Below are 218,510 nucleotides of genomic sequence, written 5' to 3' on the forward strand. Positions count from 1 at the left end.
CGCTGGAGGCGCAGAGCGCGGACATCGACACGGTGTCGGGCGCGACGCTCACCAGCGAGGGCTACAAGGAGTCCCTCCAGGCGGCGATCGACGCGCAGGCGGCGGCAGCCGCGGCCTCCCCGTCACCCTCCGCGGCCTCCCAGGTCGTCGAGGGCACGACGGTGGGCACCGAGAAGGGTGACGTGCAGGTCGAGGTCACCTTCGAGGGTGGTGAGATCACCGCGGTGCGGATGCTGAGGCAGCCGAATCATCCGCAGACGACGGCGGCCGTGCCGACGTTGGTCTCGGAGACGCTGGAGGCGCAGAGCGCGGACATCGACACGGTGTCGGGCGCGACGCTCACCAGCGAGGGCTACAAGGAGTCCCTCCAGGCGGCGATCGACGCGAAGGGCGCCTGACGTGCACCGCGTCGAGCAGGTGATGGGGTTCCCGGTCTCCCTGCGCATCGACGACATCGAGGGCACCGACGACATCGACGTCGTGTCCGAGGCCGGGGACGCCGTGTTCGCCTGGCTGCGCGAGGTCGACGAACGGTTCAGCCCCTTCAAGGCCGACAGCGAGGTCTCCCGGTACGGCCGGGGCGAACTGCCCGCATCCCGGCTCAGCGCCGACCTCGTGGAGATCCTCGGCCTGTGCGAGCGGTACCGGGTCGCCACCGGCGGTGCCTTCGACGCCCGGCTGCCCGGGCGGGGGTTCGATCCCTGCGCGATCGTGAAGGGCTGGTCGGTGCAGCGGGCGGCGGAGCGGCTGGCCGCCGCCGGGGCGGGGCGCTTCTGCCTCAACGCCGGGGGTGACGTCGTCGTCGGCGGGGGCCCGTGGCGGGTGGGGATACGGCACCCGGAGATCGCCGACAAGGTGTGCGCGGTCCTGGAGCTGACCGACGGGGCGGTCGCGACCTCCGCGCGCTACGAACGCGGCGACCACATCGTCGACGGGCGTACCGGGCTCGCGGCCACCGGGCTGCTCTCCGTCAGCGTCGTGGCGTCGACGCTGACGGAGGCGGACGCGGTGGCGACGGCCGCCTTCGCGATGGGGACGGAGGGCGTCCGGTGGGCGGCGGGCCTGGAGGGGTGCGAGGTGTACGCCGTGGACGCGGGGCGAGGCGTCGTACGGACGGCCGGGTTTCCGTCGGCGGGGGTGGCAGCGGCGTGAGTGTCTGGGTGGGGGTGCTGGTGGTCGTGGTGTGGGGGCTGGGGTGGGGTGCGGCGGTGGTGGCGTGGGTGGTTCCTCGCCACGTCGCCCCGTCCCGTCCCGACCCCGGGCGTTCGTCCACCCACCACCCGACTCGGTGAGGTGAAGCCCGCGGGACTTCGAGCCCGTCCGGAGCGGAGGAGGATCACGCTCGGCCGGCGCCGGAAAACGCGTCGCCCCCGCACCGCACCGCATGGTCAACTGCGGTCATGAGCCTGACGAGTGAGATCTTCCTCCTGCGCGAGGACGGCAGCCGCCACATCCTCGGCATCGAGGAGGACGCCAGGCCCGACGGGACGGACCTGGCCGGCCCCGAGTCGTGGCGTACGAAGGTGTGGGGCTCGCCGTCGATCCGCCGCATCGGCGCCCGCTTCCTGCCCGCCCTGGTCGACGTCCGCGACGGCGATGTCGTCGCCCCCGCACAGATCCCCGCCTTTCTGGGCGAGATCGCCCTGGTCCGCGCCGAGTTGACCCGGCTCGCCACGGAGACCCGCACGCCGGACCGGACGGTCGGGCAGCACGCCCGGCACATCGAGAGCCGTCTGGACGGCATGGAGGCGAGCGCACGGTACGCACAGCGGCTCGGCGGAGGCCTGCTGATCTGGTGAAGGGCGGCGGGAAGCCCGTCCCGCCCGTCAAAACCCCCGCAACACGAGCGGTCTAGACTCTCCCCGCAACGGCTCGGAACTCGTGTGGTCGAGAGCGGGCAGATACGGCCAGACCCGAAGGGTATTCGGCGCTTTGATACGGATAGATTCAGTCACCAAGCGGTACCCGGACGGAACGGTGGCGGTCGACCGCCTCTCGCTCGAGATACCCGACCGCTCGATCACCGTCCTCGTCGGCCCCTCGGGATGCGGCAAGACGACGACCCTGCGCATGATCAACCGGATGGTCGAGCCGAGCGAGGGAACCATCCTCATCGACGGCGTCGACAGCCGCCAGCAGCCGGTCAACATCCTGCGCCGTTCCATGGGTTACGTCATCCAGAACGCCGGACTCTTCCAGCACCGCACGATCATCGACAACATCGCGACCGTGCCCCGCCTGCTCGGCTGGAGCAAGGACAAGTCCCGGGCGCGGGCCCGCGAGTTGATGGAGCGCGTCGGCCTCGACGCCTCGCTCGCCAAGCGTTACCCCTACCAGCTCTCCGGCGGACAGCAACAGCGCGTCGGCGTCGCCCGCGCCCTCGCCGCCGACCCGCCGGTCCTGCTGATGGACGAGCCGTTCTCGGCCGTCGACCCGGTCGTCCGCAAGGGCCTCCAGGACGAACTTCTGCGCATCCAGGACGAGTTGGGCAAGACCATCGTCTTCGTCACGCACGACATCGACGAAGCCGTCAAGATCGGAACGATGGTCGCCGTCCTGCGCACCGGCGGCCGCCTCGCCCAGTTCGCGCCGCCCGCCGAACTCCTGTCGAGCCCCGCCGACGCGTTCGTCGAGGACTTCCTCGGCGCCGACCGCGGCATCCGGCGCCTGTCGTTCTTCTCCTCCGCCGGACTCGGCCTGCTGACCGCGCCGATCGTCGCCGTCGACGCCACCGCCGAGCAGATCGCCGCCCGCGCCGACGCCGGAGCGCCCTACCTCCTCGTCACCGACGTCGACGGCAAGCCCCTCGGCTGGAGCGAGCCGGACCGGCTGACCGCGGGCCGCATCGACCGGGGCCGACTGCTGTCCCACGGGCGGCCGTTCGTGGCCGGACAGGAATCGCTGCGGGCCGCCCTCGACTGCGCCGTCCTCTCGCCCACCGGCTGGGCGGTCGCCGTGGACGGCGAAGGACGGGCGGCCGGAGTCGTCTCCCAGCAGGCCATCGGCGAGGCGATCCGCGGAGCCCACGAGGACAGCGTCAGTCCGCCCAAGGTCCTGCGATGAGCGGCTTCTTCGACATCCCCAGCGACCTCCAGCACAGCTGGTGGGGCCTCATCGGACTGCACCTGCGCGAGGCCCTGCTGCCCGTCCTGGCCGGCCTGCTGCTCGCCCTCCCGCTCGGCCAACTCTGCGTGCGCGTGCGCTGGTTGTACGCGCCGGTGCTATGGGTGACCACCGTGCTGTACGCCATCCCGTCGCTGGCCTTCTTCGTCGTCCTCATCGACTACACCGGCCAGACCGAGCTGACCGTGATGATCCCGCTGACCGTGTACAGCCTGGTCGTGCTGATCCCCGCGATCGTCGACGCGGTGCGCTCGGTGCCGCAGGAGACCCTCGCCGCGGCCACCGCCATGGGCTTCGGGCCCGTACGCCGCTATCTCCAGGTCCAGTTGCCGATCGCCGTGCCCGCGATCATCGCCGGGCTGCGGGTGGCCACCGTCTCCAGCATCAGCCTCGTCAGCGTCGGCACCCTCATCGGCAACCAGGGCGCCCTCGGCAACCTGCTCCACGACGCCACCATCTACAACCGTCCCGAACTCGCCTGGAACGCCGTCATCACCATGGCCGTCCTGGCGATGCTCGCCGACGCCGCGCTGGTGCTCGTACGCATCCTGCTCACTCCCTGGATGCCGAGCGGCGCCGACCGCCGCACGACGCCCAGATCCGCCGGGACCCGGCCCGTACCGGCCGAGCCCGCCCTGAAGGACGCAGCCCGGTGAACGTACTCGACTTCGTCAGCGCCTTCTTCAGCGACAGCGCCCACTGGCAGGGCTACGACGGCATCCCCACCCGCCTGAGCGAACACCTCGGGTACACGCTGGAGGCGCTCGCCATCGCCGCCGTGATCGGACTGCCGGTCGGCCTGATCACCGGCCACTACGGCCGCGGCGGCAACGCCCTCTCCCTCATCGCCACCGCAGGACGGGCCCTGCCCACCTTCGGTCTGCTCGTGCTGATGACGATGCTGATCGGGTTCGGCATGCTGCCCGTGATGATCCCGCTGGTCGTCCTCGCCGTCCCGCCCATCCTGGTCACCACCTATGAGGCGATGCGCTCCGTCGACCCGTCCCCGGTGGACGCCGCGCGCGGCATGGGCATGGCCGAGACCCGGATCCTCCTCCAGGTGGAAGTCCCGGTCGCCCTCCCGCTGATCCTCGGCGGCCTGCGCTCGGCCGCCATCCAGATCGTCTCCACCGCCACCATCGCCGCGTACGTCAGCCTCGGCGGCCTCGGCCGCTACATCATCGACGGCCTCTACCAGCGCGACTACGAGAAGGTCGTCGGCGGCGCCAGCCTCACCGCCGGCATGGCGCTGGCCACCCTCGCGGTGTTCTGGGCGATCACCAAGGTGACGGTGTCACCGGGGGTGCGCAGAAGCGCGTAGCGGCCAGGCCGCCGACCGGCGGGCCGCCGACCGGCAGGGCTGTCGGCGGCCACCGTCGGCGGCCACCGTCGACAGCCGTGCCGTCGACAGCTGTGCCGTCGATCGCCAGGCCGTCGGATTGGGCCGTACGGCGATCGCGTCCACCTCGAACAGCTTCCCCGGCAGGGCCGGCGCGGCCACCCCGCTCAGCGTCTGCGCGGGGGGCGGGCGTGCAACGCCTTACCGAGGGTTTCCAGCGTGGTCGGGTCGCGGTCGACGACGAACGAGCCCAGCCGTACGACGTGTTCCGGACCGTGGCCCACCCCGGCCGGCGCCGACTCCAGCCGGTCGAAGGCGCGGTCGACCTGCGCGGCGAAGCCACCCGGCACGGGCGCGCCGGAGGCGCCGGAGGCGTACTGCCCGGCGATGAGGACGAGTTCGCCGGGCGCCGAGACGGTGTGGCCGCAGCCGAGGGCGTCGGATCGTGCGGGGCGGGCGGGTTGGTGCTCGTCCGTGCGTCGCGGCCGCTCACAGCGGGCACAACCCGCCCGACGATCAAGGGTGTTCCCGTGCCGCCCGGATCAGGACGCCGTCACCCCTCCGACCGGGCCAGTGCCTGCTCCAGGACCACCAGCAGAGCGTCCCGCACCGAGCCGCGCTCGCGGGCGTCGAAGACGAGCACCGGGACGCCCTCGGACACGTCGAGGGCCCAGCGGACCTCGTCCAGCCCGTGCTCGACCTGACCGTCGAAAGCGTTTACGGCAACGGCGAACGGAATCCGCTTGTGCTCGAAGTAGTCGACGGCGGCGTAGCAGTCGTCGAGGCGGCGGGTGTCGACGATGACGAGCCCGCCGACCGCGCCCTCCACGATGTCGTCCCACATGAACCCGAATCGTTCCTGTCCGGGCGTGCCGAACAGATACAGCTTCAGGGTCGGGTCGATGGTGATGCAGCCGAAGTCCATCGCGACCGTGGTGGTGGTCTTGCGCGGGGTGTGGCTGAGGTCGTCCACCCCCGCCGCCACCTCGGTGATGGCCGCCTCGGTGGTCAGCGGCTCGATCTCGGAGATCGAGCCGACGGCGGTGGTCTTGCCCACGCCGAAGCCGCCCGCGATCACCAGTTTCACCGGCAGCGGCGGCCGTACGGCGGCCTGACCGGCGAAATGGCCGACAAGCGGTTCAGTCGGAGTCACGGAGTACCCCCCGGGAGTCGGGGATGGCCCGCAGGCCATCGATAACCCTGCGCAGGACGGACGCGTCATGGGTGACGCCGGAGTCGGGCACGTGCACCGACAGCTGCCCGGCCGCGCGCAGGTCCTCGGCGAGGACCCGCACCACGTTCAGGTGCAGCCGCAGCCGGGCCGCGATCTCTGCGATCGACTGCGGCTGCCTGCATGCGGCGACGATGTCGTGCTGTTCGAAGGAGAGCCGGTCGAGCGCTTCGAGCCCGGCGGCGGTGGCCACCAGCTGGGTCTCCACGGGCATCGGCCGGCCGGTCGCGGCCTCACCCGCGCCGGCCACCCGGCCGGCGGTGACCAGGAAGGGCCGGACGGCGGACGCCGGGCCGACGGGTGCGACGCCGTCCTCGCCGGCGCCGCGCGGAGTGCGGCCGTCCGCCATCGGTGGTTGGTTTCCTCTCTGGACCGGCGGCGGGCGCTCAGCGCGACCTGGTGGCGCCGACGCTGTTCTTCAGCTCCAGCACGAGCTGAGGGCTGAGCGCGGTGCCGGCCCGGTTGGCGAACACGGTCATCTCGTAGGCGATGTTGCCCAGCTTGGCCTCCTTGTCGGTGACCACGCCGAGCACGGCGCCGCTGCCGATCGCGGAGACCAGCACGTGGCCGCCCTCCAGATCGATGATGACCTTGTTCAGGCCGCCCAGGCCGTAGTTGCCGGAGGCGCCCGCGGCCAGGCTGGTGATGCCGGAGACGATCGCGGCCAGCCGCTCCGAGTCGGCGTGCTCGCGCAGCTCCGACACGGCGATCAGCAGGCCGTCGGTGGACACCGCGATGGCGTCCACGACCCCTGCCGTCTCGGTGGCGAAACGGTTGAGCAGCCAGGTGAAATCGGCTGCGGCGGCCCGCAGGTCGGTCGGCGTGGCGCCTCCCGCGGGAGTCTCACCTGTCGACGTGCTCACTGCTCGGCTCCTTCCGGAAGGTGGTTCTGGTGGTGCGTGGTGTTCCGGTCATGATCGGTCCGGTCGTCGGTCCGGTGGGCTGTCCGGTCGTCCGTCCGGCGGTCGGTCCGGCGGTCGGTCGTACCGTCGTCGCCCTCGGCGTCGTCGCGGAGGGCGGGACCGTCGGTCGTCGGGCGAGGATGCTCGCCGGTGTCACGGTGGGCGCGTTCCACCGCCGCCTCGAACTCCTCCAGCGCGCTGCGGACGGCGTCCGCGTCGGCGGGCGGAGGCGGCGACAGCCGCGCGCTCTGCTGGGCGGCGGCCTCCGCGGTGGTCCGCAGGGTGGCCCCGCGGACGCGGCGGCGGAGCGGACGGGCACCGTCGGGGGCCGTGTCCACCGCCGGGCGGGGCGGGCTCTCGCCGTCGTGGGCGGCGTCGTGCGTGCGGGTGCGGGCCGTGGGCTCCGCGGAGCCCGGCGCGGAGGCGCCGACTCGCGCCCCGGGGAGTACGGCGATGCCGGCGGGCTCGGTGCCGACGGGTTCGGTACGAGCGTGCGGCGCGGGCTCCGCCGTACGGTCGTGGACGGTCGGTTCCTCGGGACGGGGGCCGGGGACCAGGGGGGACTCCGCCTCGGGCTCGGCATCGGCCTCGGGCTCGGCATCGGCCTCGGGCTCGGCATCGGCCTCGGGCTCGGCATCGGCCTCGGGCTCGGCCTCGGCCTCGGCCGACTCGCGTCGAGGCACCCGGCGGGGGAGCGGAACCGGGTCCTGGTCCTCCGCCGCCCAGGCCGGCACGGAGGCCGCCCGCGAGGGGCCGCCCGCGGGGATCGGGGCCGGGGCCGACGCGGTGGGGGAGACCGGCGTACCCGGCACGGCGGTGGCCGTCGCACCGGACGTCGTACCCGCCGTCGCACCGGACGGGAGGGCGGTCCTGGCGTCGGGCGGGAGTGCCGCCGTCGCCGGGGCCGCTCCCTTGAGGGCCGCGCCGCTCAGGGTCAGGAGCAGGGCGGAGGGGATGGCGACCTCCGCCGTCACGCCGCCGCCCGGGGTGCGGGTGAGGGTGACGTCGATGTCCCAGCGGCGGGCCAGCGCGCCGACCACGAACAGGCCGAGCACCTTGGTCGGGACGAGGTCGAGGCGTTCGCGGCGCACCAGGCGGGCGTTCTCCTCGGCGAGCCGCCCGGCGCTCATGCCCAGGCCGTGGTCGGCGACGGTGATCGTCGCGCCGTCGTCGCCGGGCCGGACCCGTACCTCGACGGGGCTGCCCTCGGGGGAGAACGACACGGCGTTCTCCAGGAGTTCGGCGATCATCAGGGTCAGGTCGCCGATGATGTCGGGCTCGACCATGACCTCGGTGCCGGCGTACAGCTGCACGCGCCGGAAGCCCTCGATCTGGCCGAGCGCGGCGCGCACCACGTTGGTGAGTGCGGCCGGACCGGAGTCGAGAACGGTTTCGCGAATACCGGCCAGCAGCATCAGGCTGTCGGCGTTGCGGCGCAGCCGGACCGCGATGTGGTCGATGGAGTAGAGGCGTTCGAGCAGCGCGGGGTCGGTCTCGCCGCGCTCCACCGCGTCGATCAACGCGAGTTGACGTGTCGTCAGGTTGCTGACGCGGCGGCCCACGTTGCCGAACATCTCGGCGACGTTGCGCCGGCTGAGCACCTGACGTTCCAGCAGCGCTGCCGCTGTCGTCTGGACGTTGTTCAAGGCCTCGGCGAGCGCGCCGATCTCGTCGTCGGCGGTGACCGGCAGCTCGCGCAGCCGCGGCGGCCCGCTCTCCTCGGCGTCGTCGTCGGCCACCCGGGCAAGCTCGCGTCCGGCGACGTCGGCGACCTCCTGAGCGGCCCCGGTCAGGGCCAGCACCGGACGGATCACGGAGCGGCGCACCAGGGCCGCCAGCCCGATCCAGAGGGCGAAGCCCAGCAGCGCCAGGGTCAGCAGCAGACCCGCGCGCCACTCGGCGCTGGCGGCCGCGTCGTCGGCACGGTCGGCGATCTGGTCGATGAGCGAGCCGGTGATCTTCAGCCGGGACTCGGCCTGCTCGTTGTAGTGGTGGTAGGAGTCCAGCGCCTCGCGGAACGCGGTGCGGATCTCTTCCCGTGACTCGGCCTGCAACGCACTGGGATCGACGGCGAGTTCGGCGTAGTGCTGCCCGATGACGGCCTGCGCCGCGTTGTGCTCGATGTCGCCGAGGAGGTCGGTCTGCGCCTCGGTGGCGAACCGGGCGAAACGTGCGGCCTGGTAGGTGTACAGCTCGTGGGAGCCGACCGCGCCGGTGAACTCGATGAGCGCGTTGCTGTCGCCGGTCCGCGCCGAGAACACGCCGGTCTCGTAGGCGCCGTGGGCGGCGTCGGCCCGCAGCAGCGAGTCGAGCAGGCTGCCGGTGAAGGTGGTGGCGAGGGAGGTGTTGCGCTCGAGGCCGAGGCCGTCGATGACGCCGTCGGCGGCGCCCGAGTACGCCGGGTCGATGTTGTCGGCCGGCAGATAGCCCTGCTCGATGGTGTCCCGCAGGCCGGCCAGGCCCTCGATCTCGCGCAGCGCCTGCGCCTCGGTGTCCGGCAGCCGGTCGCCGAAGGCGTCGCGCACCTTCTGGATCTGCGAGTCCACGGCGAGCTGGGCGATCCGGTAGGCGGAGGTGGAGGGCGTGCCCCCGTCGAAGGACGCCTCGTAGCGCACGGAGAGCAGGACGGCCTGCTGGTGTTCGGCCTGCACGTCGGCGACCAGCTGGGCGACCTGGGCGCTGTCCCGGACCAGTTGGGCGGCCGACTCGGAGTGGTCGGACTCCTCCAGCAGGTCGGTGATGAGCCAGGTCAGCAGGAGGGCGATCACTGTCAGCGGGACGCCGACGAGGACGTTGAGCTTGCGCTGGAAGGGCCACCGGTCGGCGAATCCCCGCAGGCCCCCGCGGACGGACGAGGCCGCCGACCGTCGGGATCCCCCCTGGTCGTGCCGCTCGTGCGAAGCCGAGGGACGGGGGGAGGGCGCGTCCACCTTGGTCGTGGACACCAGGCCTCCTTCATGAGGTCGTGCGCACCGCGCGACGCACGCTTCTGTCCGATTGTGATCGACGTTTTCAGCAACCCGGTCGGGCGCGCGACGGCACCACGAGTGATGCGTCACGGCACCGGAGCGGCCCCCGCACACCGCTGTGACCGACGCCAACTCCGGCGAGACTATCGCCTCTTCGAACGATCAAGCGTGTCGCCCTACGTCAAGAATCCATTACAAAGCGCCGTCTCACGGGTGTCGTACTGGCGTTTCCTCCTTCACAAATGGTCACAACCGCTTGCGCATCGAAGCCAATCGGTGACCCGGTGGCACTTGACTGACGGAGAACGCGCTGGATTGGATCAGGTGGAGCGTTCGTTTACTCCACCAACCTCCGAGCCCGGAACGGCAGACGTGACTTCCAACGCCCACAGCAGCAGGTCCCTCAGGAACCACCCAGGCGCGGCGGCCGTCGCGCTCGCCGCGATGACGGCCCTGCTGGCGGGTTGTTCCTCCTCCGACGACTCCGACCCGCTCTCCGAGGACAAGGCGGCCGGTGACACCGTCGTCGTCGGCTCCAACAACTTCGCCGAGAGCATCCTGCTGGCCGACATCTACGGCGAGGCCCTCAAGGCCAAGGACATCAAGGTGTCCTACAAGCCCAACATCGGCAGCCGTGAGACCACGTACGGCCTGCTAAAGAACGGTTCCATCACCGTCCTGCCCGAGTACAACGGCTCGCTGCTGGCGTACCTCGACGCCAAGGCCGAGCAGAAGTCGCTCGAGGCCGTCAACACCGCGGCCAAGGCGAAGCTCGACCCGAAGCTGACCCTGCTGGAGTCCTCGCCCGCCGAGGACAAGGACTCCGTCACGGTCAACGCGGACACCGCGAAGAAGTACAACCTCACCGCGCAGTCCACCCTGGCCGACCTCAAGGACATCGCTCCCGACCTGGTCCTCGGCGGTTCGCCCGAGTTCCAGACCCGGCAGCAGGGCATGGTCGGCCTGGAAGCGGTGTACGGACTGAAGTTCAAGTCCTTCAAGGCGCTGGACGCCGGCGGTCCGCTGACCCAGGCCGCGCTGAAGAAGAACACCGTGCAGGCGGCGGACATCTTCACCACGGACCCGACCATCACCAAGGAGAAGTTCGTCGTCCTCCGGGACCCGGAGAACCTCTTCGGCTTCGCCAACGTGACCCCGCTCGTCTACAAGAGCGGGCTCTCCCAGGAGGGCGTCGACGCGCTCAACGCGGTCTCCGCCAAGCTCGACACGAAGACCCTGCTGGACCTGGACTACCAGGTCCAGCTGGAGAGCAAGGACCCGCTGGACGTCGCCAAGGCGTGGCTGAAGTCCGTCGGACTGGGCTGACCTGCCCGCGTTGGACACGACAGCACCCCTGGTCGTCCTGAATGGCACCACCCTCACCGTCGGCGAGCTGATCGCGCTCGTCGACGGTGCGGCCGTGCCGGCGGTCGCCCCCGAGGCCCGCGAGCGGGCGGTACGTTCCTTCCGCGCCGGCCGCCGGCTGGCCGCCGCCGGACGGCTGTACGGCCGCGGCACCGGCGTCGGCGCCCACCGCGCGGTGTCCGTCGACGCGGACGACGAGACCGCGCACGGCCTGCGCGTGCTGCGCAGCCACGCGGGCGGCGCGGGCGCGCTGCTGCCCGCCCGCCAGGTCCGCGCGATGCTCGCGATCCGCGCCAACCAGCTCCTCGCCGGCGGCTCCGGCATCCACCCCGACTTCATCGACGCCCTCACCGAAGCCCTCCACCTGGGCGTCCACCCGGCCGTCAACGAATACGGCGCGGTAGGCACCGGCGACCTGACGGCCCTGGCCCAGACGGGCCTGACCCTCCTGGGCGAACGGCCTTGGCTGGAGAGCGGGTTGGGCGGGCCGAGCGGTTCGGGAGGAACCCGGGCCGAGTCTCCGTCTGCCCCCGGACCTGCGGCCACGGCTGTCCCTCGGGGGCCTGGGGCCACGGTTGCCCCTCAGAGGCCTGGGGCCACGTCCGGTCCGGCTGGGCCTGCGACCGCGGCTGTTCCGGCCGGGCTTGCGGCCATGGCTGCCCCTCGGAGGGCTGCGGCCACCGTTGCCCCTCGGGGGCTTGCGGCCACGTCTGTTCCGGCTGGGCCTGCGGCCGAGGCTGTTCCTTCCGGAGCCGCCGTGCTGCCTGTTCCGGCCGGGCCTGCGATCACGGTCGGTCCCGCTGGGCCTGCGATCACGGTTGGTCCCGCTGGGCGTGGGGCCGCGGCTGTTCCGGCTGGGCCTGCGGTCACGGTTGCCCCTCGGGGGCCTGCGGCCGCGTCTGTTCCTTCCGGAGCCGCCGTGATGCCTGTTCCGGCCGGGCCTGCGATCACGGTTGGTCCCGCTGGGCCTGCGATCACGGTTGGTCCCGCTGGGCGTGGGGCCGCGGCTGTTCCGGCTGGGCCTGCGGCCACGGTCGGTCCCGCTGGGCCTGCGACCACGGTCGGTCCCGCTGGGCCTGCGGCCGCGTCTGTTCCTCCCGGAGCCGCCGTGCTGCCTGTTCCGGCTGGGCCTGCGATCACGCCTGTTCCAGCCGGACCCGCGACCACGTCTGCTCCGGCTGATTCCGTGCCCGAAGCCGTCCCTGCGGAGAGGGGCAGCGCGCCCGAAGTCCCGGACAGGGGCGCCGACACGGCAGTCGACGGCAACTCCGCGTCGACCGGCACCGCGGCCGTCGGCGCCGCCGACCGTACCTCCCTCCCCACCCCCGTGACCCTCCGCCCCGGTGACGCGCTCGCGTTGCTCAGCAGCAATGCGCTCGCGCTGGGGCAGGCCGCGCTGGGCCTGCACGAGGTGGACGGGTTGCTGCGGGCCACCCATGCCGTGGCCGCTCTCGCGCTGGCCGCCGTCTCCGGGTCGGCCGAGGCGTACGCCGCGCCCGTGCACGCCCTGCGGCCCTACCCCGGCGCGGTCCGTGCGGCCGGAGAGGTGCGACGGATGCTCGGGCTGCCGGACCGGCCGGAGGGTTCCGGACGCCGTATCCAGGACCCGTACGGCTTCCGTGCCTTCCCTCAGGTCCACGGCTGCGCCCTGGACGCGGCGGAGCGACTCCGCGAGGTCGTCGAGGCGGAGGTCAACTGCCCTTCGGAGAACCCCCTCCTGGCCCTCGACGGCAGCGCGGCCTACCACCACGGCGGCTTCTTCGCCGCGCCTCTGGGCCATGCCCTGGAGACGGTGAACCTCACGCTGCTCCAGACCGCCCAGCTCTCGGCGGCCCGCCTGACCGCACTCGGCGACCCCGCTCTCACCGGCCTGCCCGCGTTTCTCGCCACCGGCCCGGCCAGCAGCTCGGGCACGATGATCCTGGAGTACACCGCCAACTCCGCACTGGCGGAGCTGCGTTCCTGCGCGGCCCCAGCCTCCGTCGGCCACGCCGTCCTCTCACGCGGCCTGGAGGAGGCGGCCAGCTTCGCCGGCCAGGCCGCCCGTCAGACCCTGCGCGCGGCAGAGGCGTACCGCACGGTCCTGGGCTGCGAACTCGTCGCTGCTGTACGGGCGTTGAGAATGCACCCCGTACCACCGGAGGTCGCCGCCTTCACCGTGGCGGCCGGCGCCCTGCCCGACGGCACGGAGGACCGCCCACTGACCGGTGACGTGACGGCGGCGGCCGACCTGCTGCCGCTGCTCGCACAATTGTGAGCGCCGCTTCCCACGCCCGGCTACCCTCGTCGATCATGAACAGGCGGCGGCAGAAGAAACTGGCCACGAAACTGGTTACCGCGGTGTTGCTCGACGAGGACGCCCGTGTCGACGCACTGCTGCGGGCCGGCGCCGACCCGGCGGCGGCCGACCGCGACGGCACCACCGCGCTGTACCTCGCTTCCGTCCAGGGCCACCCCGGCATCGCCCGCCGGTTGCTGGAAGCCGGCGCTCCGCCCGACGCGGAGAGCGCCGGACCCGGCTCGGAGGGCACGCCGCTGTGCGCGGCCGCCTGCTGGGGGCACACCGAGACGGTCCGCACCCTCCTGGCGCACGGCGCCGACCCCGGCCTGCGCGAGGACCGGGGCACGGGCCGGACACCGCTGGAGTGGGCGCGGCGGGGACCGCACCCCGAGACGATCGCCGTGCTGCGCGCCGCGGGGTCGGCCGCTCCCACGCCGTAGGGGCGCCGACGGAACAGGGGCCGGGCGCGATCCCCGCCGACGGTGGATCGTGCCCGGCCCCTGCGGTGAGCCCTGCGGAGTCCCGCTCAGGCGGGCTCACCGGCCTGCGCCAACGACGACTGATCGGCCGTCCGCGCCTCCTTGCGCCGCTGTCTGCGGACCCTGCGCGTCTCCTGGTCCGGCAGCCATCCGAAGGTCAGGCAACTGCCCACGACCCCGAGGAGCAGGCCGACGAGGAAGCCCCCGAGGTTCGAGGTGGGCCACGTTCCCAGGGAGAGCAGGACGCCGATGACCGAGTAGAACAGCCGCTGCGTCGGGTTGAACAGGATCAGCAGCCCGATCAGCACCATGAGGGTCGGCAGCAGATAGCCGGCCACACCCTGCATGCCGATGCGCAGGATCACCGGAAGCGGCGCCTTCATGGTGACCAGGATCTCCGCGCCGCCCAGGACGAGCAGCAGCCCGCCCGGGAAGGGTCGGCCCGCGGTCCACCGCCGGAAGCGGTTCATCGCGGGCAGCCCTCGCCCCCGAAGCGCATGTGCAGGTCGGGCAGCTTGAACACGGCGGCCGTGGAGGCGTAGTTGTGCTGGTACAGGTTGTTGATGACGACCTTGTCCGCCTGCTGGCCGTAGACCCCCGGCATGCCGCGGGTGTCGACCTTGTCGAAGGTGCTGGCGTCGCGGCCGATCTCGATGTTGTTGAACGAGGCGTCGCCGGTGATGTCGTCCGAGTCGATGGCCAGGTTCTCCACGCTCACCTTGGTGCCCTTGTCGCCCGCGGTGAGGACGAGCTGGATGCCACCGAGGTCGACGCTCTGGCACAGGCTGGTCAGCTTGCCCGACTTCACCACCGAGGTGACGACCAGCACCTGACCGCCGGTGTCGCCCTCGTTGGGACTGTTCTCGATCATGTGGTCCAGCGAGCCGAACTGCGCGAAACCGTTCCCTTCGAGCTTGTCGGCGGTCACCACGAAGGGCATGCCGGAGATCGCGAACTGCACACCCAGGGCTCCCTGGGCGGTGAGCACCGCGAGGCCGGCGGCGACGAAGGTGGCGGGCACGGCCATTACGGCCGCCCGGCGCAGCCGGACCCGGCCGCGTCTTTCTGCGGAACCGCTTTCCGGGTTCCCGGGGGTGTTCTCGGCGGACGACGTGACGTCCGAGGACGAGGCCATGTCTGCTCCCATGGGCATAGTCATGCGGGTTGGGCTTCAGTGGCGTGTTGTCCTGGCGCGGACAGCGGCTGCCGCGCACGTCTCCTCGCAACTCCCGGAAGCCGCAAGGGCTTTCTCGTTACGCGTCAGTAGCCGATTCGGAAGTTACCGATGGTTACACCGCAGGGTCAAGGGAGATGTGGAAAAAGGGTGTGCGAAGTGTGCCGCCCGGCCGACCGGCACGTTCGCCGGCTCCTCGCATATATCTGCGTTCCCACCAACTTCCGCAGGAGCGCTTGACGTTGACGGTCCATCAGGTCTACAACTCTCGGTGACTCAGCCCGGATCCGTGGCGCCGGATCCGCAGCGCGGTGAGCCGTTCTCCGCGCTCCCGGACCCCCGGTCCGGCCGTCCGAACCGACGGCCGGACCTCCCGTCCATACGGGTACCACCCGCCCGGGCATCCAGCACGGGCCCTCACGCGCCCCGAGTCCGATTCCCGCACGGCGCCGCCACGGCCGCTTCCCCCTGCCGGCCGTGCCCGCCGCCATCTCCGCTGCCGGTCCGTCACGTACGGAGAAGGCGTTTCCGGGCCGGCACCGGTCGGGGGTCGACTCGCGTCCAGCAACTCCCCCGAGCGCACCTTTCGGAACACCTCTCAGAACGCCTTTCAGAAAACCTCTGAGGCACCCCCACTTGAGAAACGAGGCACCCGCATGCGCACTCGCCCTCTCCTCGCCCTCGCCGGTACCGTCGCCGCCCTCTCGCTGACGGCGGTCACCCCGGCCTCCGCGGCCGACCCGGCCGTCCTCACCACGGCCAACGGCGACGTCGCGGTCGGTGACGTCCTCACCGCCTCCCTCGCGAGCGGCACCAACGCCACCCTCTACTCCTCGGCCACCGGCACCAGCGGCGTCTCCTGCGCCTCCTCGGGCTTCACGGCCACCGTCACCGCCAACCCCACCGCCCCCGGCACGGCCACCGAGTCACTCACCGGGCACACCTTCGGCAGCTGCTCCGCGAACGTCGCGGGCGTGCTCGGCGTCACCAGCATCACGGTCAACAACCTGCCGTACTCCACGGCGGTGTCCTCCGGCGGCACCGTCACGGTGACCCCGGCGGCCGGCTCCGCCATCCAGACGACGGTCGTGCTGCGCACCCTCCTCGGCAGCATCAACTGCGTCTACCGGGCGCCCAGCCTGACCGGCGCGGCGAGCAACGCCGACAACAGCATCACCTTCACCAGCCAGCACTTCACCAAGTCGTCCGGCTCGTCGCTGTGCTTCGCAAACGGATACTTCACCGCCAAGTACGCCCCGGTGACCGCCGCGGGCGCAGCCGTCACCGTCAACTGACCCCACGGAGAGGCAGCTTCAGCGCCGTCGCAGGCGCAGGACCAGGGTGGCGCCGCCGATGAGCACCAGTACCGCGGCGGCGCCACCCGCCAGCACGGGCGCGGACGGCCCGGAGCCGGCCCCGGAGGCGGACGCCACCGGGGTGCTCGCGGGCGTCGCGGCGGCCGGTGCGCCGGACGCCCTCGCCGCTCCCGACGCGGGGGCGGCGGACGGCGTTGTGCCGGCCGTCGTACCGGCCGCCGCGCCGGCCGGAACCGAGGGGCGGGCGGACGGAGGCTTCGGCGATCCGGCGGCCGTGGCCGCCGACGGTGAGGACGCCGCCGCGGCCTTCTCCGGGAACACCACGTCGGAGCACGAGTAATAGGTGTCCGGCGTGCTGCTGTTCTGCCAGATCGTGTACAGCACCTGATGTCCCGTGCGGTCGGCGGGCAGTTCGGCCGTGAGCCGGTAGGCGCCGTCGCGCAGCGCCGGGTCCTTCACCTGGGCGAACGGCCGCTCGGGCAGATCGTTCCAGGTAAGCGGTTGCGACGGGTCGCACCCCTGCTTCGTCAGATAGAACGTGAACGTTCCCGTGTGCGGGATCGTCGACACGTACGTCATGCGCAGTGTTCCGCCCGGGGTCAGGCGGGTCGAGGGCCAGTCGGAGCGCGCGAGGTCGAGTCCCCGGTAGGCCGCCAGGCCGCCGCTGCACAGCTGCCCGTCGGGGATCGTGCTCCGGTCCCGGCCGTCGACGTTCGCCACCCGCAGGTTGTCCCAGGCCGTGAAGGGTGCGCCGTTGGCGGCCACCGCGGCCCGGCAGGCGGCGGACCCGGACGGCGAACCGCCGTCCGGGGAGCAGGCGTAGACCCGGCTGACCGGGGTCGTGGGCGCGCCGTGCGCCTGCGCCGGTGCCGCTGCCCACAGCAGCACCGGCAGGAGCGGGCTCAGGGCGGTGGCCGCCAGGGCGGCGGTGCGGTGTGCGGTCGTGCGGCGCATCGGGGACGTCTCCTCGGCCGGCGCGGGAACGGTTTCGACGTCCAGTACGCGGCGCCGGCCCGGCGCGTTCAATACGCCGACGCACCGGGCGTCTCCCCAGCAAACCCGGGCATTCGCCGTCCGGTTGCCCCTGTCAAGGGTGGTGTTCCGGCCGGATCGAGGGTTTCCCCCGTATCCGAACAACCGTTGCCCTGCCTATCGTTCCAGCACAGCTGACCCACAGGTAACCCCTGGTGGACCGGCTACCCGCCTGGCGGCCATCGCGTTGCTCCTCGATTCACCCCCCGCCGCTTCGACGACGAAGCGAATCGACCGAGGCTCCCCCCTGCCCGGAGCCGGCCACGAAAGGCACGCCCCCTTGCGCACCTCTCCCGCTCTCAGACGGAAGCTGATATCCGTCGCCGCGGTCTCCGCGGCCCTCCTCACCGCCGCCACCACCGCCTCGGTCGCCGCCACCCCGGACGTCGCGTCACGGGAGGCCGCCGCCGTCCCGGCCGCCCAGACCGAGGCCGCGCCCGGCACCCCGGCCGAGCGTCTCATCGTCGGCTACACGTCCGCCGCCGCGGAGGCCAGGTCGAACCAGGCCGCCGAGGCCGACGCCGCCGCCAAGGGCAAGGAGACCGGCGAGGACCTCGACTTCGAGCGACGTCTCGGCACCGGTGCCGCCCTGGTCGACCTGGGCTCCGACCTCACCCGCGCGGACGTCGCCGACGTCGTCGCCGAGTACCGGGCCGACCCGCAGGTCGCCTACGTCGTACCGGACCGCCTGAACACCGCGAAGGCCGACCCGAACGACACCGAGTACGCCAAGCAGTGGGACCTGTACGAGGCCACCGCCGGCATGAACGTGCCCGGCGCCTGGACCACCACGACCGGCACCGGGGTGACGGTCGCCGTCATCGACACCGGTTACGTCGCCCATACCGACCTCGCCGCGAACATCGTCGGCGGCTACGACTTCATCGCCGACACCGCCGTCTCGGTGGACGGCGACGGCCGCGACAGCAACCCGGCCGACCCGGGCGACTGGTACAACGCCAACGAGTGCGGCTCCGGCGTCCCGGCCGGCACCTCCTCCTGGCACGGCACCCACGTGGCCGGCACCATCGCCGCCGTCACCAACAACGGCAAGGGCATCGCGGGCATCGCCCACGGCGCGAAGATCTCCCCGGTCCGCGTCCTCGGCAAGTGCGGCGGTTACGACTCCGACATCATCGACGCCATCACCTGGGCCTCCGGCGGTACGGTTTCCGGTGTTCCCGCCAACACCAACGTCGCCAAGGTCATCAACATGAGCCTCGGCGGCGACGGCGCCTGCACCTCGGCCACCCAGAGCGCGATCAACGCGGCCGTGAGCCGCGGCACGACCGTCGCCGTGGCCGCCGGAAACGAGAACGACAACGTCGCGAACCATTCGCCGGGCAACTGCAACAACGTGATCTCGGTGGCCGCGACCAGCCGCACCGGCGCCAAGGCCTCGTACTCCAACTACGGATCCCTCGTGGACATCTCGGCGCCCGGCGGCCAGACCAGCACCGGCACCGCGAACGGCATCCTGTCCACGCTGAACTCGGGCACCAAGACGGCGTCCACCGAGTCGTACGCCTACTACCAGGGCACCAGCATGGCCACCCCGCACATCGCGGGCCTGGTCGCGCTGATGAAGTCGGCGAACTCCTCGCTGACCCCGGCGCAGATCGAGACGGCCATCAAGAGCAACGCCCGTGCCCTGCCCGGCGCCTGCTCCGGCGGCTGCGGCGCGGGCCTGGCTGACGCGGCCAGGACGGTGCAGGCGGTGAGCGGCTCCGGCGGCTCCACGGGGGGCACCACCTTCACCAGCACCACCGCGGTCAGCATCCCGGACAACGGATCGGCCGTCGAATCCCCGATCGCCGTCACCGGCCGCACCGGCAACGCGCCCACGGCCCTCCAGGTCGGCGTGGACATCACCCACACCTACCGCGGTGACCTGGTCGTCGACCTCGTCGCCCCGGACGGCACGGCGTACCGCCTGAAGGCGTCCAGCACCTCGGACTCCGCGGACAACGTCGTGACCACCTACTCGGTGAACGCCTCCAGCGAGGTCGCCAACGGCACCTGGAAGCTGCGGGTGCAGGACGTGGCCGCGCAGGACACCGGCCGCATCAACAGCTGGAAGCTGACCTTCTAGGCCGGGAGGCGGTACGAAGGGGAAGCCCTCGCAGCCGTACGAACGGGCGGGCCGGCCGGTGTGGATGGACACCGACCGGCCCGCCGTACGTCCGGGTCAGGAAGCCTCGCGCCGCTCCAGCGAGGCCAGCACCCGTGCTCCCCGGTCGGCGCGGGCGTCGAGGCCGGGGAGCAGACCGGGCACCGCGATGCTGGGCAGGATGTGCGCCCACATCACCGACAGCCGGTCACCGAGATCGGCGCGGTCGGTCAGCGCCCGCGACATCAGCTGGACGCCGGTGAAGGTGCCCACCAGCAGGCCGACCGTTTCCGCCGGTTTCACCGTGGGCAGCAACTCGCCCCGTTCACCGGCCAGTTCCAGAAGTTCGGTCAGCGCCCGCGCCCACTGTCGGAACGGCTCGCCGTGATCGACCCCGGACGGCGTCTCCTGATCCACCGCCAGCCGTACGCTGCCCCGCAGCAGGGCGTTGTCCAGCAGCCGGCACGCCACCACGAAGGTCATGTCGACGATCTCCTGGAGCTTGCACGGCTGCGGCGGGACCGCCCCGAAGGGCACCTGCTCGTTCAGGACCGCCTGGGCCAAGGCCTCTTTCGACGCGAAGTGGAAGTACAGGGCGCCCTTGGTGACCTGGGCGCGCTCCAGGACCATGGCGATGGTGGTGGAGGTGTAGCCGTGTTCGTCGAACACCGCGCCCGCCGCTTCCACGATCGCTCTGCGCGTCCTGATCGCGCGCTCCTGTTTCGCCATTGAGAGCCCTTTCACGGCACCGGATCGGCCGTCCCGCAGTCGGATGCGGATTCGGTCCGATCATAGGATGCCGTCGACTGATCTCATTGAAAACAAACCGGTCGCCTCGTACTCTAACGCTCACCGAGCGGACGGTTCGCCGTCTGCCGTGGCCTTCGGGGGACCGTAGGGAGAGAGATGACTCGACCGCGGCAGCTTGCCGACACGCCGTCCCTGACCGCAACCGTCCCACGCCAACTCGTCCACCGCGCCGCCCTCGCGGAGACCTTCCTCACCGGCTGGCGGCGCACCGGGGCCGACCGGTTCACGGTGTCGGCGCAGTGGCCGCGCGCACACGGGTTACACGTGTCGCCCGATTGGTCCGCGTACGACCCGCTGCTCGTCGTCGAAACGATCCGGCAGAGCGGCACCTTGGTCAGCCACACCGAGTACGAGGTGCCGCTCGACCGGCAGTTCGTCCTCAAGGAGTTCCACGTCACGACCGAGCCATGGGCGTTGACGCTGGGCCCGCGGCCGGCCGAACCCGAGGTCGAACTCGTCTTCACCGACGTCCAGTACCGCGGCCGGCGCCCTGTCGGCGCCCGCTACACCGCGCATGTGCTGCGCGACGGCACCCGCGTCGCCACCGCGGACGTCTCCTTCACCTGCGTCAGCGAGCCCGTCTACCAGCGGCTGCGCGGCGGCCGTACCCCGGACACCGTGACGGCCGTCCCCGTCCCGCCCGGCGTGCCCGCCGACACCGTCGACCGGGCCCTGCCCACGGACGTCGTCCTCGCCCCCACCGGCCGGCCGGATCGCTGGCAACTCCGAGTAAATACCGCGCACCCCGTTTTCTTCGACCATCCTCTCGACCATGTCCCCGGCATGCTCCTGCTGGAGGGCGCCCGCCAGGCGGCCCTGCTGGAAACGCCGGGCAAACGGGTACCGACGGCTTACCACGCCGTCTTCCATCGGTACGCGGAGCTGGACGAACCCCTCTGGATCGAGGCGAGGCGCACCCATGACACCGGCGTGCAAGTCGTCGGCGTACAAGGGGAGTCGACAGTCTTTGCCTGCCTGGTCGGTACCGCCGGATCGTGAACTGTTGTTTACTGGGTGTGAGAAACAAACGGCATGACCCGTTCTTTACGCCCAGGAGTGTCCAGTCGATGGCGAGGCAACTACGTGCGGAGCAGACCCGCGCGACGATCATCAGGGCCGCAGCCGATCTGTTCGACCGGAACGGCTACGAGTCGACCAGCCTCAGTGACATCGTCGAGCACGCCCAGGTCACCAAGGGCGCGCTCTACTTCCACTTCGCGGCCAAGGAGGATCTCGCCCAGGCCATCCTGGAGCTGCAGTCCCAGGCCTCGCGCCGGGTCGCGGGTGAGATCGACGACCGGGGCTATCCGTCCCTCGAAGCGCTGATGCGCCTCACCTTCGGCATGGTGAGGCTGTCGGTCGAGGGCCCGGTCGCCCGAGCCGGCCTTCGCCTGGCCACCGGCGGCGTCGCCGTACGGCCGCCCGTGCCGCACCCGTTCACGGAGTGGCTGGAGCTGATGTCCCGTCGGCTCGCAGGCGCGGTGCGGGAGTCCGACATCCATCCGGACGTCGACGTGGACGCCGTGGCCCACTCGCTGGTCTGTTTCTTCGTCGGCACCCGCGTGGTCGGCCGCTCCCGCGAGCCCGGCGCCCGGCTCCCGCGCCGCATGGCCGAGATGTGGCACGTCCTCATCCGCGGCCTGGTCCCCGTCCCCCGCCGACCCCGCTACCTGAGCCTCGCGGCCCGACTGGAACGGGAGGTCATGGCGGCGGTGTGAGGGACGGGATGCACCCGTGCCCCAGCCCGCACCCACGCCCGACCCACCGCTACCCCACTCCGACCCCCGCCCCGCGATACCGTGATCCGCATGTCCGACACCCCCGTGCCGCCCGTCCCGCCCGTGATTCTGGGCGACGAGCCCGGCTCCTTTCCGCGCGGTGTCCTCGCCGAGCGGCACCCCGCGATCATCCGGCGGGTGCGGGACGCCTTCCCCTACGGACCTGACATCCGGCGGTCCCTGGAAGCCCTGCTGACGAGCTGCGTCGAGGGTGTGATCGAGCCGCTCCCCGCCGACGCGCACGACCGGGACCGCTGGCGTGCCTGGGGGCTGGACGCGTACGCGGGCCGCTCCTGGTACGAGGTGCCCTGGCTGTGGTCGGAGAGCTACTTCTACCGCCTGCTCCTCGAAACCGTCGGCTACTTCCGGCCCGGACCCTGGCAGGGCCTGGACCCGTTCCGCCCGTTCAAGCTCGCCGAGCTGGACGCCTCCGAGACCGACGAGGAACTCGCCGCGCTCGACGGCCTCGCAGGCCGCCCGGCGCCGGAACAGGCACGGGCCCTGCTGCACGGCTCGCTCTGGGGCAACCGCGCGGACCTCGGCTTTCGACTCTCCGACGCGGGCGCGCAGGACCGGGCCGCAGTCCCCGGACTCGTCGCCGACGACAGCGAGACCCTGTGGGCGCTGCTGGCGCCTCCGCAGGCCGCCGACGGCACGCTGTGCCTGGTCGCCGACAACGCCGGCCGTGAGCTGATCCCCGATCTGCTCCTCGCCGCCCATCTCCTCGCCCACGGGCGGGCCGGCCGGGTCGTCCTGCACGTCAAGCCGTACCCCTACTACGTCTCGGACGCCACGACGGCCGACGTCGTCGACGCGCTGCGCCGTCTGACGGCCGCTCCGGGGGCGGCCGCCGGGTACGGGCGGCGGCTGTGGGCGGCGATGGCGGACGGCACGCTGACGGTCCGCGCCCACCCCTTCGCCGCCGCCCCGCTGCCGTACGACCGGATGCCGGACGACCTGCGCGCCGAGTTCGCGGCCGCCGCCCTGACGATCGTGAAGGGCGACCTCAACTACCGCCGCCTGGTGGGCGACCGGCTCTGGCCGCCGACGACCCCCTTCGACGAGGTGACCGCGTACTTCCCCGGACCGGTCGTGGCCCTGCGCACCCTGAAGTCGGATGTGATCACCGGGCTGTCCGCCGGAACCGAGGCCGCCCTCACCGCTGCCGAGGGACAGAGCTGGCGGACCGGCGGCACACACGCGCTGATCCAGACCAGGAAGTGAGCACGGCGCGAGCCGCGTCGTCCGCCCGCGGTCAAGAGCGCCCGATTCGCAGCGATTCGCCCCCGGTTCACGCGATGGTGTGATCATGTGCCGTGCCGCGGATGAGGGTTGGCGCCCCCGGGTAGGGCCCGGCCATGACGCAGCCGTTCGAACTCCCGCACTTCTACATGCCGTATCCCGCGCGGCTCAACCCGCACCTCGACGAGGCCCGCGCCCACTCGACGGCGTGGGCGCGTGAGATGGGCATGCTGGAGGGCTCCGGGATCTGGGAGCAGGCCGACCTCGACGCGCACGACTACGGCCTGCTCTGCGCCTATACCCACCCCGACTGCGACGGCCCGGCCCTGTCGCTGATCACCGACTGGTACGTGTGGGTGTTCTTCTTCGACGACCACTTCCTCGACATGTTCAAACGCACCCCGGACCGGGCGGCCGGCAAAGCCCACCTGGACCGGCTTCCGCTGTTCATGCCGCTCGACCTGGCGACCGCCGTGCCGGAGCCGGAGAACCCGGTCGAGGCGGGCCTCGCCGACCTGTGGGCGCGCACCGTGCCGGCGATGTCCGCCGACTGGCGTCGCCGCTTCGCCGTCGCCACCGAGCACCTCCTCAACGAGTCGATGTGGGAGCTGTCCAACATCAACGAGGGGCGGGTCTCCAACCCCGTCGAGTACATCGAGATGCGCCGCAAGGTGGGCGGCGCCCCCTGGTCCGCGGGGCTCGTGGAGTACGCGACCGCCGAAGTCCCGGCCGCCGTCGCCCGGTCCAGGCCGCTCAGGGTGCTGATGGAGACCTTCTCCGACGGCGTGCACCTGCGCAACGACCTGTTCTCCTACCAGCGCGAGGTGGAGGACGAGGGCGAGCTGAGCAACGGCGTGCTCGTCCTGGAAACGTTCTTCGGCTGCACCACCCAGGAGGCCGCCGACACCGTCAACGACATCCTCACCTCCCGCCTCCACCAGTTCGAGCACACAGCCGTGACCGAGGTGCCCGCGCTGGCCGTGGAGAACGGCCTCCGGCCGGACGAGGTGGCCGCCGTCGCCGCCTACACCAAGGGGCTCCAGGACTGGCAGTCCGGCGGCCACGAGTGGCACATGCGCTCCAGCCGGTACATGAACAAGGGAGCCGGCTCGACCTCGCCCTGGGAGAAGCTGACCCGCCCCGGCACCTCCGCCGCGGACGTCGGCGCCCTGCTCGCCTCGGCCGCCGCGGAACGCCTGCGCGCGTACACGCACGTGCCGTTCCAGAAAGTCGGCCCGTCCCGGCTGCCCGAGTTCCACATGCCCTTCCAGGTGGAGCTGAGCCCGCACCTGGACCGGGCCCGCCACAACCTGGTCGGGTGGACGCGCCGGATGGGCATGCTGTCCGAAGGGGTGTGGGACGAGGACAAACTCGCCTCCTGCGACCTGGCGGTGTGCTCGGCGGGCCTGGACCCCGACGCCAGTCCCGAGGCCCTCGACCTCAGCGCCTCGTGGCTCGCGTTCGGCACCTACGGCGACGACTACTACCCGCTGGTCTACGGCCACCGTCGCGACCTGGCCGCGGCCAGGGTCACCACCGCCCGCCTCTCGGCCTGCATGCCCGTCGACGGCGAGGAGACCCTCGTCCCCGCCAACGCGATGGAGCGGTCGCTGATCGACCTGTGGGCGCGCACGACCGCCAGCATGACCCCCGACCAGCGGCGCACCCTGCGCGCGGCGGTGGACAGCATGACGGAGAGCTGGGTGTGGGAGCTGGCCAACCAGCTCCAGAACCGCATCCCCGACCCCGTCGACTACCTGGAGATGCGGCGCGCCACCTTCGGCTCCGACCTCACCCTGAGCCTGTGCCGCATGGGCCAGGGCCCCGCCGTACCGTCCGAGGTGTACGCCAGCGGCCCGGTCCGCTCGCTGGAGAACGCGGCCATCGACTACGCCTGCCTGCTCAACGACGTCTTCTCGTACCAGAAGGAGATCGAGTTCGAGGGCGAGATCCACAACGCGATCCTCGTCGTGCAGAACTTCTTCGGCTGCGACTACCCGACCGCGCTCGGTGTCGTCCACGACCTGATGACCCAGCGCATGCAGCAGTTCGAGCACGTGGTCGCTCACGAACTGCCCGTCCTCTACGACGACTTCGAGCTGTCGGCGGAAGCCCGCGAGGCCATGCGCGGATATGTGACCGACCTCCAGAACTGGATGGCCGGCATCCTCAACTGGCACCGGGAGGTGGACCGTTACAAGGACTCCTACCTGTCCCGCCGGTCCCACGGCTTCCTGCCCGACCACCCACCGGCCGTCCCCGCCCTGCCGGTCGGCTGACCGCGCACACGGACTGCCGGCGCGCTGCCGGTCGGCCGACCGCTCACACGGACCGCTCACACGGACCGCGCCCGCCGACCGGCGCCCGGCGTGCTCGTCACACGGACCGCGCCGCCGTCCGTCGCGCCGCGTGCTCGACCGCGGCTCGTGCCAGCCCCCGGACCATGGGGTGCGGGCGCGAGCCGTCGCCGTGCAGCTCCGGCTGGAAGAGGGAGGCCAGGAAGAAGGGGTGGCCGGGGAGTTCGGCCATCCGGACCTGGCCCGCCGCGTCCCGGCCGGAGAAACGCAGGCCGTGTGCGACCAGGGTGTCGAAGTGCCGGGACAGGCCGTACCGGCAGGAGTAGCGCTCGACCGTGGACTCCCGGCCGATCACCTCGCGGGCCAGCGAGCCCGGCTCCAGCAGGACCGTGTCCTCGTGGCCCTCCAGCGAGCAGGCCAGCGGTTCCAGGAGCGGGTCCGTGGCGTCGGGGTCGTTCTCGGCGTGCGCCGCGTGGGTGAGCCCGCAGGCGTCGCGGGCGAACTCCAGCAGCGCGTGCTGGAACCCGCCGCAGGTGCCGAGGAACGGGATGCCCTCCTCGCGGGCGGTGCGGATCGCGGCGAGGACACCGGCCTCGCTGCGGTACGGGCTGCCCGGCACCACCCACACCGCGTCGAAGCCGCGCACCGCGGCCTCGGCCTCCGCGTCGGCCGACGGGATCCAGTACGCGTCGAGGACCAGCCGGTCCCGGGCGGCGAGGGCGTCGAGCACAAGCGGGATCCGGGTGTGCGAGACGACGTTGGGGGAGCGGTCGCCCACCAGGGCGACCTTGGCGATCCGGGCGGTGCCGGAGATCTGAGCGGTGCTGTCGGTCATGCGTCCCATCCTCGGAGCGGCCCGCACTTCACGTCCAACGATGATTCCTGCACCTACGATAAGCAGAACTGATGCAACGCTGTGGACATGGACCCGCACCTCCTGCGCACCTATGTCACCGTGGCCCGCCTCGCCTCCTTCTCCGAGGCCGCGCGCACCCTCGGCTACACCCAGTCGGCCGTGTCCCAGCACATCGCGGCCCTCGAACAGGACCTCGGAGCGCCGCTGCTCACCCGCCGTCCCGTCGCCCCCACGGCAGCCGGCGAGCGGCTCCTCGAACACGCCGGACCCCTCCTGCTGCGCCTGGAGGCGGCCCGCGCGGACGTCGTACGGATGGCCGCCGCCCCCGACCACGGCCTGACCCTGGCCACCTCCGCGACCGCGCTCACCCCCGCGGCGCTCGCCGCGCTGCCGTCCGCCCGGGTGACGCTGCGAGTGCTCGCCCGCGACGAGGTCCCCGCCGCCGTCGCCGCGGGCACCGCCGACGTGGGCCTCGTCGACGGCCTGGCGGCCCCCAGCGACCCCCTCCGGCTGCCCGACGTGGCACCGCTCACGACCTACGGCGTCGGGGAGGAACCGGCCGGCGTCCTGCTGCCCGTCGGCCACCCCCTCGCCCGCCGCACCGGACTGCGCCTCGGCGACCTCGCCGACGCCCGCTGGATCGACGCCCCCGACACCGGCCTGCCGCTGCCCCAGCTCCGCGCCGCGAACGGCGGCCAAGGCTTCCGCCCGGCCCTGCGCTACGACGGCACCGACGTCCGCGTCCTGGCCGCGCTCGCCGCCGCGGGCCACGGCCTGACCCTCCTGCCCCGCTCGGCGACGGCCCACGCGCCGGGCACGGTGGCCGTGCCGCTCACCGCACCGCGGGTCGTCCACCGGGTGGAACTCGTCCACGCCGGTACGCCGACGGGTGCCGCGCGGGCCCTGGTCGCGGCGCTGTCCCCGCGCGCGTGAGCCCGGGTTCCGCGCCGGCCGTACCGTCGTTGACCGCTGGTCAGTCTCACTCGTTCGTGGCTCGTGACGCTCCGGTGCGAGGGGTAGAGCACCAGCCGGAGGCGATCCATGGAACAGACCGCGTTGCGTCCCAAGCCCATGCCCGGCCAGGAGCCCGGCGGCGGCCCGCCGTCCGACGGCCGGCCCCGCCACCCGCACGCCGCCCGCCGGCGCGGCCGGCGTCTGACGACCCTGCTGTTCGGCGCGCTCGTCGGTACGGTCCTGGTGCTGTCCGGCGTCGGCCTCGGCACCGTGGGCGCCACCGTGATCGGCGCGAGCAGGCTGGCCGAGCTGCAACGGCAGGCGGGCGGGGCCGCGCCGGGCGCGGTGCCCCAGGCGGGCCCGCGTCCGTCCGTGCCGTCCTTCCCGCCGGGCGCGCCGGTCGACGCCACCCTGGGCCTGGAGATCGTGGACGCCGAGAAGGCGGGCGCCGAGATCGTCGCCGTCCACGTGCCCGGCCCCGGCTACTCGGCCGGTCTGGTGCGCGGGGATGTCGTACTGCACTTCGGCCGGACCCGGATCGACTCGGCGACGGATCTCGCGCGGGCGGTCGACGAGGCGAAGCCGGGCAGGGAGACCAAGGTGACGGTCCGTCACAAGAGCGGCGGCTACCAGCAGTTGACGGTCGTGCCGGGTATCGTCACCTGACGGCCCGGCCCGGAGGGCGTGCTGCCGGAGTCAGACGACCACCCGGAAGTGGCTCGTGAGCCGCCGTTCGTCGTCCAGGACGTGGAACGCGAGCCCGACCGGCGCCTCCCGGTCGGCGATCTCCTCGCCCTCCCAGGGCAGCCGCAGCGTCCACGTCACGCCGGGGCCCACGATCAGCGGCCGCCCGGCGAAGGTGGTGGCGGCCGGGGTGTGGGCGTGGCCCGTGACGATGCCGGCGATCTCCGGCCGCCGCTCCAGCAGCGCGGCCAGCCGGGCGGGGTCGCCCAGCCGGTAACCGTCCGGCAGCGGGTGGTGCAGCGCCACCGGCGGGTGGTGGAAGGCGAGCAGCGCCGGCACGTCCCCGTCCAGCTCGTCGAGCGTCTCCTCGATCCAGGCGTACGTCTCGTCCGCCAGGGCGCCCTCGTCCTCGCCCGGGATGCTGGAGTCGCACATCAGGACCGCGCCCCCGTCGAACACCTGGACGCTGTTGACCGGCCCGTCTGCGGCCGGCCGTCCGAGCAGGGCCTTGCGGTACGGGGCGCGACGGTCGTGGTTGCCGGGGCAGGTGAGCACCGGCCAGGGAGTGCCGGGGCCGTGCGGCCCGAGGATGCGTGCGGCCTCCTCGTACTCGGCCTCCGTCCCGTGGTCCGCGATGTCCCCGGTGACCAGCAGCGCGTCCACCCGCCCCGGCAGGTTCCGGAGCCGCTCGCACACCCGCTCGGCGCGCTCGGTGGCACGGGCGCTGCCGTCCAGGTGCAGATCGCTGATGTGGGCGAGTACGAGCACGGTGCCGGCCTCCCGAAGTGGATTAACGCTTACTGAGGATCTAACCATTAGATCTGACGGGCAGGCAATGCATATCCGTCAGGGGCGGCGGGCGGAGCTCCCCGCGAAAACCCCGTCGACCGGGTCGCGCCGCCCCTGCTGACCGGGCAGGATGCTGCCCGTAGTCACACGTCCTTCGAGGGAGGCCCGGATGACCGGCCGTACGCCCGCGCGCTTCACCGCCGACGACTACCGGGCCCGCATGGAGCGGGCCGTGCACGCGGCCGGCGACGCGGGGCTGGCCGGTCTGCTCGTGGCGCCCGGCCCTGACCTGGTATGGCTCACCGGCTACGCGCCCCCCGCGGTCACCGAACGGCTCACCCTGCTCGTCCTCACCCCCGACCGCGACCCCGTCCTCGTCGTCCCGGCCCTGGAGGCCCCCGACGCCGCCGAGGCGGTCGGCGCCCCCGCCCTCACCCTGCGGGACTGGACCGACGGCAAGGACCCCTACGCCGCCACCGCCGCCCTCCTGGACACCGGCGGACGGTTCGGCGTCAGCGACAACGCCTGGGCGATGCACCTGCTCCGCCTGCAGAGGGCCCTCCCGGACAGCTCCTACGCCTCCCTCACCGAGGCCCTGCCGATGCTGCGCGCCGTCAAGGACGCGGCCGAACTGGAGCTGATGGCGGCCGCGGGAGCGGCCGCCGACGCAACGTACGAGGAGATCCGGAAGGTTCCCTTCGCCGGGCGCAGGGAGTCCGAGGTGGGCGCCGACCTGGCCGGCCTGCTCCGCCGCTTCGGGCACTCCCAGGTCGACTTCACCATCGTCGCCTCGGGCCCGAACGGCGCCAACCCGCACCACGAGGTCGGCGACCGCGTCATCGAGCACGGCGACATGATCGTCCTCGACTTCGGCGGCCTCAAGGACGGCTACGGCTCCGACACCTCCCGCACCGTCCACGTCGGCGAACCCACCGACGAGGAACGCCGGGTCCACGACCTCGTCCGCGAGGCCCAGGAGGCCGGCTTCCGCGCCGTACGGCCCGGCGTCGCCTGCCAGGAGGTCGACCGGGCCGCCCGCGCCGTCATCGCCGACGCCGGGTACGGCGAGTACTTCATCCACCGCACCGGCCACGGCATCGGCGTCACCACCCACGAGCCGCCGTACATGATCGAGGGCGAGGAGCAGCCCCTCGTGCCCGGCATGTGTTTCTCCGTGGAACCCGGCGTCTACCTGCCCGGCCGGTTCGGGGTGCGCATCGAGGACATCGTCACCGTCACCGAGGACGGCGGCCGGCGCCTCAACGACACCACCCGCGAGATGGTCATGGTCGGCTGAGACCACAGGAGTCCCGGCACCCACCCGAACGGCACCCGAACGGCTACGGCGCGACCATGACCCAGGCACCCCCACCCACCGCGGACACCGTCCGCCGGCTGGTCCGCACGCTCCTCGAGACCGGCGACGACGACGGTCGCGGCCCCGAGGTCCGGCCCGTCACCGAGGAGGGCCGGCACGGCACCTGGTGGGTCGGCACCCGCCACGTCCTGCGGCTCGCCCCCGACCGCGAGGCCACCGTCCGGATGCGCCGCGAACTGCGGCTGCGCGACCTCGTCCGGCCGCACGTCCCGGTCGCCGTGCCGACCTCCGTCGCGCGCGGCGAATGGTCGCCCGGCCTCACCTTCACCCTGGACACCAAGGTGCCCGGCGGCACCGCCGAGGACCACGACGTGTCCGCCGTCGGCGAGGCCGACCTGGCCGGACTGCTCGGCGGGCTGCGCGAGGTACCGGTCCGGCAGGCCGAGACGATCGGCGTGCCCCGCGTCGCCCCGCGCTCCCTGGAGGCACTGCGCCGGATGGCGGTGGCCGCCGCCGAACGCCTCGCCGCCGCCGACGAGTTCGACCCCGTCCGGCTGCACCAGCTCACCCCGCCCGGCGCGGCCCAGCTCGCCGCGCAGCCCGCCACCGCCGTCCTCGTCCACCACACGCTGCGCGGCGAGCACCTCGTGGTCAGCGCCGACGGCCGGGTGCGCGGCGCCCTCGACTGGACCGGCGCGGTCGTCGGCGACCCCGCCGAGGACATCGCGGGGCTCGCCCTCGCCGTCGGTTCCGGTGCCGCGGTCCGCGCCGCCACCCTCACCGGGTACGGTGCCCGCGCCTGCCTGCGCGGCCTGTGGCTGGCCCGCTGCGACACCGTCGTACGCCTCGCCGAACGCCTGACCGGCCACGGCACCGAGTCCCCGGCCCTGCTGCGCACCCAGCTGCGCCGCGCCTGGGAGGCGATCCTGCTGGAACGGGTGACGGAACTCCGCGAGGACGGCGCGGACGACTAGCGGATCCGCCCGCCGCCCCAGGCCCGCGGGGTGGCCCTCAGTCCTGTTCCAGTACCACGCACGACTCCGCGGGTACGTGCAGCAGCCCGTCCGGGCCCGGTGTGTCCACCGGTTCCCACGCGGCCAGCACGCGCGCGGGACGCGTGCCCAGGGGGATCGCCGCCGGCGCCTTGCCGAGGTTCACGGCCACCCGGATGTCGCCGCGGCGGAAGGCCAGCCAGCGGGCCTGCCCGTCGTGGGCCACCTTGAGGTCGGCGAGGTCGGGGTCGGTCAGGTCCGCCTGGGCGTGCCGCAGCGCGATCAGCCGGCGGTACCAGGCCAGCACGCGCGCGTGCGGCTCGCGCTCCGGCTCCGACCAGTCCAGGCAGGAACGGTCCCGGGTCGCCGGGTCCTGCGGGTCGGGCACGTCCTCCTCCGCCCAGCCGTGCGCCGCGAACTCCCGCCGCCTGCCGCGCCGTACGGCCTCCGCGAGGTCCGGGTCGGTGTGGTCGGTGAAGAACTGCCAGGGCGTGCCCGCCGCCCACTCCTCGCCCATGAACAGCATCGGCGTGAACGGGGACGTCAGCGTCAGCGCCGCCGCGCAGGCCAGCAGGCCGGGGGAGAGGGAGGCGGCGAGCCGGTCGCCCTGGGCGCGGTTGCCGACCTGGTCGTGGGTCTGGGAGTAGCCGAGGAGCCGGTGCGCGGGCAGCCGGCCACGGTCCAGCGGCCGTCCGTGGGACCGGTCGCGGAAGCTGGAGTAGGTGCCGTCGTGGAAGAAGCCGCCGGTGAGGGTCTTGGCGAGCGCGGCGAACGGTTCGCGGGCGAAGTCGGCGTAGTAGCCCTGGGACTCGCCGGTCAGGGCGGTGTGCAGGGCGTGATGGAAGTCGTCGTTCCACTGCGCGTGCAGCCCCAGCCCGTGCTCCCGGCGGGGCGTGATCAGCCGCGGGTCGTTCAGATCGGACTCGGCGATCAGGAACAGCGGCCGGCCCGTCTCCGCGGCGAGCGCGTCCACCGACTCCGACAGTTCCTCCAGGAACGGGTACGCGCGCGTGTCGGCCAGCGCGTGCACCGCGTCCAGCCGCAGTCCGTCGATCCGGTAGTCGCGCAACCACGCCAGCGCGCTGCCCAGCAGGAACGCCCGCACCTCGTCCGAGCCGGGCGCGTCCAGGTTGACCGCCGAACCCCATGGAGTGTGGTGGGTGTCCGTGAAGTACGGGCCGAAGACGGGCAGGTAGTTGCCCGACGGGCCGAGGTGGTTGTGCACGACGTCCAGGACCACGCCCAGCCCCAGCTCATGGGCCCGGTCGACGAACCGCTTCAGCCCCTCGGGCCCGCCGTACGGCTCGTGCACCGCCCACAGCGACACCCCCTCGTAACCCCAGCCGTGCCGGCCGGGGAAGGGGCACAGCGGCATCAACTCCACGTGTGTCACGCCCAGTTCGACGAGATGGTCGAGCCGGCCGGCCGCCGCGTCCAGTGTCCCCTCGGCGGTGTACGTGCCCACGTGCAGCTCGTACAGGACCGCGCCCGGCAGCGGACGTCCCGGCCACCGCGCCCGCCACACATGGCGGCCGTGGTCGACGACCGCGCTCAGTCCGTCCGGCCCGTCCGGCTGACGGCGCGAACGCGGGTCCGGCCGCACCGGGCCGTCGTCCACCGCGAAGCCGTACCGGGTGCCGTCCCGCGCCTCCGCCTCGCCGGTCCACCACCCCGGCCGCGCGGCGTCGCGCTCCAACGCGCGCGTGACGCCCTCGCACTGGAGCGTCACACGTTCGGCCTGTGGTGCCCACACCTCGAACTGCACGGACGGTTCCCCTTCGTCTGCTCACAGTCTGCTCACCGTGATGTAGCCCGACCCGACCCATCGTGCTCCAAACGAGATCGATCCGCTGCGCGAACCCCCCCTTCGCACCGGATGTCGTGGCGGGTGTCGCGACGGATCGCCTCGGGCACGCGTGCGTGGCCGCCGTTTTCCCGTTTTCTGGACACCCGCCGTTCACTGCCCGACAATCACGAACGTGACGTCGTCATTCGAGTTCAACACGTACCCCGCGCGCCTGTCCGACGTGGAGCGCGACAGGGCACTGAAGGTGCTCCGTGACGGTGTCGCCATGGGCCGTCTCTCCCACGACACGTTCATCCGGCGCATGGAACTGGCGCTCGCCGCCCGCCGCTCCGACGAACTCGCGGTCCTCACCGCCGACCTGCCCAGCGAGAACCGCTTCTCGCGCGCCGTCTTCGGCACCGTCGAGGCCGTCTCCGGCTTCACCGTACGGCTGCGCAGGGCCTGGCAGGCCGAGCGGCTGCCCAAGCTGCTGCTGCCGCACCCCGGCACCGCGCGGGCCCTGCGCATCGGCCGCGACCCCGCCAGCGGCCTCAGGCTGACCCACGACAGCGTCTCGCGCGTGCACGCCGAACTCAGCCGCCAGGGCGGCATGTGGATCCTGCGCGACCTCGGCTCGACCAACGGCACGACCGTCAACGGACGCCGCGTCATCGGCGCCGCCGTGGTCCGCGAGGGCGACCAGGTCGCCTTCGGACGGATGGCGTTCCGCCTCTCCGTGAACTGAGTCCCGGCCGGCAGGTCAAGCCCTGTGGGGCGGTGTTGACGTACCTCCCGTGCCATGACTCACTGTGCGTACACCCGCCACTCGCGGTGAACCGACGGCGCCCCCGACGCGGAGGTGTGTCCTGCCGCCACTCCTGCGCTACCCGACCGCGGACGAACTCGCGGCCCGCGCGGCCGCACTCGTCGCCCGCCGGCCCCGCGACACCCGCCTGCGCCGCGTCGGCGTCTCGCGCGCGGGCACGCCCCTGTGGCTGCTCTCCGTGGGCCACGGCAGTCGGCAGGCGCTGATCGTCGCCGGACCGCACGCCAACGAACCCGTCGGCGGCGCCACCGTCCTGCGGCTCGCCGAGCGCGTCCTCGCCGACCCGCGGCTCACCGAGGACGCCGACGCCACCTGGAACCTGCTGCTCTGCCTCGACCCCGACGGCCTGCGCCGCAACGAGGGCTGGCTGTCCGGCCCGTACACCCTCGGCCGCTACTTCCGGCACTTCTTCCGGCCCGGCTTCCTGGAACAGCCCGAGTGGCTGCCCGACGGGGCGCAGGCCGCGGCGCTGCCGGAGACACGGGCGCTGCTCGGCCTCCAGGACGAGCTGAAACCTTTCTTCCAGTGTTCGCTGCACGGCGTCGACGTCGGCGGCGGCTTCGTCGAACTCACCCGTGACCTGCCCGGACTCCCGCAACGCGTGGCCCACGCCGCCGCCCGCCTCGGCATCCCCCGCGAACTCGGCTCCTACGACACCCTGTACTGGCCGGGACTGGGGCCCGCCGTCTACCGGATCCCGCTGCCGCGCCCGCGCGACCTGGCCGCCGCCATCACCGAGGCCGCCGTCGAGTCGACCTGGTACCACCCGCACCGGCACGGCACCGTCACCGCCGTCGTCGAGGCGCCCATGTGGGGTGTCGCCGCCGTCGAGGACGACTCACCGCCCGCCGACCGCGACGCCGTGCTACGCGCGGTGAGCCGGACGCTGCGCCACGAGAGCCGGCTCCTCGAACGCGTCCTCGCGCGCGTGCGGCCCCATCTCTCCGCCGCACCCGACACGGTCCGCCTGCTCGCCCCCGTCCACGACTACCTCCTCGTCTGCCCCGGCCTCGCCGACGCCTGGGACCCCGACACCGGCGACCCCGCCCATCCGCTGCCGCCCCTGAACACCGCCCACCTGGCCGCCCTGCGCATCGCCGGGCGCCGTATCGCCGTACGCACTGCGGGCCTGCTCCACCAGCTCGTCGCCGGGTCCGGGCACGACCCGGCCGGGGCGCTTCCGGAGCTGGACGCGCTCATCGACGCGTGGTGCGCCGACTACCACGACGGCTTCGGGGCCCGCTGGATCCCGGTCGCCCGCCAGGTGGAGTACCAGACGAGAGTCGTCCTCGCCGCGTTCGAACTGGCCGCCCGTCCGGCACCCGCACCCGCACGATCGGGTGAGCCGGACTGGGGAACCGAGGCCGCCGTGCCGATGCACCGGGAATGAAGCCCTTCCCCACACACCCCCTCCAGGGCGCCCTGCCCGTCACGGCCGCCCTCCTCCTCGCCGCCGTCGCCCCCGCCCAGGCCTCGGCGCCCCGGACCCACCTCCCCGGCGACGGGCTCCGGCTGACCGTCACCACCGGCGACTCCCGCTCCAGCGACACCCGCGGCACCCTCCTGCTGTGCGACCCGCCCCAGGGCCACTCCCGCGCCGCCGAGGCGTGCGCCGACCTCACGGCGGCCGACGGCGACATCGGCGCCGTCGTGCACAGGGACGCCGTCTGTTCGCTCCTGTACGCGCCCGTGACCGCCCACGCGAGCGGCCGGTGGAACGGCCGCCCGGTCGAGTACACGAAGACCTTCTCCAACACCTGCGTGATGCTCGCGGAGACGGGCGCGGTCTTCGCCCTCGACGACGAGCAGCTCCCCGAACTCCCCGAACTGACACTGGCCGAGCTGCCCGGGGTCTGAGACCGGCCGACCGGCCGGTCGGCTCCGGGCACGCGCGCGTGGGCGTGCCCGGAGCCGCCTTCCCCGGTCGTACGGCCGCTGCGGCTCCTACGGCTGCCGCGCCGACCCCTCGCGCGCGTGCAGCGCCGCCGCGACGACCGTGCGGGACTGGTGCTCGACCTGGTGCTCCAACGGCACCCAGCGGGCCCGGAACCGCTCGGCGAACGCGTCGCTCCACCCCTCGACGAGACGCTCCAGGTGGGGTGCCGCCCGGTCGTCCCGCTCCCGCAGCACCCGCCACAGCATCGCCGCCGCCCGCAACGGCAGGCGGCGGCCGAAGGCGTCCACGCTCCCGACGTACGCCATCGTGGTGCCGGCCGGGGGCGTGTGGGTCCAGTCGGCGGCCAGGCCCGGCACCAGCTCCAGCACCCAGCGGGCCGCTCTCAGCAGCGGTCCGTCGACGCCCTCCAGCCGCGGCGAGGCCTCCGCCAGCACGTGCTCCACCTCCCGGGCGTCCCGCAGCAGGCGGCGGGCCAGACGCCGTATCGCCTCCGCGGGATCGGGGTGCGGCGCCGGGTCGTCGACCATGTCGCTCGCCCACATCGGCACCTCCACGACCGCGGTCAGACCGCCGTGGCGATGGGCGTGGTACCAGGTGCTGTGCCGCGCGTCGTCCGGCATGCTCGGGTACGCCACGCCCGCGCCGGGTTCCGGCATCACATGCACCCCCGGTCCGGACGCGGGCCAGCCCGCCGCGTCGGAGGCGCCGGTCTCCACCGGGATGTGCAACTGCGCGGCCGACTTGGCGAACGGCTCGGCCAGACCCGGTATGTCCCTCGTCAGCTGCACCCAGCTGCCGCCCAGCTCGGTGCCGTGCAGCGTGACCTGGAGGTAGGGCCGCAGCTCGTCGATGACACGGGTCAGCGCGCGCGTCTCGGGCGGCAGCCGGTCCGCCGGCAGGACGGCCGGGGACCACTCCGGCTGCTCCGGGCCCGCTGGCCGGAAGAAGCCCCGGTGGTACTCGAGGAGGCTGCGCGGCGCCGGTGTCACGTGCAGACTCGCCCCGTCGGGGTCCGCGCAGAGCAGGAAGTGCCAGGACGTGCCGTCCCTCAGTTCCCGCTCGGACATGACCCGTTCGGCCAGGGCGAGCAGTGTCGGGCCGCCGGTGGGCTCGTTCGCGTGAGCCCCCGCGACGACCAGGACGGCCAGCCGCGCATGCCCCACGGACAGCAGGTGCAGCGGCCGGCCCGCCCGCGAGAGCCCCACCTTCCGCAGCGCGCACAGCCCGGGTCGGAGCGCGGCCAACGCCCTGGCGGACGCGGTCAGTTCGGTCACCGTGGGGTAGCGCAGCTCCGGCAGGAGACTCACCCCCGTCACGTCCGCCCGGCCTTCGCATCCGCAGTACCCCACGGTCTCGGTGCCCTGTCAAGAACGCGCCACGGGCGCTTGCGGGGGGCGCCCGGAAGCACCCGGACGCGGCCCGGGTGACCGCGGAGGCGTACCGCGCCCGCCCGCCGGGCACCGCCCCGGCCACGAGCCGAGCCGCCCCGCCGGGGCCTACTCCGCGTCCCCCCCGAGCCGCTCCAGCAGCGCGACCGGCAGTCGCTCGAACAGTTCCGCCACGCGCGCGTGCCCCATGAACTCACGGCCGGGATCCAGGGCGTCCACCCACCTGCCCGGAGGGAGCGTCAGACGCGTGTCCCCCCAGCCGCCCGCCTCCGCCAGCCGCAGGGACAGCCGGGTGACGGCCGTGACGACCCGGCCGGAGCGGGCGAAGGCCAGGAGGTGATCGGCGGCCCGGCCCTCGGCGGGCAGCGGCTCGTACGTCGCCGCCGCACCGAAGGCGTCCGGATGCCGGCGGCGCAGCCGCAGCGCGGCCGCGGTCACGGCGCCCTTGACGCCGGCGTCCTCGGTACCGGCGTCCCCCGGCGGGAAGCGGACGGGGCGCCGGTTGTCCGGGTCGACCAGGGCGAGGTACTCGCTCTCCGTGCCCTGGTAGACGTCCGGCACCCCCGGCATCGTCAGCTGTACCAGCGCCGCGCCCAGCACGTTCGCGCGGATGTGCGGCGCGAGCGCCTGCCGCAGTGCGACCACCCGCTCGCCCGGCAGCCCGCACGGCCCCGCCGTGACGAACGCCGCCACCGCCTCCTCGTACGGCGGCTCCTGCTCCGTCCAGCTCGTGTACATGCCCGCCTCGCGCACATGCTTGAGCAGCGCCTCCCGCACCCGCTCCGGGGCGGCCGGACCGAGTCCGAACACGGTCTGCCAGGCCGCCCACGCCAGCTGCCCGTCCGGCACGCTCACCTCGGCGTGCGTGACCTGCTCCAGGAGCTCCGCCCAGCGCCGCGGGCACTCGGTGAGAACGGCCAGCGCCGCCCTGACGTCGGCGCTTCGCTTGGTGTCGTGCGTGGACAGGACCGTCCCGGTGAGCGGCCAGTCGCGCTCCACGCGCGCGCAGTACGCGTGGAAACCGGCGGGGGAGACGCCCTGGCGGCCGGGATCACCGCCCACCTCGTTCGCCGAGAGCAGCGGCACGTACCGGTAGAACGCCGTGTCCTCCACCGACCTGGCCCGCAGCGCGGACGCCGTCTGCGCGAACCGGGTGCGGAACTCCACCGCCGCCGGACCGTCCTCGCGCCCCAGCACCAGGCCGCGCACCACGTCCACCGCGCCCGCCTCCTCGGGCACGACGAAGGCGAGCCGGGCCTCCGCGGCGGCTTCCTCGGTGACGACGGCGGCCGCGTCACCGGAGACGTACGGCCGGTAGACCTCCATCCGCACCAGCAGCTCCTCCAGCGCGGTGCGCAGCGCCCAGGGCGCCCGGTCGCGCGGCGCCGGGTCCGGGGACGCGGCGCACGCGCGCGTGGCCGCCCGCGTCAGCCGGTCCAGCTCGGTGGCCAGCTCGTGCCTGAGCACCGCGTACGCCGCCCGACGCACCGTCGCCGCCCAGTCCCCGCCCCGGTCCGTCTGCGGGGCCGCGAACCGGCGGTACAGCTCCAGCAGCTCCCCGGCGCCCGCCGGGTCCGTGAACAGGCCGTCGACGTGACGCAGGGCGTCGTAGCCGGTGGTGCCGGCCACCGGCCAGGCGTCCGGCAGCCGTTCGCCGTCCGCGAGGATCTTCTCCACGACCGTCCAGCGGCCCCCGCTCGCCGCGTGCAGCCGCGCCAGATAGGCGTCGGGGTCGGCCAGCCCGTCGGGGTGGTCGACGCGCAGTCCGTCCAGCACGCCCTCGTGCAGCAGCTGGAGGATCTTTCCGTGCGTGGCGTCGAACACCTCCGGGTCCTCCACCCGCACCCCGATCAGCTCGGAGATGCTGAAGAACCGCCGGTAGTTCAGCTCGGTGCGGGCCAGCCGCCACCACACCGGCCGGTACCACTGCGCGTCGAGCAGCCGCGGCAGCGGCAGGTCCCCGGTGCCCTCGCGCAGCGGGAACGCGTGGTCGTAGTAGCGCAGGACGTCCCCGTCGACGCGCAGCTCGTCGATCACCTCGCCCACCGGCCCGCCGAGGACGGGCAGCAGCACCTGGCCGCCCTGCGCCTCCCAGTCGATGTCGAACCAGCGCGCGTACGGCGACCTGGGGCCCTCCCGCAGCACCTCCCACAGGGCGCGGTTGTGCCGCGGGACCATGGCCATGTGGTTCGGCACGATGTCCACGACCAGCCCCAGCCCGTGCTCGCGCGCGGTGCGCGACAGGGCCCGCAGCCCCTCCTCGCCGCCCAGCTCCGCACGCACGCGCGCGTGGTCGACCACGTCGTAGCCGTGCAGGGAGCCGGGTACGGCCTCCAGCACGGGCGACAGGTGCAGATGCGACACGCCGAGCGAGGCGAGGTACGGCACGGCCGCCGCCGCCGCCTCGAACGGGAACCCGGGCTGGAGCTGGAGCCGGTAGGTGGCCGTGGGCACGACGGGGACAGGGCGCTCAGAGGTCATGCAGACCTACGTACCCGCCCTGCCCCCTTTCCTGTCATCCCGCCCACCAGGTGGCCGCCGGGCGTTCGCTACGCGGGCCGCTGCAGGACGGTCATGCTCCGGTCCACCAGCGTCAGCCGGTCCCCGGCCGCCACCTTCGCGCCCGCCCCCCGCTGCACCGCCTCCGGGTTCGCGGTGTCCACGACCACCTGCCACTGGCGGCCGTGGTCGACCGGCACCACGAACTCCACGGTCTTGGGGGAGGCGTTGAACATCAGCAGGAACGAGTCGTCGGTGATCCGCTCCCCGCGCGAGCCGGGCTCGGAGATCGCGTTGCCGTTGAGGAACACCGTCAGGGTCGAGGCCTGCGCCGAGTTCCAGTCCCGCTGGGCCATCTCCTTGCCCTCCGGCGTGAACCACGCGATGTCCGACAGATCGTCATGGGTTCCCTCCACGGACCGTCCGTGGAAGAAGCGGCGGCGGCGGAACACGGGGTGCTCCTTGCGCAGCCGCACGATCGCCCGCGTGAAGTCGAGCATCCCGTCGCCCTCCCCCTCGGGGTCGGGCCACTCCACCCACGACAGCTCGCTGTCCTGGCAGTAGGCGTTGTTGTTGCCGTGCTGGGTGCGCGCCACCTCGTCACCGTGGCTGATCATGGGCACGCCCTGCGACAGCATCAGCGTCGCCATGAAGTTGCGCATCTGCCGGGCCCGCAGCTCCAGCACGTCCGGGTCGTCGGTGTCGCCCTCCACACCGCAGTTCCAGGACCGGTTGTGGCTCTCGCCGTCCCGGTTGTCCTCACCGTTGGCCTCGTTGCGCTTGGCGTTGTACGACACCAGGTCGCGCAGGGTGAACCCGTCGTGGCAGGTGACGAAGTTGATCGAGGCCAGCGGCCGGCGCCCGTCGTCCTGGTACAGGTCGGAGGAGCCGGTCAGTCGGGAGGCGAACTCCGCGAGCGTGCGCGGCTCGCCCCGCCACAGGTCCCGTACGGTGTCGCGGTACTTGCCGTTCCACTCGGTCCACAGCGGCGGGAAGTTCCCCACCTGGTAGCCACCCTCGCCCACGTCCCACGGCTCGGCGATCAGCTTCACCTGGGAGACGACCGGGTCCTGCTGCACCAGGTCGAAGAACGACGACAGCCGGTCCACCTCGTGGAACTGGCGGGCCAGGGTCGCCGCGAGATCGAAGCGGAACCCGTCGACATGCATCTCCAGGACCCAGTACCGCAACGAGTCCATGATCAGCTGGAGCACGTGCGGGGACCGCATGAGCAGCGAGTTCCCGGTCCCGGTGGTGTCCATGTAGTACCGCGGATCGTCCGCCAGCCGGTAGTACTGCGCGTTGTCGATACCCCGGAAGGACAGCGTGGGGCCCAGGTGGTTGCCCTCGGCGGTGTGGTTGTAGACGACGTCGAGGATCACCTCGATCCCCGCCTCGTGCAGCGCCCGCACCGCCGACTTGAACTCCAGCACCTGCTGCCCGCGGTCGCCCCAGGAGGCGTACGCGTTGTGCGGGGCGAAGAAGCCGATCGTGTTGTAGCCCCAGTAGTTGTTGAGGCCCATGTCGACCAGACGGTGATCGTTGACGAACTGGTGTACGGGCATCAGCTCCAGTGCCGTGACGCCCAGCTCGGTCAGGTGCTCGATGATCGCCGGGTGCGCGAGGGCGGCGTAGGTGCCGCGCAGCTCCTCCGGCAGCCCCGGGTGGCGCATCGTGAGGCCCTTGACATGCGCCTCGTAGAGCACCGTGCGGTGGTACTCGGTGCGCGGGCGCCGGTCGTCGCCCCAGTCGAAGTAGGGGTTGACCACCACCGACGTCATCGTGTGGGGCGCCGAGTCGAGGTCGTTGCGCTTGTCGGGGGCCCCGAAGTGGTAGCCGTACACCTCCTCGCCCCATGTCACCGAACCGCTGATCGCCTTCGCGTACGGGTCGAGCAGCAGCTTCGCCGAATTGCACCGGGAGCCGCGCTCGGGCGCGTACGGACCGTGCATCCGGAAGCCGTAGCGCTGCCCCGGCATGATGCCCGGCACGTACGCGTGCCGCACGAAGGCGTCGCTCTCGCGAAGTTCCACCGCCGTCTCCGAGCCGTCGTCGTGCAGCAGACACAGCTCTACTCGGTCCGCGGCCTCCGTGAAGACCGCGAAGTTCGTACCGGCGCCGTCGTACGTGGCGCCGAGGGGATATGCCTCTCCAGGCCAGACCTGCATGGATACGACTCTTTCAGGTGTGCCGCTCCGCCGGGGACGCCTTCGCACCGAGTCTCCCGGAAAGTGAGGGAACCACCTGTGACTTACGTCCCTCTTACCCGGCGACCAGTGCATACGTCCCATCCGGCGTACGCCGAACCAGTGGGGCCTACAACGTACTCCCGGGGCACAGGGGGAGTAGGGGGAAGATGTGCGCACGACAGTGCGTCGCCACCTGGGCAAGGTGGTGGCAGGCGCGGCCGTCGCGGTGGCCGCGACAGCCGCGATGATCGCGATCACCCTGCCGGGCACGGCAGGGGCGGAGGGAACCGGAGGCGGCTCCGGCGAGAGGACGGCGGCGGGGCAGCAGGGCGGCACGGGGCAGCAGGGCGGCTCCGCGGCGGTGGCGCCCGGGGTCGTCGAGCAGGCGCCCGCCGAGGGCGAGCGGGGCACGGGGCGCGACCCGCTGACCGACGACGAGATCGCCCGCGTCGAGCGCGTCGCGCTCAGCCGGCAGCTGTTCGACGCCGGCCAGGACGTCGACGGCGACCGGGGCCCGCAGCTCCTCGGCGTGGACCTCGCCGAGCCCGAGGCGGACGAGGTGGACGACCCCTCGGCCCCCCGGCGCGCCGAGGTCACGTTCTACGACTACAAGGACGACACGCTCGTCACCAGGACCGTCAACCTGGACACCGGCAAGGTCGAGGCCACCGGCAGCGGACAGGGCGTCCAGCCGCCGCTCAGCCGCGCCGAGAACACCGAGGCCGCAGCGCTGCTGATCGCCGACCCGCTCGGCGCGGGCCTGCGCGCCGACTACCAGGACGCCACCGGCAAGGAACTCACCTCACCGGAACAGCTGCAGCTCTCCAGCATGGTGTACCGCGCGGTGCCGGGCGCCCAGCCCGCCGCCTTCGACCAGTGCGGGATCCACCGCTGCGCGCGGCTGCTGCTGAAGGTGAAGAACGGCCCGTGGATCGACACCCGGTCCCTGGTGATCGACCTCAGCACCCGCAAGGTGGCCGCGCTCACCCGCTGAGCGCCCCTCCGTCCACTTTTCCGACTCACGCCTCCCGCGCCGGGCCGAGCTGCCCTGCCCCCGGGAGGGTGACGCACAGGGAGTCATGTCCTCATGCGCCTGAACCACCCGAACGGCGGCCACCGGCCGCCCGGCATCAGCCGCGCCCGCAGAAGCGCGGCCCTCGGCCTGTCCGTGGTCGCGCTGGCCGCCGGAGCGTCCGCGACGGGCACCGCCCCGGCCACCGCCCGGCCGAAGGCGGCCCCCGCGGCCGCCGCGGACTGCAGCGCCACCTACCGCATCCAGCAGAAACTCTCCAACGGCACGACCTGGAGCATGTGCTGGCGCTTCGAGTCCAAGTCCGGGCTCGTCCTGGAGAAGGTCTCCTACCAGCCGCCCGGCGAGGCCCGCCCGATCCGGGTCCTCAACAGCGCCAAACTCGCCCAGATCCATGTGCCGTACGACGACGGCTCCAACGAGTACAACGACATCACCGACTACAACTTCGGCGCGGGCCTGGTCAACATGACCCCCGCCGAATGCCCCGGCGGCACCATCAAGACGGTGAAGGTCCCGGACGCCTACAACTCCGAGAACCCCAACGTGAAGGGCCTGTGCACCACCACCCGGGCCCGCGGTCACGCGTACCGGATGCAGACCGACTCCGGGAAGGTCTACCAGTCCCAGGGCAAGGACCTGCTCGTCTACACCGTCAACAAGGTGAGCTGGTACGAGTACATCACCGAGTGGCGTTTCGCCGACGACGGCACGGTCTCCATGAACGTCGGCGCCACCGGCAGCCTCTCGCCCTTCGACTACGACGCGGGCGACGGCCGGGGCTGGCCGATAGGCAAGGGCGCCAAGGCCTACTCCACCAGCCACAACCACAACGTGTTCTGGCGGCTCGACTTCGGCCTCGACGGGTCCTCGAAGAACAAGGTCGAGCAGTACGACTCGGTGGTCAGCCCGCCCGCCGCCGGCGCCCAGGCCCCCACCAACAAGACCACCCGCACGCCCGTGACCAAGGAACTCGCGGGCGACGCCAAGAGCATGCGCTGGTGGCGCGTGGTCAGCACCACGGGCAAGAACAAGGACGGCCACCCGCGCTCGTACGAGATCGTCCCCGGCGTCAGCAGCAAGTACCCGGGGCGTGCCTTCACCCGGCACGACGTCTACTTCACGCAGTACAACAAGTGCGAGCAGTACGCCAACAACAACCTCCGGCTGTGTGCTCCCCGGCACCCCACGGCCGTCGACAAGTGGGTGAACGGACAGGCCCTCACCCACCCCGTGGCCTGGGTGAACGTCGGCTTCCACCATGTCGCGCGGGACGAGGACCAGCAGCCCATGCCGGTGCACTGGCAGGGATTCTCGATCGCCCCCCGGGACGTCACCGCTATGAATCCGCTCACTCCGCCGGCCCTGGTCGGAGAGAACGGCCGCCCGCGCACCGAGAGTTGAGAAACGACCCTGTCCATCCGGCTGCACCGCCGACCGCTCCCGGAGTACCCTTCCTTGATCGTTGGGACGGGGATGCTCGGGGGAGCGGAAGGCGGTGCGCGGGTGGGCTCGGGAGGGCTGGAGCTGCCCCCTGGTGACGACAGTCGCGAGGGGGGCTCCACAGACGTCCCGCCCGGCACGGTGTCCCTGGCCCGGCCGATGGAGGGCGCCATCGGGCCGGAGCTGGACTGGGACGCCGAGGCCTGGCGCGAGGTGCGCACCCGTGCCCAGCGGGCGGGCCGGGCCTACATCTGGCTGAACCTCGTCGAACAGCGGCTGCGCGCCGTGGTGTCCGCCGTGCTGCGGCCCATCTACGAACCCGTCCACGGCGACGAGTGGGTGGTCGCCGCGGCCGGCCCCGCGGGCCAGGAGTGGGTGCAGCGCGCCGTCGCCGTACGCGAAGTCAGCCGCCGCAAGGGCTACTTGCTCGACCCGGCCGACGACAACGTGATCTCCTTCCTCACCCTGCCGCAGCTGCGCGAGCTGATGGTGCAGCACTGGCCGTGCTTCGAGCCGTACCTGGACGACCGGCGGGACGTCGAACTCGCCCTGGACGAGCTGGAGGTGACCCGCAACGTCGTCTCCCGCAACCGGGCGCTGTCCGAAGCCGTCCTGAACCAGGCCGAACGCGCCTCCGCACGCCTGCTGGAGATGCTCGGCACCGGCGGCGACGTGCCCTCCGCGCGCCGGCTGCCCGTCGACGCCGTGGAGGAGCTCATCGGCGACCGGTACGCGGACGTCGTCGCCGTCCACACCGACCGGGTGCGGCTGCTGCGCCAGTTCCCCGCCGAGGACATCTTCGACGGGGCCCGCCGCCTCGACGCGATCGGCATCGGCCTCAACCTCCTGGTGCAGAACTTCTCCGGCCGCCGCCTCGTCCGGCTGGCCGAGGCGGGCGCCCGGGTGCGGCTGCTGTTCCTCAACCCGGCCTCCAGCGCCGTGAAACGCCGCGAGCGGGAACTCGGTATGAAGCGGGGCGAGTTGAGCCGCGCGGTGGAGATGAACATCCTGCACATGCGCCGGGTCCGCTCCCGGCTGCGCGACCCCGGCGCCTTCCAGATCCAGGTGTACGACGAGACGCCCCGCTTCACCGCCTACCTCGTCGACGGCGACGGCACCGACGGCATCGCGGTCGTGCAGTCCTATCTGCGGCGCATGCGCGGTATGGAGGCACCGGTGCTGGTGCTGCGCAACGGCAACCGGGTGGTCAAGTCGGGCGATGTCGGCGAAGGCGGACTTTTCGCCGCCTACCGCGAGGAGTTCGAGCTGGCCTGGGCGGACTCGCGGCCGGTGTCCTGACCGTTCGCTGGTGATGTGCGGCAGTTGTCCGGAACCGTCCCGAGGGAAGCGGAACGCGGTCCTCTGATTGTCAGTGGCGCATGCGAAGGTGGAGACCACTGGGGGAAGCACCACCAAGAAGGGGGGCCGGCATGGCCTGGCATCGCGAGCTGCTCATCGGCTTCGACCTGGAGACGACCGGGACGGACCCGCGCGAGGCGCGCATCGTCACGGGCGCCGTGATCGAGGTCAGGGACGGGCAGGTTCTCGGCAGCCGGGAATGGCTGGCCGACCCGGGCGTGGAGATCCCGGCGGACGCGGTGGCGGTCCACGGCATCAGCAACGAACGGGCGGCCTCCGAGGGCCGCCCCGCCGACGAGGTCGCGGACGCCATCGCCGGCGTCCTCACCGGCTACTGGCGCACCGGCGTCCCGGTCGTCGCCTACAACGCCGCCTTCGACCTGACCCTGCTCTCCGCCGAACTCCGCAGACACCGCCTGCCGTCCCTGCGCGACCGCCTGGGCGGTCTCGACCCCGCTCCGGTCGTCGACCCGTACACGATCGACCGCTGGGCCGACCGCTACCGCCGCGGCAAGCGCAACCTCGAAGCCGTCTGCTCCGAGTACGGCGTCTCCCTCGACGCGGCGCACGACGCCTCCGCCGACGCGCTCGCCGCCGCCCGCCTGGCGCGTGCGATAGCCGAGCGCCACCCCAAGGTCGCCACCCTCGGCCCGGCGGAGCTGCACCGCAGCCAGATCGAGTGGTACGCGGCCTGGGCGGCGGACTTCCAGGACTTCCTGCGCCGCAAGGGCGACGCGGACGCGGTCGTCGACGGCGTCTGGCCGGTGCGCGAGCCGGCGGACAGCCACACCTTCTGACCGGCCGCCCGGAAGGGAGCGGCCCGGAAGGGATCCCGGGCGCGGCTCAGAAGGGGTACCAGCGCACCGATTCGTCCCCGTCCCGCAGCGATGCCACCCGCCGCCCGAACTCGGCCAGCGCCTTGGGATCGGCCGGCGCGTGCTGGGCCACCCAGGCGCAGCTCGCCGTCTCCCGGGCGCCTCGCAGCACCGCACAGCCCTCCCACTCCCGCACGTCCCAGCCGTAGGCGTCGGTGAAGGAGTCGTAGGCCTCCGCGGGCAGGCCGTAGCGGTCGCGGGACAGGGCCAGGACGACCAGGTCGTGTTCGCGCAGGTCGGCGGAGAAGGTCTCCAGGTCGACCAGGACGGGCCCGTCCGGGCCGATGTGCACGTTGCGGGGGAGCGCGTCGCCGTGGATCGGGCCGGGCGGCAACCGCGGGGTGAGCGCGGCGGCGGCCGTCGCGAAGCCGTCACGCCGCTCGCGCAGATAGGCCGCGTCCGCCGGGTCGATCGCGTCGCCGGCCAGCCGCAGCCAGCGCTCCACCCCGGCCAGCAGATCCCGCGGCGGCAGCGTGAAGGAGGGGGAGGGCAGCGCGTGCACGAGGCGCAGGAGTTCGGCCAGATCCCGTGGCTCGGCGGGCCGTACCGGGTCGGGCAGGCGGTGCCACACCGTCACCGGGTGTCCCTCGACCAGCAGGGGTTTCGCCTCGGCCGCCCGCACCGCGGGGACACCCGCGCCGGCCAGCCAGGCCGCGATGTCCAGCTCGCGCCGGGCCCGCTCCAGCAGCTCGGCGTCCCGGCCGACCTTCACCACCAGGTCACCGGCGGCGAACACCGCGTTCTCACCCAGGGCGAGCAGCCGAGCCTCCCCGGCCGGCAGCCCCGCCGCGGCCAGTACGTCCCTCGCCCGTGCCTCGTCCATCGTCCGCCTCCCAGTCGTGACCGTCTGCTCCTGCCGGAACGGCGTCGGGATCCGGCCATCCGCCGCCCAGTCTCGCATTCACACAGGTCGGACCGTGTGCGCGGTCCCTTGACGGCGTACCGCGGCTTCACGACCATGGCGGGGCCCGTCGGAGCCGCCGGGAAGGGGGGATCGCTTCGTGCCGTCGCTGACCGAGCGGAGCCGGACGGTACGCCGTGCGTCCGGCACCGGCCCGCCACGCCGCCGGAGCACCGGGCACGGCGCGTGGTTCCTCGTCCTGCCCGCGTTGCTGCCGATCCTGCTGCTCAGCGTCGGCCCCCTGGTGTACGGCATCCTGCTCGCCTTCACCGACGCACAGTCGGGCCGGACCGCCGCCACCCAGTGGATCGGCGGGCTCAACTTCCGCGACCTGTGGCACGACACGCTGTTCTGGGAGTCGTTCCGCATCGGACTGGTGTGGGCGGTCGGGGTCACCGTCCCGCAGTTCCTGCTCGCCCTCGGCCTCGCCCTCCTCCTCGACCAGGAGTTACGGCTGCGCTGGCTGGCCCGCGCCCTCGCGATCGTCCCCTGGGCGATGCCCGAGGTCGTCGTCGGCGTGATGTGGCGGCTCGTCTACAACCCCGACGCCGGTGTCCTCAACGAGACCCTGCACGACCTCCACCTCGGCGACGGCCGGGACTGGCTGAGCGGTCTGACGACCGCGCTGCCCGCGGTGATCGTCGTCGGCGTGTGGGCGGGCATGCCCCAGACGACGGTCGCCCTGCTCGCCGGACTCCAGAACACCCCGCGCGAACTCCACGAGGCCGCCGCGGTCGACGGCGCCGGCGCCTGGCGCCGCTTCCGCACGGTCACCTGGCCCGCCCTGCGCCCGGTAGCCCTCGCGATCACCGCCCTGAACTTCATCTGGAACTTCAACTCCTTCGCCCTGGTCTACGTCCTGACCAGCGGCGGCCCCGGCGGCCGCACCCGGCTGCCCATGCTCTTCGCCTACGAAGAGGCCTTCCGCTACGGGCAGTTCGGCTACGCGGCGGCGATGGGATGCGTGATGGTCGCGGTGATCTCGGTGCTCCTCGCCCTCTTCCTCGTCGGCCGCCTCCGGGAAGGCGACGAGACATGAGGACCAGCACGGCGGGCCGCGCCGGCCAGTACCTGGCCCTGCTCGGCTATCTCGTCTTCCTCGCCTTCCCCTTCCTCTGGCTGATCTCCACCGCCTTCAAGTCGCCCCGCGAACTGGGCAGTCTGCACCCCACCTGGATCCCCGACGAGCCCACTCTCGCCAACTTCCGGCAGGCCTTCGACGAACAGCCGCTGCTGCGCGCCGCGGGCAACTCCCTGCTCGCCGCCGCCGGGGCCGCGCTGATCGCCGTACTGATCGCGACCCCGCTGGCCTACGTCGTCGCCCGCCGCCGCACCCTGCTCGCGCGGGCCGCCACCGGCTGGGTCGTGGTCAGCCAGGCCTTCCCGCTGGTGCTGGTGATCATCCCGCTGTTCCTGGTGCTGAAGAACCTGCGGCTGATCGACTCGACTTCCGGCCTGATCCTCGTGTACGTGGTGTGGGCCCTGCCGTTCGCGCTGTGGATGCTCACCGGGTACGTCAGGGCGGTGCCCGTCGAACTGGAGGAGGCGGCGGCCGTCGACGGGGCCGGGCGGCTGCGGACCCTGGTGTCGGTGACCGCGCCGCTGCTCGCGCCCGGCATCGTGGCGACGGCCCTGTTCGCGTTCGTCACGGCGTGGAACGAGTTCTTCTTCGCGCTCGTCCTGCTGAAGACCCCCGAGAAACAGACCCTGCCCGTCGTCCTCACCCACTTCATCGGCGCGGAGGGCGTCGCCGACCTCGGCCCGCTGGCGGCCGCCGCCTTCCTCGCCACCCTTCCCTCCCTGCTCGTGTTCGCGATCGTCCAGCGACGGATCACGGGCGGCATGCTCACCGGGGCGGTGAAGAGCTGATGCGCACCCGGGCCTCCCTCCTCCTCGTCCTCGCCCTGCTCCTGGCGAGCTGCGCGGGCTGCTCGGCCGACGGCGACTCCGGCACCGGCCCGGTCACCCTGCGCTTCCAGTCCCTGGCCTGGCAGGAGGAGTCCGTCGAGGCCAACAAGGAACTGGTGAAGGAGTGGAACGCCGGCCATCCGGACATCAAGATCGAGTACGTCCAGGGCAGTTGGGACAGCGTCCACGACCAGCTCCTCACCTCCTTCGAGGGCGGCGAGGCACCGGACATCATCCACGACGCCTCCGACGACCTCGCCGACTTCGCCTACGGCGGCTACCTCGCCGACCTCACCGGCCTGCTGCCCGACCGGCTGACCTCCGACATCCCGCGGCGCAGCTGGGAGACGGTGACCTTCGGCGACGGCGTCTACGGCGTGCCCTTCCTCCAGGAACCCCGCGTCCTCATCGCCAACGCCACCTGGCTCGAGGAATCCGGGGTCCGGGTCCCGACCCCCGAACGGCCCTGGACCTGGGAGGAGTTCCGCCGGATCACCGAACAGCTCAGCGGCGACGGCAGGTACGGGGTGGCCTGGCCGCTGAAGGATCCCGTCTCCGCCACCCTCAACCTCTCCCTCTCGGCCGGCGGACAGCTGTTCCACCGGGGCCCGGACGGCAAGGTCACCGTCCGCTTCGAGGCGGGCGACGAGGTCGTGCCGCGCACCGTCCACGACCAGGTCGGCGAGGACCGCAGCGCGCCCGGCTCCCTGCTCGGCAGCGGTGGTTCGGACACCCTGCCCGGCTTCTTCGCCGGGAAGTACGCCATGGTCCCGCTCGGCCTCTCCTACCGCCAGCAGATCGTCCAGCAGGCTCCGAAGGGCTTCGACTGGCAGGTGCTGCCCGCCCCGGCCGGCGCCGAGGGCCTCACCCAGGGCGTCAGCCCGCAGACCCTGTCGATCGCCGAGGACAGCCCGCACAAGAAGGAGGCCGCCGCCTTCATCGACTTCCTCCTGAGGCCGCCCCACATGGTCCGCCTGGCCCTCGGCGACTGGATGCTGCCCACCGGCACGGCGGCACTCGCCGACCCGGCCCTGCACACCACCGAGCACGACTGGGCCACCGGCACCGCCCTGGCCGCACACCTGCGCCCCGCGCCCGCGCAGTCGGTGCGCGGCTACCCGGAGTGGAAGGACAAGGTGGCGACCCCGGCCTTCCAGGAGTACTACAGCGGCGCCATCGGCCTCGATGAACTGCGCGACCGGCTGGAGGACGACGGGAACCTGGTGCTGGCCCGCTATCAGCGCTGACGGTTCCGACACCGCTATCCGTGTTGCACGAGACGTCTCGTCTCGTCTATCGTCGATCACATGACCGCACCCGCGCACATCGCCATGTTCTCCATCGCCGCCCACGGCCATGTGAACCCCAGCCTGGAGGTGATCCGCGAACTCGTCGCCCGCGGGCATCGGGTCACCTACGCCATCCCGCCCGTCCTCGCCGACAAGGTCGCGGCGACCGGCGCCGAGGTGAAGCCCTGGCACTCCACCCTGCCCTCACCGGACGCCGACCCGTCGGCCTGGGGCTCCACCCTCCTCGACAACGTGGAGCCCTTCCTCGACGACGCCGTCCAGGCACTGCCCCAGCTGATCGAGGCCTACGACGGCGACGAGCCCGACCTCGTCCTGCACGACATCGCCTCCTACCCGGCCCGCGTCCTCGCCCACCGCTGGGGCGTGCCCGCGATCTCCCTCTCGCCCGCCCTCGTCGCCTGGGAGGGCTACGAGCAGGAGGTCGCCGAACCGATGTGGGCCGAGCCGAAGAGGACCGCCCGCGGACAGGCCTACTACGCCCGCTTCCAGGCGTGGCTGGAGGAGAACGGCATCACCCTCCACCCGGACGACTTCGGCGGCCGGCCCGCCCGCTCCCTGGTGCTCATCCCGAAGGCGCTCCAGCCGAACGCCGACCGGGTCGACGAGAGCGTGTACACCTTCGTCGGCGCCTGCCAGGGCGACCGCACCGCGGAGGGCGACTGGACCAGGCCGGCCGGCACCGAGAAGGTCGTCCTCGTCTCCCTGGGCTCCGCCTTCACCAGACAGCCGGACTTCTACCGCGCCTGCGTCCAGGCCTTCGCCGGCCTGCCCGGCTGGCACCTCGTGCTCCAGATCGGCAAGCACGTGGACCCCGCCGAGCTGGGCGACGTACCCGCCAACGTCGAAGTGCGCTCCTGGGTACCGCAGTTGGCGGTGCTGCGGCAGGCGGACCTGTTCGTCACCCACGCCGGCGCCGGCGGCAGCCAGGAGGGGATGGCCACGGCGACGCCGATGATCGCCGTACCGCAGGCCGTGGACCAGTTCGGCAACGCGGACGTGCTCCAGGCGCTCGGGGTCGCCCGCCACGTCCCCGCCGAGGAGGCCACCGCCGAGACGCTGCGGGCCGCCGCCCTGGCCCTGGTCGCCGACCCCGAGGTCGCCCGGCGCCTGAAGGAGATCCAGGCGGACATGGCCGAGGAGGGCGGCACCCGCCGGGCGGCCGACCTGATCGAGGCCGAACTGCGCGCCGGGTAGCCGTTTCCGGCGAGCAGGCGTGTCCGGCGCGCAGGCATGTCCCGGCTCCGGGCGGACATGAGTGAGGGCCCGTTGACTCCCCGGTGGTCAACGGGCCCTCGGTCTGGGGGGATCGAGCGATGCAGAGATGCAGGGTCGCAGCGGCGTGCGGGTCGGGTCCGCGGGTCACACGCGCAGAGGCTCGCCCTCGCCGTCCCGTGCCGTCGGCGCGATCGCCTCGGACGACTCGTCGTGCGTCAGGTCGGGCAGCCGGTGCAGCCACTTCGGCAGGTACCAGTTGCGCTCGCCGAGCAGCGCCATCACCGCCGGGAGCAGCACGCCCCGGATGACCGTGGCGTCGATCAGGACCGCTGCGGCCAGGCCGACACCCATCTGCTTCATGGACTGCATGGACAGCGTGCCGAAGATCGCGAACACGGCGACCATGATGACGGCGGCGCTGGTCACGACCCCGGCCGTGGTGACGACACCGTGCGTGATGGCGTCCCGCGTCGTCAGGCCGCGCAGCCGCGCCTCGCGGATCCGGGAGACCACGAACACGTGGTAGTCCATCGACAGACCGAACAGGATCACGAAGAGGAACAGCGGCAGCCAGGTGACGATGGCACCGACGCCCTCCGCGCCCACCAGGGACGCGCCCCAGCCGTGCTGGAAGACCCCCACCAGGATGCCGTAGGCGGCGCCCACGGACAGCAGATTGAGCACGATCGAGGTGATCGCGATCGTCAGCGAGCGGAACGACAGCAGCATCAGCGCGAAGGCGAACACCACGACGAAGGCGAAGACCGGGACGACGGCTCCGGCGAGCTGGTCGTTGAAGTCCTTCGAACCGGCCACCTGCCCGGTGATCGGCGCCTCCACGCCGTCCACCCGGCCGAGCGTCGCGGGCCGTACGTCGTCGCGCAGCTTGTCCAGGCTCGCGCCCGCCTTGTCCAGGTCGGACCCGCCGACCAGCGGGACGTACACGAAGGCGATGTTCTGCGCGTCGTGCAGCTTGATCTCGACGGGGCCGCGCGACGCGCCCGAACTGATCGCCCGCTCACGGAAGTCGGCCAGCGCGGACTTCACCTCGGGTGCGTTGATGTCCTTCGCGTGGACGACCACCTCGGCCGGGTCCGAGCCGCCGGGGAAGGCCTCGTTGACCCGGTTGTAGGTCTGCACGATCGGCAGCGAGTCGCCGAACTCCTGGTCCAGGGTGAGGTTCTGGGTCTTCATGCCGAGCGCGGGCGCCGCGATGGCCAGCAGCGCGCCGGCCGCGACGAGCACGGAGACCAGGGGCCTGGCGAGGACGCCCTTGAGGACGGCCGACCAGAACCGGCTCTCGCCACCCCCGCCGTTGCCGCGCTTACGGTTACGCCGGCGCAGGAAGGGGATACGGCCCTTCTCGACCCGCTCGCCCAGCAGCGAGAGGAGCGCGGGCAGCACGGTCACGGAGCCGACCATGGCCACGGCCACCACCATCAGGGAGGCCAGGCCCATCGCCTCGAACTCGGCGAGCCCGGTGAACAGCATGCCCGCCATCGCCACGCACACGGTGACACCGGAGACGATGATCGCGCGGCCGCTGGTCGCGGCGGCGATCCGCAGCGCGGTCTGCCCGTCCCGGCCGGCCTCGCGCTCCTCACGCTCACGGCGCAGGTAGAACAGGCAGTAGTCGACACCGACGGCCAGACCGACCAGCAGCATCACGGAGTTGGCGGTGTCGCTCATCGGCATGACATGGCTGACGACGCCCATCAGGCCCATCGTCGCCATGATCGCGGTGACCGCGAGCAGCACCGGGAGCAGGGCGGCGACCAGGGCGCCGAACGCGATGAGCAGAATGCCGAGGGCCACCGGCACCGCGGAGTACTCGGCCTTCTTGAAGTCGTCGCCGAACGCGTCGTCGAACGTCTTCATCATGCTGGCGCCGCCGATCTCCTCGATCCGCAGTGCCTCATGCTCCTTCTGCACCCCCTCGACGGCCTTCAGTACCGGCTCGATCCGCTCGCCCGCGGTGTCGGAGTCGCCGCGGACGTCGAACTGCACCAGCGCGCTGCGACCGTCCTTGGAGATCGTCCGCGTGTCGTACGGCGAGGTGACCTCGGTGACCTCGCCGGTGCCCTCGACGGCCGTGACGACCGCTTCGACGGCCTTGCGGAACTCGGCGTCCGTGGCCGTCAGCTTCGCGTCCCTGGCCTGGACGAGGACCGTCTCGCCGGCGGGCTCCTCGATCCCGGCATCCTCGATGATCTTTGCGGCGGTGTGCGTCTCGCCCTTGAGCTGGTCGCTGTCCTTGACGTCGACCCGGCCGGCCGCCGACCCCAGCCCCACGGCCAGGACGACGAACAGCACCCAGATACCGACGGCCGTCCAACGATGCCGGGCACTCCAGCCGCCGGCCCGCGCGGCGATGCCCCGCACCCGTGAATCTCCGTTCCGCATGACGGGCTTTCCCCCCCTCGAGATGCGGTGGCGGCCCCCTGCCGTCACCTCTCCCTTCGAAGGTATGGGCCGTATAAAGCCATCTCGTCGTGCTGTTCGACGAGGTACGGGCCACCGGGCTCCTCCCCTCGGACCCCGCCGTCTCAGCACTGGGGAGGACTGTGGTCCCTTACACCTATCGGCGGGTCTCGGGGACGATGATCAGGGTCGCACCCTGCTGTCCGGTCCGCCGGACCGATCCCTGTATGCGGTTGCGCAAGCCTGTTGAACAAGTCACAGGTGCGCAGAGACGTTTGATCCGGGCCCCGCCGATCGGCGAAAGTCTCGCGCAACCCGCTCCGCAACGCCGCTCCTTAACGCGTTTCCGCAAACCGTTCCGCGGCGCGCGGACCGGGGACCGGGCCGGGGACCGGGCCGGGGACCGGCGGCCGTCGTGCCCGCCCCCACGGGGCACGCCGGCCGCTTAGCCTGACCTGATGACGACGACGTACGCCGCACTGTTGCGCGGCATCAATGTGGGCGGCAGCCGGAAGGTCCCGATGGCGGCCCTGCGGACGCTGCTGGAGGGCCTCGGCCACGACGACGTCCGCACGTACCTCCAGAGCGGGCAGGCCGTCTTCTCCAGCGGCCACGGCGACGAGGACAGCCTCGCCCGGGAGCTGGCGGGGGCGATCGAGAAGCAGTTCGGCTTCGCCGTCGACGTGATCGTGCGCGACCACGCGTATCTGAAAGCGGTTGCCGAGGCTTGCCCCTTCCCGGCCGCCGACCTGGAGGCCAAGCAACTCCATGTCACGTACTTCTCCGCCCCCGTCGACGCCGACCGCTTCGCGGGGATCGACCCGGCCGCGTACCTGCCCGAGGAGTTCCGCCTCGGCGACCGGGCCCTGTACCTGTACGCCCCCGACGGCCTCGGCCGCTCCAAGCTCGCCGAACAGCTCTCCCGGCCCCGGGTCGTCAAGGGGCTGATCGCGACCACCCGCAACTGGAACACCGTGGCCAAGCTGGTGGAGATGACCCGGACCTGAATCCTGTCGCGTTTCTTCAAGCGGACCCCGTACCCCCGTCCCTAGCGTGAGGGACATGAAGTACGACGAGACGCACCGGTACATGTCCGAATGTGCCGCCGAGGCCGCCCGCGTCGCGCGCGGTGTCCCGGCGGCCGGCCTGAACGAACCGACCCACTGCCCCGGCTGGGACGTGCGCGCCCTGGTCAACCACTGGGTCCTCTACACCTCCCACGGCCTGGAACACCGCGCCCGGCGCGAGCAGCTCCCCGGGGAACTGGTCGCCCGCGACTTCACCGCCGACCCCGGCTGGGCCGATGCCTACGCAGCCCAACTGGAGCGCGCGGTCGCGGCCTGGGCGGACCCGGCGGTCTGGGAGGGCGAGGTCGACCTGGGCGGCGGCGCGATGCCCGCCGACGAGCTGGGCGCCATGATCGTCAAGGAGATGGCCGTACACGGCTGGGACGTCGCCGTCGCCACCGGCCTGCGGTTTCGCGTCTCGGAGGGCGCCGCCCGCCTGATCCTCGACGTCGTCGAACGCCACGGCGACCTCTACCGCCAGTACGACGGCTTCGCCGATCCGGTGCCGGTGCCGGACGACGCACCGACCTTCGAACGAGCGCTGGCGGCGAGCGGACGGGACCCGCGGCAGGGCGTCGTCGCCCAGGTGGACCACTGAAGAAGCAACGGCACTGCGGGTCCCGGTCGCAGAAGGCCCCTCAGGCCCCGACCGCCGCCAGCATCGGGGTGCGGGCCGCGTCGTACCGTTCCAGCAGTACTCGGGCCACCTCGGGGGACGGGCCCAGCACGTCGGCCAGGACGTCCGCCCCCGCCGCGCCCCGGGCGATGCGGTCGGGGAGGAAGCCGGGGGCCAGGACGTACGGGGCCACCGCCACCGTCGAGCAGCCCAGCTCGCGCAGTTCGCGCACCGCGTCCTCGGTGCGCGGAAGGGATGCGGAGGCGAACGCGGGTCGCACGGCGCACCAACCGGTGTGCCACCACTCCCGCGCGATGTCTGCGATCACCGCGATCGCCTCCGGGTCCGTGGACCCCGCCGAGGCCAGCACGACCCCGGTCGAGGACTTGTCGGCGGGCGTCAACCCCGCCTCGTACAGCCGCCGTTCGAGGGCGGAGAGCAGCAGCGGGGAGGGGCCGAGCACCTCCGCCTGGCGGATCCGCAGCCGGCGCGGCGCGTCCCGCAGGACCGCCGGGATGTCCGCCTTGGCGTGGAAGGCACGCGTCAGCAGCAGCGGGAGTGCCACCACATCGCGTACGCCCTCCGCCGCCAGCGACTCCAGCATCCCCTGCGCGGACGGGATGTTGAAATCGAGGAAACCGGTCTCTACACGCAACCCGGGCCGCAACGACCGCACCCGCCGCACGAGGGCGTGGACGGTCGCCGCGTGCCGCGGATCGCGGCTGCCGTGGGCGATGACGAGGAGAACCGGCTGATGGCGCACGGGGTCAGCCCTTCACCAGCAGTCCGCGCCCGCGCAGCACCCGCCGCTCCAGCGGGCTGAAGATCAGCAGGTCGATGGCGATGCCGACGAAGAGGATCAGGACGATCGCCTCGAACACCATCGCCATGGAACTGGCGTTGCGGCCGTTCTCCAGCAGCGCGCCCAGGCCGACGCCCAGGTCGGGGGAGGAGGCGATGATCTCCGCCGCCATCAGCGAGCGCCAGGAGAAGGCCCAGCCCTGCTTGAGACCGCCCAGGTAGCCGGGCAGCGAGGCCGGCAGCACGATGTGCCAGGCGCCCTTCAGCCCCGTCGCGCCCATCGTGTGGCCCGCCCGCAGGAACAGCGGCGGCACCTGGTCGATGCCGGAGACCAGGCCGTTGGCGATGGAGGGGACCGCGCCGAGCAGGATCACCGCGTACATCATCGAGTTGTTCAGGCCCAGCCAGATCACCGCCGGCGGCACCCACGCCACCGAGGGCAGCGACTGGAGACCGGACAGGATCGGGCCGATCGCCGCGCGCACGAACTTCACCCGGGCGACCAGCAGACCCAGCGGGGTGCCGATGGCGAGCGCCAGCAGGAAGCCCAGCAGACCGCGCGAGACGCTGGTCCAGATGTACTCGAGGAGCTTGCCCTCCAGCCACGCGTCCTTGAACTCGTTGCCCACGTCGGACGGCGACGGCAGCTTCGCCGGATCGTCGACGACCTTGAAGGTGATCAGCGCCTGCCAGACGACCAGGACCACCGCTATCGCGACGATCGGCGGCAGGATCTTGTTGACGAAGGTCTGCCGGAAGGACGTACCGGCCGTCGCCGTGGTCTCCAGGGCGTCGAGGCCCGCCTCCACCCCCGCGATGCCGCTGTCGCGGACCGGGGCCTTCGCCGTCGGATCGGTGGTCTCAGTGCTGGCCATGACGGCGGATCTCCCCACGCAGGACTTCGGTGATCTCCAGGGACAGTTCGGCGACGGGAGCGTCCTCGATGCGACGCGGCTGCGGAATGCCGACCGTCCACTCGCGCGCTATCCGCCCCGGCCGGGAGGACAGCAGGACGACGCGCTGCGCGAGCCGCACGGCCTCGCGCACGTTGTGCGTGACGAACAGCACCGACAGGCCCGTCTCCGCCCAGATCCGGGTGAGTTCGTCGTGCAGCACGTCCCGCGTGATCGCGTCGAGCGCCGCGAACGGCTCGTCCATCAGCAGCAGCCGGGCGTCCTGCGCCAGGGCGCGGGCCAGCGCCACCCGCTGCCGCATACCGCCGGAAAGCTCGTGTACGCGCTTTCCGTACGATCCCTTCAGCCGGACCAGCTCGAGCAGCTCCTCGGCCCGGTCGCGCCGGTCGTTCTTGGGAACTCCCCCCAGCTTCAGGGCGAGTTCGATGTTCTTGCCCGCGGTGAGCCACGGGAACAGGGCGTGCTCCTGGAACATCAGGGCCGGCCGCCCGTCGGTGCCGATGTGACCGGCGGTCGGGGCGTCGAGCCCCGCCACCAGGTTCAGCAGCGTCGACTTGCCGCAGCCCGAGGCCCCCAGGAGGGTGACGAACTCGCCCGGCGCGACGTCGAGGGTGATGTCGTCGAGGACGAGCTGCTGCCCGGCGGGCCCGGCGAACGACTTCGAGACATGCTCGATACGCGCGGCGTACTCCACCGACTCGGTGCCGTCGGCGGCCTTGGCGAGGGTGGTTGCCATGGTCGTCACCTCCTGGGAACTCTCGTGGTTGCTGGGTTACTTGACGCCGAGACCGGCGTCGTCGACGGTCGGCTCACCCGCGGCCTGAAGGACCTTGTTCAGGGGCGCGAGGTCATAGATGCCGTCCAGCAACGGGTCCTCCAGCAGACCGGCCTTGACCGCGTGTTCGGCCTCGCTGTTGAGCGTGGCCGCGAGCGGGTCGTCGGTGAACTGGATGGACTTCCACGCCGGGTCCAGGACCGCCGCGGGCAGCTCCTTGCCGGAGTCCACCTTGAGCTGCGCGTTCGCCGCCGCCTTCGCCTCGTCCGGGTTGGCGTTGATGTACTTGTTGATGTCGACCGACGCCTTCAGTACCGCCTCGACCGCCTTCGGGTGCTCCTCGAGGAACTTCTGCGACACGATGATGTTCGTGATCACGAACTTCTTGTCGGGCCACAGGTCGGACTCGTCCAGCAGCACCTCGGCGCCCTCGGCCACCAGCTTGGACGCGGTCGGCTCCGGCACCCAGGCGCCGTCGATGGAACCGGATTTGTAGGCGTCCGGGGTGACCTTGTTGTCGGTGCGGATGACCGACACATCGCCCTTGCCGCTCTCCGCGTCGACCTTCCAGCCCTGCTCGGAGATCCAGTTCAGCAAGGCCACGTCCTGCGTGTTGCCGAGCTGCGGCGTGGCGATCCTTTTGCCCTTGACGTCCTTCAACGACTTGATCTTGGCCGGGTTCACCACCAGCTTCACCCCGCCGGACGCCGAACCGCCCACGATGCGCAGGTTCTTGCCGGCCGACTTGGTGTAGCCGTTGATCGCCGGCGAGGGGCCGATCCAGCCGATGTCGATCGACCCGGAGTTGAGCGCCTCGATCTCGGACGGACCCGCGTTGAAGATCTGGTACGACGCCTTGGTGGCGCCGAGAGCCTTCTGGAAGTAGCCCTTGTTCACGCCGACGAGGGCGGTGCCGTGGGTCAGGTTGCCGAAGTAGCCGATCTTGACCGAGTCGAGTCCGTCGATCTTCTCCGCCCCGGCGGCGACCTTCTGTGCGGCCGGTTCGTCCTTCGCCTCGGAGCCGTAACCGCAGGCGGCGAGGGTGAGAAGGGGAAGTGCGGCGACGGCGGCGAGTCCGCGGCGAAGAAGCGTTGAGCGAGTGGCAGGCACGGGAGGTGTTCCTCTCGTTGGCCCGGCGGTCACGGTCTCTCAGGTCGTGGCCGGGAGGTCGGCAGGTTTTCGTCTACAGCGGTGGGGGGTGCGGGCGCGCAGGCAGTGCGCGTACGTCAGCGCACACATCGCGCCACCCCGCCCTGCCCGCTGCCGAGGGCGCCGCTGCCGATGCGGCCGCCCTCCTTCGCGAACGTGGAGTAGTAGTCGGTGGAGTTCATGTCAGAAGTCCCACCCGTCGTCGTCGGACAGGTCCTTGACCGGCTCGGGGGAGGCGAACGACTCGCCGACCATGCCCGCGGTGAGCGTGGTGCCGTCGCTCGGGTCGATCAGGATGAACGAGCCGGTGCGGCGCGAGTCCGCGTAGGAGTCCACCGGCAGCGGCTCCGCCGCGCGGATCTTCACCCGGCCGATGTCGTTGGCGACGAGCTGTCCCGGATGCGGGTGCAGGGACAGGTCGTCGAGCGTGAGACGGGACGGGATGTCCTTGACGATCGCCTTGACCGTGCGGGTGCCGTGCCGCAGCAGTACCCGGTGGCCGACCGTCAGCGGCGCGTCGGCGACATGGCAGACGGTCGCCTCGACGTCCTGCGTGGTCGGCGGGGCGTCCTTGCTGGGCACGATCAGGTCGCCGCGCGAGACGTCGATGTCGTCCTCCAGCAGGACGGTCACCGACTGCGTCGTCCAGGCCACGTCGACCGGCGTGCCGAGCAGGTCGATGCCCGCGATCTTCGTGGAGCGGCCGGACGGCAGCACCGTGACCTGCTCGCCCACCCGGAACGTGCCGGCCGCGATCTGGCCCGCGTAACCGCGGTAGTCGGGGTGCTCGGCGGTCTGCGGCCGGATCACGTACTGCACGGGCAGCCGCGCGTGGCAGTGCGCCAGGTCGTGACTCACGGGAACCGTTTCCAGGTGTTCCAGGAAGGTCGGCCCGCCGTACCAGTCCATGTTCGCCGACGGATCCACCACGTTGTCCCCGGCGAGCGCCGAGATCGGGATCGCGGTGACCTCGGGAACGCCCAGCTCGCTCGCGTACGCCGTGAACTCCTCGGCAATCGCCGCGAAGACGGTTTCCTCGTACTTCACGAGGTCCATCTTGTTGACGGCGAGGACGACGTGCGGGACGCGCAGCAGAGCCGCGATCGCCGCGTGCCGCCGAGTCTGTTCCACAACTCCGTTACGGGCGTCGACCAGGATCACCGTCAGCTCGGCGGTGGAGGCACCCGTCACCATGTTGCGGGTGTACTGCACATGGCCGGGCGTGTCGGCGAGGATGAACCGGCGCCGGGGCGTGGCGAAGTAGCGGTAGGCCACGTCGATCGTGATGCCCTGCTCCCGTTCGGCGCGCAGGCCGTCCGTGAGCAGCGCGAGGTCGGGGCCCTCCTGGCCGCGGCTCGCCGAGGCGCGCTCCACTGCCTCCAGCTGGTCCGTGAGGATCGACTTGGAGTCGTGCAGCAGCCGTCCGACGAGCGTGGACTTGCCGTCGTCGACGGAGCCGGCGGTGGCGAACCGCAGCAGGGTGGTGGCCGAGAGTTCCTCGGTCGTGATGGTGCTCATGCTTAGAAGTACCCCTCGCGCTTGCGGTCTTCCATCGCGGCCTCGGACATCTTGTCGTCGGCGCGGGTGGCCCCGCGCTCGGTGAGCCGGGAGGCGGCGATCTCGGCGATGACCTGCTCCAGCGTCAGAGCGTCGGAGTCGACGGCGCCGGTGCAGGACATGTCCCCGACGGTGCGGTAGCGCACGAGCCGCTTCTCGACGGTCTCGTTCTCCTTGGCACCGCCCCACTCACCCGGCGTCAGCCACATCCCGGCCCGCCGGAACACCTCCCGCTCGTGCGCGAAGTAGATCTCGGGCAGCTCGATGCCCTCACGGGCGATGTACTGCCACACGTCCAGCTCGGTCCAGTTGGACAGCGGGAAGACGCGGACGTGCTCGCCGGGGGCGTGCCGGCCGTTGTACAGGTTCCACAGCTCGGGGCGCTGGCGGCGCGGGTCCCACTGGGAGAACTCGTCGCGCAGGGAGAACACGCGCTCCTTGGCGCGGGCCTTCTCCTCGTCGCGGCGGCCGCCGCCGAACACCGCGTCGAACCGCTCCGACTGGATCTTCTCCGTCAGCGGCAGCGTCTGGAGGGGGTTGCGGGTCCCGTCCGGACGCTCCTTCAGCAGACCCCGGTCGATGTAGTCCTGCACGGAGGCGACGTGCAGCCGCAGCCCGTGCTTCGCCACCGTACGGTCGCGGTACTCGAGGACCTCGGGGAAGTTGTGCCCGGTGTCCACGTGCAGCAGCGAGAACGGCACCGACGCCGGCGCGAACGCCTTCAGCGCCAGATGCAGCATGACGATGGAGTCCTTGCCGCCGGAGAAAAGGATCACCGGGTTCTCGAACTCGCCCGCCACCTCGCGGAAGATGTGCACCGCCTCCGACTCCAGGGAGTCCAGGTGGCTGAGGGCGTACGGGGAGTCCGTGCCCTCCTCGGTCCGTGCGACGGTCGTCACACCAGTCCCCTCTCGCTGAGCAGGGCGTACACCGACGCCGCGGACTCCTTGACGGTCTGGTTCTGGGACTCGATCCGCAGATCGGGCCGCTCGGGGATCTCGTAGGGGTCGTCGACCCCGGTGAGCCCGGTCAGCTCGCCCGCGGCCTGCTTGGCGTACAGCCCCTTCACGTCGCGCTCGCTGCACACGTCGACCGGGGTCGCCACGTGCACCTCCAGGTACGCCGTCGCGCCCTCCTCGTGACGCTTGCGCACCGCCTCGCGGCTGTCGGCGTACGGCGCGATCACCGGCACAAGCGCCTTCACACCGTTACGGGCGAGCAGTTCGGCGAGGAAACCGATGCGCTGCACGTTGGTGTGCCGGTCCTCACGGCTGAAGCCGAGGCCCGCGGAGATGAACTCGCGGATCTCGTCGCCGTCGAGCACCTCGACGAGGTGGCCCTCCTCGCGCAGCCGGGCGGCCAGCTCGAACGCGATGGTGGTCTTGCCGGCACTCGGCAGACCCGTGAGCCAGACGGTGGCTCCGGTCGTCACGTGGTTCTCCAAATCGGTAGGAAGCGCGGTCATGGGCGTCAGCCGTGCAGTCCGCACTCGGTCTTCGCGCGGCCCGCCCAGCGGCCGGCGCGCGCGTCCTCGCCCTCCAGGACCCGGCGGGTGCAGGGGGCGCAGCCGACGGAGGTGTAGCCGTCCATCAGCAGGGGGTTGGTCAGTACGCCGTGCTCGGTGACGTAGGCGTCCACGTCGTCCTGGGTCCAGCGGGCGATCGGGGAGACCTTGACCTTCTGCCGCTTCTCGTCCCAGCCGACGACCGGGGTGTCGGCGCGGGTCGGGGACTCGTCGCGGCGCAGCCCGGTCGCCCAGGCGCGGTAGCCCTTGAGGCCCTCTTCCAGTGGCTGCACCTTGCGGAGCTTGCAGCACAGGTCGGGGTCGCGGTCGTGCAGCTTGGGGCCGTACTCGGCGTCCTGCTCGGCGACCGTCCGCCGCGGGGTGAGGGTGATGACGTTGACGTCCATCACGGCCTCGACCGCGTCCCGGGTGCCGATGGTCTCGGGGAAGTGGTAACCGGTGTCGAGAAAGACCACGTCCACGCCCTTGAGCACGCGGGAGGCCAGGTGCGCCACCACCGCGTCCTCCATGGACGAGGTCACGCAGAACTGCTTGCCGAAGGTGTCCACGGCCCACTGGAGGATCTCCAGCGCGGAGGCGTCCTCCAGGTCGCGGCCCGCCTGCTCCGCGAGCGCCTTCAACTCTTCGGCGGTACGGGTTTCCTGAGCCGTCGTCATATCGGGTCCCCTCCGTTGTCGGCTCGCTGAACTCCCCGGGCGAGCAGCCCGAGGAACTTCAGCTGGAATGCGCGATTGCATGCCGCGCATTCCCAGGCGCCGTGACCCTCTTCATTCGGACGAAGATCCTCGTCGCCGCAGTAGGGGCAGTAGAAGGGCGCGGCCCGCTCGCTCACGACAGGGCCTCCTCGTCGGCCCGCGCAGCCCAGACGGCGAACCGCTCGCCGTCCTCGCGCTCCGCCTGGAACCGCTTGAGCACCCGCTCGATGTAGTCCGGCAGCTCGTCCGAGGTGACCTTCAGACCACGGACCTTGCGGCCGAAACCGGCTTCCAGACCGAGCGCTCCGCCCAGGTGCACCTGGAAGCCCTCGACCTGCTCGCCCTGCTCGTCGAGGACGAGCTGGCCCTTGAGACCGATGTCCGCCACCTGGATACGGGCGCAGGCGTTCGGGCAGCCGTTGATGTTGATGGTGATCGGCTCGTCGAACTCCGGGATGCGGCGCTCGAGTTCGTCGATCAGGGCGGAGCCGCGCTGCTTCGTCTCGACGATGGCGAGCTTGCAGTACTCGATGCCGGTGCAGGCCATCGTGCCGCGCCGGAACGGGGAGGGCTTGGCGGTCAGGTCCAGTGCCCCGAGGGCCTCGACCAGCGACTCGACCTGCGCCTCCTCGACATCGAGGACGATCATCTTCTGCTCGACGGTGGTCCGGACCCGGCCCGATCCGTGCGCCTCCGCCAGCTCCGCGATCTTCGTCAGGGTGGCGCCGTCCACGCGGCCGACACGCGGTGCGAAACCGACGTAGTAACGGCCGTCGTTCTGGCGGTGCACGCCGACGTGGTCGCGCCACCGCTCGACGGGCTGGGCCGGAGCGGGACCGTCGACCAGCTTGCGCTGGAGGTACTCGTCCTCCAGGACCTGGCGGAACTTCTCCGGGCCCCAGTCGGCGACCAGGAACTTCAGCCGGGCGCGGGTGCGCAGCCGCCGGTAACCGTAGTCACGGAAGATCGAGATGACGCCCTCGTGGACGTCCGCGACCTCGTCCAGCGGGACCCAGGCGCCGAGCCGGACGCCGATCTTCGGGTTGGTGGACAGGCCGCCGCCGACCCACACGTCGAAACCGGGGCCGTGCTCGGGGTGGTGCACGCCGACGAACGCGACGTCGTTGATCTCGTGCGCCACGTCCAGCAGCGGCGAGCCGGAAACCGCTGTCTTGAACTTGCGGGGCAGGTTCGAGAAGGCCGGATTGCCGACGATCCGGCGGTGGATCTCCTCGATGGCCGGGGTGCCGTCGATGATCTCGTCCTCGGCGATCCCGGCGACCGGCGAGCCGAGGACCACGCGGGGCGTGTCACCGCAGGCCTCGGTGGTGGACAGACCGACCGCCTCCAGGCGGTTCCAGATCTCCGGGACGTCCTCGATGCGGATCCAGTGGTACTGGACGTTCTGCCGGTCGGTGATGTCCGCGGTGCCGCGCGCGAACTCCTGCGAGATCTCACCGATCACCCGCAGCTGCTGCGTGGTGAGCCGGCCGCCGTCGATACGGACGCGGAGCATGAAGAACTCGTCGTCCAGCTCCTCCGGCTCCAGGATCGCGGTCTTGCCGCCGTCGATCCCGGGCTTGCGCTGGGTGTACAGGCCCCACCAGCGCATCCGGCCGCGCAGATCGTTCGGGTCGATCGAGTCGAAGCCGCGCTTGGAGTAGATCGTCTCAATGCGTGTCCGCACATTGAGACCGTCGTCGTCCTTCTTGAACTGCTCGTTGCCGTTGAGCGGGGTGAAGTGCCCCGCGGCCCACTGACCCTCGCCGCGGTGACGGCTCACCTTGCGGCGGGGCGCTGAGGCGGCAGGGTTCTCGGGGGTGGCGGCCATGGTGAATACGTCCTTCGGGACAGCGACGGGAAGGGGTCGGCGCGTAGCGCCGTCCATGAGGGGCGGTGGTCGGATGACGGGGCGGGCGGCTCTGCCCTGCGCGGCAGAGGCGCACGGAGGCATGCGTGCGCGTCGTTGCGCGGAGGGGGGCTGGAAGGGGCTGTCGGCGGTGCTTCGGCTCGTCAGCTCGCCGGACAGATGGCGCTGGACATGCGGCCGAGGTCGACGTGCCGCCGACTCACCAAGGCAATCCCAGTTCCAGACATGACGGAAGCGTGTCACGGCGATCTGGACACAGTCCAGCTTCGTCCGTCATGTGGACACCCTGGTCTCGGTAGGCGAGACCAGGGTGGTGTCGGTCACATGCGCCGCACGATGTCTTGTCGACGCAGGTCAGGCGAGGTATGCGCCCGGCCAGGGGCCCGGAGCGGCCACCTCGGCCTCCTCCTCGACCTTGGTGTCGAACAGCTTGAACCCACGGCGCTGGTAGTTGTCCATCGCGTGCTCGCCGTCCAGGCTGCACGTGTGCAGCCACACCCGCTTCGTCTGCGGCAGCCCCTGCCAGCGGTCCGCGAGGTCCCAGGCGCGCGCGGCGCCGTACGACAGCAGATGGCCGCCGATCCGGCGGCCGCGGAAAGCCGGGAGCAAACCGAAGTAAACGATTTCGACGGCTCCGTCCTCCTGCGGCTCCAGTTCCACGTACCCCGCGGGCGTCCCCCGGTCGTACGCCACCCAGGTCTCCACGCCCGGCCGGGCCAGATGCTCCTGCCACCGCGCGTACGTCCAGCCCAGCCGGTCGACCCAGCGGATGTCCCCGCCGACGGACGCGTACAGGAAACGGCTGAACTCGGGGGAGGGCACCTCGGAGCGCACGATGCGCACGTCGCCCTCGGGCGCGGCGGCCGGCAGGAGGTCGCCCGGCGAGGTCTGCTCCAGGGACCAGGTGGTCACGGGGATGTTGGTCATGCCCGTCAGGGAATCATCTGCTTCGCCGATCTGTCGATCGAGGCCAGCGGCAGCGCGAACAGCACGCGGCCCGACTGCGTCCAGACATCACCGGTCTGCGCCCAGTAGGACAGGGACTCGGTCCGCGGGCTCCAGCAGTCGCGGCTGTCGTCGGCTCCGCAGCGCAGGCCCCGCGCGCCGTCCGTGTCCTGCCGCCACAGCGTCCCGTGCCCGTCCTCGGCGCCACCGCCCCGGCTCACGTACCAGCCGCCCTCGTACGACAGCACGCCGCGCACCCCGGTCGCCTCCGTCCGGTACGCCTCCGTCGCGCCGACCCGGCCCGCGGAGTCACCGGCGAGGAACCCGGCCCGGCCGGGGGCGGTGTCGAAGGCGTACCGCCACAGGCGGGCGCCCCGGTCGCCGTCGTCGAGCGTCCACTCCCCGGCGACGAGACTGTCCGGGGCCGTGCTGCGGTCCAGGGACACGGTGGCGGGGTGCGGGGCGCCGGAGCCGCCGCTCAGCCGGTAGGAGGCCACGGCCGGCAGGACGTACGGCGCGCCGTGCGCCGACCATCCGCCGGGCACCCGGCCGACCGCCTCACCGGCGACCGTGGCCCGGTGGATGCGGTTGACGTCGTACACGTACAGCGCGGCCCGGTCCCCGTCGTCGGCGGTGACCAGCAGCTTGTCCTGGTACCAGACCATGCCGGAGACCTGGGAGACCAGGCCTCGGTAGTCGCGTCCCCCGTCGACGGGGACCGCGAGCAGCGCCCAGGTGTAGGGGAGGCGGTTCAGGTTGTCCGCGTCCACGAGCGCGATCCGGGCCAGACCCCGGTCGGCGACGGGGCCGGAATCGCCCGACCAACCGGAGACGATCACCCGGTGGGCGCCCCACAGGCCGTCGTCGTCCGCGTCACCGGAGGTGGTGACCGCGCCCGGCTGCCAGCCCTCGGTGTCGTCGGTGTTCCAGCAGTACGCGCGCGTGGCCGTCGGGGAGACGGGCAGAGCCCTGCGCTCACCCCGGGTGCAGTCGGCCGCGTCGCGCAGCGAACGGTCGGCGCCGCTCAACGCCTCACCGACCCCCACCGACGGACCCATCTCCGCGGCGAGCCGATCCAGAGAAGCCGGCGGAACCGCTTCCTCCGTCAGCCGCAGCGCGGCCGTGGCAGCGGAGGAGGTCAGCGGCTTCAGGGCGCCGGGGCCGTCGGTGACCGTGGCCTGGGAAGCGGTGATCATGGTGGCGGCCGCGGTGAGCGCGAGAGCGGTTCCCGCCAGGAAACCGCGTACCGCCCTGCCCCGCCTGCGCCGGCGATGTCGGCCACGCTGCTTCATTCGTCCTCCCGAGGCGGGCCAACTGCGCCTGTTGATCCTTGCGTTGACCGAGGAGCAGGTGGGGTGACCCGTAGAGGGATGCTACGGCAGTCGGCCTCCGCAGGGGGCGAAGACCTCGCATATGTACGGAAGATGCTGTGCCGTAAGTCGACTTACGGGACGAAAGCCTTGATCACGGGCGGGCGGAAACGTTGCCGGTTCCGGTTTCGGACGTGCGGGACCGTGTCCCCGCCGCCGGTCACCGGTGCGGGGAACCCGGCATCCGCGCGCCCGTCACCGAGGGTGCCGTCGAGTGGGGGAGGAGGTCCTTCGGGTCGTCCGGGAGGAGCACCTCCACCTCCGCCTGCTCGCAGAAACGATAGGGCCGATGTTCCAGAAGTCCCCCGAGATACCGCCGGACCCGCGACATCTCGGCCCGTACCGTCACTCTGCGCGCCGGGTCGCCGAACACCTCCTCGGCGAGCCCCGAGGCGCTGCGCCCGGCCCGGTGCACCGCCAGCACGTACAGCAACTCCGCGTGCCGCGGACTCAGTTCGTGCGACCACGCGCCCGCGCCGCCGGTCACCGTCACCGACCACCGGTGCCGCCGGGTCAGATCCAGTACGACCCTGGTCGCGCCCGGCGCCTCCGGCTCCACCGCCCCGTCGACCGAGCGCACCAGCCAGCCCCCCGCCAGCGGATCCAGCGTGCACAGCCCCAACGCGGGGACCCAACGACGCCCAGGCGACGGCGACTTCGGCAGCGCGATCCGGTTCGTGTACGGCATCCCGGTCACCGCCGCCGTCCACCCGTCCCCGTCCACCACCACCGCCCGGCCGCCGATCCTGGCCAGCACCGGAGCCGCCACCGCCCGCAGCCGCTCCAGCGCGCCCAGATGCCGCTCGCGCAGGGTCGCCTCGGCCAGCTTCGCCACCGAGTCGACCCAGGCGAGGGTCGCCGGATGCATCGTGTCCAGCGGACCGCTGACGTCGACCACACCGAGCAGGCGTCCGCTCCGCGGGTCCGTGATCGGGGCGCCGGCGCAGGTCCAGGTGGTCTGCGCGCGCACGAAGTGCTCGGCGGCGAACACCTGCACGGGCCGCCGTACCACCGCGGGAGTGCCCACCCCGTTGGTGCCGACCACGTCCTCCCGCCAGTCCGCGCCCAGTTCGAAACCGATTCCGTCCGCCTTGCGCAGCACCGTGGAGGACCCCTCCCGCCACAGCACCCGGCCGTCCTCGTCGGCGACGACCATGATGTGCCGGGCGATGTCGGCGACCGAGAGCAGGCCCTCGCGCAGTACCGGAAGCACGTCCCGCAGCGGCGACTCCTCCCGGCGCCGCCGCACCTCGTCGGGGCTGAGCAGCCTGGCCCGGTAACCGTTTTCCGGATCGACACCGCTGCGCAGCGTCCGTTCCCAGGACTGCTCGATCACCGGCCGGTGCACGTGCCCGGCCCGTCGGCCGGCGAGCCGGGCGTCACGCACCTCACTGAGCATCCGGGCCGCCCGCGCGGCGTCGACGGCGGCGAGCTGCGGCACGTTCAACGGCGACTTCGCCACGGGGCCTCCCGGTGAGCAGACGGACTCAGGACCGGATGTCAAGCGGCTGCGCCGACTGTTTCCGGTCTTGCTGGGGGTCCCATACTGCCGTCCACCGGTGACGGAGGGGCACAGTCCGGTCACCGAATCCCCCCGCGTTGCAACCCCCTGCAACCCTGGCCAGCATCCACGAACTGTCCGAAACTTGTAGCACGCCGTCCCGAGCGGCGTTTCTGGCCTCGCAGGGCCATTGTCGCGGGGGTGGTGCCGTGTCGGCGCAGCACCACCCCCGCTCCTGATTCCCACAGGTCACGACAAGGGCCGGGCCCGCTCGACGAGCGCCCGGAGATCCAGGGTGTGGGGCAGCGTGCCGAAGGCGGCGCCCCCGTCGCCGCCCAGCCGCGAGGCACAGAACGCGTCGGCCACCTCCGGCGGCGCGAACCGTACGAGCAGCGACCCCTGCAGCACCAGCGCGAACCGCTCCGCGATCCGCCGCGCCCGCGCCTCCGCACCGTCCAGATCGGCCAGTTCCGTCAGCAGGTCCTTGATCGCCGCGTCCAGCCGGTGATCCGCGCCGCGTGCCCGCCCCACCTCCTGCAGGAACGCGTTCAGCGCCTGGGGCTCCCGCCGCAACGCGCGCAGCACGTCCAGCGCCTGGACGTTTCCCGCGCCCTCCCAGACCGAGTTCAGCGGCGATTCGCGCACCAGCCGGGGCATCCCCGACTCCTCCACGTAACCGTTGCCGCCCAGACACTCCGCCGCCTCCACCGCCACCGGCGTACAGCGCTTGGTCACCCAGTACTTGGCGGCCGGCACCGCGATCCGCAGCAGCGCCCGCTCCTGCTCACCGCCGTCGTCGCAGGCGGCCGCGAGCCGCAGGCCGAGAACCGTCGCCGCCTCCGACTCCAGCGCGAGATCGGCCAGCACATTGCGCATCAACGGCTTGTCGAGAAGTTTCCCGCCGAACGCCTCGCGGTACGCGCAGTGGTGCACCGCCTGCGCGACGGCCGCCCGCATCAGTCCGGCCGACCCCAGCACACAGTCGAGCCGGGTCGCCGCCACCATGTCGATGATGGTGCGCACCCCGCGCCCCTCCTCACCGACCCGGCGCGCCCACGTCCCGTCGAACTCCACCTCGGCGGAGGCGTTCGACCGGTTGCCCAGCTTGTCCTTGAGCCGCTGGATCAGGAACCGGTTACGCGTGCCGTCCTCCAGCACCCGCGGCACCAGGAAACAGGTCAGCCCCTCCGCGGCCTGCGCCAGCACCAGGAAACCGTCCGACATCGGCGCCGAACAGAACCACTTGTGCCCCGTCAGCACATACGTCCCGGCCTCGGCCAACGGCCGCGCGGACGTCGCGTTCGCCCGGACATCGCTTCCGCCCTGTTTCTCGGTCATCCCCATCCCGAACAGCGCCCCCGCCTTCTGCCCGGCGGGCCGCAACTCCCGTTCGTAGATCGTGGACGTCAGCCGCGGCACCCACTCGGCGGCCAACTCGGGGTCGGTGCGCAGTGCGGGCACGGCCGCGTGCGTCATCGACAGCGGACAACCGTTTCCCGCCTCCACCTGCGTCCACACCAGGAACCCCGCGGCCCGCCGCACGTGTCCGCCCGGCCGGGTCCAGGCCGCGGTCAGTCCCGCGCCGACCCCCTTGCCCAGCAACCGGTGCCACGCCGGATGGAAGTCGACCTCGTCGATCCGGTGCCCGTAACGGTCGTGCGTGTGCAGCCTGGGCGGATTCTCGTTCGCCTGCACCGCCCACTCCTGGAGCTGGGCCGACCCGGCGGCCCGGCCCAGCGCCGACAGCTCGCCGCAGGCCTCGTCGAGCAGTTCCGGATCGAGGTGGCGCTCCACCGCGGCCACCAGGGCCTGGTCGGTGCCGTAGACGTCGTACCCGAGGAGGGGCGGGGGCTGGTTGGTCACTGTGTGCGTACTGCCTGCCATACCGCGAACGTACCCCCGGGTACGCCGCTCATGGCCGGGGCAGCTCGGGAACGCGCCGCGCGGCGCCGCACGGGCCCGTGCCGACGGCCGTGGCGCATGCCGTCACAGGTGCCCTGGCACCTGCCGTGCGGACGTTCCGCGTGGCACCACCCGCGCGGTCCGTGGCAAGGTTGCTCGGCACGGGGTGACGGCCCACCACCGGAGGTGAGTGCAGCCCCGTACGGCGGATACCTTTAAGGCGTGCAGCCAGCAAGTCAGTCACCCGAGCAACCCGAGGCACCCACCGGGCGTCTCCATCGGGCGCGTGCCCTCTACCGGAACGTCTCCAAGCGCAGGACCGCCTGGCTGCTGGTCAAGGACACCGTCAACTCCTGCATCGAGTACCGCATCCTCGGCCTCGCCGCCGAGGCCGCCTTCTTCACGCTGCTGTCCGTGCCGCCGCTGCTGCTCAGCCTCATCGGCCTGCTCGGTTACGTCGACGACTGGACCGGCACCGACACGATCAGCAGCCTGGAGTCGAACCTCCTCGAGGCCTCCCGCACGGTCCTGTCCGAAAAGGGTGTCGCCCAGGTTGCCCAGCCGATCCTCGACGACGTGATGAATGGCGGCCGCCCGGATGTCATCTCCATAGGTTTCCTGTTCGCCCTCTGGTCCGGATCACGCGCGGTAAACGTTTTCATCGACACGATCACCGTGATGTACGGCCTCGACGGCGTGCGCGGGATCGTCAAGACCCGGCTGGTGGCGTTCCTGCTGTTCGTCGCCGCGCTGTTGCTCGGCGCGGTCGCGCTGCCCCTGATGGTCGCCGGGCCCGACGCCGTCGTACGGATCGTGCCGTGGTCGGCGACGGTCGTCCAGGTCCTGTACTGGCCCGTCGTGATCGTTCTGTCGATCGCCTTCCTGACCACGCTCTACCACGTGTCCGTGCCCGTGCGCTCCCCGTGGATCGAGGACGTCCCCGGCGCGCTGGTGGCCCTCGCCATGTGGGTGCTCGGCAGCTTCCTGCTCCGCATCTACCTGGAGAACACCGTCGAGGGCGCCACCATCTACGGCTCCCTCGCCGCCGCCGTCGCCGTCCTGCTGTGGATCGGCGTGTCCGCGTTCGCCGTCCTCGTCGGCGCCGCCATGAACGCCGCCATCGACCGCGTCTGGCCGGCCGCCGCGACGGCCGCCGCCCGCGCCGCCAACGAGCGGATCCGGCAGGAGGAAGCCGCCGAGTACGTCGCCCGCATGGCCGCCGCCCACCCCCACGAGGACCCCGACGACCCCGACATGCCCTCCGAGTTCCCCGAACGGTGGTCACGGTTCCTGCCCCCGGAGGACGTCACGGGCCGCCTGCGCACCCACGCGAAGACATCGCCGAAGGGCGGCGGGGGCGGGGAGGAGTGCCCGCCCTCCGAGAGGTGAGCGCGCGGGGGTGGTAGGAGTCCGGTCCCCTGGCGCGAGCGGCCGGCGTGGGGGGCCTGTTCCAGGATCCGAGCCCTCGGGAACGGTGAGGAGAACCGCTCCCGAGAGGCGAGCGGGCAGGGGGCGAGTGGTGAGGCCCGACGCTCCGGGGCGAGCGTTCGGAACGGTGGGGGCCCGGCCCGGAGAGGCGAACGCCGGAGGGCCGCGAGGACGCTCGGAACGGTGACGGCGCTGTCGATGCCGTCGTGCGCGCCCTCGCGCGACCGCGGTGTCACGCCCAGGTGCCCGCCGCCGCGGCCTCCTTCGCGAACTCGGCGAAGTCGCGCGGCTCCCGGCCCAGGACCTGCCGTACACCGTCCGTGAGGTGCGCGTTGTGTCCGTCGAGCAGCTCCTCGAACAGCTCGACCAGGAAGTCGGCCTCCTCGCCCGGCACCCCGAACCCGACCAGGTGCTCCCGGTACTCCCGCGTCGGCACGGCACGGTACGACAGCTCCCGCCCGGTCGCCGCGGCGATCTCCGCGACCGCCTCGCCCCACGCCACCAGCCGCGGCCCGGTCACGTCGATCTCCCGCCGCACATACCGGTCCCCCGAGGTCAGCGCCGCCACCACCACATCCGCGATGTCCCGTACGTCGATGAAGGGTTCCCGCACCCCCTCGGCGGCCGGGAACACCAGCCCGCCGCTCAGCCGCAGCTCCTCCACCAGCGGACCTTCGCTGAAGTTCTGTGCGAACCACGAGGCCTGCACGATCGTCCAGTCGGCACCCGACTCCCGCAGGGCCTCCTCGGTCGGCCGCGCCCGTTCCTCACCGCGCGCGGAGAGCAGCACCAGTCGCCGCACGCCGAGGGAAACCGCTTCCGGAGCGATTTCCCCGACAGCCCGGGTCGCCTCCGGCGAGCCGACGTCCGTCGGGAACGCCAGGTAAGCCGCTTCCGCGCCGCGCAGCGTCTCCGCCCACGTCGACCGGTCCCGCCAGTCGAAACCGGTTGCCCGCGAGGCCGCCCGCACCGTGAGCCCGGCCGCCCGCGCGGCCAGCGCCACGCGTCCGCCCGTACGACCGGTCGCTCCGGTCACCACGACCGTCATGTTCGAAGTGCCCGACGTGTGCGAGGTGTGCGACGTGTCCGTCGTCGGGCTCGGGCTCGGGGTCGTGGTCGTGCTCGTGTCCCTCGTCGTGTTCGTCGTGTCCTGCGCCGGGTTCTCGGCTGCGTTCTGTGTCATGGCTTCAGTCAACTGCCGTGCGCCGCACGGGCCCATCGCTGAACGGCTCATTCCCATAAGCGCGCGTCTACGCTGGCCGCATGGACGCACACCCACGCTCGAACGGGCTCACGCGGGGAGACCCGCTTGCGGGCCTGCTGGAGGGTCCACGCGCACGTGGCGCCCTCATGATCCGCGCGTGCTTCGACCCGCCGTGGGCGGTACGGGTCGAGGACCGGGCCCCGCTGACGGTGATGCTCATGGTCCGCGGCGAGGGCTGGGTCGTGCCCGACGAGGGCGAGCGGGTCCGGCTCACGGCGGGCGACCTCGCCATCGCCCGCGGCCCCGGCCCCTACACCTGCGCCGACGACCCCGCCACGGCCCCGCAGGCGCTGATCCTCCCCGAGGGGCAGTGCGCCTACCCCGACGGGCGGGCCCTGAACGGCTCCATGGACCTGGGCGTGCGCGCCTGGGGCGACCGCCTGGACGGCTCCACCCTGGTGCTGATCGGGACGTACATGATGGACGGCGAGATCAGCGGCCGGCTGCTGGACGCGCTGCCGCCCCTGCTCTCCCTCACGTCCGACGTATGGCCGTGCCCGCTCACCCCGCTGCTCATGGAGGAGATCGGCCGCGACGAGCCCGGCCAGGAGGTCGTGCTGGACCGACTGCTGGACCTGCTGGTCATCGCCGCGCTGCGGGCCTGGTTCTCCCGGCCGGGGGCGGAGGCGCCCGCCTGGTACCGGGCCATGGCCGACCCGGTCGTGGGCCGGGTGCTGCGCCTAGTCCAGGACGACCCGGCCCACCCCTGGACGGTCGCCTCCCTCGCCGTGAAGGCGGGTGTCTCCCGGGCCGGTCTGGCCCGCCGCTTCACCGAGCTGGTGGGCGAACCCCCGATGACCTACCTCACCGGCTGGCGCCTCGCCCTCGCAGCGGACCTCCTCCGCGACACCGACGAGACGATCGGCGCCATCGCCCGCCAGGTCGGTTACGGAAGCGCTTTCGCCCTGTCCAGCGCGTTCAAACGGGTGTACGGCGTGAGCCCGCAGGAGCATCGGGGCCGGGTGGGGGCCGGTCTCCCGGTGGGGGGCGGCGCGTAGCCTGGGCCTTGTGTACGAGGAACGGCCCTCCCGGCTCGCCGGTGCGGTGGTGTGGACCAACACCCCGACGGGCGGCGTCCCACGTCCGGTGCTCCCCGACGGCTGCATGGACCTGTTGTGGAACGAGGGCAGGTTGCTCGTCGCCGGCCCCGACACCCGGGCGTACGTCCCCGACGGCCCGACCGCGGCCTGGGCGGGCCTACGCCTCTACCCCGGCACCGCGCCCGCCCTCCTCGGCGTACCCGCCCATGAACTGCGCGACCGACGCGTGGAGTTGGCCGACCTGTGGCCCGCGGCGGAGGTACGACGACTGCGCGACAGGGTCGAGGCCGCGACGCACCCGGCGACCGCGCTGGAGGAACTGGCGCTGGAACGAGCGGTCCCACCCGACGCCGAGCTGCGCCGACTGGTGACCGCCCTCGCAACGGGCCGCCCGATCGCCGAGACCGCGGAGGAACTCGGTGTCGGTGCCCGCCAGTTGCACCGCCGCTCGCTGCACGCCTTCGGCTACGGCCCCAAGACGCTGGCCCGCATCCTGCGCCTCCGTCGCGCTCTGGCCCTGGCCCGTCAAGGTGTGCCGTACGCGGACACCGCGGCCCACGCCGGCTATGCCGACCAGGCCCATCTGGCCCGCGACGTACGTGAGTTGAGCGGTATGACACTGACGGAGCTGCTGGATCAGGGAGCGAGCGGCCAAGGAGCAGGGGAGAGTATGGGACAGAGAGTGGCGGGGGGCGGGACCAAGGGCTACGGCAGGGGTGCGAACAGGTCGACTCCCTGACCGTCCGGGTCCTGCACGACGGCGTACCGCTGCCCCCAGAAGGCGTCCCACGGCTTCAGCTCGCCCGTGTATCCGGCGCCCACCACCTCCTCGTACACCGCGTCGACCTCGGCCGGAGCGTCGCAGCGCAGCGCGAGGGAGTGCCGGCCGCCCCCGGACGGGGCCTGCCAGCCGGGATGGAAGGACCGGACGGTCTCCTCGGTGTCCAGCAACAGCCGCAGCCCGCCCGGCAGAGCGGCCTCGGCGTGCGGCTCGCGCTCGGCGCCCTCGGGGAACGCGAAGCCGAGCCGACGGTAGAAGGCGACGGAGGCGGCCATGTCGGAGACGACCAGGCCGATGGCATCGAATCGTGGACTCATACGGCCACCGTAGGCAGGGCCGCCCGAGGGGTCTTGAAAGAAACGGACACGCTTTTGTTCCACGCCCTCCCGTCAGGCCCTCCCGTCAGGCTGGTCCGTGAGGTTGGTCAGTCAGAGTGCCCGTCCGGTTCGGCGATCAGACGAAGACGACCGGCCCGTTCGGCGTGTCCAGGGTGTACGAGAAGCCCGCCGGGCCCTCGGAGACCGCGAGGTCGGTGCCGAGCGCGGTCAGCAGGGCGTGGACCTCGCCGGGGTCCGGGGCGGTGGCCGTCAGCTCCAGCAGGGGCGTGACCGGCAGGCCCGACGCCGACGGGTGGGTCGTACCGCCCCAGTCGATGAGAAAAGGGACCAGGCCGGACGGATGCGGGGTTCCGCCGTCCGTCAGCCGCCACTTCAACAGGGTGCCGTCGGGGCGTCGTCGGCTCATCCTCCGTACCTCGCCGGGGTCGTAGCCCCGCGCACGGACGGTCGCGACCGCCGCGTCCAGATCGGGCGGACTGATCGCCCAGGTGACGGTCCTCGGCGAGTCGAGCCCGTCCACCCCGAAGATGCGCGGACCCGTCGGCGCCGGCTGCTCGGGATCCGGGCCGATGATCTCCAGATACGCGCAACCACCCAGCCCGACCAGGTAGTTGCGGGTGCCGAATCCGACATGCACACCGCCAGGAGCCGGGGCCACTCCCGTGCGCCGGGTGAACTCGGCGACCGTCGCCGCCAGATCGCGAGTCGCGAGGACGAGGTGGTCGAGCCGTGCCGGAACGGTGTTCATCCCGCCCGAGACTACGCGCTCGGCCTCGAATCGCCGCGACTGTGGAACACCTGTGCGGCAGGATGGCCGCATGATCCGTACCGTACGCCTGCTTCCCGCGCTGCTGCTGGGGCCCGTGCTGCTCACCGCCTGCGGCAGCGAGCGGGCAGGCGAAGCCGAAGCCGACCCCGCCGAACTGGCCTCACGGGCCCGCGCGTTGGGCATCGCCCCGGAGTCGGTGTACGCCACCGATGCCCCCGGTCACACCCTCGCCCAGCAGTCCGTCGGCGTCTACGGCGGCGACGGCTTCTCCGCCACCTACGTCTCCCGGCAGAAGGGGACGCAGGTCCGACTCACCGTCGATCGGGGCACGATGACCGCCGCCACCTGCGAACAGCAACCCGGCGCCGAGCCCTCCGCAACACCTGTCACCTGCGCTCTGGACGGCGACGCCTGGTACCGCAGCTCCGGGCAGTGGGCGGAGTACGCCGTCCCGAAGAAGGGCTTCGTCATCCGCGTCGGCGGCACGAACGTACCCCGCGACGTCCTGCGTGAGGCCGCCGACCACCTCCACCGCCCGTCCGCCGACGAACTCGACACCCTCCTGCCGTCCGCACCGGCCGGCGGCGAGCCGGTGGAGCGCGGCGACCTGCCGCCGGTCGGCGACGGAGCTCCGAACAACGACGTCGACGCGGGCGGCTGAGGGAACCGCTCACGGCAGGGCGCCGAAACCGGTTGCGTGCGCTGCCGCTGCCGCTGCCGCTGCCGCTGCCGGTGGCAGTCCGCCCGTCCCGCCTGCCTCTCTGTGCCCCCGAAAGTTTCTCCGCAAGCGTTTCCCTGGGACGTGCACCCCGGCCCGCATAAAGTCGGGTGGCATGACCGCACGCCTGCTCGTGTACACCCGCACCACCGACTACCGACACGACTCCATCCCGGACGCCGTCGCCGCCGTACGCGCACTGGGGGAGTACGCCGTCGAGCACACCGAGGACTCGTCAGCCCTGGAAGCCCCGCTGGACGGATACGCGGCCGTGGTCTTCCTCTCGACCAGCGGTGAGGTGCTGACCCCGGCCGGGCGGGACCGGCTCGCCCGCTACGTCGACTCGGGCGGCGGCTTCGTCGGGGTGCACGCGGCGGCCTGCACCGAGTACGACTGGCCGTACTACGGCGAACTCCTCGGCGCCCGCTTCGCCCGCCACCCCGCCCTCCAGCCGGGCAAGGCACTCGTCGAGGACCGCGACCACCCTGCGACCCGTCACCTGCCGGCCGTCTGGGAGTTCACCGACGAGTGGTACGACTTCCGCACCAACCCCCGAGGCGAAGGCCGAGGCCAAGACGGGGGACGAGGCCGCGTCCGGGTACTGGCCACCGCCGACGAGTCCTCCTACGACGGCGGACGGATGGGCCCGGACCACCCGCTCGTCTGGTGCCGCGAACAGGGCGCCGGGCGGGTCTTCTACACCGCTCTCGGCCACTCCTCCGAGGCCTACCGGGATCCCGACTTCGTGGCACATCTGGGCGGCGGAATCGGGTGGTCGGCCGGGGTGGAAGTGTGAGGCGCTCGGTGCGGTGGGGTCGCGCTCGGTAAACGGCTTCGGTGCAGGTTTTCGGTAAACGCCTTCAGCAAGCGTCCCCCGAAACGCGTTCAGTAAGCGTGCTCAGCAATGCGTGCAGTGACTGGTCGGCAGCGCGTGCGGTAACGCGTCAAGTGACGTTTCTGCGGTGAACCGTTTGCGCCATCGGGGTGAGTCCGGCCCACAGGGGCGCGGCGCTCGCGCCCGGCCGCGGAGATCCTCTTGTCCCGGAAATGGCACAGCAGGAGGAGCCGGACGTTGACTTACGGGACCAAGCTGCGGGAGCGGATCGCCGCACCGGGCACGACGCCGCTGATCGGCGTGTACGACATGTACTCGGCGTCCATCGCAGCCCAGCACTACGACGCGATGTTCGTCTCCGGTTTCGGCTTCGCGGCCTCCTACTACGGACTGCCGGACATCGGTTTCATCGCCTGGCCGGACATGATGGCGTTCGTCCAGCGGTTGCGGGGCGCGTTCCCGGGACACCACCTGCTGGTCGACATCGACGACGGCTACGTCGATCCCGAGGTCGCCTGCCATGTGGTGGAGGGCCTGGAGCGGATCGGGGCGTCCGGTGTGATCCTCGAGGACCAGAAACGGCCCCGCCGCTGCGGGCACGCCGACGGCAAACAGGTGCTGCCGCTCGCCGACTACCTCACCAAGCTGGACATGGTTCTGTCCACCCGCCGTGACATGGTCGTCGTGGCGCGGACGGACGCCACCGACGAGGCCGACATCCTGCACCGGGCCGAGGCCCTCGCGGCCACCGACGCGGACGTCGTCCTGGTCGACGGGGTGCGCAGCGTGGAGTGGATCCGCCGCATCCGGGGCGTCGTCGGCGACAAGCCGTTGCTGTTCAACCAGATCGCCGGCGGCAAGTCCCCGAGCCTGTCCCTCGGTGAACTCACCGACCTCGGCGTCGACATCGCGATCTACAGCACGCCGTGCCTGTTCGCCGCCCACCAGGCCATGCACTCCGCGCTGACCGACCTGAAACGTGCGGACGGCCGCCTGCCCGAGGCGGACGACACCGGCGGCGTCGGCGTAGGGACTGCCACCCGGCTGCTGGAGGGCAACCTCGCGCGGCTGCGATCCGTGCCGGAGAGTGCCCGCGGGTGAACCGAGCGCCCGCCCGCGGCGTCCTGGCCGGCACGACCTCGCTCCGTGCCCTGGCCATCGGGCTGTTCTGGGGAGGCGTCGGCCCCCCCTTCCCCGAACCCCGGGGGACGGGTCCGGCCATCCGTGCCTGTCCGTGCTGACGGGGCTGGTCGCCGGGCGACTCCTCACCGTCCCGGCGTCCTTGCTCGCCGGAAACGTAGGGATGCGGTTCCGGAAAACGACGCGAGCCCGCACGACGCGGCGACCTCGCCCCTACGGCGTCGCCCTGGGCGTCGTTCTGCCGGTCGCCGCCCTCCTCTGCTGGCCCAGGTGCGCGCGGTGCGGGACTGGCCGGCCAGCGAGCCGACTCCCGGCGGGGTGGGCGGGACCCGGACGGCGAGGCAGGACTCGCGCTGTTCGCCTGAGTCTTCGCCGGACTGGTGATCGCCGTCGGCCTGACGCTGCTGGCGCACGCGGTGCATGTGAGCAGGGGCGGGCGGATCGCGACCTGGGCAGACCGGGAACGAGCGTCCGTCGCCGTACGCGTCACCGCCCCGGCGGTGCGGTGCTCGCGCGCTCCACCAACCGTGTGGACAGCTCTGTGCGCGTCCCCTCCGGGTGCTCCCCGTCCATCATCCGCACCAGCAGACGGAGAGCCGTCGCCGCCATCTCGGCCAGCGGCTGACGGACGGTCGTCAGGGCCGGAGTGCTCCAGCGGGACTCTGGCAGATCGTCGAAGCCGACCACGCTGATGTCGTCCGGAACCCTCAACCCCCGCTCCGCCAAAGCCTCGTAGACACCGAGTGCCATACGGTCGGAGCACACGAACACGGCCGTCGGCGGCTCGGGCAGGTCGAGCAGTTCGCGCATGCGGTGACGGGCCACGGACTCGTCGAAGCCGCCGTGGCGGACGTACTCCGGGCGGTGACCCAGACCGGCCGAGGCCAGGGCGGAACGGTAGCCGGCCACGCGAGCGGTGCTGCACATCCTGCGGCGCGTTCCGGCGATCACCGCGATCCGTTCGTGGCCGAGGGCCAGCAGATGCTCGGTCGCCGTCACCCCGCCCTGCCAGTTCGCCGCCCCCACCGACACGACGCCCGGCGGCGGCTCCACCACCGGGTCGATCATCACGTACGGGATCCGGTGCTGTTCCAGCCACAGGAACTGGGACTCCGCCAGCTCGGCCAGGTTGAACAGCACGCCGGCCGAGCCGCGCGCGCTGAGCTTGTCCAGCCAGCCGCGCTGCGGACGGCCCGCGCGGGTACGGGACAGGGCGGCCGACACGACCACGTCCAGACCCGCGTCGTGCGCGGCCTCCTCGACACCGTGCAGCACCGCGCCCGTCCAGGAACTCGCCAGGGAGTGCACGACGAGATCGACCAGCCGGGGCGGCTTTGCCGGGTCGAAACGGGGTCTGCGCACGTAACCGAGCCGATCCAGCGCCTCGGTGACACGGCGTCGGGTCTCGGGAGCCACGTCCTCGCGGCCGTTGACCACCTTCGAGGCGGTGGGCACGGAGACCCCCGCCTCGCGGGCCACGACCGCAAGGGTCGGCCCGGCCGCCATGCTCGCACTGCCCGTGCGGACCATCGGGAACCACCTCTCCGGCCCGCCCGAGGGCCAGCGAAAGTTCGACCACCGCCCTTTCGGAGCCGATCCGACCCGACGGCTCACAGAAAGCGCTTGCTATCCTAGGTGTGCCTCAGCGTGGCGTGAAGATGCAGGAAACGGTTGCGCGGCGCGTGTCCGGTGAGTGCGCGGCCTGGGTGGTGGTGCGTGCCGGTGACGCTGTCGCGGGTGGATCGCCCTGGGCGGGGGCTGTCGGGCGCCCCGGGCGGGGGTTGCGACGACTTTTGGGCCGCGGGATGGGACGGGGCGCAGGTTGGGTCCGGTCGGGTCGGCGCGAGTCTGGGCGTGGGCTCGGAACCGAGGCCGGGGCCGCAGCCGGGTCAGGTGGGTCGGGTCGGGGACGGGCCCGAAGACGCTTTCGGCACCTTGCCGTCAGGTCCCCTCGAAGCGCCGGCGCGAGTCCTCGATCTGGCGAGGTACTGCTTCGTCCAGTCGCACAGTCCGTCGATCGTCACCCGCAGTGCGTGGCCCGGCTCGGTCCCGGTTTACTCGACCCGTGGTGGCACCGTGGGGTAGACAGTCCGCTCGACCAGGCCGTTGCGCTCCGGCAGGTGCAGGTTCTGGGTGAGCATCTTGTGGCTGATGCCCTTGATCTCGTAACTCGCTGAAACGCAGCGTCCGATCACCGAGCACCTCGGTGATCAGGAGCGCCCACTTGTTGGCGATGTCCGAGAAGATCTCCCGCGCCAGGGAGTCCGCACGCGTCAGGTCCGCGTCTTGGGTGAGCCCTTGGACTGCTTGGTCACCATCTGGTTCCCCAGTCACCGAAAAGTGCGTTCTTCCCTGCCGGCGCACACTCTCCTACGGTTCCTGAGTAACCACAAGTGACCACGGGGCGAGGTCCAGCGGGGCGGATGAAACGCGTACGAACCGCTTACGAATCCGTTTACGGCGTGCCTCCCCGCGAACGCTCACAACCGCTTACGAAAGAGACGGACAGTATGGCCATCACTCTGCTGAACCCCAGCGGTCTCCCGGAGATCGACGCCTACCGGCAGGTGTCGATCGGGACAGGCTCGAAGCTGGTCTTCGTCGCCGGACAGGTCGCCTGGGACGCGGACGGGATCACCGTCGGCGAAGGCGACCTCGCCACCCAGGTCGAACGGTGCTACCTCAACGTCTCCACCGCCCTCGCAGGTGCCGGCGCCTCCTTCGACGACGTCGCGAAACTGACCGTCTACGTCGTCGACTGGACCCCCGACAAGATGCCCCTGTTCCTCGAGGGTGCCGCGCGGGCGTCCTCGAAGCTGGGCGTCACGCCGGTGCCGCCGGGCACCCTGCTGGGCGTCGCGGCACTGGACGTGCCCGAGCACCTGGTCGAGATCGAGGCGGTGGCGGTCCTCGACTGAACAGCCGTCAGGGCGCGCCCGACGCCGCTGGTCGTCGAGCAGCCGTCACTTGAGGGCGCCCAGCGTCACACCGGTCCGCCAGTAGCGGCGCATCGCCACCATCATGATCGCCATGGGGACGATGGACAGCAGGGCGCCGGTCAGGACGAGGCTCGTCAGGTCGACGCCGGACTCCAGCCGCTTACCGCTCCAGTTGTACAGGCCGATGTTGAGCGTCCAGTTCTTCTCGCCGCGCAGCACGGTCAGCGGCAGGAAGAAGGAGTTCCAGGTGTTGACGAAGGCCAGCAGGAAGACGGTGGCGCCGCCCGTCGTCATCATCCGCAGCACGATGCTGACGAAGATCCGCAGTTCGCCGGCGCCGTCCAGGCGGGCCGCCTCCAGGAGTTCGAAGGGGACCGTCGCCTCCGTGTACACCTTGGCCAGGTACACGCTGAACGGGTTGATCAGGCAGGGGATCAGCATCGCCCAGGGCGTGTCGACCAGACCGATCTCCGAGAACAGCAGATACAGCGGGAGCGTCAGCAGGGCGATCGGGATGAGGAACGAGCCCACCACACACGCGAAAACGATGCCACGCCCCGGAAACTCGAACCGGGCCAGGCCGTAGCCTGTCGCAAGCGCGATCAACGTGCCGCCGAGCGAGCCGATCCCGGCGTACAGCAGGGAGTTGGCCGTCCAGCGCAGGAAGATGCCGTCCTCGTAGGTGAACAGCTGGTGCAGGTTGTCCCACAGGTGCCAGCCGGAGAACCACAAGCCGTTGCTCTGGTAGAGCCCGGTGCGGTCCTTGGTGGCGGCCACGATCAGCCACCACACCGGGAACAGACTGTAAGCGCTTGCCAGAGTCAGTCCGAACAGAAGGAACCTCTGACCTCCTCGGGAACGCGAGCCGGGATCCGGATGCGCGCGGCGGCGGACCGCCCGGGTGGAGGGCGGCTTGGCGCGGTCCTCGGTGAGCGTCATCGATCCGTCTCCTTCGAGGTCAACCGGTAGAAGAGGAAGGAGGCGATGCCCAGGATCAGTGCCAGGAGTACCGACAAGGCCGCCGCGTAGTGGTAGTTGCCGGCGTTGAACGCCTGGTTGTAGATGATCATGATTGGGGTGAAGTCGTCGTTCACCGTCTGCGGAGTGACGTTCCGGAACAGCGCGGGTTCGTTGAAGAGCTGCAGCATCTGGATGATGGAGAGCAGCCCTGTCAGCACCAACGCGCCGCGCACGTAAGGCACTTTGATGCTCCGCGCGATCCGTGTCTCCGAGGCGCCGTCCAGCCGGGCGGCCTCGAACAGCTCGCGCGGCACGGCCTGGAGCGCCGCGTAGATGATCACCATGTTGTAGCCGATGCCGTGCCAGGTGAGCAGGTTGCCGATCGAGGGCCACACCATCGACGGCGAGAAGAAGTTCCAGTCGACCCCGAGCGCCCGTCCGATGGACGTGAGCGGGCCCACCTCCGGACTGTAGAGGTTGATCCACACGATGGCCGCGACCACGCCCGGAATCATGGACGGCACCAGCAGCGCGATCCGGAACCGTCCGGCCACCCGTGAGGTGAGCGCGTCCAGGAGCAGCGCCAGCACCAGGCTGACGAACAGCATCACCGGAATCTGTACGCAGGCGAACAGCACCACGCGCAGGACCGAACCGAGGAAGTCCGCATCGGTCAGTCCCTGCCGGTAGTTGGCGAGGCCCGAAAACTCCTGCGTCGCACCGCCGAGGCCGAGTCCGGACTGCTGTTCCCGGAAGAGCGACTGGTACACGGCGTAGCCGATCGGGACCAGATAGAGGAAGACGAAGCCGAGTTGGAAGGGAACCGTGAACGCGGCCCCCTTCCAGCGCTGGGAGCGGATCATCGGCGGTGCCTCAGCCCTTGACGTTGATGCCGCGGGACTTCAGGTCGTCGACGGTCCACTTCTGCATGTGCGCCAGCAGGTCGGCGACCTTCTGCTCCTTGCTGACCACCTTGGCCCAGCCGGCCTGCAGTTCCGTGAACATCGCGGTCCAGTTCGGTCCGAACGCCCAGTCGGTGGTGACGGTGCTGAGGCTGTCCTTCACCACCTGCTGCGCGGGCTGGTAATCGCTGCCGAGCAGTTTCTCGGGGATCGACTCGGCGATGTAGGAATCGCTGTCGGCCAGTGCCGGCATCACACCGTTACCGGTTTCCGGGCTTGCCATCGTCTTCACGGCCGCCGGGTCGGTGGATATCCACAGCGCGGCCTCGGCAGCCTGCTTCTGGTGTGCACACTGCTTGCTCACCAGGGTCACGCTGCCGGTCAGGTTGGTGCCGGCCGGGGTCTTGGGTGCTTCACCGGTGAAGGCCGGCCAGGGGGACAGCGCCCACTTGCCGTAGGACTTGGTGAAGTTCTGCACCATGCCGGCCATCTGCCAGGTGGAGATCTGCCGGGTGACGGTACCGCCGTCGTCGTAGTTGCGTTGCACGGCCGCGTAGTCGGCGAAGGAGAGGGTGGAGTTGAGGTCGTTGTCGATGATGTCCTGGATCACCTTCGCGGCCTTGAGGGTGCCCGCGTCCTGGAAATCCACCTTCCAGGCATTGCCGTCGACGCTGTACCAGTGGGCGCCGGCCTGCATCGCGAGCACCTCCAGGGTGCTTGGGTCCTCACCGGCGAAATTGGTGATCTTGACACCGTGCTTCTTGAGTTCCTTGCCGACGGCGATGAAGTCGTCCCAGGTCGCGGGCGCCTCGAGACCGTACTTCTGGAAGACGTCGCTGCGGTAGATCGTGAAGTTGGGTGAGGAACTGGTGGGAACGCCGTACACCTTGCCCTGCACCTGGGCGCCCGCCCAGGAACCGGGATTGAACTTGTCCTTGCTCGGCCCGACGTACTGCGTGATGTCGGCGAGTGCGCCCTGTGAGACCCAACTGGTCACGTACTCGGCGGTGTTCTGGATCAGGCAGGGCGCGTCTCCCGCCTTGACCGCGTTGGTGAGCTGCTTCTGCATGGTCAACTGATCGGTGACCTTGGTGTACTTGAGCTGTATGTCCTTGTGAGAGGCGTTGAACGCCTTGACGACCGCTTCCTGGCCGTTGGCCCAGCCCCAGAAAGGCAGGGTGACCGGGCCGGACGCCGAGGGGTCCCCGTCGTCCGACCCGCCGCAGGCGGAGAGCAGACCTGTCAGTGCGATGCCCGCCACTGCGGCGCGGGCGAACCTTGTCCGGGGGCTGGTGGAGTTCATCTGACCGTGATCCTTCGGAGAGTAGGCGTCTCGGAACGAGAGAACGGCGGCTCGGCACTGACCGGAAAGGGTGGCCGTGCGGCGTCGGTGTCCTGCACGGCTCGGCGGCGGGAGCGGCTCGCGGGTGCGGGGCGGGCGGCCGAATGGGAAGGGCTTGAGCAACCGGTTGCCGCGCAGGTCTGAGGAAGTTGTAGTAACCGGTTGCTGTGGACGGTAGGCCGAGGGAACCGGCCTAATCAAGGGGCGTGCAGGGAAAAGTTGTGGCGAGGGAGGTCGCGAGGCGGAAACCGGTTTCGAACTAGATCACCGGCGTCGGCGAGCGCTCACCGACGCGGTCTTCGGCGGCCGCACCGAGTCCCGCACGACCACATGGGTGCCCAGCACCAGGTGCTCGCTGTCCCCGACGCCCACCTTGTGTCGGGTGCCGGCGGCGGCCCCCGCGCGCCGCCGGTCCGCCACCGCACGCAGGGCGACCCGCCCCATCTCCTCGTACGGCACGTGCACGGTGGTCAGTTGAGGCGTGAGCTGGGTGGCCAGCGGAATGTCGTCGTAGCCGACGATCGACACGTCGTCCGGCACCTGCAGGCCGGCCACGCGCAAAGCCTGGAAGGCGCCCGCGGCCACGATGTCGGTGCCCGCGAGGACGGCCGTGAAGTCCGGTGTGTCGTGCAGCGCCGCCTCGACGGCCGCGTACCCGTGCTCGTCGTCGTACGGACCGTGCCGCACCAAACCCGGGTCGAACGGCACTCCGTACGCCTCGAAGGCCCGGCGCGCGCCCCGCAACCTGCCCTGGGCGGTGGTGAGTTCGGCAGGACCCGGCAGGACCAGCACCCGCCGGTGGCCCGCCGAGAGCAGGTGGCTGGCCATGGCGTACGCCCCGGACTCGTTGTCGTAGTCGACCGTCGTGGCCGGCACATCGCCCTCCAGCGGTGGCCGGCCGACCAGGACGAGGTGCGAACCCGCCGCATCGAGGGAACGCGCGAAGCGTGCCATGCGCAGCTGGTACTCGTCGAAGTCGTAGGCCCCGCCGAGCAGGACCACCGCGGCAACCCCCTGCTGGCGCATGAGGTTGACCAGAGTCAGTTCGCGTTCGGGATCGTCCCCCGTGGTGCCGACGAGCGACAGCCAACCGCGCAGGGTGGCCGCGCCTTCGACGCCCTTGGCAACATGTGCGAAAGCGGCGCCGGTGATGTTGTTCATCAGTATCGCCACCGTCGGCGTGCCGCCCCCGGCCAGGGAACGGGCATGCGCGTTGGTGACGTAATCGAGGTCGCGGACCACCTTCATGACGCGGCGGCGCAACTCGTCCGAGACCGGATAGTTGCCCGACAGCACCCGCGAGACACTCGCCACGGAGACGCCCGCGCGCTCCGCCACATCCCTTATGGTCGCCCGGCCGATGTCGCCGGTCGTCTTGCGTTGACTCACCGTGGTGGCTCCTTCACTTCTGCGCGCATCCGAGGAACGGCCGTAACGGCCCTCGGCGGGTCGCCGTGTCCCGCTCATCGGTCGGACCGGCGCTCTGTCCGGCACCGGTGCGGGAACCGTATCCCGCGGTTCTCCTCTGACGGTGGGCCTGTGGATAACCGTCGAGAGCGGTTGAGTGAAGGCGGCGGAAGAGGGCGTGGACCCTTCCCCCCGACGCCGTCGGCTCGCGCTGCGGCGGCAGGAATGCCAGGTCAGCGGTGCAGCGTGGGTGGTCCGCCGGGTTCGTCGGGTCGGTCGGGCCCGGTCAGGCCACCCGTGCCAGGTCCTCGTGACGTACCTCGTGGGCGAGCGGCAGTCCCTCGGCCAGCCGTTCCAGCTCTCCCACGACGATGCGGCCGAGCCGCTCCAACTCGTTGCCGAGGGAACCCGCGATGTGCGGAGTGAGAAACACGTTCGGTAGCCGGTAGAGCGGGGAGTCGGCGGGCAGCGGCTCGGGCTCGGTGACGTCGAGGATCGCGTGCAGCCGGCCGGAGACCAGTTCGTCGGTGAGGGCGGCGTGATCGATCAGCGCGCCGCGGGAGGTGTTGATCAGTACGCCGCCGTCGCGGACGAGGGCGAGCCGGTCCCGGTCGAGCATATGAAGGGTTTCGGGGATGTCGGGCGCATGCAGGCTGACGATGTCGCTGTACCTCAACAGGTCTTCCAGCGGCAGTAGTCGGGCGCCCAGTTCGGCCGCCTCGGCGGGGTCGATGTACGGGTCGTGCAGGAGGACCTCGAACTCGTAGGGGCGCATGAGTTCCAGCAGCCGACGGCCCACGCGTGAGGCCCCGATGACGCCCACCCGGCGGCCGATGTTGCCGAGGGGCGCCGTCTCGTCGGCGGAGGGGTGGGCGTGGGTGCGCCGGAAACGCTCCCGGTGGGTGAAAGCGTCCTTCCCGGCGAGCAGGATCATGGCGAGTGTGTACTCGGCGACCGGAACGGCGTTGCCGACAACCGCGCTGGAGACGGTGATCCCGTGTTTCCACAAGGGCTCTCCGATCAGGGAGCGGACTGAGCCGGCGGCGTGCAGCACCGAGCGCAGCCGGGGCGTCGCCGCCAACGTGTCCGGACCGAGGCGGGGGCAGCCCCAGCCGGTGATCAGGACCTCGGCGCCCGCCAGGGCGGTCGCGGCGGCCGGATCGGCGAAGTCCCGCACGACGAGCGTGGGGTCGATGTCGGCCGTCCGCCGCAGCCTGGTCAGGAGTGGCACGGGGAACAGCAGGGGGAGGTGCACCGGATCCATGGCGAACACGGCCCTGGGCAGCTGGGCGCTGGGCATGACTCTCCTGAGGTGCGTGGGAAACGTTTTCTGAAAGCGTCTTCTACGGTAGGTGGGGCCGTGAGACCGGGTCAATCGGTCGGACACGTCGTCATGGACGTGACCTCCGCAGGCTGGGCATCGGCCAAAAGCCCATGTAGAAACGGGTTTTGGGGCAGCAGTTGCGCTGAGGGTACGCCGACCGGTGGGGTGGGGAAACGTGTTTCCCCTCGCCGGGGATGGTGGCTGCGGCCGGAAGTCGTCACAACCGGTTGCCAAGCCCGCGATAGGGCCGGGCCGGTGCTGAGCAAAGCTTCGAGCGGAGTAAGCGGTTTGCGAGCGGTTTCCCGCGCGGCTCTGTATCCGCGCAGGTAGACGGGGTTGTCTCGGGGTTTCGAGCAGCCCCGGACGCCTGCGGCGCACCGCCTTGCTCCACTCGCAGAGTTTTCGAAACTGTGCGCACCCCCTTGACGAGCCATGAGGAGCGGAACAAGCTCTGCCCACTCGGCCGTAGCAACCGGTTGCTACGTGTTACCGCGGCTTCGTGCGACTTCTGCGTCTCCATGCCCGCGCACCGTCGCACACCACGGCTTGGGCGCCGCAGTCATGTCGTCGATGCCCCGTCACAGCGCATTTTTCTCCCTACGCCTCCAAGGAGAACCGCATGAACACGCCCCTGTCTCGCCGTACCGCTCTTCAGGCGGCGGGCGCCACCGTGATCGCGGCCGGACTGTCCGGCACGACAGCCGCGGCGGCCCAGGCCGACGAGGACAACCCCGCTGCCAGGCTGGTCACTTACTCCCGCCCGGCCACCATGCCGACCAACACGAGCTTCAAGGTGCGGGTGCGCACCGTCCCCGACGGGGACTGGCAGACCCTCGACATCTGGCGGCCGCAACTGGAGGAAATCAACCCCACCACCGGTTCCGGCAAGGTCTACAACACCTCGATGGTCTGCTTCGACTTCCGCGGCTCGGCCGAATTGGAGGTCACCTACCGCCAGGGCGGCACCACGAAGGCACGCGTGCGACCGGACGTGCTCGGCATCACCCCCGAACTCCTCGGCGACACAGTGCGGTTCACACTCGACGAGCCGCGCGACATCGTCGTACAGATCAACGACGAGATCTTCGACTGTCTGCACGTCCTCACCAACCGCGTCGACCCGAACCCGCCGGTCGCCGACGACCCCGACGTGATCTACTTCGGGCCCGGCGTGCACACCGTGCCCGGCAACGTACTGACCGTGCCGAGCGGCAAGACCGTGTACCTCGCGGGTGGAGCCGTCCTGAGGGCCCAAGTGTTCTTCAAGGATGTGGAGAAGGCCGCCCTCATCGGCCACGGAATGCTCCACGCGGGTCCCGGCGGCATCTTGTGCGAGGGCAGCAGGAACATCCGCGTCGAGGACGTCGTCATCATGAATCCCAACGGATACGCCGGCACCTTCGGGGAGAGCGAGAACGTCCACGTCAGGAAGGCGCGCTCGTTCAGCTCCAAAGGCAACGGAGACGGTTTCGACGTCTTCTCCTCGACCGGCGTCGTCTTCGACGGCTGCTTCATGCGCAACTCCGACGACTGCTTCGCCATCTACGGCCACCGTTGGGAGTACTACGGCGACACCCGCGACATCACCATCCAGAACTGCACCCTGTGGGCCGATGTCGCCCACCCCGTCAACGTCGGCACCCACGGAAACACCGATGCCCCCGAGATGATCGAGAACCTGGTGATCAGGAACGTGGACATTCTCGACCACCGCGAGCCGCAGATGGGCTACCAGGGCTGCATCGCCCTCAACACCGGGGACTCCAACCTCATCAAGAACGTGCGTATCGAGGACGTCCGTATCGAGGACTTCCGATGGGGCCAGGTCATCCACATGCGCGTGATGTACAACACGAAGTACAACACCTCGGTCGGCCGCGGCATCGAAGACGTCTATGTCAAGAACCTCACCTACACCGGCGGCCACGCCAACCCGTCGATGTTCCTCGGCTACGACGCGGACCACGCCGTCAAGAACGTCACCTTCGAGAACCTGGTGATCAACGGCAAGGTCATCGCCGACTCGATGCGGAAACCGGGCTGGTACTACACGACCGACGCCATGCAGTGGTTCTCCAACGAGCACGTCGTCAACCTGAAGTTCCTCACGACGGCCGAGGCGGAAGCGGCCGCACAGTGAGCCCGGTCAGCCGTCGCGGCCTGCTGAAGTCCTCCACCGCGCTGCTGCTGGCCGCGGGCACCAGCACCTCGATCGCGTCCTCGGCGCAGGCGGCCGCCGAGGGGACAGGTGACACCTTCGCCTTCACCCATCCGGGCCTGCTGCACAGCGCCGCCGACCTGGCCCGTATGAAGTCCGCGATCGACCGTGTGCAGTCGCCTGTCCACGACGGGTACCTGGCGCTTGCCGCCCACAGTAGATCGCAGACTGCATACACTCCGCAGAACACCGGCCAGATCACCTCCTGGGGCCGCGGACCCTCCAACTTCATGGGTCAGGCCGTCGCCGACTCGGCCGCGGCCTACCAGAACGCCCTGCTGTGGGCCGTCACCGGAAACCGCGCCCACGCAGACAAGGCCCGGGACATCCTCGACACCTGGTCGGCCTCGCTCACGATCATCACCGGCGCGGACGGCCCGCTCGGCGCGGGCCTCCAGGCCTTCAAGTTCCTGAACGCGGCCGAGTTGCTGCGCCACACCGGTTACGACGGCTGGCCGGACGCCGACATCGCGCGCTGTGAGCGATCCTTCCTGGACGTCTGGTACCCGGCCGTCTCCGGCTACATGCTCTACGCCAACGGCAACTGGGACCTGACGGCACTTCAGACCATCCTTGCCATCGGCGTCTTCTGCGAGGAGCGCACCCTCTTCGACGACGCCCTGCGCTTCGCGGCCGCCGGCGCCGGCAACGGCAGCGTCGCACACCGGATCGTCACCGCCGCGGGCCAGGGCCAGGAGAGCGGCCGTGACCAGGGTCACGAGCAGCTCGCCATCGGTCTCCTGGGGGACGCCGCCCAGGTCGCCTGGAACCAGGGCGTCGACCTGTGGGGCTTCGACGGCCACCGCATCCTGGCCAACGCCGAGTACGCAGCCCGCTACAACCTCGGCGGCGCAGTTCCCTTCACCCCCGACCTCGACCGCACCGGCAAGTACATCAAGACAACCGTTTCCGACAAGGTCCGCGGCACCCTGCCCCCGATCTACGAGATGTACCACGCCCACTACGTCGGCGTGCGCGGTCTGCACGCCCCGAACACCGAAGCCGCCGTCTTCCGCGGCACCGGCGGGACGCGGGTCGTCGAGGGTGCCAACGACGACCTGCCCGGCTGGGGGACATTCGCCTACGCGGGTGCGGCCGCGACCGAGCCCGGCATGCCCGTGCCTCCCGCCGGCGTCACGGCGGTGGGGGAGGAGAAGGCGGTTACCGTGTCGTGGCTGCCGTCGGCCGGGGCAACCGGTTACACAGTGCTGAGAGCCGCACGCATCAACGGTCCCTACGAAGCCGTCACCACAGGCCTGGGGATGCCGGCGTACACGGACAGCGGTGTCGGCGCCGGACGCACGTACCACTACACGGTTTCCGCCTCCAGCCCGCGGGGCGAGAGTGGGCCTTCCACGGTCGTGACGGCAACCGCCGGCCTCCCCGCGCCCTGGGCGACGGCCGACATCGGCTCCATGAAGATCCCCGGCTCCGCCCACTTCGACGGGGAACGGTTCGTGCTGGAAGCCTCCGGCACCGCCGACACCTACCACTCGGCCCACCTTCCCCTGCACGGCGACGGCGCGGTCACCGCCCGGGTGGTGTGGCCGCTCAGCTCCCAGTACTCCAAGATCGGCGTCACCGTGCGCGCCTCCCTCGACGCGGACGCCCCCCACGCGTCGATGCTGATCCAAGGGCTGCCGCTGCACACCTGGAGCGGGGTGTGGACAGTACGCCCGAGGGTCGGTGTGCCCGTCACGGCGAGGGGCAGCACTCCCGTGCCTCCCTCCCAGCAGGAAGCGATCACCGCCAGGGCGGCCTTCCCGATCTCCGACCTCGGCGAGCTGCCCGAGTCCGCGACCCCGCTCGCCGCTCCCCACGTCGAGGGCGCGGGCGACGGATACCGGTTGCGGATGCCTTACTGGGTGCGGGTGACGCGTGAGGGACGGCGCTGCACGGGGGCCATCTCCGCGGACGGTGTCCAGTGGACGGTCGTCGGCACGACCGAGGTCGACGGTATGCCGAAGACCGTATACGCGGGCCTGCTCCTCACCTCCTCCCTCGGCGTCGACGAGCCCTACGCCGACACCGGCACCGGCGCCTTCGACAACGTCAGGGTGACCGCCCCCGACGGAGACGTCTGGCGCACCCCCCGCCCTGCCCGTACCCCCTCCGATCTCCGAGCGACAGCCGGATCGGCAGGTGTCCGGCTCGCCTGGACCGACCTGGATCTCTCCGCCCGCTACACCGTGCTGCGCGCCCCACGTCCCCACGGCCCCTACCGCACCATCGCCACGAACGTCGGCGCGGTCGGCTTCGGCGCCCGCATCCGCTACACCGACCCGAGCGGAACGCCCGGAGCGACGTACCACTACGCCGTCGCCAAGACCAACTGCGCCGGGAGCGGGCCCCGTTCGTCATCCGTGGCCGTCCTCGTGCCGGAGGCGACCGCCGCACCCACGCGGCCGGCATCCGCCGCGAGCACCCCGCTGCCCGCCCCCTGGACCCACGGCGACCTCGGTGACGTCGTTCTCGACCGGCGGGCGTACGGCACGCTCGGTGTCGCGGCCGTCCTCACCCCGGGTGATGCGATCCATGACGGCGACAGCATCCTCACGGTGCGGGGCGCGGGGAGCGACCTCAATGTCAACTCCCAGGGGATGACGGGCCACTTCGTACGGCAGATGGTTTCAGGTGACTGCGAGGTCACCGCCCGGCTGCTCTCCCGGGAGGGCACCACGGCCGACCGCGTCGGCCTGCTGATGGCCAAGTCGCTCTCGCCTTTCGACCAGGCGGCGGGCCTGATCGTCACCGGCGGCACCACGGCACAGTTCATGCTGCGCCAGACCGTGGCAGGCGCCTCCGCCTTCACCGGCACGACCACCGTCCGACTTCCTCTCCTGCTACGGCTGAAGCGCACCGGAACCGTTTTCTCCGCGGCCGTCTCCACCGACGACGGCGCCACCTGGACCCCACTGGCCCAGGGCGAGGTACCCGCCTTCGGCGACGCCCCCTTCCACGTGGGCCCGGTCGTCTGCTCCCGCAGCCAACCGTCTCTCTGCACAGCGAAGTTCAGCGAGGTGATGGTCACCTCGCGGTAGATCGGGTCCCCCCCCACGGATCCCCCCACGATGGGAGCCCCACCCCATGAGCCGCACATCCCCCCAACCCCCGTTCCCCCACAACCCCTCCCCGCACACCGCCCCCTCGGGCCCCTCTTCCCCCAGCCCTCGAGACCACCTGAGCCGCCGCGGTCTGCTGAAGACCGCGGGCGGGCTCACCGCCGCCCTCGCCCTGGGTGCCGGCTCGGCGCCCACCGCGGCGGACGCGGCCCCGGCGGCCTTCACCCACCCCGGCATGCTGCACAACTGGGGCGACATCAACCGTGCCAAGGTCAGGGTCGCCGCCGGGAACGACCCCTGGCTGTCCGGCTGGAACAGGCTGACGGCCAACGCCCACGCCCAGTCGACCTGGACACCCCGCCCCCAGGCCACCGTCGTCCGCGGCGGCACGGGCGAGAACTACGGTCTTCTCTACAACGACATCGCCGCCGCCTACCAGAACGCCCTGCGCTGGCAGGTCACCGGCAGTGAGGCGCACGGGCGCTGCGCCGCGAACATCCTCAACTCCTGGTCCTCGACGCTGACCACCGTCACCGGCAATGCCGACCGCTTCCTGGCCGCAGGCATCTACGGCTGGCAACTCGCCAACGCCGCCGAACTCGTGCGGGACCACGTGGCGTTCGACCTGGCGGCCTTCCAGGAAATGATGGTCAGCGTTTTCTACCCGCTCAACAACCAGTTCCTCACCGGCCACAACGACGCCTGCATCACCAACTACTGGGCGAACTGGGACCTGTGCACGATCGCGTCCGTCATGGCGATCGGCATCCTCACCGAGGACGCCGCCAAGTACGACCAGGCCGTCACCTACTTCAAATCCGGTGCCGGCAACGGCTCGATGGCCCACGCCGTGCCCTACCTCCACACCGACGCCGACGGCTACGCCCTCGGCCAGTACCAGGAGTCCGGCCGGGACCAGGGCCACACCGTCATGGGCATGGGGCAGCTCGGCGCGATCTGTGAGATGGCCTGGAACCAGGGCGACGACCTCTACTCCTACGACAGCCGGCGGTTCATGAAGGCCGCGCAGTACGTCGCCAAGTACAACCTGGGCAACGACGTGCCGTTCACCACCTACACCTGGGGCAGCGGCCAGAACTGCGCCCAGCAGTCGCACACCGTCGTCTCGGCCTCGTCCCGCGGCCAGGTCCGCCCCGTCTGGGCGATGCTCCACTACCACTACAACCGCCGCCTGGGCCTGGACGACAAGTACATCGCGCAGATGTGCTTCTCCGTCGCCCCAGAGGGGGGCGGCGGAGACTACGGCTCCACCAGCGGTGGATACGACCAGTTGGGTTTCGGCACCCTCATGTACGCCAAATAGCCCTGCGTGGGACTCGTGCACCGGAATACCGTGCACCGCTGTGGTGCTCTGGTGTTACCGGTGCGCGAGCGCGGCGAAGGGCTGGTGGGCAGATGACGGCAGGCCAGGCGAACCCCGGGACCAGGGCTTGTCAGGATCCGGTGACCACGACTCCGTACGGGCTCGTGCGCGGCCGCTACGAAAACGGTGTCGCGGTTTTCCGAGGGATCCCGTACGCGGCACCGCCGTTCGGCCCGCGCCGCTTCCGGCCCCCTGCGCCGCCCGAGCCCTGGGACGGTGTGCGCGACGCGGGCGCCTTCGGGCCGACGGCGCCGAAACCGCCGTACTCCGAGGCCTTCGCCCGGTACCTGTCCGATCCGGTCGTCGGGGGGGACGACTGTCTCAATCTGAACGTCTGGACGCCCGAGCCGGGGCCGGGCGCGCGGCTGCCGGTCGTGGTGTGGTTCCACGGGGGTGCGCTGACCAGGGGTTCCTCGGCGGTGCCCGTGTACGACGGGCGGCACTTCGCACGGGACGGTGTCGTGTTCGTCTCGATCAACTACCGGCTGGGTGTGGAGGGTTACGGAGTGTTTCCGGGTGTTCCCGCCAACCCGGGCCTGCGCGACCAGCTGGCGGCGTTGCGCTGGGTGCACGACTCGATCGGGGGCTTCGGCGGCGACCCCTCTCAGGTCACCCTGGCCGGGCAGTCCGCCGGTGCCATCAGCGTCGGCGCCCTGATCGCCGCCCCGCAGGCCCAGGGCCTGTTCCGGCGGGCGGTGCTCCAGAGCGGGCCGCCGGAGGCCTTCGAGCGGGACAAGGTGCGGCGCATGGTCCGCCGGATGGCGAACCGGCTGAAGGTCCCGGCCACCGCCGAGGCCTTCGCCGCCGTCGACCGCGACCTGCTGCTGCGTACCCAGGTCGAGATCGGCAGGCTCAGCAGTCCGGTGCTGGGCGGGCCCGCCTTCGGGATCGTCATCGACGGCGACCTCGTCCCGCGCCACCCGCTCGAGGCCCTCGTCGACGGGGACGCGGCCCCCGACACCGACCTGCTGCTCGGCTGGACCCGCGACGAGTACCGGCTGTGGCTCGTCCCGGGCGGTCTGCTGGAACGGGTGGACCGCCTCGGCGCCGTCGCCCTCGCCGGCGCCATGGCCCGCTGCCACTGCGGCCCCGAGGTGCCGCGCGGCTACCGGTCCCTGCGTCCCGAGGCGGGCACCGCCGAGACGGTCGGCCAGATGGTCACCGACCACCTGCTGCGGCTGCCGCTCCAGCGGCTGGCCGAGGCCCGGCCCGGCGCCTCGTACGTGTACGAGTTCGCCTGGCCGTCACTGCGGCCGGGGCTCGGCGCGTGCCATGCCCTTGAGCTGGGCTTCGTCTTCGACACCGGAGACACGTCCGACTCCGCGAGGCTCGCCGGGGACGGCGCTCCGCAGGACCTGGCCGACGCCATGCACGGCGCGTGGGTGCGGTTCGCCACGACGGGCGATCCGGGCTGGGAGCCGTGGGACGCGACGCATCCCGTGCGGGTCTTCGGAGAGGTCGACAGGATTTCGTATACAGAATGCGGTCTACGGGATCGTGAACGCGCCCTCTGGTCGGCTGACGCCCGCCGCACCGCGGAAGCGAGCGAGGACGCCGGGGAGTCCGAAGCGCTCTCGTCGCCCGCGGCACCGGACGCCCTGACCGGCCGGCCCGTGCGCGGCACCGAACTGCGCGCGGTGGTCCGTCGCCTGCGCCGCGCCGGGGGAGTCAGCCGGGACTGACCCGCCCGCCGGCTCACCGTCCTCGCCGCGAACCCTTGCCGACCGCACCCACCGAGTCCCGTACCACCACGTGCGTCCCGAGCAACAGATGCTCGGCCGCCGCGCCCGGTGCCCGGCCCAGTACGGTGCGGACGGCGAGGCGGCCCAGTTCCTCATAGGGGACGTGGACGGTGGTCAGGGCCGGATACAGGTCGCGGGCGAACGGAATGTCGTCGTAACCGGCCAGCGAAACGTCTCCCGGGACGTTCAGGCCTGCCTCGTGGAGCGCCGTCAGGGCGCCCGCCGCCACCATGTCGGTCGCGGCGACCACGGCCGTGAACTCCAGTCCCTGGTCGAGGGCCTGCCGCAGCAGACGGTGACCGGAGTCGCGGGTGAAATCGCCGTACAGGACCAGCGCCGGGTCGGGTTCGAGGCCACGCACCCGATGGGCCGCGAAGTAACCGCGTTCGCGGCCCATCGCCGTGGTGTGGTCCGGTTTCCCGCCGAGAAACAGCACCCGTCGATGGCCCTGTGCGAGGACGTAGGACACCAGGGCGTGGGCGCCGCCCTCGTTGTCGTACTCGACGACCGTCACCGGCGCACCCGGGCCCAGCGGCGGGCGGCCGCACAGCACCAGGCGCGAGCCGGCCGAGGCCAGCGAGTCGGCGATACGACGGGTCCGTTCGCGGTACTCCGGAGTGTCGGCGGCGCCGCCGACCAGGAGCACGGCGGCGGCCCGCTGCGACCGCATCATCTCCACGAACTCCAACTCCTGCCGCACGTCGCCCTCGGTGCCGCAGACCAGGCACAGATGGCCGTGCCGCGTCGCCTCACGCTCCACACCGTGCGCCATGTGCGCGAACGACGGCCCCGTGATGTCCTCCAGCACGAACGCCAGCGTCGGTGTCCCGGCCCCGGCGACCGCCTTGGCCCGCGCGTCCGCGACGTAGTCCAGCGCACGCACCGCCCCCAGCACCCGGGTCCGCGTCTCGGCGCTCACCGGATACACCCCGCCGAGCACCCGCGACACCGTCGCCGCGGACACGCCCGCGCGGGCCGCCACGTCACGGATGGTGCTGCGCGCCGCGTCGCCGCTCTTCCTCGTCATGCCCGCCCCTCCGATCGGAAACCCGGCGGCAACCGGTTTCCCGAGCGGAGGCTAGCAGCGACGGCCACGGATGACGGGACTCCTGCGACGACAGAACCTTCCACGCCCCCGACCCGCCGACCTCCCCCTGGCCGACGGCTACCAGGAGGCGACAACCCCAGCCGGTCAGGTCGCCGTCAGTGTCCGCGCGATCGACGCGACCGCGTCCGGACCCACCCGGCAGCAGCCGCCGATCAGCCGGGCGCCCGAGTCCCGCCAGGCGAGGACCTGTTCGGAGGCGAACGTGGAGCGGCCGTTCCAGGCGCGGGCCTCGGCGTCCCAGACCTCACCGCTGTTGGGGTAGACGACGACCGGCTTCCCGGTCACCCGCGCCGCGGTCGCCACGGCGCCCTCGACGTCCTCCGGCGCGCAGCAGTTCACGCCGACCGCGATCACCTCGTCGGCCTCGGCGGCCAGCACGAACGCCTCCTCCAGAGGCTGCCCCGCACGCGTGCGATCACCCGCGACGCTGTACGACAGCCAGGCCGGTACGCCCAGCCCGCGCACCGCCCGCAGCAGCGCCTCGGCCTCCTCGGCGTCGGGCACCGTCTCCAGCGCAAGTACGTCCGGCCCGGCGGCCGCCAGCACCTCCAGGCGAGGCCGGTGAAACCGCTCCAGCTCGTTTACCGTCAGCCCGTAACGACCGCGGTACTCGGAGCCGTCCGCGAGCATCGCCCCGTACGGACCCACCGAAGCCGCCACCCACAACGGTTGCCGTGCGCCCTTGTCCCGAGCCTGGCGGGCGGCTTCCCGGGCCAGTTCCACGCTCAGGGCGAGCAGCCGGGCCGCTTCCTCGCGTTCGATCCCGCGCTTGGCGAAGCCCTCGAAGGTGGCCTGGTAGCTGGAGGTGATCGCCACGTTCGCGCCCGCCTCGAAGTAGGCGAGGTGCGCCTCGGTGATCGCCTCGGGCCGTTCGGCGAGCAGCCGCGCCGACCACAGCTGGTCACTCAGATCGTGTCCGGCGGACTCCAGCTGGTTGGACATGCCGCCGTCGAGGACCACGGCCCCGGCGCTGAGCGCCTCGGCGAGGGCGGGACGGTGCGCGGCGGAACCGTGCGCCGAGGGACCGTGGGCCGAGGTGCTCTGCGGAGAGGTGCCGTGCGGAGAGGAGGTGTCGCTGGTCATGCACCGACGCTAGTCGAAGCCGTCGCGGACGAGCCGACTGTGTCCAACTCATGAACAGAACGCCCACCATGTGGAACACCGGGCTACGATCACGGTCCTCCCCCCACCGCACCGTACGGATCCGCCATGACTGCCCCCAGCACCACCGAGGCCACGGACGCCGGCCCCGCCTCCACTCCCCGCCGCCGCGGATTCGGCCTGACCGCCGCCACCGCCCTCGTCATGGGCAACATCATCGGCGGCGGCATCTTCGCGTTGCCCGCGGCGGTCGCCCCGTACGGCACCGTCAGCCTGCTCGCGTTCGTCGTCCTCTCCGTGGCCGCGCTGCTCCTCGCCCTCCTCTTCGGCAGACTCGCCCGCCGCAGCCCGGTCACCGGCGGCCTGTACGTCTACCCGCGCGACGCGTTCGGCCCCTTCGCCGGCTTCCTGTCCGCCTGGTCGTACTGGACGATGTGCTGGGTCAGCATCGCCGCGCTGGCCGTCGCCGTCGTGGGCTACGTCGACGTGCTGATACCGCTGCACGGCAATCACGCCCTCGAAGCGGTCGTCGCCCTGGCCGCGCTGTGGCTGCCGACCGCCGCCAACTTCGCCGGCACCCGCTGGGTGGGCGCGGTCCAGATCGTCTCCACCGTCCTGAAGTTCGTTCCGCTGCTGTTGGTCGCCACGGTCGGTCTGTTCTTCATCGACACCGACAACTTCGGACCCTTCAACGCTTCCGGAAACAGTGTTCCCGGCGCGCTCGCCGCCTCCGCCGCGCTGCTGCTCTACAGTTTCCTCGGCGTGGAGTCGGCCGCCGTCAGCGCGGGCGAGGTCGACGACCCCGAGCGCACGGTAGGCCGGGCGAGCGTCCTCGGCACACTGGGATCCGCGTTGGTCTACCTGCTGGGCACGGTCGCCGTCTTCGGTCTGGTCCCGCACGACAGGCTCGTCGACTCCGGGGCGCCCTTCGCCGACGCCGTGAACGCGATCACCGGCGGCACCTGGGGCGGCACCGCCATCTCCCTGGTCGCCGTCGCCTCCATCCTCGGCTGTCTCAACGGATGGGTCCTGCTGGCCGCCCAGATGCCGTACGCCGCCGCCCGCGACGGGCTGTTTCCGCAACCGTTTGCCCGCGTCGGCAAGGGCGGTGTGCCCGGCTTCGGCGTGTGGGCCGTGGCCGTCCTCGGTACGGTGCTCATCGGCCTCAACTTCACGGCGGGCCCCGGCACCACGTTCCGCGTGCTGGTCCTGATCACCACCTTCACCGGCTGCGTCCCCTACCTCCTGTCGGCCGCCGCTCAGCTGTACTGGCTGACCCGCGGCACGCGCGAACGCGTCCGTCCCGCGGGCCTGGTCCGCGACCTCGTCGTCGCCGCCCTCTCCTTCGGGTTCTCCTTCTGGCTGATCGCGGGAGCCGGTTACGCGGCCGTCTACCAGGGCGTCCTGTTCCTCTTCGCGGGCATCCCCGTGTACGTGTGGCTGCGCGGGCGCCGGGAGCCGACCGCGCCGGCAGAGGTGACCGCTCCGGGCGCGTGACCGGCCTGGCCTCCCTGGACGCCGAGGCACCGACACCGTTTTCGACCTGTTCCTTCCCGCGGCCCGCCGCCTGCCGCCCGCCCGCCTGCCTACGCGGCAACGGCTTACGACGTCTATCTGCACGGCCTGCGGGAGGGCGGATGGCGGGGTGACGAGCGGCGCGTACGGCTGGGGGTGTGCGCGTCGGCCGTGAAGTACGACTGGATCACCGCCCTGATGCTGGCTCGGGCAGGGGAGGAGCAGCTGGAGTGTGGCGGCCGTCGAACGGTGCCGGCCGAACTCCGTTGCCCGGAACGCGGAACGGCTCTGGCCCTTCTGGCCGGGTGGGCGGCGGAAGCACGCCGACTGGCGCCGCAGGTCGGGTCCCGCCAGCACCTGACGGACCGTGACCGGTCGTCAGCGCAGGCGCCCGAACTCGGTGGCCCATCAGTCGGCCAACCCACGAACCGGCGGGCCTGCGACGTGTGAATCCGTGAACCCGCCCCGTCCCTAGGCCGCGTGCCGCCCACCTCCGCCGCCCCGGCGCCGCCCGCCGCCCCGGCTGCGCAGTGTCACCGGCAGCACCAGTCCGCCGAGCATCCCCGCGGCGAGCAGGTAAGGCCACCATGCCAGCCCGTCGCGTTCGGCGGCCGCGGTGCTGCGGGCCTCGGTCGTCACCGCGCCGGACGAGGCCCGGTCGGCGGCCTTGGCGGAGGGGCTCGTGGTCGTGGCCGTGAGGACGACGTCGTTGCCGTCACCGCCCCGGTAACTGATCCGGTAGACGGTTTCGGCGAGTTTCATCTCGTCGCCCTCCTTCAGCCCCTCGAAGGCCCCCGCGACCGGTGCAGTTCCGGCGTGGTCGAGGACGGTGATCTCCGGCGCGGAGGCACTGCCGGCCGCCGCCAGGTCGAGTGCCCCGGCCAGCCGGACCTTGCCGGAAACGTGCAACGGCTTGTTCCGCAGCACGAGTTCGCCCTCGGCCGCCTGCCTGTAGTCACCGTTTACTGTCAGCCCGCCCGTGACGACACCTTCGTTCGTCACGCTCCCGCGCACCGTGCCAAGACCGCTGAGGGAGCCGGTCACCCGCAGTGGCGAACCTCCCGTGTCGAGCCGGGAGCCAGCCGAGGTGAGCTGTACCGAACGGCTGTTGACGAGTGTCGCCCCGCCCCTCAGTGCGAGGGTCCCCTTCCGGACGGTCGTCGCCCCGGTGTAGGTCACCGCCGCTCCGGTGAGCGTCGTCGTCGCGGTGCCGGCCTGCACGAGCGATCCGCTCCCGCCGATCCGGGACAGGGAAACGGCGGCCTTCGTGTTGCGCACGACGAGTGTGCCGTCGTTCACGATCCGCCGCCGGTCCGTCCCGGTGAGAAGCGAACCGTCGCCCCCGGTCGCGCCCGAGCCCAGCCGCAGCACCGCGCCCTTCTGCACGGTCGTCGAGCCGTCGTAGTACTGCGCGGCCGCGAAGGTGACGTCGTTTCCCTCGGTGCCGGCGATGACGATGTCTCCGGCACCGGGCGCGGCCAGCGTGTCGTGGAAGCGGCCGCCACCGATGGGCGCCCCCAGCGTCACCGGGCCGTTGTAGTCGAAGGTCAGCTTGGAACGGGAGCGGGCCGCCAGCAGGTTGATGTATACGGTTTCCGCGGTGCCCGGCATGAAGATCTTGCTCGTGGTGCCGTCACCCCACCGCACATCCGCACCCTTGATGTTGGTGCCGCGCTTGTTGACGTTCTTGCGCGCCGGGGTCCAGTTCAGGACGGGGTCGCTGAGCGAGGGGTTGGCGTCGCCACCCCGGTCCGACCAGCTGTACTGGCCGGTGAGCACGACCTGACTGCCGGGCCGGGACTGGACGTTGATGTCGCTGCCGTACTCGCGCTGGTAGAAGTCCATGCCCATGGTGACCGTCCGGCCCAGTGGGGTGTCGACGGTGAACGTTCCCTGGTTGAGCACCTTGCGCACGCGGGGGAGGGAGGTCGCGTACTCCGGTCGGCCGGCGTTCACCTGGGTGCCGTTGTCGATCACCCCGGAGAAGGTGTGCGTGCCCGACAGGTCCCAGGTGCCCCAGAGGAACCTCGGCTGGGTGATCAGCCCGGATCCGCTGATGGTGCCCAGGTTGTAGGCGCTCTTCAGGGAGAGCCGCAGGGTTCCGTCGACCCGGATGTTGTCCTGGTTGAGCCGGAACGCCGGGGTGTCGTACGGGAAGTGGCCGATCAGCCCGGTCGTCCCGCCGTCTCCGTACTGAAGGGTCGCGCCGCGCTCGATGGTGATCGCGGGCGGGTCGGGGCGGGTCACGGTCACGTACGGGTGGTTGCCGCCGAGCGTCCGCACGGTCTGCCGCCGCCGCGGGTCCGGCAGGGTGAAGTCGCTGTCCCTGGTCAGGACGAGGGTCCCGCGGCCGCGCACGGTGAGCGTTCCCCGCCCTCGGAAGACGCCGTCGTACGTTGTGGTTCCCGGCGGCACGGTGACGGCCGTGTCCCCGGTGAGGGTCACGTCGCGGTTCGCGAGGACGTCGGCGGTGACGTCCCGGAGGCCTGCGGCGGCGGCCGGGGGAGCGGTGGCCAGAAGGGTGGCGACCGCCGCGAGTGCACCGGCGGCCGCTGCTGTGGTGTGGAGGGGGCTTCTCACGTTCTCGGAGACGGGCCGGGGCAGGCGGGATAACAGAAACTTGCCGTCCGGCCGGAAAATCTCGCGAAAGGGCTTTCTCCTTGTCTCGCCGGACCCGTTGACCTCCTCGTAACGCGCCCTTACCTTTTCGGCGTTCGTCATTCCACATGCCGTTCGCAGTTTCGAACATCTGAAGGTTGTTCGTGGCTGGAACGACACCCAGGCGAGAGGCAGCCGAGTGCAGCCCCACCCCTCGTCCTCAACCGAGCCGATCCCCCAGGCACAGGTCCACCGCCGCACCCACCTCCAGGCCTCCGCCTGGACACCGGACGGCACCCCCGACATCGGCGCCCCCGTCGCCGACACCGTGAAGGAGAGTGCGTGACATGAGACGTGCGTACGCGATCCTGCTCACCCTCTGTCTGGCGCTGACCGGCGCCCTCGCCACCGCGGGCCAGGCCCAGGCCGCGCCCCAGACCATCGTCAACGGCACGCAGTTCACCGACACTTCGGGCAACCCCGTACACGCCCACGGCGGCGGGGTGCTCAAGGTCGGGAACTACTACTACTGGTTCGGCGAGAACCGCAACGCCGACAACACGTTCCGGTACGTGGACGCCTACCGCTCCACCGACCTGAAGAACTGGGAGTTCCGCAACCACGTCCTGACCGAGGCGAGCGACCCCGAGCTGGCCACCGCCAACATCGAGCGACCGAAGGTCATGTACAACGCCTCCACCGGCAAGTTCGTCATGTGGATGCACAAGGAGAACGGCACCGACTACAGCGAGGCCCGTGCCGCCGTCGCCGTCTCCGACACCGTGGACGGAAACTACGCGTGGCAGGGCAGCTTCCGGCCGCTCGGCCAGCACATGTCCCGCGACATCACCGTGTTCGTGGACACCGATGGAACCGGTTACATGGTCTCCGCCGCACGCGAGAACTACGACCTTCAGATCTATCGGCTCACCGCCGACTACACCGGTATCGCAAGCCTGGTCGCGGACCCCTGGCACGGCGGACACCGCGAGGCACCCGCACTGTTCAAGCGCGGCAACGTCTACTTCATGCTGACCTCGGGCGCGACCGGCTGGAACCCCAACCAGCAGCAGTACGCCACCGCCACGTCCCTGACCGGCCCCTGGTCGGCGATGACGAATGTCGGCGACTCGACGACCTACAACTCGCAGACGGCCTACGTCCTGCCGGTGCAGGGCAGTTCGGGCACCTCCTATCTCTACCTGGGCGACCGGTGGGGGAACTCCTTCGGCGGCACCGTCAACGACTCCCGTTACGTGTGGCTGCCGCTGACCTTCCCGACCTCGACCTCGATGTCCATGACCTGGTCCCCGGAGGTCACGATCGACACGGCCGCGGGCACGGTCTCCGGCACGAGCGCGACGTACAACACACTGATCGCCCGGCACTCCGCCAAGTGCGCCGACATCACCAGTCAGTCCCTGTGGCAGGGTGCGCAGATCAAGCAGTACGACTGCAATGGCGGCGGCAACCAGAAGTACTGGTTCAAGTCGGTCGGAAGCGGTTACTACCAGTTGGTCGTCCGGAGCAGCTCCCTCTGCGTGCAGGAGAACGCGAACACCGTCACGCAGGAGAACTGCAACGCCTCGGCCACCGCTCAGCAGTGGTCGCTCACCACGTCCGGCAGCTACGTCAACGTCAAGTCCCGCGCGAGCGGCGAGTGCCTGGACGTGAACGGCGCGTCCACCGCCAACTCCGCCGCCCTCATCACGTACACATGCAACGGAGGCACGAACCAGCAGTGGACGCGCGGCACATGACCGCGGCTCAGCCGCTCATGCGAGCAGGTCGATCGCGTCGAAAGCGGTTCCCGCGCTGAGGAATCCGGTCGACCCCGAACCGCTCACCACGTTGATCTTCAGCACGTTGTACTGGTCGGTGTCCGTCTGCCAGGCGCTCGCCGGGATGCTGTAGGTGAAGGTGTGGTTGTTGCCCCGGTAGGAACCGTTGGTCAGTGACCGCGTGTTCGGCTGGGTGGGCGGGGAGGGGATGGCCGAGGTCCAGGTGTCGTTGACGACGACCTGCGGGCGGCCGTTGGCGTAGGCCGTCGTCACTCCGATGCGCAGGGTGTGTGCGGCGGCGGCCTGGGCCGCGGTGAGCCTGAAGTAGACCAGGAGACCGCTGTTGACGTCCTTCCAGATGTAGCAGGGGAAGGCGGAGGTCTCGCTGCCGCTGCCGATGACGACGTTGCCGCTCCAGGAGGCGGCCCGGACGTCGGAGGGATGCGCGTACGTCATCAGGTCGGCGTTCTTGAAACCGGCGGGTGAGCCGGTCCACTCGTTTATCCGCCAGATGGCGCTCGCGTTGCCCGGGTCGTTCGTGGACGGGATCGCGACGGAGTTGACCGTGGTCGTCGACCCGGCGGACACGGTCACCTGTGTGCTGTATACAGCCAGCTCGCTCTTGTAGACGGTCAGCGTGTACGTCCCCGGCAGCACCCCGCCGATCGAGTAGTAACCGTCCGACGCCCGCGCCGAACCCCAGTACTGGGCAGCGGGGTTGGCGAGCCCCACCGTGTACGGGTACGCCGTGTTCCGTCCGGTGATGCCGACGCCCGCGACCCGGCCCCGGCCGCTCGCGCCGACGTACCCGGCGATGCCGAGCGAGTCCGCCCACGACGTGGTCAGCGTGCCCGGGAACAGCGACGAGGAGGGCGCACCGCCGTCCGTGAAGGAGATGACGTACGGCCCCTGCAGGCCGAAGCGCTGGTCCTCGGTCTGGTTCTGGCCGTAGTAGAGGATTTCGTACAGGCCGCCGCCGTCCGCGCTCTGGTGGCGCAGGAGGGAGCGGTAGAAGGGGCCGCCGGAGGCCTTCTCGTGGTTGCTGCGCACGATCCACAGGCCGACGCCGCCGGCGCTCCAGCCGATGTGGTCGTAGTCCATGACCCGCAGCTTGGAATAGTGCTTGGAGCGGGTCTGGCCGTCGGACTTCGCGAACACGTCCGAGGCCTCGATGGTGCTGGTGGTGTACGTGTAGGAGTCGGGCTGGTCGTTGAGGAACAGGCCCTTCTTCACGCGCAGGATGTAACGGGTTGCCGAAACGGACGTGTCGGCCTTGTTGGTCCACAGGTAGATGTTGTTCTCGCCGCTGCGGGCCGCGTAGTAGTGCTTCAGCGTGCCGTACGTGACGGAGATCAGGATCGTCGTACCGGACTGCTTCACGGAGACCGTGGAGGTGCCGAGGCCGGACTCGATGTGCGAGTTCATGCCGCCGTAGCCCTGGTACTCCACGCCGCGGTAGACGAGCGAGGTCAGGTCGCCGTTGGTCTTGCTGACCTTGAAGACGAGGTTGGCTCCGGTGTCGACGACGTAGTGCGAGCCGTCGTCGGTGTAGCCGAAGGCCGCGGCGGACGCGGGGACGGCGAGGGGACCGGCGAGCGCGGCGGTGCCGACGGCGGCCGCGGTGCCGAGGACGAAGGTGCGGCGTCGGACCGGGCGGTGGCTCTCGGATCCGGACATGGGGGTGCCTCCTTCGGGGAGGTGTGGGGGTGCGGGTGATTCGTCAGAGTGGCAGTTGAATCGATTTCGCGAAAGGGCTTTCACCCGTTGGGGGTTGGCAATCATGTGAAATGAGTCCGAGGTCTAGAAAGCGCTTGCCAGAGGCGGTACGGTCCTCCGCCAGGTCCTGTTGCCGTGACCGAGGAGCCACATGTGAGACGTTTCACCCCCGCCGTGCTGGCGGCACTGACCCTGACCACCGCCCTGACGGCCGTGCCCGCCGCCCAGGCCCGTGACGGCGGGAGCCCGGCGCTCGGCATCGCCGCCTGCACCGCCACCGCATGCCACTTCGATGTCCCGCCCGGCACCTACGACGTGCGGGTCCTGCTCGGCGGAGAGGCCGCGTCGAGCACCGCGATCGCCGGTGAGACCCGGCGCTCCCTGCTGCCCGAGACGGCCGTCCCGGCCGGCGAGCACCTCGCACGCAGCTTCACGGTGAACGTCCGCACCCCCGAGGGCGAGCCGACCGGCGCCGACGGAACTCCCGGCCTGGACCTCGTCCTCGGCGGCTCGGCGACCGCCCTCGCCGACATCCGCGTCACCCCTGCCCGGCACACCCGCCAGGTCTTCCTCGTCGGCGACTCCACCGTCTGCGACCAGCCCGGCGACCCCTACTCCGGCTGGGGCCAGCAACTCCCGCAATATCTGCGGAAAGGCGTTTCCGTCGCCAACTACGCGGATTCCGGGGAGAGTACGGTCACCTATCTGGGGAACCCGCAGTTGTGGGCCACCGTCCAGCCACAGATCCACCGCGGCGACCTGGTGCTGATCCAGCTCGCCCACAACGACAAGACGACCGACGAGGCGACCTACCGCGCGAACCTGGAGACGCTTGTCGCGGGTGTCCGGGAGAAGGGCGGCGAACCGGTCCTCGTCACTCCGATCGTGCGCCGCTGGTTCAACGCCGACGGCACGCTGAACAACGGCACGGCCCTGCTGGTCAACGGCCTCGGCGTCGACCACCCCGCCGTCGTCCGCTCCATCGCGGCGGCGCGGGACGTGCCACTGATCGACCTCACGGCGAAGACCAAGGCGCTGGTGGAGTCCCTGGGCGTGGAGGGCTCCAAGGCCCTGTACCTCTACAACGAGAAACGGGACAACACGCACACCTCCGTGCACGGTGCCACCGTCTACGCGGGCCTGGTCCGTGACGAACTCGTCGCCCAGCATCTGGTGCCGGAGGGCCTCGTGCGGGTGGGATAGACCCCTGGGGGCGCCCCGACCGGAACCGGGACGCCCCCAGGCCCTGCCCCGCGGCCGGCAGACCGCCGCCCACCGGCCGCGGCCCGCGGCCCGCGGCCCGCACGGAAGGAAGGGTGCAGCGGCCCCGGCCCGTCCGCGCCCCGGTTCGGAAGGAAAGCAGCCCGCGATGCATCTCCCCCCGCCCGATCGCACCCTCAGCCCTCGTACCGGCTACACCCGCGCCCACTGGGAGGCGGCCGCCGACGCCCTGCTGGCCGCCGTCGCGCCGTACGCCACCGAAAATCGCGCTTTCTACCACCTTCCCGGCGACCGGGAGAGCTGGTCCGGCCGCCTCTCCGACGGCCTGGAGGGCTACGCCCGCACACTCCTCCTCGCGGCCTTCCGGCGCGACGAGACGGCCCTGGAGCGCTACGCCGACGGCCTCGCTGCGGGCGTTTCCGGAGCCTGGCCCCGCATCGAGGACCGCAGTCAGCCCCTGGTCGAAGCGGCGTCGATCGCCCTCGCGCTCCGGCTCACCCGTCCACTGCTCTGGGACCGCCTGGACGACGGCGTACGGCAGCGGGCGGCGGACTGGCTGGGTGACGCCCTGACAGCCGAACCATGGCCGTGCAACTGGGAGTTGTTCCCGGTGACTGTCGGCGGATTTCTGTATGCGGTCGACCACGAATCGGATACTGCCCGCAAAGCGATCGACCGTGGCCTGGAGCGCATCGAGCGGTGGTACGTCGGGGACGGATGGTACACCGACGGCGCCGGCCGTGCCTTCGACTACTACAACGGCTGGGCGATGCACCTGTATCCGGTGCTGCACGCCTGGCTCGACGACGACCCCGGGCTGCTGGAGCTGTACGGGGGCCGGCTCTCGCGGCATCTCACCGACTACGCCCGCCTGTTCGGCGGTGACGGTGCCCCGATGCGCCAGGGCCGCTCGCTCACCTACCGTTTCGCCACCACGGTCCCGCTGTGGCTGGGAGCCCTGACGGGCCACACGCCGCTGCCGCCCGGCGAGACCCGGCGTCTGGCCTCGGGCGCACTGCGGTACTTCGTCCAGCGGGGTGCGGTCGACGAGCGGGGACTGCTGAGTCTGGGCTGGCACGGCCCCGACCCGGAGGTGCTGCAAGGATATTCGGGCCCGGCGTCCCCCTACTGGGCTAGCAAGGGTTTCCTGGGTTTGCTGCTCCCGCCGGAGCACGAGGTGTGGACGGCGGTGGAGGAGCCCGCACCGGTGGAACGGATGGATGCGGTTACACCGCTTTCCGCTCCCAACTGGCTGCTGCAGGCCACCCGTTCGGACGGACTGGTCCGCCTCCACAACCACGGCAGCGAGGACGTGCGGTACGACCCGTACTACACGCGGCTCGCATACTCGACGGTGACGGCGCCCTCGACGTCGTACGACAACAGCGTGGTCGTCGGGGATGATCCCAGTCGTACCGGGATCGAACCTTGGGGGGTGGGGGACGGCTGGGCGGCGTCGCGGCACACGGCGGGCGGGGGAGCCCGGGTGACCAGTGTGGTGCTCGCACGCGGAGCCGCGGAGGTGCGGGTGCATCGGGTGGCCGGCGCGGAGCCCGGAACGCCGGTGCGGGTGACCGGCTGGCCGGCGGCGGAGGACGGCGTCCGTGCCGAACTCGTGCCCGTCGCGGGGCTGGACGACTCGCTCACCGGCGCGACCGGGGACGGCGACTCGCTGTTCGTCGCCCTCGCCCGGCTCACCGGTGAGGCGGAACCGGTTCCGCTGGAGGAACTGGTGTCCGTGCGGACCGCGGACGGGATCGTCCATGTCCGCTGGAACGGAGAGCCCGAGGTCCGGGTGCACCTCTCTGCGGACGGTGTACGGGTCACCGGCGCGGCGGCGACGGACGGGTGACCGCGTCCGGCGTCACCGCCGGCCCGATGGCTGAGCCGACCGGAAGAACGGAGCCCCTCCCGCCCCGCCGAAGGGCTCCGCCTCCCGCCCGCCCTATGCCCAACCACTCACCCGACCGCGTCGGACGAGAGGCGGACAAGAGGCGGACGAGAGGCGGACGAGAGGTGGACGCGAGGTGCCGCCGTCCCTTTCGGCTGCCGGACCTCAGGGCCTGAGGCGGGCGACCTTCAGGGTCGTCGTGGTCGGGGAGGCGCCGGTCGTTGCCGTTGTTGCGGAAAAAGTTGCCTGGTACGCGAGTTGTCATGGGCGGCGACCAACGGGTGGCGACCAACGGGCGGCGGGCCGTCGGCCCGCGGGGGTGAAGTGCCGTCAGCCTGTCGGATGCGGTTTCTGCGTTGCCCCGCGGAGGCCGGTGGACAAGAATCCCCCGCATGACCTCCAAGATCCGTCACATGACGATCGACAGTTCGGACGCCTACGGCCTGGCGAGCTTCTGGTCCGCCGCCCTCGGCGAGCCCCTCCACGCGGACGACAATCCGGGCGACGAGGAGGCGCTGATCGAGGGCGCCGGCCTCCTCTTCGTGACGGTCCCCGAGCGCAAGACCGCGAAGAACCGCATTCACCTCGACCTCCAGCCGCAGGACCGCACACGTGAGGAGGAGGTCGACCGTCTGCTCGCGCTCGGTGCCACCCTGGTGGCCGACCGCCGCAGGGCGGACGGCACGGGGTGGGCGGTCCTCGCGGACCCGGAGGGGAACGAGTTCTGCGTGGAGCGCAGCGCGGCCGAGCGGGCGGGCTGAACGGCTCCAGCGCTGACGAGCCCCGGCAACAGTCGCTGTGCTCGTAACGGCTTTCTTCTGTTCCTCGGTCTCGACGGAGCCTCCCCGAAAGCGATGACCGGGGATGCCGGTTACCCGCTGCCGGGCCAGTGCGTCAGGGCCGTGTGCAGGGCGTCGATCGCCTTGTCCCACGAGCGCTGGACGTCGCGCGGTGCGCCGAAGCCGCCGCCGGCCTCCAGGGCGCAGTAGCCGTGGAACGTGCTCCGCAGCAGGCGGACGGCGTCGGTGAGGTCGGGTTCCTCGAGGCCGTACGCCCGGAGCATGCCGTAGGTGATGTCGGCGGTGCGGCGGAAGGCCGGGGCCTCAGCGACCAAGGTCTGATCCATGGGGATCTGGGTGGCGGCGTACCGTCCCGGATGCAGTAGCGCGTACTCGCGGTAGGCGCCCGCGAAGGCCGCGAGGGCCTCTTTGCCGGCACGGCCCGCGACGGCCAGGGCGATCCGGTCGATCATCTCCGCGCCCGCGTGCAGCGCGAGGCGGGTCCGCAGGTCCTGGACGTTCTTGACGTGCGAGTACAGGCTCGCGTCCTTGACGCCGAAGCGGCGGGCGAGCGCGGAGAGGGTGACGTTGTCGAACCCGGCCTCGTCCGCGAGGTCGGCGGCGGCCGCGACCAGAAGGTCCGGGGTGAGGCCGGCTCGGGGCATGGGAGGCGCCTTGTTCGTAGGGGGCCTTGGCGGGTCAGGGAGGATCCTAAGGGGTGTCTCGATGCGGTGGCTTCGCGATGAATGCGGCGTCATCATGGTCACTGCCCTCGGCGGAAGCGCATGAGCAACTTGCGGAAGCGCCTGCAGATCGTTTACAACGTCCCCACTCGTGAACATGGGAAGGCGCTTACAGGTGGTCGGCAGATCCTCCGAAGAGTCCGGAAACGACGGCTCGTCCATATCCGACGAGGACCTTCGGGCCTTCCTCCAGGACAGCGAACGCGGCGCGGCCGATTCCGCACCGAAGGAGCCCTCCGCCCGTGCCCGTATGGTCACCGAGCGGCTCCGGCAGCAGGACGCCCGCGGTGAGGCACCCCAGCCGTGGCGCCCCGGCCCGGCTGCGGCCGCCGGCCGTCGGCGGAAGGTGTGGCCGTTTCTGGGTGTTGCCCTGGCCCTCTGTGCACTGGCGGTGTCGCTGAAACCTTCGGTGCTGCCCGGCGACCCCTTCGGATCGGGGCAGCCGAAGGACGTGACCGTGTCGCCGCTGCCGGCGGAGACAGCCGCTCCCACCGCCGCGCCCGGCCCGGCGCCGGAGGAACTCCCCACCCTCGACCGGCCGTTCGCCGGCTCGCCGGCGCTCAGCTGGGCCGACGGGGAGGCCGGGATCGTCTTGCCGCCCGCGAAGGCCGTCGGCTCGATCTCGAAGGAACGCGTCGCGCAGGCACTGCAGTTGACCAAAAAGCTTCTGGTCGGCGCGAATCTCGACCCCAGGACCCTGCGCGGTGAGCGCCCCGAGGCAGCACTGGCGGTCCTCGACCCGGGGCAACCGCACCTGCTCGACGATCTGAACGGTTTCCTGCGTTCCCCGGACGAGGACCACGACCCCCTCGGGCTGTTCAGCCGCTTCGATCCCGACGAGGTGCGGCTCGTCGGTGACGTGGTCAAGGCGCGCGGGCACATGACGTTCAAGAAGGGCGAGTACGCCGGCGTCGCCGTGCACGCCGACTACACCTTCGTCTATCCGGTCTCCCGGGCCGACGGCAGCACCGAGGTGACGCGGACGATCGTGCGTCGCGTCCTCGACGTCGAACTCCCCGACCCCGCGAAGTACGACGTCGCCCCCGGCCGACTCACCCTCGTCGAGTACAACGGCGACTTCGGTAACGACCGCTGCGATGTGCATGACGGTTTTCTGCACCCCGAGTTTCCGACCACGGAACCCACGGGGCCGTCACCCACGGGCCCGACCAAGGACCCGTACGACCGCAGCAAGAGTTTCGAGGAGAGCCTCTCCGACTGCGGCACGGTGTCCCGCATCTGACCTCGACCGACCGGTGAGGACGTGCGGAGTGAAACACGGCCGGAATCGTCTGCGGCACGCCGTGTTTCCGCGGGTGTCGGCGGCCCTGGCCGTGCCGCTCGCGGCGGGCTGCGAGGGCTGTGCGGGCCGCGGTGGCGGGGCTCCGACGGCGGGGGAGCACTCGCCTGCGGGTACGTCGTCGGGGCCCCGTCCGTATCCGCGTCCGCGAGCCCTGCTCCGGGCACGTCCGCGACCGCGGCGCCCTCGTCCACGCCCTCCGGGACCGCGGTAGCCCGGAAGCCGAGGAACGCACAGCCGCGGACCGACGCCGGTTCCGATACGGCAACCGGTTCCGGAACGGCAACCGGTTCCGGCGGCACCGGTTCGCTGACGAGTGGGGGTGGGTCGTCGGGCGGTGACGGCTCGGGCGGGTCCGAGGCCGTCCCGCAGAATCCGAACCGCGGCCCGAATCCCCCCGCCCGCGCTGTCCCGACCGTCGCCCGTACCCGAGTGGACCTCGGAGGAGTGGCAGCCGGGTGACCCGGTCGCCACGGGGATTCCGGGCTCGGGGAACCAGCAGGGCTGAGGTGCCGCCTGCCTCACGGCGAAGGCGGCACCCCGACCCCGCCCCTAGCCGATCGGTGCGTACACCACGCCCAGTTTGTCCACCTCGGCGCCCGCGCGGCCCGTGAAGCCGACGATCTGCCAGCCGGACGGAGCGGCGAAGCTCTTCGCGTCGGTGCTCGCCGTGCCGGTCGACAGGGTGCGGCCCTTGTCGGTCGTGAAGGACGCCGAGAAGATGCGGGTACGGCCGTCCTTCTGACCCTGGGTCAGTTTGACGGAGGTGAGGTGCTCTCCTGCAGCCAGGGTCAGTGAGGTGGCCGTGCCGCCGGTGCCGCCGTGAGTGAGGGTCGTACCGCCGTCGTGGGTCAGGGAGACGGCGTCCACACGGGAGCCGCCGCGCAGGGTGAGGGTGCGGGGAGCAGGGGCGGCCGGAAGATCGTCCGCGTCGGTGAACGCCGTACCGTGGGGGCCGCCGAAGAAGTCGCTGGCCCGCAGGGTGGAGTTGAGGGTGTAGGAGAAGTCCACCGTGTGGGGGAAGTGGTCGGAGAGGTTGCCGCCCGCCGAGTCCAGGAACGACGCCCACTCGTTGTGGTAACGGGTTGCGTCGAGGGACAGGAGCTTGCTGCCGCGGTAGAGGACCTTGTCGACCACCTCGCAGTCGTTCGTCGGGGCCGTCGTCGGGCAGAGCAGAGCGTCCGCGCCCTGAGTCGGCGGCGTACCGCCCTTCACCAGCTCCACCCAGGGGTCGGTGAGCCCGTTCTCGGCGACGAGGGTGCGGATGTTGTCGTCGGCGCGGGTGTAGCGCGTGTTGGTGTCACCCATCACGATCACCGCGTTGCCGGAGGAGTTCGCCCGGATGAAGTCCGACAGCTGCTGGATGTTGGCGCGACGGGCGGCCATCGCCTCGTCCGTCGAGTCGGCGTTGGTGTGCGCGTTGTACAGGTCCAGGAAAACGCCTTCGGCAAGTCGCACCCGGGCCAGCGAGAACCCCTTCGGGGTCAGGCAGTTGGTGCCCGTGCAGGCGTTCCACCGCACCCGCTCGAAATCCTCGAAGGCGTAGTCGGAGAGGGTGTTCATGCCGTCGCCGAAGGGCACGCCGCCGCTCGTCGCGGTCCGGTAGGGGTGGTTGTCGCCCGCGTAGAGGGCCGCGTGGTAGTTGAAGTCCTCCTGGACGTTGACGATGTCGTAGGCCCCCAACCTCGGTGAGATCAGCGGGGTGTTGGTCTCCGGCCTGCCCGAACTCAGGCCCTCGGGCAGGCCCGCGACGTTGTAGGTGAGTACGTTGAACGAACCGGTGCCGGCGGCCGCCGCCGTGGCGGGCGCCGCGGAGGTGGCGGCCGCGGAGGGCGTCACGCCCGTGGCCGCGAGGCCGGTGAGGGCCAGGGAGGCGGCCGCGAGGGTGCCGAGGAGTCTTCGTCTCATGTGGGGGTGTCTCCCGGTCGGGGCGGACTGCTAGGAAAAGTGAACGCTGCTCAGATTCGGTGGCAATCAGTGTGACGGGAAAGGTCAGTTGAGGGAACAGTGAGAGACGGGGTGAGCTGCCTCGTCCGGGTCGGCCGCCGCTCATCCCAGGGTCGTTCAAAGTTCATGTTTCGCCTTGATTCTCCTCACGCGGCGCACACGCGCCGCGGAAGGCAGCCGCGGAAGGCAGCGGCAACCGGGAGGGCACCATGGGACATGGGCACGGACACGCGCACGGCCACCACCATCACGGCCACGAGCACCACCACGACCTCGAGGTAGCCCCCGCGCTGCCCGCCGCCTTCGACGCCTCCGTGCCCGACGAGGCCCTCAACCCCGAGCAGCGGTCCCGCCGGTCACTGCTGCGCCGCGCCGGCCTGCTCGGCGCGGGTCTGGCCGCGGGAAGCGTTCTCGGCCAGACGACCGCCGCGACTCCGGCCGCCGCCGCCCCGGCAGTCTCGCCCACCGGCGGCCGTCGCTCCACTGGCTTCCTCTGGCTGGCCGGCGACCACCACATCCACACCCAGTACAGCAGCGACGGCAAGTACCGCGTCGTCGACCAGGTCCGGCAGGGCGCCAGGCACGGCATGGACTGGCTCGTCATCACCGACCACGGCAGCACCACGCACGCAAGGATCGGCGTCGAGAAGGTCAACCCGGACATCAAGGAGGCCCGGACCGCGCACGAGGACACCCTCGTTTTCCAGGGCCTGGAGTGGAACATCCCGGGCGCCGAGCACGGCACCGTCTTCGTCCACCCGGGGCGCAACGAGGTTTCCGTCCTGAAGCAGTTCGAAACCGATTACGACGGCAGCGTCAAGGGCGCCTCCGACTCGACGCCCGCCAACGAGGCCCTCGCCGTCGCGGGGCTGGCCTTCCTCGGCGACCAGGTCCGCCGCCGCAAGGTCAAGGACGCGCTGATGCTCGCCAACCACCCGGCGCGGCGCGGTGTCGACTCCCCGCACGAGATCCGTGCCTGGCGCGATGCGACGCCCGCGAGCCACCAGATCGCCGTCGGCTTCGAGGGCGCCCCCGGCCACCAGGCCACCGGCCTGCCCGCCCCGCTCGGCCCGGCCCGCGCCCGCGGCATCTACGACAACAATCCCAGCGCCAACTCCTTCGCCGGCTACCCCCTGGAGAGCTACCGCACCTGGGGCGGCTTCGACTGGATGACGGCCACCGTCGGCGGTCTGTGGGACAGCCTCATCGCCGAGGGCAAGCCCTGGTGGATCACGGCCAACTCCGACTCCCACCAGGTCTACGCCGACACCGCCGTGCGCGGCCCCGGCGGCGACTTCGCCACCGACGGCCGTTACCAGGACCCGGTCTACGGCGGCGAGATCGACATCGCCCAGGGCGACTACTGGCCCGGCCAGTACAGCCGTACCCACGTCGGCTCCGACGGCTTCTCGTACGCCGCCGTCATGGACGGCATCCGGGTCGGCCGCATCTGGGTCGACCACGGCCAACTCCTCAGCGGGCTCGACGTGCGGGTCTCCGGCGGCAGCCGCTGGGCCACCCTCGGCGGCGCCCTGCATGTGAAGAAGGGCACGACCGTCACCCTGACGGTCCACGTGGCGCTCGCCGGAGCTGCCAACTGGGCAGGGTTCCTGCCGAAGTTGGCACGCGTGGACGTCATCCGGGGCGACGTTACGGGACCGGTTCCCGACAAGGACACCTTCACGGCGCCGACCGCGAAGGTCGTCCGCACGTACGAGGTCAACAAGTCGAGCGGGACGGTACGGCTCACCTACGACCTGGGACGGGTGGACCGGCCGGTGTACGTCCGGCTGCGCGGCTCGGACGGCAACCGCAGCGCCGTCGGCGCGATGGGCGCGGCCGTCGACCCGGCCGGCCCGGCGATCGACGTCGTCGGTGACGCGGACCCGTGGTCCGACCTGTGGTTCTACACCAACCCGGTGTGGGTCCTGCCGTCGTGACATCGCACGTCCGCACGCCGCATGTCCGCACGCCGCACGTCCGCATGCCGTACGTCGTCACGGTGGACGCCGGTCTGCGCGATCTGCGCGCCGCCGATCACCTGCTCCGCACGTTCGCGGCCGACCTCTCCCTGACACGGGGAGAGTTCGGCTGCACCCACCTCGTTCGGGGCGAGCGTCCGCGCGTCGTCGTCTCCCTCGCACCGGAGTCGGAGGCGGAGCTGGACGACGTGCGCGCGTGGCTGGTGGCCCAGGCGTACGAGGTGACCGAAGGCGCCCCGGACGCCGTGGGCCGAGCGGTGCTGTACCGCGGGGCAGGCCTTCTGCGCGGCACGATGACGGTCGAGAAGGTGCTGTCGGTGTCCGCGATCGACCGCGTCACGGTGCTGGGTGGCGCCGGTGAACCCGGCCCGGCCGCACAACTGGTGACGCACGATCACGTCCGCCCGCAGTGGCAGTGCGGTGAGCTGGTCCTCACCGCGATGCCCGCCGTGGGCGGCACCCTGGTCCCGTTCGAGGTGCCCGAGCCGACGCCCTGCTGCGCGGACCACTGAGGTCAGCATCGCTTGCGGCGCGCCCGGCGCGGTCGGTGCAGCCCGTCCAGCTCACCGACCGCCGCGCGTACGTGCGCCGGGTCCCGCGGGTCGCGGCCGCCCGCACACCACCACACCGGGTGGCCGTCCTCCTGGCGCGCGTGCATCCCGATGCGGTGCTCGGCGCAGACCGGCCAGACCTGCCACAGGCACTCCATCACGGTGTCCTGCGCGGCCTCGGCGACCGCCGCGAGCGCGGCGTCGGGGTCGGACTCGGAACCGTGCCAGAGGTCGTTGCCGTGCCAGCGGCCGTCGGGCAGTGCGACGTACACGTGTTCACGCTCGGAGTCGTCCTCGTCCCAGGGCGGCAGAGCCAGCAGGACCAGCGGCCCCCGGTCCGGCAGCAGCGCGTCCAGGTCACGGTTGACGAGTGTCAGCGCCTCCTCCCACAGCGGGAACTCGCCGGGCCGGACAGGGCGGGGCCGGGGGATGTCGTAAGGGTCGTTCATGCGGGTCATCGTGGATCACGACCGTCCCCCGCGGTAGCCGTTTTCTCGAGAGTTGTCTCTTACGGCTGGCCCTCACCGTGGTGTCCCGGTGGATCGGCGTCGGGCCGAGCATCGCCGTGGGTGCGGTGCTTTTCCCGCGCCCTACGCCCTCGTCGCGTTCGCCGCCGGTTCGCTGTGGATGCGGGCGGGTGCCCTCGGGGCCCCGCAGTTCCTCGCCGGGTTCGGGGTGATGCCGTTCGACAACGTCCACTCCCTTGATACGACAGGAGGGGTGTTGTCGGTGTTGTGGCTGCTGCCTTCACCGATCCTCGGGAGCAGAACCCTGCTGGGGGCGACCGCGTCGCCTGCTTCCGCTCCGGCTCCGGCCGAGCGGGCGGACTGAGACCGTTCACCCGGCCGGTTGCCGCGCCCTTCGCCGGCCCGGGTCCGGGCGTACGCCAGGAAACAGCCGTAACCGCTGACCTGCCCTTCGCCGACCAGGTCCGGGCGTACGGCAGGAAACACGCCGCAACCGCTGACCTTGCCGGAACCCAAGTGCAGGTCCCGTCGCTACGTCGGCCCGGTCGCCGCGTCCGCGACCTCACCCGGCTCCGCCCCGCCCCGCCCCCTGTGCCGCCTCAGACCCCGCCCCTCGGCCCCCCCGTCGCCCCGGCAGTCGTACCGCCGGTATGAGGGCGAGGGCCAGCAGGCCTGCCGCAACGAGGTAAGCGGTGCGGAAGCCGGACGGGTCGAGGCCGGTCGCTCCCAGGACGACGGAGATGACGGCGGTGCCGATGGAGGCGCATACCTGTGCGTTGATGCTGAGCACGGTGCCCGCGGCGGCCATGCGGTCCTTCGGCAGGTCGCGGGACGCGGTGGTGGTCGTCGGCATGAGGACCATTCCGGAGCCGACGCCCATCAACATCGTGGCGCACAACGGTTGCCAGGCCGGGACGTCCTCCACCCCGATCAGCAGGCCCGTCAGGGCCATGCCGAGGGCCCCGGTCACGATCCCCGTCCGGATCAGACGGCGTGGCGAGACCTTGTCGACCCGGCGCGCGGCGATCTGCATGGTCGTGCCGATGGTGAGCCCGACGGGCGCCCCGAGCAGGCCTGTCGCGGTCGCGCTCCAGCCCCGCACCTCCTGCCAGTACACCGGGCCCAGGAGCATGGAGCCGAAGTAGCCGCAGGTGAACAGAGTGAGCGTGCCGATGCCGACGGCGAACGTCCGGTCGGTCAGCAGACGGAGGTCGAGCAGGGGGTGACTAATCGTCAGGGCACGTCGTACGAAACCGGTTGTCAACACTGTTCCGGCGAGAGCCGGCAGCAGCGTGCCCAGTGACGTGAAGTCGCCGTCCTCACCGCCCCTGGCCAGCCCGTACAGCAGGAGCGCGAGACCCGGTGACAGCATCAGCAGACCGAGGACGTCCAGTTTCGGCACCGGGCCCGGACCGTCCGGTGCGTCGGGGCGCAGGAGCTTCACCGCGAGGATGAGGGCCACCGCGCCGATGGGCAGGTTGACCAGGAAGATCCAGTGCCAGGACGCGGCGTCGAGCAGCCAGCCGCCGAGCACCGGCCCCGTCACGGGGCCGACCAGTACCGGGAGGCCGAGCCAGGCCATGGTGCGACCGAAGCGTTCCCGGTCGGCGGCGGCCATCGCCATGCCCATCCCGACCGGCATGAGCAGCCCGCCGCCGAGGCCCTGCACCACGCGGAACGCGATCAGGCTGGGCGCGTCCCAGGCGCACGCGGCGAGCAGTGAGCCGAGCGAGAACAGTGTGAGCGCGGTCAGGTAGGCGCGCTTGGCGCCGACTCGGGCCATCATCCACGGCGCACTGGGGACCGCGGCGGCGAGCGCCAGCGTGTAAGCGGTTACCGTCCACTGGATCGTCTCCAGCGGCGCGCCGAACGTCTCCGAGAGGCTGCGCAGTGCGACGTTCACGATGGTCATGTCGAGCACCGACATCACGGAGCCGATGATGACGACGAGGAGCGTGCGGTTCAGGGCCGCGGAGGAGGCGCGGGGTGTGTCCCGCGGTGTGCCGACGTCCCCTCCGGTGGCCTCGGTCGCGGACAACTCCCCGCCCTCAGTCCTGGTAGGGGTGGGCCGCACGCGCGGTGCGCAACGCCCGTCCCCACCACGTCAGCTGGCCGAGCATGCCCTTGGCGGCGCCCTCGCACACGGCGGCGTCCCGGGGTACGCCGTCCTCACCGAGGCCGGACCACGGCCCGTGCAGACTGACCGAGTCCCGTACGGTCGTGGCGTGCAACTCCGCGAACACAAGCCGGAGTTGCTCCACGGCGCGGACGCCGCCCGCCAGTCCGCCGTAGGAGACGAAGCCGACCGGCTTGGCCTGCCACTCCGGGTGGTGCCAGTCGACGAAGTTCTTCAGCGCGGCGGGGAAGCTGTGGTTGTACTCGGGTGTGACGACGACGAACGCGTCGGCGGCGGCCAGCCTCGGGGAGACCTCGGCCAGCGCGGCCACGGTCTCGGGGGCCGGTGTGCCGCCCCAGCCGGGCATTACGAGCGGCAGGTCGAGGTCGACGAGGTCGATGACGTCGAAGTCCAGGTCGGTGTGGCCGCCGACGGTGCCGAGGAACCAGTCGGCGACGGCCCGGCCCTGCCGGCCCTCGCGCACGCTGCCGACGATCACGGCGACGCGGAGCGGAGCCTCCCGACCGGTGGTGCTGGATGCGGACATGGGTTTCCCCCTGTTTCTGGACGGGCCCCGCCGACGGGGCGGGACTGCCGCGCTACCGCGGCCTCACGTTCGGTAAACTACAACGAGCGTTGTAGAAGGTACAACGTCCGTTGTACCTAGGTCGTCGGGCCTAGTCCCTCGTCATGCGTGAGGAGTCGAGCGTGGGCAGCACCAATGAGGCATGGCTGGAGAAGGCGCGACGCGAGTTTCCGCCCCGCAAGGTGGAGAAGTGGGTAGCGCTGGCGGGCGCCGCCTGCACCGTGTTCGGCCGCGAGGGCTATGCGCGCGCCTCCGTCGACGCGCTCGCGGCCGAGGCCGCCGTGTCGACGCGCACGCTCTACAACCACTTCCCCGGCGGCAAGGCCCAGCTGTTCAGCACGGTCGTCACGTGGACCTCGAGCACGGTGAAGGACGCCCAACTCGCCCTGCTGAGCGCCGTGCTGGACCCCGAACGGCCGCCGCGCCCGGAGGACCTCGAACGCGACTTCGTCGCCCTGGCCCGCGGCTTCGTCGGACTCATGACGCAGTATCCCGACCACTTCGCCCTGGTCCGCCACATCCACGCCGAGGCCGACCACGTCCCGCCGGAGGTGCTCGAGGCGTGGCGGGAGGCTGGGCCGGCGCCGGTCGGCCACGCCTTCACCGAGAGGCTGGAGGCCCTCGCCGACGCCGGCCTGCTCGATGTGCACGGGGACGCGGCCCTCGCCACCACGCACTTCATGGCGCTGATCTCCCACACCCTCACCCAGCAGTCGCACTACGGGGTACGGCCGCTGCCCGAGAAGGAGACGGAGAGGCTGATCACCGGTGGTGTGGCGGCGTTCCTGCGGGCCTACCGCACCGCATGAGGAACTGGGCTCCGGCCCGCCTCCCGCAAGCCCTCGCTCCCGACGTCATCCTGCCCGGCCCTCGCCTCGCCTCACCCGTTCACCCCCGAGTAGCGACCGAGGCTCCACCGCCACAGCAGTCGTGCCCCGAGGTACGCGAGCAGCCCCAGCAGTGGCGAGGCCGCTGCGAGCCAGTGGGGGACCGCGGTGTCGTGGCCGGTCAGGACGGCGGCCGGGAAGTAGGCGACGAACGCGAGCGGAAGCCCGAACGTCAGGAAACCGCCTACCGCCCTCGGGAGCACGTTCAGCGGGTAGCTGCCGAAGGTGCCGAGAAGTTCCTCCAGCCAGCGGCCCCAGTAGTCGGCGGCCGGAAAACGCAGGGAAGCGCTTGCGACAGCGGTGAACAGGGCGGCCTCCAGCAGCATCCCGCCGAGCACGGCGGCGACGAGATAGACGATCCGGCCCGCCGTCCAGTCGAGGTCGCTGCGGCCGAGCGCGCCCGCCATCAGGCCCGCCGCCACCGTCAGGTCACCGATCGCGTTCGTCGGGAAGTACGCCAGCTGGGCCTGCCGGTGCACCGGCATCGGGCGGACCAGGTAGGTGTCGATCACACCCTCCTGGATGTGCCGTCCCAGACCGTGCATCCGGCCGAGGAAGAGCACGAAGAGGCCGTGCGCGAGCATCCGCGTCGCCGGGATCAGCAGCACGTCCGAGCTGTCCCAGCCGCCCATCCCCGCGAACCGGGTCAGCAGCACGGTCGCGAACACGATCACCGACACCTGCCACACCGCGCCGATCGCGATCATCATCAGGAACTCGGAGCGGTACTCCAGCTGTGCACGGAAGTTGAGGCGCGTGACACGCCACATGATCCGGACGGCGTTCAACGGCATCAGCCTCCTTGGGAGATGACCCGGCGGGCGGCCCGGTGCCACAGCAGCCGCGTGAACAGGGCGAGCACCACGACCCACGCCGCCTGGACGGCCAGCTGCGCGGGAGCGTCGGACAGCTGGACACGGCCGATGTAGATCGACAGCGGCACGCTCAGCGTGGCCTGGAACGGCAGGAAAGCGCTGAGCGTGATGAACCAGTCGGGGAAGAACCACAGCGGCGCGTACACGCCGGACAACAGGTTCTGCGCGAAGATCAGGATCATCATCGCCGCGCTGTTGCGCAACGTCCAGAAACACAGCTGGTCCAGGGCGAGCATCACGTAGTACAGCACCCACTGCCCCAGCAGCAGGCTCAGCGCGAACACCCCCGCCACGGCGGCCGACCGGGGCGGCTCCACCACCCCGGCCGCGAGACACACCGCGTATCCGGCGAGCGCCCACGCGAACCCGTAGAGCTGCTCGCCCAGGGCGCGCAGGGCGTAGTAGCGCCGGGGCGGCAGCGGGCGCAGGTACCAGTAGACGATCGTGCCGAAGTGCATGTGCTGGATGACGGTGTCCCGCCCCGTGTACTGGTCCAACTCGCGCAACCTGGAGGCGAGCACGGCCAGCACGGCGTAGGTGACCGCCTGGTCGCGGTCGAGCCCCGCCGTGCTGTCGGTCTGCGCGTACAGACCGCCCCACAGGGACGTCACCAGCACCACCTGGACGGTCAGCCGCAGCAGCGCGGCCGTCATCCGGGGCGGCGTGTACAGCTCGCCGAGCGGGGTGACGCGGGCGGCCCGCCAGCCGTGGACGGCGGCCATCAGGCGTCCCCGGCCTGCACGTACGCGGCCCGCATGACGTCCTCCAGATCGGCCTCGTCGAGGGCGATGTCCGTCACCTCGTACCGTTCCACAACCGCTTTCAGCGCCTGGTGGACGGTGGGTGCGCCAGGTCCTTCGGGGCCGAACACGATCTGCGCGCCCTCGTGCCGCAGCAGTGCGATGCCCGGCAGGGGGACGACCTCGGCGTGGGCGTCGGTGAGCGTGGCCCGCACCTGCCAGGTGGAGCCGAACTTGCGGCGGATCTCGTCGAGGGTGCCGTCCAGAACGAGCCGGCCGTGGTTGATCAGCACCACCCGCTCGGCGAGCCGCTCGACCTCCGTCATGTCGTGGGTGGTCAGCAGGACGGTCCGGCCGCGCTCCTCCACCTGGTGCCTCAGGAACTCCCGCACCTGTTCCTTCACCACCACGTCCATGCCGATCGTGGGCTCGTCGAGGAAGACGACGGGCGGATCGTGCAGGAGCGCCGCGGCCAGGTCGCAGCGCACCCGCTGGCCCAGCGAGAGATGGCGCACGCGGGTGTCCCAGAACGCGGACAGGTCGAGGAGCTCGTCGAACTCCCCGAGCCGCGAGGCGTGTTCGGCCCTCGGCACCTCGTAGATGTCCCGCAGGATCGAGAACGACTCGCGGACCGGCAGATCCCACCACAGCTGGGTGCGCTGCCCGAACACCGCCCCGATGTTGCGGGCGTTGCGTTCGCGCTCCCGGTACGGCACCACGCCCGCGACGCGCGCCTCGCCGGAGGTGGGGGTGAGGATGCCGGTGAGCATCTTGATGGTGGTCGACTTGCCGGCGCCGTTGGGGCCGAGCAGGGCGAGGAGTTCGCCCGCGGCCACGTCGAAGGTGACGTCGCTGACCGCGTGCTTCGCGACGCGCTCCGGGTCGACCAGGGAGCGCAGGGCGCCGGCGAAGCCGGGACGGCGGACGGTGGTGTGGAAGGTGCGGGACAGGCCGCGCACCTCGATGCTGCCGCTCACTCGAACCTCCGGACGAGTGGGAAGGGAACGGGCACGGCCGAGGCCGGCCGGGTCGTGACCCGGCCGGCCGTCGGAACAGTCGGGGCCGCCGGTTCAGCCGGTCTCCGCGAACACGAAGGAGAACTCGGCGGGCCCGGCGTTGAGGAAGTACTGCGGCAGCGGGCCCGGACCGCAGGACTGGGAGCCGATGCCGTGCTGCCCGTGGTCGAGGTTGACCCACACGGTCGGGCCGGGCACCAGGTCGGTGCGGTGACGGGCCGCGTCGAGCTGTTCGTTCGTCCAGCGCCGGGCGCTGAACCAGAACTCCGGGTCGCCCTCGATGCGCAGTCCGCCGATCTCCGCCCAGCGGACGTCGGCACGGGCGCCGTTCTCCTGTGGACGGACGTACGGCGTCTGTAGATCGTCTACAGTCGACTGCCACCGGCCGACCGTCGACGCCGCCCTGCTGTCCGGATACGCCTCGCCGGGACCGCCGCCGAACCAGGCCACCCGGTCGGCTCCGGCGAGTCCGAAGCGGATGCCCAGCCGGGGCAGCGGCAGCGTCCAGTCCCCCTCGGGCGACACGGACACGGTCAGCTTCAGCCGGCTGCCGTCGGAGGTCCAGCGGTACGCCGTGGCGAGTCCGACCTCGCGGGCGGCGGGCGCCACCCTGGTCCGTACCGTCAACGCGTCGCCGTCCGACTCGATGCCGTCCAGCCGGTGTTGCATACGGTGCAGGCCGAGCTCGCGCCACAGCACGCCGTAGCGGGTGTCCGCCTGCCACTCGGCGCCGTCGTCGTTGTCGGTGGGCGCCCGCCACACATCGAGGCGCAGTCCTTCGACCGACACCCCGCCGATCGAGAGCGGCGCGCCGGTGCGGGCGTCGAAGGTGGCCGGGCCGAGGGTGATCAGCCGTTCTCCGGCCACCGGGCGGTGAGTCGCGGCGACGCGCGGCCGCGGCCGGGCGGCCGCCGCGAACTGCCCCCATGCCACCGGGTGCCCCTTCGCCGCCCACGCGGTGTCGGCCGCCAGCACCGCCCGAACGGTCCACGACGTCTCGGCACCCCGCGCGTCCACGGGCGGCTCCGGCAGCTTGACGTCGGCCGACTCGCCGGGCGCCAGCGGCGGCACGTTCAGCGCGCCGGTCTCGACGGTCTCGCCGTCCACCTGGTACGACCACGTGAAGGCGATCGCCGAAAGGTCCGCGAAGTCATGGGCGTTGGTCACCCGTACGGTGCCGTCGGCGCCGTCGCCCTCGATACGGACCGGCTCGATCACCTTCTTGAACTCGACGAGCCCGGGGGAGGGGGTCCGGTCCGGGAAGAGCAGGCCGTCGCAGACGAAGTTCCCGTCGTGCAGCTCCTCGCCGAAGTCGCCGCCGTAAGCGTATTCGTAACGGCTGTCCTCGATGCCGTGGTCGATCCACTCCCAGACGAAGCCGCCCTGGAGACGCTCGTGCGCCTCGAACAGCCGCTGGTAGTCGGCGAGTCCGCCGGGGCCGTTACCCATGGCGTGGCCGTACTCGCAGAGGACGAAGGGCAGTCGGCGCCGCCTCCCGGTCCCGCCGTCCAGGCCCCGGCCTATGCGCTCGACCTCGTCGTGGAAGGCGTACATCCGCGAGTACATGTCGGTGTCACGGCAGTCGAGGTCGCCCTCGTAGTGGACGAGGCGCGAGGTGTCGCGGCCGTGGATCCACTCGGCCATGGCGGTCAGGCCGCGGCCGGTGCCGGCCTCGTTGCCCAGCGACCAGATCACCACCGACGGGTGGTTCTTGTCCCGTTCGACCATGCGGGCGGCGCGGTCGAGGAGGGCCGGGGTCCAGCGGTCGTCGTCGACGGGGTTGTCGCGCCAGTCCTGTTCGACGAAGCCGTGGGTCTCCAGATCGCACTCGTCGATCACCCACAGGCCGTACTCGTCGCACAGCCCGAGGAAGGCGGGGTGCGGCGGGTAGTGGGAGGTGCGGACGGCGTTGATGTTGTGCCGCTTCATCAGCAGCACGTCCTCGCGCATCGTCTCCAGGTCGAGCGCGCGACCCCGCACGGGATGCCACTCGTGCCGGTTGACGCCCTTGAACAGCACCGCCGTGCCGTTCACCTTGATCAGGCCGTCTTCCAGGGAAACAGTGCGGAAACCGATGCGCAGCGGGATCCGCTCGCCCTCCGTCACCAGCTCGCCGTCGTACAGCCGGGGCGTCTCCGCGCTCCACGGCTCGACGGGGACCGTCACCGGCTCGCCCGTCGCGACATCGATGTCGAGGCCGGGCACGGTCACCCGCCCGTCGACGTCGGAGTCGACGCGCAGGGTGCCCTCGCCCGTCACATGGTCGTAGGAGGCGTGCACGAAGAAGTCGACGGCGCTGCCCGCCGGACGGTGCAACAGCGTCACGTCACGGAAGATGCCCGGCAGCCACCACTGGTCCTGGTCCTCCAGGTACGAGCCCGCCGACCACTGGTGGACCCGGACCGCCAGGACATTGCCCACGGCCTTCAGCAGATGGCCGACCGCGAACTCGTGCGGCAGCCGGGAGCCCTTGAACTCGCCGATGTCCGTGCCGTTCAGCCAGACACGGGCACATGACTCCACGCCGTCGAAGCGCAGGACCGCGCCGCCCTCCGCCAGGGCTGGCCAGTCATCGGGCAGGTCGAAGACCCGCAGATGGTCGCCCGTCGGGTTCTCGGTCGGCACCCGCGGCGGGTCGACCGGGAAGGGGTAGAGGTGGTTGGTGTAGATGGGCGAGCCGTGCCCCTGGAGGACCCAGTGACCGGGTACGGCGACCTCCGCCCAGTCTCCGGCGTCGTAGCCCGCCGCGGCGAACGACTCGTCCTCCGCGTCGGCCGTCGCCGACAGCCGGAAGCGCCAGCTGCCGTTGAGCGACAGGGATTTCGCGTCCGACGTCGCATACCAGGCGCGGGGCGGGAGAGCCCCGGAGCCCGGCGATACGTCCTCGACGTAGGAAACGGCCGACGTGGGACCCCCCGTCCGGGCGACGCCGGGAGCGGGGGAGGTGCGCAAAGACATCGGTCTCCTTGCTCAGCCCTTGATGCCGGTCTGGGCGATCCCCTGCACCAGCCAGCGCTGGAGGAAGAGGAAGACCAACAACAGGGGCAGGATGGAAATGGCCGTGGCCATGAAGATCAGGTGGTAGTTGACGGTCTGGTTGGTCATGTACGACGACAGCGCGACCTGCACCGTCCAGGCGCTGGGGTCCTGCCCGATGACCAGCGGCCACAGGAAGGAGTTCCAGCCGTTGATGAAGGTGATGGTCGCGATCGCGGCGAAGAAGTTCAGGGAGTTGGGGACGACGACCCGCCAGTACGCGCCCCAGTAACCGAGCCCGTCCACCCGCGCCGCCTCCTCCAGCTCCTTGGGGAACCCCAGGAAGTACTGCCGGAACAGGAAGCAGGTGAAACCACTGAAGAGGCCCGGAATGATCAGACCCCGGTAGGAGTCGATCCAGCCGAGGGACGAGACCAGGACGAATCCGGGCACGAACGTGACGGCCGTGGGGACCATCAGCGTGAAGAGGACGCCGTAGAACACCTTGTTGGCGTGCCGGTACGGGATCCGGGCCAGGCCGTAGCCGGCCAGGGAGCACACCAGCAGCGTGCCGACGGTATGCAGTACACCGACGACCATCGAGTTCCACAGGGCCCGGCCGAAGTCGATCGTCGTGTCGTCGAACGGCTCGGTGACGTTGCCCCACTGGATGTCCGTGGGGAAGAACTTCCACTCCTCACCGGTGATCTCCGGATCTGTGGAGAGGGCGTTGCGGACGAGGACGTAGAAGGGGATCAGGAACAGGAGGGCGGCGATGCCGACGGCGACGTACAGTCCTGCGGAGCCCATCACCCCGCGGGCACGCCGGACCGGGCGTGGCGGCGCCGTGGCCTGGTCGGTCTTGGTCACCTCGGGTGCTGTCGTGGTCACTTGGATTCCTCACCCCTGCCGAAACCCATGATCTTTCCCTGGAAAAGGGTGACGAGAACGATCAGCAGGGTGAGGATCACCGCGCCGGCGCTGCCCGCCCCGTAGTCCTGGCTGTCGCCCAGCGCGGTGTAGTACAGCTCGACCAGCGGCGGCCGTCCCCAGGTGGTCTTCGACAGCAGGTTGAAGAACTCGTCGAAGGCCTGGTAGGCGGCGATCAGGAGCAGCAGGATCACGGCGGTCGAGGTCGCCCGCAGTTGCGGCAGCGTGATGTACCGGAAGGTCTGCCAGCCCGGCTTGGCACCGTCGAGAGCGGCGGCCTCGTACAGCTCGCCGGGGATGTTCTGCAGCGCGGCCAGGAAGAGAATCATGTAGAAACCGGATTGCAGCCACAGCCGGGCGGTGACGATGACCAGCCAGTACCAGGGCGGGTCGGGGTTGGCGAGCCAGGCGACGTTCTCGGCGCCGAACCAGCCGATCACCGTGTTCGCCAGGCCGAACCGGACGCCGTTGAAGAGGGACATCTTCCAGATCAGCGAGGCGGCGACGTAACTGCACGCCGTCGGGAGGAAGAAGACCGACCGGAAGAACGCCCGCATGAACCGCAACCGGTTCACCAGCAGGGCGAGCCCCAACGACAGCGCCCAGGTGGTCGGCACGATGATCGCGGCGAAGACGGTGAAGGTGACGAGGGCGCCGGTGAAGTTCTCGTTCTCCAGCATGTACCGGTAGTTGTCGAACCCGACGAACGTGCTGGGCGTGACGGTGAAGCGGGCCTCGAAGAAGCTGAGCCAGACGCTCCAGCCGATCGGGACGTAGACGAAGATCAGCAGGCCGATCAGGAAGGGCCCGGTGAACAGCCAGAAGTTGAAGGTGGCGTTGCCCCGCAGCCCGCGCCGCGGGCGGGCCTTCACGGGCTCGGCCTTGGCGGGCTGCGCGAGGTCGCGCGAGGTGGTCGTCGACATGGCGTGGTCCGTCCGCCCGCCTATCCGAAGAGCTTCTTGAGTTCCGTGCCGACGACCTTGTCGCACTTGTCGAGCGAGGCCTCCGGGTCACCGTCCTTGCGTACGGAGTCGGCGAACACGTCCTCGGTCGCCTTGATCATGGCCTGGGTCCAGCCGATGTTGTCGAAGTGCCCGTACTCGCTGAACAGCTTGACGCCCTCGGCCGGCAGGCCGGACTTCAGCTTCGCGGCGGACCGGGCGATCGAGGTGCGCGGCGGGATGTGGAACCCGTAGGAGAGGGACCAGTCCTCCTGGTACTCCTTCTGGTCGATCCACAGCCACTTCACGTACTCCTTGGCCTCCTCGACCCGGTCGCTCTTGGCGTTGACGAACATCGACCAACCGCCGTTGTAGACCGCGGGCTTGCCGGCGGCGCCGACCTTCGGGAAGGGGAAGATGCCGAGGTCGTCGCCGAGGGCCTGCTGCATCACCGGCATGGCCCACATGCCGCAGAACTGGATCGCGGTCAGGCCCTGGGTGAGGGCGGAGGGGTCCCAGTAGTCGGCCGGGGCGTCCAGGAGCAGATCGCCGCTGGTGAACAGCTTGCGCATCTTGCTCAGCCCCTCGATCACGCCGTCCGTGTGGTAGGCGGGCTGGTTCTTGGCGTCGAGGGTGTCGGCACCGGCCGCCCAGATCATCGGGCGGATGACCGCTTGCAGCGTGTTTCCGAGGTAGACGCCCTTGACCTTGTCCGTGGTGAGCTTGGCGGCGGCCTCGATCAGCTCGTCGAGGGTCTCCGGCACGCCCACGCCGGCCTTCTCCAGCAGCGACTTGCGGTAGAAGAAGAACTGCGGGTCGTCGATCATCCGGACGCCGTATATCTTCCCGTCGACCGTGTGCGACTGGATGTCGGCCTGGTTGAAGTCGTCCTTGACCGGCGCGACGATGTCGGTCAGATCCGCCACCTGGCCGCTCTTGACGAGCTGGATCTGCGGGTGGAACTCGAACAGGTCGGGCGCGCTGTCGGTGAGCAGGCTCGCGAACAGCTTGCTCTCGAAGTTCGACCCGGTGATCCACTGCGTGGACACCTTCGCCTTGTCGTACGCGGCCGCGTACTTCTTGATGGCCTGCTCGGTCCCCGCCTCGCCGTAGGCGTGGAAGTACTGCACCAGGCCGCCGCCCGAACTCCCGCCGCTGCGGCCGTTGTTGCCGCCACAGGCGGCCAGCGTGCCGGCGGCGGCCATGCCGGCCGCGGCCCGGAAGAGGGAGCGGCGGGACCAGTTGCTGTTGCTCATTGCCGACATGGTGACGTCCTTGTCTCGAGTACGGCTGCGGCTCGCACGGCATCAGCGCCAGAGGGCTCGAAAGGCGTTGCGGTGCGGGACGTTAACCTTCGGCTAAGCCTTCGGCAAGGGGTTGGACGAAGCCTGTTCGAAGCGTTGCGTAGTGTTCGGGATACCGGACGTGACGAGGGCGGGCGGCGACGGTCGCCCACGGATCGCCCCGCGAACGGCCCCGCGGACCGCCTCGGCAACGGAGCCACGGCGCGCCTGGGGAAACGGAGCCGCGGCGCGCCTGGGGAACGGTCACCTGTGGAACGCGGGAAGGCCCCCAGGCCCCAGTGGACCCGGACCAGGGGCCGGAGACCGGACCCGGACCAGGCGCCGGAGACCGGCCGGACCCGGACCAGGCCCCGGAGACCGGACCCGGACCAGGTCCCGGACCCGCAGCCCCCTCAGGCCGTCGGCGCCGTACGTCCCCTGCCGGACACAGCGCGTTGCGCGGTCCGTTGCCCCACCGATTGCAGCGCCCCTTCGAGCGCGAACGTCGCCGCACCCAGGCAGACCGGGTCGGTGGGAATCGGGGAGAGAACGATTTCTGTGGCGGCCAGCGGACGCCGCAGCGCATGCCGGGCGACGGCCTCGCGGACCTCGTCGAGGAGGGGCTCACCCAGCCGGGCGGCGACCCAGCTGCTCAGTACGACGACCTCCGGATTGAGGAGGTTGACCAGGTCGGCGATGCCGGCGGCCAGGTAGCGGGCGGTGTCCCGGACCACTTTGACGGCCACGGGATCGCCCTCGGCGACCCCGCGGGCCAGGGCGTCGACGGTGGCGGTCTGGTCCTCCGGATGCAACAGCGGGCTGCGCGCGCTGAGTTCGCGCAGATTCTGCATGATGCCGGGCGCGCCGACGTACGTCTCCACGCAGCCGTGGTTGCCGCAGTGGCACAGCCGTCCGTCCAGCACGAGCGTGGTGTGCCCCCACTCGCCGGCGCTGTTGCTGACCCCTCGGTGCAGTCCGCCGCCCAGCACCAGCCCCGCGCCGACCCCGGTGCCGAGGTTGACGACGACGGCGTCCCCGTGCCCGCGCGCGGCGCCGAACCACAGCTCCGCCACCGCGCAGGCGCGCAGCGGATTGTCCAAGTGCAGTGGGTACGCGATGTGTTCGGAGAGCAGGTCGAGCAACGGCACGTCGTGCCAGTCCCAGTTGGGCGCGTACTCGGCGATGCCGGTGTCCCGGTCCACCTGCCCCGGTACGCTCACGCCGACGCCGAGCACCCGGGCCGCCTCGACGCCGGCCTGTGCGACGACCGAGCCCACGGCCGCGGCGACATGACCGACGACCTGCTCCGGGCGGCTCTCGCCGGGGCGGATGTCCTCCTCGGCGCGGGCCAGCACGTTCAGCGCGAGGTCGAACAGCTCGACGTGGACGTACGTCTCCGCGATGTCCACGCCGATCAGCGCGCCTCCGGCGGCGTTGACGGCGACCAGGCCGCGGGGCCGGCCGCCGGCCGAGTCCTCGAAGCCGACCTCCGTGATCATGCGCAGGTCGAGCAGCTCGCCGACCAGGGTGGCGACGGTGGCGAGGCTGAGGCCGGTGGCCGCGGCCAGCTCCTGCCGGGAGGTGGGGGACCGGGCGATGATCTGGCGCAGCACCTCGTAGCGGTTCGCGGTGCGGATGTCACGTGAGGTGCGCTTCACCGGAGAGCCCCCTCTCTTCCGTGCCGACAGACCGACAAGCCGACATCCCGACATGCGGGCATGCCCGCACGCCGACGTGCCGAGACCGGGACGGCACCGGCGCCGCGTCAGGCTATGGCGTGCGCCGAGGTTCGACAAGGGGTTAGGAAAGGGGGTTTACAAAGTCGGCCGGGCCGGCTGCTCACCTAGCGAGCACGTCCCGCACGAAGGCGTTGGTGAACGTCCCGGCCGGATCCAGTTCCCCGACCAGCGCCCGGAAGTCGTCGATCCGCGGATACCGTCCGCGCACCGCGGAGGCGGGCAGCTCGTACACCTTGCCCCAGTGCGGCCGTGGCTCGAACGGCTCCAGCGCCGCCTCCAGCTCCCGCACCACCGGCAGGACGGCCGCCGTGTCGTCGATCCAGGTGAAGTGCACGGCGACGGAGTCCCGCCCATGGGCCGGGCTCATCCACTGCTCGTCGGCGGCGATGGTCCGCACCTCGCAGATCTGCAGTACGGGGGCGACCGTCTGCCGGATACCGTCGATCGCATACAGGATGCCGGCGGCGTGCTCGCGCGGCAGCAGATACTCGCTCTGCAACTCGTTCCCGCTGCTCGGCGTGAACTCCGCGCGGAAGTGCGGCAACCGCTCGTGCCACGGCCCCGGAACGCCGAACTGTTCCGTGCAGTTGACCGCGGGCATCCCCGGCACCGGATGCAGCGCCTCGGTGGCCGGAGTCGCCCACGGGAAGCCGGCCAGGGGCTGATCGGTGCGCCGCTTGACCCACACCTGCCGGAACCCGGGCGCCCGCCAGTCGGTGAACAGGCTCACGCTGTACGCGGCCGCCGCGACCGCCTCGAAGTCCCGCCCGTCCAGCGGCAGTTCGGTGAACAGGTGCTGCTCGACGTCGAAGGCCGGCTCCAGGTCCAGGGTGAGCGCGGTGACGACACCCAGGGCACCCAGCGAGGTGACGGCCCCGCCGAACCGCTCGTCGCCCCGCCCGATCACGACGGTCGACCCGTCCGCCGTGACGATCTCCACCTCCCGTACCGGGGCCGCGAGGGGGCCGTTGCCCACCCCGGAACCGTGGGTGCCGGTCGCCACCGAGCCGGCCACCGAGATGTGCGGCAGCGACGCCATGTTCGGCAGTGCCAGCCCGTGCGCGTGCACCCGCCTGGCCAGCTCGGCGTACCGCACCCCGCCGCCGACCCGCACCGTCCGTGCCGCCGAGTCCACCTCGACCTCGGCCGGCAGCGCGCCGAGCGACAGCAGCACCCCGTCCGCGCCCGGCTCGGCGATCGCGTTGAAGGAGTGTCCGCTGCCCAGTACCCGCACCCGCTCGCTCGCCGCCACGAGCGAACGCAGCGCGTCGAGCGAGGCGGGACGGTGCAGCTCCTTGGCGGTGTACGTGATGTTGCCCGCCCAGTTGGTCACGGTCTCGGCCATGCGGTCGCCCTCCCGAGGAGATCGAGAAACCAGGAAATTCCCAGGTGGAACCTACCCTGCCCGCAACACCGGGCCCCCCGCCCCCACCCCCGCGCGACCGGGGGCATACCGTGAGGAGTCGTACGCCTGAGCCGGGAGGAGAGACGATGGGCAGCCGTACCGCGCTGGTCGAGGATCTGATGAAGCGGTTTCCGCATGTTCCGCGGGAGGCCGTCTTCAAGGAGGACCTGTTGCGCGGGGGCGTGGCCTTCGACCCCTCCGCGCTCAGCGACAACGAGGGCGGCGAGGTCAAGCCGAAGTCGTACTTCATCTTCTCCTTCGACCACGGCACCCTCCCCGAGCTGGGCGAGGCCGCGCTGCGCCGCCCGCCGGAGGAGATCATCCTCACCGGCGGCCCCTACGACCTGCGGCGCACGGTCGTCTCGGTCCGGGTGAACCCCTCCTCGCCGTACCGCGTGGCCGCCGACGAGGACGGGATGCTCGGCCTCTATCTCGACGGGAAGCGCATCTCGGACGTCGGCGTGCCGCCCATGCCCGAGTACTACCGGCACAAGCTCTCCAACGGGAAGTCCGTCATGGAGGTCGCCCCCACCATCCAGTGGGGCTACCTGATCTACCTGACGGTCTTCCGGGTCTGCCAGTACTTCGGCGCCAAGGAGGAGTGCCAGTACTGCGACATCAACCACAACTGGCGCCAGCACAAGGCCGCCGGCCGACCGTATACGGGAGTCAAGGACGTCGAGGAGGTCCTCGAAGCCCTGGAGATCATCGACCGTTACGACACCGCCAAGGCGTCCACCGCCTACACGCTCACCGGCGGCGCGATCACCAAGACGGTCGCCGGGCGCGACGAGGCCGACTTCTACGGTCACTACGCCAAGGCCATCGAGGAGCGCTTCCCGGGCCGCTGGATCGGCAAGGTCGTCGCCCAGGCCCTCCCGCGCGACGACGTGCAGCGCTTCAAGGACTACGGCGTGCAGATCTACCACCCCAACTACGAGGTGTGGGACCGCCGTCTGTTCGAGCTGTACTGCCCGGGCAAGGAGCGTTACGTCGGCCGCGACGAGTGGCACAAGCGCATTCTCGACTCGGCGGAGATCTTCGGCGCGCGCAACGTCATCCCCAACTTCGTGGCGGGGGTGGAGATGGCCGAGCCGTTCGGTTTCACCACGGTCGACGAGGCGATCGCGTCCACCACCGAGGGCCTGCGTTTCTTCATGTCGCAGGGCATCACGCCGCGGTTCACCACCTGGTGCCCGGAGCCGACCACGCCCCTCGGCAAGGCCAACCCGCAGGGCGCGCCGCTCGAGTACCACATCCGCCTGCTGGAGGCCTACCGGGCCACGATGGACGAGTTCGGCCTGTCCTCGCCCCCCGGCTACGGCCCGCCCGGCCCCGGCAACGCCGTCTTCTCCGTCAGCTCCTTCATGGACAGCCTGCCGGCGGACGAGCCCTCGGCCGCGGAGGACGAGCCCTCCGCGGTTTGAAGCCGCCGCCGGGCCGGGCCTCGGCGGTGGCCGTGGCGGATACGTAGCGGTGGTAGTGGCGGTTGCCGTTACCGTTGCCGTTGCGGTAACGGTATGGAAACCGGTTGAGAAAACCTCCACCGCATTGAGTCGCGGAGTGGTCCGCGTCCGTACTGATGGTCTGGGAGACCTCGGTCGTGACGGGCGCGGCCGTACTGTCTGACAGCTGTCCTGACATCTGAACAGGGCGCTTGTCAGTTGTGCGGGAGTCGTGAAAAGCTCTGGCTCTGCCGCGAGGTTCCCCCCAACTCCATTGCCGACATGTTGAGTTGACCTCGCTTGTGGATGCAGGAGACTCATGCCCGACCTGCCGACCCCCAAGGACGCCGCCGAGGCCGCGCTCTTCTCGGAGTGCTGGGACGCCGTCCTGTCGTACGCCGACCTGTGCACCTCCGGGTCGACCGCGGCCAACCAACTGGCCCGCGAGGCGTTCGCACTCGGCATACGCGAGGCCCGCGCGGCCGAGGACAGCACCCGGCACGGAGCCGGCCGGCGCGCGTCCCGGCTGCCCCGGATCCCCCTGCTGCTGACCGCCGTACGCACCACGGCGGCCGCCTGGGAGGCCCAGGGGCAGGGCCACAAACTCGACCCCGACCTGCGCCTGTGGCTGAACTCCGGCAAGGCCGGCAGGTACACGGGACCGCCCCTGCGCCGGCCCATCGCCCTGCGCGGGCTGCGGGACATGCAGGAGCCGGACGCCGCGCTGCTGTGGCTGGCGGAGGTGGAGGCGCTGCCGCTGCGCGCCGTAGCCCGCCGCCAGGGGCTGGACCCGGCCGCCGCGATGGAGGAACTGAACCAGGTCCGCGGCCTGTTCCGGGACCGCTGCCACCGCAACCATCTCGACACGCCGATGGACGCCGAGTGCCGCAGCTACGTCCGGCTCCTCGACGCGGTCACCCGCTCGCCCGTCGCCGAGACGCCCGAGGACCTCTCCCGGCACCTCGCCACCTGCGTGGAGTGCGCGGAGGCCGCGGCCTGTCTGCGGCTGCACGGCGGCGGGCTGCCCGCGGCGCTGGCCCAGGGCGTGATCGGCTGGGGCGGACTGGCCTACCTGGAGCGCCGCCGCCGCGCCGCGGAGGTGCGGATGGGCGCCGGCCGTCCGGCGCCCGAGCCGGACGGCGAGTGGGGCGACCCCGCCGCGAACAAGGCGCGCACCCTGCGCAACGGCCTGCTCGTCGCCGCCGTCCTCGTCTCCGCGCTGGCCCTCGCCGTGTCGCTGATGCCGTTCGGCGAGAGCGACGACTCGGCGCAGGGCGGCCTCCCCACCGACAGCACGCCGGTGGCCGGCCCCGGCAGCCCGGCCGGTCCTTCGGCCGGGCCCGGCACTTCACCGTCGTCGACCGACACGGGCACCGGCACCCCCTCCGGCTCGCCGAAGCCGTCCGGCGCCGGCACGCCGTCGGCGACGACCCGGACCGACCCGGAACCCCAGGGCACCTCGTCGTCCACCGCGCGCACGGCGGTCTGCGAGGTGGCGTACGACCTCGTCAACCAGTGGCCCGACGGCTTCCAGGCGACGGTCACCGTCACCACCGCCGAGGCGCTCGACTCCTGGCGGGTCGCCTGGTCCTTCCGGGACGGCCAGCGGGTCGACCAGATGTGGGACGCGGCCGTGGCGCAGGACGGCTCGCGGGTCACCGCCTCCGCCGCCGACTACAACAAGGACGTCCCGGCGGACGGCTCCCTCTCCTTCGGCTTCCTCGCCTCCTGGCAGAACAAGAACACGGCACCGTACGCCTTCAGCCTCAACGGGGAGGCCTGCACCCTGTCCTGACGCGCCGCCGAGTGACACCGCCGAGTGACACCGTGGCGTCACACCTTCGCGTCACACCTTCGCGTCACAGCGCGGCGTCACACCGGCGTCAGCCCCGGATTGCCCGCCTCCGTCACGAAGGACGCCGCCGTGGAGACGGGCGAGCCTGGGGTCGTCACCGCCGCCAGCGTCCTGAAGTCGGCGCGCGCGGTGTCCGGCGTCAGCTCCACCCGGACATAGCCGCGCCGCCCGTCGTAGAAGCGTAAGTGCGGGTTGGCCGTGAGGTAGGTCTGCCAGTTGGCGGGCCGCTCGGTGCCGTCCTTGCCGCTGGCGACGGACGTGGCGACGATCTCGGTGCCCACAGTTCGCGACGCCGGGTCGTCGAAGTCGGCCTTGATGTCGAAGGCGTAGCCCACATGGACGTCGCCGGTCAGCACGACCAGGTTGCGGACCCCGGCGGCCTGCGCCCCGGCGAGGATGCGGCCGCGGGAGGCGCGGTAGCCGTCCCAGGCGTCCATCGACATCTTGGCCTGCGCGTCGGTGGACAGTCTGCGCTGGGAGAAGCAGACCTGTTGCGGCATCACGTTCCACACCGCGTCGGACGCCCGCCAGCCGTCCAGCAGCCACCGCTCCTGGGCCGCTCCGGTCATGGTGCGCGCCGGATCGTCCGACTCGGGGCCGGGGATGTGCTGGACGTCGCCGTAGGCCTGGTCGGAGCGGTACTGGCGGGTGTCGAGGACGTCGAACTGCGCGAGCGAGCCCCAGTGCAGACGCCGGTACAGCGGCATGTCGGGTCCGACCGGCGACCGGTCGGCGCGCAGCGGCTGGTGCTCCCAGTACGCCCGGTAGGCGGCGGCCCGGCGCAGCAGGAACTCGGCCGGCGGGCTGCCGTGCTCGTCGACGGCGCCGGCGTAGTTGTTCTCCGTCTCGTGGTCGTCCCAGGTGACGACGAAGGGATGGGCGGCGTGGGCGGCGCGCAGGTCGGGGTCGCTCTTGTAGAGGGCGTACCGCAACCGGTAGTCCTCCAGGGTGACGGTCTCCCGGTCGAACACCGTGGGCAGGACCCGGTCCTCGTAGCCGCGCGCGCCGCCGGCGGAGTTCACCGGGTACTCGTACAGGTAGTCCCCGAGGTGGAAGACCACGTCGATGTCCTCCTGCGCGAGGTGCCGGTGCGCCGTGAAGTACCCGTCGTGGTACGCCTGGCAGGACACGGCCGCGAAGGCGAGCGCGCCGGGGGCGGTGCCGAGGGCGGGCGCGGTGCGGGTGCGGCCGGTCTCACTGATCCAGGCGCCCGTCCTGAACCGGTAGTAGTACGGCCGTCCCGCTTCGAGGCCGGTGACGTCGACGTGCACGGTGTGGTGGTACTCGGGCAGCGCGAGGGCGGTTCCGCTGCGCACCACCAGGCCGAAGCCTTCGTCCTGCGCCACCTCCCACTCGACGGCGACGCTCTGCCCGGCCAGCCCGCCGCCCGGCTCGTACGGCGCCGGAGCGATCCGCGTCCACAGGACCACGGAGTCGGGCAGCGGGTCGCCGGAGGCGATGCCCAGCGTGAAGGGGTCCTCGGAGATCCTCGCCGGGTCGAGCCGGCGGGCGGCGGCCGCGCCCCTCGCCGGGGCCTGGGTGGCGAAGGCGAGGGCCGCGGCGGCTGCGGTCAGCGTCAGGAACCGGCGGCGGCCGAAGTGCCGGGCGGCGGCATGTGATTCCGGACCGTGGAGGGTGGCGGGGCCGGAGAGCGGGGTGCGGTGACGGCCGATCGGACGCATGAGGGCTCGGCTCCCGTGAGGATCAGGGGGCGTCTGCGGCCTCGGCGGCCGGAGCCCGCGGCGCGGGCCTTTAGATGCTAAGCGGACAATCCTCGCAATCCCGGCAGGCGTGACGTTTCCTCGGTGGGGCGACCGCCGGACGGGGCGGCGACCGGGGCACGTTGACGGGGCGTCAGCGCACGGCTGCCGGGAGGGCGGCTGTGTGGGGGTGCGCGCGCGTGGGGGACGCGGTGGCTACAGGCCGAGGTAGAACCGCACGGTCGTGCCGTCCGGTGCCGTGTGCAGGCGTACCAGGTCGGCCACGTAGTGCACCAGCATCAGGCCCCGGCCGCCGATCTGGCCGCGCGCCGGCGGCCTGCGGCCGGCCAGCGGGTCGGTCAGCCGGCCCCGGTCGCGGACCTCGCACACGACCTGCCCGGCCTCGGCCCACATCCACAGCGTGCCCTGTCCGCCGCCGTGCACCACGCTGTTGGTCGTCAGCTCCGCGACCGCCAGTTCCGTGTCCTGGAGGCGTTGCCCGCCGAGGCCCAGCCGTGCGGCCCGGTCGACGGCGAAGTGGCGGACGTCGGGCAGTTCGGCGGAGCCGAAGGAGAAGACGGCGGCGTCCGGGGCGGGCACGAGGACCTCGTTGTACCGGTCCACCACGGCCTGCCAGTCGTAGGCGTCGCTGGCCCGCTCGCGGCCCCCGGCGATCAGGGTGGGGTGGGTGATCCGCGCGTCGGCGAGTACGTCCGCGTCCAGCCGGGTCTCGTCGTACGGACACAGGATCGTCGCCGCCCGGCCCTCGAAGGCCGCGTTGATCAGCGCCTCGTGCTGCGCGCACGCCGGGTACTCCACGGAGCTGCGGCCCGCCCAGATCGGTTCCCCGATGATCCGCACGCGCGCGTGCGGGTGGGCGTCGGCGAACGCGCGCAGGACGCCGGGGATGATCCGCCCGGGGTTGCGGCCGGCGTCGGTCATGTCCAGGAGGAGGACGTCCTCGGCGTCCGGTCCGAGGCCGGCCCTGATGAGTTCCAGGTTGGGGCCGGGCACGGCCACCGCGACGGGCTCACCGAGGGCCAGGCCCTCCCGGACGAAGGGCACCATGTGGTCGGCGTACTCCTGCCCGGTGCGGTAGAACAGCGCCGGGTGGACGAACTTGTCGTCCTTCTGGTTCTTCTCGTCCTTCTTGTCGGCTGCGGTCGTCATCGCGGCGCCACCTCGATCCCGGACAGCGTCGGCCAGAACAGGGCCAGTACGCGCGACAGTTGCGGGGGCGGGCACTCCACGACGACCCGTCCGCCCGGAAGGTTCATCGCGGTGACGGCGAGCGCCGACACCCCGGCCACGTCGACGAAGCCCACGCGGGAGAGTTCCACGTAGGACACGTCCGCGTGCCGCCGGGCCAGTTCGGCGAGGGCGTCCTCCCAGGACGGGCGGGTGGCGGCGCCGATCTCGCCGCTGACGCGGATTCCGGCACGGCCGGACAGCGGGCTCACCTCCAGCACGGCACCGCCGTGCGCGGGAGTGGGTTTCCTCACGTCGCGCATGCCCTCCACACTCGGTCTCCTACGAGGTCGCCGACCGTCCGCCTCGTCCCGGCGTGGCAGGGACGAAGGGCGGCGCCCTTTCCGGCCGCGCGGCCCAGCGCCGCCCGGCGGGTCGCGCGGAGGCGCCCCGCCCGTGCCGTGCGGCTTCCCCGGCGCCGCGCGGACATGCCTCTGCGTCCCCGTCCCACCCAGGTGTCCCACGGGACGGTGCGGCCGGTTCAGCTGCCGACGGTCTCCGCCAGGGTATGTGCCACGAGGGCGTTGGCGTGGCCGTGTCCGAGGCCGTGTTCGGACTTGAGCCAGGCGACCAGCTCCATGTGCCGGGTCAGCGGCGAGGTGCGGATCAGTTCCTGCCACTCGGCGATCGGGCGGCCGTACTTCTTCTCGATCGAGGGGAAATAGCTGGCGGGGCCCTTCACGGGAGCGCTCATGGCGGTCGCGTCCTTCCTGCGGTTCCAACGGTGGGACAGTCGCTTCAAAAAAGACCGCAGGAGGGCATGGAAGTGATCGCCCGGAGGGGTGTGATGTGCATCACTTTGTCGTTCCGGGGCCCTGGAGGCGGGCCGGGGAGAAACCGATGGCGTCCACCCCCGGCGCGCCCCTATGCTGACGGGGCTTCATCCGGCGGCCACCGGCCGTGACCTGGATGACGCGGAGAACACGGATCAGGAGGTGTGACCGATGACTGTCGCCGACACGGGTGCTGCTCGCAGCCACCAGACGTTCGTCCACCCCACCTCCGCGGTCTCCGGCTGACCACACGAGCCACACGAGCTTTCGCGCGCACCTGAGCGCGCCGCCGGGACCGCCCCTGTGAAGGGTCCGTCTTGAATCTCTCCACCTCCCCGGCTCCGTCCCACCCGCTGGTCCCCTACGGCTGGGACGAGGGATGGGCGGCCGAGTTCGCCGTACACGCCGAGCGGGGCCTCCTGCCCGGCCGGGTCGTCCGCGTCGACCGCGGACAGTGCGACGTCGTCACCGGCGACGGCGTCGTCCGCGCGGACACCGCCTTCGTCACCCCGCACGACCCGCTGCGCGTCGTGTGCACCGGAGACTGGGTCGCCGTCGACACCGACGGCAGCCCGCGCTACGTACGGGCGTACCTGCCGCGCCGTACCGCCTTCGTGCGCTCCACCTCCTCCAAGCGGTCCGAGGGGCAGATCCTCGCGGCCAACGTCGACCACGCGATCGTCGCCCTGTCGCTCGCCGTCGAACTCGACCTCGGGCGGGTCGAGCGGTTCCTGGCGCTGGCCTGGGAGTCCGGCGCCCAGCCCGTCGTCGTGCTCACCAAGGCCGACCTCGTCACCGACCCGGCCACGCTCGCGCACCTCGTCGAGGACGTCGAGAACAGCGCGCCCGGCGTGCCCGTGCTCACCGCCAGCGCCATGGCCGGGCACGGCGTGGGGGAACTGGCCGCTCTCCTCGGCCGGGGCACCTCCGTGCTGCTGGGGGCGTCCGGCGCCGGCAAGTCCACCCTCGCCAACGCGCTCGTCGGCGAGGACGTCATGGACGTGCGGGCCACCCGCGACATGGACGGCAAGGGACGGCACACCACGACCACCCGCAATCTGCTGCCGCTGCCCGGCGGCGGCGTCCTCATCGACACGCCCGGACTGCGCGGCGTCGGACTGTGGGACGCCGGACACGGCGTCGGCCAGGTGTTCGCCGAGATCGAGGAGCTGGCCCGGCGCTGCCGCTTCCAGGACTGCGCCCATGAGCGGGAGCCGGGCTGCGCGGTGCTCGACGCCGTGGAGAACGGCGAGCTGCCGGTCCGACGGCTGGACAGCTACCGCAAGCTCGTCCGCGAGAACCAGTGGATCGTCGCCAAGTCCGACGCCCGGCTCCGCGGCGACATCCGGGACGACTGGCAGCGCAAGCAGGCCGCCGGGCGGGCTGCCGGGCGGGCCAAGCGAGCGGGGTGGTGAAGGGCCGGGCCGCCGCGGGGGACCGGGCCGGGATCGCCACCGCCATGTCCGATTTCCGCTAGCGACATCCTCCGCGCGGGCGAAGACTGGGACCCGTGATGGAGGACGAGGAGAGCAGGTACGAGGCGGTCCGCAGCCGGGACGCCCGGTTCGACGGCGCGTTCTACTTCGCCGTCGAGACGACCGGCATCTACTGCCGGCCCAGCTGCCCCGCCGTGACGCCGAAACGCCGCAACGTGCGGTTCTTCGCGACGGCTGCCGCCGCGCAGGGCTCGGGTTTCCGGGCCTGCCGGCGGTGCCGGCCGGACGCCAGCCCGGGATCCGCCGAGTGGAACGTGCGCGCCGACGTCGTGGGCCGCGCCATGCGGCTGATCGGCGACGGCGTCGTGGACCGGGAGGGCGTCGCGGGGCTCGCCGTACGCCTCGGCTACAGCGCCCGCCAGGTGCAGCGCCAGCTCACCGCCGAACTCGGCGCGGGACCCGTCGCCCTGGCCCGCGCGCAGCGCGCGCACACCGCGCGCGTCCTGCTCCGGACGACCGGACTGCCGGTCACCGAGATCGCCTTCGCGTCCGGCTTCGCCAGCGTCCGCCAGTTCAACGACACGATCCGGGCCGTGTACGCCGCCACCCCGACCCAGCTGCGGGCGGCGGCCCCGCGCCAGGACCGTACGGCCGCGTCCGGAGCCGGAATCCCGCTGCGGCTCGCCCACCGGGGCCCCTACCACGCCCGCCCGGTGTTCGACCTGCTGGAACGGGAGGCCGTGCCCGGGGTCGAGGAGGTGAGCGGCCCGCCGGGCGGCCGGACCTACCGCCGGACGCTCCGCCTCCCGTACGGCACCGGCATCGTCGCCGTCGAGGAACGGCCGGGCCGTACGCCCGGCGGCGCCGTCCACCCCGGCGGCTGGCTCGACGCCCGCCTGCACCTCACCGACCCGCGCGACCTCACCACCGCCGTCCAGCGGCTGCGCCGGCTCCTCGACCTCGACGCCGACCCGTACGCCGTCGACGAGCGGCTCGGCGCCCACCCGCGGCTCGCCCCGCTCGTCGCCGCCCGGCCCGGACTGCGCGCGCCGGGTGCCGCCGACCCGGAGGAGTACGCGGTGCGCGCGCTGGTGGGCCGCGCGGAGGCCGCACACCTGGTGCGCACCCACGGCAAGATCCTGGACGCGCCCCGCGGTGGCCTCACCCACCTCTTCCCCGAACCGGCCGCCCTCGCCGACACCGGCGGCCCCCTGGGCACGCTCGCCACCGCCCTCGCCGACGGCACCGTACGGCTCGACCCGGGCGTCGACCGGGACGACGCCCAGGAGGCGCTGCTCGCCCTGCCCGGCCTGGACGGACGTACCGTGGCGGCGATCCGGGCCCGCGCCCTCGGCGACCCCGACGTCGCGCCGCCCGGCGCCGACGTCCCCGACAGCTGGCGTCCCTGGCGGACGTACGCCCTTCACCACCTGCGTGCAGCGGAGGAACCCCATGTACTTCACTAGCGTCGACAGCCCGCTCGGCCCCCTGCTCCTCACCGCCGGCCCGGACGGCGCGCTCACCTCGCTGTCCGTCCCCGGGCAGAAGGGCGGCCGGACCGTGCGGGACGACCGGCGGCGCGACCCCGGCCCGTTCCGCGCCGCCGAGGAGCAGCTCGCCGCGTACTTCGCCGGCGACCTCGAGGAGTTCCGGCTGGAGCTGCGCGCCGAGGGCACGCCGTTCCGCACACGCGTCTGGGCCGCACTCGACGCCGTGCCCTACGGCGCCACCACGACGTACGGCGAGATCGCGGCCCGCGCCGGAGCCCCACGGGCCGCCGTACGGGCAGTCGGCGGGGCCATCGGCGCCAACCCGCTGCTGATCGTCCGGCCCTGCCACCGCGTCATCGGCGCCGACGGCTCACTGACCGGCTACGTGGGCGGCCTCGAGCGCAAGGTGCGGCTGCTGACGCTGGAGGGGGTCATGACGGGGGCCGTGGCAGGACAGCCGGCCGGACGCCCGGACACCCCGGCGGGGGCGCTCTAGGAGTGCGGCGGGGTCGCGCCAGGGGCCTGGGGGATCTCTAGGAGCCGTCCTCCTCCAGGCCCCAGCTGTGGATCCGGTGTGGATGGATGCGGATGACCTCCTCGCTGAAGTGCGGCCCCAGACCGTGCGGGCCGGTCAGCAGCTCCGCCTCACCTCTGATGTCGACCCCGCGCACCCGCCACGGGCGCTCGCTCACGATGTCGTCCACGACCAGGGCGACCTTCGGGTTCTTCTGGAGGTTGCGCCACTTCTTGGTGCCGCCCATGGCGTGGCCGCCGACCAGGATCGTGCCGTCGTCCTGCGGGTGGAAGCCCACCGGGTTCGCCTGCGGCCGGCCCTGCGGGTCGACGGTGGCCAGCCGTCCCAGCCGCTGCGACCTCAGGTACGCGCGCTCGGCCTCGCTGAATTCGGTCATGCCCGGCAGCGAACCACGATCCCCGGGCGTGGCACATCGGCTCCTGGGTCTAGGACCCGAGGACTACCGGGCCTGCCGGGGGCTGCCGGAGCCTGCGGGGCACCGGCACCTACCCCCACAGCACCGCCCCCAGCCACGCGCCGGTGATCAGCAGGCAGGTGAAGAGTTCCGCCAGGATGCTGGAGCCGCCCGCCCGCATCACCGTGCGCAGGGAGGCGCGGGCCGCGTCCGGGCGGCCCAGACGGAGCCGCTCGGAGAGATAGATGCCGCCCAGGAAACCCGGGATCGCGCCGAGCACCGGCACCAGGAAGAAACCGAGGAAAGCGCCTGCTCCGGCGTATCCGGCCATCCGGCGGGTGGCGCCGCTCGCCTTCAGGCGGCGCGGCGGCAGCGCCCAGCGCACCACCTGGCACAGGAACAGCGCGACCGTCGCGCCGACCAGCACCAGCCAGGCGACCGGCTGAGGATCCTTCAGCGCCCACCACAGAACCGCGGCCCACACCAGCCACGATCCCGGCAGGCCGGGCACCAGCACGCCGCACAGGCCGAGCAGCATGACCAGACCGACCAGCAGGAGTTCCCACGCTCCCATCTGCCCAGCCTGCCGGAAGCGGACAGCGGGGGCAGGTCGAGAGGGCCGGGGAGCACGGCGCCGGTCAGTGCTCCCGGCTCACCCAGCCGCGCTCGTGCGCGTGCCAGCCCAGCTGGAGCCGGGTCGTCGCACCGGTCAGCTCCATCAGGCGCCTCACCCGGCGCTGTACGGTCCGCAGCCCCACGCCGAGCTGTTTGGCGACGCTCGCGTCGGTCAGCCCCGCCAGCAGCAGCGAGAGGATCTCCAGATCGGCGGCGTCGGGACCGTCCGGACCCTCCTCCGTGACACCCCGCTCGCCGAGCCGCAGGGGCAGGGCCTGCCGCCACACCGACTCGAACAGGCCGGACAGCAGCTCCAGCAGCCCGCTGGCGTGCACCACCAGTGCGGCGGGCTCCGCCGAGCGCACGGTCAGCGGCACCAGCGCCAGCGAGCCGTCCGCGACGACCAGCTTCGTCGGCACCTCGTCCACGACCCGCACCTGCTCGTCGCGGCCCAGCGCGGCCGTCAGCTCCGTGATGCCGTCCGGCTGGTCGAGGACCGCGCGCTCCAGCACCACGCGGTACCGCACCCCGCGGGCCGCCGCCTGTTCCTCCGCGTCGTTCTCCATGCCGGTCACCGCCACCGGCGTACCGGTCACCAGCGCGCACACCTCCTCGGTCGCGCCCAGCTGGAGCTGGAGGAAACGCTGGGAAACTGCTGCCGCGCCCGTTACCACCTCGACCAGATCGTGCACCGACGGTTCGGCCGCCGCCGCCCGGTACTCCTCGGCGAGCAGCGCCGCCGTCAGCTCCGCCTGCTCCAGCTCGTGCCGCTGCCGGGTGAGCAGCGCACCGAGCGCCACACCCGGCGGCGCCGCGACCCAGCGGCCGGGCCGCCCCGACGACTGCGCCGCCAGCCCGTGCCGCTCCAGCCGGCGCAGCGCCCGCTCGGTGTCCCGCTCACCGAGCGTCAGCCGGCGCGCCAGGTCCGGCACGTCGGCGGCGCCCACGGACACCAGCGCGCGGTACGCCGACTCGTGCCGCTCGTCGAGCCCGATCGCTCCCAGCATCGGTGCCGCCCCTCCGCGTCTCCCGGACCTGCCTGACTCACTGGCGGGAAGCCGCCACGGCGTCATCCCGCCGCGGTACATCATCGCCCCGCCCCCGGTCACTCTGCCAAGGTGTGGCCACGGCGGTAACCGGTGATCATCCGGGCCGCCCCGATCGTCCGCCACAGCGGAGCACCAGGAAGACCGTGCACACCCGGGCCTGCCGGCCGCGCCGGCCCGGCGCCGGGGTGCACCCGGAGACGTGGTCCGGGCCCATGACGCGCAGGGGCGCACAGGGGATGGGTCCGGACCACCCCGAGTCGCCGGGCGGTTCTCCCGTGGGGGGTGGAACCGCCCGGCGGCCCTCATTTCGCGCCGCTCGCACGGCTGTTCCCCACGCGGGCGCTGACGCATTTTCCGGATGCCCCGTTTCCCCGCGGCCCGCGCGGTGGACAATCAGGGACATGAGCCAGCAGGGGGGAAGGCCCACCGGTCACGAGGACGACTGGTGGGGCCAGTTGTACGACGACACCACCGAGGACACCGGCCCCACGGCCGCCGCGGACTCACTGGACGACAGATTCGCGTCGGCTGCGGGGACGGTGCGATCGGGCGGCCCGGACCACGTGGTTCCGGCCGAGCGCGTTCCGGCTGAGGCGCCGGACGAGACGCGGCCGGGGACGGCGCGGCCTGGGGCGGCGGAGCCGGCCGTCGGTTCGGTACCCACCGGTTCGGCGCCGGCTCAGGTGCCGGGGCCGCGCCGGGAGGCGACCGGGCAGGCCGACTGGTGGGCGGGGAAGCCGACGGGGGAGCAGCCGTCGTCGGCCGGGGCGGCTGACGACACCCCACCCGACACCCCACCCGACCCCGCGCCCGGTAATCCGCCCGACCGGCAACCCGCACGCCAACGCGCCCCCTGGGAGCCGCCGCCGGACCGCCCTTCGGGACCGACGGCCTTCCTGCCCGGTCCCCTGCCACCTGGCTTCGACGAACAGGAACCGCGGGGGTTCGCCCCACCCGCCGGTACGTCCCCGGAGGCGGCCCCCACCACCCCGGCCCCGGAGTCGGAGCCGCCCGCGGGGACCGGGCCCACCGACCCTCTCCCGGCTCGCCCCGCGGCCCCACCGGTCCCGTCGGCTCCACCGGTCCCGTCGGTGCCGCCAGTCCCACCGATCCCCCATGCCCCGCCGGAGACTCCGCTCCCCGACCGGAACGACCTCAGCGGCCAGAGCGGCCGGAGCGGCCAGAACGACCCGAGCGGCCCGAGCGACTGGATCACCGCGGCCCCCACCACTTCCCCCCAGCCGCAAGGGCTGCCCCCGGCCAAGCCCTACCTCGGGTCCGGGCCGCCCACCTACGACGCCGAGCCGACCGCGCTGCCGGTCGCCGATCCGGACGGGCTGGACGATCTGGTCGCGGACACCGTCCTGGACGGGGCCCGGTACGGGTCCTGCACGCTGCGGGCCGCGTCCGTGCGCGGGGACTCCGCGCGGTACCGGGGCGAGCCGCGCCGCGACTCGTTGCTCACCGCCCGCTTCGGCACCGGCGATCAGGCGCTGATCCTGGTCGCGATGGCGACCGGCGCCCGTGCCACGCAGGGCGCGCACCGGGCGGCCGCCGAGGTGTGCCACTGGATCGGCCGGGCCGTGGGCCGCAGCCAGGTCCGGCTCGCGGAGGACATGCGGGCCGCTCGGCGAGGGGACCTGAAGTCGGGCCTGCACCGTCTGACCGACCGCAGTCTGGGCCGGCTCCGCGCCAGCGCCGCCGAACAGGGCCTGGACCCCGAGGAGTACGCGGCGGGCCTGCGCTGCCTGTTGCTGCCCGCCGATCCGGCCTGCCGGGTCCGGGTCTTCTTCGGCGTCGGCCCCGGCGGGCTGTTCCGCCTCCGGGACGGCGAGTGGCGGGACATCGAGCCGCCGGTCGGCGAGGTCGCCGGCGGGCCGGTCGTCGGCTTCGGCGCGCTGCCCGCCGAGACCCCCGAGGGCGACCGGCTCACCATGGACTTCGGCATTCCGACCCCGCCGAGCCCCTACGAGCCGGCCCCCGGGCCGCCCCGCGAACCGTTCCGGTTCCGGGCCTCCGTCGCCCGCCCGGGTGACACCCTTCTGCTGTGCACCGACGGCCTCGCCGAACCGCTCCGCGGCGAGCCCGACCTCCCCGCCCACCTCGCCCGACGGTGGTCCGCGCCCAGCCCGCCGGGCCTCGCCGCCTTCCTCGCCGACACCCAGACCAGGGTCAAGGGGTACGCGGACGACCGTACGGCCGCCGCCGTGTGGGAGGCGTGAGACGGTCCGCTGTGGATTGATGGAACCCGGAGGAATCCGAAGTATCTACGGAGACCGAAGGGGCAGATGAGCACCATGGCCAAACAGAACGTCGCCGAGCAGTTCGTCGACATCCTCGTCCGCGCCGGAGTGGAACGCCTCTACGGCGTCGTCGGCGACAGCCTGAACCCGGTGGTCGACGCCGTCCGCCGCAACTCCGCCATCGACTGGGTGCACGTCCGCCACGAGGAGACCGCCGCGTTCGCCGCCGGAGCGGAGGCGCAGATCACGGGCAGGCTGACAGCCTGCGCCGGATCCTGCGGACCCGGCAATCTGCACCTCATCAACGGCCTGTACGACGCCCATCGCTCCATGGCGCCGGTCCTCGCCCTCGCCTCCCAGATCCCCTCCAGCGAGATCGGCCTGAGCTACTTCCAGGAGACCCACCCCGACCGTCTCTTCCAGGAGTGCAGCCACTACAGCGAGCTGATCTCCAGCCCGAAGCAGATGCCCAGGCTGCTCCAGACCGCGATCCAGCACGCGGTCGGCCGCAGCGGAGTCAGCGTCGTCTCCCTCCCCGGTGACATCGCCGCCGAACCCGCGCCCGAGAAAGCGGCGGAAACCGCTCTCGTCACCTCCCGGCCCACGGTCCGCCCCGGCGACGCCGAGATCGACGAGCTGGTCCGGCTGATCGACGCCGCCGACAAGGTCACCCTGTTCTGCGGCAGCGGCACGGCGGGCGCGCACGCCGAGGTGATGGAGTTCGCGGAGAAGATCAAGTCACCGATCGGCCATGCGCTGCGTGGAAAGGAGTGGATCCAGTACGACAACAGGTTCGATGTCGGGATGAGCGGTCTCCTCGGTTACGGCGCCGCCTACGAGGCCACCCACGAGTGCGACCTGCTGATCCTGCTCGGAACCGATTTCCCCTACAACGCCTTCCTGCCCGACGACGTCAAGATCGCCCAGGTCGACGTGCGGCCCGAGCACCTGGGCCGGCGCTCCAAACTGGACCTCGCCGTGTGGGGCGACGTGCGCGAGACCCTGCGCTGTCTGATCCCGCGCGTGCGGGAGAAGACGAACCGGCGTTTCCTCGACAAGATGCTGAAGAAGCACGCCGACGCGCTCGAAGGCGTCGTCAAGGCGTACACCCGCAAGGTGGAGAAACACGTTCCCATCCACCCCGAGTACGTGGCGTCCGTCCTCGACGAACTCGCGGACGACGACGCGGTCTTCACCGTCGACACCGGCATGTGCAACGTCTGGGCGGCGCGTTACATCACACCCAACGGCCGTCGCCGCGTGATCGGTTCCTTCTCCCACGGCTCCATGGCGAACGCGCTTCCCATGGCGATCGGCGCGCAGTTCACCGACCGGGACCGGCAGGTCGTGTCGATGTCCGGCGACGGCGGATTCGCCATGCTGATGGGCGACTTCCTCACCCTCGTCCAGTACGACCTGCCGGTGAAGGTCGTCCTCTTCAACAACTCCTCGCTCGGCATGGTGGAGTTGGAGATGCTGGTCGCCGGACTGCCCTCCTACGGCACCACGAACAAGAACCCGGACTTCGCGGCCGTCGCCCGTGCCTGCGGTGCCCACGGCGTGCGCGTGGAGAAGCCGAAGGATCTCGCCGGGGCTCTCAAGAGCGCTTTCCGGCACAAGGGTCCGGCGCTCGTCGACATCGTCACCGATCCCAACGCCCTGTCCATCCCGCCGAAGATCAGCGCCGAGATGGTGACCGGGTTCGCCCTGTCCGCCTCGAAGATCGTGCTGGACGGAGGGGTCGGACGCATGCTCCAGATGGCCCGCTCCAACCTCCGCAACGTCCCGCGCCCCTGACGTCCCCTACTGGTACGGCGTCCACCGGCGCACGGAGGTGTCGTACATGTAGCGGGGCAGACCCGCGATGCTCCTGGTCCGGAACGGACGGCCGTGGTCGTCGATGCGGACCGTGCCGGCGCGGCCCTCGGAGGACCAGTCGAGTTCCAGGTACCAGGAGCAGTCGCAGCCCTCCGTGCGCGCGGTGACCAGCAGCACCTCCGGGTCCGTCGCGGACACCCGGTACGGCATCCGGACCGCCGGGATCGGCGTGCCGGTGTCGTTGCCGGCGACCGAGCGGGCGATCGGGCGGTCCCGGTCCAGGTCGACGGCGAAGTAGCGGGGGCTGATCGAGCCGCCGCAGCCCTGGTCCATGGCGTACACGTTGCCGGGGGCCGGGTCGGCGCGGCCGACCACGCGGACGCGGAGCGCCGTCAGGACGACGGCCGTGGAGCTGCGGCCCTGCACCGAGATCTCCACGACGGTCTCGCGCCCGTGCACGGCGCCCTGGGCCGCGGCCCACGGCGCGGCGTCCTGCGCGGCCGGGGGCGGCGGGACCCTGGCGGGCGGCTGGGCGACGACGTAGTCGTGACCGCAACCCAGCGCCCAGGCCTGGGAGTCGGCGGTCCAGGTCAGCGGGACCGTCGTGTCCTCGGGCGCGATCCCTCCGGGGGCGGACGGCTCCGGCGTGCCCGGCGTGGGCGAGGCGCCGCCGGGCGTGGGGGAGGGGGAGCGGCTCGGGGAGGCCGTCGACGAGGGACGCGGGGCCGCCGGGGCCGTCGTACGGGCCGGTGCGGAGACGGACGTGTCCGCCGAGGACGACGGCGAGGGCGGGGAGGCCGACGGGGACCGGTCGGCCGGGAGTGCGGAGAGTGTGCCGAGCGTCGCGAGGAGTGCGCAGGCGACGGCGGCGAGCAGCGCGGTGCGCCGACGGCGGTACCAGGGCCGGGGCGGCCCGCCGTCCGATCCCACCGTCCCTCCGGCCGTTGTCTCATCGACGGGCTCGGCCTCCGAGACCGCCGTCTCCGGCTCGGTCGTCGCGGCCGCGCGGGGCCGTGCCGCCTGGCGGACCGCCACCGCCCGCAGCCACCGGCGGTGCACTTCGAGTCGTTCCTCCGGTGTCGCCCCGCTGAACTCCGCGAGCCGTTCCACGGGGGCGAGGTCCTGCGGTACGGCCTCGCCGGCGCAGTAGCGGTGCAGCGTGGAGGTGTTCATGCCGAGGCGGCGCGCCAGGGAGCCGTAGCTCCGGCCCGTGCGCTCCTTCAGCTCCGTCAGCAGGGCCGCGAACTCCGCGACCTCTTCCCCGCCGTCACCGGTCGACACCGTTCCTCCGTACTCGCCGTCGCAGTCGAACTCGTACTCGCGGTCGTACTCACCGTCGTACTCGGCGGTGCACCTGAAATCGTGCCCGCCGTCGTTCCGCCCGGCCCGGGTGCCATCCCAGGCACTCATATACCTGCACGTCAGGTGGGCTGGGATGGTTCCATGCCCGCCGGCCGGGTGCCGGAGCTTGCTCCGGGCCACGGCGACCGCCGATGCTGGTGCCGTCGCCGCCGAGCGGAGCCGCATCGACCATCCGGCATCCCGGCGGCCGTACCGAACCATGCGTCCGACAGCACTCGTCCACGGGGGACACCCATGCCCAACCGCACTCGAACCGCAGCGCTCACCGCACTCGCCACCGCGGGCCTCGCCCTCGGCACCGTACTCGCCGTACCGGCCGGCGCCGCCCCGAAGGCGCCGGGATTCCTTGCCGCCAGGGACCTTCCGCCGCACCCGTCCTCGTCCTGGACGGCCGACCGGGTCGAGGACGGCGTCCCGGACTCGCTGCTCGGCTGCGTGACGGACGCGTTGCCCGGCTACGACGCCCGCCACCGGGAGTTCCGCACCGACCTCGACACCGGTGCCGTACAGGTCACGGTCGTCGTCGGCAGCGCGTCGAAGGCGAAGGCGCTCCAGACCCGTCTGAACAAGGAGATGCGCACCTGCGCCACGGAGATCGAGCAGAACGATCCCGAGACGGAGGCCGCCGTGAAGGACTACGGCAGCATCGCGGTCGAGGAGGGCGCCCGCGTCCACGGCCTGCACACCGTGACCTCCTGGGGCGCCACCGACGTCCACCTGCTGTCCGTCGGCCGCGACGGCCGGACCGTGACCCTTGTGCAGTGGGGACAGATGGGCGACTTCGGGGACGCCCCGGTGAAGGCCTTCAAGAAGACGACGACCACGGCCGTCAACAAGCTCCGCTGACCGCTCGACCAACTGAAGAGACGGGGCCGCGGGCCCTCCCGCCACGGGGGTCGGGAGGGCCGGTGGCCCCGCGCCGACGAGTACGCCGACGGCCGGACGGCGTGCCGCGCGCGTGGCACGGGTCCACGGATCGCGCGCTCCGAGTAGAGCTGATTCCGGCCAACTTCGCGCGCCGGTGCCGGGGCCGGGCAGGGCCGCCACCCGGCGGGGAAGTCCTGGAGCCCGCCGGGACATGGCCGAACACCTGGTCGTCGACGATCGGACATGACTGGCCCGCCGCCCAAGGGGGCAAGCATCCCGTGAACGTGTTCGAGCAGGAGGGAAACCGACATCGGCACGCGGGCGGGGGTCATGAAGAGGCAGGCACGAGGCAGCGGTTCGACCGTGATCGCGAACACCTCGGCGAGGACGCAGACAGTGGAGGACACGGCAGGCGGCGGCGAGCGGGGGCGCACGTCCCAGTTCCGGCGCAGACTCGGGCGGGCCGATCTGAGGGCCGTACCCGAGACGCGCCGGGCGCTGCGCGAACTGCTGCGGCACTGGGGGAGGCCCGGACTGTCGGAGACCGCGGAACTGCTCACCAGCGAACTGGTCACCAACGCGCTCGTCCACACCGATCAGGACGCGGTCCTGACGGCGACCGTCGGACCGGACGGTCTGCGGGTGGAGGTACGGGACTTCGTGGCCGGCCGTCCGCAGCCGCGCAGACCGGGCACCGGCGACGGTACGCACGGCCGGGGTCTGGTCCTGGTGCAGTCCCTCGCCGACGCGTGGGGCGTACGGCCGCACGGGATCGGGAAAGCGGTCTGGTTCGAACTGGGCGCCGAAATGGCGTAAGCGGTAGGAACGGTAGAACGGGAAAGCGGGAAGGGGGCGCGACCTCGTCGGTCGCGCCCCCTTCCCGTAACCGCTTGTGACCGTTGGTCAGCCGAACTGCTGCTCCAGGTCCTTGAGCTTGCGTTCCAGGGAGTCCAGACGCGGCAGGGCCATCGTGTCGTCCTCCGCGGTGAGGTCGACGGTGATCGGGTCAGTGCTCTGACGGACGGGCTGGAGGGAGGGCCGCGAACGCACGGGCAGTTGTTCCGGCGAGTTCGCCGCTATGGCAGGCTCCGCGGGAACGCGTTCCGTGGCCCGCTCCAGGGAGGCCTGGGCTTCCAGCTGCCGGCCGCCGCGGCCGGGGAACCCGCGGTGTCCGCGGCTGATCGCCTTGAGCTGGGCGCGCTCCACACGGTCCTGCTCGCGGCGGCGCAGGCGCGCCGTCTCCTTCTGTCGCTTGTCCTCGCGCACCTCGTCGACGGCCTCGTCCAGGCTGCGCACGCCCTCCAGGAGCATCAGCGACCACGCCCTGTAGGTCTCGCGGGGGGCCCGCAGCCAGCGCACGACACGGATCTGGGGCAGTGGACGCGGCACCAGGCCCTGCTCGCGCAGCGCGGCCCGGCGGGTCTGCTTCAGGGCGCGGTCGAACAGGACGGCCGCCGACAGGGACATGCCGGAGAAGAACTGCGGGGCGCCGTCGTGGCCGAGACCGCGGGGGGCGTGCACCCAGTTGAACCAGGCAGCGGCACCCGCGAACGTCCATACGAGTATCCGGGAGCCCAGGGCCGCGTCACCGTGGCTGGCCTCGCGCACGGCGAGCACGGAGCAGAACATCGCCGCCCCGTCCAGGCCGAACGGCACGAGGTACTCCCAGCCGCCGGTCAGGTTCAGGTTCTGCCGGCCGAAGCCGACCAGTCCGTGGAAGGAGAGCGCGGCGGCCACCGCCGCGCAGCAGAACAGCAGGACGTAGGAGGCGGTGCCGTATATGGCCTCCTTGCGCCTGCGGCGCTCTTCGGTGCGCTCCCACGAGTCGTCGCTCGCGTCCCCTGAGGAGCGCTTTCCGCGCGCGAGCACCGCCACCGCCGCCAGCATGCCCAGGAGCAGCACGGCGCCCGGAAGCAGCCAGTTCAGCGATATGTCGGTCAGTCTCATCTGGGGTCCCTTGCATTGGGATAGGGCGTAACGCCCGCCATAGTGGCCCAATCCCGCCGTCCCTCAGGGGGTTTCGGGGCAAGAGGCCGCCAAGGAAGTGCAAGGGGATGCCCAGGGCGACGATCTGCTCGAACTGGCGCTTGAGGGGCGGGAGTTGAGTGCGAATAAGACTACCCGTACGGGTGGTTCCACGGAAAGTTCCCGTGGCAAGTGAGGAAGTTGTGAAACACCCGCGACGAGTGAGGGGAGTCTCGTTCGGGTGATCTTACGGGACGCGGGGTGCCGGACCGACCTGAGGTTGCCTCAACTCGCGGCGGCGGCGGTGAGTTTGGCGAGCCGGTCCGCGTCGCAGGTGCGCGGGCAGGTGGCGCAGGTGTCCTCGGGGCGCACCGTGTAGAACATGCAGCAGCTCGCCCGGTCCCGGGTGGGCAGCGGCTCCCCGTCCGGTCCGGTCAGTTCCCGGAAGGCCGCCGAGCCGACGTACGGCCGGGTCGCGCCCGGCAGCAGCAGCTCCAGTTCGTGCCGGGCGCGGTCGCCCTCGCCGAGCAGTTCGGCGACGTACCAGAGGCCCTCGACGATCTCGTCCGTGACCATGCCCCACAGGGCGCGACCGCGCCGCCGGGTGCGCGGGCCGAAGCCGGCCAGCACCGGCTCGTGGTGCTCGGCGACGGCGGCTCGCACCTCCGCGCGCAGCGTCTCCTCGTCCGGGACCACCCGGGCGCCGGGCAGGGCCGCCGCCGGGTCGCCCGGCAGGCAGGCGAACGAGTCGGGCGCGCGGACGGCCATCCGCATCCCGCCGCCGGTGCGGTCGTAGGAGACGTGGGTCACCGGGAGGCGGGGGACCCGACGGTGCAGGAACCAGGGGGTGGTGATGAGGAGGCAGGCGGGCCAGGCGTACCGGTGCAGTCCGAAGCTCGCCACCACGTCCGGCCGGGCCGGCTGCCCGTAGTCCCGCACCACCTGGGCGTCGTCCCAGGCCAGGAAGGCGTCCAGGTCCGCGCCGCCCTCCGCGAGCGCCGCCGCCGACACCCAGCCGCCGCCGCGCGGGGCCGGTTCGCCGTGCTCCAGTTCCCTGACGGTGAGACCCGGACAGGCCTCGGCGAGGCGGGCGTAAGCGTCCGTCACGGCCGACAGGCGTATGGGCATACCGGAACCACCGATCCAGCAGGGAATGCGAGGTAAGCCTTACCTTACCGAACATGTTCGGGATTTGAACTGGCGGCCAGTACGCCTAAGGTGCTTGACGGACGAGTAACAACCAGCCGTAATGACCCCAAGTACCGATACGTCCGGAGGAGGACCCGTGGAGCGGAGCGCGCAGGGCTCTGCCGGCACGGGGATCCCCGGCGCGGGGCCGCGGGTGCCCGCGCAGCCGCACGCCGCCGAGCGGGACCGGGGCACGCCGGCTCCCGCCGCCGGCGTCCGGATGTCCGGCCCGGACGGCGGTTCCGGGGCCGTACGCGGCGAGCACACCCACGGCGAGACCTCCTTCCCGCGTCCCCGGCCCCTCGTCCAGCGGTCCTCCGTCCGCGGCCAGATCCTCGACGCCCTGCGCACCGCGCTGGTCACCGGCGAGCTGATGCCCGGCGAGGTGTACTCCGCGCCCGCCCTCGGCGAGCGTTTCGGCGTCTCCGCGACCCCGGTCCGCGAGGCGATGCAGCAGCTGGCCCTGGAGGGCGCCGTCGAGGTCGTGCCCAACCGGGGGTTCCGGGTGATCGTGCGCGGCACGCGGGAGCTGGCCGAGCTGGCCGAGGTACGGGCCCTGATCGAGGTCCCCGTGATGCTGCGGCTCGCCCGCACCGTCCCCGCCGAACGCTGGACGGAACTGCGCCCTCTCGCCGAGGCGACCGTCCGGGCCGCGGCCTCCGGCTGCCGCGCCACGTACGCCGAGTCCGACCGCGCCTTCCACCGCGCCGTCCTCGCCCTGTGCGGCAACGACCAGCTGGTCTCCGTCGCGGAGGACCTGCACCGCCGGTCCCAATGGCCCCTGGTGGGAGGGTCCGTGTCGCGCGGCCGGGCCGATCTGCTGGCGGACGCGGCGGAACACCTCACGCTGCTGGAGGCGCTGGGGGCGGGGGACGTGGACGTGGTGCAGGCGCTCGTGCGGGAGCATTTCGCGGGCTCGCGCTGAGGGATCGGACCGAACCGACCGGAACCGACCGGAACCGACCGGAAGGGGCCGGAAGGGGCCGGACCGGTCGCGGTCCCGCCGCCCTCCGTCCCCGTGCCACCGCCGCCGGTGGACGCCGACCGCCGTGTCAACCACTCGGATACGGCCCTGCGAAGCCGGGTCCGGACCGCCCCCGCCCTGCTCGCTCCCCACGCCTCAGCCGCCGCTGGGCGCCAAGTACTCTGCCGCCCACGCCGATAGGCCCCCTCAGCAGCGGAGTGTCCGGGTTTGCCCCGGCCCCGGCCCCGGCCCCGTCCCCGTGGCCGCCGGTCGCCGACCGCCGTGCCCGCCAGGCCGACCCGGCGCCCCGAAGCCGGGCGGGGGGCGACCCCGGCCCGGCTTGGGACCCCTACGCCGTAGCCGCCGGTGGTGGTGCCAACTGCCGGGCCAGCCAGGTCGGTACGCCGCCCAGGAGGCGGAACAGGCGCCGTGCCTCCTCGCGCAGCCGGGACGCCTCCGGCTCGGTCTCGGCGTCCGCCAGGGACACCAGGGCCGGGGCCGTACCGACCAGGTAGCCCAACTCCTCCCGGATGCGCAGGGATTCGGCGAAGCCGTGGCGAGCCTCGGCCGTGTCGCCGTCGCGCAAGGCGAGGCCCGCGAGATGACGCCAGGTGAAGGACAGCAGCAGGGCGTCCGAGCGGGCCGCGGCGGCCGCGTGCGCGCGCCGGTAGGCGGCGCGCGCGGACTGCGGGGAGCGGGTCAGGTTCTCCGCGAGCAGCCCGCGCCGGAAGTCCAGCAGGGGCCGCCCCGCCGCGTCCGGAGGGATCAGCGCGGCCGCCCGGCCGAGCGCGGCCCGCGCCTCGTCGGCCCGGTCGCGCACCCCGTGCACCGTCGCCGTGTAAGCCAAGTGCCCGCGTTCACAAGCGGCGGCGCCCCGCTCCTCGTCGGTGTGGGCCAGGGCCTCCGCCGTCCGCAGCGCGTCCTCGGCCTCCTGCCAGCCCTGTTCGGTGTAGAGGCACCGTTCCACGAAGAGAGCGGCCCGCTGGACGGCCCCCGCCGCGCTGTCCGGCGGAAGCAGCGCCGCGGCGTCGGCCCAGCAGGCCCGCGAGCGCAGCCGCCACACCGCGGTCTGGAGGGGATCGTCACCAGCGGAAGTTCCATTGCCAGACATGGCGGAATACGCCACGTTGCCCTCCCCGGGGTCCTGTCCTTCGGATCAGCTCGAGGTCGCGGGGCCGGGCACGCACACCTGCGGCGTCGTCGTCGGTCCTCGACGCTCCGCGTCGACTCCCTCCGCCGCCCTGCACCTGCGCGCACCCAGCCCCGCTCACCGGCGTGCCGAGGCACCGCCCCTCACTACCGACCTGATCCGAAGGACAGGCCCGGCACACCGTTGAGCCATGAGTGGTGGCCGCATCTCAACACGGATCGCACGGCCGGGCCAAGGGGGCGGGTGAAGCTTTTCACAAAGTCGGGGGACTCAAGGGCTCCACAGGTTTCAGCTCATGCGCAGTGCCAGGAAGAAGTCCAGCTTGTCCTCGAGCCGTGAAAGGTCACGGCCCGTCAACTGCTCGATGCGGCCGACGCGGTAGCGCAGCGTGTTGACGTGCAGGTGGAGCCGGGACGCGCAGCGGGTCCAGGAGCCGTCGCAGTCCAGGAACGCCTCCAGCGTGGGGATCAGCTCGGCGCGGTGCCGGCGGTCGTACTCGCGCAGCGGGTCCAGGAGGCGGGCGGTGAAGGCCCGGCGGACGTCGTCGGGGACGAACGGCAGGAGCAGGACGTGCGAGGCCAGTTCCTGGTGGCCCGCCGCGCACACCCGGCCCGGACGGGCCGCCGCCACCCGGCGGGCGTGCCGGGCCTCCTCCAGAGCGCCCCGCAGCCCCTCCGCGGAGTGCACCGCCGCGCTGACGCCCAGCGTGACCCGGCCGTCGCCGTCGAGACCCCCGGCAAGCGGTTCCCGTACCGAGGCCAGGAGGGCGTCCGCGAGGACGCCGGACTCCGAGCCGTCGTGCTCGCTGGAGACCGCCGGGAGCGGGACGAGGGCGATGGCCTCGTCCCCGGTGTGGGCGACGGCTACCCGGTCGGAGGGCTCGGGACCGGTGGCGTGCGGGTCGACGAGGATCTCCTCCAGGAGCGACTGGGTGACCGGGCCGCCCTCGATCTCCCCGCCGTCCCATTCGACGCGCGCCACGACCACCTGCCAGTGCGGCGCGGCCCCCAGCCCCGGCAGCAGCACCGGCGCCGCGACCCGCAGCCGGGCCGCGATCTCGGCGGGCGCCGCGCCCGTCTGGACGAGTTCGAGGACCTCCTGGGCGAGCCGTCTGCGCACCGTGCGCGCCGCGTCCCGCCGGTCCCGCTCGACCGAGATGAGCTGGGTGACGCCCTGGAGCAGGTCGAGCCGTTCCTCCGCCCAGTCCCCGGCGTCCGCCTCGACGGCGAGCAGCCAGTCCGACAGGACCGTCTCGCGCACGTCCCGCGCGGCATGGACGGCCTGCGCGGCGCGCCCGCTGCTGCGGATCGGGAACAGCGAGTACGTCGCCCCGCCGACGAGCACCCGGTGCGGGCTCCGCCGGCCGGTGCGGACGGCCGCCAGATGCTCGGCGGCCAGCTTCGCGCGCACTTCCGCCGGGAGCGCCGGCCCCGCCGTCTTCGGGCCCGCGATGAGCCGGCCCGCGGGGGACAGCACCCACGCCCGCAGGTCCAGGTCGGAGCCGAGCAGGTCGAGGACCACGTCCGGGCCGCCGCCCGCCGGCCCCGAGGTCATCATCCGGCGGTGCCGGTCGACGACCGCCGCGAGGTCCCCGGCACGCTCCCCGGACACCTGTCGTACGACGTGTTCGGTGATCGTCGCGAACGCCACCGACTCGTGCACCGCGAACAGCGGCAGCCGGTGCCGGGCGCAGGCCAGGACCAGGTCGTCGGGCACATCGCCCAGCTCGGCCTCACCGGCGGCGAGCGCGGCCACCCCGGCCTGCACCAGGAGCCGTACGAAGGGCTCGGCGTCCGCGGCGTCCCGGCGCCAGGCCAGCCCCGTCAGCACCAGCTCACCCCCGGAGAGGTAGCGGCTCGGATCCCGCAGGTCGGTGGTCATGACCCCGCGTACCGTACGGTCCAGCTCGTCCTGGCCGCCGAGCAGCCGCAGGCCCAGCGCGTCGGTGTCCAGCAGTGCGCGCAGCCGCATTCTCGTCGCCGCCGTTCTTTGTCCGGAAATCTACGATGAAGGGTGAGGGGTCGCGGGGCGAGCGGGCCCCGGTGACGGGCTCCCGGCCCTCATGCCCACCCTCACGAGCGGCTTTCTCAGATTGCCGGGTTGTTTCCCGTGTTTCCACGGGAGAACTGGGAGGTTACCGATGACCTCCGTTCATACGAATCTACAAGATGCCCGCCCCGACCAGCCAACTCCTTCATGGTTTCCGTGACTGACCCGGGCGGAGTACGGCGCTGTGTACTGGCCACGATCCGCGTGAACAGCACATGAACGAGCCGGGACCGCCGCACCCGATCTGGCTCGAACCGAACGACTCACGAGACCAAGAAGAGAGCCGGTCATGGACTTCCTTCGCCCCGCCAGCTGGCAGGAGGCGCTCGCCGCGAAGGCCGAGCACCCCACCGCCGTGCCGATCGCGGGTGGCACCGATGTGATGGTCGAGATCAACTTCGACCACCGGCGGCCCGAGTACCTCCTCGACCTGGGCCGCGTCGGCGACCTGTACGAGTGGGAGGCCGGCGAGGACTCCGTGCGGCTCGGTGCCTCCGTCCCCTACACCAAGATCATGGAGAACCTGCGGTCCGAGCTGCCCGGCCTGGCCCTCGCCTCGCACACCGTGGCCTCCCCGCAGATCCGCAACCGCGGCGGCGTCGGCGGCAACCTCGGCACCGCCTCCCCGGCGGGTGACGCCCACCCCGCCCTCCTCGCGGCCGGCGCCGAGGTCGAGGTCGAGTCGGTGCGCGGCTCCCGCCGTATCCCCATCGACGACTTCTACACGGGTGTGAAGCGCAACGCGCTCGCCGCCGACGAGCTGATCCGCGCCGTCCACATCAAGAAGGCCGACGGCCCCCAGCAGTACTCCAAGGTCGGCACCCGCAACGCCATGGTGATCGCGGTGTGCGCCTTCGGACTGGCCCTGCACCCCGAGACCCGTACCGTCCGCACCGGCATCGGTTCGGCCGCGCCGACCCCCGTCCGGGCGAGGACCGCGGAGGAGTTCCTGAACGCCGCGCTCGACGAAGGCGGTTTCTGGGACAACGGGCAAATCATCACCCCGTCGGTCGCCAAGCAGTTCGCCGACCTGTGCGCCGCCGCCTGCAACCCGATCGACGACGTCCGGGGCACCGCGAGCTACCGCCGCCACGCGGTCGGCGTCATGGCCCGCCGGACCCTGACCTGGACCTGGGAGTCGTACCGCGGCACCCGCCGCACCACCGAGGGAGCTGCGTGATGCGCGTCAACTTCACCGTCAACGGACGCCCGCAGGAGGCCGACGACGTGTGGGAGGGCGAGTCCCTGCTGTACGTGCTGCGTGAGCGGCTCGGCCTGCCCGGCTCCAAGAACGCCTGCGAACAGGGCGAATGCGGTTCCTGCACCGTCCGTCTCGACGGCGTGCCGGTCTGCTCCTGTCTGGTCGCCGCCGGCCAGGTCGAGGGCCGCGAGGTCGTCACCGTCGAGGGCCTGGCGGACTTCGCCAGGCAGCGGTCCTGCGGGACCGGCGCCTGCGGAGGCCACTCCGACGGCACCCCGGACGGCACGCCGGAGGGCGTCTCGCTCGACGAGGCCAAGGGCTGGGCGGCGAGGCCGCAGGACTCCCACACCGGTGAGGGCGCCGAACTCTCCCCGGTCCAGCAGGCGTTCATCGACGCCGGCGCCGTCCAGTGCGGCTTCTGCACCCCCGGCCTGCTGGTCGCCGCCGACGAGATGCTGGAACACAACCCGAACCCGACCGACGCGGACATCCGCGAGGCGCTCTCGGGCAACCTGTGCCGCTGCACCGGTTACGAAAAAATCATGGACGCGGTCCGCCTGGCGGCCGCCCGGCAGGGAGAGGTGGTCTGACGGTGTCCGGATCCTCCAACAGCACGATGTCCTCCCCCAACGGCACCCCCACCAAGATCACCCAGGGTTCGCGGACCAAGGGCGGTGTCGGCGAGTCCACGCTGCGCCCGGACGGCACCCTCAAGGTCACCGGCGAGTTCGCGTACTCGTCCGACATGTGGCACGAGGACATGCTCTGGGGCCAGATCCTGCGCTCCACCGTCGCGCACGCCGAGATCGTCTCCATCGACACCGCCGAGGCCCTCGCGCTGCCGGGCGTGTACGCCGTCATGACCTACGACGACCTGCCGACGGAGGTGCGGAACTACGGTCTGGAGATCCAGGACACCCCCGTCCTCGCCCACGGCAAGGTCCGCCACCACGGCGAACCGGTCGCGATCGTCGCCGCCGACCACCCCGAGACCGCCCGCCGGGCCGCCGCCAGGATCAAGGTCGAGTACCGCGAACTGCCCGTCATCACCGACGAGGCCTCGGCCACCGCGCCCGACGCGATCCACGTCCACGAGGGCCGCGACGACCACCACGCCGGCCATGTCGCGCACCCGAACATCGTGCACCGCCAGCCGATCATCCGCGGCGACGTGACCAAGGCCGCCGAGAAGGCCGATGTCGTGGTCAGGGGCGAGTACTACTTCGGCATGCAGGACCAGGCCTTCCTCGGCCCCGAGTCCGGCCTCGCCGTGCCCGAGGAGGACGGTGGCGTCCACCTCTACATCGCCACCCAGTGGCTCCACTCCGACCTGCGCCAGATCGCGCCCGTCCTCGGCCTGCCCGAGGACAAGGTCCGGATGACGCTGGCCGGCGTCGGCGGCGCGTTCGGCGGCCGCGAGGACCTGTCCATGCAGATCCACGCCTGCCTGCTGGCGCTGCGCACCGGGAAACCCGTCAAAATCGTCTACAACCGTTTCGAGTCCTTCTTCGGCCACGTCCACCGCCACCCGGCCCGCCTGTACTACGAGCACGGCGCGACCAAGGACGGCAAGCTCACCCACGTGAAGTGCCGCATCGTCCTCGACGGCGGCGCGTACGCCTCCGCCTCCCCGGCCGTCGTCGGCAACGCGGCCTCCCTCGGCGTCGGCCCGTACGTCGTCGACGACGTGGAGGTCGAGGCCGTCGCCCTGTACACCAACAACCCGCCCTGCGGCGCGATGCGCGGCTTCGGCGCGGTCCAGGCGTGCTTCGCCTACGAGGCGCAGATGGACAAGGTGGCCCGGCGACTGGGCCTGGACCCGGTGGAGTTCCGGCAGCTCAACGCCATGGAACAGGGCGCGATCATGCCGACCGGCCAGCCCGTCGACTCCCCGGCCCCGGTCGCCGAACTCCTGCGCCGCGTCAAGGCGATGCCCCTGCCGCCGGAGCGCCAGTGGGAGTCCAGCGAGGGCGCGGACGTACGGCAGCTGCCCGGCGGTCTGTCCAACACCACGCACGGCGAAGGCGTCGTCCGGGGAATCGGTTACGCGGTGGGCATCAAGAACGTCGGCTTCTCCGAGGGCTTCGACGACTACTCGACCGCCCGGGTGCGGATGGAGGTGGTCGGCGGGGAGCCGGTGGCCACCGTGCACACCGCGATGGCGGAGGTCGGCCAGGGCGGGGTCACCGTCCACGCGCAGATCGCCCGCACCGAGCTGGGCGTCGCCCAGGTCACCATCCACCCGGCCAACACGGAGGTGGGCAGCGCCGGTTCGACCTCGGCCTCGCGGCAGACGTACGTCACCGGCGGCGCCGTGAAGAACTCCTGCGAGCTGGTCCGGGAGAAGGTGCTGGAGATCGGGCGCCGCAAGTTCGGCTCCTACCACCCGGCCTGGGCCACCGCCGAACTGCTGCTGGAGGGCGGCAAGGTCGTCACCGACGGCGGCGAGGTGCTCGCCGACCTGGTGGACGTCCTCGGCGACGAGGCCGTGGAGGTCGAGGAGGAGTGGCGGCACCGGCCCACCGAACCCTTCGACCTGCGCACCGGCCAGGGCTTCGGCCATGTGCAGTACTCCTTCGCCGCCCACCGCGCGGTCGTCGAGGTCGACACCGAACTGGGCATGGTCAAGGTCGTCGAACTGGCCTGCGCCCAGGACGTCGGCAAGGCCCTCAACCCGCTGTCCGTCCTCGGCCAGATCCAGGGCGGCACCGTCCAGGGCCTGGGCATCGCGGTGATGGAGGAGATCATCGTCGACCCGAAGACCGCGAAGGTGCGCAACCCGTCCTTCACGGACTACCTGATCCCGACCATCCTCGACACGCCGACCATCCCGGTCGACGTCCTCGAACTCGCCGACGACCACGCCCCGTACGGGCTGCGCGGCATCGGCGAGGCCCCGACCCTGTCCTCGACCCCGGCGGTGCTCGCGGCGATCCGCGACGCCACCGGGCTGGAGCTGAACAGGACACCGGTCCGCCCGGAACACCTCACCGGAACAGCTCCCTCCACGGACTGAACCGGCAAGTCCGTCCGGGGACGCCGAGTTCGTCCCCCGGACCCCCAACTGTCCGTCCTGGGCCGTCCCCCGGGCCGTGCACATCCCAAATCCCGCGACCGCCGACGGCAACCGCGGGTGTCCCTGTGAACCTTGGGAGACGGCACCATGACCCAGCAGTCACTGGAGCCCAGGACCACAGCCGAAGACGCGGGCGAGGGAACCCGCGTCCCGGCCGGCAGGTCCTGGCTCGACCGGTACTTTCACATATCCCAGAGAGGATCGACCGTCACGCGTGAAGTGCGCGGCGGCGTCACCACCTTCATGGCGATGGCGTACATCCTCCTGCTCAACCCCCTGATCCTGTCCGGCAAGGACGCGTCGGGGGCCACCCTGGGCCAGCAGGCCCTGATCACCGCGACCGCGTTCGCGGCGGCCCTCAGCACCCTGCTGATGGGCTTCGCCGGCAAGGTGCCCCTCGCGCTCGCCGCCGGCCTCTCCGTCTCCGGAGTCCTCGCCTCCCAGGTCGCCCCGCAGATGACCTGGCCGCAGGCGATGGGCATGTGCGTGATCTACGGCGTGGTCATCATGCTGCTGGTCGTCACCGGCCTGCGCGAGATGATCATGAACGCGATCCCGCTCGCCCTCAAGCACGCGATCACCATGGGCATCGGCCTGTTCGTCGCCCTGATCGGTTTCTACAAGGCCGGCTTCGTGCACCGGGGCGAGGCGACCCCCGTCTCGCTCGGCCCGGCGGGCGAACTGGCCGGCTGGCCCGTGCTCCTGTTCGCCGTCACCCTGCTCGCCATTTTCATGCTCCAGGCGCGCGGCATCCCCGGCGCCATCCTGATCGGCATCGTCGGCGGCACCGTACTCGCCGTCCTCCTCAACGCACTGGACGTCATCGACCCGAAGCAGTGGGCGAGCGGCGCTCCCGAACTGCACGGCGGCGCCGTCTCCATGCCCGACTTCTCGCTCCTGGGCCATGTCGAGTTCGGCGGCTGGGGCGAGGTCGGCGCGATGACCGTCGGCATGATCGTGTTCACGCTCGTGCTCGCCGGGTTCTTCGACGCGATGGCCACCATCATCGGCGTCGGCACCGAGGCGAAACTCGCCGACGAGCAGGGCCGGATGCCCGGCCTGTCCAAGGCACTGTTCGTCGACGGCGCCGGCGGCGCGATCGGCGGCGTCGCGGGCGCCTCCGGCCAGACCGTGTTCGTCGAGTCGGCGACCGGCGTCGGAGAGGGCGCCCGGACCGGCCTCTCCTCGGTCGTCACCGGCCTGTTCTTCGCGGCCTGCCTGTTCTTCACACCGCTGACGGCGATCGTGCCGGGCGAGGTCGCCGCCGCGGCCCTGGTGGTCATCGGCGCCATGATGATGATGAACGCCCGCCATGTCGACTGGTCCGACCGGGCCACCGCCGTCCCGGTCTTCCTCACCGTCGTGATCATGCCGTTCACCTACTCGATCACCGCGGGCGTCGCGGCCGGCGTCATCTCGTACGTGGCCGTCAAGGCCGCCCAGGGCAAGGCCAGGGAGATCGGCGCCTTCATGTGGGGGCTGACGGTGATCTTCCTGGTGTACTTCGCCCTCAACCCCATCGAGAGCTGGCTCGGCGTCCACTAGCCGCGCCCCGACCGCCCTCCACACGACCGCAGTCAAGGAGACCGAGACATGTTGGACATCGCCGAGGAGCTGAACCGGTGGGTCGAGCAGGGCCGTGACTTCGCCGTCGCCACCGTGGTGGCCGTCGGCGGCAGCGCGCCCCGCCGGCCGGGCGCCGCCCTCGCGGTGGACGCCGACGGCACGGCGATCGGATCGGTCTCCGGCGGCTGTGTGGAGGGCGCGGTGTACGAACTGTGCCAACAGGCCCTCGCCGACGGGGAGTCGGTCCTCGAACGCTTCGGCTACAGCGACGACGACGCCTTCGCCGTCGGACTGACCTGCGGCGGCGTCGTCGACATCCTCGTCACCCCGGTGCGGGCCGGCGACCCGGTCCGCCCGGTCGTCACGGCAGGCCTGCGGGCCGCGGCATCCGGTACGGCGGCGGCGCTGGCCCGCGTCGTGAGCGGCCCGGCCGAACTCGTCGGCCGGGCCCTGCTCGTGGGCCCCGACGGCTCCTACGACGGCGGCTTCGGCGCCCATCCGGAACTGGACCGGACGGTGGCCGCCGAGGCCGGCGCCTTCCTGGACGCGGGCCGCACCGGCACCCTGGAGATCGGTGAGGGGGGCTCCCGGTGCGGGGCCCCGCTCACCGTCCTCGTCGAGGCCTCGGTGCCGCCGCCCCGCATGATCGTCTTCGGCGCGATCGACTTCGCGTCGGCGCTGGTACGGATCGGCAGGTTCCTCGGCTACCGCGTCACGGTGTGCGACGCCCGCCCGGTGTTCGCCACCCGTAACCGTTTCCCCGAGGCCGACGAGATCGTCGTCGACTGGCCGCACCGGTACCTGGAGCGCACGGAGGTGGACGCGCGGACGGTGCTGTGCGTCCTCACCCACGACGCCAAGTTCGACGTCCCGCTGCTCCGGCTCGCCCTGCGGCTGCCGGTCGCCTACGTCGGCGCCATGGGCTCGCGCCGCACCCATCTGGACCGTAACGAGCGGCTCCGCGAGGTCGGCGTCACCGAGCTGGAGCTGGCCCGGCTCCGGTCACCCATCGGGCTCGACCTGGGCGCCCGTACGCCCGAGGAGACCGCCCTGTCCATCGCCGCCGAGATCGTCGCCGACCGGCGTGGCGGCAGCGGCGTGTCGCTGACCGGGGCGCACACCCCGATCCATCACGACACGGCGTCGGTGCCGGCCGGGAGGATCGGCTCGGTCGCCTGAGCACGGACCGCCGCCTGAGCCTGCACGGTAACCGGTGCGGGGATCGTTCCCCGGCGGACCACCGGCTGGTCCGGCCAGGCGAACGCGTAGTGCGGGTCGCCCGACTCGCTCAACCGCACGAAGCGCAGCAGCTCGCGCACGATGCCCGCGCCGCCCGCTCCCCAGCCGGCCCGGGGTGCCAGGACGCTCGGGTCGGCCCGGTGCTCGATGTTGGACCAGCGGGCGCCGTCGGCGTCACGGGTCGCCCGGGTCATGAGGTCGGCGACCAGGACCCGCGCGAACTCCGGCGGGTCGTCCTGCTCGGCGATCCGGTCGCAGGCCAGCGCCAGCACCCCCGCCGTGCCGCAGCAGCGGGCCTGGTTGTCCCAGAAGCCGGGGCGCAGCCGGCTCGGCAGACCGGAGTGCGTGACGGTGTGCCAGCAGCGGTCGGCGAGTTCCTGCCAGACCCGCTCGGCGAGGACCTCCCGCAGCAGCCGGAAGACCTGGGCGTCCCCGGTCGGCCCGTGGCACCAGCCGTAGCTGTACCGCTCGATGAGATCGGGCCGGTACTGCGGGTCGGAGTGCGGGACCAGGAAACCGGTTCCGCCCGCTTCGTCGCGGGCCACGACGTCCGCGGCCCCGGCCCTTGCCAGCTCCACCAGGTCCGTGCGGCCGGTCGCTCCGCCGACCGCGGCCAGGCCGTACACGATCCCGAGCGTGCCGTGCGAGATGTGGTGCAGCCGCGCCTCGACGCCGGGCCGGTGCGCCCACCGCACACCCGCCGCGGTCTCCTCGGCCGTCCGCAGATACGGCTCCAGCGCCCGTACGGCCAGTTCGGGGTCGCCCGCCGCGAGCGCGCCGAGGCCGATGCCCGCGTTGCCGCCCATCAGCTCGAACAGCTCGCCCCAGCGCGTCCCGTCGAACCGTGACCGCACCCGTACCAGGGCGCGGTCGGCGGCGGCCCCGGCCGCTCTGTCGCCCAGCTCGCGGTGGACGGCCCGCAGGACGAGGGCGATGCCGGTGCGCCCGAAGTACAGCGAGTCGTCCTCGCAGGTCTCGGCGGCCACCGCGAGCGTGCGTGCCGCGCGCAGGGCGGCGTCGCCGTAGACGTCGTCCCCGAAGTGCCGCCGCGCCTCCAGCAGCGTCGGCACGATCCCGGCGGTTCCGGTGTACAGGTCCGTCCCGACCGCCTCGTCGGAGGGGGCGGCGGGCCATCCGAGCCCCCCGCCGTCCGTCGCACGGGCGACCCCGAGCAGCCACCGCAGCCCGTCCACCGCCAGCGTCTCGACCTCTTCCGCCCGCACGTCCACGCCCGTCATGGGCTCACCTTGTCATGGGCGCCGGGAGCTGCCCAGGGGCCCCAGCGGCGCGGGCGGCGGCACGGAACGGGCGTTCGCGCCCCCGCGCGCTCCCCAGCGGGTCGTACCGGTCGGGGGTGCGCGGGGGCAGACAGACCCGCGTCAGGGGCGGCGCAGCAGGCGGTTCGCCGCCCGGCCGAACACCGTGCGGGCGACGGGGCGTACGAGCGGATCGACGAGGGACGGTACGAGGCGCGGGCGGAGTTCCTCGCGCCAGATGACCCGGGTCCGGCCGCCGGGGCCGGGCCGGACCTCGATCTCCGCCCAGCCCCTGACCATGCGGCCGCGCTTCTCCAGCCGGCACAGGCCAGGTTCGCCGTCGTCCGGCGGGCACCAGACGGTGACCTCCATGCGGTCGTCGAAGGCGAACGGCCCGATCCCGGACCGGGCCACGAACACGGTGCCCTCCCGGGTCGGCCCGGGAGTGACCACGGTGACGCGGGTCAGCGGGACCACGTCACCGTGCCGGGTCCACTCGGTGAGCCGGCGCCAGGCCTCGTCGAGGGGGAGCGGTGCCGTGCGTTCGAACTGGAAGGTGACCACGTACTGATCGTAGGGAGTCCCGTCGGCCGGGCGGCACGTTCCCCGGCGGCTCACACCGTTGGCTCAGTCCGGGATGGGGGCGCAAGCGTACGGAAAGGGTTTCCGCAACGTCTCCCCGGTCCGGTCAGCGGTAGACCTTCCCGGGCTGCGCCTGTCCCGGCGCGAGGAGTTGAGGCACGGTCACGAAGACGTAACCGCGTTCCTTGAGCGCGTCGATGATCCCGGGCACCGCGGGCACGGTCCCCGCGTAGATGTCGTGCAGCAGGATGATGCCGTCCCGCTCGGTCTGGGCGAGGACGCGGCGCTGGATCAGCGCGGAGTCCTCCGTCGTGTAGTCCTTGGCGGTCACGGTCCACAGCACCTCCGCGAGGCCCAGCTCCCGGCAGACCTCGTGGACGGTGTCGTCCGTACGGCCCTGGGGCGGGCGCATCAGGGTGGGCCGGCGGCCGGTGAGGCGCTCTATCTCCCGGTTGGGGCGCTCCAGTTCCTCGCGTATCTCCCCCGGTTCCAGCTTCGTGAGGATCCTGTGGTCCCAGGTGTGGCTGGCGACCTCGTGGCCCTCGTCGGCCATGCGTGCGACGAGCTGCGGGTACTTCTCGATGTGTCCCTTGCCGAGGAGGAAGAAGGTCGCCGGGACCTGTTTCTCCTTCAGGATGTCCAGCAGGCGGGGCGAGTTCTCGCTCGGGCCCGCGTCGAAGGTGAGCGCGACGCACTTCGCCTCACGGCAGTCGACGGTGCCGAAGCGGGCCGCCTGGGCGGTGGACGCGGGTTCGGCGCGGACGGCGCTCGGCGCGGTGGCGTCGACCCCGGCGCAGCCCGTCAGAGCCAGGCCCAGGCAGGCGGCGGCGACACCGGTGCCGGCCGTACGGAACGGGATCCCCGTTTTCTTCATCTTCTTTGTCGGAGAAGGCATGCCGGGACTATACACATGACGTATAGCGGGTGACCTGGGGTTATTCCTGGTTCACGCGCCAAAAGGAGTGCGCCCGGACGGAGGTGCCGTCCGGGCGCACGCGGTGGATCCCGTGGGGTCAGAGAGAGTGCCTCACTGGGCGTAGAACGTCGCGTCCGCGCGGTCCGTCGCCGTGCTCGGCACCTGCACGTACAGCAGGTTCTCGTAGTGCCGGAGGTAGCGGCCCGCGTAGTTGTACGACTCGTACGACACTCCCGCCGCGTCGGACAGGCCGGCGCGCCGGCTGAAGGTGGCGTCGGCCGCGAACTGCGCGGTGCCGTCGTTCTTCTCCACCCACGCCTCGAAGTTCTTGTGCCGCAGGTAGTAGCCGGGGAAGTTGGCCGACTCCAGCGACACCGTGCCGCTGCCGGCGAGGCCGGGCACGACCCGGAACTGCGAGTCCGCGAGCGGGCTCACGTTCGCCTCGACGCGGGCGCGGTACTCCCAGTGCCGGATGAAGCGGTCCGGGAGGTTGTACGAGGAGAAGCGCTGCGGGGTGACCCCGTCGGCGACCGGGATGCCGAAGTCGGGGGTGCCGTCGGCCTTCCAGTACAGCTTCTGCACGCGGGTGCGGCGGTTGGGATCGTTCAGCGGGTCGCCGGTGATGTCCTTGTAGCTGCGGTCGTGGTAGACGAGGACATCGGACTTGCCGTCCTCGGAGACGGTGAACGAGTTGTGGCCGGGCCCGTACTGCGAGGTCGCGGCGCTGGACTTGAACACCGGCTGCGGACTCTTCGACCAGGACGCCGGATTGGTGAGGTCGGCGGTCGCGGAGGCGGTCAGCAGGCCGAGGCAGTAGTTGGCGTCGGTCGCGCTCGCCGAGTAGCTCATGAAGACCTTGCCGCCGCGCTGGATGACGGCGGGCCCCTCGTTGACCTTGAAGCCGATGGTCTCCCAGGACAGGGTGGGCTGCGAGATCTCCGCCGGAGTGCCGGTGATCGTCCAGGGGTTGGCCATCCTCGCGATGAACAGGCTGGTGTTGTTCTCCTCGGCCGGGTTGCGCTGCGCCCAGGAGAGGTAGCGCACACCGTTCACCACGAACGTGGTGGCGTCCAGGGAGAAGCTCTCCCAGGTGGTCTTGATCTGCCCCTTCTCGGCCCAGGTCGCGGTGAGCGGGTTGCTGCCGGTGCCCTCCAGGACGTACATCCGGATCGCCCACACGTCATTGGTGGCGCCGGCCGCGAAGTAGACGTACCACTTGCCGTCGACGAAGTGGATCTCCGGTGCCCAGATGTGGGCGCCCATGACCCCGCTGGTGTGCTTGGTCCAGATCGTGGTCTCCGGGGCCGTCGACAGGCCCTGGATGGTCGTCGCCCGGCGCAGCACGATGCGGTCGTACTCGGGGACCGTGGCGGTGAAGTAGTAGTAACCGTCTGTGTGCTTGAAGATGTGCGGGTCGGCGCGCTTCTCCGCGATCGGGTTGGTGTAGGTCACGCCGGGGGAGGCGGGGACGGCGGCCTGTGCGGTGCCGGCGGGACCGGCGAAGCAGGTGGCCGCCAGGGCCACCAGCACGGCCGTGATCAGACGTAGGGCATTGCGTCTCAAGGGGTGTTCTCCGGATCGCAGGGGGGCGGGGGAGGGGGAGGTGCGGAGGAGGCGGATCAGGTCGTGGGCACGAACCGCCGCTGCCGGCACGTGCTGGTGAGCCGGGTCCACTGCCGAACGTCGGCGCCGTTCACGGTCCCGCGGTCCGCTGCCTCGCCGCTGTTCTCGGCGAGGAGCGTGAGCGGGCAGGCGGGTGCGGAACTGCGGCGCGCGGTCAGCGCGCGGGCACGCCGACGGAACATCCGAGGCATACAGGACCGTCCCTTGTCCGTAATTTCGAACACAGTTCGTAACTTCGGCCAGAACATAGGGCTCGGGCCTGGCGTCGTCAATGGTTTCGGCAAGTGGTTGCCCACGGGCGCCGTCACCGTCGCGTCAGGGTGCGGTTCGCCGGGGACGTGCGGGGTGCGCGAGCGGGCGGCGCGGTGGGGCGCACCGTGGCGCGTCGATGACCCGCACCCCGGGTGGACCGGTCGGAGTCTGCGGTGGCGACCACCGGGTTAGCCTCTCCCCATGAGCGCCGACGCGAAGCCCACCTCCCGAGACCGGCTGCTGGAGGCCGCCGCCGCCCTCGCCTACACCGAAGGCGTCGGGATCGGCGTCGAGGCCCTCTGCAAGGCGGCCGGGGTGTCCAAGCGTTCGATGTACCAGCTCTTCGAGAGCAAGGACGAGCTGCTGGCCGCGAGCCTGGACCGGCGTGCCGCGGCCTACACCGACCTGCTGATTCCCGCCGCCGGGGACGGGCGGACGGCGCGCGATCGCATCCTCCACGTCTTCGAGCGGGTGGAGGAGCAGGCGGGCCTGCCGGGGTACTACGGGTGTCCCTACCTCGCCGTCCAGGTCGAGCTGAAGGACGCCGAGCACCCCGCCGGCAGGGTCGCCCGGCGGATCAAGGGCGGGCTGGCGGAGTTCTTCCGGGCCGAGGCGGAACGGGGCGGCGCGGCCGATCCCGCCCTGCTGGCCCGCCAGTTGACCCTTCTCTTCGACGGGGCGAGCGCCCGCGCCGGCATCCGGGCGGACGACCTCGCGGGGCTGATCCTGCCGACGGTGACCACGCTGCTCGACGCCGGGGGTGTGGGGTGATCCCGGAGGTGTTGCAGGGCGGGGCCGCCTCGGTGGCGTCCGGTTCCCGACGTCCGTCACCGTTCTGACCGGTGACGGGTCGGCCCGCGCCGGGTATCCTCGGTGGTCCAGAGGCCCTGGTGGGTGCCCGATCCGCAGTGCACGTCCGAACCCCGGAGGATGAGATGGCGCACGAAGAGAACGCCCAGGACGCCGCCGAGGCGGCCCGTCACGCCCGGTTCGGCGCGCTGCCGGAGCGGATCACCCCGGCCGACATGGTCGAGGAGAAGCCGGCGAGCACCGTCGACCCGGCACGGAACAACTTCAACGAAGACGAGTGGCTCGTCCGCATGGGCGCCTTCTGAGTCCACGGGCCCTCACCCGGCGGTGATCTGCCGCGCCCCCTTCTTGCGGGCGCGGTAGGCAGCCGCTTTCACCCGGTTTCCGCACGACTCCATGCCGCACCACTGACGGCGAGCCCCGCGGGACCTGTCGAGGTGGACGCGGGTGCACTCGGGATTGCCGCACTCCTTCAGCAGGGCAGCGTCCGCCCCGCCGAGCAGCTCCACGGCATGGCGTGCCACCGTGGCCAGCGCCTCGGCGGGCGTCGCCTCCATCCACCGCCCCGACGCGGTGAGCTGCGGGGCCGCGGAGGGCCGGCCGGCCGCACCGTTCACGACGGCCAGCGCCTCGTCGTCGTACGGCTCGCCGCGCAGCCGGGCCGTGACCAGCGTGTACACCGCCTCCCGGACCCGGACCGCCTGCTCGACGTCGGTCTCGCGGCAGCCCGGCGACAGGCCGTCCACGATCCCCGCCCCGAGGTACCAGGCGTCCAGCCGCTCCGGCGACGTCAGCAACTCCCACCGCAGGCTCCGGCGGGCGCGGAGGGTGGCGGCGAGGTCGAGCGCGGGGTTTCCGCACAGGAAGACATGGTCCGGATTCATCGTCACCATTCTGACGGGTGACGCAGAGGGTCGCAACGCGTTGTGCAACCGTTCACCCGAACTCGCGAGTCTTCGGCTGAACGTTCATATGCGGCAATTTTCCCGTTCCGGAAACGGTGCTCACGCTTCTCGCGGATCATGGACGGGCCGAAAGGGACGGGTCGGCAAGGGTTTCTGTGGCCGTGCCGCCCGCTCCCCGCGACACCAGGAGTCCGCATGACCACACCGCGCATCGACCTCGTCCACCCCGGAGACCTGACTCCCGCGGACCTCGCGTTGTGGAACGACCTGCGCACCACGACCGCGACCGTCGCGAACCCCTTCATGAGCGCCGAGTTCACCCAGGCCGTCGGCCGGGTCCGGCCCGACACGCGGGTGGCCGTCGTGCGCCGGGGGAGCCGCCCCGTCGGCTACTTCCCCCACCAGCGCGGACGCTGGGGCTACGGCCGGGCGGTCGGGCTCGGCGTCTCCGACTGCCAGGGCGCCGTGCTCCAGCCGGACGTCCACCTGGAGGCGCAGTACCTGATGCGGGCCTGTTCCCTCAACGCCTGGGAGTTCAATCATCTCGAAAGCGGTCAGGAACTGTTTCTGCCGTACGCCACGGGGCAGTTCGCCTCGCCCGTCGTCGACCTCACCCACGGCTTCGAGGGGTACGAGCGGCATCTGCGCGAGCACGCGCGCGGCTTCCTCAAGACGGCCAGGGCGCAGGAACGCCGGATGGTCCGGCACCTCGGCCCGCTGCGCTTCGTCCACGACGAACGCGACCCCGCCGCCCTGCGCACCCTCATCGCCTGGAAGTCCGCCCACTACCGGCGCACCGGCCGCCGCGACCCCTTCGCCCAGCCGTGGATCACCCGGCTCGTCGACCTCCTCGCCGGCACCGCCGCACCGCACTGCTCCGGCGTCCTCTCGGTGCTCTACGCCGCCGATCGTCCCGTCGCCGCCCACTTCGGCCTGCGCTCGCGCACCGTCTTCTCCTGCTGGTTCCCCTCCTACGACCGCACCCTCGCCACCTACTCGCCCGGCCGCGTCCTCTACCTGCGCATGATCGAGGCCGCCGCCGCGTCCGGCGTCCACCTCTTCGACTTCGGCCGGGGCGAGGCGGCGTACAAGAACTCCTTCAAGACCGGCGACCTCCTGGTCCACGAAGGGGCGCTGCGGACGTCCGGCCCGGGAGCCGCCCTGCACTGGCTGCGCCGCGAACCCGTACGCGCCGCACACCGTCTGGTCCGCGACCACCCGGCCCTGAAACAGGCGGCACTGCGCACCCTGCACGCGGTGGGCACGGCACGCGGACGCTGACCTCGGGCCCTGGTCCTCCTGCCGGTCCTCCTGCCGGTCCTGCTCCCTGGTCCTCCTGGGGCGGGCATGCGTGGCGGGGCGGCGCCGAGGGTGTTTTGCTGGCTGTCCACGACGTGATGCGGAGGCGGACATGACGGTGGGTCGGCTGGGGCTCGTCGTGCACGGAGGGCGCCCGGAAGCCGGAGAGGCCGCCCGCGTCGTACGCGCGTGGTGTGCGGAGCACGCCGTGTCGTGCACGGACATCGACGTATGGCGGGACGGCGGGCGGCACAGCGCGCGGGAGGAGGTCGAGGCCGCCGGGAATCCCGACCTCGTCGTCACCCTGGGCGGCGACGGCACCTTCCTGCGCGGCGCCCGGCTGGCCGCCGAGAACGACGCTCTGGTCCTCGGCGTCGACCTGGGCCGCGTGGGCTTCCTGACGGAGGTGCCCGTCGCCGCGGTGCGCACCGCTCTGGACGCCGTACGGGAGGAACGGCTCACCGTGGAGAGCCGGTTGCTGCTGACGCTGCGCGCCTCGCGCCGGCTGGAGGTGCCCGAGGAGATGGAGGCGCTGCTGAAGTACGGGCGCGGGCCGCTGCTGCCGCCGCCCCGGGTGCGCGAGGACTGCGAGGTCGACGACGACTGGGGCATCCCCCTGCATGTCTTCGCACTGAACGACATCGTGCTGGAGAAGCTGTCGCGGGACCGCCAGGTGTCGGTCGGCGTCTACGTCGCCGGACGGCTGCTGGCTTCCTACTCCGCCGACGCCCTGCTGGTGGCGACACCGACGGGCTCGACCGCCTACAGCTTCGCCGCCGGCGGCCCCGTCGTCTCACCGCGCGCCGAGGCCCTGGTCTTCACCCCGGTCGCCCCGCACATGGCGTTCGACCGCTCGGTGGTGACGGCCCCGGACGAGCCCGTCGGCCTGCGCGTCCTCGAACGGTCGGGCCGGGCCGCCGTCAGCATCGACGGCCAGCTGCGCGGCGTCCTCGACCCGGGCGACTGGATCGGCGTCTACGCGGCGCCGCGCCGGCTGCGGGCGGTCCGGCTCGGGCCGATGGATTTCTACGGCCGGCTGCGCGAGCGGATGAACCTCACGGACGCCCCGGCCGCGGTCGCCGACGGAACCGCCGCCCCGCTGTGGTCGGTGAGGACGCCCCCACCGGGCGACATGGCCCACCTCACCCTCCTGACGGCCCCCGAGCCGTAGGGGAACGTTCGCGCCGGCCGGGGTCGGGGTCGGGTGCGTGGGTCCGCGTACCGCGCTGTCCGTGCGGGACCGGGAGGTGCCGGCTCTGGCGCGCCGCGCCGCGGTCGTACGCGTCGAGGAAGCGGCTGTGCCTCTTCCTCGACGGTCAGGAAGAAGATCACTCGCAGGTGCGGCTGGGCGTCCGCTCGGCACGGTGCCGGCATGTCCCTCACCACTCCCGTCGACGCCCCGGCGTCGGACAGCCTGCTCCGCAGCGATCTCCACTGGCTGTTCGCCCGGCTCAAGCAGGGGCCGGCCACCAGAGCCAGTCCCGCCGCCCATGACGAGATCGTCTTGAGCTCCTCGTTCTGCTCGAACCCCGCCTCCGCCAACGCCCGTATCTCCGCGTCCTGTTGCTGTAACACGAGGGTGGCGTCGACCGTGAGGATCTCGGTGAGGTCCTGGCGGAAGCCGTCGACGCGTTCGCTGGTGTGGGTGACGTGGTCGGCGACGTCCAGCAGATGGCGCTGGAGTTCCCGGTCGGTGCCGTACTTGTGGATCTCGATCACGGATCGCGGGGATCCCTATAGGCCAGAATCCGACCTCGATCCCCGCTACCGTCCTCGCATGAGGAAGACGAAGACGACGTCCACCGCACCCGCCCCTCTGCTCGGACCTCGCGCCCTCAACCGGGCCACCCTCGACCGCCAGCTCCTCCTGCGCCGGTCGACGCTGTCGGCGAAGGCCGCCGTGGAGCACCTCGTCGGTCTTCAGGCCCAGAACGTGAAACCGCCGTACCTCGCCCTTGCCGCACGTCTCGACGGATTCGCACCGGAGCAGCTGTCCGCGCTCATGGCCGACCGCGAGGTCGTCCGCATCGTGACCATGCGCTCCACCATCCACACGCACACCGCGGACGACTGCCTCACCCTGCGGCCGCTGGTGCAGCCCGCCCGCGACCGGGAGCTGACGATTTTCCGCAAGGGGCTACCGGAAGTCGACCTCGACCGGCTGGCCGCCCTCGCCCGTGACCTCGTCGAGGACGAGCCGCGCACCATGAAACAGTTGCGGGAGGCGCTTTCCGCGGAGTGGCCGGACGCCGATCCGCAGGCCCTCGCGATCGCCGCCCGCTGCAAGCTCCCGCTGGTCCAGGTCACCCCGCGCGGGCTGTGGGGAAGGAGCGGGCAGGTCGTGCTCACCACCGCGGAGCACTGGCTGGGCCGCCCCGCGGAGCCGGCCCCGGCACCCGACGCCATCGTCCCGCGCTACCTCGCCGCCTTCGGGCCGGCGTCCGTCAAGGACATGCAGACCTGGTCCGGACTGACCCGGCTGCGCGAGGCCTTCGAACGGCTCCGCCCGCAGCTCGTCACCTTCCGCGACGACAACGGCGTCGAACTCTTCGACCTGCCCGACGCCCCGCGCCCGGACCCGGACACCCCGGCCCCGCCGCGTTTCCTGCCCGAGTTCGACAACCTGCTGCTCTCCCACGCCGACCGCGCCCGGGTCGTCCCGCCCGAGCATCGGGGCCGTTCCTGGCAGGGCAACCAGGCCTACTGCACGCTCCTCGTCGACGGTTTCCTCGCCGGGGTGTGGAAGCTGGAGGCGGACGCCCTCGTCGTCGAACCGTTCGGCCCGCTCGGCAGGGAGCGGAAGCGGGAGGTGACGGACGAAGGGGAACGGCTGCTGAAGGCGATGTACGGGGAGTCGTCGTCGTACGACATCCGTTTCGGCGCGGTGGTCCGGTAGGGGTCCCCCCTGCGGGGTCCGGGACATGGAGAGGGGGCGCTGCGGGCCGCTCGTGGAGGCTCGCAGCGCCCCCCGGTCTTTCACCTGAGGGGTGCTCAGGGGTTCTTCGGGGTCACGCGGTGACTACTGACTACTGACTACGAGTTCACCTGTGCGGTCACGAGGCTGGAGAAGGTGGTCAGCCGGGTGTAGACACCCGGGTAACCGGCTTCCGCGCAGCCCTCGCCCCATGAAGTGATGCCTGCCAGGACGCCCCCGATGAGCAGGGGACCGCCGCTGTCGCCCTGGCAGGTGTCTACGCCGCCGGATGTGTATCCGGCGCAGACCATGTCGCTCGCGACGAAGTCGGAGCCGTAGCTGCTCGCGCAGCTGGAGTTGGACACGATCGGCACGGTCGCGGTGCGCAGCTGGTTGGAGGAGCTGCCGCTCGCGGAGGTCGTGCCCCAGCCGAGCACCCGGGCGGTGGTGCCGGCCGCGTACAGGCTGGTCTGGGAGGAGGTGACGTACGACGCCTTGGTGTAGGGCATCGACGTCGACAGGGTCAGGACGGCCACGTCGTCGCCGTTGGTGGCGTCGGTGTAGTCCGGGTTGATCCAGATCTTGCTGACCCGGCTGACCGTGCCGTTCGTGCCGTTGAGGTAGGTGCGGCCGCCGACGACCCGCACGCTGCTGGTCGTCTCACCGACCATGCAGTGGGCCGCGGTGACCACCTTGGTCGCCGAGACGAGCGTGCCGCCGCAGAACTGGTTCTGCGAGGCGTCCGTGATCTGCATCATGAACGGGTACGCGGTCGTCGTGGTCGTGGTGCCGCCGACGATCGGCTGGGGGGCTGCCACAGCGGTGGGGGCGCTGAGCAGGGCGGTCGCGACCGCTGCGGCCGAGGCCGCGACGAGGGCCGCGGCCTTCTTGGCACGGGTGATCCCGAACATCGATCTCCTTGCTGAGGGAGTTGCCGGTGGGGGGTCGCGCGGGTGTGGGGGGAGTGCACGGGAGTCGCGGGACCGACCCCCGTGTGCCCGGCGAGCGGCACGTCCCTTACGCTAGGACCGGGTGCACCTCGGCCCCAATGAGGGACTCCCCTAAGGGAGTTGGGGAGGGAAAACCCTCGGTCGTTCCGGGAACCGGCGCTCCCGGAACCCCGTCCACCGGGCCCGCGCGGTCGGTGAACCCGCACAACCGGGCCCGCGCGGTCGGTGAACCCGCACAATGCCCACGCGGTCGGTGAACCCACGCGGTCGGTGAACCCGCGCAGTCAGTGAACCCGCGCGGCCCTCACTGCGCGTGGCGCCCCGCCGCCAGCCGGACGATGTCCACCCGCGAGCGGATCCCCAGCTTGCGGTAGACCCGGGTCAGGGTCGCCTCCACCGTCTTGACGCTGATGAACAACCGCGCGGCTATCTCCCGGTTGGTGGCGCCCTCCATCACCAGCGCGGCCACCTGACGCTCCATCGACGCCAGCCCCTCCAGCGCGTCGAACGCGGGAACCGGCGCGGGCACGGCGGCCGAGACGGCGGCCGGCTCCTCCGCGGCGGCCGCCTCGACCTGCCGCAGCCACGGCAGCGCCCGGCACCGCCGGAACAACCGCGCCGCCTCGTCGTACGACGTCGGACCCGGCCGCCGGGTACGCAGCCGGGCCATGGCGAACGCCGCCCGCGCCTCCTCCAGTCCGTACCCCAGCTTGGCGAACCGGTCCTGAACGGACGTCAGACGGACCAGCGCGCCCTCCTGGTCGCCCTGCGCGGCCCGCACCAGCGCCTCCGCCCGGTCCAGCACCGCCAGGATGCTCTCCCGGCCCAGCCGGAGCGCGTGCGCGCGCGTGACGTCGATGAGTTCCTGCGCCTCACCCGGCTCGCCCACCCGGACCAGCGCCTCGGCGAGGTCGCCCTGCCAGCGGCCGCGGGCCGGGTCGTTGATGCCGAGGCCCACCTCCAGCTCCCGCACCCGGCGCAGCGAGGCCACCGCGCCCGACGCGTCCCCGGCGACCGACTGGGCGTGGCCCAGCGCGGCCAGGGCCCGCGACAGGTACATCTGGTCGCCGTCCTCCTCGGCGCGCCCGGTGGCCTCCCGGGCCAGCTCCAGCGCCCGGCCCACCTCACCGCCGGACGCCTCGGCGAGGGAGGCGAGCATCGCGGAGGCGCCCAGGCCGATACCCGAGTCGCGGGCCAGCCGCAGGCTCTCGCGGGCCAGGTCCAGGGCGCGCCCGCAGTGCCCGGAGCGCAGTTCGGTCTCGGCGAGGAAGCGCTGGAAGTGCACCTCGCTCTCGACCATGCCGCGGCGGCGCGCCTCGCGCAGCAACGCCGTGATCGTCGAACGGGCCTCCGGCAGCTGATCGCTCATCAGCAGCCAGCGGAACCTGGCCATGCCCGCCCCGTTGTGATGGCACGCCACATACGGGTCCTGGGGCTCCTTCAGCGCCCGTTTGATCGTCGCGGGCGCGTCGGGGTGGCCCATGAGCGTCTCCGTCGAGGCCTGGAGGGCCAGCGCCATCAGCTCGTTGCGCCGGTCCCCGCCGCGCGCGGCCAGTTCCGCGGCGTGCGCGGCCTGCTCGCGGGCCTCCGCGAAGTCGCCCTGTACGACCAGTCCGCGCCAGGCCAGCTGGTAGTGGACCTGCGCGAGCAGCACGGGGTCGTCGCCCGCGTCGGCGAGCACCTGCGGATAGACGGCGTCGACGTCACCGAGCGCCTGCCCGGCCGCCTCGATCACCACCATCCAGGCCCGCACCCGCTCGGCGGGCGCCGTCGCCCGGGTCAGCACCTCGTGGGCGATGTCCCGGGCGAGGTCCACCTCGCCGGCGATGATCGCGTCCTCGGCGGCCTCCAGCCGCCGCTCGTCCGGGGCCGGCCCGCCGTCCGCGGGGGTGTGCCGGGCCGCGAGCAGCCCGAGCGAGGCGGCCACCGACGGCGCGCCCCGGTCCCGGGCCAGCGCGGCGGCCTCGGCGAGTCGGGCGGCCACCTCCGGATCGGTCCCGGTGGTCGACAGCGCGAGATGCCGGGCCCGCTCGATCGGATCGGAGGCGGCCGTGGACAGCGCGGTGTGCGCGGCCCGCCGCTCCTGCGCCGGCGCCTCCGCGTACAGCGCGGCAGAGATCAACGGATGCGCGAACCGTACGGCCGGCCCCTCCGGCTCCGTCGCCAGCAGCCCGAGCGCGGCGGCCTGGGCGGTCTCGGCCTCGGCGTTCTCCCGGCCGGCCGCGTGCAGCAGCGCCAGCGTGGGACGGGCGCCCGCGCTGGCCACGAGCAGGGTGCGGCGGGCCTCGTCGGACAGCATGTCGAGGCGGCTGAGCACCAGGGCGCGCAGAGAGGTCGGCACCGGCAGCGGCTCGCCGGGGCGCGGCGGGGTCGGGTTCTCGCCCAGGGCCCTGCCCAGCTCCAGGGCGAACAGGGGGTTGCCGCCGCTGGTGCGGTGGATCTCGCGGACCGTCGAACGGGGCAGGTCGGTGTAGCCCCGGTGGTCGAGCAGCGTGGACACCTGGGCGGGCGAGAGCGGGTTCAGACGGACGGCGAGGGTGTCGGGCGGGGACGCGCGTAGATGACGGTCGTACTCCTGTCCCTCGGTCCGGACCGCGCACAGCAGCTGCACGGGGGTGTCACCCAGGCGGCGGGCCGCGAAGCCGAGGAGTTCGGCGCTGGCGGAGTCGAGCCACTGCATGTCGTCGGCGACCAGCAGTACGGGTCTGGTGGCGGCGAGGGCGCGCAGCGCCGAGAGCACGGCCAGGCGCAGGGCGAGGCCGTCGCGTTGCAGAGTCGATTCGCCACGGCCGGTCAGCGCCGACTCCAGGGCGGTGCGCTGGGCGGAGGGCAGCTTGTCGGCCACCTCGTCGAGGACCAGGCCGAACAGATCGGCCAGGGCCAGGAAGGGCAGGTGGCTTTCGGACTCGGTGGCCGAGCACCGCAGGACGGTGCGGGCCGCGTCGCCGTAATCCGCGGCCAATGCCCGCAGCACGGTCGATTTTCCTATTCCGGCCGGGCCGTGCAGCAGCACACTGCCGCCCCGCGTGAGCTGCTCATGGGCGGACGTGAACAGCTCGTCCCTGCCGATGACCAGGTCGGGGCGGCATCTGGCAGGCTCCTTGAAGTCCCGTCGCACGGTCACCGCTCCCTCCGAGTGTCGTGTCCGGACCAAATTCTAGGCAACGTCTCTTTGAAATCCGGAAGGACGGCGTCGTGAGGGAGATAACAACTGGGGCATACGGAAATTCGTCGAGGTGACGTTTGAATGGACACTCATCGTTCCGGGCCCTCCCTGGCTTGATCCGTACGCTCCCTCACGGCCTCCGCCGCAGCTCGTGTTCTGCCCCTGCCACACGCCCTCGGCACGCCACCGGGCCGGTAACCGCTTCCGACGGCAGCAACCGTTTCCTGCGCCGGTTACCGCTTGCCACGGCAGTAACCGTTTTCTGTGACGCAACCGCTTCCGACGGCAGCAATCGTTTCCTGTGGCGGCAACCGTTTCCTACCGCTGCAACCCTCTCCTACGGGAGCAACCTAGTCGTCCGGCACCAGCGCCGGGCCCCTAGTCGTCCGGCACCAGCGCCGGGCCCCAAGCGAGCAGCCTGCCCTACGGCAGCAACTTTTCCTACGGCGTCGGCCCCGCGCTACGGCAGCGACCGGTTCCTTCGGCAGCCGCCCCGCCGCACGGCAGCAACCCGTTCCTACGGCGGCAGCTGCTCTTCTTGCGCGCGCGGCAACCCGTTCCCGCTCCTACGCCAGCAGCCCTGCCCTGCCTGCGGCAACCCATTCCTACCGCAGCGCCGCCACGCTCGGGCCGCACCGCCGCCTACGGCAGCAACCCGGTCCTCCGTGCCGCGACCACCGCCTCCCCGCGCGTGTGGGCGCCCAGTTTCCGCATCGCCGATCTGAGGTAGCCCTTGACCGTCTCGGGGCGCAGTCCCAGCCGCTCGGCGGCCGTCGCGTTGGTCGCGCCCGCCGCCACGCACGCCAGCACGTCCAGCTCACGGGGCGCCAGGGCGACCGCCGGCAGCGGCGTGCCCCGGGTGAGCAGCCCGCAGGCCTGGAGGAGTTCCGCGCGCAGCAGCGGGTCGGCGATGCGCGGGGCGAGGGCGCGCAGGGCCGCGTGGGCCTCCCGCACCTGCTCCCAGCCGGCCGCCGACCCGGTCCGCGGCTCCGGGCGGGCCGCCGCCAGCAGGTCCCGGGCCTCGTCCCCGACCGCCAGCGTCTGCTCGACGTCCCGTGCCACGTCGACGGCCGCGGTCAGCGTGCGGTCGCCCAGCGGCTGGGCCGTCCGCAGGGCGCCGTACAGGACCCCGCGCACCCGGCGGCGTACGACCACCGGGATGGCGAGGACCGAGCGCAGGCCCTCCGCGGCGACCGCCGTGTCGTACTCGTGGCTGATCTGCCGGGAGAGGGAGTAGTCGGTCACGGCGCACGGTCGGGCCAGCGCAACCGCTTTCCCGCCGAGGCCGTTGCCCGAGGTCACCGCGAGCCCGCGCAGCGCCGGTGTGGCCGCGCCGTTCAGTTCGCTGATGCGCATCCGCCGGCGCCCCGGTTCGACCAGCCCGCCGAAGGCGACCGGCAACCCCGTCGCCCGCCGCAGCCGCGCCAGCGCACCGCGCATCTCCATCGCCCCGGCCGTGTCCGCTGCTGTCACCTGCCCGCCCTTCTTCGCGGCGGTTCGCCGCGGTGACCCCCGTTCGGGGGTGGTGAGACCTGCATCACGGATTACACGATGGCAGAGAGCCGCCCGGCAATGGTCCGGCAACCAGGAGGACAGATGACGACGGCGACGGAGCAGTTCCGCAGGGCACGGGACTTCCTGCTGGCACACCGAGAGGACTACAAGACCGCTTACGAAGGGTTCGACTGGCCGAGGCCCACGCACTTCAACTGGGCCCTCGACTGGTTCGACGTCATCGCGGACGGCAACGACCGCATCGCGCTGCACATCGTCGAGGAGGACGGCTCCGAGGTCCGCCTCAGCTTCGCCGAGCTGTCCGAGCGGTCCGACCGGGTCGCCAACCTGCTGCACGAGCGCGGGGTCGGTGCCGAGGACCGGATCCTCGTCATGCTCGGCAACCAGGTCGAACTGTGGGAGACGGCCCTCGCCGCGATCAAGCTGCGCGCGGTCGTCATCCCGGCGACACCGCTGCTCGGCGCCGCCGACCTGCGCGACCGCGTCGAGCGGGGCCGGGTCCGCCATGTCGTGGTACGAGCTGAGGACACCGGCAAGTTCGACGACGTGCCCGGCGGCTACTCCCGCATCGCCGTCGGCGGCGTGACCGAGGGCTGGCAGCGCTACGAGGACGCGCACACCGCCTCCGCCGAGTTCCTGCCCGACGGGCCGACCCTCGCCGACGACCCGCTGATGCTGTACTTCACCTCCGGCACGACGGCCCGCCCCAAGCTCGTCGAGCACACGCACGTGTCGTATCCGATCGGGCACCTGTCGACCATGTACTGGATCGGCCTCGAGCCCGGTGATGTGCATCTGAACATCTCCTCACCCGGATGGGCCAAGCACGCCTGGTCGAACCTCTTCGCCCCGTGGAACGCCGAGGCAACCGTTTTCATCCACAACTACACGCGCTTCGACCCGGCGCGGCTGATGGCGGAGATGGACCGCGCGAGTGTGACGACCTTCTGCGCCCCGCCGACCGTGTGGCGCATGCTCATCCAGGCCGACCTCACCCAGCTGCGCACCCCGCCGCGCGAGGCGGTGGCCGCGGGGGAGCCGCTCAACCCCGAGGTCATCGAGCAGGTCCGGCGCGCCTGGGGCGTGACCGTCCGGGACGGCTTCGGCCAGACCGAGACGGCCGTGCAGATCGCCAACAGCCCCGGCCAGCCGCTGAAGACCGGCTCGATGGGCCGCCCGAGCCCCGGCTACCGCGTCGAACTGCTCGATCCGGTGTCCGGCGCGCCCGGTGTCACGGAGGGCGAGATCGCGCTCGACCTGTCGGCCCGGCCGGTCGGCCTGATGACCGGTTACCACGGCGACCCGGACCGGACGGCGGAGTCGATGGCGGGCGGCTACTACCGCACCGGCGACATCGGGGAACGCGACGAGAACGGTTACATCACCTACGTCGGGCGCAGCGACGACGTCTTCAAGGCCTCCGACTACAAGATCAGTCCTTTCGAGCTGGAGAGCGCGCTGCTGGAGCACGAGGCGGTCGCCGAGGCGGCCGTCGTCCCCGCGCCGGACGAGCTGCGGCTGGCCGTGCCCAAGGCGTATGTCGTCCTGGCCGAGGGCTGGGAGCCCGGTCCCGGCACCGCGAAGACGCTGTTCGAGCACTCCCGGGAGCTGCTGGCGCCCTACAAACGCATCCGGCGCCTGGAGTTCGCGCCGCTGCCCAAGACCGTCTCCGGCAAGATCCGCCGCATCGAGCTGCGCGAGGCCACGGCGGCGGGGTCGGCGGACGAGTACCGCGAGGAGGACTTCCGGTGACCGGAACGTCGTACAGCCATGGCACGAGCACCACGGCGCTGCTCGGTGACACGATCGGCGGCAACCTGGACCGGGCCGTCACCGCCTGGCCGGAGCGCGAGGCGCTGGTCGACGTGCCTTCCGGCCGGCGCTGGACCTACGCGGAGTTCGCGGCGGACGTCGACCGGCTGGCGTGCGCGCTGCTGGCGAGCGGGGTCGGCAAGGGCGACCGGGTGGGCATCTGGGCGGTCAACTGCCCCGAGTGGGTGCTCGTCCAGTACGCCACCGCCCGCATCGGCGCGATCATGGTGAACATCAACCCGGCGTACCGCACGCACGAGGTCGAGTACGTCCTGAACCAGGCCGGCGTCTCCCTGCTGTTCGCCTCCGTCAGCCACAGGACCAGCGACTACCGGGCGATGATCGAGCAGGTGCGGGGCAGGTGCCCGCAGTTGAGGGAGACGGTGTTCTTCGGCGATCAGGGCTGGGAGGCGCTGTTGGGCCGCGCGTCCGGGGTCGGTGCCGAGGAACTGCTCGCCAGGGCGGCCGAGCTGTCCTGCGACGACCCCGTCAACATCCAGTACACCTCGGGTACTACGGGCTTCCCCAAGGGGGCCACCCTCTCCCACCACAACATTCTCAACAACGGTTACTTCGTCGGGGAGCTGATCGCCTACAGCGAGCAGGACCGGGTCTGCATCCCGGTGCCCTTCTACCACTGCTTCGGCATGGTGATGGGAAACCTCGCGGCAACGTCGCACGGCGCCTGCATGGTGATCCCGGCGCCGTCCTTCGACCCGAAGGCGACCCTGGACGCCGTCCAGCGGGAGCGGTGCACCTCCCTGTACGGCGTCCCGACCATGTTCATCGCCGAGCTGAACCTGCCGGACTTCGGGACCTACGACCTCTCGTCGCTGCGCACCGGCATCATGGCGGGCTCGCCCTGCCCGGTCGAGGTGATGAAACGGGTGGTCGCCGAGATGCACATGGCGGAGGTCTCCATCTGTTACGGCATGACCGAGACGTCCCCGGTCTCGCTCCAGACCCGCCGCGACGACGACCTGGAGCACCGCACCGGCACGGTCGGCCGCGTGCTGCCGCACATCGAGGTCAAGGTCGTCGACCCGGTCACCGGCGTGACCCAGCCGCGCGGCACGGCCGGTGAGCTGTGCACCCGCGGCTACAGCGTGATGCTCGGTTACTGGAACGAGGCCGAGAAGACCGCCGAGGCCGTCGACCCCGGCCGCTGGATGCACACCGGCGACCTGGCAATCATGCGGGAAGACGGTTACGTCGAGATCGTCGGCCGCATCAAGGACATGATCATCCGTGGCGGCGAGAACGTCTACCCGCGCGAGATCGAGGAGTTCCTCTACGGCCACCCGAAGATCAGGGACGTCCAGGTCGTCGGCGTACCGCACGAGAAGTACGGCGAGGAGGTCCTGGCCTGCGTGATCCCGCACGACGTCGCCGCGCCGCCGACCCTGGAGGAGGTGCGTGCCTACTGCGAGGGCAGGCTGGCGCACTACAAGATCCCGAGCCGGCTCCAGGTGCTGGACGCCTTCCCGATGACGGTGTCGGGCAAGGTGCGCAAGGTGGAACTGCGGCAGAAGTACGGCAGGTAGGCCCGGCGTTCCGGCAGCGCGGCGGTCGGCTCAGGCGCCCGGGGCGTCGAGCCGCTCGGCCGCCGCGTTCACGGGCTGGGGTGTGCCCGTGAGGTCCAGGACGAACAGGGGGACCGCCAGGGAGTCGGCGCGGGCGCGGGCGTCGGCGGTGTAGCCGGCGAGGGAGAAGTACACGCAGTCCGCCGAGTCCGTCATCGCGGTCAGCCAGAGGCACTCCACGTCCCGCAGCGAGGCCGGGTGCACGCTCGGATCGACGTGGGCCAGCAGCCCCCGGGCGGCCAGTCCGACACCGGAGGTGGGCCGCTGGTCCGCCCGCCGGATGTCCTGATGACCGAGCCACCTCAGATACAGCGCGGTAGCCGTGACGGCGTCACGGGCGGTGCGGATGGCGATCGGGCGGAAGGGGACCCGGGAGGGCGGGGGCGGGTCCGGGGGAGGCCCGGGGTCCGCCGGTGCCGCTTCCGCGTCCTCGGCCGGAGGCCCGGCTGCCCCCGTTGCCCCCGTTTCTTTTGTTTCCCCGGTCCCGGTTCCTGCGTCCACGGCTTCCGTTTCCGCCGCTTCTGGCGTCGGTCCCGCTTCCCCGGCCTCAGCCCCTGTTTCCCCGGTGGCCGCCTCTTCCGCCGGGTCGGTCACCGGGATACGCAGTACCGTTCCGCAGGCGCAGCCCAGTTCCGGGCGGGGCCATTGGTCGCGGCGGCCGCAGGACGGGCAGCGGAGGATGATCCACTCCTCCTCCCACGTCCGGTGGGCGACGGCCGTCGGGGCCGCGTGGGGGTCGAGGCGGGGCACGACCGGGGTGCCGCACGCGCAGGGGTAGCAGGGGGCGGTGTAGAGGCGCTCGCGCCGGCAGGCCGGGCAGCGCACCGGCACGCTCTCGGGCATGGCGTCCATCGTCCTCCAGAGGACCCCCGCTTGTCCGTCTCTTGACGGTGTTCTCCCACCCCCTTAGATTGCTTCCAGATAGTAGAAAACAGTTTCCGCGATACGGAATATCGTACGGCGGAGACGGTGTCGAAGTGCTCACCGCGGGGCGCGACGGGAGTACGCATCCGACAGCTCAAGCAGCTGAAGCAGTCGAAGCAGGAGTACTCGATGGCTCGAATGACCGCTGCCCGCGCGGCAGTTGAGATTCTCAGGCGCGAAGGCGTCACCGCCGCGTTCGGTGTCCCCGGCGCGGCGATCAACCCCTTCTACGCGGCCCTCAAGGCCTCCGGTGGCATCGCCCACACGCTGGCCCGGCATGTGGAGGGCGCCTCCCACATGGCCGAGGGCTACACGCGGACCCGTCCGGGCAACATCGGCGTCTGCATCGGCACCTCGGGCCCGGCCGGCACCGACATGATCACCGGCCTGTACTCCGCGATCGGCGACTCCATCCCGATCCTGTGCATCACGGGCCAGGCCCCGACCGCTGTGATCCACAAGGAGGACTTCCAGGCCGTCGACATCGCCTCGATCGCCAAGCCGGTCACCAAGATGGCGGTCACCGTCCTGGAGGCCGCCCAGGTCCCCGGGGTGTTTCAGCAAGCGTTTCACCTCATGCGTTCCGGCCGTCCGGGGCCGGTGCTGATCGACCTGCCGATCGATGTGCAGCTCACCGAGATCGAGTTCGACCCGGACACCTACGAGCCGCTGCCCGTCTACAAGCCGGCCGCGACCCGCGCCCAGGTCCAGAAGGCGATCGGGATGCTCAACGCCTCCGAGCGCCCGCTGATCGTCGCGGGCGGCGGTGTCATCAACGCCGACGCCTGCGAACTCCTGATCGAGTTCGCCGAGTTGACCGGTGTCCCGGTCGTGCCGACCCTCATGGGCTGGGGCGCACTGCCCGACGACCACGAGCTGAACGCCGGCATGGTGGGCCTCCAGACCTCGCACCGCTACGGCAACGCGACCTTCCTGGAGTCCGACTTCGTCCTCGGCATCGGCAACCGGTGGGCCAACCGGCACACCGGAAAGCTCGACGTCTACACGGCAGGACGGACGTTCGTCCATGTCGATGTCGAGCCCACCCAGATCGGCAAGATCTTCGCGCCGGACTTCGGCATCGCCTCCGACGCACGGGCGGCTCTGGAGCTGTTCGTCGAGGTGGCACGGGAGGTCAGGGCGGCCGGCGCGCTGCCCGACCGTTCCGCGTGGGCGGCCGCCGCGCAGGAGAAGAAGGCCACGCTCCAGCGCCGTACGCACTTCGACGACATCCCGATCAAGCCGCAGCGCGTCTACGAGGAGATGAACAAGGCCTTCGGCCCGGAAACGCGTTACGTCACCACCATCGGCCTGTCGCAGATCGCCGGCGCCCAGATGCTGCACGTCTACCGGCCGCGCCACTGGATCAACTGCGGCCAGGCCGGCCCGCTCGGCTGGACCATCCCGGCCGCGCTCGGCGTCGCCAAGGCCGACCCGCAGGCGTCCGTCGTCGCCCTGTCGGGGGACTACGACTTCCAGTTCATGATCGAGGAACTGGCGGTCGGCGCGCAGCACAAGATCCCGTACGTCCATGTCCTGGTCAACAACTCCTACCTGGGCCTGATCCGTCAGGCGCAGCGCGGGTTCGACATGGACTTCGAGGTGAAGCTGGAGTTCGAGAACATCAACTCGCCCGAGCTGGGCGTCTACGGCGTCGACCACGTCAAGGTCGCCGAGGGCCTCGGCTGCAAGGCGATCCGGGTGACCGACCCCGGCGAGCTGGGTGCGGCCTTCGAGCAGGCCAAGAAGCTCGCCGCCGAGTTCCAGGTCCCGGTCGTCGTCGAGGCGATCCTGGAGCGCGTCACCAACATCTCCATGAGCGGCACCAACGACATCGGCAACGTCGTGGAGTTCGAGGAGATCGCCACGGAGGAGTGGCACGCGCCGACGGCGGTCAGGACGCTGAAGGCCTGACGCGCCGAGAAAGACCGAGAAAGACCGAGAAACACCGAGAACACCGAGAAACGCCCAGACGCACAGGGGAACACGGGGGAACGCGGGGAATCACCGGAACGCGCCGGACGCGTCGCAAGAGGAGAGGGGCGGCCCGCCCGGGGGGACGGGCCGCCCCTTCGGCGTGCCGCTCAGTCCGAGCCGCCTCCGCCGCCCCCGCACGAGTACGCGGTCCCGCCCGTGCCGCCGCCTCGTGGGGAACGGGAGTGGAAGCCCTTGCTCTCTGTTACCTCGGCCCGCGCGATCAGTCCCGCCCGCAGGGCGAACCGCGGGACGAGGACGTGCAGGGCCGGCTCCCCGTGCAGGGCCACCGCCATCGACGTGTCGGACCCGGAACAGGCCCTTGCGGCCGGCGGGGAGGGGAGTTCGGCGGACAGGGCGTCCAGCGTCCGGCGGGCGGTCCGGGTGCGGTGGGGCGGGAGGGCCGCAGGAGGCCCGTGGACCGTAGGCCTGCGTGCAACTCGGCGAGGGGCGGCCCGGACGTCGGCATGGTCCCGCACCTGGGACAGTCCGGCGGGCCGGGCGAGCGCCGTGCGGACCGCCTCGGCGAGCGGCGGAAGAGGAGGCGGGGAGGCTGGGGAGGCGGGCCCTGCCCGGCAGCCTCGGAGGACGCTTCCGAGGTCCGCAGTCCGCCGGGCCGGCCCGCCTCGACGGCGCCCCGCAGATGCAGGGCGACCACGGCCGCCGTGACGGCGGCGCGGGGTCCGCCCCGCAGCAGCGCGACCTCGTACGGCCGGAGCCGGATCGATGCGCCTGTGCTCATGACGACCCCCTGGGACGGGACCCGCCGCCCCCGTGCCGGCGGGCCCCGCGTGACCACAATGTGCCCACGCCCGGCCCCTGTTGAAGCCCTTGAACCATGTTCAGAGGTTGATTTGAGGTTGTCGTACCCGGCCTACGCCTCGTTCGTACTCCGGCCTACGCCTCCTGCTGGCCGTGGTGCTCCGACAGTCCCGGCCAGTCGTCGGGGCCGCCGCCCTGCCATTCGATGAGATCGCCTTCCTCCACCTCGACGCGGTCCAGGTCGGCGAGGCGGAGGATCTCGACGACATCGTCGAGGTGCGTGGCGATCCCCAGGGTGGCGTCGCCCGAGGTGACCCGGCGGGAGCCGTCCAGGGCCGGCGGGTGGACCACGATGTGCGGGTGCTGCGTCCGATTGCCCATGCCCTCAGATTCCTGCGGGAGCGACCCGTCCGCACGCCGGGGCGGGCCGGGCGACCGGGCAGACCGGGCGGGGCCGGCGCCGGCAGGCGTGCGGGTGCCCGCCGTCCGCGCAACGCGGCGCGCTCCCCGGCGCGACCGGTCACGGCCTCGCGGGGGAGCGCAGGGAGAGTCGGGAGGCTGTTCGGAAGGGACAGGGACCGCGGCGGATGCGACGGAGCCGGGGCGTCCTCCCTCAGGTCGAGAGGAGCGCCACGTTCCTTCACCACCGCACTGGCTCGCACGCCGCCGCGGCTCCTGTCCCCTCGCCCGTTCCGCACCGCGATCACCCCTCATCCGGATCACCGGTGCGGTCGGGCCGCGCCCTGGACCATGACGCTCCGTCAGGTCGGGGGCGCGAGCCGGGGGTTCGGTCCTCGCTCAGGCACGGACCGGATCCTCCACGCGCTCGCCGTATGCGGGATCGCGGCGTGGAAGGGGCTGGATTCCGGGCGGCGCCGTCGCCTGGGCGCGACAGGACAGATGTCAGCGGCGGCGCCGCCCGGAAGTCTGGGGGAGGTGTTACAGCTGGGCGCCGGAAAGCCGTTCCACGGCTCGCAGCAGCGCCGAGTGGTCCAGGCCGCCGTCGCCCTGCGCGCGCAGGCTCGCGACGAGCTGCGCGACCACGGCGCCGACCGGCAGGGGCGCGCCGACGGTGCGGGCGGCGTCCGTGACGATGCCCATGTCCTTGTGGTGCAGGTCGATGCGGAAGCCCGGCGTGAAGTCGCGGTTCAGGAAGTTGTCCTTCTTGCGCGTCAGCACGGTCGACCCGGCCAGTCCGCCGTTGAGGACGTCCAGCGCGGCCTTCAGGTCCACGCCCGACTTCTCGAGGAAGACCACGGCCTCGGCGCACGCCTGGATGTTCACGGCGACGATCAGCTGGTTCGCCGCCTTCACCGTCTGGCCCGAGCCGTGCGGCCCGCACAGCACGATCGTCCTGCCGAGCGCCTCGAAGAGCGGCTCGGCCTGGTCGAAGTCGGCCTGCTCGCCGCCGACCATGATGGACAGCACCGCCTCGACCGCGCCGGCCTCACCGCCGGACACCGGCGCGTCCAGGACGCGGATGCCCTTGTCCTTCGCCGCCCTCGCCAGGTCGACCGAGGTCCGCGGGGTGATGGAGGACATGTCGATCAGCAGGGTGCCGGGGCGCGCGTTCTCCAGGATGCCCTCGGGGCCGTACGCGATGGCCTCGACCTGCGGGGAGGCCGGGACCATGGTGATCACGACGTCGGCGGCGCGGACGGCCTCGGCGATCGAGCCGGCCGGGCGTCCGCCGGCGGCGGTCAGCCGGTCCAGCTTCTCCTGCTCCAGTGTGTAACCGGTTACCTCGTAACCCGCCTTGATCAGGTTCTCGGACATGGGGGAGCCCATGATGCCGAGGCCGATCCAGGCGATCTTGGGGAGGTTGCTCATGATGGGGTGCCTCTCGGTACGGGGATGTTCAGCGGGCGGCGCGGACCCAGGGCCTGCCTGGCGCTACCGGGGCAGCCAGTCGAATGCCTCCGCGCTCGGACGGTCGCCCGGCTTGTACTCCAGGCCGACCCAGCCCTGGTATCCGGCCTTGCCGAGCCGGTCCAGCAGGTCCTCCAGGGGCAGCGAGCCGGTGCCCGGCGCGCCGCGGCCCGGGTTGTCGGCGATCTGCACATGGCCGGTCCTGGACGCGTACCGGTCGATCACCGAGGGGAGGTCCTCGCCGTTCATCGACAGGTGGTAGAGGTCCATCAGGAACCGGGCGTTTCCGAGACCGGTTGCCGCGTTGACCTTGTCGACGACGCCGACGGCCGCCGGGGCCGACACCAGCGGATACCGCGGCGACTCGGGCTCGTTCAGCGCCTCGATCAGCAGGATCGCGCCGATCCGGTCGGCGGCCCGCGCCGCGAGCACCAGGTTCTCCAGCGCGAGCGCGTCCTGTTCGGCCGGGTCCACGCCCTCCACGCGGTTGCCGTAGAGCGCGTTGAGCGCCGTACAGCCCAGGGACTGCGCGAAGGCGGCGGCCACGTCGATGTTGGCGCGGAACCTCTGCGACTCCTCGCCCGGGACCGACAGGGCGCCGCGGTCGGGGCCGGGCAGCCGTCCGGCGTAGAAGTTCAGGCCGGTGAGCCGGACGCCCGCGTCCTCGACCGCCGCTTTCAGCGCGTCGAGTTCGGACTGCTCGGGGGTGGGGGAGTCGACCCAGGGCCACCACAGCTCGACCGCGGTGAAGCCGGCCGCGGCGGCGGCCGCGGGGCGCTCCAGGAGCGGGAGTTCCGTGAAGAGGATCGACAGGTTGACGTTGAAGCGCTGCTCTGCGAATCCCATGGGGTCCGGCGCTCCCTTCCGTGGATGGCTTCCGCCTCGGCCTATATTCCGTATTGCGGAAGTTACTTTCTGCTTATTGGAAGATTGCCGTCGGGGGTCGCGGCTTGTCAAGAGGTGCGGCGGAGACGGGACCCCGGCGCCCCCCTGACCGACCCGCCGGTCGGTTAAGGTCGGGGTCCGGGAGCCGCCCCGATGGTTCGTCCGCGCGTCGGCGGGTCGCGCCCGGACCGCCCTCCTCGGTGAAGGCGGTTGTGAAACGCGCAGGTCAGGCAGGTCAGAGAGGTAGGGGGCGCGATGCGACTGAGGGTTGAGTTCACCACCGAGCCCTTCGATCTCGACGAGGCACCCGCGCACGCGCTGGTCGCCCGCGAGGTCGTCGAGGGCGCCGACCTGGACGCCGTGGACGTGGGCCCCTTCGGCAACACCGTGGAGGGTGGTGCCGACGCCGTGCTGGGCGCGGTCGACGCCCTGCTCCGCAAGACCCTGGAAGCCGGTGCCACCCGGATCTCCCTCCAGGTCAACGTCCTCGGGGAGGGTGAATGACCGGGTCCGGGCAGGAGTCCTTCATCGCCGCCGTGAAACCGCTGGTCGACGCCATGGGCGGGGAGCTGGTCCCGCCGGACGAGGCCGGCCCCGACGACGTCGTGCTGTCCTGGGAGGGCGCCGACGCCGTCGCCGTACGGCTGCCACAGCTCGCCGATTCCCTCGACCACATCCTGGCCGCGATGGAGCGCAAGAAGGGCAAGCCCCTCGCCGATCTGGACCGCAAGGCCAAGCAGGAGGTCGTACGGATACTGGAGGCGCGCGGCGCGTTCTCCGTGCGGCACGGCGTGGAGACCGTGGCGAGCGCTCTCGGGGTAAGCCGTTTCACCGTCTACAACTACCTCAACCGCGAGAAGGGGAGCTGAGCGGGCGTCCGTGACCCCGCGGGGGGTTCCGGGTTTCGTTACGCGGAATTTTCAACAAAGTGTTGACTGGTTGTCGCGGGTAGGCGTTAGCTAGCCGCAGTCCGATCAGCACGAAGGCCGTTCACGGCCACGGAGGCTCCCGTGACGTCGACTTCCCCGCCCCCGGGACTGGCCCGGTTCAACGCCCTCGAAGAGTCCGCGGCCCTCGCCGCACTCCACGAGGCCTGCGCCTCCACCACCTGGGCGAAGCACCTGCTCGCGGCCCGTCCCTACGCCACCGCCGACGACCTGTACGCCGCCGGCGACGCCGCCATGGCCGAACTGACCGCCGCGGACCTGGACGAGGCGATGGCCGGGCACCCGCCCATCGGCCGCCCTCAGCCCGGCGACCCGACCTCCGCCCGCGAGCAGCGCGGCATGGCCGGTGCCTCCGAGGAACTGAAGGCGCAGATGCTCGAACTGAACCTGGCCTACCAGGAGAAGTTCGGTCACGTCTTCCTGATCTGCGCCACCGGCCGCACCGGCGAGCAGATGCGCGACGCCGTGCGGGAACGGCTCGGAAACACGCCGGAACGGGAACGGGAGATCGTCCGCACCGAGCTGGGCAGGATCAACCGCATCCGCCTGGCGCGCCTCGTCGAAAACGATGGGGCCGGATGAGCCGGACTCGGCCGACCACCAGGTGACCGAGGACGACCGAGCCGACCGAGGACGACCGAGCCGACCGAAGAGGACGCCCGTAACCATGAGCACCAGCACCACCGCCTCCGTGTCCACGCACATCCTGGACACCAGCGTCGGCCGCCCCGCCGAGGGTGTCGCCGTCCACCTGTCGTCCCGCGCCGGCCGGGACGCGGACTGGCAGGCGCTGGGCGGTTCCGCGACCGACACGGACGGCCGGTGCAAGGACCTGCCGGCCCTGCCGGAGGGAACCACCCACGTACGGCTCGACTTCGCCGTGGAGCCGTACCTCGAGAAAACCGCGAAGAAACAAGCCGATGCGCAGCAGGACGCCCCCGCGAATCGGGACAGCGGACCGGGCGTGTTCTTCCCGGAGGTGGCGATCACGTTCGCCGTCGTGCCGGGCGAGCACTACCACGTACCGCTGCTGCTCAACCCGTTCGGCTACTCCGTTTACCGAGGGAGCTAGCTAGATGCCCACCTTTCTGGGACAGAACCAGTACGGCAAGGCCGAGAACCGAGTCGTCAAGATCACGCGGGACGGCGCCACCCACCACATCAAGGACCTCAACGTCTCGGTGTCGCTGAGCGGCGACATGGACGAGGTCCACTACTCCGGCTCCAACGCCAACGTCCTGCCGACCGACACCACGAAGAACACGGTGTACGCGTTTGCCAAGGAGCACGGCATCGAGTCCGCCGAGCAGTTCGGCATCCACCTCGCCCGCCACTTCGTCACCTCGCAGGAGCCCATCCACCGGGCCCGCATCCGCATCGAGGAGTACGCCTGGGAGCGGATCGAGACCTCCGGCGCCCGCGCCGAGGAGGCGGGCGCCGACGAGGCGAAGCACTCCTTCGTCCGCCAGGGACAGGAGACCCGGCTCACCCAGATCACCTACGACGGTGAGTCCTGGGAGGTCGTCTCCGGCCTGAAGGACCTGGTCGTGATGAACTCGACGGACTCCGAGTTCTGGGGCTACGTCAAGGACAAGTACACGACGCTCCCCGAGGCCTACGACCGCATCCTCGCCACCCAGGTGTCCGCCCGCTGGCGGTTCAACTGGACCGACGACGGGCGGGAGATGCCGAACTGGGAGGAGTCCTACGAGCAGACGAAGAAACACCTGCTCCAGGCTTTCGCCGAGACGTACTCCCTCTCGCTCCAGCAGACGCTGTTCCAGATGGGTTCGCGGATCATCGACCACCGCGACGAGATCGACGAGGTCCGTTTCTCCCTCCCGAACAAGCACCATTTCCTCGTGGACCTGGGACCGTTCGGGCTGAAGAACGACACCGCCGACGGAGCTGTGTACTTCGCCGCCGACCGGCCCTACGGCCTGATCGAGGGGACCGTCCTGCGGGACGGCTGTGAGGCCCGCATACCGGTGGACCTCAGCAACCTCTGACCCATCCGTTCTCCACCGCGGCACCCGTGACCGGGGAGACGGGAACGGATGAGGAAACGGTTGCTACGCCCGCTTCCGCACCCGTACCCGCCCCGGACACGGCACTCAAATCACCCGGGGTCCTGCCGTGCCCTCTCCCTCTCAGCGCAAAGGACGAACCATGGCAGCAGACCGGCGCATCGTCATCGAGAACTGTGCGATCGCGACCGTCGACGCCCACGACACCGAGCACGCAAGCGGTTACGTCGTCATCGCCGGCAACCGCATCGAGGCGGTCGGCGCGGGGCCGGCCCCGGAAGGTCTGGAGAACGTCGCCCGCCGCATCGACGCCACCGGCCACCTGGTCACGCCCGGTCTGGTCAACACCCACCACCACTTCTACCAGTGGATCACCCGCGGCCTGGCCACGGACCACAACCTGTTCGACTGGCTGGTCGCGCTCTACCCCACCTGGGCCCGCATCGACGAGCCGATGGTCCGCGCCGCCGCGCAGGGCTCCCTCGCGATGATGGCCCGCGGCGGCGTCACCACCGCCATGGACCACCACTACGTCTTCCCGCACGGTTCCGGCGATCTGTCCGGCGCGATCATCGGCGCCGCCCGCGACATGGGTGTGCGCTTCACCCTGGCCCGCGGTTCCATGGACCGCAGCGAGAAGGACGGGGGCCTGCCCCCGGACTTCGCCGTCGAGACCCTGGAGGGCGCCCTCGCCGCCACCGAGGAGACCGTACGGCAGCACCACGACGCCTCATTCGACGCGATGACCCAGGTCGCCGTGGCCCCCTGCTCGCCCTTCTCCGTCTCCACCGAACTCCTTCGCCAGGGCGCCGAGTTGGCCCGCCGTCTCGGCGTACGCCTGCACACGCACGGCTCGGAGACGGTCGAGGAGGAGAAGTTCTGCCACGAGCTGTTCGGCATGGGCCCGACCGACTACTTCGAGTCCACGGGCTGGCTCGGCGAGGACGTGTGGATGGCGCACTGCGTCCACATGAACGACTCCGACATCGACGCCTTCGCCCGCACGAGGACCGGTGTCGCACACTGCCCGTCCTCCAACGCGCGGCTCGCGGCGGGGATCGCGCGGGTGCCGGACATGCTCGCGGCCGGTGTCCCGGTCGGCCTCGGTGTCGACGGTACGGCGTCCAACGAGTCCGGCGAACTCCACACCGAACTGCGCAACGCCCTCCTGATCAACCGCCTCGGCGCCCACCGCGAGGCCGCCCTGAACGCCCGCCAGGCGCTGCGCCTCGGCACGTTCGGCGGCGCCCAGGTCCTCGGCCGGGCGAGCCAGATCGGCTCGCTGGAGCCGGGCAAGCTCGCCGACCTGGTGCTGTGGAGGATGGACACCCTCGCCCACGCCTCCATCGCCGACCCGGTGACCGCGCTGGTCCTCGGCGCGGCGGCCCCGGTCACCGCCTCCTTCGTGAACGGCCGCCAGATCGTCGAGGACGGCCGGCTGCTCACCGCCGACGAGGACGCGATCGCCCGCGCGACACGCGAAGAGGCCCGGCGCCTGGCGCGGATCGCCGCCGAGGGCTGACCCGTTGAGACTCCGGCCGGGAGGGACGGCTCCCGGCCGGTGGCCCTGGACCCGCAAGGGTGCACGGCGGCCGTGACCGGGGCGCGTGCGGACGCGCGCGCCCCGGAACGGTCACCCCTACCGTTTCCCGCGGTTACCCACCGCTTCCTGCAGTTTCTCGCCGTTCCCGCTGTTCTCGCTGTTCTCGCTGTTCCTAGCCGTTCCCATCGGCCCACTTTTTCCACCGTTTCCACCGTTTCCCCGGTCCCGCACGACCGTGCACCACCTCCATGAAACCCACGCCAGAGCTGCCGTGTAACCGACCGGAGGAGAGCCGCCGTGTCCGCCCAACCACCCGCCGCGATAGCCGAACCGGCCACCCCGCCCGTCCACCCCGTGGACGAGAAACTCCCCGCCCTGAAAATGGCGACAAGCGGTCTCCAGCATGTTGCCGCCATGTACGCCGGAGTCGTCGCCCCGCCGCTGATCGTCGGCGCGGCCATCGGTCTGACCGGCACCGAACTCACCTTCCTCACCGGCGCCTGTCTCTTCACCGCGGGTCTCGCGACCTTCCTCCAGACGCTGGGCATCTGGAAGATCGGCGCCCGTCTGCCCTTCGTCAACGGCGTCACCTTCGCCGGTGTGGCCCCCATGACGGCGATCGTCGCCTCCACCGAGGACAAGTCCGACGCGCTGCCCATCATCTTCGGCGCGGTGATCGTGGCGGGACTGCTCGGCTTCCTCGCGGCCCCCGTCTTCTGCAAGGCGGTCCGCTTCTTCCCGCCGGTCGTCACCGGCACCGTGATCACCCTCATCGGCGTCTCCCTGCTGCCGGTCGCCTTCGGCTGGGCGCAGGGCCCGAACCCGGCGGGGAGCGACTACGGCTCGGCGACGAACCTCACCCTCGCGGGCGTCACCCTGTTGCTGGTCCTGCTCCTGCGCCGCTTCACCCGGGGCTTCGTCAAGCAGATCGCCGTGCTGCTCGGCCTGGTCGCCGGAACACTCGTCGCGATCCCCTTCGGCGTCACGGACTTCGGGCCGGTCGCCGCCGCGGACGTGGTCGGCTTCCCGACGCCCTTCCACTTCGGCGCCCCGCAGTTCCAGCTCGCGGCGATCCTGTCGATGTGCGTGGTGATGGTGGTGTCGATGACCGAATCGACCGCCGACATGCTGGCGTTGGGCGAGATCGTCGACCGTCCGGCGGACGAGAAAACGATTGCGGCGGGCTTGCGGGCCGACACCCTCGGCTCCGCGCTCAGCCCCGTCTTCAACGGCTTCATGTGCAGCGCCTTCGCCCAGAACATCGGCCTGGTCGCGATGACCCGGATCCGCAGCCGGTACGTCGTCGCCACCGGTGGCGCCTTCCTGGTCCTGATGGGCCTGTGCCCGATGGCCGCCTCGCTCATCGCCGTCGTGCCGCGCCCGGTTCTCGGCGGGGCGGGCGTGGTCCTGTTCGGCTCTGTTGCGGCAAGCGGTATCCAGACCCTTGTCCGGGCCGGCCTGGAGAAGGACAACAACGTGCTGATCGTTGCCGTCTCCCTCGCCGTCGGCATCATCCCGATCACCGCGCCGGGTTTCTACCACGCTTTCCCGGAGACGGCACGGATCGTCCTGGACTCGGGCATCTCCACGGGATGCGTGGCGGCCGTCCTGCTCAACCTCGTCTTCAACCACCTCGGCAGGACCGTCGACGCCCAGGACGTGACACATCCGATGGAGGCCGGCGAGGAGATCACCGGGGCGACCCGGGCCCCTGCCACGCCATGAGGTGAGCGAACAGTTCGGCCTGCTCGAGGGCGTCGTCCAGAGCGTGATGCGTGTGACGGCGCCTCGGCAGCAGTTCCGCCGGCATGGACCGCTTGGCCACCGCCCGCAGCGGCACCCCGGCCTTCGTGGCGTAGAGCGTCTTCATGTCCAGGCATCCCGAGTGCCCGAAAGGGCTCTCGCCGGTGAAGCGGATCAGATACCAGTACAGGAACGTCCAGTCGTACGACGCCGGGTAGCCGCACATCACCGGCTGCGCGCCCTCGCTCACCTCGCGCACCCAGCGGGTGAACCGACCGAGAGCCAGGGCGGGTTCGAGTCCCTCGGTGCGCAGGCGCTCGCGGTCCAGGCCGCTCACGGCGAGCGCCTCGGGGACGAAGACGTCGCTGATGGGACGCAGTTCACGGTAGAAGGTTCGCGCCTCGGGGTCGGCCGCGGTGAACCCGTCGGCGTCCTGAACCCCGGCGACGGCGGCGCCCAGGCTCAGCATCGAGTAGGGGCCGGGGATCGGGCCGTCGGCCTCGATGTCCACGGAGATGTAGAGGCTGGGTCTGCTGCGTCGGACGGCCATGGGACCGGAGCATCGCAGGCCGGCGGCGATCCGCGCATCCGTATTCCGGCCGGCGGTGGCCCGCATCCGAACCCGGACCGGCGGCAGCCTGCCCGCCTCCGCCTTCGCCTCCGCCTCCGCCTTCGCCCCCGCCCCCGCCTTCGCCTCCGTACGATTCAGCGAGGTGCGGGCGCCTCGCACGGCGTGGCCCTCGGCAGCCGTCCCGTGAAGAACGCCCTCGGCGGCACACCCATCAGGGTGCGGAAGCCGGCCGTCATGTCTGACTGGTCGTAGTAACCGGTTGCGGCGGCGAGTCTTGGCCCACGAGGCGCCGGCCGCGTGGGTCAGGACGTGCCGTACGCGGTGGCCAGGGCGGGCCGGGTCAGCCCGCGTCCCTCGTCCGCGGCGTCCGCAGCACCGCCGCCGCCAGTGCCAGGGCTGCCGCCGCGATCACCGTCGCCACCCGGAAGGCCAGTTGGTAGCCCTCGGCCGTGGCCGGGAGCGGGGCGGTGCCGGTGGCGAGGAGGGTGTCGGTGTGCTGGGCCGCCAGCGTGGACAGCACGGCCAGGCCCAGGGAACCGCCCACCACCTGGGTGGTGTTGAAGAGGCCGGAGGCCAGTCCGGTGTCCTCCTCCCGTGCCCCCGACATCGCGAGGCCGGTCAGCGCGGGCATCGCGGCGGCGAAACCGGCCGCCAGCAGCAGCATCGGCGGGAGGACGTCCGCCGCGTACGAGCCGTCGGCCGGGGCGCGGCCCAGCAGCGCCATCCCCGCGGTGATCAGGACCAGCCCGGCGAGCAGGACCCGGTACGCGCCGAAGCGGGCGATGGTCCGGGCGGACAGGCCGAGCATCAGCAGGCCGATCGCGACCGGGGCCGGCAGGAAGGCCGTACCGGTGGCCAGCTCGCCGTAGCCGAGGACGCGTTGCAGGTACAGGGCGCCGATGAACTGGAAGCCGTACATCGTGGCGATCATCAGGATCTGGACGGCGTTCGCGCCGCTGAGGAGCCGGGAGCCGAACAGCCGCAGGCGGAGCAGGGGGCGGGCGGTGCGGGCCTGGCGCAGGACGAAGCCGGCGAACAGGGCGGCGGCGAGCAGGGCCAGGAGCGCGGTGGCGGTGGCTTCGCGGTCGCCGGCGCCGACGATGACGTACACGGTGAGCATGAGGGCGCCGGTCACCAGGGCGGAACCGGGGTAGTCGGCGCCCTTGCCGAGGCCGGCGCCGTCGTCCGGGGCGAGGACGCGCACGGCGGCGAACAGGGCGAGCACGCCGATCGGCAGGTTGATGAGGAAGATCCACTGCCAGGTGAGGAGTTGGGTCAGCGCCCCGCCGAGGAAGGTGCCGAGCGCGCCGCCCGCCGCGCCCACGGCGCTGAACACCGCGATGGCGCGCGCCCGTTCGCGCGGCTCGGGGAACAGGGCGACCAGCATCCCGAGGACGACCGCCGAGGTCATCGCCCCGCCCATGCCCTGCAAGGCACGGGCCGCGATGAGCACGCTCTGCCCGGTGGCCACCCCGCACAGCACGGACGCCACCGTGAACACGGCCAGGCCGGCCGTGAACATCCGCTTGCGGCCCACCAGGTCGCCGAGCCTCCCGGCCAGCAGGAGCAGACCGCCGAAGGGGATGAGGTAGGCGTTGACGACCCAGGCCAGGCCCGGACCGCTGAAGCCGAGGTCGCTCTGAATGGCGGGCATCGCCACGGTGACGACGTTGCCGTCCAGGATCGTCATCAGCGTGCCGGCGCACAGGACGACGAGGGACGCCCAGCGGGAGTACGTTCGGGGGTGTGACATCCGGTCCGGTGCCCGGTTCGGCGTCCGGTCCGGTGTCCGGTTCGATGAGTCGACCGTGGTGGACATGGTCTGCCGGCCTCCGCAATCTCCGTAGTAACGATACGTGCCCTTGGTGCACGTCTTGTAACGGAGACCATCGTGAGTGACCCTGGAGGGAGCCGTAAGGAGGCAGTCGGATGTCCCAGAGGAACACCGGTGTTACCCCGCAGGTGGTGAACGCGCACGCGTGCCCGGTGCGTGAGGTTCTTGACAGGGTCTCGGGCAAATGGAGCGTGCAGATCCTTGTCGCGGCCGCGCACGGCCCGATCCGCTTCACCGAGCTGGAGCGCGGCATCGAGGGCATCAGCCGTCGCATGCTGACCCTGACCCTGCGCAACCTGGAGCGCGACGGACTCGTCACCCGCACCGTCCACCCGACGGTGCCGCCGAAGGTGGAGTACGAACTGACTCCGGTCGCACGCGAGTTGCACGAGACCCTGCTGCGCCTGACCGGCTGGGCCGAGCGCAACAGGGTCTACATCGCCGAGTCCCGCGCGGCCTACGACTCCGAGCACGACCGGGAGTTGGCCGACGCGTAGGCTTCCCGGGGGCTTTGTCGGTCAGAGTCCGAACAGGCTCGGGTCGGTCGCCAGTTCCTTGAAGTGGTCCTGGGGGTTGGCGACCATCCGCCGCGCCTTCAGGTCCAACAGGCCGCCGACCGCGGAGAGTTCGGCCGCGACCGTGCCGTCCGTCCTGCGGATGATCTGCTCGATGCGGAACGTCTTGCCGCCGCCCCACTCGAAGGCGCACGTCACGTCGACCTCGTCGCCCGCGAGCAGTTCGCGCTTGTAGCGGATGGTCGTCTCCAGGGCGACCGGCCCGATGCCGCGGCCGATCAGCCCGGCCTGGGTGATGCCCGCGGCCTGGAGCAGTGACCAGCGCGCGTGCTCGGCGTAGTTGATGTACACGCTCTGGTTGAGATGGCCCTGCATGTCGGTCTCGTATCCGCGCACGGTGACCCGCACGGAAAACGGCTCGCTCACGGCTTCCCCTTCTCGTCGACGAGCACAATCGATGCCCTGTCCACCGATCTTGGCACGCCGTCACACCCGGCGCGGGGAAGCCAGCAGATAGCGCGTTCTGCTCCGGGGATCGGTGTGCTCGCTCGCGTGCCAGCCCGCCTTCTCGAGGGTCGCGGCGCAGGCCCTCAGCGTCCCGTCGTCCGGCCCGCGCACGGCGACGGCGTCCGGCTGCGGCGTGGCGCGCACCCGGTAGCCGTCGGTGCCGGGCCTGTCGGCGTCCGGCCCGTCGCTGTCCCCTCCGGCGGGCCGGTGTCCGGCCGCCTCCAGGGCGAGCGCGGCCGCCTGCACCAGATGCGTACGCTCCCAGCCGCACGGACGGTCCACCGCCCCGTCCGGATTGGTCATCCGGCGCAGCTCCAGCAGCCCCTGCCAGGCACTGTGCACCTCCCGCACCCGCGACGGCCCGCCGTAAGGCGGCTCCTCCTCGCCGCCGACCCGCGCCGTGAACACGCCGGTCTCCGCGCGCGGGGCGGCGACCGCGGCGGCGGGCTCGGCCTCGGGCTCCGCCTCCCGTAGCCGGTGCCCGGCCGGGGTGAGGAAGTGGTCGTGCGGCGGACGCGGGTGCCGGAACGCGAGGCCGCGCCCGACCAGCGCGGCGAGCTGCGCCTCCGTGCCCCGCAGACGCCCGGTGACGGGATCTGCGGCGTCGATCACACGCCGCTGGGCGGCGGTCGGCGGTCGTGTCACGGCCTGCTCCCTCCGGGCGACGGTACGGCTGTCCGGTACGGCCGTCCCACCGCTACGAAGGCTACGACCCGGCACTGACAACCGGCTCCGGCCGCCGGTGCCCCCGCCCGCCCCTCAGGTCCCCGGCCGGATGTTCCACCCCGCGATCACCTGTCTGCCGTGCTCGGTGCCCAGCCGGCACAGCGTCCCGGTCGCCAGCTGGAACAGCGCCCCGGCCGACGGCGGCAGGCCCAGCCTTCGCGCCGTGAGCACCCGCAGGAAGTGCCCGTGCGCCACCAGCACCACGCACCCCTCCGTGTTGGCGAGCGCCGCGTCCACCTTCGCCAGCACCCGGTCGGCCCGGTCCCCGACCTGCTCCGGCGTCTCCCCGGGATGCCCCGGCGGACCCGGCACGACACCGTCCGTGAACAGGAACCAGCCCGGCCGCTCCCGCTGGATCTCGACGGTCGTGACGCCCTCGTACCCGCCGTAGTCCCACTCCTTGAGGTCCGCGTCGACCTGCACCCCGTGCAGCCCGATCAGCTCCGCCGTCTCCCGCGCCCGCTGGAGCGGACTGGAGAACGCGGCGCCGATCCGATGCGACCGGATGAGCGGCACCAGATGCCGCGCCTCCTCCCGGCCGTGCTCGGTGAGCGGGACGTCCGTCAGTCCGGTGTGCCGGCCGGAGCGCGACCACGCGGTCTCTCCGTGCCGGACCAGGAAAAGATCACCCATACCGCACAGGCTGGCACAGGCGTGCGCCGACGCCCCGCAGCGCGGGGCGCCGGTCTGTCGTACGTCAGTGGTCCGCGGCGTACGAGACGAACGCGGCCCACTCCGAGGCGGCGAAGGAGAGGTGAGGGCTGAGGTGGTTCCTTCCTACTGTCGGTAACCGCTCAGGAAACGCCCGATCCGGCCGATCGCCGCCTCCAGGTCCTCCGCGTGCGGGAGGGTGAGGATGCGGAAGTGGTCGGGGGTCGGCCAGTTGAAACCGGTTCCCTGGACGACCTGGATCTTCTCGCGCAGGAGCAGGTCCAGGACGAACTTCTCGTCGTCGTGGAGGGGATGGACCTTGGGGTCGATGCGCGGGAAGGCGTACAGCGCGCCCTTGGGCTTCACGCAGGAGACGCCGGGGATCTCGTTGAGCTTCTCCCACGCGATGTCACGCTGGTCGTGCAGCCTGCCGCCCGGCGCGGTCAGTTCGCGGATGGACTGGCGGCCGCCGAGCGCGGCCTGGATGGCGTACTGCGCGGGCGCGTTGGCGCACAGGCGCATGGAGGCCAGCATGGTGAGGCCCTCCAGGTAGTCCCGCGCGTGCTGCCTGGGACCGGTCACCACGAGCCAGCCCGAGCGGAAACCGGCTACCCGGTACGTCTTGGAGAGGCCGCAGAAGGTGAGGACGACCAGGTCGGGGGCGAGCGCCGCGGCCGAGTGGTGCACGGCGTCGTCGTAGAGGATCTGATCGTAGATCTCGTCGGCGAAGACCATCAGGCCGTGCCGGCGGGCGAGGTCGAGGATGCCCTCGATGATCTCCTTGGGGTAGACCGCGCCGGTGGGGTTGTTCGGGTTGATGATGACGACGGCCTTGGTACGGTCGGTGATCTTGGACGCCATGTCGTCCAGGTCCGGGTACCAGTCGGCCTGCTCGTCGCAGAGGTAGTGGACCGCCTTGCCGCCCGCGAGCGTGGTGACGGCCGTCCACAGCGGGAAGTCGGGGGCCGGGATGAGGAACTCGTCGCCGTCCTCGATCAGCGCCTGTACGGCCATGGAGACCAGCTCCGAGACGCCGTTGCCGAGCCAGACGTCGTCGACGTCGACCTCCAGGCCCCGGTCCTGGTAGCGCTGGGCGACCGCCCGGCGGGCCGTGAGGACGCCGCGCGAGTCCGTGTAGCCGTGGGCCCGCGGGAGCATCCGGATCATGTCCTGGAGGATCTCCTCCGGCGCCTCGAAGCCGAAGAGCGCGGGGTTGCCCGTGTTGAGGCGCAGCACGCTGTGCCCCGCCGCCTCCAGTGCGTTGGCGTGCTCGATCACCGGGCCGCGGATCTCGTAACAGACCTCGCTGAGCTTGTTCGACTGCCGGAACTCCATGCGCCCCTCCGGTATCTGGTGTTACTTGGTTTTACCAAGTTCGAGCTTGGAAAGTCCAACGACATGTCTAGACTGCGTCGCATGCCACCTCGCCGAAGCTACGACCAGTACTGTTCCGCCGCCCGCGCCCTCGACACCGTCGGCGACCGCTGGACCCTGCTGATCGTCCGGGAGCTGCTCGCCGGCCCGCGCCGCTACACCGACCTGCACGCCGACCTGCCGGGCGTCAGCACGGACGTACTCGCCTCACGGCTGAAGGACATGGAACGCGACGGACTCGCCACCCGGCGCCGGCTGCCGCCGCCCGGCGCGGCCAGCGTCTACGAACTCACCGGACGCGGCCGCGGGTTGCTGCCCGTGCTCCAGGCGCTCGGCGCGTGGGGGCAGGCGGAACTGGGGGAGCGCGGGCCCACCGACGCGATCCGCGCGCACTGGTTCGCACTGCCCCTGCTCCGCGCCCTGGAAGGTGAGGGACTCGTCGAGGTCCGGTTGGACGAGGGCCACTTCCATCTCTTCGTCGGCACGGACGAAGGGCCCGTGTACGGCCACGGGGCCGCCCCCGGTGAGGCCGACGCCCTGCTCGTCATGGACACCGCCACCTGCACGTCCGTGGCCCAGGGCGAGCTGAGCCTGGTCGACGCCGTGCGCGCCGGGCGTATCGCGGTGAGCGGCGGGGGCGCCCTCGCCAAGGGGCTGCGGGAGGCCTGAGAAACACGGAAGGCCCGCACGAAGCGGGCCTTCCGAGCGGGCGTCAGGTGCCCGGTGGCAGCTGCCTCGGCCGTCCCGGACCGCGGGTCAGGGCGTACCCGCCGATTCCGGCGAGCGCGGCCAGCACGCCGCCGATCCCGGTCCACACCCAGCGGTCCGACCACCAGCCGGACGACCAGCCGTCGTCCGGCTCGATGCTCGACAGCACGGCGGAGGCCGACGAGTCGTCCTCGTCCTCGGCCGACGACTTCACGGCGATGCCCGGCACCAGGGGCTCGGCGAGCGAGCCGTCCACCGCCGCCGAGCCCCCGATGTCCTTGGAGTCGACCCGCAGTTCGGCGCCGACCGGCAGACCGAGGTCGGCCGTCTCGAGACCGACGACCGTCAGCCGGACGTAGTACGTGCCGGGCAGCGGGTCGTCGGCCCACGGCTCCGACCAGGCGCGGACCGTGCGCAGGACGCAGGCCAGCTCCAGCGAGGCGGTGCCGGGGGCGGCGGTGCGGGTCTGCGCGCCGTACTGGCAGGACTGGCGGCGCCGCAGACCGTCGTACACGTCGACCTGCCAGGTCTGGCCGGCGTGCCCCTCGGGCAGCTTCACCTTCGCCGTCACGGTGGGCCGTTGGCCCGCGTCGGCCGGGAACGACCAGTACAGGTAGTCGCCCGCGGAGCCGCTCGCGGTCGCCGTCCGGCCCTGGTCGACCTCCGTCGCCGTACGGAACGACGTGCCGGCCGTCGTGGGCGCCGAACCGTCCTCCGACGGGCTCGCGGACGGGGTGGAGTCGGCGGCCGCCGGGGCGGCCGCGAGGCCGAGCGCCAGCAGGGTCGTGCTCACAACACGGGTGATACGCATCAGTTGGTCCTCCAGACCGCGACACGCCAGCGCGACAGCCAGCCCCACAGGACGCCCGCGAGGAAGCCGGCCAGCACCAGGGCGCCGAGCAGCCACCAGCCGCGGCCGAGACCGAACGAGGCCACGTCGCTCGCCGGCGACGGCCCGTCGACCACGTCCACGGTCAGCTCCAGCGGCATGCCCGGCGTGGTCTTGACGCCGGCCGCCGCCGAATAGGAGTTGGTCACCTGCACGCACACCGTCTCGGCGGGCGCGTCGTCGTCGTCGCTCTCCGCCTTCGGGTAGCGCAGACCGGTCGAGATCACGTCGGTTCGGCCGTTTCCGGCCGCCTCGCCGCGCACGATCTCCCGGCCGTGCACCGTCACCGCCCGCACCAGCACCCCGTAGTCGGGGTTCATCGCCCGGTCCGCCGACACGCTCACCGAGGCCCGCAGCTCCTTGCCCGGGTCCAGGTCCACGCGGTACCAGCGTTCCTGGCCGAACTCCTCACGGTCGGTGTACAGGCCCGACTCCAGCGTCGGCGCCTTCGCGCAGGAGTCCGCGCCCTGGGTGGCGACCGGGGTCACCACGGGGTCGGCCGCGCGGTCCACCAACTGGTTCACCTTGTCGGTGAGTTCGTCGGTGTGCTCCACCGACGTGTACGTACCGCCCGTGGCCTCGGCGATGCAGCTGAGCTGCTGACGCATCCTCACGTTCGGCACCAGGCCGAGGGTGTCGATGGTCAGGCCGATGCCCTTGGCCGCTATCTCGCGGGCCACCTCGCACGGATCGAGCGGGGCGCAGGTGTCCTCGCCGTCGCTGATCAGCACGATCCGCTTGGAGCCGGTGCCCCCGTCGAGGTCCTCGGCCGCCTTCAGCAGGGCCGGGCCGATCGGGGTCCAGCCGGTGGGCGTGAGCGTGGCCACCGCGGCCTTGGCCTCGGTGCGGTCCAGCGGGCCCACCGGGTAGAGCTGCGCGGTGTCCTTGCAGCCGGTCTTCTGGTCGTCGCCGGGGTAGTTGGCCCCGAGGGTGCGGATGCCGAGCCGGACCTCCTCGGGGGTCGCGTCCAGCACCTCGTTGAACGCCTGCTTGGCCGCGGCCATCCGCGACCCGCCGTCGATGTCCTTCGCCCGCATGGAACCGCTGACGTCGAGAACCAGGTTGACCTTGGGCGCATTGGCTGTGGTCTCGTCGGCGACCGCCCCGGCCGGGAACGCGAGCCCGGCCGTGAGCGCGGCGAGCAGGGCGCACAAGCCCGCCGCCAGCCGTTGTGTTCTGATCATCGGCGGATCCTATTGATCAGAGGTGTCCCGCTTCAAAACGTGATCAGAAACCCCGGGACACGGAAGGGTTGGGCAGCCGCGCCCACAGGTCCCCGGACCCGCCCGGCGAAAGCCGCATCAGGGTCAGCGCCTTCACCGGCACCGGCTCCTCGCACAGCGCCCGCAGGTCCTCCGTGTCCGGCACCTCCGGTACGGCCGCCGCCAGCGCCGTGCCCAGCGCCTCCCCGCTGCCCGCGGTGGCCGCCAGCGCGCCCGCCACCAGCGAGCCGAACAGTTTCCGGCGCAGCGCCGTCACGTCGTCGGTGAGGATCCGCGCCGGCAGCTCGGGCGCCGTCACACCGTGCCGCGCGAGGCGCGCCGGGCTGACCCGGATATCGGCGAGGTCGCGGTAGACCAGCCGCACGGGCGCCCCCGACGCCGACAGCACGACCAGCAGGTTCTGGCCGTGTGCCTCCAGCGCCACGCCCTGCTCCAGCAGCCGCAGCCCCACGGTCAGCGCCAGCCGGGCGAACTCCGCCGACCAGGCCGGCGAGGAGGCAAGTTCCGTGGCGGCGAGGGCGGCCACCGGGACGACGTGCTCGCCCGGACCCGCGTACACGGCGGGGGACTCCCGCAACACGGCGGCCAGATCGGGCGAGTCGGCCGTGACCGCGCCCAGCGAGCGGGTCATGTGCAGCAGGCCGTCCGTGCGTTCCGCCAGGCTCTCCGCGAACGACGACAGGGCCGCGGAGGCGGCGACCGAGCCCACCGAGATGTCCCGTACCGACGACGTCAGCCGGGCGCTCAACGCCGTCTTCACGTGCGGGCCGCCCGGCACCGCGAGCGTGCGCAGCGACATCAGCGGATGCGCCGCGAGCCCTTGCGCGCACGAGCGCTTCAGCACATGCGCCGCCTGCCACGGATGCACCGGGATCACCAGCCGTCGCCCGTCCCGCAGTTCGGCGGGCCATTCGCCCGAGACGAGGCACTCGTCGGCGGGAACCGGCAGCAGGCCCAGCCGCACGGCCGGCGGCCGGTGCTCCGGCCCGTAGGCCAGCTGCTCGGCCACCGAGAAGCCGGGGCGGGAGCGGCAGTTGGGGTGGTACGGGTGCCCGTCGACCACGCGCTGCTCCCACTCCCAGTCGTGCGCGGGCCACTCCTTCGCACCCGGCGTGCCCGGGTCGCCGGGGCCGCCGGGTTCCTGTCCGGCCCGGGACAGCGCCAACGACGCCGTACTGTGCGCCAGTTCGGCGGCGAGGCCCCCGCCGTACGGCACGGCGAGGTCCGTCATCAGCCGCGCGGGATCGTCGTACGCCGTCCCGGCCAGGTCCACGGCCGTCACGTAGGCGGCGGTGGCGTACGGGTCGGCGTGCGGGCCGTGCAGCCGGCGGCCGTCGGCGAGGTGCAGCGTCAGACCGTCCCGGCCCGGCGCCCGGCGTACGACCCACGGCAGCGGCTCGTGCGCGAGCGCCCGCCACAGACGGGTCAGCACGGCCGCGCGGGCACCGGACAGCTCGGCCGCGAACCGCGCGGCGAGCGCGGGGCGCACGGCGGCGAGATCGGCGGCCAGCTCGGCCTCGGCGGTGGGGGGACGGTGCACGGGCGGGCTCCTCGGGTACGGGTCGGGTACGGCGCGGGTACGCGCGGGGCGTCACGGACGGGTCGTGACCACAGCGATACTGATCGTCTCCGCCCGCAAGAACCGTAGGGAACGAGTGGAACGCGTGGTTCTCATCCCCCCACCCGCCGGGTCGGCGTCGCCCGCCGAGCCCGACGCGCCGGCCGACGCCGTCGGACGAGGCGGCGACGCCGCAGCGCAGGACGCCGTCGCAGCGCAGGACGCCGTCGCCGCGCGGGCCGACGCCCTGGCGGCCGCGCCGCTGCTCAACTGCCTGCTGCGGGAGGTGGCCGAACCCGAAGCGGCCGAACAGCAGGTGGCCGAACAGCAGGTGGCCGAACAGCAGGTGGCCGAACCGCAGGCCCGGCGCGGCGCACGGCAGGTGCACCGGCTGCCCTCCGGCCGCCTGCTGCGCGTGCGCGGCACCCGGCGGCCCGCCGAGCCCGAGGTGCGCGCGGACGGCGCCTGGCACCGCCTCGACCACCGCGGCCTCGTCGACCTGGTCGCCACGGAACTGCGCCACCACACCGGCCTCACCAACCCCGGGCTGCCCGCCGAGATGCTCGACAGCCGGGACGCGGTGGCCGCGCTGCTCGCCGCACGCGCGCGTGCCACCCCGCCCGGGGACCCCTACCTGCGCTCCGAGCAGTCCCTCCTCACCGGCCACCCCCACCATCCCGCCCCCAAGACGCGCGGCGGCGGCCCGCCCGGCGGCTGGCTGCCGTACGCGCCCGAGGCGTACGCCCGCTTCCCGCTGGTCCTGCTGGGGCTGCGCGAGGACACCGTGGTGGAGGACGGCGACACCGCCGCGCTGGACGCCCTCGGCGAGGCCCCGCCCGGCTACCGGCTGCTGCCCGCCCACCCCTGGCAGCTCGACCTGGCCCGCACCGCGCTCGCCCCCGCCTTCGCCGACGGCCGCCTGGTCCGGCTCGGCACCACGCCCTTCGACACCTGGCCCACGGCCGCCGTGCGCACCCTGTACGCACCCGAGCGGGACCTGTTCCTGAAGTTCAGCCTCGACGTGCGCATCACCAACGACGTCCGCCGGCTCTGGCGGCACGACCTGCTGAGACTCCGCCGGACCGACGCGGCCGCCACCCAGGCCCTCGAGTCCGCCGACGGCACCGCCGCCTGGCTCAGCGACCGCGGGTACCGCACCGCGGGCTTCGCGTTCGAGGAACTCGCCGTCATGGTCCGCGACGGGCTGCACGGGCACGTCACGCCGGGCACGACGCCGCTGCTCGCCGCGGGCCTCGTGGAGGGCTTCGAGGGCAGTCCGCTCGCCGGCACGGCCGACCCGGCGGACTGGTGGGAGGCGTATCTGGCCGCCGTCGTCCCCCCGGCGCTGGCCGCCTTCGCCGACCACGGCGTCGTGCTGGAGGCCCACCTCCAGAACACACTCGTCGCCGTCGACCGCGCCGGACGGCCCGTACAGGCCCTGTTCCGGGACGCCGAGGGCGTCAAGCTGCTGCCGGAGACGGAGCGCGCGGCGGGCTGGGAACGGCTCGTGTACTGCCTGGTCGTCAACCACCTCACCGAGGTCGCCGCCGCCCTGGCCGACCACCACCCCGGCCTGGACCCCTGGCCCGCCGCCCGCCGCGAGCTGGCCCGCCACGACCTCCCCGAGGTCCACACCCTCCTCGCGGCGCCCACCCTGCCCGGCAAGACCAACCTCCTGCTGCGCTGGACGGGGGCGGACGGCGCCGACGCCCGCTACCTGCCCCTGCCCAACCCCCTGGCCGGCACCTGACCTGAACTACGCTGGCCGATGTGCTGCGCGACGTGACTGCTGTTCGATACGTGACCCCGCTGAGGTCCGGCGGCTCTGTGCCCGCGGTCGTGGAGGCCGACGACCTGGGGACGTACGTCGTCAAGTTCACCGGCTCCGCGCAGGGCCGCAAGGCGCTGGTCGCCGAGGTGGTCGTGGGTGAGCTGGCGCGGGCCCTGGGGCTGCGCTTCCCCGAGCTGGTCCTGGTCGACTTCGACCCGGCGATCGCCGCCGACGAGGCCCACCAGGAAGTCCGCGACCTGCACGCCGCCAGCCGGGGCGTCAACCTCGGCATGGACCACCTGCCGGGCGCACGGGACTTCACCCCGGACATCGCCGAGGTGTTCCCTGTGGACCCCCTGGAGGCCGGCCGGATCGTCTGGCTCGACGCCCTCACCGTCAACGTCGACCGGACCGTCCACAGTTCCAACCTCATGGTGTGGCCCACCCTCGGCACCGTGCCCCCGCGCCTGTGGCTCATCGACCACGGCGCCGCCCTCGTCTTCCACCACCGCTGGGACGGCTCCGACCCGGCGAAGAGGTACGACTTCCGCCACCACGCCCTCGGCCGCTACGCCCCCGACGTACGGGCCGCCGACGCCGAACTGGCGCCCCGGGTGACCGGGGAGCTGCTGCGGGGCATCCTGGCGGAGGTGCCGGACGCCTGGCTCCTGGACGAGCCCGCCTTCGCCACCGCCGACGAGGCCAGGACGGCGTACGTGCACCACCTCCACGCGCGCGTGGAGGCCTCCGCGGCCTGGCTGCCCACGGACTTCCCCACGCGCGACGAACTCGCCGCCGAAGAGGCCCGGCGGGCCGCGAAGACCCGGCAAGGACGGCCGGACTGGCTCAAGCAGGTCCCCGACCTGCACGGCAAGCCGGCCGCGGAACAGGATTGGTCGGTACACCTCGGATGACGCACCCCCGGACGACGGACACACGGCCCGAAGAGGGCGACCCGCAGCGGGTCGAGATCGAGTACTGCACCCAGTGCCGCTGGCTGCCTCGCGCGGCCTGGCTGGCACAGGAGCTGCTCACCACCTTCGAGGCGGAGCTGACCGAACTGGCCCTCAAGCCGGGCAAGGGCGGCGTCTTCGTGGTCCGGGTGAACGACGAGGTCGTCTGGGACCGCCGTGAGCAGGGCTTCCCGGAGCCGACCGCGGTCAAGCGGCTCGTCCGCGACCGAGTGGCCCCGGGGAGGTCCCTGGGCCACTCGGACAAGCCGGAGTGAGCTCTCGCGGGGATCAGCCCCTGAGCTGCTCGTAGGCCGGCAGAGTGAGGAAGTCGGCGTAGTCCTCGTCGAGGGCGACCGTCAGCAGCAGGTCGTGGGCCTGCTGCCAGTGGCCGGCCGCGAAAGCCTCCTCACCGGTCTCCGCGCGGACGGCGGCCAGTTCCGCGGCGGCGACCTCGCGGACCAGCTCCGGCGTCACCTTCACCGTCGTACCGTCGCGTTCCACCTCGACGCCCGCGTTGATCCACTGCCAGATCTGCGAGCGCGAGATCTCGGCGGTGGCCGCGTCCTCCATCAGGTTGAAGATGGCGACCGCACCCAGCCCGCGCAGCCACGCCTCGATGTAACGGATGCCCACCTGCACGGCGTTGACGAGACCGGCGTACGTCGGCCGCGCCTCCAGCGAGTCCACGGCGAGCAGGTCGGCGGCCTTGACGTCGACGTCCTCGCGCAGCCGGTCCTTCTGGTGGGGCCGGTCACCGAGGACCCGGTCGAAGGACTCCATGGCGATCGGCACCAGGTCGGGGTGGGCGACCCAGGAACCGTCGAAGCCGTCACCGGCCTCCCGGTCCTTGTCGGCCCGCACCTTCTCGAAGGCGACCTTGTTGACCTCGGCGTCCCGGCGCGAGGGGATGAAGGCCGCCATGCCGCCGATGGCGTGGGCGCCACGCTTGTGGCAGGTGCGCACGAGGAGTTCGGTGTACGCGCGCATGAACGGGGCGGTCATCGTCACCGCGTTGCGGTCCGGCAGCACGAACTTGGCGCCGCCGTCACGGAAGTTCTTCACGATGGAGAACAGGTAGTCCCAGCGGCCCGCGTTCAACCCCGAGGCGTGGTCGCGGAGTTCGTAGAGGATCTCCTCCATCTCGTACGCGGCGGTGATCGTCTCGATGAGGACGGTCGCGCGCACGCTGCCCTGCGGGACGCCGACACGGTCCTGTGCGAACACGAACACGTCGTTCCACAGGCGGGCTTCGAGGTGCGACTCGGTCTTGGGGAGGTAGAAGTACGGTCCCTTGCCGAGGTCGAGCAGCCGCCGGGCGTTGTGGAAGAAGTACAGGCCGAAGTCGACGAGGGCGCCGGGGACCGCCCGGCCGTCGACCCGGAGGTGGCGCTCGTCCAGGTGCCAGCCGCGCGGACGCATGACGACGGTCGCCAGTTCCTCCGCCGGGCGCAGGGCGTACGACTTGCCGGACCTCGGGTCGGTGAAGTCGATGTTCCCGGTGTACGCGTCGATCAGGTTGAGCTGGCCGACGACGACGTTCTCCCAGGTCGGCGCGGAGGCGTCCTCGAAGTCGGCGAGCCAGACCTTCGCGCCCGAGTTGAGGGCGTTGACGGTCATCCTGCGGTCGGTGGGGCCGGTGATCTCCACCCGGCGGTCGTCGAGCGCGGCGGGCGCGGGGGCGACCTTCCAGGAGTCGTCGGCGCGGATCGCGGCGGTCTCCGGGAGGAAGTCGAGCGTGCAGGTGCGGGCGATCTCGGCGCGGCGCTCCGCACGGCGGGCGAGGAGTTCGTCACGGCGCGGCGTGAACCGGCGGTGCAGCTCGGCCACGAAGGCGAGGGCCGCGTCGGTGAGGACCTCGTCCTGCCGGGGCAGGGGCTCGGCGTCGACGACGGCCGCCGGGGACGGCACGGATGCGGACATGAGCTGTCACTTCCTTCAGCGAGCGTGGCACCGGGTGCCGGACGACCCGGGTGGGGCGGAGAGCGCTCGGAAAGCCACCGAACGCTTCTGAGCAGTGGATTCTAGTTTCCTCATCGTGGAAGTTCAATGGTTTGTTGATGTCGAGATTCTCCGGGTCGAGGGAAGGTGGCTCTCCGTGCCACCCCGTTCACTCAAGGTGGACCAGATCGTCCACGGTGTCGATGTCGTACGGCCGGGCCACGTCCCCGCACTCCACCAGCCGGATCTCCTCCTCGTGCGCCTTCAGGTAGTCGCGTGCCCCCCGGTCGCCGGTCGCGGTCGCCGCGACACCGGCCCAGTGGGCGGCCCCGAGCAGCACCGGGTGCCCGCGCTTCCCGTCGTAGGCGGCGGACGCCAGCGACGACTCGTCCTCGTGGGCGGCGAGCACCCGCGCCAGCGCCCGTTCCCCGATGCCCGGCTGGTCGACCAGCGAGACCAGCGCGGCCCGCGCCCCCGTCCCGGCCAGCGAGTCCAGACCGGCCCGCAGCGAACCGCCCATGCCGCGCTCCCACTCCGGATTCACCACCAGCACGCACCCCTCGAGACGCGCCCGCTCCCGTACGGCGTCGGCGGCGGCCCCCAGGACCACGTGCACGCGCGGGCAGCCGGCCGCGCGCAGCGCCTCCACCGCGTGTTCGACGAGCGGGCGCCCCCGGTGCGTCAACAGCGCCTTGGGGCGTCCGCCGAGGCGCCGCCCCCCGCCCGCGGCGAGGAGCAGTCCGGCGACCTGGTCTTCCGTGTGCGTCATGTGTTCTGCATACCTGACGGGGCGGCGGCCGGGGCGGTGTCGAAGGGCTGAATTTCGGTCCCCGGTGTGGCGGAGCGACCGCCGGGTGGCGTTTACTGGCCCGCGTCCTCACGGCGCCTGACCACCGTCACGGGGGCGCTACGTACGTACGGACGAGCACGTGCGAGGGGGGAGAAGCTGTGTTGCGGAGCTTGGGACAGAGGCCAGTGACCGGCAGCGACGAGGACCCGAGGGTGGCGGAACTGCGGACCGCGGTGTCCCGGCTGCGCCGCGAACTCGCCGCGCACCCGGCCGAGTTCCCGGACCGGGTCATCGCCGAGGACGAACTCGCCGCACTCGCCGCGATGGCTGCCCACGGGATCCCGGAGATCCCCCGGCTGCGCCGCTCCCTGCTGCTGATCGCGGGCGCGATCGGTTCGGTGAGCGCGCTGGCGCGGGGGTTGTCGGAGGTGCGGAGCGCGGTGGAGCTGTTCGGGGAGCCGCGGCGGAGGTGACGGGCCGCCGGCCGGGCACGGACACGGCCCGGCTCAGGCGGTCGTACCGCCCGGGTTCGCCAGGACCTCGGACAGTTCCACGGCCACCTGCTGGAGCACCGGCACGATCTTCCCGGTGGCGGACTCGGTGACGCGGCCCGCGGGGCCGGAGATCGAAATGGCCGCCGCGGTGGGGGAGTCGGGCACCGAGACCGCGAGGCAGCGCACGCCGATCTCCTGCTCGCTGTCGTCGACCGCGTAACCGGCGTCGCGGACCTCGTCCAGGGCCGCCAGGAAGCCCTCCGGGGTGGTGATCGTCCTGTCCGTCGCGGCGGGCATGCCGGTGCGGGCGAGCAGCGCGCGCACCTCGGCGTCCGGGAAGCCCGCGAGGAGTGCCTTGCCCACGCCCGTGGAGTGCGGCAGGACACGACGGCCGACCTCGGTGAACATCCGCATCGAGTGCTTCGACGGCACCTGCGCCACATACACGATCTCGTCGCCGTCCAGGAGCGCCATGTTCGCCGTCTCGCCGGTCTCCTCGACCAGCCGGGCCAGATAAGGGCGGGCCCAGGTGCCGAGCAGTCGCGCGGAGGACTCGCCGAGGCGGATCAGCCGCGGGCCGAGCGCGTACCGGCGGTTGGACTGCTGGCGGACGTACCCGCAGGCGACCAGGGTGCGCATCAGGCGGTGGATCGTCGGCAGCGGGAGCCCGCTGCTCGCGGACAGTTCGCTGAGGCCGACCTCCCCGCCCGCGTCCGCCATCCGCTCCAGCAGGTCGAAGGCGCGCTCGAGGGACTGGACCCCGCCGCTGCTGGACTTGGCGGAGTCGGTGGTGCTGGCGCTGGACGTCGGCACGGGCGCGTTCCTTTCGAAACCGGCGGGAAGGGCTGAAGCCTACCCGGCGGTCGGTTGACTCCCCGCTGGTGCGTAGCTACGTTCTGCTTGCCGGAATGATAATTCCGTCTTGTGGAAACGTCCAGAGTGGCGGCGGTGGGTGCACTGTGGAGAAGTGTGCCCTTGACGGCGCGGTGGCCGGGAGTGAAGACTCCTTCAACAGAACGTTGAATTTCGTTACGTGGAGGTTGCGCGGGGGTGCGCCCCGGAGCGCTTCCCCGGCCGCCTCCGTTTCCCGGAAGTAAACGGCGGCAGAGAGGGGTTCGGGTGTCCGACGCTGAACTGGTGCTGCGCTCGACGCGCGTCATCACTCCGGAAGGGACACGCGCCGCCTCGGTCGCGGTGTCCGCCGGCACGATCACGGCCGTACTCCCCTACGACGCCGCCGTACCGTCCGGCGCCCGCCTGGAGGACCTCGGCGACGACGTCCTGCTGCCCGGCCTCGTGGACACGCACGTGCACGTCAACGACCCCGGCCGCACCGAGTGGGAGGGCTTCTGGACCGCCACCCGGGCGGCGGCCGCCGGAGGCATCACCACCCTCGTCGACATGCCCCTCAACTCCCTCCCGCCGACCACGACGGCCGACCACCTGCGCACCAAGCAGCGGGTGGCCGCCGACAAGGCGCACATCGACGTCGGCTTCTGGGGCGGCGCCCTGCCCGACAACGTCAAGGATCTGCGCCCCCTGCACGAAGCCGGCGTCTTCGGCTTCAAGGCCTTCCTCTCCCCGTCCGGCGTGGACGAGTTCCCGCACCTCGACCAGGACCGCCTCGCCCGGTCCCTGGCCGAGATCGCCGGATTCGACGGCCTGCTCATCGTGCACGCCGAGGACCCGCACCACCTCGAATCCGCCCCCCAGCAGGGCGGACCCAAGTACGCCGACTTCCTCGCCAGCCGCCCGCGCGACGCCGAGGACACCGCCGTCGCGACCCTGATCGCCCAGGCGAAACGCCTCCACGCGCGCGTGCACGTCCTGCACCTCTCCTCCAGCGACGCGCTCCCGCTGATCGCCGACGCCAAGGCCGAGGGCGTACGCATCACGGTCGAGACCTGCCCGCACTACCTCACCCTCACCGCCGAGGAAGTACCCGACGGCGCCAGCGAGTTCAAGTGCTGCCCGCCCATCCGCGAGGCCGCCAACCAGGACCTCCTGTGGCAGGCGCTGGCCGACGGCACCATCGACTGCGTGGTCACCGACCACTCCCCGTCCACCGCCGACCTCAAGACCGGCGACTTCGCCACCGCCTGGGGCGGCATCTCCGGCCTGCAACTCAGCCTCGCGGCCGTCTGGACGGAGGCCCGCAGGCGCGGCCACGGCCTGGAGGACGTCGTCCGCTGGATGTCGACGCGCACGGCGGCACTCGTCGGCCTCGACCGCAAGGGCGCCATCGAAGCGGGCCGCGACGCCGACTTCGCGGTCCTGGCACCCGACGAGACCTTCACCGTCGACCCGGCCGCCCTCCAGCACCGCAACCGGGTCACCGCCTACGCCGGCAGAACCCTGCACGGCGTCGTGAGGTCCACCTGGCTGCGCGGCGAACGCATCGTCGCCGACGGCGAGTTCACCGCTCCCAGGGGCCGGCTCCTCACCCGCGCCCACTGACCCCACCCCGCACCCGCCCGCACGCGGCCGACTCCCGAAAGGAACCCCTGATCACCGTGACGGCGCAGCATCCCTCTCTGTCGGCCGGCTTCACCGGCGACGCGAACCCCTACGGCGGCGGCGACCCGTACGCGGACTTCCGCACCGCCGACTTCCCCTTCACCTCGTACGCCAACCTCGCCGACCGGCAGCTGGGCGCCGCCGTCATCGCCGCCAACGACGAGTTCTTCGCCCAGCGGGAGAACCTGCTGCTGCCCGGTCCCGCCGAGTTCGACCCCGAGCACTTCGGGCACAAGGGCAAGATCATGGACGGCTGGGAGACCCGCCGCCGCCGGGGCGTCTCCGCCGACCACCCGTGGCCGACGGCCGACGACCACGACTGGGCGCTCGTCCGGCTCGGCGCGCCCGGCGTGATCCGCGGCATCGTCGTCGACACGGCCCACTTCCGCGGCAACTACCCGCAGGCGGTGTCGGTCGAGGGCATCTCGGTACCGGGCTCGCCGTCGCCCGAGACCCTCCTCGGGGACGACGTGAAGTGGACGACGCTCGTCCCGCGCACCCCCGTCGGCGGCCACGCGGCGAACGGCTTCGCCGTCTCCGTCGAACAGCGCTTCACGCACCTGCGGGTCAACCAGCACCCCGACGGCGGCATCGCCCGGCTGCGCGTGTACGGCGAGGTCGTCCCGGACCCCGCCTGGCTGGCCGTCCTCGGCACCTTCGACGTCGTCGCCCTGGAGAACGGCGGGCAGGCCGAGGACGCCTCCAACCTCTTCTACTCGCCGGCCGGCAACACCATCCAGCCGGGACGCTCCCGCAAGATGGACGACGGCTGGGAGACGCGGCGGCGCCGGGACCAGGGCAACGACTGGATCCGGTACCGGCTGGCGGCCCAGGCCGAGATCCGGGCGCTGGAGATCGACACGGCGTATCTGAAGGGCAACAGCGCGGGGTGGGCGGCGGTGTCCGTGCGGGACGGTGAGGAGGGGGAGTGGCGGGAGATCCTGCCGCGCACGCCCCTCCAGCCGGACACGAACCATCGCTTCGTGCTGTCCGCCCCGGCGGTGGGTACGCACGCGCGCGTGGACATCTACCCGGACGGGGGCATCTCGCGGCTGCGGCTCATAGGCTCCCTGACGGAGGAGGGGGCGGGCGCCCTCCGGGCGCGGCACCAGGAACTGGGCGGCTGAGCGGGGCGTGCCGGGGGGGGCTCCGCCCCAGGACCCCCTGGCCTGTGCCCAGCCTGCCCCACGCTCGGCTTCGCTCGGGCGGGGGCGCTCCCGTCCCGGCTCGGTGCGACACATTGCGGGCCGGAAGCGGGTCCGGGGGCGGGGCCTCCAGCTCACGCCGCGTGGCCTGGGGCGGGGCCCTCAGTTCACGCCGCGTGAGCTGGGGGGCTCCGCCCGAAGACGCCCTGGCCTGTGCCCAGCCTGCCCCACGCTCGGCTTCGCTCGGGCGGGGGCGCTCCCGTCCCGGCTCGGTGCGACACATTGCGGGCCGGAAGCGG

The 218,510-nt window shown here is 71.8% G+C and carries 187 protein-coding genes and 6 pseudogenes; 93 read left to right on the forward strand and 100 right to left on the reverse strand.

Translation table 11 applies throughout. The features are described from left to right. The 6 genes from ACFWJX_RS00195 to ACFWJX_RS00220 form a co-directional block, all read left to right on the forward strand. Positions 1–398, forward strand: a 398-nt coding sequence (locus tag ACFWJX_RS00195) for an FMN-binding protein (RefSeq protein ID WP_383234457.1), incomplete at its 5' end; no start/stop codon positions are given. A gap of 22 nt (positions 399–420) precedes the next feature. Beyond that, positions 421–1,152, forward strand: a complete 732-nt coding sequence (locus tag ACFWJX_RS00200; RefSeq protein WP_383235863.1) for an FAD:protein FMN transferase — start codon at positions 421–423, stop codon at positions 1,150–1,152. Between the two features lie 248 nt (positions 1,153–1,400). After that, entirely contained in the window at positions 1,401–1,799 is a 399-nt protein-coding gene (locus ACFWJX_RS00205) for a hypothetical protein (RefSeq protein ID WP_383234460.1), read from the forward strand. Between the two features lie 133 nt (positions 1,800–1,932). Continuing rightward, positions 1,933–3,063, forward strand: a complete 1,131-nt coding sequence (locus ACFWJX_RS00210; RefSeq protein ID WP_383234463.1) for an ABC transporter ATP-binding protein — start codon at positions 1,933–1,935, stop codon at positions 3,061–3,063. Next, a complete protein-coding gene (locus ACFWJX_RS00215) occupies positions 3,060–3,779 on the forward strand; it encodes an ABC transporter permease (protein ID WP_383234466.1) in 720 nt (239 codons plus the stop codon). Before ACFWJX_RS00210 ends, ACFWJX_RS00215 begins: the two co-directional genes overlap by 4 nt. Further along, positions 3,776–4,444 carry an ABC transporter permease gene (locus ACFWJX_RS00220; RefSeq protein WP_383234469.1) on the forward strand — a complete coding sequence of 223 codons (669 nt, stop codon included), beginning with the start codon at positions 3,776–3,778 and terminating at the stop codon, positions 4,442–4,444. Before ACFWJX_RS00215 ends, ACFWJX_RS00220 begins: the two co-directional genes overlap by 4 nt. A gap of 120 nt (positions 4,445–4,564) precedes the next feature. On the opposite strand, the pseudogene ACFWJX_RS00225 reads toward ACFWJX_RS00220, so the two are convergent. The 5 genes and pseudogenes from ACFWJX_RS00225 to ACFWJX_RS00245 all read right to left on the reverse strand — a co-directional run. Continuing rightward, positions 4,565–4,955 (reverse strand): annotated as a pseudogene (locus tag ACFWJX_RS00225) (RidA family protein); the annotation flags it as partial. Between the two features lie 60 nt (positions 4,956–5,015). Continuing rightward, positions 5,016–5,615 (reverse strand): ATP/GTP-binding protein, encoded by a 600-nt coding sequence (locus ACFWJX_RS00230; protein WP_073498991.1) that lies wholly within the window; start codon positions 5,613–5,615, stop codon positions 5,016–5,018. Continuing rightward, the gene (locus ACFWJX_RS00235) at positions 5,602–6,042 is read right to left on the reverse strand and encodes a DUF742 domain-containing protein (protein WP_383234474.1); all 441 of its coding nucleotides are present in this window, start codon (positions 6,040–6,042) and stop codon (positions 5,602–5,604) included. Before ACFWJX_RS00235 ends, ACFWJX_RS00230 begins: the two co-directional genes overlap by 14 nt. Before the next feature lie 37 nt (positions 6,043–6,079). Then, positions 6,080–6,556 carry a roadblock/LC7 domain-containing protein gene (locus ACFWJX_RS00240; RefSeq protein WP_383234477.1) on the reverse strand — a complete coding sequence of 159 codons (477 nt, stop codon included), beginning with the start codon at positions 6,554–6,556 and terminating at the stop codon, positions 6,080–6,082. After that, positions 6,553–9,540, reverse strand: a complete 2,988-nt coding sequence (locus tag ACFWJX_RS00245) for an ATP-binding protein (RefSeq protein ID WP_383234480.1) — start codon at positions 9,538–9,540, stop codon at positions 6,553–6,555. Before ACFWJX_RS00245 ends, ACFWJX_RS00240 begins: the two co-directional genes overlap by 4 nt. 396 nt (positions 9,541–9,936) lie before the next feature. Between ACFWJX_RS00245 and ACFWJX_RS00250 the strand changes: the two genes are divergently transcribed. The 4 genes and pseudogenes from ACFWJX_RS00250 (at position 9,937) to ACFWJX_RS00265 (ending at position 13,650) form a co-directional block, all read left to right on the forward strand. Further along, positions 9,937–10,890, forward strand: coding sequence for an ABC transporter substrate-binding protein (locus ACFWJX_RS00250; protein ID WP_383234483.1), 954 nt, complete (start codon positions 9,937–9,939; stop codon positions 10,888–10,890). Positions 10,891–10,900: 10 nt separating this feature from the next. Continuing rightward, positions 10,901–11,383, forward strand: a pseudogene (locus ACFWJX_RS00255) (aromatic amino acid lyase); the annotation flags it as partial. Between the two features lie 732 nt (positions 11,384–12,115). Beyond that, positions 12,116–13,186, forward strand: coding sequence for an aromatic amino acid ammonia-lyase (locus ACFWJX_RS00260; protein WP_383235866.1), 1,071 nt, complete (start codon positions 12,116–12,118; stop codon positions 13,184–13,186). 35 nt (positions 13,187–13,221) lie between these two features. Further along, positions 13,222–13,650 carry an ankyrin repeat domain-containing protein gene (locus ACFWJX_RS00265; RefSeq protein ID WP_383234486.1) on the forward strand — a complete coding sequence of 143 codons (429 nt, stop codon included), beginning with the start codon at positions 13,222–13,224 and terminating at the stop codon, positions 13,648–13,650. A gap of 86 nt (positions 13,651–13,736) precedes the next feature. On the opposite strand, the gene ACFWJX_RS00270 is transcribed toward ACFWJX_RS00265, so the two are convergent. Together ACFWJX_RS00270 and ACFWJX_RS00275 are read right to left on the reverse strand one after the other, a co-directional pair. Further along, positions 13,737–14,159 carry a DUF6114 domain-containing protein gene (locus ACFWJX_RS00270; protein ID WP_383234489.1) on the reverse strand — a complete coding sequence of 141 codons (423 nt, stop codon included), beginning with the start codon at positions 14,157–14,159 and terminating at the stop codon, positions 13,737–13,739. Then, on the reverse strand, positions 14,156–14,824 hold the full coding sequence (locus ACFWJX_RS00275; RefSeq protein ID WP_383234492.1) for a DUF6230 family protein: 669 nt from the start codon (positions 14,822–14,824) through the stop codon (positions 14,156–14,158). The genes ACFWJX_RS00270 and ACFWJX_RS00275 overlap by 4 nt, the downstream gene beginning before the upstream one ends. Before the next feature lie 695 nt (positions 14,825–15,519). Between ACFWJX_RS00275 and ACFWJX_RS00280 the strand changes: the two genes are divergently transcribed. Next, positions 15,520–16,158: a Tat pathway signal sequence domain protein gene (locus ACFWJX_RS00280; protein WP_383234495.1), complete on the forward strand. Its 639-nt coding sequence runs from the start codon at positions 15,520–15,522 to the stop codon at positions 16,156–16,158. Positions 16,159–16,176: 18 nt separating this feature from the next. Here the strand turns inward: ACFWJX_RS00280 and ACFWJX_RS00285 are convergent, their stop codons facing one another. Continuing rightward, positions 16,177–17,133, reverse strand: a complete 957-nt coding sequence (locus ACFWJX_RS00285; RefSeq protein WP_383234498.1) for a lytic polysaccharide monooxygenase — start codon at positions 17,131–17,133, stop codon at positions 16,177–16,179. Positions 17,134–17,491: 358 nt separating this feature from the next. On the opposite strand from ACFWJX_RS00285, the gene ACFWJX_RS00290 reads away from it, so the two are divergent. Beyond that, the gene (locus ACFWJX_RS00290; RefSeq protein WP_383234501.1) at positions 17,492–19,303 is read left to right on the forward strand and encodes a S8 family serine peptidase; all 1,812 of its coding nucleotides are present in this window, start codon (positions 17,492–17,494) and stop codon (positions 19,301–19,303) included. Positions 19,304–19,399: 96 nt separating this feature from the next. Here ACFWJX_RS00290 and ACFWJX_RS00295 read toward each other — a convergent pair whose 3' ends face one another. Beyond that, the gene (locus tag ACFWJX_RS00295; protein ID WP_383234504.1) at positions 19,400–20,050 is read right to left on the reverse strand and encodes a ScbR family autoregulator-binding transcription factor; all 651 of its coding nucleotides are present in this window, start codon (positions 20,048–20,050) and stop codon (positions 19,400–19,402) included. A 177-nt stretch (positions 20,051–20,227) separates the two neighbouring features. Here ACFWJX_RS00295 and ACFWJX_RS00300 point away from each other — a divergent pair, with 177 nt between their 5' ends. The 4 genes from ACFWJX_RS00300 (at position 20,228) to cyc2 (ending at position 25,430) form a co-directional block, all read left to right on the forward strand. Then, positions 20,228–21,130 (forward strand): ScbA/BarX family gamma-butyrolactone biosynthesis protein, encoded by a 903-nt coding sequence (locus ACFWJX_RS00300; protein WP_383234507.1) that lies wholly within the window; start codon positions 20,228–20,230, stop codon positions 21,128–21,130. Positions 21,131–21,198: 68 nt separating this feature from the next. After that, positions 21,199–21,849 carry a ScbR family autoregulator-binding transcription factor gene (locus tag ACFWJX_RS00305; RefSeq protein WP_383234510.1) on the forward strand — a complete coding sequence of 217 codons (651 nt, stop codon included), beginning with the start codon at positions 21,199–21,201 and terminating at the stop codon, positions 21,847–21,849. A gap of 90 nt (positions 21,850–21,939) precedes the next feature. Next, positions 21,940–23,133 (forward strand): damage-control phosphatase ARMT1 family protein, encoded by a 1,194-nt coding sequence (locus ACFWJX_RS00310; protein WP_383234513.1) that lies wholly within the window; start codon positions 21,940–21,942, stop codon positions 23,131–23,133. Positions 23,134–23,267: 134 nt separating this feature from the next. Beyond that, positions 23,268–25,430: a germacradienol/geosmin synthase Cyc2 gene (cyc2, locus tag ACFWJX_RS00315; protein WP_383234515.1), complete on the forward strand. Its 2,163-nt coding sequence runs from the start codon at positions 23,268–23,270 to the stop codon at positions 25,428–25,430. Between the two features lie 97 nt (positions 25,431–25,527). Here cyc2 and ACFWJX_RS00320 read toward each other — a convergent pair whose 3' ends face one another. Continuing rightward, a complete protein-coding gene (locus ACFWJX_RS00320; RefSeq protein WP_383234518.1) occupies positions 25,528–26,283 on the reverse strand; it encodes a hypothetical protein in 756 nt (251 codons plus the stop codon). 87 nt (positions 26,284–26,370) lie between these two features. Between ACFWJX_RS00320 and ACFWJX_RS00325 the strand changes: the two genes are divergently transcribed. Further along, positions 26,371–27,237, forward strand: coding sequence for a LysR family transcriptional regulator (locus ACFWJX_RS00325; RefSeq protein ID WP_383234521.1), 867 nt, complete (start codon positions 26,371–26,373; stop codon positions 27,235–27,237). A 108-nt stretch (positions 27,238–27,345) separates the two neighbouring features. Then, the gene (locus ACFWJX_RS00330; RefSeq protein ID WP_383234524.1) at positions 27,346–27,924 is read left to right on the forward strand and encodes a PDZ domain-containing protein; all 579 of its coding nucleotides are present in this window, start codon (positions 27,346–27,348) and stop codon (positions 27,922–27,924) included. Positions 27,925–27,954: 30 nt separating this feature from the next. On the opposite strand, the gene ACFWJX_RS00335 is transcribed toward ACFWJX_RS00330, so the two are convergent. After that, positions 27,955–28,710, reverse strand: a complete 756-nt coding sequence (locus ACFWJX_RS00335) for a phosphodiesterase (RefSeq protein ID WP_383234526.1) — start codon at positions 28,708–28,710, stop codon at positions 27,955–27,957. Positions 28,711–28,900: 190 nt separating this feature from the next. Here ACFWJX_RS00335 and ACFWJX_RS00340 point away from each other — a divergent pair, with 190 nt between their 5' ends. Then, entirely contained in the window at positions 28,901–30,028 is a 1,128-nt protein-coding gene (locus ACFWJX_RS00340) for an aminopeptidase P family protein (protein ID WP_383234529.1), read from the forward strand. 56 nt (positions 30,029–30,084) lie between these two features. Then, complete coding sequence (locus ACFWJX_RS00345; RefSeq protein WP_383234532.1) at positions 30,085–31,023, forward strand: phosphotransferase family protein; 939 nt, start codon at positions 30,085–30,087, stop codon at positions 31,021–31,023. A gap of 37 nt (positions 31,024–31,060) precedes the next feature. Here ACFWJX_RS00345 and treZ read toward each other — a convergent pair whose 3' ends face one another. Beyond that, entirely contained in the window at positions 31,061–32,806 is a 1,746-nt protein-coding gene (gene treZ, locus ACFWJX_RS00350) for a malto-oligosyltrehalose trehalohydrolase (RefSeq protein ID WP_383234535.1), read from the reverse strand. Between the two features lie 214 nt (positions 32,807–33,020). Between treZ and ACFWJX_RS00355 the strand changes: the two genes are divergently transcribed. The 3 genes from ACFWJX_RS00355 (at position 33,021) to ACFWJX_RS00365 (ending at position 35,510) form a co-directional block, all read left to right on the forward strand. Continuing rightward, positions 33,021–33,572, forward strand: a complete 552-nt coding sequence (locus ACFWJX_RS00355) for an FHA domain-containing protein (protein ID WP_383234538.1) — start codon at positions 33,021–33,023, stop codon at positions 33,570–33,572. 121 nt (positions 33,573–33,693) lie between these two features. Beyond that, positions 33,694–35,043 carry a M14 family zinc carboxypeptidase gene (locus ACFWJX_RS00360; protein WP_383235869.1) on the forward strand — a complete coding sequence of 450 codons (1,350 nt, stop codon included), beginning with the start codon at positions 33,694–33,696 and terminating at the stop codon, positions 35,041–35,043. Next, positions 35,040–35,510, forward strand: coding sequence for an SSI family serine proteinase inhibitor (locus ACFWJX_RS00365; protein ID WP_383234540.1), 471 nt, complete (start codon positions 35,040–35,042; stop codon positions 35,508–35,510). Before ACFWJX_RS00360 ends, ACFWJX_RS00365 begins: the two co-directional genes overlap by 4 nt. Positions 35,511–35,597: 87 nt before the next feature. Here the strand turns inward: ACFWJX_RS00365 and ACFWJX_RS00370 are convergent, their stop codons facing one another. From ACFWJX_RS00370 to glgX, 3 genes are all read right to left on the reverse strand, one after another. Next, positions 35,598–36,857 carry a M14 family zinc carboxypeptidase gene (locus ACFWJX_RS00370; RefSeq protein ID WP_383234543.1) on the reverse strand — a complete coding sequence of 420 codons (1,260 nt, stop codon included), beginning with the start codon at positions 36,855–36,857 and terminating at the stop codon, positions 35,598–35,600. Positions 36,858–37,046: 189 nt separating this feature from the next. After that, on the reverse strand, positions 37,047–39,419 hold the full coding sequence (gene treY / locus ACFWJX_RS00375) for a malto-oligosyltrehalose synthase (protein ID WP_383234546.1): 2,373 nt from the start codon (positions 39,417–39,419) through the stop codon (positions 37,047–37,049). A gap of 68 nt (positions 39,420–39,487) precedes the next feature. Next, complete coding sequence (gene glgX, locus ACFWJX_RS00380; protein WP_383234549.1) at positions 39,488–41,605, reverse strand: glycogen debranching protein GlgX; 2,118 nt, start codon at positions 41,603–41,605, stop codon at positions 39,488–39,490. Between the two features lie 190 nt (positions 41,606–41,795). Between glgX and ACFWJX_RS00385 the strand changes: the two genes are divergently transcribed. The 4 genes from ACFWJX_RS00385 to ACFWJX_RS00400 all read left to right on the forward strand — a co-directional run bounded on the left by ACFWJX_RS00385 (position 41,796) and on the right by ACFWJX_RS00400 (position 46,255). Further along, complete coding sequence (locus ACFWJX_RS00385) at positions 41,796–42,620, forward strand: Tat pathway signal sequence domain protein (protein ID WP_383234552.1); 825 nt, start codon at positions 41,796–41,798, stop codon at positions 42,618–42,620. A 93-nt stretch (positions 42,621–42,713) separates the two neighbouring features. Beyond that, on the forward strand, positions 42,714–44,060 hold the full coding sequence (locus tag ACFWJX_RS00390; protein WP_383234554.1) for a copper amine oxidase: 1,347 nt from the start codon (positions 42,714–42,716) through the stop codon (positions 44,058–44,060). A 72-nt stretch (positions 44,061–44,132) separates the two neighbouring features. Beyond that, on the forward strand, positions 44,133–45,398 hold the full coding sequence (locus ACFWJX_RS00395; protein ID WP_383235872.1) for an SAV2148 family HEPN domain-containing protein: 1,266 nt from the start codon (positions 44,133–44,135) through the stop codon (positions 45,396–45,398). A gap of 131 nt (positions 45,399–45,529) precedes the next feature. Then, entirely contained in the window at positions 45,530–46,255 is a 726-nt protein-coding gene (locus tag ACFWJX_RS00400) for a 3'-5' exonuclease (protein WP_383234557.1), read from the forward strand. A gap of 46 nt (positions 46,256–46,301) precedes the next feature. Here the strand turns inward: ACFWJX_RS00400 and ACFWJX_RS00405 are convergent, their stop codons facing one another. After that, on the reverse strand, positions 46,302–47,156 hold the full coding sequence (locus ACFWJX_RS00405) for a phosphotransferase enzyme family protein (protein ID WP_383234561.1): 855 nt from the start codon (positions 47,154–47,156) through the stop codon (positions 46,302–46,304). A gap of 178 nt (positions 47,157–47,334) precedes the next feature. Between ACFWJX_RS00405 and ACFWJX_RS00410 the strand changes: the two genes are divergently transcribed. From ACFWJX_RS00410 to mgt, 4 genes and pseudogenes are all read left to right on the forward strand, one after another. Continuing rightward, entirely contained in the window at positions 47,335–48,273 is a 939-nt protein-coding gene (locus ACFWJX_RS00410) for a carbohydrate ABC transporter permease (RefSeq protein ID WP_383234564.1), read from the forward strand. Further along, positions 48,270–49,103, forward strand: a complete 834-nt coding sequence (locus ACFWJX_RS00415) for a carbohydrate ABC transporter permease (protein ID WP_383234567.1) — start codon at positions 48,270–48,272, stop codon at positions 49,101–49,103. Before ACFWJX_RS00410 ends, ACFWJX_RS00415 begins: the two co-directional genes overlap by 4 nt. Further along, positions 49,103–50,389 (forward strand): ABC transporter substrate-binding protein, encoded by a 1,287-nt coding sequence (locus tag ACFWJX_RS00420; protein ID WP_383234569.1) that lies wholly within the window; start codon positions 49,103–49,105, stop codon positions 50,387–50,389. The genes ACFWJX_RS00415 and ACFWJX_RS00420 overlap by 1 nt, the downstream gene beginning before the upstream one ends. A 20-nt stretch (positions 50,390–50,409) precedes the next feature. Next, positions 50,410–51,646: pseudogene (mgt, locus tag ACFWJX_RS00425) on the forward strand (macrolide-inactivating glycosyltransferase). A gap of 165 nt (positions 51,647–51,811) precedes the next feature. Here mgt and ACFWJX_RS00430 read toward each other — a convergent pair. After that, complete coding sequence (locus tag ACFWJX_RS00430) at positions 51,812–54,070, reverse strand: MMPL family transporter (protein WP_383234572.1); 2,259 nt, start codon at positions 54,068–54,070, stop codon at positions 51,812–51,814. A 476-nt stretch (positions 54,071–54,546) separates the two neighbouring features. Between ACFWJX_RS00430 and ACFWJX_RS00435 the strand changes: the two genes are divergently transcribed. Next, a complete protein-coding gene (locus ACFWJX_RS00435) occupies positions 54,547–55,095 on the forward strand; it encodes a DUF1697 domain-containing protein (RefSeq protein WP_383234575.1) in 549 nt (182 codons plus the stop codon). A gap of 55 nt (positions 55,096–55,150) precedes the next feature. Continuing rightward, on the forward strand, positions 55,151–55,753 hold the full coding sequence (locus tag ACFWJX_RS00440; RefSeq protein WP_383234578.1) for a TIGR03086 family metal-binding protein: 603 nt from the start codon (positions 55,151–55,153) through the stop codon (positions 55,751–55,753). A gap of 40 nt (positions 55,754–55,793) precedes the next feature. On the opposite strand, the gene ACFWJX_RS00445 is transcribed toward ACFWJX_RS00440, so the two are convergent. The 15 genes from ACFWJX_RS00445 to ACFWJX_RS00515 form a co-directional block, all read right to left on the reverse strand. After that, a complete protein-coding gene (locus tag ACFWJX_RS00445) occupies positions 55,794–56,534 on the reverse strand; it encodes a sirohydrochlorin chelatase (RefSeq protein WP_383234581.1) in 741 nt (246 codons plus the stop codon). Positions 56,535–56,538: 4 nt separating this feature from the next. Next, positions 56,539–57,447: an ABC transporter permease gene (locus ACFWJX_RS00450; RefSeq protein WP_383234584.1), complete on the reverse strand. Its 909-nt coding sequence runs from the start codon at positions 57,445–57,447 to the stop codon at positions 56,539–56,541. Continuing rightward, positions 57,434–58,222 carry an ABC transporter ATP-binding protein gene (locus tag ACFWJX_RS00455; RefSeq protein ID WP_319182076.1) on the reverse strand — a complete coding sequence of 263 codons (789 nt, stop codon included), beginning with the start codon at positions 58,220–58,222 and terminating at the stop codon, positions 57,434–57,436. The genes ACFWJX_RS00450 and ACFWJX_RS00455 overlap by 14 nt, the downstream gene beginning before the upstream one ends. A gap of 36 nt (positions 58,223–58,258) precedes the next feature. Beyond that, positions 58,259–59,371 carry an aliphatic sulfonate ABC transporter substrate-binding protein gene (locus tag ACFWJX_RS00460; protein ID WP_383234588.1) on the reverse strand — a complete coding sequence of 371 codons (1,113 nt, stop codon included), beginning with the start codon at positions 59,369–59,371 and terminating at the stop codon, positions 58,259–58,261. A 222-nt stretch (positions 59,372–59,593) separates the two neighbouring features. Beyond that, positions 59,594–60,928: a sulfate adenylyltransferase subunit 1 gene (locus tag ACFWJX_RS00465; RefSeq protein WP_383234591.1), complete on the reverse strand. Its 1,335-nt coding sequence runs from the start codon at positions 60,926–60,928 to the stop codon at positions 59,594–59,596. Positions 60,929–60,930: 2 nt separating this feature from the next. Next, entirely contained in the window at positions 60,931–61,866 is a 936-nt protein-coding gene (gene cysD / locus ACFWJX_RS00470) for a sulfate adenylyltransferase subunit CysD (RefSeq protein ID WP_383234594.1), read from the reverse strand. Next, the gene (gene cysC / locus ACFWJX_RS00475) at positions 61,863–62,399 is read right to left on the reverse strand and encodes an adenylyl-sulfate kinase (protein ID WP_383234597.1); all 537 of its coding nucleotides are present in this window, start codon (positions 62,397–62,399) and stop codon (positions 61,863–61,865) included. Before cysC ends, cysD begins: the two co-directional genes overlap by 4 nt. Before the next feature lie 38 nt (positions 62,400–62,437). Continuing rightward, entirely contained in the window at positions 62,438–63,148 is a 711-nt protein-coding gene (locus ACFWJX_RS00480) for a phosphoadenylyl-sulfate reductase (protein WP_383234600.1), read from the reverse strand. Further along, on the reverse strand, positions 63,145–63,324 hold the full coding sequence (locus ACFWJX_RS00485; RefSeq protein ID WP_086768364.1) for a hypothetical protein: 180 nt from the start codon (positions 63,322–63,324) through the stop codon (positions 63,145–63,147). The genes ACFWJX_RS00480 and ACFWJX_RS00485 overlap by 4 nt, the downstream gene beginning before the upstream one ends. Then, positions 63,321–65,018, reverse strand: coding sequence for a nitrite/sulfite reductase (locus ACFWJX_RS00490; RefSeq protein ID WP_383234604.1), 1,698 nt, complete (start codon positions 65,016–65,018; stop codon positions 63,321–63,323). Before ACFWJX_RS00490 ends, ACFWJX_RS00485 begins: the two co-directional genes overlap by 4 nt. Before the next feature lie 182 nt (positions 65,019–65,200). After that, a complete protein-coding gene (locus ACFWJX_RS00495) occupies positions 65,201–65,284 on the reverse strand; it encodes a putative leader peptide (protein WP_309486338.1) in 84 nt (27 codons plus the stop codon). A gap of 127 nt (positions 65,285–65,411) precedes the next feature. Continuing rightward, positions 65,412–65,984: a GNAT family N-acetyltransferase gene (locus tag ACFWJX_RS00500; RefSeq protein ID WP_383234608.1), complete on the reverse strand. Its 573-nt coding sequence runs from the start codon at positions 65,982–65,984 to the stop codon at positions 65,412–65,414. Positions 65,985–65,989: 5 nt separating this feature from the next. Next, entirely contained in the window at positions 65,990–67,294 is a 1,305-nt protein-coding gene (locus ACFWJX_RS00505) for a hypothetical protein (RefSeq protein ID WP_383234610.1), read from the reverse strand. A 238-nt stretch (positions 67,295–67,532) separates the two neighbouring features. Further along, positions 67,533–68,834: a GAF domain-containing protein gene (locus ACFWJX_RS00510; RefSeq protein ID WP_383234613.1), complete on the reverse strand. Its 1,302-nt coding sequence runs from the start codon at positions 68,832–68,834 to the stop codon at positions 67,533–67,535. 288 nt (positions 68,835–69,122) lie between these two features. After that, entirely contained in the window at positions 69,123–70,757 is a 1,635-nt protein-coding gene (locus ACFWJX_RS00515) for an acyl-CoA dehydrogenase family protein (protein ID WP_383234616.1), read from the reverse strand. Positions 70,758–70,997: 240 nt separating this feature from the next. On the opposite strand from ACFWJX_RS00515, the gene ACFWJX_RS00520 reads away from it, so the two are divergent. Then, positions 70,998–72,164 carry a YihY/virulence factor BrkB family protein gene (locus ACFWJX_RS00520; RefSeq protein WP_383234619.1) on the forward strand — a complete coding sequence of 389 codons (1,167 nt, stop codon included), beginning with the start codon at positions 70,998–71,000 and terminating at the stop codon, positions 72,162–72,164. A 271-nt stretch (positions 72,165–72,435) separates the two neighbouring features. Here the strand turns inward: ACFWJX_RS00520 and ACFWJX_RS00525 are convergent, their stop codons facing one another. Continuing rightward, entirely contained in the window at positions 72,436–73,251 is an 816-nt protein-coding gene (locus tag ACFWJX_RS00525) for an NmrA family transcriptional regulator (RefSeq protein WP_383235875.1), read from the reverse strand. A gap of 215 nt (positions 73,252–73,466) precedes the next feature. Between ACFWJX_RS00525 and ACFWJX_RS00530 the strand changes: the two genes are divergently transcribed. Both ACFWJX_RS00530 and ACFWJX_RS00535 read left to right on the forward strand, forming a co-directional pair. Continuing rightward, positions 73,467–74,465: an AraC family transcriptional regulator gene (locus ACFWJX_RS00530; RefSeq protein ID WP_383234622.1), complete on the forward strand. Its 999-nt coding sequence runs from the start codon at positions 73,467–73,469 to the stop codon at positions 74,463–74,465. A 10-nt stretch (positions 74,466–74,475) separates the two neighbouring features. Continuing rightward, the gene (locus ACFWJX_RS00535; protein ID WP_383234625.1) at positions 74,476–75,246 is read left to right on the forward strand and encodes a helix-turn-helix domain-containing protein; all 771 of its coding nucleotides are present in this window, start codon (positions 74,476–74,478) and stop codon (positions 75,244–75,246) included. On the opposite strand, the gene ACFWJX_RS00540 is transcribed toward ACFWJX_RS00535, so the two are convergent. Next, positions 75,213–75,605, reverse strand: coding sequence for a VOC family protein (locus ACFWJX_RS00540; protein WP_383234627.1), 393 nt, complete (start codon positions 75,603–75,605; stop codon positions 75,213–75,215). The two genes, ACFWJX_RS00535 and ACFWJX_RS00540, sit on opposite strands and share 34 nt — an antisense overlap. A gap of 136 nt (positions 75,606–75,741) precedes the next feature. Beyond that, positions 75,742–76,374, reverse strand: coding sequence for a VOC family protein (locus ACFWJX_RS00545; RefSeq protein ID WP_383234630.1), 633 nt, complete (start codon positions 76,372–76,374; stop codon positions 75,742–75,744). Positions 76,375–76,444: 70 nt separating this feature from the next. Here ACFWJX_RS00545 and ACFWJX_RS00550 point away from each other — a divergent pair, with 70 nt between their 5' ends. The 3 genes from ACFWJX_RS00550 (at position 76,445) to ACFWJX_RS00560 (ending at position 79,049) form a co-directional block, all read left to right on the forward strand. Next, positions 76,445–77,056: a hypothetical protein gene (locus ACFWJX_RS00550; protein WP_383234633.1), complete on the forward strand. Its 612-nt coding sequence runs from the start codon at positions 76,445–76,447 to the stop codon at positions 77,054–77,056. A 172-nt stretch (positions 77,057–77,228) separates the two neighbouring features. Beyond that, positions 77,229–77,909 (forward strand): ThuA domain-containing protein, encoded by a 681-nt coding sequence (locus ACFWJX_RS00555; RefSeq protein ID WP_383234636.1) that lies wholly within the window; start codon positions 77,229–77,231, stop codon positions 77,907–77,909. 276 nt (positions 77,910–78,185) lie between these two features. Next, the gene (locus ACFWJX_RS00560; RefSeq protein WP_383234639.1) at positions 78,186–79,049 is read left to right on the forward strand and encodes an oxaloacetate decarboxylase; all 864 of its coding nucleotides are present in this window, start codon (positions 78,186–78,188) and stop codon (positions 79,047–79,049) included. Positions 79,050–79,574: 525 nt separating this feature from the next. On the opposite strand, the gene ACFWJX_RS00565 is transcribed toward ACFWJX_RS00560, so the two are convergent. Both ACFWJX_RS00565 and ACFWJX_RS00570 read right to left on the reverse strand, forming a co-directional pair. Continuing rightward, positions 79,575–80,618: a LacI family DNA-binding transcriptional regulator gene (locus ACFWJX_RS00565; protein WP_383234642.1), complete on the reverse strand. Its 1,044-nt coding sequence runs from the start codon at positions 80,616–80,618 to the stop codon at positions 79,575–79,577. A 411-nt stretch (positions 80,619–81,029) separates the two neighbouring features. Then, positions 81,030–81,406: pseudogene (locus ACFWJX_RS00570) on the reverse strand (winged helix-turn-helix transcriptional regulator). Positions 81,407–81,598: 192 nt separating this feature from the next. On the opposite strand from ACFWJX_RS00570, the gene ACFWJX_RS00575 reads away from it, so the two are divergent. Continuing rightward, positions 81,599–82,006: a RidA family protein gene (locus ACFWJX_RS00575; RefSeq protein ID WP_383234645.1), complete on the forward strand. Its 408-nt coding sequence runs from the start codon at positions 81,599–81,601 to the stop codon at positions 82,004–82,006. A 45-nt stretch (positions 82,007–82,051) separates the two neighbouring features. On the opposite strand, the gene ACFWJX_RS00580 is transcribed toward ACFWJX_RS00575, so the two are convergent. The 5 genes from ACFWJX_RS00580 to ACFWJX_RS00600 form a co-directional block, all read right to left on the reverse strand. Further along, positions 82,052–82,966 (reverse strand): carbohydrate ABC transporter permease, encoded by a 915-nt coding sequence (locus ACFWJX_RS00580; protein WP_383234649.1) that lies wholly within the window; start codon positions 82,964–82,966, stop codon positions 82,052–82,054. Beyond that, positions 82,963–83,850 (reverse strand): carbohydrate ABC transporter permease, encoded by an 888-nt coding sequence (locus tag ACFWJX_RS00585; protein ID WP_383234652.1) that lies wholly within the window; start codon positions 83,848–83,850, stop codon positions 82,963–82,965. Before ACFWJX_RS00585 ends, ACFWJX_RS00580 begins: the two co-directional genes overlap by 4 nt. Positions 83,851–83,860: 10 nt before the next feature. Continuing rightward, the gene (locus tag ACFWJX_RS00590) at positions 83,861–85,192 is read right to left on the reverse strand and encodes an ABC transporter substrate-binding protein (protein WP_383234655.1); all 1,332 of its coding nucleotides are present in this window, start codon (positions 85,190–85,192) and stop codon (positions 83,861–83,863) included. 303 nt (positions 85,193–85,495) lie between these two features. Then, positions 85,496–86,620, reverse strand: a complete 1,125-nt coding sequence (locus ACFWJX_RS00595) for a LacI family DNA-binding transcriptional regulator (RefSeq protein ID WP_383234658.1) — start codon at positions 86,618–86,620, stop codon at positions 85,496–85,498. Positions 86,621–86,924: 304 nt separating this feature from the next. After that, complete coding sequence (locus ACFWJX_RS00600; RefSeq protein ID WP_383234661.1) at positions 86,925–87,938, reverse strand: hydroxyacid dehydrogenase; 1,014 nt, start codon at positions 87,936–87,938, stop codon at positions 86,925–86,927. A gap of 643 nt (positions 87,939–88,581) precedes the next feature. On the opposite strand from ACFWJX_RS00600, the gene ACFWJX_RS00605 reads away from it, so the two are divergent. The 4 genes from ACFWJX_RS00605 (at position 88,582) to ACFWJX_RS00620 (ending at position 96,308) form a co-directional block, all read left to right on the forward strand. Further along, positions 88,582–90,102 (forward strand): glycosyl hydrolase family 28 protein, encoded by a 1,521-nt coding sequence (locus ACFWJX_RS00605; RefSeq protein WP_383234664.1) that lies wholly within the window; start codon positions 88,582–88,584, stop codon positions 90,100–90,102. Next, positions 90,099–93,221, forward strand: a complete 3,123-nt coding sequence (locus ACFWJX_RS00610) for an alginate lyase family protein (RefSeq protein ID WP_383234667.1) — start codon at positions 90,099–90,101, stop codon at positions 93,219–93,221. The genes ACFWJX_RS00605 and ACFWJX_RS00610 overlap by 4 nt, the downstream gene beginning before the upstream one ends. 139 nt (positions 93,222–93,360) lie before the next feature. Beyond that, on the forward strand, positions 93,361–94,566 hold the full coding sequence (locus tag ACFWJX_RS00615; protein WP_383235879.1) for an alginate lyase family protein: 1,206 nt from the start codon (positions 93,361–93,363) through the stop codon (positions 94,564–94,566). Between the two features lie 92 nt (positions 94,567–94,658). Next, positions 94,659–96,308 (forward strand): carboxylesterase/lipase family protein, encoded by a 1,650-nt coding sequence (locus ACFWJX_RS00620; RefSeq protein ID WP_383234670.1) that lies wholly within the window; start codon positions 94,659–94,661, stop codon positions 96,306–96,308. Positions 96,309–96,321: 13 nt separating this feature from the next. Here ACFWJX_RS00620 and ACFWJX_RS00625 read toward each other — a convergent pair whose 3' ends face one another. Further along, on the reverse strand, positions 96,322–97,395 hold the full coding sequence (locus tag ACFWJX_RS00625; protein ID WP_383234672.1) for a LacI family DNA-binding transcriptional regulator: 1,074 nt from the start codon (positions 97,393–97,395) through the stop codon (positions 96,322–96,324). A gap of 165 nt (positions 97,396–97,560) precedes the next feature. Beyond that, a complete protein-coding gene (mmuM, locus tag ACFWJX_RS00630; RefSeq protein WP_383234674.1) occupies positions 97,561–98,559 on the reverse strand; it encodes a homocysteine S-methyltransferase in 999 nt (332 codons plus the stop codon). 126 nt (positions 98,560–98,685) lie between these two features. On the opposite strand from mmuM, the gene ACFWJX_RS00635 reads away from it, so the two are divergent. Beyond that, positions 98,686–100,074, forward strand: coding sequence for an amino acid permease (locus ACFWJX_RS00635; protein ID WP_383234677.1), 1,389 nt, complete (start codon positions 98,686–98,688; stop codon positions 100,072–100,074). A gap of 489 nt (positions 100,075–100,563) precedes the next feature. Here ACFWJX_RS00635 and ACFWJX_RS00640 read toward each other — a convergent pair whose 3' ends face one another. Then, positions 100,564–102,672, reverse strand: coding sequence for an autotransporter-associated beta strand repeat-containing protein (locus ACFWJX_RS00640; protein ID WP_383234681.1), 2,109 nt, complete (start codon positions 102,670–102,672; stop codon positions 100,564–100,566). 217 nt (positions 102,673–102,889) lie between these two features. Between ACFWJX_RS00640 and ACFWJX_RS00645 the strand changes: the two genes are divergently transcribed. After that, positions 102,890–103,036, forward strand: a complete 147-nt coding sequence (locus ACFWJX_RS00645; protein ID WP_383234683.1) for a hypothetical protein — start codon at positions 102,890–102,892, stop codon at positions 103,034–103,036. 1 nt (position 103,037) lies between these two features. Then, a complete protein-coding gene (locus ACFWJX_RS00650; RefSeq protein WP_383234686.1) occupies positions 103,038–104,450 on the forward strand; it encodes an RICIN domain-containing protein in 1,413 nt (470 codons plus the stop codon). Positions 104,451–104,465: 15 nt separating this feature from the next. On the opposite strand, the gene ACFWJX_RS00655 is transcribed toward ACFWJX_RS00650, so the two are convergent. Next, complete coding sequence (locus tag ACFWJX_RS00655; protein WP_383234689.1) at positions 104,466–106,148, reverse strand: rhamnogalacturonan lyase B N-terminal domain-containing protein; 1,683 nt, start codon at positions 106,146–106,148, stop codon at positions 104,466–104,468. 192 nt (positions 106,149–106,340) lie between these two features. Here ACFWJX_RS00655 and ACFWJX_RS00660 point away from each other — a divergent pair, with 192 nt between their 5' ends. From ACFWJX_RS00660 to ACFWJX_RS00670, 3 genes are all read left to right on the forward strand, one after another. Further along, entirely contained in the window at positions 106,341–107,390 is a 1,050-nt protein-coding gene (locus ACFWJX_RS00660; RefSeq protein WP_383234691.1) for a rhamnogalacturonan acetylesterase, read from the forward strand. A 166-nt stretch (positions 107,391–107,556) separates the two neighbouring features. Continuing rightward, the gene (locus ACFWJX_RS00665) at positions 107,557–109,260 is read left to right on the forward strand and encodes a DUF2264 domain-containing protein (RefSeq protein ID WP_383234694.1); all 1,704 of its coding nucleotides are present in this window, start codon (positions 107,557–107,559) and stop codon (positions 109,258–109,260) included. A gap of 431 nt (positions 109,261–109,691) precedes the next feature. Continuing rightward, positions 109,692–110,060 (forward strand): VOC family protein, encoded by a 369-nt coding sequence (locus tag ACFWJX_RS00670; protein ID WP_383234697.1) that lies wholly within the window; start codon positions 109,692–109,694, stop codon positions 110,058–110,060. Between the two features lie 110 nt (positions 110,061–110,170). Here the strand turns inward: ACFWJX_RS00670 and ACFWJX_RS00675 are convergent, their stop codons facing one another. After that, complete coding sequence (locus ACFWJX_RS00675) at positions 110,171–110,743, reverse strand: TetR-like C-terminal domain-containing protein (protein ID WP_383234700.1); 573 nt, start codon at positions 110,741–110,743, stop codon at positions 110,171–110,173. 175 nt (positions 110,744–110,918) lie between these two features. Between ACFWJX_RS00675 and ACFWJX_RS00680 the strand changes: the two genes are divergently transcribed. Next, on the forward strand, positions 110,919–112,064 hold the full coding sequence (locus ACFWJX_RS00680; RefSeq protein ID WP_383234703.1) for a hypothetical protein: 1,146 nt from the start codon (positions 110,919–110,921) through the stop codon (positions 112,062–112,064). Positions 112,065–112,673: 609 nt separating this feature from the next. On the opposite strand, the gene ACFWJX_RS00685 is transcribed toward ACFWJX_RS00680, so the two are convergent. Continuing rightward, positions 112,674–114,029, reverse strand: a complete 1,356-nt coding sequence (locus ACFWJX_RS00685) for a jacalin-like lectin (RefSeq protein WP_383234706.1) — start codon at positions 114,027–114,029, stop codon at positions 112,674–112,676. Between the two features lie 248 nt (positions 114,030–114,277). Here ACFWJX_RS00685 and ACFWJX_RS00690 point away from each other — a divergent pair, with 248 nt between their 5' ends. Then, positions 114,278–116,008, forward strand: a complete 1,731-nt coding sequence (locus tag ACFWJX_RS00690; protein ID WP_383234709.1) for a PHP domain-containing protein — start codon at positions 114,278–114,280, stop codon at positions 116,006–116,008. Continuing rightward, a complete protein-coding gene (locus ACFWJX_RS00695; RefSeq protein ID WP_383234712.1) occupies positions 116,005–116,562 on the forward strand; it encodes a hypothetical protein in 558 nt (185 codons plus the stop codon). The genes ACFWJX_RS00690 and ACFWJX_RS00695 overlap by 4 nt, the downstream gene beginning before the upstream one ends. 2 nt (positions 116,563–116,564) lie before the next feature. Here the strand turns inward: ACFWJX_RS00695 and ACFWJX_RS00700 are convergent, their stop codons facing one another. The 3 genes from ACFWJX_RS00700 to ACFWJX_RS00710 form a co-directional block, all read right to left on the reverse strand. Continuing rightward, positions 116,565–117,050 carry a hypothetical protein gene (locus ACFWJX_RS00700; protein ID WP_383234715.1) on the reverse strand — a complete coding sequence of 162 codons (486 nt, stop codon included), beginning with the start codon at positions 117,048–117,050 and terminating at the stop codon, positions 116,565–116,567. A gap of 580 nt (positions 117,051–117,630) precedes the next feature. Further along, the gene (locus ACFWJX_RS00705; RefSeq protein WP_383234719.1) at positions 117,631–119,106 is read right to left on the reverse strand and encodes a DHA2 family efflux MFS transporter permease subunit; all 1,476 of its coding nucleotides are present in this window, start codon (positions 119,104–119,106) and stop codon (positions 117,631–117,633) included. Positions 119,107–119,116: 10 nt separating this feature from the next. Beyond that, complete coding sequence (locus ACFWJX_RS00710) at positions 119,117–119,731, reverse strand: NADPH-dependent FMN reductase (protein WP_383234722.1); 615 nt, start codon at positions 119,729–119,731, stop codon at positions 119,117–119,119. A gap of 161 nt (positions 119,732–119,892) precedes the next feature. On the opposite strand from ACFWJX_RS00710, the gene ACFWJX_RS00715 reads away from it, so the two are divergent. Then, positions 119,893–120,579 carry a TetR/AcrR family transcriptional regulator gene (locus ACFWJX_RS00715; protein ID WP_383234725.1) on the forward strand — a complete coding sequence of 229 codons (687 nt, stop codon included), beginning with the start codon at positions 119,893–119,895 and terminating at the stop codon, positions 120,577–120,579. Between the two features lie 71 nt (positions 120,580–120,650). Here the strand turns inward: ACFWJX_RS00715 and ACFWJX_RS00720 are convergent, their stop codons facing one another. The 9 genes from ACFWJX_RS00720 to ACFWJX_RS00760 all read right to left on the reverse strand — a co-directional run bounded on the left by ACFWJX_RS00720 (position 120,651) and on the right by ACFWJX_RS00760 (position 132,502). Continuing rightward, on the reverse strand, positions 120,651–121,451 hold the full coding sequence (locus tag ACFWJX_RS00720; protein WP_383234728.1) for an ABC transporter permease: 801 nt from the start codon (positions 121,449–121,451) through the stop codon (positions 120,651–120,653). Further along, positions 121,451–122,254: an ABC transporter permease gene (locus ACFWJX_RS00725; protein WP_383234730.1), complete on the reverse strand. Its 804-nt coding sequence runs from the start codon at positions 122,252–122,254 to the stop codon at positions 121,451–121,453. The genes ACFWJX_RS00720 and ACFWJX_RS00725 overlap by 1 nt, the downstream gene beginning before the upstream one ends. Next, entirely contained in the window at positions 122,254–123,249 is a 996-nt protein-coding gene (locus tag ACFWJX_RS00730; protein ID WP_383234733.1) for an ATP-binding cassette domain-containing protein, read from the reverse strand. Before ACFWJX_RS00730 ends, ACFWJX_RS00725 begins: the two co-directional genes overlap by 1 nt. Before the next feature lie 93 nt (positions 123,250–123,342). Next, complete coding sequence (locus ACFWJX_RS00735; protein ID WP_383234736.1) at positions 123,343–126,246, reverse strand: glycoside hydrolase family 2 TIM barrel-domain containing protein; 2,904 nt, start codon at positions 126,244–126,246, stop codon at positions 123,343–123,345. Positions 126,247–126,258: 12 nt separating this feature from the next. Continuing rightward, positions 126,259–127,155 carry a carbohydrate ABC transporter permease gene (locus ACFWJX_RS00740; protein WP_383234739.1) on the reverse strand — a complete coding sequence of 299 codons (897 nt, stop codon included), beginning with the start codon at positions 127,153–127,155 and terminating at the stop codon, positions 126,259–126,261. Continuing rightward, complete coding sequence (locus ACFWJX_RS00745) at positions 127,152–128,117, reverse strand: carbohydrate ABC transporter permease (RefSeq protein WP_383234742.1); 966 nt, start codon at positions 128,115–128,117, stop codon at positions 127,152–127,154. The genes ACFWJX_RS00740 and ACFWJX_RS00745 overlap by 4 nt, the downstream gene beginning before the upstream one ends. A gap of 20 nt (positions 128,118–128,137) precedes the next feature. Continuing rightward, positions 128,138–129,400, reverse strand: coding sequence for an ABC transporter substrate-binding protein (locus ACFWJX_RS00750; protein WP_383234744.1), 1,263 nt, complete (start codon positions 129,398–129,400; stop codon positions 128,138–128,140). A 431-nt stretch (positions 129,401–129,831) separates the two neighbouring features. Beyond that, on the reverse strand, positions 129,832–131,076 hold the full coding sequence (locus ACFWJX_RS00755) for an ROK family protein (protein WP_383234747.1): 1,245 nt from the start codon (positions 131,074–131,076) through the stop codon (positions 129,832–129,834). Positions 131,077–131,257: 181 nt separating this feature from the next. Next, entirely contained in the window at positions 131,258–132,502 is a 1,245-nt protein-coding gene (locus ACFWJX_RS00760) for an FAD-binding protein (RefSeq protein WP_383234750.1), read from the reverse strand. 146 nt (positions 132,503–132,648) lie between these two features. On the opposite strand from ACFWJX_RS00760, the gene ACFWJX_RS00765 reads away from it, so the two are divergent. Beyond that, positions 132,649–133,989: a radical SAM protein gene (locus ACFWJX_RS00765; RefSeq protein ID WP_383234753.1), complete on the forward strand. Its 1,341-nt coding sequence runs from the start codon at positions 132,649–132,651 to the stop codon at positions 133,987–133,989. A gap of 337 nt (positions 133,990–134,326) precedes the next feature. Then, positions 134,327–135,802: a cellulose binding domain-containing protein gene (locus tag ACFWJX_RS00770; RefSeq protein ID WP_383234755.1), complete on the forward strand. Its 1,476-nt coding sequence runs from the start codon at positions 134,327–134,329 to the stop codon at positions 135,800–135,802. 77 nt (positions 135,803–135,879) lie between these two features. Here the strand turns inward: ACFWJX_RS00770 and ACFWJX_RS00775 are convergent, their stop codons facing one another. From ACFWJX_RS00775 to ACFWJX_RS00790, 4 genes are all read right to left on the reverse strand, one after another. After that, complete coding sequence (locus tag ACFWJX_RS00775; protein WP_383234758.1) at positions 135,880–137,544, reverse strand: alkaline phosphatase D family protein; 1,665 nt, start codon at positions 137,542–137,544, stop codon at positions 135,880–135,882. A 234-nt stretch (positions 137,545–137,778) separates the two neighbouring features. Further along, a complete protein-coding gene (locus ACFWJX_RS00780) occupies positions 137,779–138,732 on the reverse strand; it encodes an anti-sigma factor RsbA family regulatory protein (RefSeq protein WP_383234761.1) in 954 nt (317 codons plus the stop codon). Further along, positions 138,729–139,073: an STAS domain-containing protein gene (locus tag ACFWJX_RS00785; RefSeq protein ID WP_383234764.1), complete on the reverse strand. Its 345-nt coding sequence runs from the start codon at positions 139,071–139,073 to the stop codon at positions 138,729–138,731. Before ACFWJX_RS00785 ends, ACFWJX_RS00780 begins: the two co-directional genes overlap by 4 nt. Positions 139,074–139,291: 218 nt before the next feature. Continuing rightward, entirely contained in the window at positions 139,292–139,504 is a 213-nt protein-coding gene (locus ACFWJX_RS00790; RefSeq protein WP_383234767.1) for a DUF4287 domain-containing protein, read from the reverse strand. A gap of 396 nt (positions 139,505–139,900) precedes the next feature. On the opposite strand from ACFWJX_RS00790, the gene rsgA reads away from it, so the two are divergent. The 3 genes from rsgA to ACFWJX_RS00805 all read left to right on the forward strand — a co-directional run bounded on the left by rsgA (position 139,901) and on the right by ACFWJX_RS00805 (position 143,005). Beyond that, a complete protein-coding gene (gene rsgA / locus ACFWJX_RS00795) occupies positions 139,901–140,998 on the forward strand; it encodes a ribosome small subunit-dependent GTPase A (protein WP_383234770.1) in 1,098 nt (365 codons plus the stop codon). Positions 140,999–141,096: 98 nt separating this feature from the next. Next, positions 141,097–142,485, forward strand: coding sequence for a bifunctional transcriptional activator/DNA repair enzyme AdaA (locus ACFWJX_RS00800; protein WP_383235881.1), 1,389 nt, complete (start codon positions 141,097–141,099; stop codon positions 142,483–142,485). Then, a complete protein-coding gene (locus ACFWJX_RS00805; protein WP_383234773.1) occupies positions 142,472–143,005 on the forward strand; it encodes a methylated-DNA--[protein]-cysteine S-methyltransferase in 534 nt (177 codons plus the stop codon). The genes ACFWJX_RS00800 and ACFWJX_RS00805 overlap by 14 nt, the downstream gene beginning before the upstream one ends. A gap of 37 nt (positions 143,006–143,042) precedes the next feature. Here ACFWJX_RS00805 and ACFWJX_RS00810 read toward each other — a convergent pair whose 3' ends face one another. The 3 genes from ACFWJX_RS00810 to ACFWJX_RS00820 form a co-directional block, all read right to left on the reverse strand. Next, the gene (locus ACFWJX_RS00810; RefSeq protein ID WP_383234776.1) at positions 143,043–143,420 is read right to left on the reverse strand and encodes a PPOX class F420-dependent oxidoreductase; all 378 of its coding nucleotides are present in this window, start codon (positions 143,418–143,420) and stop codon (positions 143,043–143,045) included. A gap of 109 nt (positions 143,421–143,529) precedes the next feature. Then, a complete protein-coding gene (locus tag ACFWJX_RS00815; protein WP_383234779.1) occupies positions 143,530–144,012 on the reverse strand; it encodes a DUF456 domain-containing protein in 483 nt (160 codons plus the stop codon). A gap of 64 nt (positions 144,013–144,076) precedes the next feature. Then, a complete protein-coding gene (locus ACFWJX_RS00820; RefSeq protein ID WP_383234782.1) occupies positions 144,077–145,060 on the reverse strand; it encodes a helix-turn-helix domain-containing protein in 984 nt (327 codons plus the stop codon). A 443-nt stretch (positions 145,061–145,503) separates the two neighbouring features. Between ACFWJX_RS00820 and ACFWJX_RS00825 the strand changes: the two genes are divergently transcribed. Next, entirely contained in the window at positions 145,504–147,324 is a 1,821-nt protein-coding gene (locus tag ACFWJX_RS00825) for a protein phosphatase 2C domain-containing protein (protein ID WP_383234785.1), read from the forward strand. Positions 147,325–147,399: 75 nt separating this feature from the next. Continuing rightward, complete coding sequence (locus ACFWJX_RS00830) at positions 147,400–149,142, forward strand: pyruvate dehydrogenase (RefSeq protein ID WP_383235884.1); 1,743 nt, start codon at positions 147,400–147,402, stop codon at positions 149,140–149,142. Positions 149,143–149,148: 6 nt separating this feature from the next. Here ACFWJX_RS00830 and ACFWJX_RS00835 read toward each other — a convergent pair whose 3' ends face one another. Continuing rightward, positions 149,149–150,573, reverse strand: a complete 1,425-nt coding sequence (locus ACFWJX_RS00835; RefSeq protein ID WP_383234788.1) for a helix-turn-helix domain-containing protein — start codon at positions 150,571–150,573, stop codon at positions 149,149–149,151. Positions 150,574–150,759: 186 nt separating this feature from the next. On the opposite strand from ACFWJX_RS00835, the gene ACFWJX_RS00840 reads away from it, so the two are divergent. Beyond that, entirely contained in the window at positions 150,760–151,371 is a 612-nt protein-coding gene (locus ACFWJX_RS00840) for a hypothetical protein (protein ID WP_383234790.1), read from the forward strand. 351 nt (positions 151,372–151,722) lie between these two features. Continuing rightward, on the forward strand, positions 151,723–152,208 hold the full coding sequence (locus tag ACFWJX_RS00845) for an ATP-binding protein (protein ID WP_383234793.1): 486 nt from the start codon (positions 151,723–151,725) through the stop codon (positions 152,206–152,208). An 87-nt stretch (positions 152,209–152,295) separates the two neighbouring features. Here ACFWJX_RS00845 and ACFWJX_RS00850 read toward each other — a convergent pair whose 3' ends face one another. After that, positions 152,296–153,339: a DUF2637 domain-containing protein gene (locus ACFWJX_RS00850; protein WP_383234796.1), complete on the reverse strand. Its 1,044-nt coding sequence runs from the start codon at positions 153,337–153,339 to the stop codon at positions 152,296–152,298. A gap of 303 nt (positions 153,340–153,642) precedes the next feature. Then, entirely contained in the window at positions 153,643–154,485 is an 843-nt protein-coding gene (locus ACFWJX_RS00855; RefSeq protein ID WP_383234799.1) for a (2Fe-2S)-binding protein, read from the reverse strand. A gap of 157 nt (positions 154,486–154,642) precedes the next feature. On the opposite strand from ACFWJX_RS00855, the gene ACFWJX_RS00860 reads away from it, so the two are divergent. Beyond that, positions 154,643–155,470 carry a GntR family transcriptional regulator gene (locus ACFWJX_RS00860; protein WP_383234802.1) on the forward strand — a complete coding sequence of 276 codons (828 nt, stop codon included), beginning with the start codon at positions 154,643–154,645 and terminating at the stop codon, positions 155,468–155,470. Between the two features lie 388 nt (positions 155,471–155,858). Here the strand turns inward: ACFWJX_RS00860 and ACFWJX_RS00865 are convergent, their stop codons facing one another. Beyond that, the gene (locus tag ACFWJX_RS00865) at positions 155,859–156,635 is read right to left on the reverse strand and encodes a hypothetical protein (protein ID WP_383234805.1); all 777 of its coding nucleotides are present in this window, start codon (positions 156,633–156,635) and stop codon (positions 155,859–155,861) included. Positions 156,636–156,947: 312 nt separating this feature from the next. Further along, entirely contained in the window at positions 156,948–158,630 is a 1,683-nt protein-coding gene (locus ACFWJX_RS00870; protein WP_383234807.1) for a PucR family transcriptional regulator, read from the reverse strand. Positions 158,631–158,997: 367 nt separating this feature from the next. Here ACFWJX_RS00870 and ACFWJX_RS00875 point away from each other — a divergent pair, with 367 nt between their 5' ends. From ACFWJX_RS00875 to ACFWJX_RS00895, 5 genes are all read left to right on the forward strand, one after another. Further along, positions 158,998–159,888 (forward strand): FAD binding domain-containing protein, encoded by an 891-nt coding sequence (locus ACFWJX_RS00875; protein ID WP_383234810.1) that lies wholly within the window; start codon positions 158,998–159,000, stop codon positions 159,886–159,888. Next, complete coding sequence (locus ACFWJX_RS00880) at positions 159,888–160,499, forward strand: (2Fe-2S)-binding protein (protein WP_383234813.1); 612 nt, start codon at positions 159,888–159,890, stop codon at positions 160,497–160,499. The genes ACFWJX_RS00875 and ACFWJX_RS00880 overlap by 1 nt, the downstream gene beginning before the upstream one ends. A gap of 26 nt (positions 160,500–160,525) precedes the next feature. Beyond that, positions 160,526–162,925, forward strand: a complete 2,400-nt coding sequence (locus ACFWJX_RS00885) for a xanthine dehydrogenase family protein molybdopterin-binding subunit (protein ID WP_383235887.1) — start codon at positions 160,526–160,528, stop codon at positions 162,923–162,925. Between the two features lie 147 nt (positions 162,926–163,072). After that, complete coding sequence (locus ACFWJX_RS00890) at positions 163,073–164,530, forward strand: NCS2 family permease (protein ID WP_383234816.1); 1,458 nt, start codon at positions 163,073–163,075, stop codon at positions 164,528–164,530. Between the two features lie 48 nt (positions 164,531–164,578). Continuing rightward, complete coding sequence (locus tag ACFWJX_RS00895; protein WP_383234819.1) at positions 164,579–165,730, forward strand: XdhC family protein; 1,152 nt, start codon at positions 164,579–164,581, stop codon at positions 165,728–165,730. On the opposite strand, the gene ACFWJX_RS00900 is transcribed toward ACFWJX_RS00895, so the two are convergent. From ACFWJX_RS00900 to ACFWJX_RS00920, 5 genes are all read right to left on the reverse strand, one after another. Then, complete coding sequence (locus ACFWJX_RS00900) at positions 165,682–167,028, reverse strand: lanthionine synthetase LanC family protein (protein ID WP_383234822.1); 1,347 nt, start codon at positions 167,026–167,028, stop codon at positions 165,682–165,684. The two genes, ACFWJX_RS00895 and ACFWJX_RS00900, sit on opposite strands and share 49 nt — an antisense overlap. A 141-nt stretch (positions 167,029–167,169) precedes the next feature. Then, a complete protein-coding gene (locus tag ACFWJX_RS00905; RefSeq protein ID WP_383234825.1) occupies positions 167,170–167,610 on the reverse strand; it encodes an SRPBCC family protein in 441 nt (146 codons plus the stop codon). 124 nt (positions 167,611–167,734) lie between these two features. Further along, on the reverse strand, positions 167,735–168,502 hold the full coding sequence (locus ACFWJX_RS00910) for a polysaccharide deacetylase family protein (protein WP_383235890.1): 768 nt from the start codon (positions 168,500–168,502) through the stop codon (positions 167,735–167,737). Between the two features lie 153 nt (positions 168,503–168,655). Next, complete coding sequence (locus tag ACFWJX_RS00915) at positions 168,656–170,107, reverse strand: family 43 glycosylhydrolase (RefSeq protein ID WP_383234828.1); 1,452 nt, start codon at positions 170,105–170,107, stop codon at positions 168,656–168,658. A 56-nt stretch (positions 170,108–170,163) separates the two neighbouring features. After that, entirely contained in the window at positions 170,164–170,358 is a 195-nt protein-coding gene (locus tag ACFWJX_RS00920; protein WP_383234831.1) for a hypothetical protein, read from the reverse strand. Positions 170,359–170,620: 262 nt separating this feature from the next. On the opposite strand from ACFWJX_RS00920, the gene ACFWJX_RS00925 reads away from it, so the two are divergent. Then, the gene (locus ACFWJX_RS00925) at positions 170,621–171,190 is read left to right on the forward strand and encodes a TetR/AcrR family transcriptional regulator (protein WP_383234834.1); all 570 of its coding nucleotides are present in this window, start codon (positions 170,621–170,623) and stop codon (positions 171,188–171,190) included. A gap of 164 nt (positions 171,191–171,354) precedes the next feature. Continuing rightward, on the forward strand, positions 171,355–171,534 hold the full coding sequence (locus ACFWJX_RS00930; protein ID WP_383234836.1) for a hypothetical protein: 180 nt from the start codon (positions 171,355–171,357) through the stop codon (positions 171,532–171,534). A gap of 12 nt (positions 171,535–171,546) precedes the next feature. On the opposite strand, the gene ACFWJX_RS00935 is transcribed toward ACFWJX_RS00930, so the two are convergent. Next, the gene (locus ACFWJX_RS00935; RefSeq protein ID WP_383234839.1) at positions 171,547–172,113 is read right to left on the reverse strand and encodes a CGNR zinc finger domain-containing protein; all 567 of its coding nucleotides are present in this window, start codon (positions 172,111–172,113) and stop codon (positions 171,547–171,549) included. A gap of 216 nt (positions 172,114–172,329) precedes the next feature. On the opposite strand from ACFWJX_RS00935, the gene ACFWJX_RS00940 reads away from it, so the two are divergent. After that, on the forward strand, positions 172,330–173,415 hold the full coding sequence (locus tag ACFWJX_RS00940) for a GNAT family N-acetyltransferase (RefSeq protein ID WP_383234842.1): 1,086 nt from the start codon (positions 172,330–172,332) through the stop codon (positions 173,413–173,415). A 130-nt stretch (positions 173,416–173,545) separates the two neighbouring features. Continuing rightward, a complete protein-coding gene (locus tag ACFWJX_RS00945) occupies positions 173,546–174,604 on the forward strand; it encodes an NAD(+)/NADH kinase (RefSeq protein ID WP_383234845.1) in 1,059 nt (352 codons plus the stop codon). Between the two features lie 311 nt (positions 174,605–174,915). Here the strand turns inward: ACFWJX_RS00945 and ACFWJX_RS00950 are convergent. Beyond that, a pseudogene (locus ACFWJX_RS00950) lies at positions 174,916–175,137 on the reverse strand (transporter); the annotation flags it as partial. Between the two features lie 73 nt (positions 175,138–175,210). Here ACFWJX_RS00950 and ACFWJX_RS00955 point away from each other — a divergent pair. Next, entirely contained in the window at positions 175,211–176,329 is a 1,119-nt protein-coding gene (locus ACFWJX_RS00955; RefSeq protein WP_383234848.1) for a winged helix DNA-binding domain-containing protein, read from the forward strand. Positions 176,330–176,466: 137 nt separating this feature from the next. On the opposite strand, the gene ACFWJX_RS00960 is transcribed toward ACFWJX_RS00955, so the two are convergent. The 3 genes from ACFWJX_RS00960 to ACFWJX_RS00970 form a co-directional block, all read right to left on the reverse strand. Then, entirely contained in the window at positions 176,467–177,258 is a 792-nt protein-coding gene (locus tag ACFWJX_RS00960; protein WP_383234851.1) for a S1 family peptidase, read from the reverse strand. Positions 177,259–177,601: 343 nt separating this feature from the next. Then, positions 177,602–180,421, reverse strand: coding sequence for an AAA family ATPase (locus ACFWJX_RS00965; RefSeq protein ID WP_383234853.1), 2,820 nt, complete (start codon positions 180,419–180,421; stop codon positions 177,602–177,604). A gap of 684 nt (positions 180,422–181,105) precedes the next feature. Beyond that, positions 181,106–181,909, reverse strand: coding sequence for a response regulator transcription factor (locus ACFWJX_RS00970; RefSeq protein ID WP_383235893.1), 804 nt, complete (start codon positions 181,907–181,909; stop codon positions 181,106–181,108). A 150-nt stretch (positions 181,910–182,059) separates the two neighbouring features. Here ACFWJX_RS00970 and ACFWJX_RS00975 point away from each other — a divergent pair, with 150 nt between their 5' ends. Further along, entirely contained in the window at positions 182,060–183,730 is a 1,671-nt protein-coding gene (locus ACFWJX_RS00975; protein ID WP_383234856.1) for an AMP-binding protein, read from the forward strand. Continuing rightward, a complete protein-coding gene (locus ACFWJX_RS00980) occupies positions 183,727–185,334 on the forward strand; it encodes an AMP-binding protein (protein ID WP_383234859.1) in 1,608 nt (535 codons plus the stop codon). The genes ACFWJX_RS00975 and ACFWJX_RS00980 overlap by 4 nt, the downstream gene beginning before the upstream one ends. Before the next feature lie 30 nt (positions 185,335–185,364). Here the strand turns inward: ACFWJX_RS00980 and ACFWJX_RS00985 are convergent, their stop codons facing one another. Beyond that, a complete protein-coding gene (locus ACFWJX_RS00985; protein WP_383234862.1) occupies positions 185,365–186,216 on the reverse strand; it encodes a hypothetical protein in 852 nt (283 codons plus the stop codon). A gap of 210 nt (positions 186,217–186,426) precedes the next feature. Between ACFWJX_RS00985 and gcl the strand changes: the two genes are divergently transcribed. After that, positions 186,427–188,211: a glyoxylate carboligase gene (gene gcl, locus ACFWJX_RS00990; protein WP_383234864.1), complete on the forward strand. Its 1,785-nt coding sequence runs from the start codon at positions 186,427–186,429 to the stop codon at positions 188,209–188,211. 170 nt (positions 188,212–188,381) lie between these two features. Here gcl and ACFWJX_RS00995 read toward each other — a convergent pair whose 3' ends face one another. From ACFWJX_RS00995 to ACFWJX_RS01010, 4 genes are all read right to left on the reverse strand, one after another. Next, positions 188,382–188,567, reverse strand: a complete 186-nt coding sequence (locus ACFWJX_RS00995; protein WP_383234867.1) for a hypothetical protein — start codon at positions 188,565–188,567, stop codon at positions 188,382–188,384. Positions 188,568–189,168: 601 nt separating this feature from the next. Beyond that, positions 189,169–189,414 (reverse strand): hypothetical protein, encoded by a 246-nt coding sequence (locus ACFWJX_RS01000; RefSeq protein ID WP_383234869.1) that lies wholly within the window; start codon positions 189,412–189,414, stop codon positions 189,169–189,171. Positions 189,415–189,972: 558 nt separating this feature from the next. Beyond that, positions 189,973–190,863: a 2-hydroxy-3-oxopropionate reductase gene (locus ACFWJX_RS01005; protein ID WP_383234872.1), complete on the reverse strand. Its 891-nt coding sequence runs from the start codon at positions 190,861–190,863 to the stop codon at positions 189,973–189,975. A gap of 63 nt (positions 190,864–190,926) precedes the next feature. Next, on the reverse strand, positions 190,927–191,748 hold the full coding sequence (locus ACFWJX_RS01010; RefSeq protein WP_383234875.1) for a TIM barrel protein: 822 nt from the start codon (positions 191,746–191,748) through the stop codon (positions 190,927–190,929). Positions 191,749–192,042: 294 nt separating this feature from the next. Between ACFWJX_RS01010 and ACFWJX_RS01015 the strand changes: the two genes are divergently transcribed. The 7 genes from ACFWJX_RS01015 (at position 192,043) to ACFWJX_RS01045 (ending at position 198,029) form a co-directional block, all read left to right on the forward strand. Next, positions 192,043–192,291, forward strand: coding sequence for a hypothetical protein (locus tag ACFWJX_RS01015; protein ID WP_383234878.1), 249 nt, complete (start codon positions 192,043–192,045; stop codon positions 192,289–192,291). After that, complete coding sequence (locus tag ACFWJX_RS01020) at positions 192,288–192,656, forward strand: helix-turn-helix domain-containing protein (RefSeq protein ID WP_252548153.1); 369 nt, start codon at positions 192,288–192,290, stop codon at positions 192,654–192,656. Before ACFWJX_RS01015 ends, ACFWJX_RS01020 begins: the two co-directional genes overlap by 4 nt. Positions 192,657–192,797: 141 nt before the next feature. After that, on the forward strand, positions 192,798–193,316 hold the full coding sequence (uraD, locus tag ACFWJX_RS01025) for a 2-oxo-4-hydroxy-4-carboxy-5-ureidoimidazoline decarboxylase (protein WP_383234881.1): 519 nt from the start codon (positions 192,798–192,800) through the stop codon (positions 193,314–193,316). 85 nt (positions 193,317–193,401) lie between these two features. Then, entirely contained in the window at positions 193,402–193,806 is a 405-nt protein-coding gene (uraH, locus tag ACFWJX_RS01030; protein WP_383234884.1) for a hydroxyisourate hydrolase, read from the forward strand. 4 nt (positions 193,807–193,810) lie between these two features. Further along, positions 193,811–194,743 carry a factor-independent urate hydroxylase gene (gene pucL / locus ACFWJX_RS01035; RefSeq protein ID WP_383234887.1) on the forward strand — a complete coding sequence of 311 codons (933 nt, stop codon included), beginning with the start codon at positions 193,811–193,813 and terminating at the stop codon, positions 194,741–194,743. 160 nt (positions 194,744–194,903) lie between these two features. Further along, complete coding sequence (locus ACFWJX_RS01040; RefSeq protein ID WP_383234890.1) at positions 194,904–196,283, forward strand: 8-oxoguanine deaminase; 1,380 nt, start codon at positions 194,904–194,906, stop codon at positions 196,281–196,283. 402 nt (positions 196,284–196,685) lie between these two features. Further along, positions 196,686–198,029 (forward strand): nucleobase:cation symporter-2 family protein, encoded by a 1,344-nt coding sequence (locus ACFWJX_RS01045; protein WP_383235896.1) that lies wholly within the window; start codon positions 196,686–196,688, stop codon positions 198,027–198,029. On the opposite strand, the gene ACFWJX_RS01050 is transcribed toward ACFWJX_RS01045, so the two are convergent. Beyond that, positions 197,995–198,597 (reverse strand): 3'-5' exoribonuclease domain-containing protein, encoded by a 603-nt coding sequence (locus ACFWJX_RS01050; RefSeq protein WP_383234892.1) that lies wholly within the window; start codon positions 198,595–198,597, stop codon positions 197,995–197,997. The genes ACFWJX_RS01045 and ACFWJX_RS01050 overlap by 35 nt on opposite strands. A 55-nt stretch (positions 198,598–198,652) precedes the next feature. Here ACFWJX_RS01050 and ACFWJX_RS01055 point away from each other — a divergent pair, with 55 nt between their 5' ends. Continuing rightward, the gene (locus ACFWJX_RS01055; RefSeq protein ID WP_383234894.1) at positions 198,653–198,805 is read left to right on the forward strand and encodes a hypothetical protein; all 153 of its coding nucleotides are present in this window, start codon (positions 198,653–198,655) and stop codon (positions 198,803–198,805) included. Here the strand turns inward: ACFWJX_RS01055 and ACFWJX_RS01060 are convergent. Continuing rightward, a pseudogene (locus ACFWJX_RS01060) lies at positions 198,753–198,939 on the reverse strand (AraC family transcriptional regulator); the annotation flags it as partial. The gene ACFWJX_RS01055 and the pseudogene ACFWJX_RS01060 sit on opposite strands and share 53 nt — an antisense overlap. A gap of 19 nt (positions 198,940–198,958) precedes the next feature. After that, positions 198,959–200,308 (reverse strand): MFS transporter, encoded by a 1,350-nt coding sequence (locus ACFWJX_RS01065; RefSeq protein ID WP_383235898.1) that lies wholly within the window; start codon positions 200,306–200,308, stop codon positions 198,959–198,961. Positions 200,309–200,547: 239 nt separating this feature from the next. On the opposite strand from ACFWJX_RS01065, the gene ACFWJX_RS01070 reads away from it, so the two are divergent. Further along, entirely contained in the window at positions 200,548–200,949 is a 402-nt protein-coding gene (locus ACFWJX_RS01070) for a winged helix-turn-helix transcriptional regulator (protein ID WP_383234897.1), read from the forward strand. Positions 200,950–200,970: 21 nt separating this feature from the next. Here the strand turns inward: ACFWJX_RS01070 and ACFWJX_RS01075 are convergent, their stop codons facing one another. The 4 genes from ACFWJX_RS01075 to ACFWJX_RS01090 all read right to left on the reverse strand — a co-directional run bounded on the left by ACFWJX_RS01075 (position 200,971) and on the right by ACFWJX_RS01090 (position 204,186). Further along, on the reverse strand, positions 200,971–201,393 hold the full coding sequence (locus ACFWJX_RS01075) for an acyl-CoA thioesterase (RefSeq protein WP_383234899.1): 423 nt from the start codon (positions 201,391–201,393) through the stop codon (positions 200,971–200,973). A gap of 60 nt (positions 201,394–201,453) precedes the next feature. Further along, positions 201,454–202,119: a hypothetical protein gene (locus tag ACFWJX_RS01080; RefSeq protein ID WP_383234902.1), complete on the reverse strand. Its 666-nt coding sequence runs from the start codon at positions 202,117–202,119 to the stop codon at positions 201,454–201,456. Between the two features lie 114 nt (positions 202,120–202,233). Further along, complete coding sequence (locus ACFWJX_RS01085; RefSeq protein ID WP_383234905.1) at positions 202,234–202,833, reverse strand: histidine phosphatase family protein; 600 nt, start codon at positions 202,831–202,833, stop codon at positions 202,234–202,236. A 144-nt stretch (positions 202,834–202,977) separates the two neighbouring features. Beyond that, positions 202,978–204,186, reverse strand: a complete 1,209-nt coding sequence (locus ACFWJX_RS01090; RefSeq protein WP_383234907.1) for a pyridoxal phosphate-dependent aminotransferase — start codon at positions 204,184–204,186, stop codon at positions 202,978–202,980. 81 nt (positions 204,187–204,267) lie between these two features. Here ACFWJX_RS01090 and ACFWJX_RS01095 point away from each other — a divergent pair, with 81 nt between their 5' ends. Then, positions 204,268–204,894 (forward strand): winged helix-turn-helix transcriptional regulator, encoded by a 627-nt coding sequence (locus tag ACFWJX_RS01095; RefSeq protein WP_383234910.1) that lies wholly within the window; start codon positions 204,268–204,270, stop codon positions 204,892–204,894. Positions 204,895–204,937: 43 nt separating this feature from the next. Here ACFWJX_RS01095 and ACFWJX_RS01100 read toward each other — a convergent pair whose 3' ends face one another. Genes ACFWJX_RS01100 through ACFWJX_RS01110 form a run of 3 tightly spaced genes read right to left on the reverse strand, consistent with a single transcriptional unit; the run spans position 204,938 to position 208,585 of the window. Continuing rightward, the gene (locus ACFWJX_RS01100; RefSeq protein ID WP_383234912.1) at positions 204,938–205,744 is read right to left on the reverse strand and encodes a hypothetical protein; all 807 of its coding nucleotides are present in this window, start codon (positions 205,742–205,744) and stop codon (positions 204,938–204,940) included. Then, positions 205,744–207,006 (reverse strand): VWA domain-containing protein, encoded by a 1,263-nt coding sequence (locus ACFWJX_RS01105; protein ID WP_383234915.1) that lies wholly within the window; start codon positions 207,004–207,006, stop codon positions 205,744–205,746. Before ACFWJX_RS01105 ends, ACFWJX_RS01100 begins: the two co-directional genes overlap by 1 nt. A gap of 43 nt (positions 207,007–207,049) precedes the next feature. Beyond that, entirely contained in the window at positions 207,050–208,585 is a 1,536-nt protein-coding gene (locus ACFWJX_RS01110) for an IucA/IucC family protein (RefSeq protein ID WP_383234918.1), read from the reverse strand. Between the two features lie 115 nt (positions 208,586–208,700). On the opposite strand from ACFWJX_RS01110, the gene ACFWJX_RS01115 reads away from it, so the two are divergent. The 3 genes from ACFWJX_RS01115 to ACFWJX_RS01125 are packed head-to-tail and all read left to right on the forward strand — an operon-like array spanning position 208,701 to position 211,602. Then, entirely contained in the window at positions 208,701–210,353 is a 1,653-nt protein-coding gene (locus ACFWJX_RS01115; protein WP_383235900.1) for an IucA/IucC family protein, read from the forward strand. A gap of 20 nt (positions 210,354–210,373) precedes the next feature. Then, positions 210,374–211,288: a HipA family kinase gene (locus ACFWJX_RS01120; RefSeq protein ID WP_383234921.1), complete on the forward strand. Its 915-nt coding sequence runs from the start codon at positions 210,374–210,376 to the stop codon at positions 211,286–211,288. After that, positions 211,285–211,602, forward strand: coding sequence for a SelT/SelW/SelH family protein (locus ACFWJX_RS01125; RefSeq protein WP_383234923.1), 318 nt, complete (start codon positions 211,285–211,287; stop codon positions 211,600–211,602). Before ACFWJX_RS01120 ends, ACFWJX_RS01125 begins: the two co-directional genes overlap by 4 nt. Before the next feature lie 13 nt (positions 211,603–211,615). On the opposite strand, the gene aceB is transcribed toward ACFWJX_RS01125, so the two are convergent. Further along, positions 211,616–213,247 carry a malate synthase A gene (aceB, locus tag ACFWJX_RS01130; protein ID WP_383234926.1) on the reverse strand — a complete coding sequence of 544 codons (1,632 nt, stop codon included), beginning with the start codon at positions 213,245–213,247 and terminating at the stop codon, positions 211,616–211,618. Between the two features lie 187 nt (positions 213,248–213,434). Beyond that, a complete protein-coding gene (locus ACFWJX_RS01135; RefSeq protein WP_383234929.1) occupies positions 213,435–214,034 on the reverse strand; it encodes an NTP transferase domain-containing protein in 600 nt (199 codons plus the stop codon). Between the two features lie 179 nt (positions 214,035–214,213). On the opposite strand from ACFWJX_RS01135, the gene ACFWJX_RS01140 reads away from it, so the two are divergent. Continuing rightward, entirely contained in the window at positions 214,214–214,528 is a 315-nt protein-coding gene (locus ACFWJX_RS01140) for a DUF5955 family protein (protein ID WP_383234931.1), read from the forward strand. Between the two features lie 33 nt (positions 214,529–214,561). Here ACFWJX_RS01140 and ACFWJX_RS01145 read toward each other — a convergent pair whose 3' ends face one another. After that, positions 214,562–215,362 (reverse strand): IclR family transcriptional regulator, encoded by an 801-nt coding sequence (locus ACFWJX_RS01145; RefSeq protein ID WP_383234934.1) that lies wholly within the window; start codon positions 215,360–215,362, stop codon positions 214,562–214,564. Between the two features lie 306 nt (positions 215,363–215,668). Between ACFWJX_RS01145 and allB the strand changes: the two genes are divergently transcribed. Then, the gene (gene allB / locus ACFWJX_RS01150) at positions 215,669–217,006 is read left to right on the forward strand and encodes an allantoinase AllB (RefSeq protein ID WP_383234937.1); all 1,338 of its coding nucleotides are present in this window, start codon (positions 215,669–215,671) and stop codon (positions 217,004–217,006) included. 47 nt (positions 217,007–217,053) lie between these two features. Further along, positions 217,054–218,193, forward strand: a complete 1,140-nt coding sequence (gene alc / locus ACFWJX_RS01155; protein WP_383235903.1) for an allantoicase — start codon at positions 217,054–217,056, stop codon at positions 218,191–218,193. Positions 218,194–218,510 lie beyond the last annotated feature (317 nt).

The organism is Streptomyces sp. NPDC058335 (genome assembly GCF_042723915.1).
GTDB lineage: Bacteria > Actinomycetota > Actinomycetes > Streptomycetales > Streptomycetaceae > Streptomyces.

What these genes read in the sequence shown, in the direction of transcription:
- ACFWJX_RS00880 (WP_383234813.1), top strand. Translation starts at nt 159,888, where the DNA reads ATGCGCGTCAACTTCACCGTCAACGGACGCCCGCAGGAGGCCGACGAC.
- ACFWJX_RS00750 (WP_383234744.1), bottom strand. Translation starts at nt 129,400, where the DNA reads ATGTCGGCAATGAGCAACAGCAACTGGTCCCGCCGCTCCCTCTTCCGG.
- ACFWJX_RS00975 (WP_383234856.1), top strand. Translation starts at nt 182,060, where the DNA reads ATGACGACGGCGACGGAGCAGTTCCGCAGGGCACGGGACTTCCTGCTG.
- ACFWJX_RS00265 (WP_383234486.1), top strand. Translation starts at nt 13,222, where the DNA reads ATGAACAGGCGGCGGCAGAAGAAACTGGCCACGAAACTGGTTACCGCG.
- aceB (WP_383234926.1), bottom strand. Translation starts at nt 213,247, where the DNA reads ATGTCCGCATCCGTGCCGTCCCCGGCGGCCGTCGTCGACGCCGAGCCC.
- ACFWJX_RS00985 (WP_383234862.1), bottom strand. Translation starts at nt 186,216, where the DNA reads ATGCCCGAGAGCGTGCCGGTGCGCTGCCCGGCCTGCCGGCGCGAGCGC.
- ACFWJX_RS01100 (WP_383234912.1), bottom strand. Translation starts at nt 205,744, where the DNA reads ATGCGTATCACCCGTGTTGTGAGCACGACCCTGCTGGCGCTCGGCCTC.
- ACFWJX_RS00770 (WP_383234755.1), top strand. Translation starts at nt 134,327, where the DNA reads ATGCCCGACCTGCCGACCCCCAAGGACGCCGCCGAGGCCGCGCTCTTC.
- ACFWJX_RS00890 (WP_383234816.1), top strand. Translation starts at nt 163,073, where the DNA reads ATGACCCAGCAGTCACTGGAGCCCAGGACCACAGCCGAAGACGCGGGC.
- cyc2 (WP_383234515.1), top strand. Translation starts at nt 23,268, where the DNA reads ATGACGCAGCCGTTCGAACTCCCGCACTTCTACATGCCGTATCCCGCG.
- ACFWJX_RS00515 (WP_383234616.1), bottom strand. Translation starts at nt 70,757, where the DNA reads ATGGCAGGCAGTACGCACACAGTGACCAACCAGCCCCCGCCCCTCCTC.
- ACFWJX_RS00480 (WP_383234600.1), bottom strand. Translation starts at nt 63,148, where the DNA reads ATGACGACGGCTCAGGAAACCCGTACCGCCGAAGAGTTGAAGGCGCTC.
- ACFWJX_RS01040 (WP_383234890.1), top strand. Translation starts at nt 194,904, where the DNA reads ATGGCAGCAGACCGGCGCATCGTCATCGAGAACTGTGCGATCGCGACC.
- ACFWJX_RS00790 (WP_383234767.1), bottom strand. Translation starts at nt 139,504, where the DNA reads ATGAGCGCTCCCGTGAAGGGCCCCGCCAGCTATTTCCCCTCGATCGAG.
- ACFWJX_RS00775 (WP_383234758.1), bottom strand. Translation starts at nt 137,544, where the DNA reads ATGCGTCCGATCGGCCGTCACCGCACCCCGCTCTCCGGCCCCGCCACC.
- ACFWJX_RS00945 (WP_383234845.1), top strand. Translation starts at nt 173,546, where the DNA reads ATGACGGTGGGTCGGCTGGGGCTCGTCGTGCACGGAGGGCGCCCGGAA.
- ACFWJX_RS01005 (WP_383234872.1), bottom strand. Translation starts at nt 190,863, where the DNA reads ATGAGCAACCTCCCCAAGATCGCCTGGATCGGCCTCGGCATCATGGGC.
- ACFWJX_RS00760 (WP_383234750.1), bottom strand. Translation starts at nt 132,502, where the DNA reads ATGGCCGAGACCGTGACCAACTGGGCGGGCAACATCACGTACACCGCC.
- ACFWJX_RS00455 (WP_319182076.1), bottom strand. Translation starts at nt 58,222, where the DNA reads ATGGCAACCACCCTCGCCAAGGCCGCCGACGGCACCGAGTCGGTGGAG.
- ACFWJX_RS00805 (WP_383234773.1), top strand. Translation starts at nt 142,472, where the DNA reads ATGTACTTCACTAGCGTCGACAGCCCGCTCGGCCCCCTGCTCCTCACC.
- treY (WP_383234546.1), bottom strand. Translation starts at nt 39,419, where the DNA reads ATGACCTCTGAGCGCCCTGTCCCCGTCGTGCCCACGGCCACCTACCGG.
- ACFWJX_RS00420 (WP_383234569.1), top strand. Translation starts at nt 49,103, where the DNA reads ATGCGCACCCGGGCCTCCCTCCTCCTCGTCCTCGCCCTGCTCCTGGCG.
- ACFWJX_RS00625 (WP_383234672.1), bottom strand. Translation starts at nt 97,395, where the DNA reads ATGACGAGGAAGAGCGGCGACGCGGCGCGCAGCACCATCCGTGACGTG.
- ACFWJX_RS00815 (WP_383234779.1), bottom strand. Translation starts at nt 144,012, where the DNA reads ATGGGAGCGTGGGAACTCCTGCTGGTCGGTCTGGTCATGCTGCTCGGC.
- ACFWJX_RS00765 (WP_383234753.1), top strand. Translation starts at nt 132,649, where the DNA reads ATGGGCAGCCGTACCGCGCTGGTCGAGGATCTGATGAAGCGGTTTCCG.
- ACFWJX_RS00935 (WP_383234839.1), bottom strand. Translation starts at nt 172,113, where the DNA reads ATGAATCCGGACCATGTCTTCCTGTGCGGAAACCCCGCGCTCGACCTC.
- ACFWJX_RS00345 (WP_383234532.1), top strand. Translation starts at nt 30,085, where the DNA reads ATGACCCAGGCACCCCCACCCACCGCGGACACCGTCCGCCGGCTGGTC.
- ACFWJX_RS01015 (WP_383234878.1), top strand. Translation starts at nt 192,043, where the DNA reads ATGCGACTGAGGGTTGAGTTCACCACCGAGCCCTTCGATCTCGACGAG.
- ACFWJX_RS00680 (WP_383234703.1), top strand. Translation starts at nt 110,919, where the DNA reads ATGGGAAGGCGCTTACAGGTGGTCGGCAGATCCTCCGAAGAGTCCGGA.
- ACFWJX_RS00395 (WP_383235872.1), top strand. Translation starts at nt 44,133, where the DNA reads ATGCTCGGGGGAGCGGAAGGCGGTGCGCGGGTGGGCTCGGGAGGGCTG.
- ACFWJX_RS00840 (WP_383234790.1), top strand. Translation starts at nt 150,760, where the DNA reads ATGCCCAACCGCACTCGAACCGCAGCGCTCACCGCACTCGCCACCGCG.
- ACFWJX_RS00505 (WP_383234610.1), bottom strand. Translation starts at nt 67,294, where the DNA reads ATGAAGCAGCGTGGCCGACATCGCCGGCGCAGGCGGGGCAGGGCGGTA.
- ACFWJX_RS00835 (WP_383234788.1), bottom strand. Translation starts at nt 150,573, where the DNA reads ATGAGTGCCTGGGATGGCACCCGGGCCGGGCGGAACGACGGCGGGCAC.
- ACFWJX_RS00870 (WP_383234807.1), bottom strand. Translation starts at nt 158,630, where the DNA reads ATGCGGCTGCGCGCACTGCTGGACACCGACGCGCTGGGCCTGCGGCTG.
- ACFWJX_RS00650 (WP_383234686.1), top strand. Translation starts at nt 103,038, where the DNA reads ATGAGACGTGCGTACGCGATCCTGCTCACCCTCTGTCTGGCGCTGACC.
- ACFWJX_RS00580 (WP_383234649.1), bottom strand. Translation starts at nt 82,966, where the DNA reads ATGACGCTCACCGAGGACCGCGCCAAGCCGCCCTCCACCCGGGCGGTC.
- ACFWJX_RS00490 (WP_383234604.1), bottom strand. Translation starts at nt 65,018, where the DNA reads ATGGCCGCCACCCCCGAGAACCCTGCCGCCTCAGCGCCCCGCCGCAAG.
- ACFWJX_RS01095 (WP_383234910.1), top strand. Translation starts at nt 204,268, where the DNA reads ATGCCACCTCGCCGAAGCTACGACCAGTACTGTTCCGCCGCCCGCGCC.
- ACFWJX_RS01135 (WP_383234929.1), bottom strand. Translation starts at nt 214,034, where the DNA reads ATGACGCACACGGAAGACCAGGTCGCCGGACTGCTCCTCGCCGCGGGC.
- ACFWJX_RS00875 (WP_383234810.1), top strand. Translation starts at nt 158,998, where the DNA reads ATGGACTTCCTTCGCCCCGCCAGCTGGCAGGAGGCGCTCGCCGCGAAG.
- glgX (WP_383234549.1), bottom strand. Translation starts at nt 41,605, where the DNA reads ATGCAGGTCTGGCCTGGAGAGGCATATCCCCTCGGCGCCACGTACGAC.
- ACFWJX_RS00430 (WP_383234572.1), bottom strand. Translation starts at nt 54,070, where the DNA reads ATGCGGAACGGAGATTCACGGGTGCGGGGCATCGCCGCGCGGGCCGGC.
- ACFWJX_RS00940 (WP_383234842.1), top strand. Translation starts at nt 172,330, where the DNA reads ATGACCACACCGCGCATCGACCTCGTCCACCCCGGAGACCTGACTCCC.
- ACFWJX_RS00330 (WP_383234524.1), top strand. Translation starts at nt 27,346, where the DNA reads ATGGAACAGACCGCGTTGCGTCCCAAGCCCATGCCCGGCCAGGAGCCC.
- ACFWJX_RS00310 (WP_383234513.1), top strand. Translation starts at nt 21,940, where the DNA reads ATGTCCGACACCCCCGTGCCGCCCGTCCCGCCCGTGATTCTGGGCGAC.
- ACFWJX_RS01070 (WP_383234897.1), top strand. Translation starts at nt 200,548, where the DNA reads ATGTCCCAGAGGAACACCGGTGTTACCCCGCAGGTGGTGAACGCGCAC.
- ACFWJX_RS00960 (WP_383234851.1), bottom strand. Translation starts at nt 177,258, where the DNA reads ATGTTCGGGATCACCCGTGCCAAGAAGGCCGCGGCCCTCGTCGCGGCC.
- ACFWJX_RS00575 (WP_383234645.1), top strand. Translation starts at nt 81,599, where the DNA reads ATGGCCATCACTCTGCTGAACCCCAGCGGTCTCCCGGAGATCGACGCC.
- pucL (WP_383234887.1), top strand. Translation starts at nt 193,811, where the DNA reads ATGCCCACCTTTCTGGGACAGAACCAGTACGGCAAGGCCGAGAACCGA.
- ACFWJX_RS00820 (WP_383234782.1), bottom strand. Translation starts at nt 145,060, where the DNA reads ATGCTGGGAGCGATCGGGCTCGACGAGCGGCACGAGTCGGCGTACCGC.
- ACFWJX_RS00855 (WP_383234799.1), bottom strand. Translation starts at nt 154,485, where the DNA reads ATGCCCATACGCCTGTCGGCCGTGACGGACGCTTACGCCCGCCTCGCC.
- ACFWJX_RS00850 (WP_383234796.1), bottom strand. Translation starts at nt 153,339, where the DNA reads ATGAGACTGACCGACATATCGCTGAACTGGCTGCTTCCGGGCGCCGTG.
- ACFWJX_RS00440 (WP_383234578.1), top strand. Translation starts at nt 55,151, where the DNA reads ATGAAGTACGACGAGACGCACCGGTACATGTCCGAATGTGCCGCCGAG.
- ACFWJX_RS00365 (WP_383234540.1), top strand. Translation starts at nt 35,040, where the DNA reads ATGAAGCCCTTCCCCACACACCCCCTCCAGGGCGCCCTGCCCGTCACG.
- ACFWJX_RS00670 (WP_383234697.1), top strand. Translation starts at nt 109,692, where the DNA reads ATGACCTCCAAGATCCGTCACATGACGATCGACAGTTCGGACGCCTAC.
- ACFWJX_RS00635 (WP_383234677.1), top strand. Translation starts at nt 98,686, where the DNA reads ATGACTGCCCCCAGCACCACCGAGGCCACGGACGCCGGCCCCGCCTCC.
- ACFWJX_RS01010 (WP_383234875.1), bottom strand. Translation starts at nt 191,748, where the DNA reads ATGGGATTCGCAGAGCAGCGCTTCAACGTCAACCTGTCGATCCTCTTC.
- ACFWJX_RS01000 (WP_383234869.1), bottom strand. Translation starts at nt 189,414, where the DNA reads ATGGGCAATCGGACGCAGCACCCGCACATCGTGGTCCACCCGCCGGCC.
- ACFWJX_RS00555 (WP_383234636.1), top strand. Translation starts at nt 77,229, where the DNA reads ATGACCGCACGCCTGCTCGTGTACACCCGCACCACCGACTACCGACAC.
- mmuM (WP_383234674.1), bottom strand. Translation starts at nt 98,559, where the DNA reads ATGACCAGCGACACCTCCTCTCCGCACGGCACCTCTCCGCAGAGCACC.
- ACFWJX_RS00690 (WP_383234709.1), top strand. Translation starts at nt 114,278, where the DNA reads ATGGGACATGGGCACGGACACGCGCACGGCCACCACCATCACGGCCAC.
- ACFWJX_RS00215 (WP_383234466.1), top strand. Translation starts at nt 3,060, where the DNA reads ATGAGCGGCTTCTTCGACATCCCCAGCGACCTCCAGCACAGCTGGTGG.
- ACFWJX_RS00390 (WP_383234554.1), top strand. Translation starts at nt 42,714, where the DNA reads ATGCGCCTGAACCACCCGAACGGCGGCCACCGGCCGCCCGGCATCAGC.
- ACFWJX_RS00655 (WP_383234689.1), bottom strand. Translation starts at nt 106,148, where the DNA reads ATGTCCGGATCCGAGAGCCACCGCCCGGTCCGACGCCGCACCTTCGTC.
- ACFWJX_RS00205 (WP_383234460.1), top strand. Translation starts at nt 1,401, where the DNA reads ATGAGCCTGACGAGTGAGATCTTCCTCCTGCGCGAGGACGGCAGCCGC.
- ACFWJX_RS00495 (WP_309486338.1), bottom strand. Translation starts at nt 65,284, where the DNA reads ATGTCTGGAACTGGGATTGCCTTGGTGAGTCGGCGGCACGTCGACCTC.
- ACFWJX_RS00465 (WP_383234591.1), bottom strand. Translation starts at nt 60,928, where the DNA reads ATGAGCACCATCACGACCGAGGAACTCTCGGCCACCACCCTGCTGCGG.
- ACFWJX_RS00895 (WP_383234819.1), top strand. Translation starts at nt 164,579, where the DNA reads ATGTTGGACATCGCCGAGGAGCTGAACCGGTGGGTCGAGCAGGGCCGT.
- ACFWJX_RS00415 (WP_383234567.1), top strand. Translation starts at nt 48,270, where the DNA reads ATGAGGACCAGCACGGCGGGCCGCGCCGGCCAGTACCTGGCCCTGCTC.
- ACFWJX_RS00545 (WP_383234630.1), bottom strand. Translation starts at nt 76,374, where the DNA reads ATGAACACCGTTCCGGCACGGCTCGACCACCTCGTCCTCGCGACTCGC.
- ACFWJX_RS01105 (WP_383234915.1), bottom strand. Translation starts at nt 207,006, where the DNA reads ATGATCAGAACACAACGGCTGGCGGCGGGCTTGTGCGCCCTGCTCGCC.
- ACFWJX_RS00735 (WP_383234736.1), bottom strand. Translation starts at nt 126,246, where the DNA reads ATGTCTTTGCGCACCTCCCCCGCTCCCGGCGTCGCCCGGACGGGGGGT.
- ACFWJX_RS01050 (WP_383234892.1), bottom strand. Translation starts at nt 198,597, where the DNA reads ATGGCCGTCCGACGCAGCAGACCCAGCCTCTACATCTCCGTGGACATC.
- ACFWJX_RS00810 (WP_383234776.1), bottom strand. Translation starts at nt 143,420, where the DNA reads ATGACCGAATTCAGCGAGGCCGAGCGCGCGTACCTGAGGTCGCAGCGG.
- ACFWJX_RS00500 (WP_383234608.1), bottom strand. Translation starts at nt 65,984, where the DNA reads ATGACCAACATCCCCGTGACCACCTGGTCCCTGGAGCAGACCTCGCCG.
- ACFWJX_RS00585 (WP_383234652.1), bottom strand. Translation starts at nt 83,850, where the DNA reads ATGATCCGCTCCCAGCGCTGGAAGGGGGCCGCGTTCACGGTTCCCTTC.
- ACFWJX_RS00530 (WP_383234622.1), top strand. Translation starts at nt 73,467, where the DNA reads ATGGACGCACACCCACGCTCGAACGGGCTCACGCGGGGAGACCCGCTT.
- ACFWJX_RS00280 (WP_383234495.1), top strand. Translation starts at nt 15,520, where the DNA reads ATGCGCACTCGCCCTCTCCTCGCCCTCGCCGGTACCGTCGCCGCCCTC.
- ACFWJX_RS00955 (WP_383234848.1), top strand. Translation starts at nt 175,211, where the DNA reads ATGAGGAAGACGAAGACGACGTCCACCGCACCCGCCCCTCTGCTCGGA.
- ACFWJX_RS00800 (WP_383235881.1), top strand. Translation starts at nt 141,097, where the DNA reads ATGGAGGACGAGGAGAGCAGGTACGAGGCGGTCCGCAGCCGGGACGCC.
- ACFWJX_RS01090 (WP_383234907.1), bottom strand. Translation starts at nt 204,186, where the DNA reads ATGGAGTTCCGGCAGTCGAACAAGCTCAGCGAGGTCTGTTACGAGATC.
- ACFWJX_RS00405 (WP_383234561.1), bottom strand. Translation starts at nt 47,156, where the DNA reads ATGGACGAGGCACGGGCGAGGGACGTACTGGCCGCGGCGGGGCTGCCG.
- ACFWJX_RS00825 (WP_383234785.1), top strand. Translation starts at nt 145,504, where the DNA reads ATGAGCCAGCAGGGGGGAAGGCCCACCGGTCACGAGGACGACTGGTGG.
- ACFWJX_RS00885 (WP_383235887.1), top strand. Translation starts at nt 160,526, where the DNA reads ATGTCCTCCCCCAACGGCACCCCCACCAAGATCACCCAGGGTTCGCGG.
- ACFWJX_RS00320 (WP_383234518.1), bottom strand. Translation starts at nt 26,283, where the DNA reads ATGACCGACAGCACCGCTCAGATCTCCGGCACCGCCCGGATCGCCAAG.
- ACFWJX_RS00275 (WP_383234492.1), bottom strand. Translation starts at nt 14,824, where the DNA reads ATGGCCTCGTCCTCGGACGTCACGTCGTCCGCCGAGAACACCCCCGGG.
- ACFWJX_RS01065 (WP_383235898.1), bottom strand. Translation starts at nt 200,308, where the DNA reads ATGACGATCCTGGACGGCAACGTCGTCACCGTGGCGATGCCCGCCATT.
- ACFWJX_RS00665 (WP_383234694.1), top strand. Translation starts at nt 107,557, where the DNA reads ATGCATCTCCCCCCGCCCGATCGCACCCTCAGCCCTCGTACCGGCTAC.
- ACFWJX_RS00845 (WP_383234793.1), top strand. Translation starts at nt 151,723, where the DNA reads ATGAAGAGGCAGGCACGAGGCAGCGGTTCGACCGTGATCGCGAACACC.
- ACFWJX_RS00435 (WP_383234575.1), top strand. Translation starts at nt 54,547, where the DNA reads ATGACGACGACGTACGCCGCACTGTTGCGCGGCATCAATGTGGGCGGC.
- ACFWJX_RS00285 (WP_383234498.1), bottom strand. Translation starts at nt 17,133, where the DNA reads ATGCGCCGCACGACCGCACACCGCACCGCCGCCCTGGCGGCCACCGCC.
- ACFWJX_RS00710 (WP_383234722.1), bottom strand. Translation starts at nt 119,731, where the DNA reads ATGTCCGCATCCAGCACCACCGGTCGGGAGGCTCCGCTCCGCGTCGCC.
- ACFWJX_RS00925 (WP_383234834.1), top strand. Translation starts at nt 170,621, where the DNA reads ATGAGCGCCGACGCGAAGCCCACCTCCCGAGACCGGCTGCTGGAGGCC.
- ACFWJX_RS00785 (WP_383234764.1), bottom strand. Translation starts at nt 139,073, where the DNA reads ATGCGCGACGTGAGGAAACCCACTCCCGCGCACGGCGGTGCCGTGCTG.
- ACFWJX_RS00720 (WP_383234728.1), bottom strand. Translation starts at nt 121,451, where the DNA reads ATGCCGTTGAACGCCGTCCGGATCATGTGGCGTGTCACGCGCCTCAAC.
- ACFWJX_RS00700 (WP_383234715.1), bottom strand. Translation starts at nt 117,050, where the DNA reads ATGAACGACCCTTACGACATCCCCCGGCCCCGCCCTGTCCGGCCCGGC.
- ACFWJX_RS00540 (WP_383234627.1), bottom strand. Translation starts at nt 75,605, where the DNA reads ATGAGTCCACGATTCGATGCCATCGGCCTGGTCGTCTCCGACATGGCC.
- ACFWJX_RS01085 (WP_383234905.1), bottom strand. Translation starts at nt 202,833, where the DNA reads ATGGGTGATCTTTTCCTGGTCCGGCACGGAGAGACCGCGTGGTCGCGC.
- ACFWJX_RS00525 (WP_383235875.1), bottom strand. Translation starts at nt 73,251, where the DNA reads ATGACGGTCGTGGTGACCGGAGCGACCGGTCGTACGGGCGGACGCGTG.
- ACFWJX_RS01125 (WP_383234923.1), top strand. Translation starts at nt 211,285, where the DNA reads ATGACGCACCCCCGGACGACGGACACACGGCCCGAAGAGGGCGACCCG.
- ACFWJX_RS01045 (WP_383235896.1), top strand. Translation starts at nt 196,686, where the DNA reads ATGGCGACAAGCGGTCTCCAGCATGTTGCCGCCATGTACGCCGGAGTC.
- ACFWJX_RS00305 (WP_383234510.1), top strand. Translation starts at nt 21,199, where the DNA reads ATGGCGAGGCAACTACGTGCGGAGCAGACCCGCGCGACGATCATCAGG.
- ACFWJX_RS00900 (WP_383234822.1), bottom strand. Translation starts at nt 167,028, where the DNA reads ATGACGGGCGTGGACGTGCGGGCGGAAGAGGTCGAGACGCTGGCGGTG.
- ACFWJX_RS00600 (WP_383234661.1), bottom strand. Translation starts at nt 87,938, where the DNA reads ATGCCCAGCGCCCAGCTGCCCAGGGCCGTGTTCGCCATGGATCCGGTG.
- ACFWJX_RS00725 (WP_383234730.1), bottom strand. Translation starts at nt 122,254, where the DNA reads ATGGCCGCCGTCCACGGCTGGCGGGCCGCCCGCGTCACCCCGCTCGGC.
- ACFWJX_RS00295 (WP_383234504.1), bottom strand. Translation starts at nt 20,050, where the DNA reads ATGGCGAAACAGGAGCGCGCGATCAGGACGCGCAGAGCGATCGTGGAA.
- ACFWJX_RS00300 (WP_383234507.1), top strand. Translation starts at nt 20,228, where the DNA reads ATGACTCGACCGCGGCAGCTTGCCGACACGCCGTCCCTGACCGCAACC.
- ACFWJX_RS00620 (WP_383234670.1), top strand. Translation starts at nt 94,659, where the DNA reads ATGACGGCAGGCCAGGCGAACCCCGGGACCAGGGCTTGTCAGGATCCG.
- ACFWJX_RS00930 (WP_383234836.1), top strand. Translation starts at nt 171,355, where the DNA reads ATGGCGCACGAAGAGAACGCCCAGGACGCCGCCGAGGCGGCCCGTCAC.
- ACFWJX_RS00235 (WP_383234474.1), bottom strand. Translation starts at nt 6,042, where the DNA reads ATGGCGGACGGCCGCACTCCGCGCGGCGCCGGCGAGGACGGCGTCGCA.
- ACFWJX_RS00605 (WP_383234664.1), top strand. Translation starts at nt 88,582, where the DNA reads ATGAACACGCCCCTGTCTCGCCGTACCGCTCTTCAGGCGGCGGGCGCC.
- ACFWJX_RS00970 (WP_383235893.1), bottom strand. Translation starts at nt 181,909, where the DNA reads ATGGAGATGCGCGGTGCGCTGGCGCGGCTGCGGCGGGCGACGGGGTTG.
- ACFWJX_RS00685 (WP_383234706.1), bottom strand. Translation starts at nt 114,029, where the DNA reads ATGAGACGAAGACTCCTCGGCACCCTCGCGGCCGCCTCCCTGGCCCTC.
- ACFWJX_RS00675 (WP_383234700.1), bottom strand. Translation starts at nt 110,743, where the DNA reads ATGCCCCGAGCCGGCCTCACCCCGGACCTTCTGGTCGCGGCCGCCGCC.
- ACFWJX_RS00565 (WP_383234642.1), bottom strand. Translation starts at nt 80,618, where the DNA reads ATGGTCCGCACGGGCAGTGCGAGCATGGCGGCCGGGCCGACCCTTGCG.
- ACFWJX_RS00340 (WP_383234529.1), top strand. Translation starts at nt 28,901, where the DNA reads ATGACCGGCCGTACGCCCGCGCGCTTCACCGCCGACGACTACCGGGCC.
- ACFWJX_RS00780 (WP_383234761.1), bottom strand. Translation starts at nt 138,732, where the DNA reads ATGACGACCGCAGCCGACAAGAAGGACGAGAAGAACCAGAAGGACGAC.
- uraH (WP_383234884.1), top strand. Translation starts at nt 193,402, where the DNA reads ATGAGCACCAGCACCACCGCCTCCGTGTCCACGCACATCCTGGACACC.
- ACFWJX_RS00270 (WP_383234489.1), bottom strand. Translation starts at nt 14,159, where the DNA reads ATGAACCGCTTCCGGCGGTGGACCGCGGGCCGACCCTTCCCGGGCGGG.
- ACFWJX_RS00920 (WP_383234831.1), bottom strand. Translation starts at nt 170,358, where the DNA reads ATGCCTCGGATGTTCCGTCGGCGTGCCCGCGCGCTGACCGCGCGCCGC.
- ACFWJX_RS00550 (WP_383234633.1), top strand. Translation starts at nt 76,445, where the DNA reads ATGATCCGTACCGTACGCCTGCTTCCCGCGCTGCTGCTGGGGCCCGTG.
- ACFWJX_RS00325 (WP_383234521.1), top strand. Translation starts at nt 26,371, where the DNA reads ATGGACCCGCACCTCCTGCGCACCTATGTCACCGTGGCCCGCCTCGCC.
- ACFWJX_RS00910 (WP_383235890.1), bottom strand. Translation starts at nt 168,502, where the DNA reads ATGAAGAAAACGGGGATCCCGTTCCGTACGGCCGGCACCGGTGTCGCC.
- ACFWJX_RS01020 (WP_252548153.1), top strand. Translation starts at nt 192,288, where the DNA reads ATGACCGGGTCCGGGCAGGAGTCCTTCATCGCCGCCGTGAAACCGCTG.
- ACFWJX_RS00450 (WP_383234584.1), bottom strand. Translation starts at nt 57,447, where the DNA reads ATGGCCAGCACTGAGACCACCGATCCGACGGCGAAGGCCCCGGTCCGC.
- ACFWJX_RS00745 (WP_383234742.1), bottom strand. Translation starts at nt 128,117, where the DNA reads ATGTCGACGACCACCTCGCGCGACCTCGCGCAGCCCGCCAAGGCCGAG.
- gcl (WP_383234864.1), top strand. Translation starts at nt 186,427, where the DNA reads ATGGCTCGAATGACCGCTGCCCGCGCGGCAGTTGAGATTCTCAGGCGC.
- ACFWJX_RS00200 (WP_383235863.1), top strand. Translation starts at nt 421, where the DNA reads ATGGGGTTCCCGGTCTCCCTGCGCATCGACGACATCGAGGGCACCGAC.
- ACFWJX_RS00830 (WP_383235884.1), top strand. Translation starts at nt 147,400, where the DNA reads ATGGCCAAACAGAACGTCGCCGAGCAGTTCGTCGACATCCTCGTCCGC.
- ACFWJX_RS00590 (WP_383234655.1), bottom strand. Translation starts at nt 85,192, where the DNA reads ATGAACTCCACCAGCCCCCGGACAAGGTTCGCCCGCGCCGCAGTGGCG.
- ACFWJX_RS00995 (WP_383234867.1), bottom strand. Translation starts at nt 188,567, where the DNA reads ATGGCGGTGGCCCTGCACGGGGAGCCGGCCCTGCACGTCCTCGTCCCG.
- ACFWJX_RS00400 (WP_383234557.1), top strand. Translation starts at nt 45,530, where the DNA reads ATGGCCTGGCATCGCGAGCTGCTCATCGGCTTCGACCTGGAGACGACC.